Raw genomic sequence first — 224,446 nt, 5'->3', positions numbered from 1 at the left:
ATCCCGGCTGCGTAGTTGTTGACGAGCATCTCGAAGCCGGGCTTGATCTTGCCGTCCCAGATCCGGTCGATCTGCTTGATCAGGTAGGCACCGAGCGGACCACAGATCATCGCGCCGAGGATCATCGTGGTGCCGGAGGCACCGATGATCACACCCATGGTCATGATCGACCCGACGACGGCACCGCGGGTGTCGTAGATCATCCGGCCGCCCTGGATGGCGATCGCGAGCGGGATCAGGTAGGTCAGGATCGGGCCGACGAGGCCGGGGTTGGCGACGCCGGCCGTCTCACCGAACCCACCGAGGACGCCGACGGGCGTCCACCCGGTCTCGATGAAGAAGGCCGTGATGATGCCCCACGCGATGAAGATCGCGATGTTGGGCATGACCATGCCGGAGAGGAACGTGCCGAACTTCTGAACGGCGACGCGTGCGCCGCCCCGCGACTTCGCGGGTGCGTCGGGCGCTGCAACGGACGACGTTGTCATGTGCGGTGACTTTCTGTGTGGTGGAGCTGCTGCGTGGTGCTGGGAGGGGTGGTGCTGGGCGTGGTGGGTCAGGCGGCGTGCACCGCGGACGCGGCAGCGGACTTCGCGGCCGCCGCCGTGCTCGCGGCGAGTGCCGCCGTCGCCATCTCGCGGGCCTGTTCGAGCGTGTAGCGACCGAGTTCGGCGCGCACGTCGGCCAGGGCCGCGGGGGTCATGGAGAGGGTCGTGGCGCCGAGACCGACCAGGACGACGGCGAGCAGCGGGTCGGCTGCTGCCTCACCGCAGATCCCGACGGCCTTGCCGGCGGTGGCGCCCGCGGAACCGAGCTGCGCGACGAGGCGCAGGACGGCGGGGTGCCACGGGTCCTGGTAGGACGCGACGGTGCCGAGCATGCGGTCGGCGGCCATCGTGTACTGGGTCAGGTCGTTCGTGCCGATCGACACGAAGTCGGCGTTCTGGAACACCTGCTCGGCCATCAGCGCGAGCGACGGCACCTCGGCCATGACACCCGCGGTGCGGATGCCGAGTTCACGGGCCAGGGTGACGAAGTACTCGGTCTCCTCGGCGTCGGCGACCATCGGGGCCATGACCCACAGGTCGGCCTCGGTTGCGGCGTCGGCCTGGGCGAGCGCGGTGAGCTGGTCGCGCAGGACCTCGGGGTGGTTCCGCAGGGCACGGAGACCGCGGCGCCCGAGGGCCGGGTTCTCCTCGTCCTTGTCGGTGAGGAACGGCAGGGGCTTGTCGGCGCCGGCGTCGAGCGCGCGCACGACGACCTTCTTGCCGGGGAACGCCGCGAGCAGCTGGCGGTACGACTCGGTCTGCTCGTCGACCGTGGGGGCCTTCGGCGAGTCGAGGAAGAGGAACTCGGTGCGGAAGAGCCCCACGCCCTCCGCACCGAGAGCAACGGCGCCGGCGGCGTCGGCGGGGCTGCCGAGGTTCGCGAGCAGGGGCACGACGTGGCCGTCGGCGAGGGCACCGGCGGTGAGCGGCGCCGCTGCGGCGGCGAGACGCTCGGCGATGCGGCGCTCGACGTCCGCGACCAGTGCGGCGTCGGGGTCGGTGACGACCGTGCCGGCGATGGCGTCCACGACGACGGACTGACCGTCGGTCAGGTCGTCGGCACCGGTCACGCCGACGATGGCGGTGATGCCCTTGGCGCGGGCGAGGATCGCGGTGTGCGAGGTCGGGCCGCCGTCACGGGTGACGAGTGCCAGGACCTTCTCGAGGTCGAGCAGCGCGGTGTCCGCCGGGGCGAGGTCGCGGGCGACGAGGACGAAGGGGGTGTCCGACTCGGGGACGCCGGGGGCGTGCACGCCGCGGAGCTTCGCGATGATGCGCTGGGCGACGTCGTCGAGGTCGGCCGCGCGCTCCCCCATGTAGCCGCCCATGCCGACGAGCAGGTCGCGGAACTGGGCGAACGCCTCGTACACGGCACGCTCGGCGTTGGTGCCACCGTCGATGCGGGTGTGCACGTCGTCGAGGAGCGTCGGGTCCTGCGCCATGAGCGCCTGGGCCTCGAGCACGGCCTGGGCGTCGCCACCGGCGAGCTGCCCGCGCTTGTTGAGGTCGTCCGCCACGGCGGCCAGTGCGTCGTGCACGGCCTGCTTCGCGTCGTCCGCCGAGCCGACCAGGGCGTCCTTCGACGGTTCGCCGAGCGGGTCAGCCATCCGGAGCACGGGGCCGTGGGCAACGCCACGGCCGACGCCGGTGCCGAGCAGTTCGGACATTCGAGACTCCTTCATCTCACACGCGCTTGCGGTGGGGTGGATCGTTCGGTGCACACGACACGGGAACAGACCACGCCCGTGCGGCTGATCAGCACACTACCCCGCTTCGCGTTGACAAACAAACACATCCGGGGATAAAAATGCAGAAACAGATGCCCGTTTGCGTCTGGCGGATCGAACGCAGGGGACGACATCGCCGATGTCGTGCCCGAGCATGTCCGTTCCGTTCCGACCCGAGACGACGAGGTCCGATGTACGCACCAGAACGCCACCAGCGCATCGTCGAGCAGGCGCGCGCGCAGGGCCGGGTGGACGTCAAGGACCTGGCCGAGCTGCTCGCCGTCACGCCCGAGACCATCCGCCGCGACCTGACGAGCCTCGAGCGCCGCGGCCTCGTCCGGCGCGCGCACGGCGGCGCGATCCCCGTCGAGCGGATCACCCTGCACCCCGGCGTCGGGGACCGCGGCGGCATCAACCAGACCGAGAAGATGGTCATCGCCGAGGCCGCCCTGGCGGAACTGCCCGAGAACGGCTCGATCATGATCGACGCCGGCACCTCGACCATCTGCCTGGCCGAGCTGCTGCCGACCGACCGCGGGCTGACCGTCGTCACGCACTCGCTCCCCGTCGCCACCGCCGTCGCGAACCGCCCGGGCATCGACCTGCACCTGCTCGGCGGCAACATCCGCAGCGACTCCCTGGCCGGCGTCGGCACCTGGACGCACCAGCTCATCGGCATGGTCAGCGTCGACGTCGCCTTCATCAGCATCAACGGCATCACGCCGGAGCGCGGCCTGACGACCCACAACATGGCCGAGGCCGCCGTGAAGAGCGCGATGATCAAGTCCGCACGACGGAGCATCCTGCTCGCCGACCACACCAAGTTCGGCCGCGAGGAGTTCGGTCGCGTCGCCCCGCTCGCCGCGATCGACACGATCATCACCGACCCCGCCGTCAACCTCGACCTGGTCCGCGAGGTCGAGGCCGCCGGCACCGAGGTCTTCTGGCCCGGCCGACCCTGACCGCGCCCCGTCCCCGCCCACCCAGTGCTCGCTAGCATGAGCCAACCACCCATCGACAGGAGTACATCGATGTCCGAAGCCACCCGCACCGTGACCGTCGCCAGCGCATCCGGCCTGCACGCTCGCCCCGCATCCCTCTTCGTCCAGACCGTGACGGCGTCGGGGCACCAGGTCACGATCGCCAAGGGCGACAAGTCCGGGAACGCCGGCAGCATCCTCGCCCTGCTCGGGCTCGGCATCGAGAACGGCGACGAGGTCACCCTCACCGTCTCGGGCGACGACGCCGAGACCACCGCGGACAGCCTGGTCGAGTTCCTGAAGACGGACCACGACGCGGCCTGATCGCGCAGGTCGCGTCCTGCACGCGACCACCAGACGGACGGGAGGCCCGTGGCTGCGCAGCCACGGGCCTCCCGTCCGTCGTCCGGTCGCCGCTACGGCGCGATGGGCGGGATCGCGCGCAGCTCGCCCCAGGCGAAGGAGCTCTCGGCGATGAAGTCCTGCAGGTCGTCGGCGAGGTCGTGGAGGAGTCCGGGCAGGTCGTCGACGTCCTCGACGAGGCTCCTCGTCCCCTGGGTCTCGCCCCCGATCTCCCAGACGACGCTCATCGAGCCGTCGATGAACTCGTCCTCCTCGTGGTCGAGTTCCCAGTCCCCGTGCGGGCTCACCCAGAAGCGGGCGGAGCGGAACTCGTCCGGACGGAGCATCTGCGCTGCCACGGGTCGGAACGCGGCGAGCAGCTCGCCGACGGTCATCACGACGGTCATCACGACGGTCATGGGCAGATCGTACGACCGAGGGCTGTCGGCACCCGCCGATAAGGTGTTCTGCATGACACGCCTGCGCCTCGCATCCGTCAACGTGAACGGCGTCCGCGCCGCCTTCCGCAAGGGCATGGGCGACTGGCTCGCCACCCGCGACGTCGACGTGCTGGCCCTGCAGGAGGTGCGCGCGTCGAGCGACGACCTGGCGGCGCTGCTCGGCGACGAGTGGGACATCGTGCACGACCCGGCGACCGCGAAGGGCCGGGCCGGCGTCGCGATCGCATCCCGACACTCCGCCCAGATCCACCGCGTCGCGCTCGGCCCGGACGACTTCGACTCGGCCGGCCGCTGGCTCGAGGCCGACTACGAGATCGGCGGGACGACCGTCACGGTGGTCTCCACGTACGTGCACTCGGGCGAGGTCGACACCCCGAAGCAGGACGAGAAGTGGAAGTTCCTCGACGCGATGACCGAGCGACTGCCGGCGCTCCGCGAGCACAACCCGCTCGCGGTCGTCGTCGGTGACCTGAACGTCGGGCACGACGAGCGCGACATCAAGAACTGGAAGGGCAACGTCAAGCGAGCCGGCTTCCTGCCGCGCGAGCGCGCCTACTTCTCGCGGTTCTTCGGCGCCGACGGCGAACCGGTCGAGGGTGCCGACGGCTCCACGGGCCCCGGGCTCGGTTGGGTCGACGTGGGCCGCGCCCAGGCCGGCGACGTCGACGGCCCGTTCACGTGGTGGTCGTGGCGCGGACAGGCGTTCGACAACGACACCGGCTGGCGCATCGACTACCAGATGGCGACGCCCGACCTGGCCGCCAAGGTCACGGAGTACACGGTCGACCGCGCCGCGGCGTACGACCAGCGATGGTCCGACCACGCCCCCGTGGTCGTCGACTACGAACTCTGACCCCTCTTCTCTCGCTTCACCTGACGCACCGGAGCACCACCATGACCAAGACCCGCATCTTCTCGGGCATCCAGCCGTCCGCCGGATCGCTGCACCTCGGCAACTACGTCGGGGCGCTCATGCAGTGGAGGACCCTGCTCGACGACTACGACGCCATCTACTGCGTCGTCGACATGCACGCCATCACCTCGCCGCAGGACCCGGCCGAGCTCCGCGCGAACACCCGGGCCACCGCTGCGCAGTACATCGCGTCGGGCATCGACCCGTCCAAGGCGACGCTGTTCGTGCAGTCGCACGTGCCCGCCCACGCCGAGCTCGCCTGGGTGCTGAACACCCTGACCGGCTTCGGCGAGGCGAGCCGGATGACCCAGTTCAAGGACAAGTCGGCACGCCAGGGCGCCGAGGCTGCGTCGGTCGGGCTCTTCACCTACCCGATCCTGATGGCCGCGGACATCCTGCTCTACGACACCAAGGTCGTGCCGGTCGGTGACGACCAGCGACAGCACGTGGAGCTCACCCGCGACCTGGCCGGACGCTTCAACTCGCGGTTCGGTGACACCTTCGTCACCCCCGAGGCACGGATCCTGACCGAGACCGCGCGCATCTACGACCTGCAGGACCCGACCAGCAAGATGAGCAAGTCCGCAGCGTCGGACAACGGCCTCATCCGCCTGCTCGACGACCCGAAGCGCACCGCGAAGAAGATCAAGTCGGCCGTCACCGACGCCGAGCGCGAGATCCGAGCCGACCGCCAGACGAAGCCCGGTGTGACGAACCTGCTGTCGATCCTGTCGGCGTTCACCGGCACCTCGATCGCCGCGCTCGAGGAGTCGTTCGCCGGCAAGGGCTACGGCGACCTGAAGGGCGAGGTCGCCGACGCCGTCGTGGCCGAGCTCGAACCGGTCCGCGCCCGCACGCTCGAACTGCTCGACGACCCGGCGGAGCTCGACCGGCTGCTCGCCGTCGGCGCCGACCGCGCCGAGTCGATCGCGCAGGAGACCCTGGCCCGCGTCTACGACCGCATCGGGTTCGTCCCGCGGTCGCGCGGCTGACCGTGCAGCCCGTCACGCTCGAGTCCGCACGGGTCCGGCTCGACCTGCCCACCCGCACCGACACCGCGGCGATCACCGAGGCCTGCCAGGACCCGGAGATCGTCCGGTGGACGACGGTGCCGACGCCGTACCGCGAGCAGGACGCCCGGACCTTCGTCGACGCCCTGGTCGGACCGGGATGGGCCTCGGACCGCGAGTACACGTGGGCGATCCGACCGGCCGGTTCGACGTGGCTCGCGGGCATCATCAGCTACCGCACCGCCGGTCGTGACCTCGGGTTCTGGCTCGCACCGTCCGCGCGCGGTGCCGGACTCATGCACGACGCCGTCCGGCTCGTGGTCGACTGGGCGTTCGAGCAGGGCGCGCCGGACGTCTACTGGGAGTGCTACGAAGGCAACGCAGCGTCGGCAGCGGTCGCCCGTGCGGCAGGGTTCTCGTTCACGGGCCTCGGCGCAGCCCGGGTGCCGGACCGGGACGGCGGCCCGACCGCGGCGTGGACCGCACTGCGACGCGCCGACGGCACCCCAGCCTCCGAGCTCCCCTGGCCCGTCGCCTGAACGCGCTCGCAACCGTGGTGACGTGTCACCCAACCACCGCCGGTAGGCTCGGCCCGTGAGCGACACGGCACGACCCACCGAGGTCCGGGCGATGCGCCGCGGGCTCGAACTCGCGGCCCTCGGGCCCGTCGTCGGCGACCACGCCCGCGTCGGTGCCGTGATCCTCTCCCCCACCGGCGAGGTCCTCGCCGAGGGGTGGCACAAGGGCGCCGGCACCCCGCACGCCGAGGTCGACGCGATGGCCAAGGTCGACCCGGCACTGCTGCGCGGTGCGACGGCGGTCGTCACCCTCGAACCCTGCAACCACGTCGGCCGCACGGGGCCGTGCGCCGTGGCCCTGCTCGACGCCGGGATCGCCCGGGTCGTGTACGCGATCGACGATCCCGGCGCCGACGTGCACGGCGGCGCCGACCGACTCCGTGCCGCCGGGGTCCAGGTCGTCTCCGGGGTCCTGGCCGACCAGGCCGAGGCGTTCCTCGAACGCTGGCTGCTCTCGGTCCGGCTCGGCCGGCCGTGGGTCACCGTGAAGTGGGCGTCCAGCCTGGACGGGCGCGCCGCCGCTGCCGACGGCACGAGCAAGTGGATCACCGGCGCCGCCGCACGCCAGCACGTGCACGAACAGCGCGCCGCCCACGACGCGATCCTCGTCGGCACCGGCACCGTCCTGGCCGACGACCCGAGCCTGACCGCGCGCGGGGACGCCGGCGAACTGCTCGCCGACCAGCCCCTCGCCGTGGTGCTCGGTGACCGCCCGGTGCCGGCCGACGCCGCGGTCCGTCGGCACCCGCGCGGGTTCGTCACCCTGCCCGGACACGACCTGGCCACCTCGCTCGGCGCACTGCGCGGGCACGGGGTGCACTCGGTGTTCGTCGAGGGTGGCCCCACGGTCGCCTCGGCGCTCATCGCCGCCGGACTCGTCGACGAGTACCTGGTGTACATCGCCCCGGTGCTGCTCGGCGGCCCCCGTGTCGCTCTCCACGACCTGGGGGTGGGAAGCATCTCCGACCGTCGGCGGTTGGACGTACTATCGACCACCAGCCTCGGCCCCGACCTGCTGGTCCGAGCCCGACCGCAGCGTCACCAGCACCAGCACCAGCACGACCGCCAGCAGCAGCACGACGCGACACCCGGGCTCGGGAACGACGGGCCCACGAACGACCGGAGCACCCCATGACCGATGCGCTGACCTCCCCCACGCCGGGGAGCCCGGTCAAGTTCGAGGTGTCGACGAACGTGCCGACCACCCACGGCACCTTCCAGATGCGCGCCTACCGCGACCTCGTGACGAGCGCGGAGCACGTCGCGATCATCGGCACCCTGCCGGACGGCTCGATGCCCGCCGACGGCGCACTCGTCCGGGTGCACTCCGAGTGCCTGACCGGTGAGGCCTTCGGCTCGCTGAAGTGCGAGTGCGGCCCCCAGCTCGACGCCGCGCTCGACACCATCGCGGCCGAGGGCGGTGTGGTCATCTACCTGCGCGGGCAGGAGGGCCGCGGCATCGGCCTCATCAACAAGCTCAAGGCCTACCGCCTGCAGGAGGACGGTCTCGACACCCTCGACGCCAACCTCGCGCTCGGCCTGCCCGCCGACTCACGAGCCTACGGCGGCGCCGCGGGCATCCTCGCCGACCTCGGCATCACCCGGGTCCGGCTGCTGTCGAACAACCCCGAGAAGCGCCGCCAGCTCGAGGAGCACGGCATCACCGTCGACTCCCTCGTGCCGCTCGTCGTCGGCATCTCGGCGCAGAACGCCGGGTACCTCGACACCAAGCGCGACCGGATGGGCCACCAGCTGCCCGAGCACCTCGAAGCGGGTGCCGGCGCGGGCGCCTGAGCACGAACGGGCGACGGACGCTGCGGCCAGCTGACTCTGGGCTGATTCGCAGGCAGACGACATCTGTCGTATGATCGGGCTTCCGTCACAAGCGGTCCCCCCTTCAGCCGAACGCACCCGATCGGTGCCCGCGCCACCCCGCGCGAACCGATCGGTGTCCGCCGTTTCGGATCCTCGTGCTCCCCGTCGGGAGCACGCAGCACGGAAGACCCCGCCCTGTCATGACCGCCGCCCCGGCACCCGCAACCCCCACCTCCGCTCCGGCACCCGCCGGCAACCCACGCTCCCGCGTCGTCATCGCGAGCCTCGTCGGCACGTCGATCGAGTTCTACGACTTCTACGTCTACGCGACCGCCGCGGTGCTCGTCTTCCCGACGCTGTTCTTCCCGAACGAGGACCCGACGGCCTCGCAGCTGTCGTCCTTCGTCACCTTCGCCCTGGCGTTCTTCGCCCGGCCGGTCGGGTCGATCATCTTCGGGCACTTCGGTGACCGGATCGGCCGCAAGACCACCCTCGTCGCGTCGCTGCTCGTGATGGGCACCGCCACGTTCCTGATCGGCTGCCTGCCGACGTTCGACACCATCGGCGTCTGGGCCCCGGTCCTGCTCGCCGTGATGCGCTTCGCCCAGGGCGTCGGGCTCGGCGGCGAGTGGTCCGGCGCGGCCCTGCTCGCGACCGAGAACGCGCCGAAGGGCAAGCGCGGCGTGTTCGGCTCGATGCCGCAGCTCGGTGCCCCGATCGGCTTCCTGCTCGCGAACGGCCTGTTCATCGCGATCAACGCGGCGATGCCCGCCGGCGCCGACGGCACCCCGAACGCCGACTTCCAGGCCTGGGGCTGGCGCATCCCGTTCCTGCTCTCCGCCGTGCTCGTCATCATCGGTCTGTACGTGCGCTTCAAGCTCGTCGAGTCGCCGGTGTTCCGCGGTGTGCAGGAGTCGGGCACGGTCGCGAAGGTCCCGCTCGGTCGGGTGTTCCGCACCTCGTGGCGGGCCGTCATCGTCGGCACGTTCGGCATGGTCGCCACGTACGTGCTCTTCTACTTCATGACGACGTTCACCCTGTCGTACGGCACGACCGGCTCCGAGGCCAGCGCACTCGTCCCGAAGGTCGGCCTCGGCTACACCCGTGGCGAGTTCCTGACCCTGCTCATGATCGGCGTCGTGTTCTTCGGCATCTTCACGCCGATCGCGGGGCTGCTCGCCGACAAGTTCGGCCGCCGCAAGACCCTCATCCCGACCACGATCGGCATCGCGCTGTTCGGTCTGACGTTCCAGTTCTGGTTCGCGGCGTCGAGCGGCCCGATCACCGTGGTGACGTTCCTCATCGTCGGGCTCTCGCTGATGGGGCTGACCTTCGGTCCGATGGGTGCGCTGCTGCCCGAGCTGTTCCCGACGAACGTCCGGTACACCGGCTCGGCCATCGCGTACAACGTCGCGTCGATCCTCGGTGCGTCGCTCGCCCCGACGATCGCGCTGGCGCTCTGGAAGCCGGACGGCGACATCTTCCTGGTCGGCCTGTACCTGACGATCGCGGCGGTCGTGACGCTGGTCGCGCTGCTCTTCGTGCGCGAGACGAAGTCGAAGGACATCGCCGACGCCTGATCGGCGACGCATCCGCGGGACAGGAGGCCCGGTGCCAGCTGGCACCGGGCCTCCCGTCCGTCGTGTGCGCGCCTCGCCCCCGCGCAACACGCCGTCGTGTCAGCGGGACGCCGCATGCCCGCCGAGACGCCGCCGGATTCGGCGGCGTCTCGCGCGCGTGGCGGCGTCGAACGAAGACGCCGGCGTCTGCGCACCCGATGCAGCGCGGCGAGACGCCGTCAACGCAGGTTGACGGATGTCGGTGCGTCAATGTAGGTTGACACCCATGGACCGACCGACCATCACGAGCCTCGCGGCCGGAGCATCGGGGGACGACCCGTTCTCCGCCCTCGCCAACGTGCGGGAGCTGCGCCGTGAGCTCGACCGGACCGAAGAGCTCGCTGCGCGACGTGCCCGCACCGCCGGCGCCTCTTGGCAGGAGATCGCGACGCTGCTCGGTGTCAGCCGACAGGCAGTGCACAAGAAGTACGGCAGAAACTAGGAACACGATGAGCTTCCCCTTCGCACGCCCGAAGACCTCCGACGGCCCCCGCGCCACGTTCGGTCGCCTGCTGTCCTACCTGTTCGAGAACAAGCCCGCGATGGTCGTGATCATCGTGCTGAGCGTCCTCGGTGCGGGGGCCTCGCTCGCGCAGCCGCTCCTGGTCAACCAGGTCATCACCGCGGTGCAGCAGGGCAACACCCTCAGCACGCTCGTGTGGCTGCTGGTCGGGCTCGTCATCGTCGCTGGGGTGCTGAACGGCGTGCAGCACTTCCTGCTGCAGCGCGCGGGCGAGGGCGTCGTGCTCTCCACCCGCCGCAAGCTCATCGCCCGCATCCTCAACCTGCCGATCTCGGAGTTCGACACCCGGCGCACCGGTGACCTGGTGTCCCGCGTCGGCAGCGACACCACGCTCCTGCGGGCCGTCCTGACCCAGGGACTGATCGAGTCGATCGGCGGCGCGCTCACGTTCATCGGCGCCATCGTCGCGATGGCGATCATCGACCCGCTGCTGCTCGGCATCGTGATCGTGATCGTCCTGATCGCCATCGTCGTCGTCGGCGGGCTGAGCCGTCGCATCCGGGTCGCCTCGAAGCGTGCGCAGGAGAAGGTCGGCGACCTCACCGCCGCCGTCGAACGCGGGATCGGCGCGGTCCGCACGATCCGTGCGGCCGGCGCCACCGCACGCGAGGTGCGCGAGGTCGACGGCCACGCGACCGAGGCCTACAAGCGCGGCCTCGACATCGCCAAGATGTCCGCCTTCGTCGTCCCCGTCGCGAGCATCGTCATGCAGGTCGCGTTCATCGCCGTCCTGGGCGTCGGCGGGGCACAGGTCGCAGCCGGCACCATCACCATCGCGACGCTCATCACGTTCATCCTGCTGCTCTTCATGATGATCATGCCGCTCGGCCAGGCGATGGGCGCGGCCGTCGCCGTCGCCCAGGCGCTCGGCGCGCTCGGCCGGATCGAGGAGATCCTGCACCTGCCGACGGAGTCCCAGGACGACGAGTCGGTCCGGCCCGCCGCAGCGGTCGCCACCGACGACGCCATCGCGTTCGAGCACGTCTCGTTCCGGTACCGCGCCCAGGCGGACGCCTCGGGTGCCGACGGCGCGGTCGCGTCCGACCCCGCGGACCGTCCGGGAGGCCCGGATCGCGTCGACGACGAGCGCCCGGCCGACGACGTGGTGCTCCACGACGTGTCGTTCCGGGTGCGACGCGGCTCACGCGTCGCACTCGTGGGTCCGTCCGGTGCCGGCAAGTCGACGACCCTGGCGCTGATCGAGCGGTTCTACGACCCCACCGACGGCGTCATCCGCCTGGGCGGCATCGACGTCCGCGGCATGGACCGCGACGAGCTCCGTGCCCAGATCGGCTACGTCGAGCAGGACGCGCCGGTGCTCGCCGGCACGATCCGCGCCAACCTGCTGCTCGGGTCGCCGAACGCCACCGAGGACGACTGCGTCCGGGTGCTCGAGGCGGTCAACCTCGGCGAGGTCCTGCACCGCGATCCCCGCGGTCTCGACGCGCAGGTCGGTGAGGACGGCGTGATGCTCTCCGGTGGGGAACGGCAGCGCCTGGCCATCGCCCGCGCGCTGCTCGCCGCTCCCCCGATCCTGCTGCTCGACGAGTCGACGTCGTCACTCGACGGGGTCAACGAGCAGAAGATGCGGCTCGCGATCGACGCCGTCGCCGAGGACCGCACCCTGCTCGTGATCGCCCACCGGTTGTCGACGGTGGTCGACTCCGATGTGATCGTCGTGCTCGAGCACGGCCGCGTCGTCGGCAGCGGCACGCACTCCGAGCTCGTCGAGTCGACGCCGCTCTACCGCGACCTGGCGAAGCACCAGCTGCTGGTGTGAGTGCAGGGACGGCCGCGTGCACCGCGGCCGTCCCGGCGATCCGGGCTCAGGCGGGGGCTCTGGCTCTGGCTCAGGCGGCGAAGGGGTCCGGGGTCAGCACGTACACGGTCTCGAGGTACTCCTCGATGCCCTCGTGCGACCCCTCGCGGCCGAGGCCGGAGGACTTCACCCCGCCGAACGGGAACGCCGCGTTCGACACGACGCCCGTGTTCAGCCCGAGCATCCCCGTCTCCAGGCGCTCGGCGAGCCGCTGACCACGCCGGAAGTCGGTCGTGAAGGCGTAGGCGATGAGCCCGTACTCGGTGTCGTTCGCGAGCCGGATCCCCTCGTCCTCGGTGCTGAAGCGCGTGACCGAGGCGACCGGTCCGAAGATCTCCGTCGTCATGATCTCCGAGCCGGGTTGCACGTCGTCGATCACCGTCGCCTCGTAGAACGTGCCCGGACGGTCGATCCGGTGGCCGCCGGTGACGAGCCGGGCACCGCGGCCGAGGGCGTCGTCGACGAGCGAGGCGGCCTTGTCCACGGCGCGGTCGTCGATGAGCGGTCCGAGCGTCGTGCCGTCCTCGGTGCCCCGGCCGACCCGCAGGGCGTCCACCTTCGCGGTGAGGGCCGCGACGAACGCATCGGCGATGCCGTCCTGCACGAAGAACCGGTTCGCGGCGGTGCAGGCCTCGCCCGTGTTGCGGAACTTCGCGAGCATCGCCGCCTCCACCGCCTTGTCGAGATCGGCGTCGTCGAACACGAGCAGCGGCGCGTTGCCGCCGAGCTCCATGCTCGTCTTGAGCACGTTGTCCGCCGCCTGCTTGAGGAGCGCCGAACCGACCGGGGTCGAACCGGTGAACGTCAGCTTCCGCAGGCGCGGGTCGGCGATGATCGGCTCGGACAGTCCCTTGGCGTCACTCGACGGGATCACGTTGAGCACGCCGTCCGGCAGCCCGGCACGGCGGAACAGCTCGACCAGGAACAGGGTCGTCAGCGGGGTGAGGTCGGCCGGCTTCGCGACCACCGTGCAGCCGGCGGCCAGGGCCGGGCCGATCTTCCGCGTCGCCATCGCGAGCGGGAAGTTCCACGGGGTGATCGCGTACACGGGGCCGACCGGACGCTTCAGCACGATCGCGCGGCCGGTGCCCTCGGGGTTCGTGCGGTAGTCGCCGGTGATGCGGACGGCTTCCTCCGAGAACCACCGCAGGAACTCGCCGCCGTAGACGACCTCACCGCGGGCCTCGGCCAGGGGCTTGCCCATCTCGAGCGACATCAGGGCCGCGAGGTCGTCGGCGTGCTCGTGCACCAGGTCGAAGGCCCGGCGCAGGATGTCCGAGCGCGTGCGCGGGGCCGTCGCTGCCCACGACTCCTGCGCCGCGGCGGCTGCGTCGAGGGCGGCGAGGCCGTCCTCGGGGGTGGCGTCGGCGACCTCGGCCAGGACGGCACCGGTCGACGGGTCGTGCACGGCGAAGGTGGACCCGCTCGACGAGGCGCGCCAGGCGCCGCCGATGAAGAGTCCGGTGGGGACGTTCTCGACGCGGACGTGCTCGTCGGCGACGGTGGTGGTGGTTTCGTTCGTGGTGGTGTCGGTCACAGTCGTGCTCCTCCTGGGTTCGCGAGGCCCTCGTCCATGTCGCTGCGGTCGACGTGTCCGCCGGCCGCCCGGATCTCGTCGAGCGCCCGGGCGCTGCGCTCGACGTCGACGCCGGCCACCAGGTCCTCGTACACGGCGACGTCGAGGCCCGCGGCACGGGCGTCGAGCGCCGAAGCACGGACGCAGTGGTCGGTGGCGATGCCGACGACGTCGATCGTGTGCACGCGGCGCTCGGCGAGCACCTCGGCCAGCGGGACGCCCGCCTCGGTCCGGGCCTGGAACGCCGAGTAGTCCGGCGTGCCCTGCCCCTTGCGGACGTCGACGTCGATCAGTGCGGTGTCGAGATCGGGGTGGTAATCGGCGCCGGGCGTGCCGGCGACGCAGTGCACCGGCCACGTGTCGACGAAGTCGGGTCCGTCGGGTCCGGCGAAGTGTCCGCCGTTGTCGTCGTCGCCGTGGTGCCAGTCGCGGGACGCCACGATCAGGTCGTACTCGTCCCCGTGCCGACCGAGGAACGCGGTGATGCGCTTCGCGAGCGCCGCTCCCCCGGTGACCGCGAGCGCACCGCCCTCGGTGAAGTCGTTCTGGACGTCCACGACGAGCAGTGCTCTTGCCATGGGTCCATCCAACACCCGTCGGCTCAGGAGCCGGTGAGCTTGCTCCCGCACGAGTAGGTCGCGGCGGTCACCGCGTCGAGTGCCGGCAGTGCCGCTGCACGCGGCGAACCGATGGCGTAGAAGGCGAAGGTCAGCCGCGACCCGTCGGCGGCGTCGATGTAGCCGCCGAGGGTGTTCGCGCTGTCGATCCAGCCAGTCTTCGCATGCACCTTGCCGCGGGCGACCGCGTTCGCGCCGGTGAACCGGCTGGCCAGGGTGCCGGACTGGCCGGACACCGGCAGGGCGTTCGCGAGCGTGCCGAGGCCCTTCGCGCCGGAGGCGACCTGCACCATGAGGTGTGCGACGAACTCCGGCGACACGGCGTTCGAGGCGCTCTCGCCCGAGCCGTCCTTGATCACGATGCCGGCCGGGTCGAGGCCGTAGGAGCGCAGTGCCGACTGGTACACGGACGACAGCGACGCCGCCGAGCCGTTCGAGCCTGACTCCTTCGAGGACACCCGGGCGAGCATCTCGGCCAGGGTGTTGTCCGAGTTCGGGATCATCTGCCCGATGAGCGTCGACACCGGCTGCGACGACACCGTGGCGATCGTCTCGGTGCCCGTGGTCGCCCGCTTGACGATCTGCGCGGACCCGGCGCCAGCGACGCCAGCGTTCGCCAGTGCCGTCCGGAAGGCGATGCCGGCGCGTCCGACCGGGTCCTCCGACCGGGGCGAGGTCGCCGCTGCGGGGTTCGCCCGGTCACCGTCGACCATGAGCGCCGTGACCTTCGGCTGGTACCCGATGGTGCGCTCGGACACCGGCCACGTGGGGTCCCAGGCGTCGGCGTCGCTCCAGTACGAGTCGTCGGTGACGATCGTGGTGACCGGGGTGTCGCCGACCTTCGCCTTCACCTGCTGCGCGAGCTGGGCGAGGGTCGGGGCGCCCGGGTACACCGTGCCGCCGCCGGCGGACAGTGTCGCGTCGCCGTGGCCGACCAGGGCGACGGTGTTCGCGGACTCCCGTGCGACGGTCGTCGGGATGCGGTGGTCGCCCCCGAGCACCGAGAGCGCGGTCGCCGAGGTCAGGGTCTTCATGACGCTGCCGGTCTGGGCGGCCCGCTCGCCGTGCTTCGAGAACAGGACCTTGCCCGTCTTCGCGTCCATCACGTACCCCTCGAAGTCGCCGAGGCCGCTCGCCGACGCAGCCGTCGCGATCGAGCAGGTCCGGAGCGCGGACGGACCGGCGAGGTCGTCCGGCACCGCGCGGGCATCGGCGGTCGGGGTGGGGGACGGCTTCGTGGTCGGGCGCTTCGTGGTGGTCGTCCGGTCCGGAGCCGAGGACGCGGTCCGGGTCGGGCTCGGCGCCGCAGCGGTCCGGGAGTCCGGGGTCGTGGCCGCCGCGACGGCGACGGCCCCACCGGAACCGACCACGAGCAGCGCCGCGAGACCACCGGCGATCCACGGGACCGGGCGTCGCGCGGCGGAGGCGCGCACCGCGGTGACGGCGGCGTGGAACCGCTCCGGGACGGAACGCGGGGTGGGCTGCTGCTCGGACATCGCGACCGATCCTACGGAACTGCGGCAGGAGCCTCCAGGCCGGATCCGGGATCCGTGGCGGACGGGAGCCGGATCAGGGAGCCGTGACGGGACCGTCGGCCGGGTACCGGACCCCGACCTGGCGTCGTGCCTCGTCCAGCACCGCCATGATCGCGACGGTCTCGTCCGGGTCCATCGGGCCGCCGTCGTGGTGGCCCGACGTGATCATCGTCTCGAAGGCGCGGGCCTCGTGCTCGTAGCCGGCGAGTTCCTCGCGGCCGTCGAACTCCTCGACCACGGCACCGTCGCGGTCACGGATCCGCCAGGTGGTCGGCGTGTACCAGGTGGAGTCGAGGTCGATGCGGCCGGTCTCGCCGATGATCGACGCGGTGTTCGGGCTCCGCAGGTCCATCCCGAAGTGGATCATCGACTGCGCACCGCCCTCGTGCGTCATGACCAGACCCATCTGCTCGTCGACGCCCTGCTCGCTCAGCGTCCCGGCTGCGACCAGCGTGGTCGGCACCCCGAGCACGTCCACCGCGAAGGACACCGGGTAGATCCCGAGGTCGAGCATCGCGCCCCCGCCGAGTGCCGGGTCGCGCAACCGGTGGCCGGGGTCCGTCGGGAGGGCCTGGTGGTGGGTCGCCTCGACCACCATCGGGCGGCCGATCCGTCCCTCGGCGACGACCTCGCGGATCATCGCCATCTGGGGCAGGAACCGGGTCCACATCGCCTCCATCACCGCGACACCGGCGTGCCGAGCCGCGTCGACGACCGTCCGGGCCTCGTCCGCGGTCATCGTGAAGGCCTTCTCGACCAGGACGTGCTTGCCCGCCCGGATCGCGAGCAGGGCGTCCTCGGCGTGCCGGACGTGCGGGGTCGCGACGTAGACCGCGTCGACATCGTCGTCCGCCACCAGGTCCTCGTAGGAACCGTGGGCCCGCTCGATGCCGAACTCGGCGGCGAAGGCCTCGGCGTGTTCGCGGGTGCGGCTACCCACGGCCGTGAACACGATGCCGGCCGCGGTGCAGTCACCCACGAAGGACCGTGCGATGCCGCCTGTGCCGATGACTCCCCAGCGAACCGTCATGGGTCCTGTCTACCAGCGCGGGGTGTGGCGCGGCCCGCGGCGGTCGTCAGCGGGGTCCGCGTCGGGCGGTCAGCGGCGGTGCCCGCCTCGGGTGGTCAGCGGCGGTGCTTGCCGAGCGCGGCGTCCGGAGCGGCCATCGGGTGGTTCCGGAACCAGCGCAGGAGCTCACGGGCACGGCTCGTGTCGGCGCTCGCATCGCCCTCGGCGAGGAACGAGTCGAAGCCGTCGGGCAGGTCGGCGTCCGGTTCGCGGTGGAACGCCATCTTCCACTCGCCGAAACGCCGGGTGTGGATACGCTCCTCGACGAGCAGGCCGACGTCGGTGTGCCGCGGGTCGTCGATGATGCGCTGGTACGTCTCGAGCACGGCTGCCTCGGGGCCCTCGAGCAGCTGCATGAACCGGCCGTCCTTGTAGACGAGCAGACCGGACAGGCCGGACGCGGTGTTGCGGACCCGTGCGTGCTCGAGCAGTGCGTCGAGCCGCTCCTGGTCGAACACCTCGTTCGCTGCACTCATGTAGACCAGGGACAGCAGCATGACGACCTCTCGGTGACGACGGAACGGGTTCCCTCTCATCGTGGACCGCACCGACGCCGTCGGGCAGCCCCAGAACGGGGATCGTTCCCGCCCGCGCACCCGCGTCGAGGTTCGGGTCATCGACGCGAGCACACGGGTGTCGGGTCGTACGACCGGACTGATTCGGAGCCCCCGTCCGGGGGGATTGGTCACTCCGTGTCGTAGGTGCGGACCCAGTCGATCTGCACGTGCCCGGGGTCGCCCCAGTTGCCGATCTGGAACATGTAGCGGTGCGGCGTGGTGGGCACGTTGCGCGGCACCGTGAACACGAGCTTGCCGTCGAGGTAGTACCGGATGATCTTCCCCGGCACCCACTCGGTCGTGTAGGTGTGCCAGTCGTTCCAGGACACCCGGGTGTTGTAGTGCTCGGTCCGCTTCTCGAGCCCCTGGAGCATCGAGTGGTGGAAGACGCGCGGTGAGCCGTTGAACTGCCCCTCCGGGTAGTTCAGCTCGCCGTCCGCCCAGGCGTTCGACGTCGGCCAGAGCATGACCGCGATCCCGTTGCCGTCGCCACCGGTCGCCCGCGCACGGATGCTGAAGGTGCCGCCGACGTGTGACCAGGCGCCGGTGGGCGTGCCGAACGTTCCGGCAGCGCCGTGCTCCCCGTCCATCGCGACGTCCAGGTAGCCGTTGTGGGCGCTGATGAGCTTGTCCGAGTAGTACTTACCGCCCGTACCGTCGGGGTACGGCTGCCACGAGTTCCGGTACGTCTCGGCGAAGGGGCCGCCCGCTGCGGCGGGGGTGTCGAAGTCCTCGGAGAAGGTCGGCTCGCGGTCCGCGAGGTACGCGGGACCGGTCGCGGACGCCGTCGGGGTCGCGGACGGACCGGTGCTCGGCGACGAGGTCGATGCGGACGTGGCACGGGACTCGGGCACGGCTGCCGCGGTGACCGCGAGGGCTCCGGCGGTGGCAGCGACCACGACGATGACCAGGACACGCTTCAGCACGGCGGCACCGCCGGTGGAGCGCTGGGCTGGTGGTCGGTCATCGTGTCCCCCGTTTCGCGGACAAGGGTAGCCCGCGAACGCGCCCGACGTCTGTCCCTCGGGCGAGGGACACGGGTTTCGTCCGGAATACGAAAACCCCGGTCAGAGCCACTTCGAGTGGGTCTGACCGGGGTGTTCACGGAGCCGCCTGTCGGAATCGAACCGACGACCTATTCATTACGAGTGAATCGCTCTACCGACTGAGCTAAGGCGGCGCACACTCCATGTCCGGAGTGGCACGAGCAATGACTATACAGGTTCAGACGAGTGAACGCGAAACCAGCACGCCGAGCTCGGAGAAGGACCGTTCGAGCTCGTCGACCAGGTGTGTTCCGGCCTCGGAACCCGACCACTCCCACCACGCGTGGCGCAGGGCGGCGAGGGCGACGATGGCCGCGAGACCCGCGCGGCGGCGGAGTGCCTCGGCGTCGGCGGCGAGCTCCGGGTCGGCGTGTTCGAGCCGGCGCGCGACGGCCGTCTGCAGCTCCGCCTGGAACTCCTTCATGGACGCCATGCGACGGCTGAACAGCTCCGGGTTCGCGCGGAGGACCTGCTGCCGCTCCTCGATGAGCCCGCGCTCCTCGATCAGTTCCCGCGTGGAGTGCACGAGCAGCGTGCCGATGTCGGCGAGCAGGTCACCGCTCGGACCACCGTCGACGAACGCCTGCAACGCCGCGTCGTCGGGCAGCTGCGGGTCGTCCCCGAGGATCGCCTGCTCCTTGCTCGGGAAGTAGTTGAAGAACGTCCGGGGCGAGACGTCGGCCCGCCGGGAGATCTCGTCCACCGTCACCGCGCCGAGGCCGTCCTCGATGGCGATCCGGAGCGCAGCCTGCTGGATGGCGCGCCGGGTGGCGCGGCGCTTCCGTTCGCGCAGGCCGGGTTCAGCGTCGGGCATGCCGTGATTGTCGCACGCCGTGCCTCAGCGGCGGGCGCGGGCGATGGTGACGAGCAGTGCTTCGAGCGCCAGGAGTGCCGCCACGTTCGCCGCGATGCGCTGGCGCGCCAGGGCCACGGCGTCGAGGACCTCGAGCGCGGCAGCGGGCGGTGTCGTCGGCAGCGCGTGTTCGAGCTGGTCCTGCATGGCCAGGTTGACCGGTTCCGCGGGGGCTCCGAGCCCCAGCAGGAGCAGGTCGCGGTACAGGGACGAGACGTCGACCAGGATCCGGTCGAGCCCGTCGCGCAGGCTCCGGGTCGCCCGGCGCTTCTGGTCGTCCTCGAGGGCGCGGAGCTGCGACCGGAGCGCCGGCGGGATCGTCCCGCCGGGTTCGACCCCGAGCGAGCGCAGGGCCGCGTCGCGCTCTTCGGAGTCGCGCTGCTCGGTGATGGACTTCGCGTCTTCGTCGGCGACGGCGAGGAGCTCGGCGGCCGCCATGACGGCGTCACCAACGCTCCGCACACCGAGCACGGTCGTCAGGGTCCGGCGGCGACGGTCACGGGCCGGCTCGCTCGTGGCGAGACGCTGCGCCATGCCGATGTGGCTCTGCGCCTGGCGAGCAGCATCCATCGCGAGGGCACGGTCGACACCGGTCCGGGCGACGAGCAGGTCGGCGACGGACTCGATGCCGGGCACACGCAGGCGGACCGAGCGGACGCGCGATCGGATCGTCGGCAGCAGGTCGGCTTCACTCGGGGCACAGAGGATCCACACCGTGCGCTCCGGGGGTTCCTCGAGCGCCTTGAGCAGCAGGTTCGAGGTGCGCTCGGTCATGCGGTCGGCGTCTTCGATGATGACGACGCGGTAGCGGCCGACCGACGGCGAGTAGTACGACGAGGTGACGAGCTGCCGGATCTCATCGATCGTGATGATCACGCGCTGGGTCGTGAGCACCGAGACGTCGGGGTGGGTCTTCGCGGTGATCTGCCGCAGGGTGTGGTCGTCGTCGGGGCCGTTGCCCACGAGCGCCGCGGCGAAGGCGGTCGCCACGTTCGACCGACCCGACCCGGGCGGGCCGGTGATGAGCCACGAGTGCGTCATGCCGCCGGTGCCGTCGGTGGACTCGGCCGCGTTGCGCAGCGACGCGACCGCTTCTTCCTGCCCGGTCAGGCCGTCCCACACGCTCACGGGACCATCCTGTCAGTGACCGCCGTCATGCCGGGTCGATCCCGACGAGCGGGGCGACCGCTCGACGGACCGCGTCCTGCACGGTGTCGGTCGGGGCTGAGGCGTCGACCACCAGGAAGCGCGCCGGCTCGGCCTCGGCCATCGCGAGGAAGGCCTGACGGACGGACTTGTGGAACGCCGCAGCCTCGGACTCGAGACGGTCGAAGGTGTCGCCCCGCGCCGCGGCCACCCGGGCGCGTCCGACGGTGACGTCGAGGTCGAGCAGGATCGTGAGGTCCGGTGCCAGACCGTCCGCTGCCCACTCCGAGACGGACCGGACCTGCTCGGCACCGAGGCCGCGCGCGACGCCCTGGTAGGCGACGGACGAGTCGATGTAGCGGTCCTGCAGGACGACCTCGCCGCGTGCGATCGCCGGACGGACGACCGTCTCGACGTGCTGGGCTCGGTCGGCCGCGTACAGCAGCGCCTCGGCCCGGGGCGCGACGTGGCCCCGCTCGTGCAGGACCATCTGCCGGATCTGGACGCCGAGGTCGGTGCCGCCGGGCTCGCGGGTGCGGACCACGGTCCGACCGTGCGCACCGAGCCACGCCGAGAGCAGCTCCGCCTGGGTCGTCTTACCCGCGCCGTCGCCGCCCTCGAGCGTGATGAAGCGACCGGTCACTTCTTCTTGGCCGCCGTCCGACGAGCCGGGGTCTTCTTCTTGACCGGCCCCTTGGCACGCTTGTCGGCGATGAGCTGGACCGCGCGGGCGTGGTCGACGGCCTCGACGTCCTCGCCCTTCGGGATGGTCGCGTTCGTCTCGCCGTCGGTGACGTACGGGCCGAACCGGCCGTCCTTCATCTTGATCGGCTTGCCGGACACCGGGTCGGCGTCGAACTCCTTGAGCGCGGCGCTCGCGGTGCGGTTGCCGCCGTACTTCGGCTGCGCGAACAGCTCGAGTGCGCCGGGCAGGTCGATGTCGAAGATCGCGTCCTCGCCGGGCAGGGTCCGGGTGTCGGTCCCCTTCTTCAGGTACGGCCCGTACCGGCCGTTCTGCGCCGTGATGTCGTTGCCCGTCTCCGGGTCCTGGCCGACGACGCGGGGAAGGTCGAGGAGCTTCAGCGCGGTCTCGAGGTCGACGGTCTGCGGGTCCATCGACTTGAAGAGCGAAGCGGTGCGTTCCTTCGGCGCCGCGGCCTTCTTCGTCGTCTTCTTCGCAGGCGCCTTCTTGGCGGGGGCCTTCTTCGCGGTCGCCGACGCCGTCTCGCTCGTCGCGGTCGCAGCAGCCGCGTCGGCCACGGGGGCCTCTGCCGCTGCGGGCGCTTCGACGACCTCGCCGGTCTTCGGGTCCACGGTGGGTTCGGGCTCCGGGGTGCGCTCCGTGACGTAGGGGCCGAAGCGGCCGTCCTTCGCCAGGACCTCCTTGCCGGTCTTCGGGTTGATCCCGACGACGCGGTCGCCGATCACCGGGGCGTCGACGAGTTCCTTCGCCTTCTCGACGGTCAGTTCGTCGGGAGCGAGGTCCTCGGGCACGTTCACGCGCCGCGGCTTCTCGGGGTCGTCGCTCGGCACCTCGATGTAGGGGCCGTACCGACCGATCCGGAGTGTGAGGCCCGGAGCGAGCTCGACCGAGTTGATCTCGCGGGCGTCGATCTCACCGAGGTTGTCGATGACCGTCCGGAGGCCCCGCTGGTCGTCCTCGCCGCCACCGAAGTAGAAGCCCTTGAGCCAGTCCACCCGGTCGGCGTCGCCGCGGGCGATGCGGTCGAGGTCTTCTTCCATCTCGGCGGTGAAGTCGTACTCCACGAGCTCGCCGAAGTACTCCTCGAGCAGGCGCACGACGCTGAACGCGATCCAGTTCGGCACCAGCTGCGTGCCGCGGAGCGAGACGTAGCCGCGGTCGATGATCGTCGGGCTGATCGTGGGGTAGGTCGACGGACGCCCGATCCCCAGCTCTTCCAGCGTCTTGATGAGGCTCGCCTCGGTGAAGCGCGGCGGCGGGGTGGTGTCGTGCCCCTTCGCCTCGACGTCGGTGACCGCGAGGTGTTCGCCCTGGGCCACGTTCGGCAGGGCGACGTCCTGGCCCGCACGCTCGGACGACTCGTGGCGGTCCTCGTCACGGCCTTCTTCGTAGGCGCTGAGGAAGCCGCGGAACGTGATGACGGTGCCGGATGCGGTGAACTCGGCGTCCGTGCCGTTCGCGGTCGAGGCGATGCCCTCGACCGACTCGGTGGAGGAGATGCCGAGCACGATCGACGCAGTCGAACCCTTGGCGTCCGCCATCTGTGACGCGATGGTGCGCTTCCAGATGAGGTCGTAGAGGCGCCACTCGACACCGGTCAGGGTGCCCTGCAGGTCCTGCGGGGTGCGGAAGGAGTCACCGGCGGGACGGATCGCCTCGTGCGCCTCTTGCGCGTTCTTGCTCTTGCTCGCGTACAGGCGGGGCTTGTCGGGCACGGTGGCCGAGCCGTACAGGTCCGCTGCCTGCTTGCGGGCCGCGTCGACGGCCTGCTTCGAGAGCGAGACCGAGTCGGTACGGATGTAGGTGATGTAGCCGTTCTCGTACAGGGTCTGCGCAGCGCGAGCCGTCTGTCGCGGGGACAGACGGAGCTTGCGCGCGGCTTCCTGCTGGAGCGTCGACGTGGTGAACGGCGCGGCCGGGCGTCGCGTGTACGGCTTCGAGTCGACGCTGCGGACGGTGGCGTCACCGGCGCGCTCGAGGACCGTCGTCAGCGACGCGGCAGCGGCCTCGTCGAGCCGGACGACGTCACCGCTGAGCGTGCCGCGGTCGTCGAAGTCACGGCCGGAGGCGACGCGGGTGCCGTGGATCCGGGCGAGTCTCGCCGAGAAGGAGGACTCGCCGGCCTTCTCGAACCGGGCGGAGAGGTCCCAGTAGTTGGCGGACACGAAGGCCAGGCGCTCGCGCTCGCGGTCGACGACGAGACGGGTGGCGGCGGACTGCACACGGCCGGCGGACAGACCGGGGGCGACCTTGCGCCACAGGACCGGGGAGACCTCGTACCCGTACAGCCGGTCGAGGATGCGGCGGGTCTCCTGCGCGTCGACGAGGGCGGTGTCGAGCTCACGGGTGGCTTCCTGCGCGCGCTGGATCGCCTCCTTTGTGATCTCGTGGAAGACCATCCGCTTGACGGGGACCTTCGGCTTCAGGACCTGCAGCAGGTGCCACGCGATCGCTTCACCCTCGCGGTCTTCATCTGTTGCGAGGTAGAGCTCGTCGGCGTCCTTGAGGGCGCGTTTCAGCTCGGAGACGGTCTTCTTCTTGGCGTCGGACACGACGTAGTACGGCTCGAAGCCGTTGTCGACGTCCACCGAGAACTTGCCGAGGGAGCCCTTCTTGAGCTCGGGCGGCAGGTTCTTCGGCTCGACGAGGTCGCGGATGTGTCCGACCGAGGCCTGGACTTCGTATCCGTCACCGAGGTATTGCGCGATCGTCTTCGCCTTCGCAGGGCTCTCGACGATCACGAGCTTCTTCGTGCCTGGCACGTGTCTCCTTGATCGATGGTGCTGATCGGCCCTGGCCACGAGCGTGTCCGGGTCGACCGGGACATCGGTGACCGCGGGCCGACAGGCACACCATACACATAGTGTTCGGGCGGGTCGCCTGCCGGACCGGCCACCGCGAGTGCGCCGACGACGAACGGTCCGGTGCCCACGACCACGCGGACGCGGGCCGTGGTGGCGACGAGTTCGCAGGCGTCGAGGGCGGCCCCGTTCGCCGTGGCGATCCGGGTCGCGACCGCACACGGCTCCCCCGGTACCAGCCCGGTGGCGGCCGCCGCGGTGCCCACGGCGGCGGCGTCGGCGGCGCCCTGGGCGCGGAGGGCCTGCGTGCGGTGGCCGGCGGCGGCGAGCGCCGTCGACCCGACGAGGACCCCCACGCCGAGGACCGCCACGAGCAGCACGGTCGCCGAGCCGCGTTGGCCGTCGGGGATCGTCACGTCAGCCCCCTCGGGCCGCGGCACACCCCGTCGCGGTCAGCGGGAGCGCCGCGAAGGGGCCGGTCCCTCCGCGCGTGGCGTCGACGCAGACCAGGTCACCGTCCGACCGGACGACGACCGAGACCCCCGGAGCGATCCGGTCGGCCGCGGACCGGCCCTGGTGCTCGTCGTCACGCCCGATCGCCCGGGCGGCGGTGGCTGCGGCGAGTTGCAGACGGCCCTGCGCGTCGACGACGAGGACGGCCGCGACGAGGGCGGTCAACACGATCGCCACCACGGGGAGCGCCACCGCGAACTCGACGGTCACGGAGCCGCGCTCACAGCGAGAGCGCGCCACGGACGAGGTCGGTGAGGATGGTCTGGACCTCGCCAGAGCGCATGACCGCGACGAGCACACCCGCGAAGGCCACGGCGGCGAGGATGACGACCGCGTACTCGGCGGTGGCTGATCCCCGGTCGTCCCGCAGCCGGGACGACCACCGGGCGACGAGGCGACGCGGGCGACGGTGGTGGCGGATGGCCCGACGGGTGCGGCGGTCGGGGGATGACGTGGTGCTCATGGAGTCCGTCCTTTCTGTTCGGTGGAACCAGCGTGTCCTGGCTGGGGTGTCGACGAAGCGGCCTCGGCGCCATCTGTGGACAGGTCACGCGGCCCCGCCCACCGTGGAGGAGAGGACCCCGACCACGACGGGCACCACCCCCACGAGCACGAACGCCGGCAGGATGCAGACCCCGAGTGGCAGCACCAGTCGGACGGCCAGTCGTTCCGCCGCCACGAGCCCGTCGGCAGCGGCCTCGTCACGCACGTCCTCGGCGGCGCGGCGGAGCAACCCCGCGGCGGGCACCCCCGCACGCCGGGCGAGGTCGAGGACCTCCTGCAGCCGGTGCACGTCCCCGGCGGGCGGGGTGGCTCCCGCGCACGCCTCGGCGACTGCCTGCCCGGCGGTGGTCCACGACCCGCCTCCGGCGACCGCCACGGCCCAGGCGTCGAGGAGCACCCCGGGGACTCGGCCGTCGGGGGTCGCGGAACGGACCAGCCGGGCGGTCCACCGTCGCCCTGCCAGGACGAGGGCGGCCGCGGTGCACGAGCACGCCCAACCGGCCGGTGAACCGACCAGGACCTCGACGGCACCGGCACCCCAGGCCGCACCGAGCCCCAACCCGAAGAGCGGCAGCGCGAGCACGACCCGGGCGCTCGTCCGCGGGCCCGCCAGGGCGACCCGGATCGCCCGGTCCGATGCCGCGGCTCGTCGGAGCGCGCCGGCGAGGCCGCGGAGGGTCTCCGCGACGGGAGCTCCCGTCCGGTCCGCCACGCGGAGGACGACGAGGATGTCCTGCTGGGCGGGTCCTCCGCCCCCGGGCAGCCCGCCGACGAGCCGCCAGGCCCGCGGCGGCGGGACGCCTGCCGCGACCAGCGTCGCCACCCGGTCGAGCACCCCGGCCACCCGCGCCGGGCCGTCGGGTGTGGGTCGTCTCACCGCAGCCCGTCCACCGGGCGCACCTCGAGCCTCCCGTCCGGGCCGACGCACAACGTGCCCACGCCACCGAGCCGCCGCTGGCCTGCGCGTCGCTCCACGTGCAGGACCAGGTCGAACGCGCTGACGGCCTGCCGGGCGAGCGCCTCGGCACCGAGGCCGGCGAGCGCACCGAGTGCTTCGAGGCGCGCGGCCACGTCGGCGATGCCGTTGGCGTGCACGGTGCCGGCTCCCCCGTCGTGCCCGGTGTTCAGGGCGGAGAGGAGTTCACGGACCTCGGCGCCGCGGCACTCCCCCACGACGATCCGGTCGGGGCGCATCCGCAGCGCCTCGCGCACGAGTCGGTCGAGGCCGAGTGCGCCGACCCCCTCGGCGTTCGCCTGCCGCGCCTCGAGCGCGACGACGTGCGGATGGGCGATCCGGAGCTCCGCGACGTCCTCCACCGTCACGATCCGCTCGTCGACGGGGACGTTCCCGAGCATCGCCGCGACCAGGGTGGTCTTGCCGCTGCCGGTCGCGCCGGTGACCAGGACGTTCCGGCGCGCAGCGACGGCGTCCTCGACGACCGACCGCGGGACGAACGCGAAGGTCCCGCCGCGTTCGAGGGTGGCGAGGGAGGGTCGATGGACCTGTGGCAGTCGGATCGACACGGCGGTGCCCCCGACGGACACCGGGGCGAGGACGACGTGGACCCGGACGCCGTCCCCGTGCCGGACGTCCGCGCACGGGGTGGTCTCGTCGACGTGGCGCCCGCCGAGCGCGACGAGTCGGGTCGCGAGTTCGCGGGCACGCGCCTCGGTCAGTCGCGGCTGGACGGCTTCGAGGCCGGTGCCGCGGTCGACCCACGTGCCCACGCCACCGACCACCAGGACGTCCGTCACGGTGGCATCGGCCACCAGGGCGGCGAGTTCCTCGAACTCGACGACCACGGACGCCCGGCGACGAGCCGGCGGCGCTGCTCCGGGCAGGAACGGCGCCGACGGAACATGCGCCCGCGCCGGTGCCGGCACCGAGAACGCAGGCGATGTCGACGCGGAAGGCGCCGACGCGCGGGGAAGCAGTGGAGCACGGTGCAGGGGCATGCCGCCGACGGTAGGGAGCACGTCAGCCCTCAGCGGGGAGGGTCCCCACTTCTGTGGACAACGTCGGAGTGCCCCACCAACGGACCGGTTTGTCCCCCGAAACGGAAAGCCGTACCCCGGTCGATGATGCGACACCGACGTGCTCGGGGTCGCCCACCACCCCCGCTTCCCCCGGCCGGCCTGTGCGTAGCACCTGCTACGCAAGAACATGCAGAATGCATGCACGAGCATGGACCGGTCTGTCCACGCGACCGGCGTCCCTGCGCGGATCGGGGCACACGACGGAGCCCGACGAGCCACCATCGCTCGAGTCGGACCCCGGGAAACAGAAGAGGCGGCACCGGTTGGGGGGAACAGGTGCCGCCTTGACATCGAGGGATTGGGGGGAATCCGATTCGATGCCGCCGGAAACGAGTCCAGCGGGATCTACTGTACCCCACGATCGGCCCTCCAGGGCAACCCCGGACACGACCTCCGGGCGTGCCGCGCCCCGACCCGGCCGAGGGGTAGTCTCCGGATGCACGCAGGCACCGGCGACGGATGCTCGCACGCACCCGCCGCGGATGCACGCACGCATCCACGGCGGACGCACGCACGCATCCACGACGGATGCCACCAGAGGCCGCAACGACGCGAAAGGACATCGATGTCCACTCCGACCCAGACCGACCCCCGAGGCGACGACGGAGCGACCTTCGCACCGCCGCCCGAGTTCGTGGCCGACGCGGTCGCCGGCGAGGACCTCCACCACGCGGCAGCGGCCGACCGCGAGGCGTTCTGGGCCGAGCAGTCCCGCTCCCTGCTCGACTGGCGCACCCCGTTCACGCAGACCCTGGACTGGTCAGGCGCCCCGTTCGCGAAGTGGTTCGCCGACGGCACGCTCAACGTCGCCGAGAACTGCCTCGACCGACACGTCCGCGCCGGCAACGGCGACCGGGTCGCGATCCACTTCGAGGGCGCTCCCGGCGACACGCGCCGGATCACCTACGCCGAGCTGACCGCCGAGGTACAGCGCGCCGCGAACATGCTCACCGACCTCGGCGTGGGCCAGGGCGACCGGGTGGTCGTGTACCTGCCGCTCATCCCCGAGGCCGTCGTGACGATGCTCGCCGTCGCCCGCATCGGTGCCGTGCACTCGGTCGTCTTCGGCGGGTTCAGCGCGGAGAGCCTCCGTGCCCGCATCGAGGACGCCGGCGCGAAGCTCGTCGTCACCGCGGACGGCGGGTGGCGGCGGGGTGCCGTCTCACCGCTCAAGCCCGCCGTCGACGAGGCACTGACCGGCGAGGGCACGGACACGGTCGAGCACGTCCTGGTCGTCAAGCGCGGCGGCAACGACATCGCGTGGAACGACCGCGACGTCTGGTGGCACGACGAGCTGGCGAAGGCGGCACCGACCCACGAGGCCCAGGCGTTCCCCGCCGAGACCCCGCTGTTCATCCTGTACACCTCGGGCACGACCGGGAAGCCGAAGGGCATCGTGCACACCTCCGGCGGCTACCTGACCCAGGCGGCGTATACGCACAAGAACGTCTTCGACATGCACCCGGAGAAGGACGTCTACTGGTGCACCGCCGACATCGGCTGGATCACCGGCCACTCCTACGTCGTCTACGGCCCGCTCGCCAACGGCGTCACGCAGGTGCTCTACGAGGGCACCCCCGACGAGCCGAAGCCCGGCCGCTGGTGGGACCTCGTCGACGCGTACGGCGTCACCGTCCTCTACACCGCACCCACGGCGGTCCGTGCGGCGATGAAGGCCGGCCGCGAGATCCCGGAGGCGCGCAGCCTCGAGACCCTCCGCTTGCTCGGCAGCGTCGGCGAACCGATCAACCCCGAGGCGTGGCAGTGGTACCGCCAGGTCATCGGCCACGACCGCACGCCGATCGTCGACACGTGGTGGCAGACCGAGACCGGCGCCATCATGATCTCCGCGCTGCCCGGCGTCACGAAGCTCAAGCCCGGCGCCGCGCAGACGCCCCTGCCGGGCATCGTCGCCGAGATCGTCGACGACGACGGCAACCGTGCCGATCCCGGCGAGAGCGGCTACCTCACGATCACCGAGCCGTGGCCGTCGATGGCCCGCGGGATCTGGAACGACCCGGACCGGTTCGTCGAGACGTACTGGTCGCGGTTCCCCGGCCGCTACTTCGCCGGCGACGGTGCGCGGCTCGACGGGCAGGGCGACATCTGGGTGCAGGGGCGCGTCGACGACGTCATGAACGTCTCGGGACACCGCCTGTCGACGGCTGAGATCGAGTCCGCCCTGGTCGGCCACGAGGGCGTCGCCGAGGCAGCCGTGGTCGGCGCCGCCGACGAGACCACCGGGCAGGCCGTCGTCGCCTTCGTCATCCTGACGGCCGAGGCCGCCGCAGACGTCGACCGCGAGACCGCCTCTGCGGAGCTCCGCAACTGGGTCGGCAAGCGGATCGGCGCGATCGCGAAGCCGCGCCAGGTCGTCATCGTGCCGGAGCTGCCGAAGACACGCTCCGGCAAGATCATGCGGCGACTCCTCCGCGACGCGGCCGAGGGCCGCCGCATCGGCGACACGACGACCCTCGCCGACCCGACGATCATGGCGACCATCGCGGAACTCATGTAGTCCCGCCAGACGGAAGCAGGGCCTCCAGTCAGATACAGACTGGAGGCCCTGCTCACGTTCGTTCCTTCGGTCGCTGCCGTCAGGCGGTGAGCTCCACCACCAGCTCGACCTCGACCGGCGCGTCCAGCGGGAGCACGGCGACGCCCACCGCGCTCCGCGCGTGGACGCCGGCGTCGCCGAAGACCTCGCCGACCAGGGTCGACGCGCCGTTCGCCACACCGGGCTGGCCGGTGAACGACGGGTCCGACGCGACGAAGACCGTGACCTTGACGACACGGGCCACGCGGTCGAGCGAACCGGCGACCGACTGCAGGGCGGCCAGGGCGTTCAGCGCGGCCACGCGAGCCTGCGCGGCAGCGGTCTCCGCGTCGACGTCGGTACCGACCTTGCCGGTCACGGGCAGGGAGCCGTCGACGAAGGGCAGCTGGCCCGCCGTGTAGACGTACTGGCCCGTCACGACGGCGGGCACGTAGGCGGCGACGGGCGCGGCGACCGCGGGGATCGTCAGGCCGAGTTCGGCGAGCCGGTCGGAGACGCTCATGCGTCGGCCTTGGGGCGCTTCAGGTAGGCGACGAGACCGCCCTCGGGCCCGGTGACGATCTGGACCAGCTCCCAGCCCTCGTCCCCGTAGTTGTTGAGGATCGCGGTGGTGTTGTGGATCATCAGCGGCGTGGTGAAGTACTCCCAGCGAGTCATGCGGTTCCTTGCCAGCCTTTCAGTCGGGGGTGTCGTTTAGGCTGCATCCTATGTCTGCCCAGAAGACGTCTGCATCGCGGACCAAGCCCGTCTCAGCAGTCGGCGCCTTCATCGGATTCGTCGGGTTCAGTGCCCTCGCCGGCCTGCTCGTCACGATCGGCGTCACGCCGGCCATCGCGGTCGCCGGTGTCACCACGACGTCCACGATCGGTGTGTTCGAGTCCCTGCCGGAGTACATCGAGATCGGTGACCTGCCGCAGCGCAACGAGCTGTACGCGTACTCGGGCGGCAAGTCGGTGCACTTCGCCACCCTGTACGACCAGAACCGCCAAGAGCTGAAGTTCGACCAGATCAGCGACCAGCTGAAGAACGCCGCGATCGACGGCGAGGACAAGCGCTTCTACGACCACGGTGGCGTCGACATGACGTCCCTCATCCGCGCCGGTGTGGGCAGCATCGCGGGCGGCCTCGGCGACTCGGGCGGTGGGTCGACGCTGACCATGCAGCTCGTCCGCAACATCAAGATGAACGAAGCCCTGAACCTCCCCACCAAGAAGGAGCAGGAGAAGGCCTACAACGAGGCCGTCGAGCAGACCATCCCCCGCAAGCTGGAGGAGATGAAGCTCGCGATCGGGCTGGCGAAGAAGTACTCCAAGAAGGAGATCCTCACCGCCTACCTGAACATCGCCTACTTCGGCGACCAGACCTACGGCGTGCAGGCCGCGGCGCAGCACTACTACAACAAGAGCGCGACCGACCTGACCCCGGCCGAGGCCGCGTCGCTCATCGCGATCGTGCAGTACCCCGAGGCGCGCAACCTGTCGAGCCCGAAGAAGTACGACGCCAACGTCGCCCGACGCAACGTCGTCCTCCGTTCGATGTACGACCAGAAGAACCTCACCGAGGCCGAGTACCGAACGGCTCGCCAGTCGAAGCCGGCGGACTACGTGCACCTGACGCAGCCGTCGCAGGGCTGCCGCGCCTCGGTCGGCGACGGGTCGCAGTTCTTCTGCGACTACGCCAAGAAGGTCGTGCTCGAGATGTCGCAGCTCGGCTCGTCGCAGAAGGCTCGCGACACCGCGTGGCGCAACGGCGGCTACAAGATCCAGACGACGCTGAACATCGACCTGAACGCCGAGCAGAAGCGTCTCGTCAACACGTACGACAACAAGGCCGAGACGAACCTGGCCCTGGGCGCCACGCTGAACTCGATCGAGGCAGGCTCCGGCCGCATCGTCACGATGGCACAGAACAAGGACTTCGACGAGTCGTTGAAGTCCGCGCCGACATCGACGTCCCTGAACTACAGCGTCGACGAGAAGTACGGCAGCGCCAAGGGCTTCCAGACGGGCTCGACCTACAAGCTCTTCACCCTGCTCGCGTGGCTGCAGGCCGGGCACGGGCTCAACGAGGTCGTCAGTGGCGCGCCGCGTGACATGTCAACGGGGTGGACCCAGTGCGGCCAGCCGTACTACGTCGGAGGCGGATACCGGCCGAAGAACGACAGTCCCGGCGAGAGCGGCAACTACACCGTCGCCGCGGCGACGGCGCAGTCCATCAACCTGGCGTTCCTCAACATGGCGCAGAAGCTCGACCTCTGCGACATCAAGAAGGTCGCCGAATCCCTCGGCGTCCACCGTGCGGACGGCGGAGAGCTCCTCTCCAACCCGTCGTCGGTCCTCGGCATCAACGAGATCGCGCCCATGACGATGGCCGCCGCGTACGCCGCCGTCGCGAACAACGGCATCTACTGCAAGCCGATCGCCATCGACCAGATCACCTCGCCGTCCGGCAAGAAGCTCGGCGGACAGACCAAGGACTGCAAGCAGGCGATCGACCCCGAGGTCGCTCACGCCGCCATCTACGCCATGAAGGGCACGATCGCCAACGGCACCGCTCGCGGCGCACAGACCCCGGACGGCATGCAGCTGTTCGGCAAGACGGGTACGACCGACGACGGCAACCAGATCTGGCTGGTCGGCTCGAGCTCGCGTGTCGCCACCGCCTACTGGCAGGGCAACACCGACGGCAAGCTCACCAACCTCCGCAACTTCAGCAACGGGGTGAGCGGCACGTACGCCGCCAGCCGTGCGGACGTGTGGCGGCAGGCGCAGACGCCGGTCAACGCGATCTACCCCGCCGGTCCGTTCACCGACCCGAACAGCTCGGCGCTCCGCGGCAACGCCAAGGCACTGCCGAACCTGCAGGGCAAGACGGCGGACGAGGCCCGCGCGACGATCTCGGGCGCCGGGTTCACCTACGTCGACGGTGGGGCACGCCCCGGCCCGGGGAACCCCGGCTCCGTGACCTCGACGTCCCCGGCGGCGGGTGCGCTCCTGTCCTCGGGTTCGAGCGTCACCGTCTACACGTCCGACGGCACCCAGGCGACCGTTCCTGAGATCGGCGGCGACTCCCTCGGGGACGCCCGCTCGGCCCTGAACGACGCCGGGTTCACGAACGTCAACCTCGCCGACAGCTACGCCAAGGGCGGCGGTGGCAAGACCTGCAAGGTCGCCGCGGTCGAGCCGGCGATCAACGCCACGGCGAACAAGAACGACAACGTGACGATCCAGCTCTACGGCGACAAGAACGGCAAGGCGCCCAAGGACTGCAAGTGACCCGCGGTCGCACCGCACTCGGTGTCCTCGCTGCCGGCGCGGCCGTCGGAGCTGCTTCGGCGGCGTGGGGCTCGCTCGTCGAGCGGCGTCGCTTCGGGATCCGGTGGGAGACCGTCCCGGTGCTCCCGCCGGGTTCCCGTGACGTCACCGTCCTGCACCTCTCCGACATCCACATGGCCCCGTGGCAGGCCGACAAGCAGCAGTGGCTGCGCGACCTGAGCCTGGTCGAACCGGACTTCATCGTGAACACCGGGGACAACCTCGGGCACGCGACCGCGAACGCCGCTGTGGAGTACGCGCTCGAGCCGTTCCGCGGGGTGCCCGGTGTCTTCGCCTACGGGTCGAACGACTTCTTCGGGCCCTCCCCGCGCAACCCGCTCAAGTACTTCTCGGGGCCGAGCCGGATGCACAAGGCTGCGGAGCCCATCGGTCTCGACATCGACCGGCAGACGGCGTTCTTCGAGTCGCTCGGCTGGCTCGACCTCAACGACCAGGCGCACGCGATCGAACTCCGCGGCTCCCGGTTCGAGCTGTTCGGCACCTCGGACGCGCACCGCGACTGGGACCGCCTCGACCTGCTCCCCACCAACGTCGACGAGATGCGCAGCGACGTGCCGTGGTCCGAGGACGAGGACGGCCCCGCTCCGGTCGCGATCGGTGTCACGCACGCGCCCTACCGTCGCGTGCTCGATGCCTTCGTGACCCAGGGTGCCGACATCATCTTCGCCGGGCACACCCACGGCGGTCAGGTGGCGGTCCCCGGGGTCGGCGCGCTCGTCACGAACAGCGACCTCCCCCGCCGGTACGCGAGCGGATTGCACAAGTGGGAGCACCGCAACCACTGGTCGTGGCTCGAGGTCTCCGCGGGCCTCGGCACCTCGATCTACGCGCCCGTCCGGTTCGCCTGCCGACCCGAGGCCGTCGTGGTCACCCTGACCGCCCGAGCTTCCTGAGCCGACGCGCCCGGGAGTTCACCGGATGGTCGTGAGCATCCCCGATCATCGGATAGTATTGTCTGGTTGCTCCGGTACGGAGTGATCACACCGCGGGGTGTGGCGCAGCTTGGTAGCGCGCCTCGTTCGGGACGAGGAGGTCGCAGGTTCAAATCCTGTCACCCCGACACTGTGTTGAGACAGTACGAAGAAGGCCCTGGTTCTCCGGAACCAGGGCCTTCTGCTTTCCCCGGGTGCATCTCGGCCGCCCGATGGGTCGCACGACCCAGTCAGCCGGTCCCCGCCCCACCACGAGCAGCCCCTCCCGCTACGCTCGCAAGCGCCATGCAGAACGACCATCCCCTCGCCGCCGTGCTCGTCGCGATCGCCGCCGAGTTCCCCGACATCGCGGACGACCCGGCCCTGGCGCAGAGCCTGACCGAGAACGTCTCGTCGATGATCGCCGAGGCCCACGAGCGCTACGCCGCAGGGACCGACGGCAGCGTCGTGAGCCACGCGTTCCTCGACCCCGAGCACCTGGCGACCGGCAGTCTGCACGCGGAGCACGCCCAGCACCCGGCCGGCGCCATGCTCGCGGCGGAGATGCTGTTCGACGCCTACCTGCCGGTCTTCGTCGACGAGGTCGGCGCGGCGTCCACCGCCGAGGTCCTGCGCGCCACCAGGGCCCTGCACGCCGGCATCTGGAGCCGGTTCCCGGCCGGGGCGGTCGCGTACACGGAGGCACTACGCCAACGCCTCACCACGGCGCACCTGGACTCCCGGACGCAGATCGCGCGTGACCTGCACGACCGCGTCGCCCACGGCATCCTCGCCGGGCTGCAGCGCCTCGACCTCGTCCTGCTGACGGATCCACCGGCGGACGAACGAGCCGATCAGCTCGACGACGCAGCGCGGTTGCTCCGGAGCGCACTCGGCGACGTCCAGGACCTCGCAGTGAGCCTGCACGCCCGGGTCGGGGATGCCCTGCTCGACGACGCGCTCCGACGGCACGTGCGCGACCTGTTCCCCGACGACGACCTCCTGTCCATCAAGTCGACGGGTGTGGCCGGTCCCCTGCCGAACTGGCAGGCCGAGGAAGCGCTGACGATCCTGCTCGAGGCGCTCACGAACCGCAGCAAGCACGCTCCCGGTTCGACGGCTTCGGTGCGCTTCCTCTGGTCACCCGCAGCGCTGGTGGTGACGGTCGCCGATGACGGCCCGGGGTTCGACGTGGAGAGCGACGCCGACGGCCGCCTCGGCCAGCAGACCATGCGCGAGCGTGCGGCGGTGATCGGGGCCCGGCTCGACGTCGACAGCGTCCGCGGCAGCCGAGACCACGGCACCACCGTCCGCCTGACCATCCCGAGGGGCACCCTGTGACCGTCACCCACGTCGCCATCGTCGACGACCACCGGCTCTTCCGCGAAGGACTCGCCACGATCCTGGCCGCGGTCCCCACGATCCGCGTCGTGGCGCACGGCGAGCGACCGGCCGAGGTGCTCGACTCCCCCGAGGCCGCCGCGATCGACGTCCTGCTGCTCGACGTCGAGCTGGACGGCCCGCCGGCACGGACGACGATCGCCACGGTCCGCCGCACCCGCCCGGACATCCGGGTGGTGGTGCTCACGATGCACCGGGACGCCGTCCTCCGCCGGACCCTGCTCGATGCCGGCGCGGTCGACTTCGTCACGAAGGACACCCCGAGCCGTGAACTCGTCGACCGGATCGCCCGCGCAGCCCACGCCGATGCGGCACCCGTCACGTTCCCCGTCGACCTGGTGACCGAGGCCCGAGCCGGCTCACCGTTGAGCGACCGCGAGCTCGAGGTCCTGCGACTCCTCGCCGCCGCGCGCACCAACGCCGAGATCGCCGCCGACCTGCAGCTCGCGATCGGCACCGTCAAGCGGCACGTCTACAACGTCTTCCGCAAGCTCGACGTCGGTTCCCGCGTCGGGGCGGTCGCTGCAGCCACGCGCCTGGGCCTGCTCAGCTGAAGCGCCACGGAACTTCGTGAGCAGCAATGGTCGGGTGCCCAGCGGACACCCGACCATTCCTGCTCACGAAGCGACCTAGACGGAGACTGACGCACCCGCGGGCACGAGCTTGCCGGCCGCGTGCAGCCCGGCCACGACGTCGAGCGCCTGGTGCCGGTACCGTGCCTGCGCGGCACCGGGCGAGACGATCACGCCGTTCGCCCCGGTCGACGCCACGAGTGCGTTGATCTTCTCCGCGACCTGCTCGGCGTTGCCGTAGGCCTGACGCTCGGTGCGGGCCGCGATGAACCGACGCTCGAGGTCGTTGAACTCGTACGCACGCGCCTCGTCCATCGACACCGGCTCCGGCTTCCGGCCCGAGCGCATCCGGATGAACGAGATCATGCCCGGAGCGCTCTGCTCGTCGATGACGGCGGGGTCCTCGTCGGTGACGACCTGCACACCGATCAGCGCGTTCGGCGTCTGCCGGAAGCGCGACGGACGGAACGAATCGCGGTACAGGGCGAGTGCCGCCTCGGTGTTGTCGGACGCGAAGTGGTGGGCGAAGGCGAACGAGATGCCGAGCGCACCGGCAACCTGGGCGCTGTAGCCGGAGGACCCGAGCAGCCAGAACTCCGGCACGTCGCCGTAGCCCGGCACGGCGCGGATGCCCGCCAGCGGGTTCTCCGCGCCCATGCCGGTGAAGAACCCGATCAGGTCGGCCAGGCGGTCCGGGAAGTCGTCGACGTCGAGTCGGTCCGTGCGGCGGAGGGCCATCGCCGTCGCGCCGTCGGTGCCGGGAGCGCGCCCGAGCCCGAGGTCGACCCGGTCGCCGTACAGCGCACGGAGGGTGCCGAACTGCTCGGCGACGACGAGGGGCGCGTGGTTGGGCAGCATGACGCCACCGGATCCGATGCGGATGGTCGAGGTGGCCGCGCCCACGGCGCTCAGCAGCACCGCCGGGGCCGAGGACGTGATGCCCGGCATCCCGTGGTGTTCGGCGACCCAGAACCGCTCGTACCCGAGCTGCTCGGCGCGCACGGCCATGTCGATGGACCCCTGCAGGGCCTCGGTGTTGGACTGGCCGTACTCGCGGGTGGCCAGGTCGAGGACGGACAGGTGCAGGGTGTCGTCGGTCATGTGGTCACCAACGCAGGCCGGCGCACGTGCATTCCTGTGCACGCGACGGACTGGAGGCCCGTGGCGGCGCCGCCACGGGCCTCCAGTCCGTCTGCTGGGTGCGTACCGGACGCACGCCGGCACGAGCGGTCAGGCGCCGTCGAGGCGGCCGCCGGACTCCGTCAGGTAGCAGTTCGCGCAGAGCGACTCGTAGGCGACGTCGACGCCGTCGATCGCGACCTGGGAGCCGTCGAAGACGAACCGGCCGTCGACCGTGCGGGCGTTGAAGACCGCCTTGCGGCCGCAGCGGCAGATGGTCTTCAGCTCTTCGAGGGAGTGCGCGACCTCGAGCAGGCGGGCGCTTCCGGGGAACGCCTCGGTGCGGAAGTCCGTGCGGATGCCGTAGGTGATGACCGGGATCTCGTCGAGCACCGCGATGCGCAGCAGGTCGTCGACCTGTCGCGGGGTGAGGAACTGCGCCTCGTCTACGAGCACGCAGCTGACGGGCCGCACCATGCCGTCCAGGCGGTCCGACTCGGGGTCGACGGCGCCTGCGGCGGTGACCGCCTGGCGCACGTCGGCGTCCGGCGAGAACACGATGTCGACGGTCCGGGTGACGCCGAGGCGGGAGACGATCTCACGGTCGCCCTTGGTGTCCACCGCGGGCTTGGCGAGCAGCACCCGGTGCCCGCGCTCCTCGTAGTTGTAGGCCGCCTGCAGCAAGCCCGTGCTCTTGCCGCTGTTCATCGCGCCGTAGCGGAAGTAGAGCTTCGCCACTACGCGAGGAACCCGTCCTCGGCGGCCCGACGGATGAGGTCGGACTTCTTCGAGGCGGGGCGGCCCACCTTGCTGTACTTCTCGCGCACGCGACGCAGGTACGTCTTGGCGGTCTCGTACTGCACGTTCATCTGCGCGGCGACCTCGTTCGTCGAGTAGCCGGACACGTAGAGCCGCAGCGCCTCTTCCTCGCCGGCGCTGAGCTTCGGGCGCTGGTGCGCGGCCGCACCCGTCGGCAGCGGACGCCACTCCCGGGGCTGCGGGGTCTCGCGGGCGACGCCCATGATCTCGCGGGCGACGTCCATGACCTCGCGCATCGGCAGCGACTTCGACAGGAACGCCGCGGCGCCGGCGGCCAGGGCGCGGTCGCGGGACTCGCGGCTGTCGACGCTCGAGAGCACGATGACCTTCGCCCCGGCGGCACGGCAGGTGCGGACGCGGGCCTCGATCGACACCGGTTCCTTGAGCTGGAAGTCCAGGAACACCAGGTCGGTCGGGAAGCTGTCGCTGTGGACCATCTCGAGCCAGGTGTGCGCGGTCAGGGCCAGGTCGAAGTCGAACGCGTTCACCGCGATCCAGCTCGACAGGCTGTCCAGCAGCACCTCGTGGTCGTCGAGGATGGCCAGCCGCACACGTCGTGCTCCCGGGTTCGGGAGGGACGGCGACCCCTCCGAGAGCCTGTTCGGGTCAGTGCTGGTCATAGGAGAACCTTAGTGCGAGGGCGGAAGGGCGGACCGCGACGTCGAGGTCGGGGAACGTCACGCGGAGGACGGCGAAGTAGGGGTCGAAGGTGCGGTGGATGCCGATGTCGGAGTCCGCGACGGCGAGCTCCACGTCGACGGACACACGGCCGGGTGCGGGTGCCGCCAGAGTGTCGGCTCGTCGCACGGTCGCGCGGAAGCCGGCCGGGTCGACGGTCGAGGCTCGGAGGGCCGCGCGGACGAACGTGCGGACGACCGCCCGCTGGTCGGTGTCGAGCGTCGCGATGAGGCCGTCGGGGTCGTCGACCACCGGCGCCTGGCCGCCGTCGACCCGGACGGCGTGCTCGAACCAGGTGCGGTCGGCGTCGGCGACCATGGACGCGCGGATACCGTCGGCGATCGCGCGGGCACGGGCACGGTCGGCGTCGGTGATGACGTCGCGTGTGCGGAGCTCGGCGAAGAACGGGGCAACGTCGCGGGACAGGATCGTCGAGCGGTCCTGCTGCACGCTCGCCGCGATGCCGTCCCGCTCGGCGCGTGCGACGGAGTACGACCCGGCACGGATCTGCACCCGTTCGGCGAGCCCCGCGAAGGTCCAGGCGAACACCGCGGACGCGGCGGTCAGCACCAGCGTCGGTGCCGCGGCCAGGAACGCCGCGACGGCGACCGGCACCTCGTGCGGGAACTCCGCAGCGCCGGCACCCCAGGTCACGGCGTTCACCGCGGCCAGCACGAGCCCGCCGATCGTCAGGTCGGTCCACGGACGGTACGGCGCGACCATGACGATGCCGGTCGCCGTGATCAGGGACATGAAGTCGTTCAGGGCGCTGCGGTCCGGCCCCCACTGCGCCGCGACGCTCGTGACCGACGCCAGGCCGAGCAGCCCGACGTGCGCGACGAACGCCGAGCGCGGGAACGGCGCACGGAACGGGCTCGAGGCGGCGAGCACCACCACCGCCGAGGCCGCGACGAGCAGCACGGTGAGGGCACTGAGCGTCGGGCTGCCCACGACGTCGCGGTCGAAGATCGACACGAGCAGTGCCCAGACGACGCTGCCGGCACCGAGCACGACGGCCAGTGGCCGCGACCCCATCGCGCCGAGCGGGTCGTACTGCTGGGCGGTGCGACGGGGCCCCGGACCGGACCCCTGCCGCTGCCGGATCGCGTTCATCGCTCGGTCCCCCGGCCGTCGCTGACCGCCGGCACGGTGACCGCGCCGGTGACGGGTCCGTACGGCACGGTCATCATCACGCTCGTGCCGGAACCGGGCGACGACCAGATCTGGACGTCACCGCCGACCCGGCCGATCCGCTCTCGCACCGAACCGCGGAGGCCCATCCGGTCGGCTCCGGTGGCGTCCTCGTCGAACCCACGACCGTCGTCGACGACCATGACGGTGCAGGACGCGCTGTCGTCGAACACGCTGACCTCTGCGGCGTCGGTCCCCGCGTGCTTCCGCACGTTGGCCAGGCACTGGCCGACGGCCCGGACGACCGCCGACAGCGCACGCTGGTCCAGGCGCTCGAGCGCGGAGGTGTCACCCGAGACGGTCACGTCGAGTCCGAGCGTCCGGTGCTCGTCGACCATGGTGCCGAACGCCTCGGCCGCGGCCCCGGGACGCGGGCGGGCGGCCGGCGCGAGCCACCCCTTGCCGGTGAGCGCCGCGACGTCGGCGTCGACCGTCTCGGCGAGGTGCGGGTCCATCGGGCCGTCCGGCGCGAGGGCGATCGCGCCGAGGTGGTTGAGCACGGTGTCGTGCAGGATCGCGGACGCCTCGGCCTCGACCCCCGCGCGGTACGCGGACACGTGTTCTTCACGGGCAGAACGCAGGAGCTCGGGCTGCACCCGTTCGCTCCGCCCCGTGCTGCGGGTCGTGAAGAGCACGAGCGCGACCACGAACCCCAGCGTGACCCAGGCGAGGATGAGCGGACGGGGCGACTGGTCGGCCTGCACGATGGCGATCCACGTGGCGAGTCGTCCGGTCAAGAAGCCGACGAAGGACCACAGCACGACGCGGCTCGGCACGGCGCCTGCTCCCCCGACCAGGATGAGCGGGATCACGACGAGGGACATCAGGTACGAGGTCACCCAACCGGTCGGCACCTGCTGCTGGACCCCGACGGCGAACCACCAGGCGCAGACACCGCCGACGGCCAGGAAGGCGATCGCCGAGACGCGGTTGCCGAACTGCACGTGCACGCCGATCATGGCGAGCATCGGGACGACCGCCAGCGCCGTGCCGACGACCTGCACCCCGGGCTCGGACAGGCCGTAGAGCACGAGCGTGATGGCCGCGGCCAACAGCGAGCCGATGGCGCCGGCGTGGAATGCGCGCACGGTCGACCACGCGTTCACTCGCGGTGCGAGGTGCGTGGGGATGCCGAGCACGAGGTGGATCCTTCCGGGTGGCGAGGGCGCCGTCCACGATCCAACCACCGGAGCAGCGGCCGTGTACCCCGAATCCGGGGCCGTGCGGCGACCCGCACGATGATAGCGGCCCGGACCGGGGTCTTGCTGTCCCCCGAACGTGGACCGGACACGACCCGGACGGACGCTCCTCAGAACAGCGTCTGCGCCGCAGCCGGCCGGAGCAGCCGCTGGTCGAACCCGGGGTCGGCGCGCTTCAGCGGTGACACCGTCGGCACCGACTGCTCCTGCGGCAGCGCCTGCGGCCCGCCCGTGCCCAGCCCCTGCGGCACGCCCGGCTGCAGCGTCCGCGGTTCCGAGAAGCCCATCGACCCCGTCGCCGGGTCCACTCGCCCCAGTCCGACCCCGTGCGCCGCCAGGATCGGGCGGATGCGCTCCGACAGCCACCGTCGGTAGTCCTTCGGCGCGTAGGTGTTGTCGAGGTACATCGCGCGGTACCGCTGCACCAGGTCGGGTCGCTCGCGGCCGAGCCACTCGAACCACCACGGCTTGACGCCCGGCCGCAGGTGCAGCGCCGAGTACGTGATGCTCGTCGCGCCGGCCGCGGTCGCCCGACCGATGGCATCGTCGAGGTGCGCCCGGGTGTCGGTGATGTACGGCAGCACCGGCATCAGGAACACGGCGCAGTCGAGCCCCGCGTCGCGGATGGCCCGCACGGTCGCCAGCCGGGCCGACGTCGTCGGGGTGCCGGACTCGACCGACTGCTGCAGCGAGTCGTCGTACACGGCGATCGACATCGCGAGGTCGACCGGCACCACCTTCGCCGCCTCGGCCAGCAACGGCAGGTCGCGGCGCAGCAGTGTGCCCTTCGTCAGGATGCTGAACGGGGTGCGCGACTCCGCCAGCGCCTCGATCACACCGGGCATCAGCCGGTACCGCCCCTCGGCCCGCTGGTACGGGTCGGTGTTCGTGCCGAGCGCCACCGGGTGACGGTCCCACGAGGGCTTGCCGAGCTCACGACGCAGCACGTCGGCGACGTTCGTCTTCACCACGATCTGCTGGTCGAAGTCGGCGCCGCCGTCGAACTCCAAGTAGGTGTGGGTCGGACGGGCGAAGCAGTACACGCAGGCGTGGCTGCACCCGCGGTACGGGTTGATCGTCCAGCCGTAGGTCCCCGACCCGTCCGCGCTCGGCACCCGGTTCAGGGCGCTCTTCGCCAGGACCTCGTGGAAGGTCACCCCGGCGAACTCGGGCGTCGTCACGCTCCGGACGAACCCGCTGTTCGATTCCATCCCGGGCAGCGCGTCGCTCTGCTCGGCGTCGATCGCCTGTCCACTCCACCGCATGCCGTCATTCGAACACACGTTCGAACAGACCGCAAACCCGAGCGGACCACGACAGGCCTCAGTGGTGCAGGCCGAGCACCTTCGCCGTGCGCTCGAGCGTGGCGTCGGCCAGAGCCGGGTCGTCCCCCAGGTCCTGCCCGTAGGTCGGCACCATCGCGCGGACGTCGTCCTGCCAGCCGTCCCACCGGTCCGGGAAGCACCGGCGCAGCATCGTGAGCATGATCGGCACGGCGGTCGAGGCACCCGGCGACGCCCCGAGCAGGCCGGCGATCGAGCCGTCGGCGGCGGTGATGACCTCGGTGCCGAACTGCAGCACACCGCCCTTGTCCTTGTCGGGCTTGATCACCTGGACACGCTGCCCCGCGGTGATGCGGTGCCAGTTCTCAGGCTCGGCGCTCGGCATGAAGTCGCGGAGCGCCTCGAACTTGGTGTGCTTCGACGCGAGGAGCTGGCCGACCAGGTAGCGGACCAGGTCGAAGTTCGAGAACGCGACGCTCAGCATCGGGCGGAGGTTGTGCGGCCGGATCGAGCGGAACAGGTCGAGGACCGAGCCCTGCTTCAGGAACTTCGGACTGAACCCCGCGTACGGCCCGAACATCAGCGACGACCCACCGTCGACGATGCGGGTGTCGAGGTGCGGCACCGACATCGGCGGGGCACCGACACTGGCCTTGCCGTAGACCTTGGCGGAGTGCTTCTGCACCACCTCGGGGTCGTCGGTGCGAAGGAACTCGCCCGACACCGGGAAGCCGCCGTAGCCGCGGATCTCCGGGATGCCGGACTTCTGCAGCAGGTGCAGGGCTCCGCCACCGGCACCGACGAAGACGAACTTCGCGGCGATGCGCTGCGTCGACCGGCCGATCTCGTTGCGGACGTTGAGCACCCAGCCCTCGGACACCTTGGAGCGGGTCAGGTTGGTGACCTGGTGCGAGGGTTCGAACTCGACACCGTCGATCTCGAGCTGGTCGAAGAGCTGGCGGGTGAGCGACCCGAAGTCGACGTCCGAGCCGGCTGCCGAGTAGGTCGCCGCGATCGGCTGGTCCTTCTTGCGGCCGGGGATGAGCGCCGGTGCCCACTTCCGGATCTGCGCCGGGTCGTCCGAGAACTCGATGCCCGCGAAGAGCGGGTGGTCACGCATGGCCTCGTACCGGGCGCGCATGTACGCGACGTTGGCCTCGCCCCACACGAAGGAGATGTGCGGCGTGGGGTTGATGAAGTTCGTGGGTTCGGGCAGTACGCCGGTCTCGACCAGGTGCGCCCAGAACTGCCGCGAGACCTGGAACTGCTCGTTGACCGTGACGGCCTTCGCGATGTCGACGCGGCCGTCCGGCAGTTCCGGCGTGTAGTTCAGCTCGCACAGTGCCGAGTGCCCGGTACCGGCGTTGTTCCACGGGTTCGAGGACTCCTGCGCAACCGTGCCGAGCCGCTCGTACACGCGGATCTTCCAGCTGGGCTCGAGCTTGTGGATGATGGCCCCGAGCGTGGCACTCATGATGCCTCCGCCGATCAGGACGACGTCGATGGGGTCCACCTGCTGCTCTGCCACCCGTCGATCCTACCGGCGGCACCCGACAGACGGACAGGAGGCCCGTGGCGGTGTCGCCACGGGCCTCCTGTCCGTCTGCTGGTCGCGCCCGGGGCGCGCTACGCGTCGACGGAGCGGCGCGCGACGATCGTCTCGGCGATCTGCACCGCGTTGAGCGCGGCGCCCTTCCGCAGGTTGTCGTTGCTGACGAACAGCACGAGGCCGCGGCCCTCGGGCGCGGACTGGTCGGCGCGGATGCGGCCGACGAACGCCGGGTCCTGGCCGGCGGCCTGCAGCGGGGTCGGGACGTCGGAGAGCTCGACCCCGGGTGCGCTCGACAGGATCTCGGTCGCACGCTCGGGCGACAGCGGACGCTCGAACTCGGCGTGCACCGAGATCGAGTGCCCGGTGAACACGGGGACGCGCACGCACGTGCCGGCGACGAGCAGGTCGGGCAGCTCGAGGATCTTCCGGCTCTCGTTCCGGAGCTTCTTCTCCTCGTCGGTCTCGCCCAGGCCGTCCTCGACGATGCTGCCGGCGAGCGGCACGACGTCGAAGGCGATCGGCCGGACGTACTTGACGGGCTCGGGGAACGTCACGGCGGATCCGTCGTGCGTCAGCGCAGCGGTGTCCTGCTCGAGCGCGGCCTTCGCCTGGCCCAGGAGTTCCTCGACCCCGGCGAGCCCGGAACCCGAGACCGCCTGGTAGGTCGTGGCGACGAGTCGGCGGAGCCCGGACTCGGTGTCGAGCACCTTGAGCACCGGCATGATCGCCATGGTCGTGCAGTTCGGGTTCGCGATGATCCCCTTTGGCGCCTGGTCGATGGCGTGCGGGTTCACCTCGCTCACCACGAGCGGGACGTCGGGGTCCATACGCCAGGCGCTGGAGTTGTCGACGACGAGTGCCCCGGCGGCGGCGAACTTCGGCGCGAGGGCCCGCGAGGCGGTGGCCCCGGCGGAGAACAGCGCGATGTCGATGCCGGACGGGTCAGCGAGCTCGGAGTCCTCGACCACGATCTGCTCGCCCCGGAACGGCAGCGTCGTGCCGGCGGAACGGGCGCTCGCGAAGAAGCGGACCCGGTCGGCCGGGAACGCGCGCTCTTCGAGCAGGCGACGCATCACGGCGCCGACCTGGCCGGTGGCGCCGACGACGGCGACGGTGAGGGTGCTCATGCGGTGCTCCTGGTGGTTCAGCGGATCGACGGGTCAGCGGGCGTCAGCGGCCGGTGCCGGCGTAGACGACGGCCTCGGCGTCGGCGTCGAGGCCGAACGCGCTGTGCACGACGCGCATCGCCTCGTTCAGGGTGTCGGCGCGGGTGACGACCGAGATGCGGATCTCGGACGTGGAGATCATCTCGATGTTGATCGACGCGTCGTGCAGGGCGCGGAAGAGCTGCGCCGAGACGCCGGCGTTCGTGCGCATGCCGGCGCCGACCAGGGCGAGCTTGCCGATCTGGTCGTCGTACTGGATGCTCTCGTAGCCGATGTCGGCCTTCGCGACCTCGAGCGCCGTCAGCACGGTCTGGCCCTGGTCCTTCGGCAGGGTGAACGAGATGTCCGTCCGCCCGGTCGACGCCGCCGACACGTTCTGGACGATCATGTCGATGTTCGCCCCGGCGCGTGCCACGTTGGTGAAGATCTCGGCGGCCTTGCCCGGCTGGTCCGGGACCCCCACGACGGTGATCTTGCCCTCGGAGAGGTCTCCGGCGATCCCGGTGATGATCGGTTCTTCCACGGTTTCCCCCTCGGCAGGGTTGTAGACGATGGTGCCCTCGTTGTTGTTGAACGAGGACCGGACGTGCAGGGTGACGCCGTGCCGCCGGGCGTACTCGACGGCGCGGATGTACAGGACCTTGGCACCCGAGGCTGCGAGCTCGAGCATCTCCTCGCTGGTGACGCGATCGACCTTGCGGGCCTTCGGCACGACGCGGGGGTCGGCGGTGAAGATGCCGTCGACGTCGGTGTAGATCTCGCAGACGTCGGCGTCGAGTGCTGCGGCGAGGGCGACGGCCGTGGTGTCCGAGCCGCCGCGGCCGAGCGTGGTGATCTCGCCCGTGGTGCGGTTGAAGCCCTGGAACCCGGCGACGATCGCGACGTGGCCGGAGTCGAGCGCCTCGCGCACGCGCTTCGGGGTGACGTCGACGATGCGGGCCTTGCCGTGCTGGGCGTCGGTGAGCATGCCGGCCTGGCTGCCGGTGTAGGAGGACGCTTCGACCCCGAGGCTCTTGATCGCCATCGCGAGCAGCGCCATCGAGATGCGCTCCCCCGCGGTCAGGAGCATGTCGAGCTCACGGCCGGCGGGGATCGGCGTGACGGAGTGCGCCAGGTCGACGAGTTCGTCGGTGGTGTCGCCCATCGCCGACACCGCCACGACCACGTCGTTGCCGGCCTTCTTCGTCTCGACGATCCGCTTCGCCACGCGCTTGATGCTCTCGGCGTCCGCGACGGATGAACCACCGAACTTCTGCACGATCAAGGCCACTGGCTGGTACTCCCGGAGACGGCGACACCGCGAGGTCACGCGGTCTCACAATGGTAGTCGGTGTTTCGGGGATGTTGCGTGCGAGCGGGCCCCGACGCAAGGATCCTGCGTGGCGGTCAGCCGCCGACGACGCGGCGCCCTTCGAAGGCACGACCGAGCGTGACCTCGTCGGCGTACTCCAGGTCGCCGCCGACGGGCAGCCCCGACGCGAGCCGGGTGGTGCGGATGCCCATGGGGACGAGCAGCCGGCTGAGGTACGTCGCCGTCGCCTCGCCCTCGAGGTTGGGGTCGGTCGCGATGATGACCTCGGCCACGGTGCCGTCGGCCAGACGTGTCATGAGCTGCTGGATGCGGAGGTCGTCCGGTCCGATGCCGTCGATCGGGCTGATCGCCCCACCGAGCACGTGGTACAGCCCGCGGAACTCTCGTGTGCGCTCGATCGCCGCGACGTCCTTCGCCTCTTCCACCACGCAGATCGTCGCCGGCGAGCGGCGCGGGTCGCGGCAGATGCTGCACTGGACGTTCTCGGTGACGTTGCCGCAGATCTCGCAGAAGCGGACCCGCTCCTTGACGTCGGCGAGCAGCTCGGACAGCCGGCTCGGGTCGAACGACTCGGTCTGCAGGATGTGGAAGGCGATGCGCTGCGCCGACTTCGGGCCGATGCCGGGCAGGCGGCCGAACTCGTCGATGAGGTCCTGGACGATCCCGTCGTACATCAGGCACCGTCCTGGTGGAGAGCGGTCTCCTCGATGAACTGGGCGTTGAGGATCTCACGCACGACGGCCTCGCCGTACCGGCCGGCGACCGGGGCGCGGCGTGCGGGCGGTGCGGTGCGGGCGGGAGCGGCGGCGGGCTGGGCCGCACGCTGCGGTGCGGCCTGCTGCACCGGGGCTGCCGGCGCCGCGGCTGCGGGTGCTGCTGGTGCTGCTGGTGCTGCGCTTCGTCCGATCCCCGGGTCGGGGAACGGGGCACCGTCGTCGTACGGTTCGTCGTCGAGTGGGTAGTCGTCGACCGGGACGCCCGGCACGACGGAACCGCCGGGAGGTACGGCTCCCGCTCCGGACGCCGCCTGCAGACCCGGGGTGGTCGGGCCGTCGGGCTGCCCGGCCGTGGCAGCGCCCGGTCGCGCGGGTGCGGCCGACGGTGCCGACTCGGCCGGCTGGGGCGTGCTCGTCTCGGCGGGGGCGACCGGCGCGGACGCCGGCACGGTGCCGAAGGGTGCTGCCCAGCTGGGCTCGACGGACTCCGGGACGGCGTCGGCGGTGGGGTCGCTGGCGGGGATCGTCGCGACCGCCCAGTCCGTCACCGGCGCGCCCGAGGGAGGGGGGGTCGGTTCGGCCGGTGCCTGGTCGCGCTGCGGGGCGGACGCGGTCGGCACTGCCTTCGGCTCGGGCGCGGACTTCGGCGCGGGCGCTGCCGTCGGCACAGGAGGTGCCGTCGACTCGGGTGCTGCCGACGCGGCCTTCGGCTCGGCGGCAGGGGCAGCCGTCGGCATGGGCTCAGCAGCGGAAGCCGGCGTCGGGGACTCCGGTGCTGCGGGCTCGGGCGCCGGGGCCGGCGCCGGGGCCGCGGCGGGCGCCTGGGCAGCGGGCGCCGGACGCTGGGCCGGTGCGGCCTGCTGTGCCGGAGCCGACTGCTGCTGCTGCTGGGGACGCTGCTGCTGTCCGGGCCCGCGGGCGACGAACTTCACCCGCAGACCGAGGACGTCCACGATGGCGGCGCGGAGCAGTTCGCTGACGCTCGCCGAGGGGTCGGACATCTCCTTGAACGAGGCGACGTCCTGCTGGCTCGGGAACGTCAGCGTCAGCACGTCGTCGCGGAGCGCGGTGACCTGCGCCGTGACGACCACCGACCACGCCGAACGCTTGGCGTGCTGCACGTGCTCGACGATCTGCGGCCAGGAGTCGCGCATCTGCTGGAAGCCGACGGCACCGACGGTCCGGACGGCGGGCTCGTCACCGATCGTCGTGCCCTGACCGGTGGACGACGGGCTGACCGGCTCGGCCGCGGGCTTCGAGGGCTCCGGCTTCGAGGGCTCCGGCTTCGAGGGCTCGGACTTCGCGGGCTCGGCCGAGGTCTGCGCGGGTGCTCCAGGAGTGCTCGGAGCGACCGCTGCCCACGACGCTGCGGCGTCGCGGGCCACGGCTCCGGAGTCGGCCTGCGGCGCGGCGGGCTGCTCGACGGGACGCTCGGGCGTCGCACGAGCCGCTGCCGGAGCGGGCGTCGGGGCGAGGGAGGGAGCAGGCGCTGCGGGAGCCGCGGCTGCCGGCTGCTCACGACGCGGTGCAGCGGCGACGGCGGGAGCGGACTGCTCGCCGGCGCCGGCCTGGTGTCCACCGGCGTCGCCGACCCCGACGCGACGTTCCAGTCGCTCCACGCGGGCGAGGGCTCCGCGCTGGGTGTCGTCGGCCTCGGGCACGAGCATCCGGGCAGTCATGAGCTCGAGGTGCAACCGGGGCGAGGTCGCGCCGGTCATCTCGGTGAGGGCACGGTTCGCGATGTCGGCGGAGCGGGAGAGCCCGGTCGCGCCGAAGACCCCGGCCTGGCGGCTCATGGTGTCGAGTTCTTCCGGGGAGACCCCGCGCAGGACGGCGGCGGCGCTCTCGTTCGTCGCCGCGACGACGATCAGGTCGCGCAGGCGCTCGAGCAGGTCCTCGACGAAACGGCGGGGGTCCTGTCCGGTCTGCACGACGCGGTCGATCGCGGCGAACGCGGACGCCGGGTCGGCGACGGCCAGGGCGTCGACGACGTCGTCGAGCAGGGCGGCATCGGTGTAGCCGAGCAGGGCCACGGCACGCTCGTAGGCGATCGCACCGTCTTCGCTGCCGGCCATCAGCTGGTCGAGCAGCGACAGGGTGTCACGGACGGATCCACCGCCGGCACGCACCACCAGGGGCAGGACGCCGGGGGCCACCGACACGGACTCCTGCGTGCAGAGCTGCTCGATGTACTCGAGCATCACCGCGGGCGGGACGAGCCGGAACGGGTAGTGGTGGGTGCGCGACCGGATGGTGCCGATGACCTTCTCGGGCTCGGTCGTCGCGAAGATGAACTTGACGTGCTCCGGCGGTTCCTCGACCAGCTTGAGCAGTGCGTTGAAGCCCTGCGGCGTCACCATGTGCGCTTCGTCGAGGATGAAGATCTTGTAGCGGTCGCGAGCCGGCGCGAACACGGCACGGTCGCGCAGGTCACGCGCGTCGTCGACGCCGTTGTGGCTCGCGGCGTCGATCTCGATGACGTCGAGCGAACCGCTGCCGTCGCGGGCGAGTTCCACGCAGCTCGGGCAGACGCCGCACGGGGTGTCGGTCGGGCCCTCGGCGCAGTTCAGGCAGCGCGCCAGGATGCGGGCCGACGTCGTCTTGCCGCAGCCACGGGGCCCGCTGAACAGGTAGGCGTGGTTGACGCGGTTCGTGCGGAGCGCCGTGCGGAGCGGGTCGGTGACCTGCGACTGCCCGATCAGCTCGGCGAAGTTCTCGGGCCGGTAACGGCGATACAGGGCGGTGACCACGCGACAAGGGTAGCCGTCACGACCGACAACCCGCGTGCCCGTCCACAGGCCAGGCGGGAACGAAGAAGACTCCTCACGCACCCGCCAGAGCCTGGTTACCCTTGCTGCGTTTCCGCCCTGGGGGAGTTGGCCTGGATGGCGTCACGTGAGGAGCCGCCGAGAAGTCTACCGGACGCAACGGGCAGACTCGAACACATGAAGATCGCCATCGCCGGAGGACACGGCCAGATCGCCCTGCTCCTCGCCCGCCAGATCACCGACGCCGGCCACGACGCCGTCGCGATCGTCCGCAACCCCGCGCACGTGGCCGACGTCGAGCAACAGGGGGCGCGTGCGATCGTCGCCGACCTGGAGCAGCTCGGGGACGACGACCTCGCGCTCCGCCTGCGCGGTGTCGATGCCGTGGTGTTCGCCGCCGGTGCCGGGCCGAACAGCGGCGCCGAACGGAAGCTCACCGTCGACCGTGACGGTGCGATCCTGCTCGCCGACGCCGCCGAGCGTGCCGGCATCGAGCGCTACGTGATGATCTCCGCGATGGCGGCCGACACCTACGACCCCGAGCTCGCCGTCGTGCCCGCGCAGGACGACGCCGCGGTGTTCCAGGTCTACCTGCGAGCGAAGGCCGAGGCGGACGCGAACCTGCGGGCCCGACGCCTCCGCTGGACGATCGTGCGTCCCGGCGGCCTGCTCGACACGCCGCCGCAGGGCACCGTGCACGTCGGCCGGACGGTCCCGCGCGGCTCGATCCCCCGGGCAGACGTCGCGACCGTCGTCCTGCACGCCCTGCTCGACGACGCCGCGGTCGGCGTGCAGTTCGAGGTCACCAGCGGCGACACCCCGATCCCGGCGGCGCTGAACGCGCTCACCTGACCGGTCGGTGCGGCCCGCACCGTGCGCGCTCCGTCACCCCGTGCGAGTTCCTCGCCGAAGGTGCCGGGCCGCGCACCGTGCGCACCTGCTCACCCCGTGCGGACTTCCGCGCCCCGTGCCGCGCTGCGAGCGCGCACCCAGCAGGCAGCCCCGCGCCTCCCGTCCGCACCGTGCGCACCTGCTCACCCCGTGCGGACTTCCACGCCCCGTGCCGCGCTGCAAGCGCGCACCCACCAGGCAACCCCGCACCAGCCCACGAACACCGCACCGTGCGCCGGACGCGACCCACCGACGGACGGGAGGCACGGCGCCAGCCCGCCCCGCGCCTCCCGTCCGCACCGTGCCAACCTGCTCACCCCGTGCGGACTTGCGCGCCTCGTGCCGCGCTGCAAGCGCGCACCCAGCAGGCAACCCCGCACCAGCCAACGAACACCGCCCCATGCGCCGGACGCGACCTACGGACGGACGGGAGGCCCGGAACCAGCTCGCCCCGCGCCTCCCGTCCGCACCGTGCGCACCTACTCAGCCCGTGCGAGCTTCCGCGCCCCGTGCCGCGCTGCAAGCGCGCACCCAGCAGTCAGCCCCGCACCACCCGACGAACACCGCACCGTGCCGCCGCCACGCGCCACGGCGCCACGCGTCAGAGCGCGACCGCAGCCGACTGCCGGGCGATCTCGAGCTCCTCGTTCGTCGGGATCACGAGCACCGCGACCCGTGAGCCGTCGGTGGAGATGCGGCGGGCGTCCCGCGACGCCAGCTCGTTGCGGTCCGGATCGATCTCGATGCCCAGGTGCTCGAGCCCCGCGAGCACACGCCGCCGCAGCAGCGCGTTGTTCTCGCCGACCCCCGCGGTGAACACGACCGCGTCGAGCCCGCCGAGCTGCGCCGTGTAGGCACCCACGTACCGACGGATGCGGTGGCGGTACACGGCGAGCGCCGCCTCCGCCTGCTCGTCGCCCTTGGTGGCGGCGTCCTGCACGTCGCGCATGTCACCGTTGCCGGTCAGGCCGAGCAGGCCGGACCGCTTGTTGAGCATGGTGTCGAGCTCGTCGAAGGTCATCCCGGCCTCGCGGTGCAGGTGGATGAGCACCGCGGGGTCGAGGTCACCGGAGCGGGTGCCCATGACGAGCCCCTCGAGCGGGGTGAGGCCCATCGAGGTCTCGATGGACTTGCCGCCGTCGATCGCCGCGACCGAGGCGCCGTTGCCCAGGTGCAGCACGATCGTCTTGAGCTCGGCGAGCGGCCGGTCGAGGAACTCCGCGGCCTGCTCGGAGACGTACTTGTGGCTGGTGCCGTGCATGCCGTAGCGGCGGATCCCGTACTCGGCGGCCAGGTCGGCGGGGATCGCGTACGTGTACGCGTGCGGCGGCATGGTCTGGTGGAACGCGGTGTCGAACACGGCGACGTGGGGGACGTCCGAGAAGACCTGCTTCGCGGCGCGGATCCCCTCGAGGTTCGCGGGGTTGTGCAGCGGCGCGAGGCTGTTGAGGTCCTCGATCTGCTGCTCGACCTGATCCGTGACGACCGTCGCACGGTCGAAGGTGGTGCCGCCGTGCACGACGCGGTGGCCGACGACGGCGGGCGGGTGCTCGTCGAACGACGGCCCGACCTTCGCGAACGCGTCGATCATCGCCTGGAACCCGGCCGCGTGGTCGGGCACCGACGCGGCGTCGTTCGACGACGACTCCCCCGTCAGCGCGTTGGTGTGCTTCCAGGCCCCGGCGGACTCGCCGATGCGCTCGACGAGCCCGGAAGCGAGCGTGCGCTCGTCCTCGAGCTCGATGAGCTGGTACTTGAACGAACTCGAGCCGGAGTTGACGACGAGGGCTGCGGTCACGGGGTGGTCACTTTCTGTCGGGCCTGGAGGCGCGGTGCGGGTCGGGCGGTCAGGCCGCGTCGGTCGCGGTGCCGGCCTGGATCGCGGTGATCGCGACGGTGTTCACGATGTCGCCCACCAGGGCGCCGCGCGACAGGTCGTTGATCGGCTTGCGCAGGCCCTGCAGGACCGGGCCGATCGCCACGGCGCCGGCCGAACGCTGCACGGCCTTGTACGTGTTGTTGCCGGTGTTGAGGTCCGGGAAGATGAACACCGTTGCGCGGCCGGCGACCGGGGAGTCCGGCATCTTCGTCGACGCGACCGTGGGGTCGGCTGCGGCGTCGTACTGGATCGGGCCCTCGACGAGCAGGTCGGGTCGGCGTTCCCGCACGAACGCGGTGCCGGCGCGCACCTTGTCGACGTCGGCGCCGGAGCCGCTGTCGCCGGTGGAGTAGCTGAGCATCGCGACGCGGGGGTCGATGCCGAACTGGGTCGCGGTCTCGGCGGACGAGATCGCGATGTCGGCGAGCTGCTCGCTCGTCGGGTCCGGGATCACCGCGCAGTCGCCGTAGACGAGCACGCGGTCGGCGAGCGCCATCAGGAACACGCTCGACACGATCGAGGTGTCCGGACGGGTCTTGATGATCTCGAACGACGGCCGGATGGTGTGGGCTGTGGTGTGCTTCGCGCCGGAGACCATGCCGTCGGCGAGCCCGAGCTGCACCATCATCGTGCCGAAGTACGAGACGTCGGTGACGGTGTCGCGGGCGAGCTCGATCGACATCCCCTTGTGGGCGCGGAGCCGGGTGTACTCCTCGGCGAAGCGCTCACGCAGCTCGGGGTCGAACGGCGAGACGAGCTGCGCGGCCTCGAGGTCGAGGCCGAGCTCGGTCGCCCGCGTGCGGATCGCGGCGGGGTCGCCGAGGATCGTGAGCTCGCAGACCTGACGCTGCAGCAGGGTGGAGGCGGCACGGAGGATGCGGTCGTCCTCGCCCTCGGGCAGGACGATGCGCTTGCCGTAGCTGCGCGCCCGGTCGAGCAGGCCGTGCTCGAACATGAGCGGGGTGACGACCCCGGACGGGGCGAGCTGCAGGCGGTCGCGCAGGGCCTCGGCGTCGACGTGCTGCTCGAACAGGGCGAGCGCGAGGTCGGCCTTCCGGGGCGAGTCGGCGGCCAGGCGGCCACGGGTCTGGGTGATCCGGAGGGCGGTGTCGTACGTGCCGAGGTCGTTCTGCGCGATCGGCAGCGAGCTCGACAGGCCCTCGAGCAGCCGCGACACCTGCGGGGCGATCTCGAACCCGCCGTTTAGGATGACGCCGGCCAGGCTCGGGAACGTCTCGGACTGGTTGGCGAGCAGCGTGGCGATGAGGACGTCGCTCCGGTCACCGGGGACGACGACGATGCCGCCCTCGATCAGCCGGGGCAGGACGTTCTCCATGCTCATGCCCGCGACGACGGTACCGAGGGCCTCGCGGTCGAGCAGGGCGTCGTCACCGCGGACCAGGGTGGCGCCGGTGGCCTGCAGCAGGGCGCGGACGGTCGGGGCGACGAGCACGCGGTCCTCGGGGATCGCCCACACCGGCACGTCCGGGTGGTCGTCGTGCACGGCCTGCTCGACGCTCGTCACGATGGCGGCGAGGGCGTCCGGGTCGGCACGGTTCACCACGACGCCGAACAGCTGCGCGTGTGCCGCCCGCAGCTCGCTGGTCGTGACGTCCGCCACCTGCGCCATGCCCTCGGGGGTGCGGGCCGCACGTTCGGCGGCGTCGCGGCCACCCAGCACGAGGAGCACCGGAGCGCCGAGGTTCGCGGCGACCTTCGCGTTGAAGGACAGCTCGGTGGGGCTGCCCACGTCGGTGTAGTCGGACCCGAGCACCACGACGGCGTCGCACTGCCGCTCGACCTGGGCGAACCGGGTGACGATGGTGCCGAGCGCCGCCTCGGGGTCGGCGTGCACGTCGTCGTAGGTGACCCCGACCGCGTCGTCGTACGAGATGCCGACGGCCGTGTGCTGCAGCAGCAGCTCGAGCACGTAGTCGGGTTCGACGACCGATCTGGCGACGGGCCGGAACACGCCGACGCGGCCGACGGACCGGGCGAGGGTCTCGAGGACACCGAGGGCGACGGTGCTCTTGCCCGTGTGCCCTTCTGCTGACGTGATGTAGATGCGGGTCGACACGAGGCCCAGGGTAGTCGCCGGACATGTCACGACATCTGGGAGCACCGGCACCGACGACACGCGGTCGTGAGCACCGCGCAGAACCTGTACCATTGGGTGTCGCCGTCGCGAGACGGTGTCAGGAGAATTCGCCTAGTGGCCTATGGCGCACGCTTGGAAAGCGTGTTGGGTGCAAGCCCTCGGGGGTTCGAATCCCCCATTCTCCGCAGCGAGCAAGGCCGAACCACCACGAAGGACCCGCACCGATCGGTGCGGGTCCTTCGTCGTTCCACGACCGTCCGGTCCCCCACCCTGCGGACGAGCGCGTGCCCTGTTCCCCCTCGGTTGGCCGGGAAACGCCGACCAGGGGTGGAACGGGCTGTCCCCGGTACCCGCCGGTCGCCTATGCTGGCCGAGCGAACGGCTCCGGGACGAGCCGACCGCGGTGCATCGAGCGGCAGGGGCGTCGCTCGGAGGGCGTGCTGATCAGCGTGCCCGGAACACCCGAGGGGACGAGGAGACGCGCCATGGGGGACACCACCGTGCCCGCAGTGCCCGTGCGGCCCGCCGTCTTCGACACGGTCCTCCGTCCGCGCCGGTCCCTCGTCCGTTCCACCGCGCTGAGCATCGCCTTCTCGGCAGTGCCGCTCGCCGTCGCCCTGGTCTGGGTCTCGTTCCCGTTCCGCACGTGGGCCGTGTTCGCCGGGATCGTCGTCGCGATGGCCGCGGCCGTCGGCATCGTGTTCGTGCGACTGCACACCGCGTTCATCGGGATCGACGACGACGGCCTGACGATCCGCGGGGTCCTCACGGCGCACCGGCGGATCCCCCGCGAGCGCGTGCACAGCCTGGTGCTCGCCACGACCTTCGGCTCGTCGGTGGACCGGACCGTCCGGGAACTCGTCGCCTTCGACCGGACCGGCACCCACCTCTTCCGGCTCCGTGCCGACGTGTGGGGGGACGACGGGCTCGACCGGGTCGTCGACGCGCTCGGCGTGCAGGTCGTCGAAGAGTCGCGGCCGGTTTCCGCCCGCACCTTCGCGAAGCGCTACCCGACGAGCCTCGCCTGGTACGAGCAGCGGTCGGCGTTCCTGCTCGTCGGCGGCCTCGTCGTGCTGGTCGTCGGCGGGCTGCTCGCCGTCGAGTTCGCCGGCCTCAACGCCCGCTGACCCACCGGCGGACCCGTCAGCGCCGCCGCCGCAGCGTCGAGAAGATCCCGCGCACCACTTCCTTCGCGATGGTCCCGCCCAGCCCGGAGCCGAGCAGGTCCGACAGCGGGTCCCCCGCGGTTCGCCGCGTCCCGGACCGCCGTGTCCCGCCCGACCGACCGGAGCCGCCGGACCGACCGGACCGCCGCGCCTCCGACGCTCGCTCGGCCCGCTCGAACTCCCGCTGCTGCCGCTCGTACTCCTGCTGGGCCTCCGCCGACGCGTCCGCCGCGGCAGCCGCCGCCGCGTCGGCTGCCGCGGCCGCGTCGGCCGCAGCGGCCGCCGCCTCCATCCGGCGCGCGAGCACCTCGCGGGCCGAGTCCGGATCGACGCGGGTGCCGTAGGTCGCCAGGAGCGGTGAGGCCTGCACCCGTGCGGCCATCTCGTCGGCCGGCATCGGGTCCATCGACCCCTGGGGTGCGCGCAGCCGGGTCCACGCGACGGGGGTCGGCGCGCCCCGCTCGTTCATCACCGTGACGATCGCCTCGCCGGTCGCGAGCGACGTGAGCACCTCGCCCAGGTCGTAGTCGCTCGTCGGGTAGGTCGACACCGTCGCCCGGAGCGCCTTCGCGTCGTCCGGGGTGTGGGCGCGGAGCTGGTGCTGGATGCGTGACCCGAGCTGCGCCAGCACGTCGTTCGGCACGTCCTTCGGGGTCTGCGTCACGAAGAAGACCCCGACGCCCTTCGACCGGATGAGCCGCACGGTCCGCACGATCTGCTCGGTGAAGTCTTTCGACGCCCCGCTGAACAGCAGGTGCGCCTCGTCCAGGAAGAACACCAGCTTCGGCTCGTCCTGGTCGCCGACCTCCGGCAGCTCGTTGAACAGGTCCGCCAGCAACCACATCAGGAACGTCGAGAAGACCTCCGGCCGGTCCTGCACACCGGGCACCTCGAGCAGGCTGACGATCCCCCGCCCGTCCGCCGCCGTCCGCAGGAACACCTGCGTGTCGATCTCGGGCTCGCCGAAGAACTGGTCGGCACCCTGGTCGGCGAAGGTGACGAGCTCCCGCAGGATCACCCCGGCGGTCTGCTTCGACAGGCCCCCGAGCTCGGCGAGTTCACCCTTGCCCTGCTCGCTCACCAGGAACGTCAGCACGCTCCGCAGGTCGTCGAGGTCCACCAGCGCCAGGCCCTGCTGCGTGGCGTAGTGGAACACCAGACCGAGCGAGGACTCCTGCGTGTCGTTCAGGCCGAGCACCTTCGACAGCAGCAGCGGCCCGAACCCGGAGACGGTGGCACGGATCGGCACGCCGGTGCCCTGCCCGCCCAGTGAGAACAGCTCGGCCTGGCTCGCGACACCCTGCCACTGCTGGCCGATGCCCGCGGTGCGGTCGAGCAGCTTGTCGTTCGCCTGCCCCGCGACGGCCAGACCCGACAGGTCGCCCTTCACGTCGGCGGCGAACACCGGCACCCCGTTCGCCGCGATCTGCTCGGCGAGCACCTGCAGCGTGCGGGTCTTGCCGGTGCCGGTCGCCCCCGCCACCAGCCCGTGCCGGTTCAGCATCGCGAGCGGGATCCGGACCTGCACGTCGGGCACCGCTGCGCCGTTGACGAGGGCACCGAGTTCGATCGCGCCGCCGCCGACGGCGTAGCCGTCACGGATCGCTGCGACCGCGTCCGGTCCGAGCGGGCCGGCTTCGGCACGGACGGGAGGCACGGTGCCGGTCGCCGCCGTCGCCACCGGATCCGGGACGGTCGCGTCGACCGCCGCGGCAGGGGTGGTGGGAGCCGGTGCGGCTGCAGGGGCGGGCTCCGCGTCGGGCGTGAGCCGCGCCTCCAGGCCGGTGGGTGGCGGGGACCCGACGACCGCGGGTTCCGCGTCCGCGGTGAGGACCGCCTGCTCCTCCGCCGCCAGTGCGGCGGCGAGCTCCTCGGCTCGCCGCGCCGCTTCGTCGGCGAGCCGACGTGCCTCGTCGGCGGCCTGTCTCGCTGCCTCGGCAGCCGCCCGTGCCCGCTCCGTCGCGTCGCTCATGGGCACAGCCTAGGGACCGGAGCGCGCGGCGGTCCGGGTCGTCAGTGCGTGAGCGCGGGGACCGTCCGCGGGCGGACCACGAACCAGAGCATCAGGATCGCGACGGCGGCGGTCGACGCCATCACCATCGCCATCGGGGTGGCCGTCGTGATGCCGAGCCAACCGACCACCGGCGAGATGAGCCCGGCGACGCCGAAGTTCAGGGCGCCGAGCACCGAGGCGGCGGTCCCCGCCTCTTTCCCGTGGGCGGCGAGACCGATGACCTGCACGAGCGGGAACGAGAACCCGCACGCGGCGATGAAGAACCACAGCGGGACGAGCACGCCGACCAGACCGGCCCCGAGCTGGTCGAGGACGATGATCGCGAGCGACGCCAGCAGCAGGGTCGCGGTCGAGCACGCCAGGATCCACTGCGGACCGACCCGCTGGGCGAGCCGCGACGAGATCTGCACGCCGAGGACGACCCCGACCGAGTTGACGGCGAAGAGCAGCCCGTACTGCTGCGCGTCGAGCCCGTAGACCTGCTGGAACAGGAACGGTGACGCGCTGAGGTACGAGAACAGTCCGCTGAACACCATGGCGCCGATGAGCGCGACGCCGACGAAGATCCGGTCGGAGAACAGCGCCTTGTAGCGCTGGCCGATGGTGGAGTGTCCGGCCTCGTGCCGACGGGCCGGGGGCAGGGTCTCGACGATGAGCAGGATCGACGCGATGACCACCGCCAGGCCGTAGCAGGCGAGGAAGACGAAGATGCCGCGCCAGCTGGTGAACTGCAGCATCTGCGAACCGATGAGCGGCGCGAGGATCGGCGCGAGGCCGTTCACCATCGCCAGGCGGGACAACATGCGCACCAGCGGCTTGCCGCCGAACAGGTCACGCACCGTCGCCATCGCGACGACACCGCCGGCTGCGGCGCCCATGCCCTGCAGCACGCGGAACACCGCGAGCAGCTCGATGTCCGGCGCGGTCGCGGCGCCGATCGACGCGGCGATGTGCACCGTCGTCGCGATGATCAGCGGCAGTCGACGGCCCACCTTGTCGCTCCACGGGCCGACCAGGAGCTGCCCGATGGCGAAGCCGAGCGTCGTCGCGGTGAGCGTCAGCTGGACCGCGCCGTCGGTGACGCTGAACTGGTCCTTGATCGCCGGGAACGCCGGCAGGTACAGGTCGATCGTGAACGGCCCGAGCGCCGTGAGGGCGCCCAGGACGAAGACGTAGACGAGCCGCTGCCCGCGGGAGAGCGAGTCTCCCGGGTGCAGGACGACCCGGAGCGAACCGGTGGTGGCGGGCGCGGTCACGAGACAGGAGTCCTTCGACGATGAGGGGGCGGGGGGGGTGATCGCGGGTCGATCGAATCGATTCGTCCGCGGAACCATCCTACGGTCGCCGGTGCGTGCTCGGCGCCGCCGGTGCGGGCCGCCCGCGTGAAGCGGCTGGTGCTGCCCCTCGGCCCGGCGCGGACCATGCGGTAGCGTCGGGTTGCTCGGGGGCCTTCCGGGTGAAGCGGATCAGAAGGGGGTGGGCGTCATGGTGGATGCCCGGATCCTGCACACCACTGCAGCGCTGCGCGAGGCGATCCTGCGGCTCGCCGCGGACCGACCGGTCTCGGAGATCACCGTCGCCGACGTCACGCGTGCCGCCGGCATCAACCGGGCCACGTTCTACTCGCACGCCGTCTCCCCCGGGTCGCTGCTCGCCGACGTCCTGACGCCGGAACTCGACCGCATCCGGCAGGACGACGCCGACGAGCGCCGAGCCGCCGCCGACCGGGGCGCCGGAGCCGACGAGCTCGCGGCCATCACCCGGCGCGGCATCAACGCCGTCGTCGAGCACGTGACCACGCACCGCGACATCTACGGCAAGGCGCTGCCGGACCCGAACGACGCCTCGCTGCACCGGCTGCTCGTCGAGCACTTCACGGTGTCGAGCGCCCTGCACATCCGCGAGCTCGACCCCGCCCATCGGCCCGACCTGCTCGACGACGTCGCCGCGGGGTTCGTGGCGCAGGGCTTCGTCGGGGCGATCGAGGCCTGGCTCGCCGGGCCCAGGCGGTCGCGGAAGGCGCTGGTCGAGACGATCACGCTGTCGTTCCCGGCGTGGTGGAGCTGAGCGGACCGTTCCTACTCGGCGTCCGTCGTCTCGCCGTCCGTCGGGTCGGTCTCCGGCTTCTCGCCGCGCTGCAGGGACTGCACGACGTCGACCGCCGTCGCCGCGGTGTCGGCGTCGTCGCCCTCCGACGGCACGCGGTAGTCGGCGGACACGCCGTCGCCACCGGTACCGGTCGCGGGCAGCGGATCGCCAAGGGACACCACGACGACCCCGGCGTCGTGGGCGGTCTGGATCACGCCGGTCAGCGCGGACGCTCGGGCGGCGTGCACGAGCAGGGCCTTGGCCCCCTTCCGCACGAGCTGGGCGACCGCGGTCCGCTGGGACGCCGCTGCACCCGATGCCGGAGCGACCCGGACGTCCGGCCGGAACCCGGCGTCGGTCAGGTCGGTGCGGAGCCGGTCGGCGAGGGCCGCGTCGTCGTGCACCAGGACGACTCCGATCACGGCCTGCTGGTCGAAACCGCCGTCGGAGCTGGTCAGGTCGGTGCTCTGCACGGGTGTGGGGGCGGCCGACGTCGTGCCCTGGCACCCGGCCAGGGTCAGGGCCGCCGCCAGGGCGACGGTCACGGCGACGATGCGCAGCACGGTGGTCTCCTCTTCGGTCCGGTCTGCCACGCTACCCGGCGGCCGGGCCGTGCGACGACGGAGTCCGCGACGGGACTGTTCCGCCCGGGCCTGCCGACACCGTCGTCGCAGGCGCGGGCACGGGGCCGAGCCGTCGGACGGCCGCGATCGCCAGTGCGGCGAACCCGATCATCGCCGCGAACACCAGGGGGAACGACACCGTGCCGTCGGCGCCACCGGTCGCGGTGAAGAGCAGGCCGGTCACCGCCAGGCCGATCACGCTGCCCGCGGCGTCAGCGATCGTCAGGGCCGAGCTCGCGAACCCGTCGTCGCCCTCGCCGGAGAACCGCAGCGTCAGCATCGAGGCGCGCGGGTAGATCGCGCCCATGCCCGCACCGCCGACGAACCAGCCGGCGACCAGCACCCACCACGACAGGTCGAACGTCGCGACCGCGAGCGCGGTCACCAGGCTGACGAGCACCAGCGTGAGCCCCACCCCGAAGGTGCGCCGGGCAGTGAGCCGCCGCTCCCCCAGACGGCCGTGCGCCCAGCTCGACGCGGCCCAGCTGAGTGCCGCCACCGTCAGGGCGAGCCCGGCGGCCGACGGCGACAACCCGTGTTCGGCCTGCAGCAGGAACGGCACGTACGCCTCGCTCCCGAAGAACGACGCGGCGACGAGCCCGCGCAGCAGCACGACCGACGGCAGCCCGGCCGCGGCCCGGAACGTCCCGGTCGGCAGGAGCGGCCGCAGGGCGAACCAGGTGCCGACCAGCCCGACGACGACCGCCGCGACCATGCCCCACGGGGTCAGGTCCGGCGCCACGTTGAGCAGCAGGATCGACACGGCCGCCGCCACCGACCACCCGATCCGGACCCGCTGCCACGGCGGGCGGAGTGATGCGGCCGGGGCGTGCAACCGGCCGAGCGTCGGCACGAGCAGGACGAACGCGGCCAGCGCGATCACCAGGGCCCCGGCGAACACCCAGTGCCAGTTCCAGGTGTCGGTGACGATGCCGGCCAGGGCGGGACCGATCAGCGCTGGGACGACCCAGGCAGCAGCGAACCCGGCGAACACCGGTCCGTGCAGCTCGGCGGGGAAGATCCGGGCGACCAGCACGTACAGCACCACGTCGATCGCCCCGGCGCCGAACCCCTCGATGAGCCGCCCGGCCAGGAACACCTCCATGGTCGGCGCGAGCATCACCACGGCGGTCCCCACGGCGAAGAACACCGCCGACACCCATGCCACGATCCGTCCGCCCGCACGGTCGGCCCAGTTGCCGGCGAGGACCATGCCGGGCACCCCGGCGGCGAGTGGCGCGGCGAAGGCGAGCGCGTACAGGGTCTCGCCGTCGAGGTCGCGGCTGATCACCGGCATGATCGTCGTCATCGCCAGGTTCTGGAACGCCGCGACGCCGACGATCGCGACCATGCCGATCGTCGCGAGGGCGTACGGCCCGCTCAGCAGGCTGGTCCGCGACGCCGTTGTGCTCACCCGATCATCGTAGGGGCGGGCGCCGACGACACGGTGGCGCGTCCCGCGTCCCGCGTCCCGCGTCCCGCGACCCCCGTCCCGCGCCCCGAGTCCCGCGTCAGCAGGGCCCGCGTCAGCAGGGCAGCAGGGCCCGCTTCAGCGCGCCAGCGCCTGCTCCAGGTCCGCCACCAGGTCGCCGGCGTCCTCGATGCCCACCGACAGGCGGACCACGTTCTCCGGCACGGCCAGCTCGGTGCCCTTCACCGACGCGTGGGTCATCTCGCTCGGGTACCCGATGAGCGACTCCACACCGCCGAGCGACTCGGCAAGGGCGAACAGCTCCGTCGACTCCGCGAAGCGCTTCGCCGCCTCGGCGCCGCCGGACAGCGCGACCGAGAGCATCCCGCCGAAGCCGCGCATCTGGCGTGCGGCGACGTCGTGCCCCGGGTGGTCGGGCAGGCCCGGGTAGTAGACGCGCTCGACACCGGGCGCGACGACGAGCGCCTCGGCGACGGCCTGCGCGTTCCGCGAGTGCCGCTCCATGCGCACCGCGAGCGTCTTGATGCCACGGGTGGTCAGGTAGGCGTCGAACGGCGACGAGATCGCACCCGCGCCGAACTGCAGGAACTGCACCTTCGCCGCGAGCTCTTCGTCCGCCAGCACGACGGCTCCGCCGACGACGTCGGAGTGTCCGCCGAGGTACTTCGTGGTCGAGTACACGACGACGTCGGCACCGAGCGACAGCGGCTGCTGCAGGTACGGCGACGCGAACGTGTTGTCGACGACCACCAGGGCGCCCGACTCGTGCCCGAGGGTCGCGAGCGCGGCGATGTCGGCGATCTTCATGAGCGGGTTCGTCGGCGTCTCGACCCACAGCACGGTGGTGGCCGGTGCGCCCTGCAGGGCTGCACGGACCTGGTCGAGGTCGCTCATGTCGACGACGACGAGCTCGACGCCCCACGGCACGTGCAGCCGGCTCACCAGGCGGTGGGTGCCGCCGTACACGTCGTTGCCCATCACGACGCGGCCACCGGGGACCAGCGCGGCGCGGAGCAGGGCGTCCTCGGCGGCGAGCCCGGACGCGAACGACGACGCCGCGACGCCGCCGTCGAGGTCGGCCAGGAGCACCTGCAGCGAGTCACGCGTCGGGTTGCCAGCGCGCGAGTACTCGTAGCCGTTGCGCATGCTGCCGACGCCGTCCTGCACGTACGTCGACGTCAGGTGGATCGGCGGGATGACGGCACCGGTGGTCTCGTCGGGTTCCTGGCCGGCGTGGACGGCCCGGGTGCTGAACTCGGTCATGCTCGGTGGTTCCTTACTCGGAGAGGTAGGTGAGGAGGTCGTGCCGGGTCAGCACGGTGACGGGCTTGCCGTCCGCGACGACGAGGAGCGCGTCGGCCGACTCGAGCGCGCGACGCGCCGCCGAGACCGACTCGCCGACGCCGATGAGCGGCAGCGGGTCGCCGACGAAGCCGGTGAGCGCGTCCGACATCTTCGCGGTGCCGGTGAAGACCTGCTCGAGCAGCGCCTTCTCCTCGACGGCGCCGACGACCTCGCCGATGACGACGGGCGGCTCCGCGCTGAGCACGGGCATCTGCGAGACGCCGTACTTGGTCATGATGTCGACGACGTCGCGCACGGTGTCCGCCGGGTGCGCGTGCACGAGGTCGGGCAGGCGGCCGTCCTTGCCGGCGATGAGCGAGCCGACGGTGCGCTCGTCGTCGGTCTCGACGAAGCCGTAGGAGCGCATCCACCGGTCGTTGAAGATCTTGCCGAGGTACCCGCGGCCGCCGTCCGGCAGCAGCACGACGACGACGTCGTCCTCGGTCAGGTCACGGGCCGCGCGGAGCGCCGCGACGACGGCCATGCCGCTCGAACCGCCGACGAGCAGTCCTTCTTCGCGCGCCAGGCGCCGGGTCATCGCGAAGGAGTCGGCGTCCGACACCGCGATGATCTCGTCCGGCACGCCGGCGTCGTACGCGCTCGGCCAGAAGTCCTCGCCGACGCCCTCGACCAGGTACGGGCGACCGGTGCCGCCGGAGTACACGGAGCCCTCGGGGTCGGCCCCGACGATGCGGACGCCGCCGTCGGACGCCTCCTTCAGGTACCGTCCGGTGCCCGAGATCGTGCCGCCGGTCCCGACGCCCGCGACGAAGTGGGTGATCTGCCCCTCGGTGTCGCGCCAGATCTCCGGACCGGTGGTCTCGTAGTGGCTGCGGGGACCGTTCGGGTTCGCGTACTGGTTCGGCTTGTAGGCGCCGGGGATCTCCTGCACGAGCCGGTCCGACACCGAGTAGTAGGACTCGGGGTGCTCCGGCGCGACCGCGGTCGGGGTCACGACGATCTCGGCGCCGTACGCCGTCAGCACGTTGCGCTTGTCCTCGCCGACCTTGTCGGGCAGCACGAAGACGCACCGGTAGCCGCGCTGCTGTGCGACCAGGGCCAGACCGACGCCGGTGTTGCCGGAGGTCGGTTCGACGATGGTGCCGCCGGGGCGCAGGTCACCGGAGGCCTCGGCCGCGTCGATGATCCGGGTGGCGATGCGGTCCTTGGACGACCCACCGGGGTTCAGGTACTCGACCTTCACCAGGATGGTCGCCCGCACCCCCTCGGTCACCCGGTTGAGCTTGACGAGCGGGGTGTCGCCGACGAGGTCGACGACGGAGTTCGCGTAACGCACGGCGTCGAGTCTAGGACGCGGTGCCCGCGTCCCGCTGGGATGTGTCGTGCGCGGACAACGCACCGGGATCCCGCGGCGGGCGACGTGCCCTGGTCGCGCTGCGCGCCGGACGGGAGGCCCGTGCGGACGCCACCACGGGCCTCCCGTCCGGCGCTCGGTCGCGACCACGACCGGTCAGGGCCGGACGACGTCCGCCGACGTGTTCTGCTGCCGGTGCAGCTGGGCGTACGTGCCGTCGAGGGCGAGGAGTTCGTCGTGCGTGCCCTGCTCGACGATCTGCCCGTGGTCCAGGACGAAGATGACGTCGGCGTCGCGGATCGTCGACAACCGGTGCGCGATCGAGATGGTGGTCCGACCGGCCGCCGCAGTGTCGAGCGCCGTCTGCACGACGTGTTCCGAGATGGAGTCGAGTGCGCTGGTGGCCTCGTCGAGGACGAGCACCGGCGGGTCCTTCAGCATGACCCGCGCGATGGCGATGCGCTGCTTCTCGCCACCGGACAGGCGGTAGCCGCGCTCCCCCACGACGGTGTCGTAGCCGTCCGGGAACGACGCGATCGTGTCGTGGATGTTCGCCGCACGGGCCGCACGCTCGAGCTCGTCGTCGGTGGCGTCCGGCTTGGCGTACCGCAGGTTCTCGCCGATCGTGGCGTGGAACAGGTACGTCTCCTGGCTGACGATGCCGACGTGCCGCATCAGGTCCTCGTGCACCAGGTCGCGGACGTCCTGCCCGGCGAACCGCACCGATCCCTCGGTCGCCTCGTACAGCCGGGGCACCAGGTAGGACACCGTCGTCTTGCCCGCGCCGGAGGGGCCGACGAAGGCCGCGAACTGCCCGGGGCGGAGCTCGAACGACACCCCGCGCAGAGTCGGCTTGTCGGCTTCGCCGTCGGGGTAGGTGAAGACGACGTCCTCGAAGGCGACGTGGCCGACCTTCGACTCGTCCACGGGCCGGGCGGTCGGCGAGTCCGTGATGGCGGGCTTGAGGTCGAAGTACTCGAAGATGCGGGCGAAGAGCGCACCGGAGGTCTGCAGGTCGAGGACCACGCGCAGCAGCCCGACCGTCGGGAACAGCAGCCGGGACTGCACCGTCGTGAACGCGACGATCGTGCCGGCCGTGATCGGGACGTCGCCGATGATCAGGTACGCGGCGACGACGTAGATGATCGCCGGGATGATCGACAGGAAGATCTGCACGATCGCGAAGAACCACTGCCCGGACATCTGCTGGCGCACCTGCAGGGTGATCTGGTTGCGGTTCTCGTCCCCGTAGCGGCGGGTCTCACTGGCCTGCTGGTTGAAGCTCTTCGCCAGCAGGATGCCCGAGACGCTCAACGCCTCTTGCGTGATGGCCGTCATGTCGGACAGCGACTCCTGCGTCTGCGCGGCGATGCGTGCCCGGACCTGGCCGACGCGGCGCTGCGCGATCACGAGGAGCGGCAGCAGGACCACGGCGACCAGTGTCATCTGCCAGCTCAGCAGGAGCATCGCGACCACGGCGGCGATCACGGTCACGGTGTTGCCGAGCACCGACGAGATCGTGTTGTTCAGCACGCTCGCCACGCCACCGACGTCGTTCTGCAGGCGCGACTGGATGACGCCCGTCTTGGTGCGGGTGAAGAACGCGAGCTCCATGCGCTGCAGGTGCGCGAACAGGCGCATCCGCATCGCACCCATGACCTTGTTGCCGACCGTCGCGGTCAGGTAGGTCTGCCAGACGCCGACCCCGGCGCTCGCGATCCAGAGCAGGACCATCGCGGACACGAGCTCGATCAGCACCGGCACGTCCGGGCGACCCGACGGCGGGAACAGCCCGCGGTCGAACGCCTGCTGGGTGAGCAGCGGCGGCACGACCGAGATGGCCGCACCGATCAGCACGAGGACGACCGTGAGCATGATCGCCCGGCGGTGCGGCTCGAACAGCGCGGCGATGCGCCGGACCAGGTGCGGGATCCTCGGCGCCTCGGCGTTGGCGGCCTTCTGCGCGCGGAAGTCGCCGCTCGAGATGCGCCCGCCCCCGCGCGGACCGCCGCCTCGCCCGCCGTGTCCCATGCTCATGGAGCCACCGTAGCCCCGCGCTCGGACATCGACCGCCCTGTCCACAGCACCGCAGTATTTGACCCCGTTCAGGGGGCGTGCGAGCATGTGCCGTCCCCGTCCCCGCACCACCGAGGTCCCATGCCGTCCGCGCCGTCACGTCCCACGTCCCTGGGGGCCCAGCTCGCCCGCCGCAAGCCGATCGAGCAGCTGCAGGCCGAAGCCTCACGCGGTGTGAACGGGGAACCGCTCCGTCGGTCGCTCGGGGTCTGGCAGCTGACGATGATCAGCGTCGGGGCCACGCTCGGCACCGGCATCCTGGTCGTCCTCGGCACCGCGGTCCCGCTCGCCGGTCCCGCCGTCTGGATCTCGTTCGTCGTCGCGGGGATCGCCGCGCTGCTGTCCGCGCTGTCGTACGCCGAGATGGCGGGCGCCGTCCCGACCTCGGGGTCCAGCTACTCGTACACGTACGCCACGATGGGCGAGGGCATCGCCTGGATCTGCGGCTGGTGCCTCGTGCTCGAGTACGCCGTCTCGGTGGCCGCGGTCGCCGTGGGTGCCAGCGAGTACGTCGACGAGACCCTGCGCGTGTTCGGACTGCACCTGCCCACCGCACTCTCCGCTCCCCCGGTCGACGGCGGCGTGGTCAACCTGCCCGCGGCGGTCCTGGTCCTGCTCGCCACCGGCGTGCTGCTGCCCGGTGCCCGCGAGAGCGCCTGGGTGAACACGGTCATGGTGATCGTGAAGATCGCTCTGCTGGTCTTCTTCGTCGTCGTGGCGTTCACGGCGTTCCGGGCGCAGAACTTCGAACCGCTCGCCCCGATGGGTGCCGCCGGGGTCACCGCCGCCGCGTCACGGCTCTTCTTCTCGTACATCGGCTTCGACGCCGCTTCGACCGCCGGTGAAGAGGCGAAGAACCCCCGCCGCGACCTGCCCCGGGCGATCATCGGCTCGATCGCGCTCATCACCGCGCTGTACATCCTCGTCGCGATCGCCGCCGTCGGGGCCCGCTCGTGGACCGCGTTCTCGTCGTCCGAGGCGTCGCTCGTCCGCATCGTCGTCGACGTCACGGGGCAGCCGCTCGTCGCCCTCGTGTTCTCGATCGGCGCCGTCGTCGCCATCGCCAGCGTCGTGCTCACCGTCCTGTACGGCCAGACCCGCATCCTGCTCACGATGTCCCGCGACGGCCTGGTGCCGAAGGTCTTCGGCCGGGTCTCCCGCCGAACCGGTACCCCGATCGCGAACACGCTCATCATCGGCATCGCCGTGACGATCGTCGCCGCGCTCGTGCCCCTCGGGGAACTCGCCGACGCCACGAGCATCGGCACCCTCGTCGCCTTCGCCCTGGTGAACGTGTCCGTCATCGTGCTCCGCCGCTCGCAGCCCGACCTGGAGCGGTCGTACCGGGTGCCGCTGTTCCCCGTCGTACCGATCCTCGGCACCCTGAGCTGCGTGCTGCTCGCGGTGTTCCTCGGCGCCACCACCTGGATCGCCTTCGGCATCTGGATGGTCGCCGGCGCCCTGCTCTACCTGGCCTACGGCCGCCGCCACAGCACCCTGCGCTGACGCGCGCGCCGCCCCGCCCCGCGCCGCCCCCGCCCCGACCTCACGCGCTGGCTCCCGCCAAAGCGACAGATGCCCGCGGAACGTTCGCGGCACTCTGTCGCTCTGCCGGGAGGCATGACTCAGTTCCCACGAGAAGCGTCGCTCTGGCAGCACCAAGACGCCAGGACGTCATCGGCACGGCACACCGTGCTGACGAAACAAGGCCCGGAGGCGCTCCGGCGCAACGAGGTGCTCCCAGTACACGCGGACGAACCCGTTGACCTCACCGCGAGCACGGACCCGGTCCTCGCGCTGCTTCTCCCTCCAGACGGCGTCGGCGCCGCTCCTCCCCCGCAGCATCTCGCGGTCCTCGTACTTCTGCCGCCCGTCGAACTCGATCACGATCCCCTGCCTCGGCAACCAGAAGTCGACCCGGTCAACGGCGCCGTCCACGACGATGAACTCGTGCTGCGGTTCCATGTCCGGGCACCCGAGCTCGGCCGCACGCGCTGCGAAGTAGGACTCGCCCACCGACTCGTGGCGGACATCGCAGATCTCCAACGCGTGCTCAAGGCGGACCGCGCCCCACGGACCGGCAGTCAGCGCGAGGTGCTCGAGGTCTTCGTGCCGGACTCCGTTGCGGAGCGCGTGGTCCAACCCGACGACCGCTGCAGCCAGGGGTCCCCGACGGGCGAGCTCGATCGTCGTCTGCGCGAGAGCGGTGTACTCGACGCCGTGGAAACGGTGCCCCGACACGAGCGAGGACGCGGCGTGCATCGTCAGCCCGGTACGTCGGAGGTCGTGCTCCAGTGCGGGCACGTTCGCATGGACGCGCTCCGGCCACGGGTCGAGACGAGGTGCCCCGAGGATCGCAGCCGCTGAGTCGAGCGACCACACAGCGCCTCCGCGGAGCAGCGGGAGAGCGGCCCGCATGCGGACGAGGTGTCGGCTCCGGCCGTCGAGCGCGTCCCACGCCGAGCGGTCGACGTAGACGCCATGTCGCACGCGGACGAGTTCACCGGCCAGCTTGCGGCGCTGCAGCTGTCGTGCGTCCGCGCGGTCGAGTCTGTTCGTCCGGAACAGTGCGATGGCGTTGGCGGGGTGCATGGCAGCACTCTGTCGCCCAGCGCAACCGATGTCGGCGACGTTCGCCGATCTGTGGAGAATCCACGCGCCTCCAGGCGGTCGTGCCGCGATGCCAAAGCGACGATTCTCCGGAAGTGGGCTCTGTCAGAGGCGCCGAAGCGACAAGAAGCTGTGCTCTTTCCGGGCCCATCTGTCGCTTTGGCGAAAGCGACAAGACGCCCCGCACACGACGAAGGCCGCCACCCCGAGGGGCAGCGGCCTTCGTGACCGGAACGGTCGAGACTACGCGAGCTCGATCGTGGCGCCAGCGGCCTCGAGGGTCGCCTTCGCCTTGTCGGCGGTCTCCTTGTTCGCACCCTCGAGGATCTTGGCGTCGGCGGTCTCGACGAGCGCCTTGGCCTCACCGAGGCCGAGCGACGTCAGGCCACGGACCTCCTTGATGACCTGGATCTTCTTGTCACCAGCGGACTTGAGGATGACGTCGAACTCGGTCTTCTCCTCAGCGGCCTCGGCCGGAGCAGCTGCGCCGGCGGGGGCGGCAGCGGCGACCGGGGCGGCCGCGGTGACCTCGAAGACCTCTTCGAACTTCTTCACGAAGTCCGAGAGCTCGATGAGCGTGAGCTCCTTGAAGGCCTCGATGAGCTCGTCCTGCGAAAGCTTCGCCATGATTTTCTCCTACTACTAGCTAGTACGTGTGGTTGATGAACGCGAGCCTGATCAGGCCGCGGACTCCTGCTTCTCGCGAAGGGCGTCCACGGTGCGGACGGCCTGCGAGAGGGGTGCCTGGAACAGGTACGCAGCACCGAACAGCGAGGCCTTGAGTGCGCCGGCGAGCTTGCCGAGCAGCACTTCACGGGACTCGAGGTCGGCGAGCTTGTCCACCTCGGTCGCGGTGAGCGGGTTACCGTCGAAGTAACCGCCCTTCACCACGAGCTCGGGGTTCGCCTTGGCGAATGCACGCAGCGACTTCGCGACGGCGACGGTGTCACCGTGGACGAAGGCGAGAGCGGACGGACCGGCGAGCTCGTCGTCGAACGACGAGATGCCGGCGTTGTTCGCCGCGATCTTGGTCAGCGTGTTCTTCACCACGGCGTACGTGGCGTGCTCACGGATCGAGTTGCGGAGCTCCTTGAGCTGCGCGACCGTGAGACCGCGGTACTCGGTGAGCAGAACGGCGTTCGAGCTACGGAAGGACTCCGTGAGCTCGGCGACCGCAGCTTCCTTGTTCGCCATGGTTCTCCTTGGGGGTCTTGCCGGCAGCCCCAGGTCCACGAACGAAAAAAGCTCCGGCGCAGAGGCTCGGAGCTGCTCTCACCAGATGGTGGGAGTGGTTCGGAACACCTGCGCGGGATGCCTCACGAGTGAGGACCTTCGGTCACGATGTTCACAAACACGTTGCGAGCAGCACGACATCCGGCGGTCTTTGGCTTCGAGAACAGTAGCAGATGCCGTGGACGAGACCAAACAGCGGTCGGGAGGCGCGGGGCGGTCCCGCCCCGCGCCTCCCGACCGTCAGTGGGTACGGTCCACCGCAGCGGGTGTCGCCGACCAGTCCGCGGACCCGGCAGGGTCAGCCGACGACGACGCGACAGCCACGGCCCCGGCCCCGGTGGCAGCCGCAGCCGGGTCGCGGGGCAGGTGCACCGTGAACACGGTGTCCCCCGGCTCGCTCGTGACCTCGACCCGGCCGCCGTGCGCCTGCACGACCGCGTCCACGATGGCGAGCCCCAGGCCGGTCGACCCGACCGTGCGGGACCGCGAACTGTCCGCCCGGGCGAAGCGCTCGAACAGCTTCGGCAGGAACTCCGGGTCGATGCCCTGGCCGGTGTCGCGCACGGTCAGGTCAACGCCGCCGTCGACCGGGGCGAGGCCCACCGTGATGCGGGTGCCCTCGGGCGTGTGGGTCCGGGCGTTGGTGACGAGGTTGACGATGACCTGGTGCAGGCGTGCGGCGTCGCCCGTGATGGTGACCGGCTCCGGCGGGACGTCGACCTCGATGGGGTGTTCGGGCGAGGCGGCGTGGGCGTCGTTCACGGCGTCGAGCACCAGTCCGGTCAGGTCGACCTCGGCGAACTGGATCTCGCGGCCTTCGTCGAGCCGGGCGAGGAGCAGCAGGTCCTCCACCATCGAGGTCATGCGGATGGACTCGGACTCGATGCGGCTCATGGCGTAGACGACGTCCTTCGGCAGGTCGCCGCCCATGCGCCGGGTGAGTTCGGCGTACCCGCGCACCGAGGCGAGCGGGGTCCGGAGCTCGTGCGAGGCGTCGGCGACGAACTGCCGCACCTTCTGCTCCGAGCGTTCCCGCGCCTGCATCGCACTGCCGATGTGCCCCAGCATGCGGTTGAACGCGCTGCCGACCCGGCCGACCTCGGTGCGGGGGTCGGTGTCGGGCACGCGGACACCGTCGAGGGCGTCGCTGCGGTCGAGCGGCATGCGCGCGACGGTGGACGCGGTCTCGGCGACGCGCTCGAGCGGCCGGAGCGACTGCCGGACCACGAACGCGGCGACGACCGAACCGGCGACCAGTGCGGTCGCCACGACGGAGAGGACGACCCCGAAGAGCTTCCAGACGCTGTCGTAGACGGGGGCCATCGGGAGTCCCACGACCAGGACGGCCGGGCCGACGTTGACGGCGGCGAGGCGGTACCGCCCGACGTCCGAGCCGAGGTCGATCGTCTCCGGGTCGGCGTCCACACGGACGGACCCCAGTGCCTCGGCGCTCGTCTGCGGGACCCCGCTCGGGCGGCCGTAGTCGTCGAGCACGTTCGCGATGACGACCTGCCCGTCGACGAAGTACGCCGTCAGGGTGCCGGCGGCCTGCCCGGACGGCCGGGACAGGTCGATGCTCGGCTGCCCCGACTGGTTCTGCTGCAGGTACCGCTGCGCCCGGTGGGTGGCGCTCGTGATCTGCTTGTCGATCGCGCTGGTCTGGATCGAGAAGAGCGCGATGATGCTGGCCGCCCCGATCACCGCGCTGACGGCGACGACGAGGGCGACGATGCTCAGGACGAGCCGGCGCCGCAGGGTCACGAGGTCGGCTTGATGACGTACCCGACGCCGCGCACCGTGTGGATCATCGGGGTCTCACCGGCGTCGATCTTCTTGCGCAGGTAGGAGATGTAGATCTCGACGACCGACGACTTGCCGCCGAAGTCGTACGACCACACCCGGTCCAGGATCTGCGCCTTCGAGAGCACGCGACGGGGGTTCCGCATCAGGAAGCGGAGCAGCTCGAACTCGGTGGCGGTCAGTTCGATCGGGCGGCCGGCGCGGTGCACCTCGTACGACTCCTCGTCGAGCACCAGGTCGCCGACGACGATGCGGGAGTCCCCGGCCTCGGAGATCGAGATCTGCGAGCGGCGGATGAGCCCACGCAGCCGCGCCACGACCTCCTCGAGGGAGAACGGCTTGGTGACGTAGTCGTCGCCGCCCGCGGTGAGCCCGGTCACGCGGTCCTCGACGGAGTCCTTCGCGGTGAGGAACAGCACCGGGGTGTCGTCGTTGTTCTGCCGCAGCCGGCTCAGCACCTGCAGCCCGTCGAGGTCCGGCATCATCACGTCGAGCACCATCGCGTCGGGCTTGAACTCCCGCGCGGTCGTCAGGGCGTCCTGCCCGCCGTTCGCGCTCTTGACGTCCCAGCCCTCGTAGCGGAGCGCCATGGACAACAGGTCGGTGAGGCTGGCTTCGTCGTCGACGACCAGGATGCGCAACGGGGTTCCGTCGGCACGCGTGAGGCGCGGGGCTGCTGCGGGCTGGGAGATGGTCACGTCTTCGAGTATCGAGAAGTTCCTATGAGTCGTCTGTGGCGCGGCCCAGTGCGTTCTGTGGATCGAGGACACGTCCACGTCTGCCGCTCCGTACGTTGGGAGCATGTTGCGATCTGCAGCCTGGCCCCCGTCGGCCCGGCACCTGGACACCGCGCGGATCGAACGGACGACCGGGAGGCCCGGCTCGACACCGACGGACCGTCTCGCGGTCGCGCGGGCGGTCGCCGCCACCACCCCACCCCTGTCCGCCGGGACGGCCAGCGGGTTCTTCGGCACGCTCGCCGCGGTCGCAGCGGCGGACGTCGCCACCGCCCGCACCGTGGAACCGCACCTGGACGCGCTCGGGATCCTGGCACAGGCCGGCGTCGACGCCGCGGACGGCTCGACCTGGGGTGTCTTCGCCGCCGAGGGCCCGGGCCTCCGGCTCGATGCCGCACCACAGCACGACGGCACGGTCCTGCTGCACGGCACGAAGCCGTGGTGCTCGCTCGCCTCGACGCTCTCGCACGCCCTGGTCACCGCGCACCTGGGCGACGAGCGGGTCCTCGTCGCCGTCGACCTGCGACAGCCCGGGGTCACCGCGCACGACGAGGCCTGGGCCGCACGCGGCATGCCGGACGTGCCGAGCGGTCCGGTCGACTTCGACGGCGTCCGGGCACGACCCGTCGGGGCGCCCGGCTGGTACCTGCGACGCCCGGGCTTCGCCTGGGGCGGCATCGGCGTCGCGGCCTGCTGGTGGGGCGGTGCGGTCGGGCTCGCCCGGGTGCTCCGTGACACCGCGGCCGCACACCCGGAGTCCGAGCTGCTGCAGGCCGCCCTCGGCGCCACCGTGGCCGACCTCGCCGACGCGGAGGACGCCCTCGCCGACGCCGCCGCCCGGATAGACGACTCCGACCCGGCCTCCGACGACACCGACTGGCGGCTGCTCGCCCAGACCGTCCGGTCGCGGGTGCGCCGTTCGGTCGACGCCGTGCGCGAGCGGGTGGTCTCGACGATCGGCCCGGCTCCACTGACCGCCGACCCCGCAGTCGCCGCGCGGGTCGCCGACCTCGAGCTCTACGTCCTGCAGGACCACGGCGCGCGGGACCTCGCCCGCATCGGCCGGATGGTGCTCGAGCGGGGCGGTGTCGCGTGGTGAGCTTCGACCACCGCGAGCCGGGCACCGACCCGGCGGCGTGGACGGGGTTCCTCGACGGCCTGGACGCACCGGCGATCGACCTGGCCGGTACCGGGTCGGTGGTGGTCGTCGCGCCCCACCCCGACGACGAGACCCTCGGCGCCGGTGGGCTGATCGCGGCCGCTGCAGCGGTCGGCATCCCCGTGCACGTGCTGCTCCTCACCCGCGGCGAGCGCTCCCACCCGGACTCCCCCACGACGACCCCGGAAGCGCTCGCCGCCGCTCGCGACGACGAGTTCGTGGCGGCCCTGCGCACCCTGCACCCCGACGTGACGTCGACCTCGGTGGGGATCCCGGACGGCACGACCCGCGAACACCGAGACCGTGTCGTCGACAGCCTCGACACGGTGCTCGCCGACGCCGCCCGCCCCGTGCTGCTCGTCGCGCCGTGGCGCGGGGACGGGCACCGTGACCACCGCATCGTGGGCGAGGTCGCCCAGGCCACTGCGGCGAGCGCCCCCGACGTCGACCTGCTCGCGTACCCGATCTGGGCCTGGCACTGGGACGACCCGGACCACTCCGTCGCCCCGTGGGACGACGTCCGGGCCCTCGCGCTGCCCGAGGACCTCGTCGCCCGGAAGCGTTCCGCTCTCGACGCCTATCCGTCGCAGACCCGGCCCCTGACGGACGCACCGGGAGACGAGGCGATCGTCGACGACCGGCACGCCGCCCACCACCTGCGGACGACGGAGTGGTTCTTCGCACCGGGGTCCGCCGCGTCGCGGTCGCGCGAGTCGTTCGACGCCCACTACGACCGGAAGCCCGAGGGGTGGGACTTCGACGGGTCCTGGTACGAGCAGCGCAAGCGTGCCGTGACGCTGGCGGCGCTCCCCCGCCCGCGGTTCCGGTCGGCGCTCGAGCTCGGCTGCGCGACCGGGGTCCTGACCGCTGCCCTCGCCGACCGCGCGGACGACGTCCTCGGCACCGACATCTCGGCGGCGCCGCTGGAGCGTGCCGCCCGGCGCGCCCCGACCGCTCGGTTCGTGCAGGCTGCCCTGCCGGCGGAGTGGCCGGACGGGCGGTGGGACCTGGTGGTGATGTCCGAGGTCGGGTACTACCTGTCACCAGCCGACCTCGACGCGACGATCGATCGAGTGCTCGGGTCGCTCGACGACGACGGCGTGCTCGTGGCCTGCCACTGGCGGCACCCCGACGACGAGGCCGTGTCCAGCGGTGACGCGGTGGACGCGCGGCTGACCGAACGGTGGCCGCGTCCCGCTCTGCTCCGACACGTGGAGGAGGACTTCGTCCTGAGCGTCCTGCCCGGCCCGGCGGTCACCTCGGTGGCCCGGGCCGAGGGGATCATCCGGTGACCGGACCGGAACCGCGTGCACGCATCGACGTCGTCGTCCCCGCGCACGACGAGGCGGACCGGATCGCCGCGTGCCTCGACGCGCTCCTGGTGGCCGTCGACCGGCTCGCCGCGGAGCGACCCGGAATCGACGCCGCCGTCACGGTGGTGCTCGACGGCTGCACGGACGGCACCGCGTCGGTGGTCGATCGGTACGCGGTCGACGTCCTGACCACGGACCGTGTCGGGGTCGGTCGGGCACGGACGATCGGGGCGACGCACGCGCTCCGTGCGCACGACGGCGACCCGGCTGCCCGGTGGCTCGCCCACACCGACGCCGATTCGCGCGTGCACGAGCGGTGGCTCGTCCAGCAGTCCGACGCCCTCACCGCTGGTGCGCACGTACTCGTCGGCGCCGTCGTCCCCGACCCGGACGACCTGGCGCCCGCGGTGCTCGACCGCTGGACGCTGGCGCACCCGCCCGGTGCTGCCCTCGGCCACGTGCACGGCGCGAACCTCGGCGTGCTCGCCGCGGCGTACGTCAGCCTCGGCGGGTTCGACCCCGTGCCGGAGCACGAGGACGCGCGGCTGGTGGCCCGGGCGCGGGCGCTCGGCTTCCGGGTGGACGCCACCGTCGACCTGCCGGTGGTGACGAGCGGGCGCTTCGCCGGCCGGACCCCCGGCGGCTACGCGGAGCACCTGCGCCAGCGGTACGGCGACGTCGGCTGACCCGGCCTTAGTCGCCTCATAGGTGCGCGATGGGTCGGTCATCGACAGCGTGCCTAGCTTCTCCTCCGTCGGCCCCGCCGCGTGCTCTGCGCGGCCGGTGACCCCAGCCGGCCACCACCGAGGAGAACCATGTTCCTGACCTACCTCAGGCGCGAACTCACGAACCGCAAGAAGCAGACGGTCATCATCGCGATCGGGATGGCCCTGGCCATCGCCCTCGTGGTGATCGTGTCGTCGATCTCGGGTGGCGTGCAGGCAGCGCAGTCGAGCGTCCTGCAGTCCGTCTACGGCGTCGGCACCGACATCACCGTCACCAAGACCGCGACGGCGTCGACGAACGGCGGGCGTCCCAGCTTCGACTTCGGCAGCCAGGGCGACAGCGACGACGACAGCGGCTCGACCGACCTGTCGCAGTCCCGGCTCGCGGTCGCGCGCGGCACGAGCACCCTGAACGCCGCGAACCTGTCCACGATCACGAGCACCGACGGCGTCAAGGCCGCAACCGGTGTGCTGACCCTCGAGAACAGCACGTTCTCCGGCCAGGTCCAGCAGCAGTCGACCGACGACAGCAGCACGGACAGCAGCAGCGACTCCAGCAGCGACAGCACCACCCAGCAGGGCCCGCCGAGCGGGGACACCGGCGGTGGCGGCGGGTTCGGCGGTGGGTCGTTCAGCGTCGACTCGTTCACGGTGACCGGCATCCCGGTGTCCGGCGCGACGGTCGGTCCGCTCACGAGCACCGAGCTCACGAAGGGGCGCACCTTCGCCGCGAAGGACGCGGGCAAGGACGTCGTCGTGCTCGATGCGTCGTACGCGAAGAGCGAGTCCAAGGCGGTCGGCGACACCGTCGACATCGGCGGCACCGACTTCACCGTCATCGGCATCGTCAGCTCCACCGGCTCGGCCTCGACCACGGGCTCGAACACCTACATCCCGCTCGACACCGCGCAGGCGCTGGCCGACCTCGACGGCAAGGTCACCTCGATCTACGTCTCCGCCGAGTCCTCGTCCGACGTCAGCACGATCAAGTCAGCACTGCAGGCGAAGCTGACGAGCGCCACCGTCTCCACCGAGGCCGACCTGGCCTCGAGCGTGTCCGGGTCGCTCAGCACCGCGTCGAGCCTGGTCTCGAACCTCGGCAAGTGGCTGTCGATCGTCGTGCTCGCCGCGGCGTTCCTCATCGCGATCCTCTTCACGATCTCCGGCGTGACCCGCCGCACCCGCGAGTTCGGGACCCTCAAGGCGATCGGCTGGTCGAACGGCCGCATCACCCGACAGGTGGCCGGCGAGTCCCTGGTGCAGGGCCTGATCGGCGGCGTGCTCGGCGCCGCGGCCGGCCTGATCGGCATCCTCGTCGTGAACGTCATCAGTCCGACGATCTCGGCGAGCGCCTCGAGCACGACCGGCGGGGGTGCCGGTGGCGGTGGCGGCATGCCCGGCGGCGCAGCGACCGCGGCCGCGGGCAGCGGCACGACGGGCGGTGCACCGGCAGGAGGCTTCGGCGGCGGCGCGAGCACCGCGTCGACGACCGACGTGGTCCTGCACGCCCCGGTGACCGTCGAGATCATCCTGCTGGCGATCGGCCTCGCGATCCTCGGCGGCCTCATCGCCGGCGCGCTCGGCGGCTGGCGTGCGAGCCGGCTCCGTCCGGCCGAGGCGCTCCGGAGCGTGGCCTGATGCCCAGCCGCACCGACACGACCGAACCGACGACAGGAGCAACCGTGACCAGCACCGACACCGCGACCGGCGAGGCGGAGGCGAGCCGCGCCTCCAGTCCGATGTACCGGCTGACGAACGTCAGCAAGACCTACCAGCAGAAGAACCGGACCGTCACCGCCCTGACGAACGTCCACCTGACGATCCCACAGGGGCAGCTCGTGGCCGTCCAGGGGCCGACCGGCGGCGGCAAGTCGACCCTGCTGCAGATGCTCGGGGCACTCGACCGGCCGAGTGCCGGATCGATCCACCTCGGTGGCGACCGCGACGTGGCGAAGCTCGGCGACGGCGCGCTGACCGACCTGCGGGCGACCGAGATCGGCTTCGTGTTCCAGAGCTTCAACCTGATCCCGACGCTGACGGCGCTCGAGAACGTCGAGACGGCGTTCGCGGGGTCGCTCGCGAACCGGTCGCGGAGCGAGGTCCGCGAGCGTGCGGTCGCCGCGCTCCGCGAGGTCGGTCTGGGTGAGCGGATGGAGCACCTGCCGGCCGAGCTGTCCGGCGGACAGCAGCAGCGCGTGGCGATCGCCCGGGCGCTGGTGAAGAACCCGAGCGTGCTGCTCGCCGACGAGCCGACGGGTGCACTCGACGAGTCGACCCGCGACGAGATCATGGCGCTCATCGAGAAGCAGTGGCGGGAGCGCGGGCTGACCGTCGTCATCGTCACGCACGACTCGTGGGTCGCGAAGCGTGCCGAGCGGCGCCTGCACATCAAGCAGGGGCAGGTGCGCGAGGTCTAGCGGGGCAGGCGCAGGCGCAGGCGCGCGGGCAGGCGCGGGGCGTCCGATCGCGTTTCGCGCTCAGCGACAGTCCACGCGTCCGGCGGAGCGTGGACTGTCGCGCAGCGCGTGAAGACGCCGCCGGGCCCCGCGACCGCCGCCGCTCCCGCTATCCCGCCGCCGGGTAGTCGCAGTACGCGAACCACGTCGAGTCCGGGGCCCACGGTGGCACGTTGACCGTCCCCTGCCCGCCGTCGAGGGCCACCAGGGTCTCCGGCTGGACCGCGATCCGGGCACCCCGGACGAGCGACCCCGGCAGCAGCCGGAGCTCGACGCGGTGGTCGGCCGGGTGGCCCTGCACGCCAGGTTCGTACGACAGGTAGAGCAGGTGTGCGGCATCCGGGGACAGGTGCGGAAACCAGTTCACCCGGTCGTCGTTCGTCAGGCGGACGGGGCTGTCGTGCCCGGGCCAGCGCACGGCCAGCTGCGCGGTGCCGGGGGTGAACCGCTCGGTGTTCCAGAGCAGGATCCCGCCGGCCGGACTGATGGTGCAGCCGTCGTCGGCGTGCTCGTCCCGGGTGACGAACGTCGGCTCGCCGGTCTCCGGGTCGACCATCGCGACGTCGGTGGTCCAGACGCCGTCCTCGGACAGTTCCCCCACGATGGCGGCGAGGGCGCTGCCGTCGGGGGCGATGCCGTGCAGGTAGAACTTGCGCTTGGTGGGCAGCGCCGCTGCGACGTCGGTGATCCGGGTCGCGGGGCCGCCCTCGGGCAGCGGGACGCGGTACAGCTCGCCGTCACGGGCACTCACCACGATGGAGCTGCCGGACGGGTCGAGCACGTGGTCGTTGTTGATCTCGTCGACGCCGTCCATCGGCACCGGCACGAGCGCCGTCTCGTCGAGCACGGTGTCGGTGCCACTGTCGCCCGACGGCAGCCGCAGCAGCCAGAGGCCTCCGTCGCCGTTGAGCACCAGGGTCTCGGCGTCCAGGACGTTCGGCGCCTCGACGAGCACCGTGGCCGACTCGAACACGAGCCGCGAGGTGCGGGACTCGACGTCGTACACGTGCACGCGGCTGGTCTGTCCGGGCAGCAGCTGCCGCCCGCGGGTCTCGTCGCTCATGGTTCCATCCTGTCGGTCGTCGGGTGGTCGGGGTCGTCGGGGTCGGTGGGGAACGGCAAAACACCGGTGTCCGCGCTGCGCACCGCGTCATGCGGGGGCGTCGAGCGTGAACACCGGTGTCTTGCGGAAAGGGCACGGCGGAAGGAGGCCGTGCGGAAAGGCTCTGCCTACTTCACGGCACCCGCGGTCAGGCCTGCGACGAACTGGCGCTGGACCACGAGGAACGCGGCCACGACCGGGATCGACACGACGAGGGACGCCGCCATGACCTGGTTCCAGTACACGTTCGTCTGCGTCGAGTACTGCTGCAGACCGACCGCCAGGGTCGAGCCGAGGCCGTTCGTCATGACCGAGGCGAAGAGGACCTCACCCCAGGCCGTCATGAACGAGTAGATCCCGACCGCCACCAGACCCGGACGGGCCGACGGCAGGATGACCCGGAACAGCGCACCCATCGGGCCCGAACCGTCGACCATCGCGGCCTCGTCGAGTTCGCGCGGGATGGTCTCGAAGTACCCGGCGAGCATCCAGATCGAGAACGGGAGCGTGAACGTCAGGTACGTGATGATCAGACCGAGCCACGACCCGACGAGCTGGATGCCCAGGGTGTTGCCGAGGTTCGTGAAGATCAGGAACAGCGGCAGCAGGAACAGCACGCCGGGGAACATCTGCGTGGAGAGCACCGCGGTGGTGAAGGTGCTCTTGCCCTTGAAGTTCCAGCGCGAGACACCGTAGGCGGCGAACGTCGCGATGATCAGCGAGAACACCGTCGCCACCGTGCAGACCACGAGCGAGTTGATGAAGTACCGACCGAGCGGCACCGTCGACCACATGTCGATGAACGGCTGGAAGGTGATCCGCGACGGGATCCACGTGAAGTTGTCCTGCACGTCGCCGAGGGGCTTGATGGCCGTGGTGATCATCACGTAGAGCGGCACGACCGTGAACAGCGTCAGGACGACCAGGGTGATGATCTTGAAGGACTTGGCGCCAGTTGTCTCACGCACGGACGGACCTCCGGTTGGTCACGGCGAGGTAGATGCCGGTGACGACGAGCAGGAAGAGCAGGAGCAGGACGCTCATCGCGGCACCGGAACCGAAGTTCCAGGTGATGAACGACGCGTTGTAGATGTGGAAGCTCAGCAGGTCCGCGGCGGGTGGCTGCGCGGTCGAGCCGAACAGCACGAACGGCGTGTTGAAGTCGTTGAACGTCCACAGGAACATCACGAGCACGAGCGTCACGTTGACGGGGCGGACCATCGGCAGGGTGATCGAGCGCCACTGGCGGAACGGCTTGGCGCCGTCGACCGAGGCGGCCTCGTACACGTCGTTCGGGACGGACTGCAGGCCGGCCATGAGCATCAGGAACGCGAACGGCCAGGTCTTCCAGATCGCCACGACGACGACGGCCACGAAGGCGTTGTTGCCGATGAGCCAGAACGGGGCGTTGCCGCCGAACAGCCCGAGTTGGTCGACGAGCAGGTGGTTCAGGGCCCCCGAGTCCCGCTGGAACATGAACTTCCAGGTGATGACGCCGGCGTACATCGGCAGCGCGTAGGGCACGAGGAACAGGGTGCGGAAGAGCCCGCGTCCGGCGAACGGCTTCTGCAGCGCGACGGCTGCGGCCATGCCGAAGGTCCAGGAGAGCCCGACCACGAGGACCGTGAAGGCGCACGTGATGAGGAACGAGTTGAGGACCCCGCGGCCGATCGCCTGGTCGAAGTCGACGACGACCTGGTAGTTCCGGAACCCGGCGAAGGGCGCGGCACCCCAGTTCGCGATGAAGTACTTGGTGAGCTGGATGAACGAGATCCAGATGCCGGTGAGCATCGGGACGATGTGGATGAGCAGCTCGAACAGGATGGCCGGCGCGACGAGCGCGTAGGGCAGCCAGTGGGTCTTGCGCTTGCGACCTGGCGGACGGCCCGACATCGTCGGGGCCTTCGTGTGCGTCAGGTCGATGCGCTCCGAGTCGGGCAGGACCGTCGTGGACATCTGGTGGGGCCTTTCGGCAGGAGGGGCGTGCAGGTGCGGTCCGCGCGGCCGTGGCAGCGGCCGGGAGGCGCGGGGTGCGTGGGGCGTCAGCCGCACGGCCGACGCGTGGTCGGCTCCGGGGCGTGTGCCTCACGGCCGACGGATGGTCGGCCCTGGAGCGTCAGGGGCGGAGGCCCGGGCGCGTCCGTCGGACGCGACCCGGGCCTCCAGGGTGGATCAACCGGCGGCCTGGGACACCTGGTCCTGGGCGGTCTGCAGGGCCGACTTGATGTCGGCCTCGGAGACCTTGGAACCGGTCGCGATCTTGGCGAACATGTCGTTCATCGCCTTGCCGACCGTGGACTCGAACTGGTCCTCGGCGGGCACCAGCGGGAGCGGCTTCGCCTTGTTGTTGTAGATGTCGAGGAACGTCTTCGTCTGCTCGTCCGTGACGGAGTCAGCAGCCTCGGCGAGCACCGGCAGAGCCGAGTACGGCTTGTCCAGCGTCGTCTGCGTGTCCATGCTCGTCATGTACTTGACGAACTTGAGCGCGCCGTCCTTGTTCTTCGTGTTCTTGAACACCGACAGGTTGATGCCGGCCGGGAACGAGGCGATCTGCTCGCCACCGCTCGGGGCGGGCAGCGCCACCACGCCGTACTCGGACGACTTCATGCCGAGGGACTCGATGGTCGCGTTCGCGTTGTTCTGGTTGAGGATGAACGCGGCCTTCTTCTTCGCGAAGTCCGTGGTCGACTGCGTCGCGTTGTCGTACTGCGCGTTCGACGGGTTGGCGACCTTCGCGTCCTGCATGAGGTCGAGGTAGCGCTTGATGCCGTCGACGTTGGCCTTCGAGGTGAAGGTCGGCTTGCCGTCCTTGTCGAACCACTCGCCACCGTTCTGCGCCGAGTTGATGAACGCGAAGTGCGAGTTCTCGGTGTACGAACCGCCCGCGAGGCTGAAGCCGTAGGTGTCACCCTTGGTCAGCTTCTCGGCGGCCGAGACCATCTCCTCCCACGTGGTGGGCGGGGTGATGCCGGCGTCCGACAGCATCTTCTTGTTGTAGTACAGGCCGTACGCGAGGCCGTAGAGCGGGACGCTCGTGACCGTCTTGTCGGGCGCGCCACCGGTGGACAGGGCGACCTTGCCGAACTTGTCCTCGCCGCCGATCGCCTTCATCTCGGCGTCACCGAACTCCTGGAAGGCGCCGGTGGCCTGGAGCGAGGTCGCCCAGGTGTTGCCGATGTTGACGACGTCCGGGCCCTGGCCCGAGGTGACGGCGGTCTGGATCTTGTTCTGCAGGTCGTTCCAGCCGATGACCTGGAGGTCGACCTTGATCCCGGTCTCCTTGGTGAACTTCTTGAGGACGGGGGTCAGTACCTCCTTGTCGTTCTGCAGGGACGTGCCCTGGTTGGACGCCCAGTAGGTGAGCGTCTTCGAGTCGCCGGAGTTGCCGGACGATCCGGAGGAGCAGGCTGCGAGGCCGGACACGGTGAGTGCGGCGGCCGCGGTGATGGCCAGTGCGCGGATGGCAGTGCGCATGACTCTCTACTTTCTCGTCGTTGAGATGGTGCAGGGATGGTGCAGAGGTGGAGCTGGTGCTGCGGATGGTGCTGGTCGGGTGCTGCTGTGGGTTGCGGGCAGCGCCCTGGCGGTCAGGCCAGGGTGCGTTCCGCGGGGTCCCAGCCCTCGGGGAGGGTCGGGGAGGGCGACACGGTGCTCTCGACGAGCACCGCCTCGCCACGTTCTGCCGCCTCGGCGATGGAGACCATCACGTCGAGGACGTGGAAGGCGAGCGCACCGGGGACGCGGTTCTCGTCGCCGGCCCGCAGCGAGCGGGCCAGGTCGACCACGCCGGTGCCGCGCGAGTAGGTGGAGCCGACCGCGGGGATCGTCTCGGGCTCCTCGGAACCGAGGGCGTACAGCTCGGTGTCGCCGTCGAAGTTGTTCGGGTCGGGGAACACGACGGTGCCGGTCTCCCCAGCGATCTCGACGAAGCCGGTGCGGCCGCGGTCGGACTCGAACGAGAAGACGCTCTGCGCGCTCCCGCCGTTCTCGAACTCGATCAGCGCGGAGTGGTTCGTTGGGACGTCCACCGGGAACTCGGTGCCGGCCTTCGGCCCGGAGCCGATGGTGCGGGTGGCGCGGGACTTCGACGCGGTGGCCGTGACCTTCTTCACCGGTCCGAACGTCTGGACGAGGGTGGTGATGTAGTACGGGCCGATGTCGAACAGCGGACCGGCACCGTACGCGAAGAGGAACTCGGGGCTCGGGTGCCACGACTCGGGCCCGGGGCTCTGGAAGAGCGTCAGGCCGTTCAGCGGCGTGCCGATGCGGCCGTCGCGGATGGTGCGGAGCGCGGTCTGCAGGCCGGCGCCGAGGAACGTGTCCGGGGCGACGCTGACGGTCTTGCCCGCGGCGGCCGCGGCGTCGCGGAGCTCGGCGGCGCTGGCACGGTCGAGGGCGTAGGGCTTCTCGCCCCAGACGTGCTTGCCGGCGGCCAGGGCCTGCAGCGCGACCTCGACGTGGGCGGCCGGGATCGTCAGGTTCACGACGATCTCGATGTCGTCGTCGGCCAGGAGCTCCTCGACGGTGCCCGATCCGGGGACGCCCCACTTCTCGGCCTGGGCGGCGGCGCGTGGCAGGTCGATGTCGGCGATGAAGCGGACGGTCACGTCGGGGAAGACGGTGAGGTTCGACAGGTACTGGTCCGAGATGACCCCGGCGCCGATGACGCCGACGCCGACGGGGCCGGTGCGGGTGGTGCTGTCGGTCGCCGTCGCAGCGGCGGTCGTGGTGTCGGTCATGCGCGGGCCCCCTCGAGGAACGTGTAGGAGTCGGCGACGGCCTGGAAGACGTCACCCTCGTGGTCGTCGAGCTCGACGACGTGCAGTGCGTCGGGCGCCGCGGCGATGATGTCGCGGATCGGCATGATGCCGTTGCCGACGGCGACCTGCTGCTTGTCGTCGTGCGAGCCGTCGCCGTCCTTGACGTGCAGGAACTGGACCTTGTCGCCGTACTTGCCGATGACCGCGACCGGGTCGTCCCCGCCGACCTGCACCCAGTAGGTGTCGAGCTCGAGCACGACGTCGTCGGACAGGGCGTCGGCGAAGACCTCGTAGGCGCTGACGCCGTCGATGCGGTTCGAGAACTCGAACGCGTGGTTGTGGTAGCCGAGCACCAGACCGTGGTCGGCGGCGCGCGGGGCGAGGGCGCTGAGTTCGCGGGCGATCGCCTCGACGTCCTCGCGGGTGGTCCAGCGGGACTCGTCGATGTGCGGGTCGATGAGGGTCCCGAAGCCGAGGGTGGTGGAGGCGTGGAAGATGCGCTCGAGGTCCTGCTCGCCGGCGTCCAGCAGACGGGCGTGGCCGCTCGGGGCGGCGAGGCCGGCGTCGCGGAGGGCGGCGGCGAGTTCGTCGGCGTTGTCGACGAAGCCGAAGGCCTCGACCTTCGTGTAGCCGATGTCGGCGATGCGCTGCAGGGTGCCGGGCAGATCGGCACTGAGGGCATCGCGGACCGTGTAGAGCTGGACCGAGAGCGGTTGGGTCACCAGGGGTTCTCCTCGTCGAGATGGTGCGGTCGTCACTGACCGATCGTCACACTACGAGCACTTTTGTCGGCGGTCAAGCAGAAGTCCGAGGAATGTCGACGGACTTCATTGCGTGGCGCGAACGATGTGTGCTTCACTCCCCACATGGTCGACTTGAACCGGACGGCAGCGTCGCCTCCGGTCGGGACGAGCGAGCTCTTCCAGATCCTCCGCGACGGCGTGCCGCGCACCAGGGCCGAGCTCGCCGCACTGACAGGACTCGCACGCTCCACCATCGGCGTGCGCCTCGACTCCCTGATCGACATCGGGCTGGTCGGCGCGGTGGACACCGCCGTCTCCACCGGCGGCCGTCCGCCCGCCCAGGTGGCGCTGAAGCCCCGCGCCCGCCTCGTGATCGCCGCCGACCTCGGCGCCTCGCACGGTCGCGTCGCCGTCACCGACCTGGTCGCGGCACCGCTCGCCACCCGCGAGGCCCGGATCGACATCGCCGCCGGTCCGGTACCGACGTTGTCCTGGCTCGTCGAGACGATCGACGACCTGCTCGCCGAGGTCGGGCGCAGCAGGCAGGACGTCATCGCGATCGGCATCGGCGTCCCCGGACCGGTCGAGTTCTCCACGGGCCGCCCGGCCAACCCGCCGATCATGCCCGGTTGGGACGGCTTCGACGTGCCCTCGTGGCTCCGCCAGCACATCGCCGCACACGTGCTCCTCGACAACGACGTCAACATCGCGGCCCTCGGTGAGCGCGAGCACGGCTGGCCGGACGTCGACCACCTGCTGTTCGTGAAGGTCGCCACCGGCATCGGGTCCGGCATCGTCTCCGAGGGCCGGTTGCAGCGCGGCGCCCAGGGCACCGCGGGTGACATCGGCCACGTGCGCGTCTCCCGCGCCGGCGACATCCCCTGCCACTGCGGCAACACCGGCTGCCTGGAGGCCGTGGCCTCCGGTCCGGCGATCGCCCGCGCCCTCCGCGCGAAGGGGCACGACGTGCACACGGGTGCGGACGTGATCGACCTGGTGAACCGGTCCGACCTCGACGCGATCTACGCCGTGCGACAGGCCGGTCGGGACATCGGCGAGGTCCTGGCGACCTGCATCTCGCTCATCAACCCGTCCGTCATCGCACTCGGCGGATCGATCACGCAGGCCGGTGAGCACCTGCTCGCCGGCGTCCGCGAGGTCGTCTACTCCCGCTCGATGCCCCTGGCCAGTGAGCACCTCGTCATCGTGCAGTCCCGCGCGGGGTCCCTCGCCGCACTGCAGGGCGCCGCGGCCCTCGCCATCGGCTACGCCCTCTCCCCCGCCGGGGTCGACGAGCTGGTCGCCTTCGCCGAGGGCCGCGAACTCGTCTCCTGACGCACACCCGCGGTCGCGTGAGCGCGTCGGTTTCGGTCTTGCCGGTGGTCGGGGGGACAATCGTCGGGTGACGATCGTGCAGCCCACCCTGTGGGGCGACCTGGACCCCGGTCTGGAGGCCCTTCCCGGGTCGTCCGCGCCGGTCCCGGCTGCGCGTGATGCGTTCACCGCCCTGCGTGGCCACACCGAGCGCATCGTCGCGCACTCCTCGGACCGCGTCGCCTGGCTCCGCGCCCGCGCCATGGGCATCACCGCCACCGACGTCGCCCGGCTCGCCTCACTGCACGCCGTCGAGGCCGTCGTCACCGAGAAGCGCTACGGATCCCGGTTCTCCGGCAATGCGTTCACCGAGCACGGCAAGGACCGCGAACCGGTCATCGCCGCCTGGGTGGCCGCCACCCACGGCATCCAGCCCTCGGCGCACCTGTTCCACGCCGCCGCGAACCGCGCCCACCTCGCCACCCCGGACGGCGTCGGGGTCGACGAGTCGTCCCGCGTGGTGCTCGCCGAGATCAAGACCACCGGCAAGGCCTGGCGGAGCATCCCCCGGCACTACCTCCGGCAGATCTGGTGGCAGCAGTACGTGCTCGGTGCCGACCGCACCCTGTTCGTCTGGGAACGCCACGACGGGTTCGTGCCGGTCGCCGACGAACCCGAGTGCCGCTGGGTCGACCGCGACGACGACCAGATCCGCGGGCTGGTGCAGCTCGCCGACCTGGTGCTCGACAAGCTCCGCGGTTTCCGCTCCTAGACCTTCACCAGCCGCAGCCGGCTCATCCCGACGACGAGGATGCCGAGCAGGGTGATCGAGACCGCGATCCCGACCACGTAGATCGCGACGACGCCGTAGCCCTGCGCCGGATCGAGGAACGGGTACGGCACCCACCCGTCGGTCGCACCGCGGACGAGCACCACGGTGGTCCAGACCGCCGGGTAGAGCAGGAACCACCACACGTGGCGGAGCAGCAGCCGTGCGCGGTCCGAGAACAGCAGCCAGTCGAGCACCGCGTACACCGGGATGATCTTGTGCACGATGTCGTTCGACCACGGCACCGAGGCCGACACGTTCGCGCCCGTGAGCAGCGTGTTGTAGACGATGCCCGTCGTCGCGATGTACACCGTCGCGGCGCCACGGAGCACCGAGACGGCGAGGTCCGCCCGCTTGCGACGAGCCGCGGCGACGAGCGTCACCGCGAGGGCCACGGCGATGATCAGGTTCGACTGGATGGTGAAGTAGCCGAAGAAGTTCCAGAACGAGTAGGTCGGGGTCTGCGAGCTCTCGAGCCACTGCGCCACGACCGCTACGACGATGGCGATGACGGCGATCAGTCGGAGCGAGTTCACGAGGGTGCGCACGGCTCCACGCTATCGGGACACGCGCCCCACATGCGGAAAGGACCCGCACCGTTGCCGGTGCGGGTCCTTCCACGAGTCAGTGGACTCAGATGCTGTTGACGTCCAGCGGGATGCCGGGACCGAAGGTCGTCGAGACGGCGCCCTTCATGACGTAACGGCCCTTCGACGACGACGGCTTGAGGCGGTTGATCTCCTCGAGCGCGGTCGAGATGTTCTCGTCGAGCTGCTCCGGCGTGAACGAGGCCTTGCCGACGACGAAGTGCACGTTGGCGTGCTTGTCGACGCGGAACTCGATCTTGCCGCCCTTGATGTCGTTGACGGCCTGCGCCACGTTCGGGGTCACGGTGCCGGTCTTCGGGTTCGGCATGAGGCCACGCGGGCCGAGCACCTTACCGAGACGACCGACCTTGCCCATGAGCTCCGGGGTCGAGACGGCGGAGTCGAACGAGGTGTAGCCCTCGGCGACCTTCGCGATGAGCTCGTCGCCACCGACCTCGTCGGCACCGGCGGCGATGGCAGCCTCAGCAGCCGCACCCGTCGCGAAGACGATGACGCGGGCGGTCTTGCCCGTGCCGTGCGGCAGGATGACCGTGCCGCGGACCATCTGGTCGGCCTTGCGGGGGTCCACGCCGAGCTTCAGCGCGACCTCGACCGTGGAGTCGGTCTTCGAGGAACCGGTCTCCTTGGCCAGGGCGACGGCCTCGGTCGGGGTGTAGAACTTGTCGGCCTCGATCTTCGCGGCCGCGGCCTGGTAGGCCTTGGACTTCTTCGCCATGGTGGTCTCCTTGCGAGATACGTGGTTGGCGAGCCGGCGAGGCTCTCCCACGGAAAGGTGTCTGGTGGTGGGCCGGAGCCCGATCGGTGCTTAGGCCTCGACCGTGATGCCCATCGAGCGTGCGGTGCCGGCGATGATCTTCGCGGCCTGCTCGATGTCGTTGGCGTTCAGGTCGGCCTGCTTGGTCTCGGCGATCTGACGGACCTGGTCCATCGAGATCTTCGCGACCTTGACCGTGTGCGGGGTCGAGGACCCCTTCTGCACACCAGCAGCCTTCTTGATGAGCTCAGCGGCCGGCGGGGTCTTCAGGACGAACGTGAACGAACGGTCCTCGTAGACGGTGATCTCGACCGGCACGACGTTGCCACGCTGCGACTCGGTCGCCGCGTTGTACGCCTTGCAGAACTCCATGATGTTGACGCCGTGCTGACCGAGCGCCGGACCGATCGGGGGGGCCGGGTTGGCGGCTCCCGCGTTGATCTGCAGCTTGATCAGGCCCGTGACCTTCTTCTTCGGTGCCATGACTTGTCTTCCTCCTGGAATCGAACACACGGGGATCCGTGCACTCTCCCGCTGGTCCGGCCGTTCCGGACAGCGGTGAAGGCCCGCTCGCACGAGGCGCGCGGGCCCAAACCCGTTCAGTGTAGTCGATCTCGGTGATCGCTACAGCTGGGTGGTCGCTAGAGCTTGGTGACCTGGTCGAAGCTGAGCTCGACCGGGGTCTCGCGCTCGAACAGCGAGACGAGGACGGTTAGCTTGCCGCTCTCCGGCTTGATCTCGGAGATCGAACCCGGCAGGCCCGCGAACGAGCCTTCCTTGATGGTGATCGTCTCGCCGATCTCGAAGTCGACCTCGGCTGCGGGCTGTGCCTGCAGGCCGCTGCCCTTCGCGCCACCCTTGGTCGGGGCAGCCTCGGCGACCTGGACCAGGGACTTGAGCATGCCGAACGCCTCGTCGAAACGGAGCGGCGTCGGGTTGTGCGCGTTGCCGACGAAGCCGGTGACGCCCGGGGTGTGCCGGACGACGGACCACGAGTCCTCGTTGAGGTCCATGCGGACGAGCACGTACGAGGGGATCCGGACGCGGGTGACCAGCTTGCGCTGCCCGTTCTTGATCTCGACGACGTCCTCCATCGGGACCTCGACCTGGTAGATGTAGTCCTCCATCGACATCGAGACCATGCGGTTCTCGATGTTCGACTTCACGCGGCGCTCGAAGCCCGCGTAGGAGTGGATGACGTACCACTTGCCCGGCTTCATCCGCAGCTCGGCCTTGAAGGCCTCGTACGGGTCGACCTCGGCGGGCTCGTCGTCCTCGTCCTCGGCGTCGAGTGCCTCGTCCGCTGCGAGCGTCTCGTTCGCCTCTGCGGCGGTCTCGGACTCGAGTTCGACTTCTTCCTCGTCCTCGACTGCCTCGACGGCGGCCTCGGCCTCGTCGGTGGAGTCGATCTCGAGGGCGTCGTCCACGATGGCGTCAGCCTCGGGGTCGCGGGCTTCCTGCAGGGCCGTCAGTGCTTCGTCGAGGCCGGCGTCGACGGTGCCGTCGTCGGGCTCGGAGCTGAGGCCGAGGGACTCGTCGTCGTCGCCCTCGATCGAGATCGCACGCTCTTCAGCGGACTCGACGGAGCGTCCTTCGCCGGTCTCGACGTCGCCTTCCTGGTTCTCCTCGACCTCGGAGGACTGCTCGGCAGCCGTCGCGAGGTCGATGTCATCGCGGGAGTTGTCAGACACAGTCGATTCTTTCCGTTCGGTGGTTCGGGTCGGGGTGGCGTTCGTTCATGGTCACGAGCGACGCCGTCACGATCGACGCCGTCTCGGGCGACCGTACTCCTCGGAACGACCGCACACGGCAGTCGACGTCGGGGTCAGGCCGTGGGCCCGTTGCCGAAGACGTACCCGACGCCGAGACCGAACACGAAGTCGAGGATCGACACCAGGATCATCATGACGACGACGAACACGAGCACGACGCCCGTGTAGCTGAAGAGTTCCTTGCGGGTCGGCGTCACGACCTTGCGCAGTTCGCCGATCACCTGGCGGATGAAGAGCACGATGGCAGCGATGGGCCCGCGGCGCTCGGCCCGGTCCTGCTTCGCCTTGGCGACGACGTCGTCCGCCGTCGTCTCCATGTCTTTGCTCGCCAACTTCTACCCTTCCAGAGTTGCAGGGCGGACAGGACTCGAACCTGCAACCTGCGGTTTTGGAGACCGCTGCTCTACCAATTGAGCCACCGCCCTTCGGACACGGTTCGTCACCGATCCGCGTTCCGGTGGACGAGTCTACGGGAGTCCGTCACACGGTGTCCACTTGGCCCCTTCCACGGCGTGCCGCGCCGGTAGGCTGAGCCCCGTGAGCACCGCAGCCCCAGGCCCCGAGTCCACCGCCCACGTGTCCGTCGACACCCTCGCCACCGCGCCGGCCGATCGTCCGCGCATCGCGTCCCGCATCACGGCCATCGCCGAGTCCGCGACGCTTAAGGTCGACGCGAAGGCCAAGGCACTCAAGGCCGCCGGTCGTCCGGTGATCTCGTTCGCCGCCGGCGAGCCCGACTTCGCGACCCCGCAGCACGTGGTCGACGCGGCCGTCGCTGCCGCGCAGGACCCGAAGAACCACCGCTACACGCCCGCGACCGGCCTGCCCGAACTCAAGCAGGCCATCGCCGACAAGACCGCCCGGGTGTCCGGCGTCACCGTCGAGCCGTCGCAGGTCATCGTCACGAACGGTGGCAAGCAGGCGGTCTACCAGGCGTTCCAGACCATCGTCGACGCCGGTGACGAGGTCCTGCTGCCCGCGCCGTACTGGACCACCTACCCCGAGGCCATCCGGTTGGCCGGCGGCGAGCCCGTCGAGGTCTTCGCCGGCAGCGACCAGGACTACCTGGTGACGGTCGAGCAGCTCGAGGCCGCCCGCACCCCGGCGACCAAGGCGCTGCTGTTCTGCTCGCCGTCGAACCCCACGGGCGCCGTCTACTCCGCCGAGCAGACCCGGGCCATCGGCGAGTGGGCGCTCGAGCACGGCATCTGGGTGATCAGCGACGAGATCTACCAGGACCTGGTCTACGACGGGGTCCGTTTCGCCGGCATCCTGGCCGAGGTCCCTGCCCTCGCCGACACCACGATCCTGGTGAACGGCGTCGCGAAGACCTACGCGATGACCGGCTGGCGCGTCGGGTGGTTCATCGGCCCGGCCGACGCCGTCAAGGCCGCGTCGAACCTGCAGTCGCACCTGTCGTCGAACGTCTCGAACGTGTCGCAGCGCGCCGCGATCGCCGCCCTCACCGGTCCGCAGGAGCCCGTCGCCGCCATGCGCGAGGCCTTCGACCGCCGACGGAAGGCCATCGTCGACGGCCTCAACGCGATCCCGGGCTTCCGCACGCCGACCCCGCAGGGCGCCTTCTACGTCTACCCGGACGTCACCGCACTGCTCGGTCGCGAGTGGGCCGGCACCACCCCGACGACCACGCTCGAGCTGGCAGACCTGATCCTCGAGCACGCCGAGGTCGCGGTCGTGCCGGGTGAGGCCTTCGGCCCCTCCGGCTACCTGCGCCTGTCGTACGCCCTGGGCGACGACGACATCGCCGAGGGCGTCGCGCGGCTGGCGGCGTTCTTCGCGTAGACCTCGGGGGTACAGAACGGGCCACCTCGTCGAGGTGGCCCGTTCTGCGTGCCGGGAGGCCCGTGGTGCGTCGTGCTCGTCTGTCCCGTCGCGCGGACGATCAGCCGAGCAGGTCCCCCACCACGACGGGTTCCGGGACGAGCGAGACACCGAAGCGGTTCAGGACGGTCACCTGCACGAACCGTGCGAGCTCGGCCACCTGCGCGGCCGTCGCCCCGCCGCGGTTCGTGAGCGCGAGGGTGTGCTTGGACGAGATCGCCGCGCGGGACCCCGGCACCGCGTACCCGCGGTGCACGCCGGCGTGCTCGATGAGCCACGCGGCACTGAGCTTGACGTCGTCGCCCGCGGGCCAGCGGGGCGCATCCGTCGGCAGGGTCTCGGCGAACGCCGGCGAGACGATCGGGTTGGTGAAGAACGACCCGGCGCTCCAGGTGTCGTGGTCGTCCCCGTCGAGCACCATGCCCTTCGAGCCGCGCAGCCGCAGGACCTCGTCGCGGACGGTCGTGGGCGGCACGAGCGCACCGAGCTCGACCCCGAGCGAACCGGCGAGCTGCGCGTACCGCACGGGCACGCCGTGCTCGCCCGCGAGCCCGAGTCGGAACTCGACCGTCAGCACGACACCGCGCCGACCGTGCTTGAGGGTCGACGTGCGGTAGCCGAGCGCCAGCTCGGCTGCCGGGAGCCACGCGCGCTCCCCCGTGGCTGCATCGAGGAACTCGACGCGGGTGAGCACGTCGGCGAGTTCGACCCCGTAGGCGCCGATGTTCTGCACCGGGGACGCACCGACGGTGCCCGGGATGCCGCTGAGGGCCTCCAGGCCGGTCCAGCCGTTCGCGACGGTCGTGGCGACGAACGGGTCCCACGGTTCTCCCGCGGCGACGCGGACGGTGACGCCGTCGGCGTCGCGGTCGGCGTCGACGCCCGTCGTCCGGACCAGCACGACGGTGCCGTCGAAGCCCTGGTCGGCGACCAGCAGGTTGCTGCCGCCGCCGAGGACGAGCCACTCGTGGTCGTCGAAGGCGTCGAGCGCGTGGGCGACGAGCTCGTCGGTCGTCTCGGCCGTGAGCAGCCGGGTGGCGGCCCCGCCGACGCGGAGCGTCGTCAGGTCGGCCAGCACCGGCTCGGACACGGTCAGCGGAACACCACCGTGACCTGCGCCTTGCCGAGCACGGTCTGCCCGGCGGCGGTCACGGTGAGGTCGATGCGCTTCGGACGGCCGTCCTCGTCGACGGTGCCGACCTTCGCGACGATGCCGACGGTGGCACCCTGCTCCGGGTCGACGACGACGGGGCGCGTGAAGCGGACGCCGTAGCCCGCGACCCAGCCGCTGTCGCCGAGCCACTCGGCGACCGGCTGCACGGCGATGCCCATCGTGAGCATGCCGTGGGCGAGCACACCGGGCAGGCCGACCGAGGCGGCGACGTCGTCGCGGTAGTGGATCGGGTTGAAGTCGCCCGAGGCGCCGGCGTACCGGACGAGCGAGTCGCGCGTGATGTGCACGTCGCGCTCGGCGACGACGGTGCCGACCTCGAGCGCGGTGGCGGGTGCGGCGGTCATGCGTCGTCTCCTCGGACCACGAGGGTGGAGGTCGCCGTGACGACGTGCTCCCCCTCGGCGTCGTTCATGGTGCTCTGGGCGGTGACCATCGCGTTGCCGCCGAGGGTCTTCACGCTGGTGACCGTCAGGGTGGCGGTGAGCTCGTCACCGGCGACGATCGGCCGGTCGTAGGTGAAGGACTGCTCGCCGTGGACGACGCGGGAGAAGTCGATGCCGGCGTCGGGCTCGTTCAGGAGCTGCGCGAGCGTGGCCTCCTGCACGACGACGGCGAACGTCGGGGGTGCGACCACGTCGTCGTACCCGGCGGCACGTGCGGCGTCCGGATCGTGGTGGACGGGGTTGGTCGCGAAGACCGCACGCGAGAACTCGCGCACCTTCTCGCGGCCGACCAGGTAGGGCTGGGCCGGCGGGAACGTCCTGCCGACGAGCTCGGGGTTCACTGACACCACGGCAGTCTACCGAGGCCCGTCCGGAGGCCGGTGATCGATGAGGACGCTTCAGCTAGACTGTCTGAGACCGATTCGGGGGAATCGGGACGTGCCGTGCGGCACGGGTTCGTTCGGGACGGGGAGGGCCGATGGACACCACGACGGAGTTCGCCGTGCACACAGGAGACCGGTGCACCGCCATGGAGGTCGCGGCCGCCGCGCTGCGCCGCACGGGCCACCACGTCGAGTCGACGGGTGGCACGATGACCGCGACGGCGGGCAGCCGGACGCTCACGATCCTGCTCGGCGCGCTCGTCCAGCCGGCCCGGGAGTACCGCCGGTACGAGCTGTCGACCGTCGTGGACGGTGCCACCACCACGATCACCCTGCGCCGGGCCGGGCACGGCACGGCCGTGTCGGGCGGCAGCATCGGAGCGAACCGGCGACGGGCCGCCTGGCAGCAGGTCACCGCCGCGGTCGAGGACGCGTTCCGTGCGGCCGGGGTGCTCGCGACGCGGACGGACACCGGCTCCCACCGCACGCAGTAGGCCGCCGGACGGCCTCCGGCGGGTGGCCGCGCGGCGCACCGCCACGGGAGCGGTCACCGGGGACCCGGCCAGCCATCTAGGTTGGGCCCGGGGCCCCGGAAAGGAACCGCCATGAGCATGGAGAGCGCAGCCTGGAGCTCGCTGTACAAGATCTCGTCCGCGCAGGGCGGCAAGCACGGGTTCTCCCGCGCGTCCGTCCGGCGGATCCTGACGTTCGCGGTGCCGTACCGGGCGAAGCTGCTGGTCTTCATCGGCCTGTCCGTCGTCGGCGCCTTCCTCGCGGTCGCGACGCCGGTCCTCGCCGGGCAGGTGGTCGACGTCATCGTCGCCCGGGGTGAGGTCGCGACGATCGTCCGGTTGGCCGTGGTCATCGCCCTGGTGGCCGTGGCCGACGCCGCCGTGTCGCTGACGACGCGGTGGTACTCGGCGCGGATCGGCGAGGGCGTGATCCTGGACCTCCGGACGGCCGTCTTCGACCACGTGCAGAAGATGCCCATCGCGTTCTTCACCCGCACCCGGACGGGTGCGCTCGTGAGCCGCCTCAACAACGACGTGATCGGCGCCCAGCAGGCCTTCAGCGGCACGCTGTCCGGCGTGGTCACGAACCTGGTGGCGCTGGTCCTCACCCTGATCGTCATGCTCAGCACCTCGTGGCTCGTGACGGTGCTCGCCGTCGTCATGCTCCCGGTCTTCCTGGTGCCCGCACGCCGGATGGGCAGCCGTCTCGCCGCCCTGCGCCGCGAGGCCGCCGACCACAACTCCGCGATGAGCACCCAGATGACCGAGCGCTTCTCGGCTCCCGGCGCCACCCTCGTCAAGCTGTTCGGCCGGCCCGACGAGGAAGCCGAGGAGTTCCGCGTGCGCGCCGCCCGGGTCCGTGACATCGGTGTCCGGACCGCGATGCTGCAGTTCGTCTTCTTCACCGCGCTGATGCTCGTCTCCGCGCTCGCCCTCGCGCTCGTCTACGGGCTCGGCGGCTTCCTCGCGCTCGCCGGCCGCCTGGACACCGGCGAGGTCGTCACCCTGGCGCTCCTGCTCACCCGGCTCTACGCACCGCTGACGAGCCTGGCGAACGCCCGGGTCGAGATCATGAGCGCCGTGGTCAGCTTCGAGCGCGTCTTCGAGGTGCTCGACCTCGAACCGCTCATCCAGGAGCAGCCCGACGCGGTCACCATCGCTGACGGCCCCGTCTCCGTCGAGTTCGACGACGTCCGGTTCGCCTACCCGTCCGCCGACAAGGTGTCCCTCGCCTCGCTCGAGGAGGTCGCGACGCTCGACACCCGCGGCGGCGAGGAGGTGCTGCACGGTCTATCGTTCCGGATCGAACCGGGGCAGACCGTCGCCCTGGTCGGGTCGTCCGGAGCAGGCAAGTCCACGGTCGCACAGCTGCTCTCGCGCCTGTACGACGTCGACAGCGGCGCCGTGCGCCTGGCCGGGACGGACGTCCGCGACGTCACCTTCGCCTCGATGCGGCACACCCTCGGCATGGTGACGCAGGACGGCCACCTGTTCCACGAGACCATCCGCTCCAACCTGCGGTTCGCCCGGCCCGAGGCGTCCGACGACGAGGTGTGGGACGCGGTCCGCCGCGCACGGCTCGAGCCGCTGATCCGGTCGCTCCCCGACCAGCTGGACACGATGGTGGGTGAACGCGGCTACCGGCTGTCCGGGGGCGAGCGCCAGCGGATGACGATCGCCCGGCTCCTGCTCGCCCAGCCGCGCGTCGTCATCCTCGACGAGGCGACGGCGGCGCTCGACTCGACCTCCGAGGCAGCGGTGCAGGCAGCACTCGGCGAGGCGCTCGAGGGACGGACGGCGATGGTGATCGCGCACCGGCTCTCCACGATCCGCAGCGCGGACGTGATCCTGGTCGTCGAGGACGGCTCGATCGTGGAGCGGGGCACGCACGACGAACTGCTGGCCGCGGGTGGCCGGTACGAGGAGCTGCACCGCACCCAGTTCGCCGCGCAGGAGAACGTCGCGGCCGACGTGCCGGCGACAGACTGAACGCGCGGCGGGTGGGCCCAGCGGTCGAAATGGGGCCGGCAACAGAGAAGGCCCCCTGACCCAGGGGATCCTGGACGAGAGGGCCTTGCGTGTAGCGAGGGCGGGACTTGAACCCGCGACCCCACGATTATGAGTCGTGTGCTCTAACCAACTGAGCTACCCCGCCAGAGATCCGGAGCGGCACGCGCACCGGGTCGGAGCCCCGAGTCAGGATTGAACTGACGACCCCCTCCTTACCATGGAGGTGCTCTACCACTGAGCTATCGGGGCGATGTGCCGCGAACGGCACCACACGAGGATAGCAGACCTCCGACGCTGCTCCGGAACCGGGCGAGACGCCCGGGCGTGCCGCGTCGTGGGCCGCTAGTTCGCGTTGGTCTTGAGCCACGCCAGCGGGTCCACCGGGACCCCGTCGACGTGCACCTCGAGGTGCAGGTGCGGGCCCGTGGAGTTGCCCGTGCTGCCGACGAGGCCGAGGACGTCGCCGACCTCGACGTGCTGGCCCGTGACCACCTTGAAGGAGTTGTCCTCCATGTGGCCGTAGACGCTGACGAACTGCTTGCCGTCGACGTCGTGCTCGACCCAGACGTCGTTGCCGAAGCCGCCGTCGTTCGCCTGCACCTTGATGACGGTCCCGGCGGCGATGACGCCGATCGGGGTGCCCTCGCCCGGGGCGAAGTCGACGCCCATGTGGTTCGTCGAGCAGAACGAGCACCCGGCGACCTGGCGTCCGCCGAAGCCCGAGGTGATCGGGACACCGGTCAGGAACGGCCACTGGATCGTGCCGGTCGGGTCGTTCGTGAAGCTGGAGGAGTCGACGTTCGCGTACTGTGTGGCGTCCGAGACCGTGAACTGGTCACGGGCGGTCGACCCGTCAGCAGCGGCACCGACCTGCATCGACTGGGTGGCACCCGAGCTGGCACGGGCCGCGGTCGAGCCGGACTCGGGCACCCAGAGCGCCTGGGCCGGCAGCGAGGTCGACACGACCAGGCCGGCCGCGAAGAGCAGGGCGCCGACCGCGGTCACACGGGAGGCCGACCGGCGGAACGACGCACCACGCTTCGGGGCCGGTGCGCTGGCGGGGGTGCTCGACCGGATGTGGCGGGTCGCGCGGTCGACCGGGGCCTTCGGCGCCGGACGGCTGGTGCGACGACGCGACGCGGGGATCTGCCCGGCGACCCGACGCGGCTGCGACACCGAAGGAGCGGGAGCAGCAGGCTGCGCGGGCACGACGGGCGGGGTGGGGGCCGGCGGCGTCACGATGCGGGAGGCCGGACGCACGGGCGACGCCGGTGCGAGGTCGATCGGCGACACGGGGGCCGCGGGGGTTCCCGGCGTGACCGCACCGATCACGTCGTCGAAGCTCGGACCCGTCGAGTCATGCGCCTCCTGCACCACGACCGCGCCCTTCGCCGCGGCTCGCTCTGCCTCGATCCGAGCGCGTCGGGTCTGGTGGACGACCGGGGTGGCGGCGTCGACGGAACCGTCGGTGGGAGCGGACGACAGAGGAGTACGGGGCATGCGTGCGGTGGCGATCCTGATCAGAGAAGGGCTCACTCGTTGGTAACGAGCAGGTAACGGGACCTGAGCACGCTAGCAGGAGACGTCGCAGGTCGCCAGTCGTGGTCATGCCCTCCCGGCACCTCCGGACCTGGGGATCGGCGCGTCCTCAGGCCCGCACGGCTCCGAGTGCACCGGCCTCGAGCCCACGCACCAGGGCCTCGAGCTCGTCGGCGACGGCGGGGCTCGCGAACAGGAAGGAGCGGGTCCCGCCGGCCTCCCAGATGCGGATCACCGCGCCGGCCTCCTGCGCGACGAGGGCCCCGCCCGCCATGTCCCACGGGTTGATCCCGCGCTCGTAGTACGCGTCCACCAGGCCCGCCCCGACGGCGCAGCAGTCGAGCGACGCCGCTCCCCCGCGGCGGATGTCCCGCACCTCGCCGATGAGTCCGGCGAGCACCGCGACCTGCTCGCGGCGACGGTCGGCCGTGTACCCGAACCCGGTGGCCACGAGCGTCTCGGCGAGCGAACCGGGCGTGGCGACGGACAACGGTTCCCCGTCACGGGTCGCACCCTGCCCGGCCGCCGCCCGGAAGACGGTGCCCGTCGCCGGCGCCACGACGACGCCCGCGATCGGCTCCCAGGTCATCGGGTCGGGTGCTCCGCGCACGACGCCGATGCTCACGCCGTAGTCGGCGCTGCCGTACAGGTAGTTGACCGTGCCGTCGATCGGGTCCACCACCCACGTGATGCCCGAGGCGCCGGAGGCCGACCCGGACTCCTCGCCGTGGAAGGCGTCGTCCGGTCGGGCCTCGGCGATGCGGGCGCGGATGCGTGCCTCGACCTCACGGTCGGCGGCCGTGACCACGTCGACGATGCTCGACTTCCGGTCCGCGACCTCGACCCCCTCGGCGCGGCGCCGTGCGGCCAGCGCCGCTGCGTCACGGGCGATCGACTCGGCGAGGTCGGCGAACTGGGACGGGGTGAGGTCGGATGCCATGCACCCATCCTCCCGGAAACACCATCGGCCCCGTCCGCAGTGGACGGGGCCGATCAGATGGTGGCAAGTGAGGGATTCGAACCCCCGAAGGCTACGCCGGCTGATTTACAGTCAGATCCCTTTGGCCGCTTGGGTAACTTGCCATGCGCACCCAGCCGGTGTGATCACCAACCGAAGGCGCGCACAAAAGCATAGCGGATGGCTGACGGTGGTCGTGACCACCGCGAGCCGAGCCGCGCGACCGGAACCGGGCCTCCCGTCCGCCGTTAGGCTGTTCCGCATGGCAGACAGTTCCTTCGACGTGGTCAGCAAGGTCGACAAGATGGAGGCGGAGAACGCCCTCAACCAGGCGGCCAAGGAGATCGAGCAGCGGTACGACTTCAAGGGCGCCGACGCCTCGGTCGCGTTCAGCGGCGAGGACGTCCTCATCAAGGCGAACTCGGAAGAGCGCGCCAAAGCCGTCCTCGACGTGCTGCAGAGCAAGGCGATCAAGCGGAACATCAGCCTGAAGAGCCTCGACGCCGGCGACCCGTACCCCTCGGGCAAGGAGTACCGCATCGAGGTGAAGTTCAAGAACGGCATCGAGCAGGACGTGGCGAAGAAGATCGGCGCCTTCCTGCGCGCCAACGCCCCGAAGACGGTGAAGAGCCAGATCCAGGGCGACGAGCTCCGCGTCTCGTCGAAGAGCCGTGACGACCTGCAGAACACGATCCAGCTCCTCAAGGGTGAAGAGTTCGACGTCCCGTTGCAGTTCATCAACTTCCGCTGACCAGCGGCCCCTGCGAACGACACCCGACACCGGCACCCCGTGGAGCACTGGCTCAGCGTCGTCATCACCGTCCTGCTCGTCCTGCTGGACCTGGCGATCCGCGTCTTCTCGATCATCTACGTCCCGATCAACCGGAAGCCGCAGACAGCGACGGCGTGGCTGCTCGCGATCTTCCTCATCCCCTACATCGGCTTCATCGTCTTCCTGGTCATCGGGTCGACGAAGCTCCCCCGCGCCCGTCGCGAGAAGCAGACCGAGATCAACGCGTACATCCTCGAGCAGACCGAGGGCATCGAGCGGGTCCGCCGTGACCACCCGTGGCCCGCGTGGCTCGAGAGCGTCACGCGGCTGAACCGCGAACTCGGTGCGATGCCGTTGGTCGGTGGCAACTCCGCGGAGCTCTACCCCGACTCCGAGGAGTCCATCGCCGAGATGACCCGGGCGATCGACCAGTCCCGCCGGTTCGTGCACGTCGAGTTCTACATCGCGACGCTCGACGACACCACACGCCCGTTCTTCGAGGCGCTCGCGCGGGCGCAGGCACGGGGCGTCACCGTGCGGTTCCTGCTCGACCACTGGGCGAGCCGCGGCTACCCGGGCTACAAGGACACCCTGGCGTTCATGGACCAGGCGGGCATCGAGTGGCACCTGATGCTGCCCCTCCTGCCGCTGCAGGGCAAGTTCCAGCGCCCCGACCTCCGCAACCACCGGAAGATCATGGTGATCGACGGCTCGGTCGCGTTCACCGGCTCGCAGAACCTGATCGACGCGTCGTACGACATCAAGTCCCACATCGAGAAGGGCATGGTCTACAAGGACCTGTTCGCCCGGTTCGAGGGACCGGTCGTCGCCGGGCTCAACGCCCTGTTCGTCACCGACTGGTACAGCGAGACCGACGAGCTGCTGCTGCGCGAGAGCGACCCCGTCCAGCGGGCCGACCGCGGCGATGCGCTCGACTGCCAGGTGGTGCCGTCCGGCCCGGGCTTCGACGGCGAGAACAACCTGCGCCTGTTCAACGCGCTGCTCTACTCGGCGCAGCAGAAGGTCTCGATCACGTCGCCGTACTTCGTGCCGGACGACTCGATGCTCTACGCCATCACCACGACGGCGCAGCGCGGGGTCGACGTCGAGCTGTTCGTCGGCGAGATGGGCGACCACGCCATGACCTGGCACGCGCAGCGCTCCTACTACGAGGAACTCCTGCGGGCCGGCGTGCGGATCTGGCTGTACCGGGAGCCGACGATCCTGCACGCCAAGCACTTCACGATCGACGACGAGGTGTCGGTGATCGGGTCGAGCAACATGGACATGCGCTCGTTCAGCCTGAACCTCGAGGTCTCCGTGATGGTGCGCGGTCACCGCTTCGTCGACGCCCTGCGCGAGGTGCAGGACTCCTACAAGGAGCACAGCTTCGAGCTCACGCTCGACGCGTGGGTCGACCGTCCGCGACGTTCCAAGGTCCTCGACAACGTCGCGCGGCTCACGGCGGCGCTGCAGTAGCCGTCGCTGTCGCAGCGTCGCAGCGTCGCACCGTGCGTCGTCCTCCACCCGGTGCGACCTTGGCCGCACCGTGCGTCGCGACAGCGGGGCACCCGGCGAGCAAGCCCGCGGTGAACGGACAACCCTGCACCGTGCGGTGAGCGTTCCGCGGCTCACGGCGGCGCTGCAGTAGCCGCCTGGAGGCCCGGTGCGGGTCCGCCAGGTGCGCTCAGCGCATCGGGACGAGGGACGCCACGGCCCCGACCACCCGCTCGAGCGGTCCGCGGCCGAGGAACCGCCGCCACAGCATCGCGAAGACCACCGAGCCGAGGGCGAACCAGCCCCAGGCCTCGGCCGACTCGGGGTAGGTCGGCAGCATCGCGATGACCAGGAGGTGCCCCGAGTACACCGTCAGCGGCATCGACCCCACGGCCGCCAGGGGGAACGCGATCCGCTCGGCGACGCGCCCGCGGCCGTCGAACACGAGCAGGCAGAGGGCGATCACTGCGACCGCCACCCCGGCTGTCCCCACCACGTCGACGACCGACGACGAGTGGTCGCGCGGGGACAGGAACAGCTGTGCGAGGGCCTGGCCGGGGGTCGACGCGTCTCCCGCGGACGGGACCCCGGGGAACGCCAGGGCCGCATCGTCGGGCAGCGGGGCGAGGACGGACCCGGCGACGTACGCGGTGGCGGCGACCAGTGCGCCGGACGCCAGGAGCAGGACCTGCCGACCACGGTCCTCCAGGCCGACCCGGGCGACCGCGAGCCCCACCAGGACGTACGCCAGGAAGGTGACCACGGGGTAGACCAGGCCGAGCTGGACGCCGATCATGCCGGCGTCCGCGTAGGCCGGCGCGATCGTCAGCGCGGCGAGCGGCGACAGCACCGCGCAGAGCGCGGCGATGCCGAGCAGCGCCGCCGGTCGGACGCGGAGCACCGGGACCACCAGCAGGAACAGCACGCCGTAGGTCGGCAGGATCACGTACACGGGGGTGTCGAGCGCCATCAGGGCGAACCCGATGACGACGACCACGACGGCGCGGATCGCGAGCCGTGCACGGATGCGGCCGATGGTGGGCGGGCCGGGTGGGTCCGTGCGGCCGCTCGTCAGACCGATCGAGACGCCGGCGAGGACCGCGAACAGCGTGGACGGGCGCCCGTGGGCGACGGCGGTCCAGGTGGCCGGGTCGGTCCAGTCGAGCTGCTCCGCGATGCCGCCGATGTGTGCGGCCATCATGCCGAGCAGCGCGACCGCACGGGCCACGTCGACGCCCTGCAGCCGCATCCCCGACGCGGACGCGCCCCGCACCGCTGTGAACGGGACGGGGCGCGTGTCGGTCATGGTGTCGTCAGCTCGTCGGGGTGTCGACGCGTCCGAGCGAGACCTCGATCATCTCGTCGCGCGGCACCACCTTGATGCGCTCGCGCCCGTCGACCGCACCGAGCGCCTGCTCGTGGGTGTCGAGGTGGTGCCAGCCCTCGAGGTCGGTGTACTCGACGCCGCGCTCGCGGAGCAGGGCCGGGATGGCCTCGTCGGAGAGGTCCTCCGGGGTCCACCAGCTCGCCTGGTCGTTGACGATGTGCTGCACGGTCTCCATCGCGTCGGACTTCGTGTGTCCGATGAGCCCGACCGGTCCGCGCTTGATCCAGCCGGTGGCGTACACCCCGGGGATCTGCTGGTTGTCGTCGTCGAGGACCTGGCCCTCGTGGTTCGGGATGACGCCGTGCCGCTCGTCGAACGGCACACCGGGCAGCGGGGAACCGAAGTACCCGACCGCGCGGTAGGCGGCCTGGATCGGGATCTCGCGGATCTCGCCGGTGCCCTCGACGCCGCCCTCGCCGTTCGGCCGGGTGCGCTCGTAGCGGATGGCGGTCAGCTTGCCCTGCTCGTCGCCGACGAACTCGATCGGCTTCGCGTAGAAGTGCAGGTGGAGCCGGCGGCTCGCCTGGCCGACCTCGCGCGTGCGCCACTGCTCGAGGACACGGTTGATCACCATGACCTGCTTGTTCGTCGCGATCGCGGTCTTCGACGCCTCGTCGTGGTCGAAGTCCTCGTCGTAGACCACCATGTCGACGTCACGGACCTCGCCGAGCTCGCGGAGCTCGAGCGGCGTGAACTTCACCTGCGCCGGACCACGGCGGCCGAAGACGTGCACGTCCGTGACGGGCGATGCCTTCAGGCCCTCGTAGACGTTCGCGGGGATCTCGGTCGGCAGCAGGTCGTCGGCGTGCTTCGCCAGGATGCGGGAGACGTCGAGGGCGACGTTGCCGACGCCGATGACCGCGACGCTCTCGGCGTTCAGCGGCCAGGTGCGCGGGACGTCGGGGTGGCCGTCGAACCAGCTCACGAACTCGGCGGCGCCGTACGAGCCATCGAGGTCGACACCGGGGATGTCGAGGTCGGCGTCCTTGATCGCGCCGGTCGAGAACACCACCGCGTTGTAGTGCTTCTTGAGGTCCTCGAGGGTGATGTCCTCGCCGTAGCGGACGTTGCCGAACAGCCGGACGACCCCGCGGTCGAGGACGTCACGCAGGGCGTTGATGATGCCCTTGATGCGCGGGTGGTCGGGTGCGACGCCGTACCGGACCAGACCGTAGGGCGCGGGGAGCTGCTCGAACAGGTCGATCGACACGTCGTAGCCGTGGGCCTCGCGCAGCAGGATGTCCGCGGCGTAGATGCCGGCCGGGCCGGCGCCGACGATGGCGAGTCGGAGGGTGGGCACTGATCGTCTCCAGTTCGTTCGGGTGGGGGTTCCCGGGGGGCCTCCCGACCGGGCCGCAGTGCGTGCGCCGTCGGGAGGGGTGTTCAGCGGCTTCGGTCGACGACGGAGTCCGCGAAGCGGGTGAGTGCCCGTTTCACGGTGCCGTCGGGGAGCGGGGCGAGGGCGGCGACGGCTTCGCGGGCCCAGGCGACGGCGACGGCTCGGGTCGCCGCGGTGGCCTCGTGCTCGCGGAGTGCGGCGACGGCTGACTGGTACGGCGCGGAGTCGACCACGTCGTCCGGCGCACCGTTGACGTCGCGCTCGATGCGCTCGACCAGGTGCTGCGCGGACGGATCGGTCGCGGCCATCCGGCGCAGCTGCAGGACCGGCAGGGTGTCGACGCCGGCACGCAGGTCGTTGCCGGCGATCTTGCCCGTCTTGTCCGTCGCGGGGGCGAGGTCGATGACGTCGTCGACGAGCTGGAAGGCGACGCCGACCTTCTCGCCGAAGGTACCGACGGCGTCGAGGTAGGCACGGTCGGCACCGGAGAACATCACGCCGGCACGTGCCGCGGTGGCGATGAGCGAACCGGTCTTGTCGCTGAGTACCTGGATGTAGTGCTCGAGCGGGTCGTCGTCCGGCTGCGGCCCCGTGGTCTCGTGCAGCTGCCCCATGCAGAGGCGCTGGAAGGTCTCGGCCTGCATCCGGATGCCCTCGGTGCCGAGGTCGGCCGTGATGAGGCTGGCGCGGGCGAAGAGCAGGTCACCGGTCAGGATCGCCACGTTGTTGCCGTAGGTGATCTGCGCGGCGGGGACCCCGCGGCGCACGGGCGCTTCGTCCATGACGTCGTCGTGGTACAGCGACGCCAGGTGCGTGGTCTCGATGCTCACCGCGGCCTTGACCACGGCGTCGGTCACGCCGTCACCGAGCTGGGCGATGAGGAGCGTCAGGGTCGGACGGATGCGCTTGCCACCGGCGGACAGCAGGTACCGGCTGGTGGTGTCGGCCAGGGTGTCGGTGGAGCGCATGGCGTCCTCGAGCCCCTGCTCGACGAGTTCGAGCCCGTCGTCGACCGCGGAGATGAAGCGTCGGTCGGCGGGCGTGGCGAACAACCGCTCGCCGATGCCCAGCGATGCGCGCAGGCTCGGCGCGCGACGTGCGACCGGGACGCTCGGATTCAAGTGCTGCTCCGTCTTCGGGGGTGGTGACCGGTCAGTCGGCGGCCGGGTCGACGCGCGGCTGCTCGCCGGTGTTCTGGTGGTCACGGCGGGCCTTCGCACGCCGTGCCGCGGACTCGCGCACCGTGTCGGCGACGGGCTTGCGGCCACGGTGCAGTGCGACGATACCGGCCGTCAGGTTGCGGTAGGCGACCACCGAGAAGCCGACACCGCGGAGCCACTGGGTGAGCACCTGCTGGTCGGGCCACGCATCGATCGACTCGGCGAGGTAACGGTAGGCGGCCGGGTTGCTGCTCGAGAGCCGCGCGATGCCCGGGAGCACGCGCTTCAGGTAGGTGCCGTAGCCGAGGCGCAGCAGGGCGCGGGGCGGCGTCGAGAACTCACAGATGACGACGCGGCCACCGGGCTTCAGGACGCGCAGCATCTCGGCGAGCGCCTGCTTCGGGTCGTTCACGTTGCGCAGCCCGAACGAGATCGTGACGGCGTCGAACGTGTCGTCGTCGAAGGGCAGCTGCTCGGCATCGCCCTCGACGAAGGTGATCTCGGGGTGGCGTTCGCGGCCGACGGCGATCATGCCGGCGGACAGGTCGAGCGCGGTGACCTCGGCGCCCTTCTTGGCGAAGGCCGCTGCACTGGTCCCGGTGCCCGCGGCGATGTCGAGGACCTTCTCGCCGGGCTGCGGGTCGACCGCGCGGACCGTCGCGACACGCCACAGCGGGGCGTTGCCCGCCGACAGGATGTCGTTCGTGAGGTCGTACTTGGCCGCGACGTCGTCGAACATCGCCGCCACCTCGTCCGGGCGCTTGTTCAGGTCCGCTCTGCTCACACGATCAATCCTAGAGGTCCCGACCGAGCGTTCACCGGACTCGCAGCCACCCGGGCGGTGCGGGATCGGCGCGTAGCATCGGAGCCGTGACCCGAACCACCACGGCGGCGCCCCCGCTGACGGTCTCGACCCGGATCCTCGACGACCCGGGCGCCGTCCTCCGCCACACGCTCCGCGACCGTCCCCTCGCCTTCGTCCGGAACGGCGACGGCATCGTCGGCATCGGTGAGGCGCTCCGGTTCACGTTCACCGGCCCGAACCGGATGCGGGACGCCGCGGCCCTCTGGCGCAGCATCGTCGAGACCGCCGTCGTCGACGACCCGGTGCAGCTGCGCGGTTCGGGGCTCGTCGCGTTCGGGTCGTTCGCCTTCGCCGACGACTCCGCCGACGAGAGCGTGCTCATCGTGCCCCGGGTGGTCCTCGGTCGGCGGCGCGGCAAGGCCTGGCTGACCGCGATCGACACCACGCTCGGCGCGGAGCCCCTGGCCTTCACCCGGACGTCGGTCCCGGTCCCCCACGTCGGCCCGCACGTCTCCGTGGCGCTGCGTCCCGGGCACATCGACGAGGACACCTACGCCGCCGACGTGACCGAGGCGGTCCGGCGCATCGTGGCCGGGGACGCCCGCAAGGTGGTGCTCGCCCGCGATCTCGTCGGCACGCTGCCGCCGGGAGCCGATCGACGGGCGGTCCTGCTCGACCTCGCGTCGGCCTACCCGCAGTGCGTGACCTTCGCGGTGGACGGGCTGATCGGCGCCACCCCGGAGACCCTCGCCCGCACCGACGGCACACGGTTGACCGCACGGGTGCTCGCCGGCAGCGCCGCCCGGGGCACCGACGAGGTGTCCGACCGGGCCGCCGCCGAGGCCCTGGCCAGCAGTGCCAAGGACGTCGAGGAGCACACCTTCGCGATCGACAGCCTGCTCGCGGCCCTCGCCCCGCTCGCGACGGACCTGCGCGCCGACGCCGAACCGTTCCGGCTGCAGCTGCCGAACCTGTGGCACCTGGCGACCGACGTGCAGGCCACGCTGCCGCCCGACACCACGTCGCTGGACGTCGCCGACGCCCTGCACCCGACGGCCGCGGTCGCCGGGACCCCGACGGACGTGGCCGTGCGGCTCGTCGCCGAGCTCGAGGGCGTCGACCGCGGCCGCTACGCCGGGCCGGTCGGGTGGATGAGCGCGACGGGCGACGGCGAGTGGATGCTCGCGCTCCGCAGCGCCCGGATCGACGACGACGGCACCGTCCGGGCATGGGCGGGGGCCGGGATCGTGGCCGGTTCGGAGCCGGCGCGCGAGGTCGCCGAGACGGCCCTGAAGTTCCGGCCGATCGCCGACGCGCTGGCCTGAGGCAGGCGCGCGATCCAAGCGGTCGCGCGATCCGCGCGGTCGCGGGACCCACGCGGTCGCGCGACCCTCGCGGTCGCGCGGTCGCCGACAGCCGCTGGGTGGTCAGTCGGCCAGCGGGACCTCGATCACGACCCGCTCGGCTGGGTCGGTGAGCACCCGCTCCAGGTCACCCCACGTCGCCGCCCGGCGGTACTCCCACCCGAGGCCCGTGACGACCCGTTCGACGTCGACGTGCTGCGGGGTCGACATCATCCGCCGCATGTCGGCTTCGGGCGTGGTCTTCGCCACCTCGAGCCCGCGGAAGATCGCGCCGCCGTGGTCGTTGCCGACGACGACCTGCACCCGGTGGGTGCGTTCCTCGGTGCCGGTGACGAACGCCCCGAGGTCGTGCAGCAGGGTCAGGTCGCCGAGGAGCACGCGTGTGGTGCCCACGGAGGCCGAGGACTGCTCGAGCGCCGCGGCGATGCCGAGTGCGGTCGAGACGGTGCCGTCGATGCCGGCGAGGCCGCGGTTCGCGTGCACCCGGATCTTCTTGCCGAGCACCCGGGCATCGGCTTCACGGATGAGCTGCGACGCCCCGAGGACCAGCCGGTCGTGCGGCCAGGTCACCCCCCAGACGGCCTCGGCGAGCATGGCCCGGTCGACGGGTCGGCGACGGAGCGCGACCTCGTCACGCAGGAACTTGTTCCGCTCGGCGCGGTCGGCGGAGCGCTTGGCGTCGAGGTCGGGGCCGGCGTCGCCGTCCCCCAGGATCCGGCGGCTGGCGCCGACCCAGCGGCCGACCCACGCACGGTGCTCCGGCCGGGTGCGGCCCGTCACGCGGACGTCGGAGACGAAGGTGGTCACGGCGTCCGGTCGGGAGGCACGGGCCGGGTCGAAGGGGTCGGCCGCCGGTCCGCGGACGACGATCGTCTCGACCCCGTCGCGCTGCAGGAGCGCGGGGACCTCTCTGCTGAGGGTCGGGTGGCCGAGCACGACGGCGCGGCGGACGGCGCCACCGTGGTCGGCGTCGCGCAGGAGTTCGCGGTAGGCCACGACCAGGTTGCGGCCGAAGCGCGCGCCGCTCGAGACCTCGGCGAGGAGCGGCGCCCCGAGTTCCCAGGCGATCCGCTCGGCGTCCTCGCCGGCATCGTGCCCGGCGATGACGACGGTGCCCGGTTCGTCGTCCGGGGTGAGTTCGGCGACCGGCAGACCCGTGTGCGCCCGGCGGGTCGCGAACGCCAGGTCGACCTCGTCCTCGGGCACGGGGCTGACGTGCTCCGGGGCGAGTCCGGCCGACAGCGGCTCGCGGAACGCGACGTTGAGCTGCGCGGGACCGGGCTGTCCGGTGTGCCCGGCTGCGGCGGCGACGGCCTGTCGGGCGAGGGTGCGCAGGGTGTCGCGGACCGAGGCGTCGACGCCGTGCGCCGACGGGGCCTCGACGTCGCGGACGAAGGCGACGGCCTGGCCGAAGATCCCCGGCTGGACGGTGGTCTGGTTGCTGCCGATGCCGCGCAGTTCGTCGGGGCGGTCGGCACTCAGCACGATCATCGGCACACCCGAGTGGTGCGCCTCGAGCACGGCGGGGTGCAGGTTCGCCACCGCGGTGCCCGACGTCGTCACCACCGCTGCGGGTCGGTGCGTCTCGACCGCGAGCCCGAGTGCGAAGAACCCGGCGGTCCGTTCGTCCAACCGCACGTGCACGGTCAACCCGCCGGCGCGCTCGAGGGCGACCGCCGCGAGGGCGAGGGCCTGGGAACGCGAACCGGGGCTCACCACGACGTCGGTGACGCCGGCACGCACGAGTTCCTGCAGGAGGGCGAGCGCGGTGTCCGTCGCCGGGTTGCCCGAACCCGCGGGGCTGTCAGCGATCGGTGCGGCCGTCGTCGTCGCGCTCGTGGAACTGGTCTTCGAGGTCTCGGAGGGTCGCGTCGTCCTGGTCCTTGTCCGTGAGGGTGGTGCCCGGCTCCGGCGTGGTGCCGAGGAAGTCCGGGTCGTCTTCGGGTCCACGGTAGCGGGCCGACGCACCGGGGTCGGCCGCCGGGGTGCGGCCCAGCAGGAACCAGAGCACGCCACCGAGGACGGGCAGGATGATGACGAGCAGCAGCCACACACCGCGACGCAGGGAACGGACGCGCTGACGGGGCATCGTGCCACAGTCGATGGCCGCGTACACCGTGAAGGCGACGGCGGCCACGGCGACGATCAACCACAAGCGGACCATGCGGTGAAGTCTAGGTCGCGACCCTGTGATGCCCCTGCCGGTCGGCGCTCCGTAGACTCACCGTGTGAAAGCGTGGCTCCTGTACACCCTGGCTCGGCTCGGCATCTTCGTGGTGGCGCTCGTGCTCCTCCTGCTCCTGACGCCGATGCCGTGGTACTGGGCGACGATCGTGGCCGCCCTGGTGGGCCTGCTCATCTCGTACATCGCCCTGTCCGGACTGCGCACGCAGGTGGCCCTGAGCCTGGCGAACCGCCGCGGTACCCCGGAGCGCGACGCGGACTCGGACTTCGAGGACGACTTCGTCGACGCCGCCGACTCCGACGCCGCGGCCACGCCGACCGTCCGTCCGGTGTCCGACGCCGACCGGCACGAGTCGCGCCGGGACACCGACGCCGACTGATCAGACGGAGCCGGGGCGGGGCCGTCCGGTGGAGCAGCCGGAACGGCTACGGCTGGACGGCCAGGGTGATCCCGAGCACCACGCCGAAGGCGAGCGAGGCGAACGACGACAGCTGCAGGGCCGTGATGAGCTCGCGGGGCTTCCGTGACGACACCCCGATCGCCAGCGCCGGCAGGGCAAGCAGCAGCGAGAAGTACGTGAAGCCCGTGCGGAAGTACAGCAGCACGAACCAGAGCAGCACGACGTACGGCAGCATCAGGAACAGGCCGTACAGGACGCGGGCCACCGGACGACCGACGACCACGGCGAGCGTGCGCTTGCCCGCCAGCTGGTCCTCGTCGATGTCGCGGATGTTGTTCACCATCAGGACCGCGCAGGCGAAGAACCCGGCGGCCACCGCGGCTGCCCAGCCGCTGACCGTGACCTCGCGGATCTGCACGAACTGGGTGCCGAGCACGGCGACCAGCCCGAAGAAGACGAAGACGAAGACCTCGCCGAGGGCGTTGTACCCGTACGGCTTCTTGCCACCCGTGTAGAACCAGGCGGCGACGATGGCGGCTGCCCCCACGAGCAGCAACCACCACAGCTGGGTGAGCAGCACGATGACCAGGCCGGCGACCGCGGCCAGGCCGAAGAACGTCAGGGCAACGGTGAGCACGGTCCGGGGCTTGGCCAGACCGGCTCCGGTGAGTCGTGCCGGGCCGACGCGGTACTCGTCGGTGCCGCGGACCCCGTCGGAGTAGTCGTTGCTGTAGTTCACACCGATCTGCAGGAACAGTGCCACGGCCAGGGCGAGCAGCGCGACGGCGAGGTGGCCGTCCTTCGCCAGGTAGTCGCCGAAGTCGCCGGGCTCCCCGCTGTCGACGAACGCGACGGCGGTGCCGAGCACGACCGGGACGACACCGAGGGTCAGGGTGCGCAGGCGTGCGCCACCGATCCAGTCGCGTGCGGTCGCCTTCCGCTTGGTGCGGGCGGGGGCAGCGGCCTTCGCCGGGTTGCCGGACCGGCCCTGCTTCTGCGTCGAGTTCTTCGTTCGTGCCACGAGCACCGATCATATTGCCGATGCGCCGCCCGGCCGCTCGCGGTCCCTACGGGCGGCCCGGCTCCACGAGCGCCTGCACGGCCCGACGGTCGGGTTTGCCCGACGACAGCATCGGGATCCGGTCTAGCACGACGACGTCCGCCGGCCGGGCGGCACGGCCCAGGGTGGCCCCGACGTGCGCACGTACGGCCTCGACGTCGAGCGGCTGCTCGGTGACGACGACCGGGACCTCGCCCCACTCCCCCGCTGCGCGCCGGACGACGACGGCGCTCTCCTGCCCGGGCAGCCCGCGGACGAGCCGCTCGACCGCACCGAGCTGGACCTTCTCGCCGCCGGAGATCACCACGTCGTCGAGGCGTCCGAGCACGCGGACCACGCCGTCGGACAGGGTCGCGGTGTCCCCGGTCCGGTACCAGCGCAGCCCGTCCCGTTCGACGAAGGCCGACGCCGTGCGGGCATCGTCGTCGAGGTACCCCTCGGCGAGCATCGGCCCCGCCAGCTGCAGCTCGCCGTCGACCAGCGCCGTGCGCACCGTGCCGAACGGGACGCCGTCGTACACGCATCCGCCGCTCGTCTCGCTCGCACCGTACGTCGTCACGACCCGGACCCCGGCCTCGAGCGCACGCTGCCGGAGCGGCGCCGGGGTGGCCTGCCCGCCGACCAGGACCGCGTCGAACCGGGCGAGCGCACGGGTGGCGTCCGGGTCGTCGAGGACCCGGGCGAGCTGCACCGGCACCAGCGAGGTGTAGCGACGCGACGCGGCCGGACCGGTGACGAGCCGTTCGGCCGCCTCGGTGAACGCGGCGGCCGCGAAGTGCCCGGGCGGCACGACGACCGGTTCGGTGCCCGCGGTGATCGAGCGGGTCACGACGTTGATGCCGGCGATGTAGTGCGTCGGCAGCGCGAGCACCCAGCGCCCGGGCCCACCGAGTGCCGCGTCCGCCGCGGCGGCACCGGCGAGGAGCGCCTCGGACGAGAGCGCCACGCGCTTGCCGGTGCCGGTGGACCCGCTCGTCTCGACCACCAGGGCGACCGCCTGCCGAACCTCGGCCGGAGGTGGCGTCGGCAGTGCCGGTGCCCCCTCGGCGACGGGGAGCAGTGCGGGGCCGCCGGCGAGTGCTGCCTCCAGGCCGCGCAGCACGGCCGTCGGGTCCGACGTACCGGTCGCGACCAGCGGACGGGGCATCAGTAGTGCCAGGGGAACGCGGTCCACTCGGGAGCGCGCTTCTCGAGGAACGAGTCGCGACCCTCGACCGCCTCGTCGGTGCCGTAGGCCAACCGCGTCGCCTCGCCCGCGAACACCTGCTGGCCGACCATGCCGTCGTCCACAGCGTTGAACGCGTACTTGAGCATCCGGATCGCCGTCGGCGACTTGCCGAGCACGATCTCGCCCCAGCGGATCGCCTCACGCTCCAGGTCCTCGTGCGGCACCACGGCGTTCACCGCACCCATCTCGTACGCGCGCTGGGCGGAGTACTCCTGGGCGAGGAAGAAGACCTCGCGGGCGAACTTCTGCCCGATCTGCTTGGCGTAGTAGGCGCTGCCGTATCCACCGTCGAACGAGCCGACGTCGGCATCGGTCTGCTTGAACTTCCCGTGCTCGGCGCTCGCGATGGTGAGGTCGCAGATCGCGTGCAGCGAGTGCCCACCGCCAGCGGCCCAGCCGGGGACGACCGCGATGACGACCTTGGGCATCATCCGGATCAGCCGCTGGACCTCGAGGATGTGCAGCCGCCCCATCGATGCCTGGGCGGCCGCGGGGTCGACGCCCTCGGGCGGGGCGCCCTCGTCACCGACGTACTGGTAGCCGCTCCGCCCCCGGATGCGCTGGTCGCCGCCGGAGCAGAACGCCCACCCGCCGTCCTTCGGGCTCGGGCCGTTGCCGGTGAGCAGCACGACACCGACACGGGGGTCCTGCCGGGCGTCGTCGAGGGCGCGGTAGAGCTCGTCGACCGTGCGCGGGCGGAAGGCGTTGCGGACCTCGGGACGGTCGAAGGCGACCCGGACGATGCCCTTGGAGACGTGCTTGTGGTACGTGATGTCGGTGAACTGCTCCGCGATCGGAGCGGTGGTCCAGACGTCGGGGTCGAACAGGTCGGAGACGGGAGCAGCCATGCTCCCAACGTACCGCCGGGCGTCTGGCGGGTCAGGCGCCCATGTCGGTCAGGATCTCCGGCGCGACGAACACCATGATCACGATGAGGATCACGGGGTTCGCGAAGAACGCCAGGACGACCCCGACAGCGCCGTACCAGCGTCCGAACGAGCCGACGGCGGCAACGAACCCGAGCACGGCGGCGACGAGCGTCAGGAACACGACGACGAAGCAGATCCCGAAGGCGAAGTTCGTGTCACCGCCCATGAACACGGCGAAGGCACTGGCGTCCACAGCGGCGGACACCACGGCCAGGCCGAGGGCGATCTTGCCGACGACGGGGTTGCGGCGCTTCGTGCCACCCGTCTGCCGGACGTCGACGGTGTTGCGCTGCATGAGGCGGGCGAAGTCGTCGGAGTCGCGCCCGGGAGCCGCCGCGGATCGAGCGCCCGCTGCCGGGCGGGTCGCCGCCGAGGGTCGCGCTGCAGCTGCCGGACGAGCCGAGGCCGCCGGGCGTGCCGCTCCGGCGCTCGACGGGTCGGACGGGCGCTGCGATGCACGCTGCTGTGCTGCGCGCTGCCGCGGATCCACCGCCACCGAGCCTCCCTCGTTCCGGGTCGTTCCCCTGCCGACCGAGGCCGACCGATGCATGCTAGTGCCCTGCCCTGGCGGTCCCCTCCGAGGAACCGGCGGGCCCCCTGGGTGCGGTGGGAGGATGGCGGACGTGCTCCCCGACCTCGCCGACCTCCTCGCCGACGCCCACGTGGTGGCCCTGCCCATGCGGGTGCGGTTCCGCGGCATCACCACGCGCGAGGCGGTCGTGCTGCGCGGTCCCGCCGGCTGGACCGAGTTCTCGCCGTTCGTCGAGTACGACGACGCTGAGGCCGCCGCCTGGCTGCGCGCCACCGTCGACTTCGGGTGGACCGACCACGAACCCGCCGCCGACTCCGTGCCGGTCAACGCCACCCTCCCGGCGATCGCCGCCGCCGACGTCGCCGACCTGCTCGCGCGGTACCCCGGCTGCACGACGGCTAAGGTCAAGGTCGCCGAACCCGGCACGACCGTCGACGACGACGTCGCCCGGGTCGCCGCCGTCCGCCGGGTGATGGGGCCCGAGGCCACGGTCCGGATCGACGCCAACGGGCTGTGGAGCGTGGAGCAGGCCGCCGCGGCACTCGAGCGGCTCGCACCGTTCGACCTGCAGTACGCCGAGCAGCCCTGCGCGACGGTGCCCGAGCTCGCGGAGCTCCGGTCGCGGATCGCCGGCCTCGGCGTCCGGGTCGCCGCGGACGAGAGCGTCCGGAAGGCGAGCGACCCCCTCGCCGTCGCCCGGGCCGGCGCCGCCGACGTCCTGGTCGTGAAGGCCCAGCCGCTCGGGGGGATCACCGCGGCCCGTGCCGTCATCGCCGACGCCGGGCTGCCGTGCGTCGTCTCCAGTGCGCTCGACACCTCGGTCGGGCTCGGCATGGGAGCGTTCCTGGCTGCCGCGGCGATGACGCCCGGGTACGCCGCCGGGCTCGGGACGGCGGCCATGTTCGCCGGGGACGTCACGACCGATCCCCTGCTGCCGGTCGGCGGTCGGGTGCCGGTGCGCCGCGTCGACGTCGCGCTGGAGCTGGTGGACCGGTACGCCGCGTCGCCGGAGCGCACGGCGTGGTGGCGTGCGCGGGTGGCCCGCGTACACGCCGTGCTCGCAGCCGCCGGATAGCGCGCCCGCCGCTCGGTCGGGTCCGTCGAGGGTGCACGACACGCCACTCGCGTTCGCCGAGGTCACCCGTTCCGTCGTTCGGACGGCCCCGGAACGACGGTTTGTGCGACCACGCCGCTCCGCACACGGCATGTCGTGACCGCTGGCGGGGTCCGCCGGACCGGTCGCGGCTCTCGACGTACCCCGGACGACGGACGGGAGGCACGGTGCCAGCTGGCACCGTGCCTCCCGTCCGGTCGTGATCGCGACCAGGGCCGCGTCAGCGACCCGCGTGACTCACAGACCCGAGTAGCTGTGCAGGCCCTTGAAGAAGACGTTCACGACCGAGAAGTTGAACATCACCGCAGCGAAGCCGATGAGGGCCAGCCAGGACGACCGCGCACCGCGCCAGCCACGGGTCGCACGAGCGTGGATGTAGCCCGCGTAGACGACCCAGATGATGAAGGTCCAGACCTCTTTCGTGTCCCAGCCCCAGTAGCGGCCCCAGGCGCGCTCGGCCCAGATCGCACCGGCGATGAGCGTGAACGTCCAGAGGACGAAGCCGACGAGCAGGACGCGGTAGGTCAGGACCTCGAGCCGGTCGGCGTCGGGCAGCGTCGCCATGAAGCGGAGCTTGCCGGAGGCCGTGCGGCCCTGGCGGTACGTCTGCACGAGCTGCGCCACCGCGAGCCCCGCGCCGAGCGCGAAGAACCCGGTGCCGGCGATCGCCACGAACACGTGGATGACCAGCCAGTACGACTGCAGGGCCGGCTGCAGCGGGACGACGGGGACCCAGTAGTTCACGGTCGCGATGCCGAGCAGGATGATCGTCAGGCCCGTGATGAAGACACCGAGGAACTTCAGGTTCTGCCAGAACTGCACGAGCAGGAAGATCAGCGTGATCAGCGCCGTGCCGGTCAGCGAGAACTCGAACATGTTGCCCCACGGCACACGGTCGGCCGCGATGCCGCGGAGGACGACCGAGGCGACGTGCAGGACGAGCGCGAGGATCGTCATCGCCATGCCGACGCGCTCGAACTTCGTGCCGCGGCCGGCGGAACCGCCTGACGGCGGTGCGGCGACCTGCTCGAGCACGACGGTGCCGCCGCGGACGGTCGCGACCGTCTTCGCGCCGGGTGCTGCCGCAGCGCTGGCCGCGTCGGCAGAGCTGTCGTCGGCGCCCGCGTTCTTCGCGGCGGCCGTGACGTCGCCGGAGCGTTTGGCCATGTCGAGGGCGAACGAGATGAACGCGACCACGTACACCGCCATCGCGGAGTACGTGAGCACGACCGAGTAGGTCGCGAGGTTCGTGGTCATGTCGTTCACTGGGGCATCCTAACTCCGAGGTCCGACGTGTGACGCTGTGCGATGTCCGCGACGGCCCGTTCGAGGTTCGGGTCCTCGCCGCGTGCGAGTCCGGCGTACTCGAGGTCGTACTCGCCGCCCGCCGTGTCCGTGCGCGGGACGACCTTCACCCAGACGCGACGGCGCGGGACGAACAGCGAGGTGAGCAGGCCGAGGGTGGAGAGCAGGGCGAACCCGCCCACCCAGAGCTGCGAGGGATCGTGGTGCACGTCGAGGGAGACGTACCGCTTGACGCCGTCGAACGTGATCGACCCGGCGCCCTCCGGGAGCTTCTTCGTCTGGCCGGGCTTCAGCGCGATGCTCGCGGTGTCCGACTGCCGACCGGCGATCTGGTCGAGCCCCTTGGTGCTGAGCGTGTACACGCTCTGCGGGACTCCGCTGTCGAGCCCGAGGTCGCCCGTGTAGACCTGCAGCGTCAGCAGCGGGTTCTGGGTGTCCGGGTAGGCACTCGAGTAGGCGCCGCTCGCGAGCTTCGATGCCGTGGGGTAGAAGAACCCGACCATGCCGAGCTGGTCCGGCTTCGCGTCCGGCACCTTGATGACGCCGGTGGAGGTGTAGTTCGCGTCCTCCGGCAGGAACGGCACGACGTCCTTGAAGGCCACGTAGCCGTCGCCGTCGCGCACCGTGACCTGCATCGCGTAGCCGTTGCCGAGCAGGTAGACGTTCGTGCCGCCGACGTGCAGCGGATCGTTCACGCCGAGACGGCTGGTCTTCGGCTCGCCGCCCTTCTCGGTGCTCGTGACCGTGGCCGAGTAGTCGAGCGCCTGCCCGAGGGCGTCGAGGTTGCGCTCCTCGTACTTCGTCACGAACTTGTCGAGCCGGAGGTTGTAGCCCTTGAGGTCGGTCTGCTGGAACCAGCGCCCGGGGTTGAACGAGTCGTAGGAGCCGAGCACGTTGGAGAAGGTCTGGCCCTCCACCAGCAGGCGCTGTCCGGTGAAGCCGAAGCCGCCACCGACGCCGACTGCCAGGAGCACCCCGACGAGGGCGGCGTGGAACACCAGGTTGCCGGTCTCGCGCAGGTAGCCGCGCTCCGCGCTCACAGAGTCGCCGAACCGCTCGACGCGGTACCCGGACCGCTTCAGGATCGCCATCGCGCGCGTCACCGCGTGCTCGGCGGACGGGAGGCCCGTGGTCGCGTCGATCCCGGTCGTCCCGTCGATCATCGCGTCCGGCCGCACCGCCACGGTGCGGAAGCCCGCCAGTCGCGTCAGACGCGCGGGGGTCTTCGGCGGACGGGTCCGCAGTGCCTGCCAGTGGTGCTTCGTGCGGGGCACGATGCAGCCGATGAGCGAGATGAAGAGCAGCAGGTAGATCGCGGAGAACCACACCGAGGTGTAGGTGTCGAAGACCTGCAGCTTGTCGAGGACCGGGTAGAGCTGCGGGTGGTCCGCCTTGTACTGCACGACGCCGTTCGGGTCGGCGGTGCGCTGTGGGACGAGCGAGCCCGGGATCGCCGCGAGGGCGAGCAGCATGAGCAGGAACAGCGCCGTGCGCATGCTCGTCAGCTGCCGCCAGAAGAACCGGAGGTACCCGACGAAGCCGAGCTTCGGCTGGTTGATGCCGCCGTCGGTCGGGCCGGAGCCGTCGACGTGGTCGGACGGTCGCTGCGGGTCGGAGGCGCTGTCGGCTCCGTCGCCTGCGCCCGTCGGGATGTGCTCGTTCAGGTCAGACCGCGGGGACAAAGCTCTGGATCACCGCCCCGACGCTCGACATGACGGCCGACCAGATACCGGTGACCATGAGCAGACCGATGACGATCAGGATCGCTCCTCCGATGATGTTGACGGTGCGCATGTGACGCTTCACCGCCGCGATGGCCCCCGTGGCCCAGCCGGCGCCGAGGGCGACGAGGACGAACGGGATGCCGAGCCCGAGGCAGTACGCCACCCCGAGCCACATGCCCTGCCAGGCGCTGCCCGACTGGACGCTGAGCAGATTGATGGCCGCCAGGGTCGGGCCGAGGCACGGGGTCCAGCCGAGGCCGAACACGATGCCGAGCAGGGGGGCGCCGAGGAGCCCGGTGGCCGGGGTCCAGCTGGGCTTGATGGTGCGCTGCAGGAAGGTGAACCGACCGACGAACACCAGGCCCATCGCGATCACGACGACCCCGAGGATCTGCGTGATGAGGTCGCGCCACCGCACGAGCCAGAAGCCGAGCGCGCCGAACACCGTCGTGTACGCCACGAACACCGCGGTGAACCCGGCGATGAACAGCAGCACGCCGAGCACCACACGACCCCGACGCTGCCCGCCCTCGGCGACACCGCCGACGTACCCGAGGTACCCCGGCACCAGCGGCAGCACGCACGGGGACAGGAACGACACGAGCCCGGCGAGCGCCGCCACGGGCAGCGCCACGGCCATCTGGCCGCTCAGGATCGCGTCGGCGAAGGGGTTGGAGGTCACGGGTCAGGAGGCCTTGCCGGCGTCGAGCTCGTCGCTGACCAGGGTCTGCAGGATGCTCGTGCCGTCGATCGCGCCGAGGACCCGGGCGGCCACGCGGCCCTTCGTGTCGAGGACGATCGTGGCCGGCACCGCGTTCGGTGCGATCTGCCCGGACATCGCGAGCTGCATCGTGCCCGTGCGCTGGTCGAGGACCGTCGGGTACTGCACGTCGAAGGTGCGCTCGAAGGCGGCCGCGGTCGCTGCTTCGTCGCGGACGTTGACACCGATGAACGCGACGTCGTCGGCGTCGGCGTACTCGTCGTGCACCTTGTTGAGGTACTTCGCCTCGGCACGGCACGGGGGGCAGCTGGCGTACCAGAAGTTCAGGACGACGACCTTGCCGCGGAGGTCCTTCGACGAGACCGTGTCACCGTTCGAGTCCTCGGCCCGGAAGGTGACCGGGTCGGTGCGGTCCTTCGCGGAGACCTCGGTCACGGCACCGTCACCGGAGATGTAGTTCTGGGTCGTGCCGTTGCCGTACTGCTTCGCGATGCCGCCGCTGTCCGACGAGCAGCCGGACAGGACGAGCACGGCGGCGACGGTCGTCGCTGCGAGGACCGCGAACCGCTTGCTGATGACGCGCGCACGCTTCGTGCTGTTCACACTGCTCCTTCGTCGACGGCGGTCGCGCGCAGTTCCTGCGCGGGGTCCGCGTACCCGACCTCGGTGAACCGACCGGTCGACGTGGCGGGCACACGTTCGACGGTGGTGATGCTCGACAGGTCACAGCGGCGCTTGCGCGGGTCGTGCCACAGGGGCTCCCCCGCGAGCTTCCGGTGGACCATCCAGATCGGCAGCTGGTGGCTGACCAGGACGACGTCGCCCTCGTCCACGCTCTCCCACGCCGTGGTCATCGCCGCGAGCATGCGGTTGGCGATCGACTCGTACGCCTCGCCCCAGCTGGGACGCAGCGGGTTCACGATCCACGGCCACTCCGCCGGGCGGCCGAGCGAGCGCTTCGTGAACCCGGGGGGCTGCCCCTCGTAGCGGTTCGTCGGTTCGATCAGGCGCTCGTCGAGCGTCACGTCGAGCCCGTAGGCGGCCGACCAGGGTGCGGCGGACTCCTGCGTGCGCTGCAGCGGGGACGCCACGATCCGACGCACGTCAATGCCGGCGTCCTTCCAGGCGGTCGCGGAGGCCTGCGCCATCCGCGTGCCGAGTTCACTCAGCCCGAAGCCCGGGAGCCGGCCGTAGAGGACGCGGCCCGGGTTGTGCACCTCTCCGTGCCGGACGAGGTGGAGACGGGTCGCGGGCATGGGTTCCAGTGTAGGTCGCCCGCGGTTCCCACCGCCCCCTCAGGTGATTCACCGGATGCGGAAGCACTCAGCCGCCGAGCTCACCGGAGAGCCGCCCGTGCAGCGCGATCGACCCCGTGTCGAGGTTCACCACCTCGACGGTCGACCCGTGCTTCGCGAACCGCTGTTCGACCCCGTCGAGCGCCGCGACCGTGGACGCGTCGAACACGTGGGCGTCGGCCAGGTCGATGATCACGTGTTCCGGGTCCTCGGCGTACGAGAACCGTGTGACGAGGTCGTTCGACGAGGCGAAGAACAACGCCCCGCGGACCCGGTACCGCACGGTGCGGTCGTCGACCGGCTCGCGCACCACGGTCACCACGTGCGCCACCCGTCGGGCGAAGACCAGGGCCGCCACGACCACACCGACGAGCACCCCGGTCGCGAGGTTCTCGGTCACGACGACCACCACGACGGTGACGAGCATGACCGCGGTCTCGCCGAGCGGCATCCGTCGGAGGGTGCGCGGTCGGATGCTGTGCCAGTCGAACGTCGCGACGCAGACCATGAGCATGACCGCCGTCAGTGCCGCCATCGGGATCTGGGCCACGAGGTCGTGGAGCACGATCGTCAGGACCAGCACCGAGACACCGGCCGCGAAGGTCGAGACGCGGGTCCGGGCACCCGCGGTCTTCACGTTGATCACCGTCTGGCCGATCATCGCGCAGCCGCCGGTCCCACCGAAGAAGGCGGACGCGATGTTCGCGACGCCCTGGCCCCACGACTCGCGCCACTTGCTCGAGCCCGTCTCCGTGATGGAGTCGACGAGCTGCGCGGTGAGCAGTGTCTCGATCAGCCCGACGATCGCGACACCGAACGCGTACGGAGCGATGATCTGCAGCGTCTCGAAGGTGAACGGCGTCGTGATCCCGCCGAAGCCCGGGAGCGCCGTCGGCAGTTCGCCCTCGTCGCCCACCGTCGGCACGGCGACGCTGAACACCATCGTGATGCCGGTGACGACGACGACCGCGATGAGCGGTGCGGGGATCGCCTTCGTCAGGAACGGGAAGCCGACGATGATCGCGATGCCGAGCGCCGTCAGCGGCCAGACGATGAACGGCACGTCGTCGCCGAGCAGGTTCGGCAGCTGGGCGGTGAAGATGAGGATGGCCAGGGCGTTCACGAACGCGACGTTGACGCTGCGCGGGATGAAGCGCATCAGCCGTGCCACCCCGAGGAACCCGAGCACGAGCTGGAACACGCCGCCCAGGACGATCGCGGGCACCAGGTACTCGATCCCGTGCTCCCGGACGAGCGGGGCGATGACGAGCGCCACCGAGCCGGCTGCGGCGGAGATCATCGCGGGGCGACCACCGACGATCGAGATCACGATCGCGATGACGACGCTCGAGAACAGGCCGACCGCGGGATCGACCCCGGCGACGACGGAGAACGAGATCGCCTCGGGGATGAGGGCCAGCGCGGTGACGATGCCGGCCAGGACCTCTCGGGTGAGCATGCGGGGCGAGCGGAGGGCGGCGAGGACGCTCGGGGCCGTCGGCGCGTGTGTGATCACGGACATCGATCGGAACTCTACCCTCACGTGAGGGTAGAGTCGTACGCCGTGAGCACCAGCGACGCCCCCGACACGATGCACATCGGCGAGCTCGCCGACCGCGCCGGCATGTCCCTGCGCACGATCCGGCACTACGACGAGGTCGGGCTGCTCGTGCCGAGCGGCCGCACCACCGGCGGCTTCCGGGTCTACACGGCGCAGGACCTCGAACGGTTGCTCGTGATCCGCCGGATGAAGCCGCTCGGGTTCACGCTCGACGAGATGGCCGAGCTGCTCCGCGTGGTCGACGCCCTCGCGACGAAGGACCCCGAGGACGAACCAGCGCTGGCGGCCCGCCTCGACGCGTACCTCGAGGACGCCCGCGCCCGCCACGCCAAGCTCGTCGAGCGGGCCGGCATGGCCGAGGAGTTCATCGGCACGCTCGGATCACTCCGCGCGTCGCTCCCCTGAGCCCTCGAGCACGCCAGCCGCGATGAGGCGACTCCGTTCCCGCTTCGCCTCGGCCATCTCCTCCATCATCTCCCGCAGCCGATCGTGTTCGGCGATCACCCGACGTGCTCGCCATGGCCGGAACCAGTGCCGTTTGCGCACATTCGCCTTCCACTCCTCGTCCCGCCGCACGAACAAGGCCTTCACCGGGTCCCGTTGCGTCACGTCTGCTCCTCTTCCGTCACCAGTTCCAGCACGAGCTTGCCGATGACCTCGTCGGCCTCGCGAAGAACCTGCATGTTGTACATCGCTCCTGCGACGAGTCTCCCGATCTCGACACGACCCACGTCCGCGTCTGTGACGTGGTCGACCACCCAGACGAATCGTGACCAAGCCCGGTCGCGCTGTTCCCGCGCGACGTCCCGCCGCCACCGGATGACCGCCCACAGCCCACCGACGACCGCCACGAGCAGCGTGAACGCCGCCGTGCAGAGCGCAGCCACCACCACCGCGACCGCCGCAGGCGGCCAGGTCGCGAGCTCCCCCGTCCCCGTCCCCACCCGGCCCCCCTCTCGGCCCGCGACCCGGCCACGTCGAGAACGCTACGGAGTCCACGCACCCCGCCACGGGCCTCCCGGCCATCGGTGGAGAACACCGGACCCAGGCGGCCCTGTGGAGGGAAGAACCCTGCCGCCCACGCCCCCGGACGCAGGCGGTTAGACTCGACCACCGTGATCGAACGCACCCGCATCGCCGACCTGGCAGCCCTCCCCGACGGTCCCGTCTCCGTGGCCGGATGGGTCGAGACCGTCCGAGACCAGAAGAAGGTGCAGTTCGTCGTGCTTCGCGACGAGACCGGCGCCGTCCAGCTCGTGAACCCGGCGACGCGCGAGGCCGAGGACGGCGACGGCGCCGCACAGTCCGCCCTCGCGACCACCAACGAGATCTCCGGCCTGGCGCACGGCACCTTCGTGCACGTCACCGGCACGCTGAAGCACGACGAGCGCGTGAAGCTCGGCGGGCTCGAGGTCAAGATCAGTGCGCTGCAGGTGGTGAGCGCCGCGATCCCGGAGACCCCGATCGCCGACGACTCGTCGCTCGACAAGCGTCTCGACTGGCGCTTCCTCGACCTGCGCAACCGCAAGCAGAACCTGATCTTCCGCATCCAGACGACGCTGGAGCACGCGTTCCGCACGTACTGGGTCGACCGCGACTACATCGAGATCCACACCCCGAAGCTCATGGCGTCGGCGTCCGAATCGCGCGCCGAGCTGTTCCAGCTGGAGTACTTCGAGACGACCGCCTACCTGGCCCAGTCGCCGCAGAACTTCAAGCAGATGGCGCAGCCGGCCGGCTTCGGTGCCGTGTTCGAGATCGCGGACGCCTTCCGCGCCGACCCGTCCTTCACGAGCCGCCACGCCACCGAGTTCACCAGCGTCGACGCCGAGTTCTCGTGGATCGAGTCCCACGAGGACGTCATGGCGATGCACGAAGAGGTCCTGGTCGCCGGCATCACCGCCGTCAAGGAGAAGTACGGCAAGGACATCGCGGAGGTCTTCGGCTTCGAGCTGCAGGTCCCCGCGACGCCGTTCCCCCGCGTGACCCTGGCCGAGGCGCGCAAGATCGTCGCCGACAGCGGCTACGACGTCGTCCGCGCCGACGGTGACCTGGACCCCGAGGGCGAGCGCCGCGTCGCCGCCTGGGCGAAGGAGCACCACGGCTCCGAGTTCGTGTTCGTCACGGAGTACGACGCCTCGATCCGGCCGTACTACCACATGCGGAAGCCCGGCGACCCGTCGGTCACCAACAGCTACGACCTCATCTTCAACGGTGCCGAGATCTCCACGGGTGCCCAGCGTGAGCACCGCGTCGACGTGCTCGAGGCGCAGGCCGTCGAGAAGGGCCTCGACCCGGAGGAGCTCGGCTGGTACCTCGACTTCTTCCGCTACGGCGTCCCGCCGCACGGCGGCTTCGGTATGGGCCTCGCACGCGTGCTGATGCTGATGCTCGGTGAGCCGTCGATCCGCGAGGTCACGTACCTGTTCCGCGGCCCGACGCGCCTGACCCCGTAGTCACCAGCGAGTGAGCAGAAAAGGTCGCCTCCGGAAATCGGAGGCGACCTTTCTGCTCACTGGACGCACGCAGCGCACGCAGCGCACGCAGCGCCGGGGGCGGGACGGGAGGCCCGGCTCAGCTCTGCCAGTCGATGGCGGCCCGCGCCGTGACCAGTTCGCGGATCTCCGCTGCCGCGGCCTGGTGCTCCGGGTGCACCTGGTACGCGTCGAGTCCGGCGAGGTCGTCGAAGCTGGCGACCACGGCGACGTCGTGGTTCTTGTCCGGGTAGGCGACGTTCTCGACGACCTCGAGCGACCGGATCGACTCGACGGTGCCGACCAGACCGGTCAGGAGTTCGCGGATGCGGGCGATCGACGCGGCGCGGTCGAGGTCGGTCCGCAGGGACCAGGAGACGACGTGGGAGATCATGCGCGGGCCTCGGCCTTCTCGAGCGCACGTGCGAGCCGGTCGGCGTCGACGTGCCAGTTGCTGTGGACGCGCCCGTCGATCAGCACGACGGGGATGTCCTCCGCGTACTCCTGGCGGAGGGCGTCGTCGTCGAGGATCGAGCGTTCCTGCAGGGTCACCCCCGGGTGGTCGGCGACGACGCGTTCGACCACGGGTCGGGCGTCGTCGCAGAGGTGGCATCCGGGCTTCGTCAGGAACGTCACTGCGGGCATGGTCCCAGCGTAGTCCGGGAACGCGAAAGCCCCGGCGAACCGGGGCTTCTCGTGCAGGTCCTCCGACCTGCGCAGACCTGTGAGGGTCTACTTCTTGTTGCGTCGCTGGTGACGCGTCTTGCGAAGGAGCTTGCGGTGCTTCTTCTTCGCCATGCGCTTACGACGCTTCTTGATGACAGAACCCATGTGGACCTCGCTCGGACTGATGCTGATGTACGGACACCGGGCCGAAGAGACCGCGGAAAATCAACCTGCCCGAGTCTACCGGCTGCCCGCTGGGATGTCGAACGCGCGCTCAGCCGACGTCCGCCACGCCACCGCGCAGCACGTCGGCGACGGCTGACTCGGGGACGCGGAAGGAACGGCCGAAGCGGATGGCGGGGAGCTCACCGGCGTGCACCATCCGGTACACGGTCATCTTCGAGACGCGCATCATCTCGGCGACCTCAGCGACGGTGAGGAAGCGCACGTCGTCGAAACTGCCGGTCATGGTCCGCCTTCGGGGCTCGCACGCGCGCTGCGCACGGGAGTGGTGTGACCTGTGTGGTCAGTGGCAACTGTAGAGGCGTGTGCGACCCGGTGTCCAGGATCAGTCCGCGCCGCGTGCACCGGCGCCGCCCCGTCCTCGGAAGCCCGAGCGGCAGGGCTCAGTCCTCGTCGCCCCGGCGGGTGAAGCGCTTGCGGCTGCGGTCGACGACGCGCTCCCAGCCCTGCTGCGCGCCGGAGATCGCCGCGGTCGCCCGGTACGACGCCTCGGCCATCACACGACCGAGCTCGGTGCCCACCTCGACGGTCGCCTTGCCGGCCGTGCCGTTCCGGCGGATCGACACCGGCTGGCCGTCCGGCGTCCACGCAGTGGTGGCCGGGGTGCCGTCGGCGTCGACCGCGCCCGTGAACGGCAGGACCCAGTCCTCCAGGTGCACGAGCGGCTCCGGGTCGAGCCGGTAGTAGCGGTGCTGCCCCTCTTCGCGACTGGTGACGAGCCCGATGTCGCGCAGGACGCGCAGGTGCTTCGACACCGTGGGCTGGCTGACCCCGAGGCGTTCGACGAGCTGGCCGACGCTGAGCTCGCCGCCGGTGACGTCCGATCCGTAGGCGGACAACAGCGTGCCGAGCAGCTCGCGCCGGGTCGGGTCCGCCACGACGGAGAAGATGTCGGCCATGGGGCAAGGCTAGCCGGGGCACCACGGATGTACCATGACGAACCGTCCCGGCCCATGTCCTCGGAGGCATACGCATGCTCGACCGAACCGAGCCGATCCCGCACCACGTGAGCGTCGGCCGACGGCGAGCGAGCCGGATCGCGACGGTGCTGCGCTCGTCGCCGTCCCGACTGGCGATCGTGGTGTTCATCGCGCTGATCTTCCTGTTCACGGTGCTCTTCATGACGCCGTGGGCCACCGCGGACCGCAGCAGCACCCACTTCGCGGACGCCCTGTTCACCGCGGCGTCGGTGGTCTGCGTCACCGGGTTGTCCACGGTCGACATGGCGACGCACTGGTCGGTGTTCGGCAAGGTCCTGGTGGTCATCGGCACCCAGATCGGCGCCGTCGGTGTCCTGACCTTCGCGTCGATCCTCGGCCTGTTCGTCACCCGCAAGCTCGGCCTGCGCGCCAAGCTCATGGCGGCCGGCGACTCGAACCCGCTCCGCACCCACCACGGCGCCGTGCCCGAGGGCCAGGCCGTCCGGCTCGGCGAGGTCGGCACCCTGCTCGCGACGGTGGCGGTGAGCACGCTGTCGATCGAGATCGTCCTCGGCCTGCTGCTCCTGCCGTCGGTGCTCATCGCCGGCATCCCGTTCTGGACAGCGGTCGGCGACTCCTTCTACTACGCGGCGATGGCCTTCACGAACACCGGGTTCTCGCCGAACGCCGATGGCCTGGACCCGTTCGCCCACGACTACTGGTTCCTGACGCTGCTGATGATCGGTGTCGTGGCGGGGTCCATCGGGTTCCCGGTGATCCGTGCCCTGACGAAGCAGCTGCGCACCCCGCGGCGCTGGCCGATCCACGTCAAGCTCACCCTGGCGACGAGCGCGATCCTGCTCCTCGGCGGTGCGGTCGTCTACACCGCACTCGAGGCGTCGAACCCGACGACCTTCGGCGAGGAAGGAGCCGGGCGCACCGCGTTCCAGGCGCTCTTCCTGTCGACGATGACCCGCTCGGGAGGCTTCTCGCTCGTCGACTTCGACCAGCTCAACGGCTCGAGCCTGCTCGTCACGGACATGCTCATGTTCATCGGTGGCGGATCCGCCTCGACGGCCGGCGGCATCAAGGTGACGACCCTCGCGGTGCTGTTCCTGGCCGCGGTCGCCGAGGCCCGCGGTCGCCAGAGCATGGAGGCCTTCGGTCGCCGGATCCCGAGCGACGTCCTGCGGGTCGCGGTGGCCATCGTGCTCTGGGGAGCGACGATCGTGGCCGTCGCGACCGTGGTGCTCCTGCAGATCACCGACGACTCGCTCGACCGGGTGCTGTTCGAGGTGATCTCGGCGTTCTCGACCAGTGGACTGTCCTCCGGCGTGTCCGCGGACCTGCCGGAACCGGGCAAGTACGTGCTCGCCGCCACCATGTTCCTCGGCCGGGTCGGTACAGTGACCATCGCCGCTGCCCTGGCCGCCAGCCAGAGCCGGCAACTGTTCCGCCGTCCCGAGGAGAGGCCGATCGTTGGCTGACCGCACCCGTTCGTCGCACCAGCACGGTGCCATCAGTCACGACGCCCCCGTCCTGGTCATCGGGCTCGGGCGCTTCGGGGCCGCCACCGCCGGCCAGCTCGAGCGCCAGGACCGCGAGGTGCTCGTCGTCGACACCGACGCCGGACTGGTGCAGAAGTGGTCCGACCGGGTCACCCACGCGGTGCAGGCGGACGCGACCGACATCGACGCGCTCCGGCAGATCGGCGCGCAGGACTTCGCCATCGCCGTCGTCGGCACGGGCAGCGACCTGGAGTCGAGCGTCCTGATCACGGCGAACCTGGTCGACCTCGGCGTCCCGCAGATCTGGGCGAAGGCGATCAGCCGCTCGCACGGCACGATCCTGTCCCGCATCGGCGCGAACCACGTCGTCTACCCCGAGCGCGAGGCCGGCGAGCGCACGGCACACCTGGTCTCCGGCCGGATGCTCGACTTCATCGAGTTCGACGACGACTTCGCCGTGGTCAAGATGTTCCCGCCGCGCGCGGTCCGCGGCAAGGACCTCGCCACCACCGTGATCCGCACCCGCTTCGGCCTGACCGTGCTCGGCATCAAGCCGCCCGGCAGCCCGTTCGTGCCGGCGACGCCGGACAGCGTCATCGGTGAGGACGACGTCATCATCGTCTCGGGTTCCGAGACCGACCTGGAGCGCTTCGCCGCGTACGAGTAACGACCAGCGGACGGACAGGAGGCCCGTGGCGGCGTCGCCACGGGCCTCCCGTCCGCACAGCGGTTGCGTCTACGACGCGGCGATCTCCTCGGCACGCGCGATCGCGGCACGCGACGCGCGCAGCAGCGTGTCCGCCAGGTCGGCGTCCTGCAGCACCGCGACGGCCCGCTCCGTCGTGCCCTTCGGGCTCGTCACCGCGCGGCGCAGGTCGGCGGGCTCACGGCCCGACCGCTCGAGCAGCTCGACCGCGCCGCGGACGGTGCCCTGCACCATCGTCGCCGCCTGCTCGTGGGTGAACCCGAGCTCCTCGGCGGCACGCTGCCACTGCTCGATCAGCAGGAAGACGTAGGCGGGACCGGAACCGGACACGGCGGACAGCGCGTCGAGCTGCGACTCCGGCACCTCGATGACCTCGCCCGAGGCGGTGAACACCGACGACGCCAGTGCGACGGCCTGGGCGTCGGCCGAGGTGCCCGCGCTGATGCCGGTGACGCCGTGGCCGACGCCGATCGGGGTGTTCGGCAGGGCACGGACGACGCGGACGCCGGCGGGCACCCGTGTCTCCATGCTCGCGGTGGTGGTGCCGACGGCGACGCTGACCAGGACGGCGCCGGGCTCCAGGTCGTCGGCGACCTCGTCGAGCAGGTCCGCGATCATGTACGGCTTCACGCCGACGACGACGAGGGCCGCGCCACGGACGGCCGACCGGTTGGCGTCGGGGTCGGTGTCACTCGCGGTCGCGTCGAGACCGCGCTCCCGGTGGGCAGCAGCGGACGCCTCGGACTTCGTGGTGAGGGTCACGGTGGCCGGGTCGAGTCCCGCGGCGAGCAGGCCGTCGAGGACCGCGCCGGACATGGAGCCGACGCCGAGCAGGGCGGTGCGGGGCAGGTCGATCGTCATGCTCCCGACCCTACCGACGCCACCCGCCTAGGATCGTGTCGCAGACCACGAGAAGGGGACAGCTGTGAGCGCTTCCGGAGGCACGAAGGCGATCTTCGCCGCACTCGGTGCCAACATCGGCATCGCGATCGTGAAGTTCATCGCGGCGGCGATCAGCGGATCGGCGTCGATGCTGGCCGAGGGCGTGCACTCCCTGGCCGACTCCGCGAACCAGCTCCTCCTGCTGCTCGGTGGCCGCAAGGCCCGGCGAGCGGCGGACCAGGAGCACCCGTTCGGCTACGGGCGTGAACGCTACGTCTACGCGTTCGTCGTCTCCATCATCCTGTTCTCGGTCGGCGGTGTGTTCTCGCTCTACGAGGGCATCGAGAAGCTCGCCCACCCGCACCCGCTCGAGAACTGGTGGCTCCCCCTCGTGGTGCTCGTCATCGCCATCGGGCTCGAGGGCTTCTCGCTCCGCACCGCCCTGAACGAGGCCCGACCGCAGAAGGGCTCGCAGAGCTGGGTGCAGTTCGTCCGCCGTGCGAAGGCCCCGGAGCTGCCCGTCGTGATGCTCGAGGACACCGCGGCCCTGCTCGGCCTGGTCTTCGCCCTGTTCGGCGTCGGCCTGACGGCGATCACCGGCAACGGGGTGTTCGACGCGATCGGCACCATGCTCATCGCGGCGCTGCTCATCGCGGTCGCCGTGGTGCTCGGCATCGAGACGAAGAGCCTGCTCGTCGGCGAGGGCGCGACCGCCGCCGACGTCGAGCGCATCAAGCAGGCGGTGCTCGACGGCCCCGAGGTCGACGCGATCATCCACCTGAAGACCCTGTACCTCGGACCGGACGAGCTGATGGTCGGCGTGAAGGTCGCCGTCGACGGGGACCGCCGGCTCGGTGACGTCGCCGCCGGCATCGACACCGTCGAGCAGCGGGTCCGGAGCGCCGTGCCGATCGCCCGGGTGATCTACGTCGAACCGGACGTGCTGCGCACCGGGCCGCAGCCGCCGACCGAGGCGATCGTCATCCTCGCCGCGGACTGAAGAAGTCGTCGAGCAACTCGGCACACGCCTGCTCGAGCACGCCGCCGATGACCTCGGAGCGGTGCGGCAGCCGGCGGTCCCTGGCGATGTCGTAGACGCTGCCGCTGGCGCCCGCCTTCGGGTCCCACGCGCCGAACACGACCCGTGGCACCCGCGCGGCCATGACGGCGCCGGCGCACATCGGGCAGGGCTCGAGCGTCACCACGAGCGTGTGCTCCTCGAGGTGCCAGTCCCCCGTCACCGCCGCTGCAGCACGCAGCGCGAGGACCTCGGCGTGGGCCGTCGGGTCCTGTCGTGCCTCGCGCTCGTTCCGGCCGGTGGCGACCACGACGCCGTCGCGGTCGAGCACCACGGCGCCGACCGGGACGTCGTCGGTCTCCAGGCACCGTCGAGCCTCGTCGAGCGCGCGCTCCATCGCCGGGACGAACGGGCGGGCTGCGGGCTCCTCCACGGGACCTCCTGACGGTCGACGGCACGCTAGGCTCGACCCTATGCGAGTCCACGTCGCCGACCACCCGCTCATCACCCACAAGCTCTCGGTGCTCCGCGACCGTACGACGCCCTCCCCCACGTTCCGCGCCCTGACCGAGGAGCTCGTCACGCTCCTCGCGTACGAGGCCACGCGGGGCGTCCGGGTCACGGCGACGCCGATCGACACGCCGGTGGCGCACACCATGGGCGTCGCGATCGCCAAGCCGCGGCCGCTCGTCGTCCCGATCCTCCGCGCCGGGCTCGGCATGCTCGAGGGCATGGTCAAGCTCGTCCCGACGGCCGAGGTGGGCTTCCTCGGCATGGCCCGCAACGAGGAGACGCTCGAGCCGCAGACCTACGCCGAGCGCCTGCCCGACGACCTGTCCGGGCGGCAGTGCTTCGTGCTCGACCCGATGCTCGCAACCGGTGGCACCCTCGCCGCCGCGATCGACTTCCTGTTCGCCCGCGGTGCGCAGGAGATCACGTGCGTGTGCATCCTCGGCGCCCCCGAGGGGCTCGCCATGGTCGAGCAGGCCGTCGGCGACCGCAACGTCTCGATCGTCCTCGGTGCGCTCGACGAGAAGCTCGACGAGAACGGGTACATCGTCCCGGGCCTCGGCGACGCCGGCGACCGGCTCTACGGCCTGGCCGAGTAGCGCAGACCCGATACGTCACGGACAGGAGGCGCGGTGCCAGCTGGCACCGCGCCTCCTGTCCGTCGTGGCGCGGTCGCGCTCACCGCACCCGCCGGTTCCGGGCGCACCAGGTCGTTCCGGGCGTACCAGGTCGGTTCGGGCGTACCCGGTCGGTTCTTTCCACCCGGTACGCCCGATTCCACTTTCCATCGCGGGCGCAATGGGAAAGAACGGGCGTGGCGCTCGACGTCCGTGCGGTCGCGCCCAGCGCACCGTCCGCGCGGACGGTTGACACCGCGTTGGTATACCGCAGATACTCGTCACATGACTGCAACCGTGTCCACCCGCGTCCTCTCCGAGGCGTGCTCCTCCGCAGGGGCAGTGGGGACCGTCGGCGTGATGATGCCGACCATGCCGGTCATGCGTTGTCGAATGTGTGCCTGATCGGCACCCGTTCCAGCCGGATCCCCCGCGACACCACCCCCGTCGCGAGCGCGTGATCCCCGGGTGACGGACACCGTCGGCGACGCGCACCACGTCACGAGGTCTGTCTCCCGTTCCCCCGGGTCGGCCCCGGTCCGCAGCAGGACCGCAGGGCACATCGGCGTACCGCCGTACCCGGGATGACGCATTCGACACCGGCCGCCGCGCCACCCGCGCACCGGCCACACCGCCCGGAGAACCACCATGTCGCTCACCATCGCCCAGCCCCGCACCGCGCTCCGCTCCGCACCGGCCCCGACCGACCTCGGCACCGTCACCCCGATCCGTCCGCGCCCGGCCTCCCCGGCGGCGACCGGACCGGCCACCGTGCCGACGAGCCCCGTGGTCGCACCGCAGCGGAACCGTGCACTCCCCGAGGGCACCGAGGCCCGCGGCTTCGCCCTGTACGTCGGCATCGACGAAGCGAAGGCCGCCGCCGCGGGCACGACCCTGGCCGCGGTGGTCGAGCAGCTCAAGGCCCTCACGGCGCAGCTCGTCCCGTCGTCCGAGACGTACGCGGCCGTCGCCGTCGCCGCCGAGCACTCCGGTGGCCGGGACGTCGACGTCGTCCGCCTCGCCCTGCAGGACCGCTCCGCGGTGGCCGCCCGCAAGCAGGCCGAGAAGCCCGAGCCCGAGGAGACCGGCGTCGTCATCGACATCTCCCGGAAGCGCGTGACCCTCGACGGCGAAGCGGCACCACTGACCTACAAGGAGTTCGAGCTCCTGCAGTTCCTGGTCCTCCGCGAGGGCCAGACCGTCGACCGGTCCGCGATCATCGACGGCCTCTGGTCGGACGGCGAGGACGAGACCCCGAACGAGCGCACAATCGACGTGCACGTGCGTCGGCTCCGCTCCAAGCTCGGCGCGTTCGAGGAGATCGTCCGCACCGTGCGCGGCGTCGGCTACCGCTTCGACCGGCACGCGGACGTCGCCGTGCGGTACGCGTCGACCCCGTCGCCCGACCTCTTCTGAGCCTGATCGGCTGCTCTTGGTGAACTCGCAGCGAACCGGCCCCGGAGAGGCTGGCGCGCCGTTACCGCTTCGTTATACAGTCGGTGGTGCAGACGGTGTTTGCTGTGGCACCGCCTGTGGAATGTGATTGCAGGAAACTCTTGGTGCAAGGGAGAGGGCCGGTTGCCGACAGGCGGCCGGCCCTCGTGCATGTCGCCCGGCTCCTGTCGGACCCCGTCGGTAGTGTGGTCAGACCGTACGACCGGAGGGAACGCGAACGTGAGCGAGACACGCCGCAGTGAGAAGGCGACCGCCGTCGCCGCCTGGGAAGCGCTCTTCCGCGCCCAGGTCGCCGTGATGCGGAGTCTCAACGCGGACTTCCCCGGCGACGAGATCTCGTTCAACGAGTACGACGTCTGCTTCAACCTGTCGACCCAGCCCGGCCGCCGCTGCCGCATGCGCGACCTCACCGGGCACCTGCTCCTCACCCAGCCGAGCGTCAGCCGCCTGGTCGACCGACTGCTCGCCCGCGGCATCGTCGAGAAGCAGCCGGACCCCACCGACGCCCGCGGCGTGATCGTGGCACTGACCCCGCACGGCTTCGACGTCTACCGCCAGGTCGCCGTGCAGCACGCGGCGAGCATCGCGCAGCAGGTCGGCGCCGGGCTGTCCGACCCCGAACTCCGCACCCTCACCGAGCTCTGCACGAAGCTCCGGCTGGCGGTCGGCACGGCACCGGGTCGGCGATCGACGACCCGCCCGGTGGCCGCTGCGGATGCGGCGACGGTGTGACCGGCGCGATCGTCTGGCTCCGTGACGACCTGCGGCTGTCGGACAACCCGGCACTCCGTGCGGCGATCGACCACGGCGGCGACGTCACGGTGGTGGTCGTCCTCGACGAGCAGTCCCCCGGGCTCCGTCCGATCGGTGCCGCGAGCCGCTGGTGGCTGCACCACTCCCTGACCGCCCTCGATGCCGACCTGCGCGAGCGGGGTTCCCGGCTGGTCCTCCGGCGCGGTGCCGCGGCGACGGCGATCGACCAGCTCGTCGCCGACACCGGAGCCGACGCCGTGTACTGGAACCGTCGGTACGGCGCCGTCGAGCGTGACGTCGACGCCGGCATCAAGGCGGCCCTGAACGACCGTGGCGTCGAGGCGCACAGCTTCGCCGCGAACCTGCTCTGGGAACCGTGGACCGTGCTCACCGGGCAGGGCGAGCCGTACAAGGTCTTCACCCCGTTCTGGAACGCCGTCCAGGCGCTGCCCGAACCGCGCCACCCCCTGCCCGACCCCGACGACCTGCCCGCTCCGGCCGACGTCACGGGTGATGCGCTGGCCGACTGGGCACTGCTGCCGACGAAGCCCGACTGGGCCGGCGGCCTCCGTGACGCCTGGACCCCGGGCGAGCACGGCGCGCAGCAGCAGCTCGAGCACTTCGTCGAGCACGCGCTCGAGGACTACGACCAGCGCGACGAGCCCGCGATGGAGGCCACGAGCAGCCTGTCGCCGTTCCTGCGGTGGGGCGAGATCAGCCCGTACCAGGTGTGGCACCGCCTGCACGAGCGGCTCGAGCCCGCGCAGCGCCAGAACGCCGCCGCGTTCCTCCGGCAGCTGGCGTGGCGCGAGTTCAACTGGAACGAGTACTTCCACTGCGACGACATCGCCACCGTCAACGTCCGTCGGAACTTCGACGCGTTCCCGTGGCGTGATCCGGAAGCGGCCGAGCTCGACCGCTGGCGGCAGGGCCTGACCGGCTTCGACCTGGTCGACGCGGGCATGCGCGAGCTGTGGCACAGCGGCGCCATGCACAACCGGGTGCGGCTGGCCGCCGGCAGCTTCCTCGTGAAGAACCTGCTCGTCGACTGGCGCGTCGGGGAGCAGTGGTTCTGGGACACCCTGGTCGACGCCGACCCCGCCAACAACGCGGCGAACTGGCAGTGGGTCGCGGGCTCCGGCTTCGACGCCGCCCCGTACTTCCGCGTCTTCAACCCCGATCGGCAACTCGAGCGCTTCGACCCGCACCGCGAGTACGTCCACCGCTGGGTCCCCGCCGGCGAGCTGCGGCCCGAGCCGATGGTCGACCTGAAGGCGTCGCGGCAGCGGGCGCTCGACGCCTACGAACGGATGCGGCGCTCGTGACCGGGTCGCACCCCGCGATCGCTGCGGTCGTCGACCAGGTCGACGAGCTGTTCCGTGCTCGCGTCGAACAGGGCATCGCGCCGAGCGGCGTGTGGGGCGTGTTCGACCGCTCCGGCCTCGTCGCGTCCGGCGGGCACGGTGACCGCGGTGACGGCCGGAGCCCGGACGCCGACACCGTGTACCGCATCGCCTCCTGCACCAAGAGCGTCACCGCCGCGACCCTGCTGACCCTCGTCGCCCGGGGTGCACTCGACCTCGACGCGCCGATCACCGACTTCGTGCCGGCCTTCGGCGCCGTCACCCTGCCGACCCCGGACTCCCCGGTCCCCACGGTGCGGATGCTGCTGACGATGTCGGCCGGGTTCCCCACCGACGACCCCTGGGCCGACCGGCAGGAGTCGATCTCGGACGCCGAGCTCGACGAGGTCCTGCGCGGCGGCCTGCTGTTCGACTCGCTGCCCGGCACATGCTTCGCCTACTCGAACCTCGGCTACGCGCTGCTCGGCCGGGTCGTCGCCGCCGTGACGGGGCAGCCCTTCACCGCTGCCGCCAGTGAGATCGTGCTCCGTCCCCTCGGCCTCACCGACACGGTGTTCAGCGCCGCCGAGTCGACCGGCTTCGTGGTCACCGGTGTCCGCGGACACGAGGGCGACTGGGAACCCCTGCCGATGACCGGCCCCGGCGCCTTCTCGTCGATCGGCGGGCTCTTCTCGACCGTGCGTGACCTGGCGCGCTGGGCGACACACCTCGGTTCGGCGTTCTCCGCCGCACCGGAACCCGGCCCGGTCTCCCCCGCTGACCGCCGGCTCATGCAGCAGGCGATGCGGGTCGTCCCGTCGTCCGTCGTCCCGGGTTCGGCCCGCGCGACGGCGTACGGCTTCGGGCTGTTCGTCGAGCAGGACGACCGCTTCGGCGAGCTCGTCTCGCACTCCGGCGGCTACCCGGGCTTCTCCGCGCACATGCGGTGGTCCGTGCGCGACGGCCTCGGGGTCGTCGCGTTCGAGAACGCCACGCAGGCGAAGGTCTCCGCGGCCGCGCAGCAGGCGCACGACCTCGTGCTCGACGCGGCGCTGACGGTCCACACATTCGACGCGCCGGAAGCCGACGCCGACGTGACCGGACCGAGCACCGGGGTGGTGGCGACCACCCGCGCGACGCGAGCCGCCCAGGCCGCCGTGACGCGCCTCCTGGCCGACTGGCGCGACGACCTGGCGGACGCGATCTGCACGCCCAACGTGGCGATGGACGTGCCGTACGACCGACGGCGCCGGGCGGTGGCGCAGGCCGTCGCGGACGTCGGTGCCGATCTCGGTGCCGCACCGGTGTCCGAGTACTCGGCGGCGCCGTCGCACCTGCGCTGGTGGCTCCCCGGCACCTGCGGGCGGCTGCGCGTCGAGATCCGGCTCGCGCCCGCCGCCGCGGGGCGCGTCCAGACCCTGAACGTCGTCGCTGAACCGTCGGAGCGCTGATCTGACGGCGCGCTGACCCGACGGCACCACGCGGGTACCCGTCAGCTCAGACCGGCGGTCGACCGCCCACGAAGCCGAGCGCCCGCGCGGCGACCCGGGTGCCCTCGCGGGCTGCCGCACCGACGCGGACCGGATCCGTCGCCCACGCACGGACGAACCCCGCGACGAAGGCGTCCCCGGCGCCGATGGTGTCGACGACGGTCGCCGGTGTCGCTGGGACCCGGTGGACGCTGCGGCCCCGGCGCCCGATGAGCGCGCCGTCGGACCCGGCCGTGACGACGACCAGCGGGACGTGCTCGGTCAGCCGCCGCACCGCGGCGTCGAGGTCGTCTCCCCCGGCGAGGGCGAGCGCCTCGTGCTGGTCGGGGAAGAGCACGTCGACGCCCCGCAGGGCCTCGAGGAACCGGTCGGCACCGATCGTCTCGATCACCGCCACCGACGAGGGGTCCACCGCCACGCGCGCCGGGCCCGTCCGGGCGCACGCCACGAGGTCGGCGAGCCGGTCGGCACCGCCGCCGAGCATGGCCGCGCCGGTCAGGTGCACGATGTCGGCGCGGGCGACCACCGACGGCGGGACGTCGGCGGCGCTGATCTTCCCACTCGCGGCGGGGTCGGACATCGCGGTGCGACCGTGGTCGTTGCGGACCGAGACGACGACCCCGGTGGACGTCATCGCGTCGTAGCGCAGGTGGGCGCGGACCCCGGCGTCCTCGAGCGCGCGCTCGTGGCGGTACACGTCGTCGACTCCGACCCGGGCGACGACGTCGACCTCGGCCCCGAGCCAGCCGAGCCACGTGGCCGTGTTGCCACCGGCACCGGTCGGCCGGTGGCGGATCTCCGCAGCGGGGTCGTGCACCCCGATCCGGTGCGCGGTGGTGTGCACGAGGACGCCGTCCAGGACGTCGCCGACGACCAGGAAGCGTTTTCCGGCGCCGCGACGACGGCCCGCGACCACCCGTCCGGCGCGGGTCCCGTCGGGCCGTGACGGCGGCAGAGCGCCCTCGTACGGCATGGACATCCGCAACAGTCTACCCGGAGCCGAGTTTTTCTCCGTTTCTATCGGTGAAAACGGAGGTTTCGCGGAGAGATCGCACACAACGACCAATGGTGTCACTGATATACCGGCTGCTAGTATGTGGGCGGTCGCGCGACCACCGCCCCGACGACGGAGATGCCATGCCCAGGAAGCCCGACCCCACCCGCAAACCCGCGATCCTCGAGAAGGTCGTCGACCACTTCGTCGAGACCAAGATCGAGGACGTCACGGTCCGGGGCCTCGGCCGCGTGCTCGGGACGAGCGCCTACCCGGTCGTCTACCACTTCGGCTCCCGCGACGCCCTGATCGACTCCGTCGTCGAGCACCTCGCGACCTCGCACCGAGCGCCCGCGCTCGACCCCGCGGCCGACACGGACGCCCTCGCCGACCACCTGGTCGCGACCTTCGGCGGGCTCGACGACCCGCACCGTGCGCTGGCCGCACGGCTCACCTTCGAACTCGGGTCGGTCGAGTCCCTCGACGGGCGTGACCGGCAGCGCCGCGCGCACCGCTGCCAGGTCGCCGCCGTCCGGGCCTGGTGCCGAGCACACGGCGCCGACCCCGTCCTCGCCGAACGCGCGGCCCAGCACACGGTCATGGCCGCCCGCGGAGCCCAGTGGGGCGCGCTCGTCGACGGCGCGCACACCGACGCCGACGCTGCACTGCGTCGCATCGCCCACGACCTGGCAGCCAGCACGGCCGCCGCAGACCGCGTGCGCTGAGCGCACGCACCCACGCGATCGCGGACCGCTCGCGTACCCGGCGACGGGACACGGCGACGGCGCACGGCCCGGAACGTGACCCGGACCACGAACGGGAGGCACGGTGCCAGCTGGCACCGTGCCTCCCGTTCGTCAGGTGGTCACCGTGGTGACCCGCCGACGCGGATCAGAGCGTGACGAACCGCTGCGACTTCGCGTTCTCGAAACGAGCGGCGACGTTCTCCCAGTCGACGATGTTCCAGACGGCCTTGACGTAGTCCGCCTTGACGTTCAGGTAGTCGAGGTAGAAGGCGTGCTCCCACATGTCGAGCATGAAGATCGGGACGAGGCCGAACGGGATGTTGCCCTGCTGGTCGAAGAGCTGGAACGTGGTGAGCTTCTGGCCCACGGTGTCCCAGGCCAGCACGGACCAGCCGGAGCCCTGGATGCCGTTCGCGACGGCGGCGAACTGTGCCTGGAACTTCTCGAACGAACCGAAGAACTCGTCGATCGCCGCGGCGAGCTCGCCCTCGGGGACCTTCGTGTCCGGGCCGAGGTTGGTCCAGAAGATCGAGTGGTTCACGTGACCACCGAGGTGGAACGCGAGGTCCTTCTCGAGCTTGTTGATCGCGCCGAAGTTGCCGGACTCACGGGCCTCACCGAGCTGCTGCAGCGCGGTGTTGGCACCGGTCACGTAGGCCTGGTGGTGCTTGTCGTGGTGCAGCTGCATGATCTTGCCGCTGATGTGCGGCTCGAGCGCGGCGTAGTCGTACGGCAGTTCCGGCAGGGTGTACTCAGCCATGTGAGGTCCTTTCGATCAGTGGGTTGTGGACGCGGCTCCGCGGCTCACGAGAGCCGGGAACGATCGGTGAGGGAGTGGAATTCCCGGTTGTGGTAGACCAGCGGCTCGCCGCGGTCGGCACCGACGATGATGTCGAGCACCTCGGCCACGACGACGGTCGAGCTGCCGATGGGCGTCGTCGACAGCGGTCGGCAGCGGAGCGCACTCGCCGCACTCGGCAGGTAGCGGTCGCCGGACGGCAGGGTGCCCCAGATCGGGTCGTCGGCGGCCGGGCTGCCGGTCGAGGCGAAGCGCTTCGCCAGTGCGACCCCGAGGGAGTCGACCAGGTGCACGACGAACAGCGGCGCACCGAGCACGACCCCGGCCGAGCCGGAGTTCGTCGAGAGCGAGAAAACGAGGACGGGCGGGTCGACGGCGACGCTCGCGACGCTCGAGGCGGTGAGGCCGGTTGGTCCGTCGGGGCCTTCGGCCGTGATGACGGCGACGCCGGCAGGGTGCCCGCGGAAGGCGGACTTGTACGCGTCGGCGATGGTTGCCGGTGCTTCGTCGGGCATGGTGATCGTGGTCGTTCCTTCGGGAGGGGCTGCCGTCACTCGGCGGCTGCCACCCAACGTATGACCTGAACCCTGGTTGAGGTCAACGATTCACAGGTTCGGGCGTGGGCGGGCGCGCCGTGGCGGGCACTTCGTGAGCAGGAATGGTCGGGTCACGCACGGCGACCCGATCATTCCTGCTCACGAAGCGCAGCGACGCTCGCGGCGCAGCGCAGCGAGCTCAGCGGCGCTTGAGCATGACGAGCGCACCCGCGGCCGCCACCACCATGAGCACCGCGGCGACACCCGCCGTGATCGTCACGCCGGAGTCGAAGGCCGCCCGCGCCGACTCGAGCAGCACCTGCCCGGCGCTGCCGCCGAGCTGCCCCGCCGCGGCGACCGCGCCGCCGAGGGTCTCCTGCGCCGCGACGTGCGCCGCCGAGGACAACCCGTCGGGCACCACGACGTGCGCCCGGTAGGTCGTGGCCAGGATCGTGCCGAGGACCGCGGTGCCGAGCACGGCACCGATCTCGTACGCCGTCTCGGACATCGCCGACGCCGCACCCGCCTTGTCCGCCGGTGCCGTCGAGATGATGAGGTCGTTCGTCACCGTCTCGGACGCCCCGATCCCGATGCCGAGCAGCACGAACGCGAACGCCAGGGCGGCGATGGAGGCGTGGTGTCCGAGGACCGCGACCAGGGCGTACGCCGCCGCCGAGAACAGCAGCGCGACCGACACGACCCAGCGCGGGGCGACACGCGCCACGATCGGCACGACCGCGAGCCCGGCGACGATGGTCAGGACCGACCCCGGGATGAGCACAATGCCGGACGCGAACGGGTCGAGCCCCGCCACGAGCTGCAGGTGCTGGGCGATGAAGAACAGGAACCCGGTGAGCGAGAACATCGCCGCCAGGTTCATCAGCACGCTGCCGGTGAAGGCCGTGCTGCGGAACAGGCGCAGGTCGAGCATCGGCGTGCGGGACCGCAGCTGCCGACGGACGAACGCGATGCCGCAGACGACTCCGACCGCGAGCATGGCGATCGCGAGGCCGCGCTCCTCGGGGTGCACGACCGACTTGATGGCCCAGGCGATCGGTGCGAGCGCGCCGAGGGACAGGAACATGCTCGGCAGGTCGACCGGCCCGGGCATCGGGTCGCGGGACTCCGGCACGCAGAACGGCACGCCGACGAGCATGAGCACGAGGATCGGCACCGCGACCAGGAACACGCTGCCCCAGTGGAAGTGCGCGAGCAGCGCGCCGCCGACGAGCGGGCCGAGCGCGTTGCCGGCCGCGAACATCGTCGACCAGACGGCGAGCGCCATCCGCCGCTCCCCCGCGTCCACGAACACGTTGCGGATGATCGAGAGCGTGGCGGGCATGAGCATCGCGCCGAACACGCCCATCGCGATCCGGGCCGCGACGAGCATCCACGCGTCGGTCGCGAACGCCGCGGCCACCGAGAACAGCGCGAAGCCGGTCGCGCCGATCACCAGGATCCGCCGACGGCCGATGCGGTCACCGATGCTGCCCATCACGACGAGTAGACCGGCGAGCACCAGCGGGTACGCGTCCACGATCCAGAGCTGCGTGGTCGCGTCCGGGTTCAGCGCGCGGCTGATCGACGGCAGCGCGAAGCTCAGGATGGTGTTGTCGACCGAGATGAGCAGGACCGGCAGCATGAGCACGGCGAGCGCGAGGAACCGTCGGGCGCGGCTGCCGGTGACGCGGGTGGCGACGGGGCTGGTGAGCAGTGCGGACACGGCGGACTCCTGGGACTTCGAGCCGGACCAGGTCGACGGCGGGTGGTACGTGGGGCAGACGAGACGGGACGCGGGATGGACACGCGCCCCGTCAGGACTCCGTTAGTGTACCGTCCGGACGGTTTTGGTTGCAAATGCAACTGACGACGGCCGGGAGGCCCGTGCCGGTCCCGCCACGGGCCTTGCGTCGGTCCACTGGTCGCGTCGTCGGGCCTACGCCGATTCGCGGAGCAGCAACCGGTGTCGCACCGTGCGCTCGACGGCCGCGCCCGAGCGCGGCAGCTCGCCCGCGAGCATGCCGAGCGCCAGGTCGAGGGCCTGGCCGGCGACCTCGTCGAGGTCGACGGCCAGCGTGGTGAGCGTCGGCGCGACGAGCGTCCCGAGCGGCAGGCCGTCGACGCCGACCACGCGGACGTCAGCGGGGACGTCGACGCCGGCACGACGACAGGCCGACAGCACGCCGAGCGCCAGCACGTCGTTGAACGCCAGGACCGCATCGACCCGGCGGTGCTCGGCGAGGATCCGTTCGGTCCGTTCGGCACCGGCCTCTGCGGTGGGCGCGGACGCGACGACGAGGTCGGGCAGGTACCCGCGACGCCGGAGTGCCGCGACCATGTGCTCCCCGCGCTGACTCGGCGCGCCGTCGGCGGCGGCGTCGAGCACGACGGGGTGCTTCACCCCGACGTCGACGAGGTGGTCGGCGAGGTCCTCGATCGCGGCGGTCGGGTCGATCCGGACCGCGGCGCGGGTCACCGGCCCCGAGGGGTCGAGCTCGACGACCGGGACCGAGCCGAGCCGTTCGATCCACTCCGGCGCACGGGACCCGAGGTAGCCGATCACGACGTCGGTCTGGGCACCGAGGGACTCCACCATCCGGTCCGAGTCGCTCGCGAGCCCGACGTCGGCGAGCATGACGTTCCACCCGCGGGCGGCGGCCAGGCCGAGCACCGCGGAGGCGAGTGCCGGTGCGTAGGGGTTCCGCAGGTCGTTGACGACGAGCCCGAGCTGGTGGTCGCCACCCGTGACGAGCCCGCGGCCGAACCGTGACGGACGGTAGTCGAGCGCAGCCGCGGCCTGGAGCACGCGGTCCTTGGTCGCCGCGCTGATGCCGGACATGCCGTTCATCGCGCGGGTGACGGTCTGCCGGGACACCCCGGCGGCCGCGGCGACGTCGATGATCGTCGCGCGGCCGCCCGGGGTCAGGCGCGGAGGTCCAGCCATGCCACCTGTTCCGGGGAGAGGTCGACGGAGAGGCCGGTCATGGACGACCGGGCCTCCGCGATCGTACGGGGTCCGAAGAGCGGGAACGTCGGGAACGGCTGGTTGAGCACGTACGCCAGGGCGATCGCCGTCGCGGGGACGCCGAACTGCGTGCCGAGTTCCCGCGCACGCCGGAGCCGCTCGAAGTTGTCGTCCGAGTAGTAGCAGCGGACGAGTTCGGCGTCGCTGGTGTCCTCGGGCGTCGCGCGGCCGGTGAAGAAGCCGCGGGCCTGCGACGACCACGGCAGCAGCGGGACCTGGCGTTCCTCGAGCCAGGCCTTCGATGCCGCATCGGTCGCGTGTTCGCAGCCGTCCCACGGCACGTCGTACGCCTCGGCGAGACCGAAGTGGTTGCTGAGCACCTCGAACCCGTGCTTGCCGTTGGCCCGTGCGTAGGCATTCGCCTCGTCGAACCGTGCCGGGGTCCAGTTCGAGCCGCCGTAGACGCGGATGCGGCCGGCCCGGCGGTGTTCGTCGAGCACGTCGACGAACTCCCCCACCGGGATGTCGGGGTTGTCGCGGTGCATCATGTAGATGTCCGCGTAGTCGGTGCCCTGGCGCTCGAGGCTCTCGAGCAGCTGCCGGGTGATCGACTCCGGGTCACAGTGCGGGGTGTGGGCCCCCTTCGTGATGACGACCACGTCCTCGCGGATCCCCCGGTTCTGGATCCACCTGCCGAGCCGGCCCTCGAGGACACCGCCGCCGTAGATGTAGCCGGTGTCGAAGACGTTGCCGCCCTGCTCGACGAACAGGTCGAAGATCGCGCTGGCGTGTGCCAGGTCGGGCTGGTTGTCGACGCCCATCACCAGGCGGGACATCCGCTTGCCGACGCCCGGCACCTCGCCGTAACGCATCGGGTTGCCGTCCTGCACGGTGAGCGGTCGGCCGGACACCGTCGGGATGTCGGCGGTCTCGGCCTCGAAGGGGTAGCGCAGGCCGATCGCCGCGCGCCACCTGTCGAGCGTGCGGGTGGTGGCGAGGGTCTCGTCGATGGTCATCTGCGCCGCCTCGACCGCACCGGCACGCAGGGCGTCGGTGGTGGCGTCGGCTTCTCGGGCGTAGGGGTGCTCACCCGCGAACGACAGCGAGCGAGGGGGTTCGTCGACGGTGTGGATCTCGATGGTGGGATCGTCGCCCAGGGTCCACGGGTCGGTGAGCACGATGCGACCGCGCGAGCCGGACACCGACACGGCGTTGTCGTCCTGCACGAAGACGCCGGTCCGGACCGTCGCCGTGATCCCGCCCCGGTAGGTGAGCTGCGCGACCGTCCACTCGTCGACCCCGGTCGGCCCGAGCGTGCCCGTGGCGGTGAGGTCCACCGGTTCGGCGACGGCAACCCCGGTGGCGGCCTGCACGATCGCCGCGGCCATCGTCACCGGGTACCCGCCGACGTCGAGGATCCCGCCGCCGGCGGTGTCGACGTCGAACAGGCGACCGGTGCGCTCGCCCGTCCGGAACGCGAACGAGGCGTCGACGTGGGTCACGTCGCCGATCGCGCCGTCGCGGATCAGGTCGAGCAGTGCCGCGGTCTGCGGGTGGAAGCGGTACATGAACGCCTCGACGAGCGGCAGGCCGGCCTGGCGCGCGGCGTCGGTGAGTGCCATCGCGGTGCCGTGGTTCACGGCGAGGGGCTTCTCGCACAGGACGGCCTTGCCGGCCTCGAGTGCGGCGAGCACGAGCCGGGCGTGACCGGTGTGCACGGTCGACACGTAGACGGCGTCCACCCGCGGGTCGGCGAGGACCTCGTCGTAGGTCCCGGCGGTCACGTCCGTGAACCCGTACCCGGCGGCCTCGTCGGCGAAGACCTGCGCCCGCTCGGCGGACGAACTGCCGGCCGCGACCAGGACGCCCCCGCTGGCGGGCAGCTGCGAGAGGAAGCGTCGGGCGATGCCGCCGGGGCCGAGGACAGCCCACCCGGGGCGGTCGGTGGTGGTCGAGGTCGGGGTGGTGGCGGTGTTCGCCGTCTGCGCTGACATGCGGGTCCTTGTCGTCTCGTGAACCTTCACGGTCGGTTCGACGCTAGCGGGCGCCAGAGCGATCGGCAATGGTCCTGCGGCTATTCGTGAGCGTTCACGGCGACCACGGGTCAGCTGGCGTCCGCGCCCCCCGGAACTGCTCCTAGACTCTCGGCATGGCCAGTGCCCGCGACCGTGTCCTCGACAGCTTCGTCGCCATCGTGTGCGAGGAAGGCGAGCGTCCCGCCACGCTCGACGCCGTCGCCGCGCGCGCCGGCGTCTCGAAGGGCGGGCTGCTCTACCACTTCGGCTCCAAGGCCGCCCTGGTCGAGGGGCTCTGCGAACGCCTGTCCGACCTGTCCGCGATCGACGTCGAGCGCATGCAGGACGCCGAGGACGGTGCCGCGCGCTACTTCGTCCGCAACTGCCTGTTCGTCGGCAGCGAGCTGGACCTCGCCCTGCTCGCCGCGAGCCGCCTGCAGCAGGCCGGTTACGAAGAGGCCGGACGCACCCTCGACGACACCGAGAACGCCTGGCTCGCCACCCTCGTCGACGCCCTCGGCGACGAGCCGACCGCGCAGGCCGTCAAGCTCCTCGGCGACGGGCTGTACCACCAGGCCTCACTCGGTGCCGCGAGCGAGGTGCGACCGAAGCGGGGCAGCGTCGACATGGAGACCCTGCTCACCGTCGTCGACCGTCTGATCGCGACGCGACCCGGAGCGTGAACCGGCACACCCCCGGCTGGGGATAGACTGGGGAACGATCCACTCGTCGACACCCGGAGGTATCCCGTGGGCCGCGTCATCGCCGCTGTTTTCTCGATCCTGCTGCTGCTGGTGTCGATGTACCTGTTCGGGTTCGCCTTCCAGGTCGAGTCGGGCCAGGCCTTCGTCTTCATGGCCGGCGTGCTCCTGATGAGCCTCTCCTTCTTCCTGCCGATCCACGTGTTCGGCAAGCGCTAGCCAGCAAGCACCGCCGCTGACCAGCAAGCACTGATCAGCACACACAGAACGGCCCCGCACCTCACCGGTGCGGGGCCGTTCTGTGTGGCGTGTCCGGCGCCTCAGACCGGGAGGCGCAGGGACCGCAGCGTCACCGCGGTGCTGATCGCCGCGTGTGCGGCCTCGGCGCCCTTGTCCTCCTTGGAGTCGGGCAGCCCGGCGCGGTCGAGTCCCTGCTGCTCGTCGTCCAGCGTGAGCACGCCGAACCCGACGGGCTTGCCGGTGTCGATCGCGACCTGCGTCAGGCCGCTCGTCGCAGCACCCGAGACGTACTCGAAGTGCGGGGTGCCGCCGCGGATGATGACGCCGAGCGCGACCGCCGCGTCGAAACCGGCCTCGAGCGCGGTCTTCGCGACCACGGGCAGCTCGAAGCTGCCGGGGACGGGGATGACCTCGGCCGTCGCCCCGAGCCGCTCGACCTCGCGCTGTGCGCCGGCCAGCAGGCCCGCGGCGATGGTGTCGTGCCACTGTCCGGCGATGACGGCCACCCGGATCCCGGTGCCGTCGACCTGATCGCGGTCCGCCGCGCCTGCTCCGCTCATCGTGTCGTTCCTTCCGTGGGCGCTGCGGTCGCTGCCGCCGCCCGGTCTGCCGCGTCCAGCCACTCGGCGAGCGCGGCGATGGTGATGACGGGCACGCCCTCGCGTGCCCCGAGTCCGACGAGCGCCGGCAGCCGCATCATGCTGCCGTCCTCGTCGACGATCTCGCAGATCGCCGCAGCGGGCCGGAGTCCGGCTGCTGTGACGAGCTCGATCGCTGCTTCGGTGTGCCCGGCGCGCTCCCGGACCCCGCCCGGTCGTGCGCGCAGGGGCACCACGTGTCCGGGTCGGTGCAGGTCGTCGCGCACCGAGGTCGGGTCGGCGAGGACCCGCAGCGTCCGGGCGCGGTCGTGGGCGCTGATGCCGGTGGTCACGCCGACGGCGGCGTCGACGGTGACCGTGTAGGCCGTGCCGCGGACGTCCTCGTTGTGCGCCACCATCGGCGGCAGGTCGAGGGCGTCGGCGATCTCGGTGCTGAGCGGCGCGCAGATGAACCCGGACGAGTGCGCGACGGTCCACGCGATCCACTCCGGCGAGGCGAGCTCGGCGGACAGGATGACGTCACCCTCGTTCTCACGGTCCTCGTCGTCGACGACGATCACCGGGCGCCCGGCGGCGATCGACGCGATCGCGGCCTCGATGCTCGACAACCCGAGTGCCTGCGGGACGGCACCGGCCTCGGCGACCATCACCGGGCCTCCGATCCGACGGTCTCGAGCGACTGCGCCGCGGCGTCGAGCCGCAGCATGCGGCGGACGTGCCGTGCCAGGACGTCGGTCTCGACGTTCACCCGGTCACCCGGCACGCGGAGCCCGAGCGTCGTCGCCTCGAGCGTCTCGGGGATCAGGCTCACCTCGAACCAGGCCGCGTCGGGCGCGGTGTCCTCGGGTGAGACCGCGCTGACCGTGAGCGAGACGCCGTCGAGTGCGATCGAGCCCTTGTCGACCACGAGCGGGCTGAGTGCGGGCGCGAGCGAGAACCGCACGCGTCGCCAGCCGTCACCGTCGGCCGTCTCGAGCACCGTGGCGGTGCCGTCGATGTGGCCCTGCACGATGTGCCCGCCCAGGCGGTCACCCACCGAGGCGGCGCGCTCGAGGTTCAGGCGGTCCCCCACCCGGAGTGCACCGTGGGCGCTCATGTCGAGGGTCTGCTTCATGACGAAGGCGGTGAAGGTCTCGGGGGTCTGCTCGACGACGGTCAGGCAGACACCACTCGTCGCGATCGAGTCGCCGTGCCGGGCGTCCTGCACGACAACGGGGCCGTGGACGGTGAGCGCGACGGAGTCGCCCTGCTGCTCGACGGCGGTGACGGTGCCGAGTTCCTCGATGATGCCGGTGAACACTGGTGTCCTCTCAACGGGACTCCGGGGGCGTTCGACGATCGTCGGCATCGACGGACGGGTCGCACCCCACGGGTCGTGGGGTCGTCCTGTCCGCCCAGCGCGCCTCCCATCCGGACTTTCACCGTCGGTCCCGGAATCCCACCGGGTCAACCTCTGTCGGGTTCGCACCCGTCATCAGTTCGTGGACTGTCACCACCGGCTCGGAATTACACCGACCCCGGAGCGCTTGCGTAGTCGGAACGATACCCCAGGCCGCTGACGGCCGCGCCACGGTGGCAGCGCCGTCGTAACCGGGCGTCTCCCCCGGGCGCGGTCAGCACGTGGCACCCGCGGTGTCCGGCGTCCGCGTCCGGCGTCCGCGTCCGGCGTCCGCACTGCGACGATGCACGAGTCGATCGACGAGCGGTCCGTCGGAACATGCATACGCATCCGATGCGCCGACATGTTCCGACAGGACATCCGTCGATCCTCCGGTGTTCTGTCGTGGAACGCGCACGCCCCTCCGCGCACGGTGATGAGGGGCGCCACGGTGTGACGCCCCTCGATCACCCGCCGGTCAGTGCCGGCGACGGAGCACGAGCGTGCCCGCTCCGGCGAGGAGCAGCAGGAGCGCGAACCCGGCGGGCAGGACCGGCGAGCCGGCTCCCGTGTAGGCGAGCTCCGGCTGGCCGGCACCGGCCGCGGCGGCTGCCGCGACGGTCCCGGCGCTGGTGCGGACCCCGCTGGTGGCAGCGGTCGTGGTGGTCACCACACCCGCAGTGGAGGCCCGGGTCGGCTCGACGACGCCGACCACGCCCACCGGGATGGTCGCCGTGCCGGGCGTGGTGCCGGTGTCGGTGCCCGTCCCGTCGGTGGGGACGGTGCCCGGGTCGGTACCGGGGTCCGTACCGGGGTCGGTGCCCGGGTCGGTGCCGGGGTCCGTGCCAGGGTCGGTGCCGGGGTCCGTGCCCGGGTCCGTGCCCGGGTCGGTCCCGGGGTTCGTGCCGGTGCCGGGGGTGGTGCTGGTGCCGTCACCGACGATGCCGATCCCGTTGCCGCCGATCGTGATCGGCAGGCTGATCACCGGGGTGACCTGGGTGCCGGAGAGCAGGCCGCCGTCGCCGGAGGTCGAACCGCCGGTCGTCGGGGTCGTCGTGCCGGTGGCCGGAGCCGTCGTGCCGCCGGTGCTCGTGCCGTCACCGAGGACGCCGATGCCGTTGCCACCGATCGTCACCGGGACGTCGACGACCGGGGACACCTGCGTACCCGAAGCCGTTCCGTCCGAACCCGAGGTGGTACCACCGGTCGCCGGAGCGGTCCCGGTACCCGTGCCCGAGCCAGCAGCGGGCGCCGTGCCCGTCGCGGTCCCATCACCGAGGACACCGATGCCGTTGCCACCGATCGTCACCGGGACCTCGACGACCGGGGACACCTGCGTACCCGAAGCCGTGCCGTCCGAACCCGAGGTCGAACCACCGGCCGCCGGAGCAGTTCCGGTACCCGTGCCCGCGGCGGGCGCCGTGCCCGTCGCGGTTCCGTCACCGAGGACACCGATTCCGTTGCCACCGATCGTCACCGGGACGTCGACCAGACCGGTCACCTGGGTGCCGGAGAGCAGTCCGTCGGTGCCCGAGGTGGTGGGCGCCGACGGGGCTTCGGCAGCCGCCACCGGGGTCGCCGCCGCCGGGGCGGTCGACGTCGAGGTGCCGTCGCCGAGGACTCCGATCCCGTTGCCGGAGACCGTCACGGGGACGGTCACGGCCGGGGCGACCTGGGTGCCGGAAGCCGTGCCGTCCTCGCCCGAGGTGCTCGGAGCGGAAGCGGCAGGAGCGGCAGGAGCCGGAGCGGGGGCAGCAGGCGCCGGAGCCGGAGCAGCCGCGGGTGCGGGTGCGGCGGCCGAGACCGCGTCACCGGCGACGGCAACGGCGTTGCCGCCGACCGTCACCGGTGCCGCGACGTCCGGCACCACCTGGGTGCCCGAGAGCGTGCCGTCCTGGCCCGAGGTGCTCGGGGCAGGAGCGGTCGTGGCCGGAGCAGGCGCCGGGGCCGGGGCCGGAGCGGCGGGCGTGGACCCCGTCGCCGTCGACACCGCGTCGCCGAGCACGGCGATCGCGTTGCCGCCGAGGGACACCGGGGCGTCCACGGCGGGGGCCACCTGGGTGCCCGAGACGGTGCCGTCGGCACCGGATGTCGTGGCCGCGTTCGCCGCAGCCGTGCCGCCGAGCGTGAGCCCGCCGACGAAGAGGGCGAACCAGAGCCCTCTGGAGACGTACTTGTTCATGGTCGTACTCCCTGATCGAGATCGTCACCGACCGCGGACGCAGCCGGGATGTGTGCGTGCCTGCCGTGGCGGACAGGCGCACCGATCTCAGTCAGGGGCGACGTCGTGCTCGCCGACGACCGATGCGGGGACCGCGTCGTCGGAGAGCGTGCCGCGAGACCCCACGGCGAGGGAGACGATGTCGTCGGTCGAGCCGACGATGCCGACGGCTGCTGCGCCGCCGGAGGTCGAGGAGGCACTGCCACCGAGCACGCCGGCGTCGGCTCCGTCGAACGGGAGCCCGTGGCCCTCGCCGTCCGCGGGGACGAGCAGCGCGTGTCCGCCGAGGGTCGCGTCCTGCACATCGACGGCCGAGACGACCGGGCCGACCGTTGCCGTCGTGGCGGCTACGTCGACGGGCTCCGACGGGCGGAGTCCGGCTGCGCGGTCGCCCACGGCATCGGCGGCGACGACGGGTGCGGGTGCGGGTGCGGCGGGCACCGTGGCGCCCTGCGGGGCGACGGTTCCGGGCCGGACGGGTGCGTTCGCGACCGGCACCGACGGGACGGGCCCGGCGGACGGGTTCGAACCGCCGCCCACCGGGAGCGCGGGGACGTCGACGACGGGGGCCGTGCCTCCTGGCAGGGTGCCGCCGACGGACGGGACGACGCCCTCGACCACGTCGGGGACGGTGCCCACGGTCGTGCCGACCGAGCCAAGCGTGTCGTCGACCAGGCCCGTGACCGGGCCGGTGACGGTGCCGAGGGTGTCGTCGCCGAGGACCGTGCCGACCACCGGGACGCTGCCGACCACGTCGTCGACGGTGTCGACGACAGTGATCACCGGGCGCGCGTCGGTGACGCGTTCCACGGTGCCGGTGACGGGGCGCAGGACGTTCGCGACGGTGTCGGTGGCCGGCCTGGAGGCGCTGCTCACCTGGTCGACGACCTGTCGCACCGGGCGCGTGGCCGGGTGGGCCGCAGGGGCGGTCGTGGTCGGCTGGGCAGCCGGTGTGGTCGCGACCGGAGCGGGGCTCGACGGCGCGGGGGCTGCGGGAGCTGGAGCGGGGGCTACGGGTGCGGGAGCTGCGAGTGCGGGCGCTGCGGGCACCGGAGCCGGTGCGGGCGCGGGGGCCGGAGCGGGCGCGGGGGCCGGAGCAGGTGCGGGTGCCACGGCTTTGCGGACAGGATCCGTCACGCCGCCGACGACCTTGCCGACCTCACCGGTCACGCCCTGGACGGTGCCGCCGACGCCGTCGACGACGCTGCCGACGAGTCCGCGCTGCTCGGTCGGTGCGGCGGAGGTCGTCGCGGCGGAGGCCGGTCGCGCGCCGAGGAGCAGGGACAGCAGCACGAGGGCGGCGAGGGTCCCGACGCCCAGCAGGACGATGCGGAGTGCGGCGCGCCAGGGTGCGCGCAACGGGTGGTCCATGCGCTCACCTCCTGATCTCGGCTGCGCACGTAGAGTGGTTGACCGGCAATGTACGCCGATCCGGTCCGGAACACACCCTGTTTCGGAAGAAATTCTCAGGAAGGGCCGTCCGTGGTCTCGATCTTCAACGCTCCGACCCGCAACCTGGACATCGTCACGCTGCACGAGATCCTGCGGCTCCGCCAGGACGTCTTCGTCGTCGAGCAGGAGGCCGCGTACGGCGACATCGACGGCCGTGACCTCGAGCCGGGCACGGTGCAGTTCTGGGCCGGCAACGGTTCGGTGGACGCGACGCTCCGCCTGCTCCGCGAGCCCGACGGCACCGAGCGCATCGGCCGGGTCGCCACCGCGAAGCACGCCCGCGGCCAGGGCCTCGGCGCGCAGCTCATGGAGGCTGCGATCGCCGAGTCGCGCTCGCCGAGCATCGCCCTCGGCGCCCAGTCGCACCTGGAGCAGTGGTACGGCCGATTCGGATTCGTGCGCTCGGGCGACGAGTACCTGGAGGACCGCATCCCGCACATCCCGATGACCCGGAAGCGCTGACCCGACGGCGCTGTTCTGACCGCGCTGATCAGGGCTTTCGCGCGTCAGGCCCGCCAGCGCCGGAGCTCGTCGAAGGAGCGGCCCTGGGTGGCCCGGTCGGCGACGAGGCGTTCGAACACGATGTTCGTCTGCGTCGTCGCCACCGAGGGGTCGCCGCTGAGTTCGTCGGCGACGAAGTCGCGGAGCTGCTCGGTCGACTCGCACGCGATGTGCACGAGGAAGTCCTTGTCCCCCGCCAGGAACGACACGTCCTGCACGACGGGCACCCGCAGCAGGCGCTTGGCGAAGTCCCGCAGTTCGTGGCGGGCCGCGGCGTGCACCCGGACGGACACCATCGCCTCGATCGAGAACCCGAGCCGGGCGACGTCCACCTCGGCCCGGTAGCCGCGGATGACCCCGGCGTCCTCGAGCGCGCGGACCCGTGCCAGGCAGGTCGACGGTGCTATCCCGACGGCGGCCGCGAGCCGGTTGTTCGGGATCCGGGCATCGGCCGACAGGGTCCAGAGGATGCGCTCGTCGACCTCGTCGAGGCGCGGAGCGGGGTCGGGGCGACGTGCGGGACGGTCGGACACGGCTCGACGCTACCGCGACGGCGCGAGCAGGGCGCGGAGGGCGTCCTCGAGCGCGGCCGACACCACGGCGTCGTCGGCGGAAGCCAGTGGTTCCACCGCGGTGGACTGCCGGAGCATCGACATCCCGAGCACCACCGCCAGCGCGATCTCGGCACGGACGAGCAGTTCCTCGGACCCGGCGCCGCCGACCGTGCCCGCGAGCCGTTCGGCGTACCGGCGCAGCGTCTCACGGCGGATGGCATCGGCGCCGTCGTCGCCGGAGGACCGGAGCAGGAGCATCAGCTGCAGGGAGTCGTCGTCGGTCGGGGCGCGCACGATGTGCGTGATGATGCCCGTCAGCGCTCGTTCGAGGCCCTGCTGGCTCGTCTCCTCGGCTCCGAGGTCGCGCACGACGCGGTCGAGGCAGGCGCGGAAGAGCCCCTCCTTCGAACCGAAGTACCGGTTGATCAGGGCGACGTTCACCCCGGCGTCCCCGGCGATGTCGCGGACGGTCGTCGCGCGGTACCCGTCGAAGGCGAACCGACGCCGGGCGGCCTGCACGAGCAGGAGTCGGGTGGCCGCGGCGTCCTTGCTCATGGAGCGCAGCCTACCGGTCCTCACAGGGATGTAAGCAAGCGTTGACATGCCCTCTCGAACGCGTACGCTCGTCATGTCAGCAATTGTTTACATCGACGACCACGACGACACGGAGCACGATGACCGACACCATGCAGAGCCCACGGACCGGCTCGCACCCCACCACCGACGGACGCCGTCCGAACAGCACGGCGATCATCGTCTACCTGTCCCTCGGCGGCCTGTCCTTCGCGGTCCTGCAGTCGCTGGTCGCCCCGGCGCTCTCGACCATCGGGCAGGACCTCGGCGCCTCCACCAGTGCGACGAGCTGGGTGCTCACCGCGTACCTGCTCTCCGCCTCGGTGCTCACGCCGATCCTCGGTCGCCTCGGCGACATGATCGGCAAGCGCAAGGTCCTCATCGTCGTGCTGTCGATCCTGCTCGTCGGCGCCGTGCTCGCCGCCCTCGCCCCGAACCTCGGCGTGCTGATCGTCGGGCGCGCGCTGCAGGGTGCCGCCGGAGCCGTGATGCCGCTGTCGATCGGCATCGTCCGTGACGAGCTGCCGAAGGAGAAGGTCAGCGTCACGATCGGTCTGCTGTCGGCGATCTTCGGCATCGGCGCCGGTGTCGGCATCGTCGCGGCCGGGCCCATCGTCGAGCACCTGTCCTGGCACTGGCTGTTCTGGCTCCCCGCCGTGCTCGTCGTCATCGCCCTGCTCGGCGCGGTCTTCGGCATGCCGGAGTCCCCGGTGCGGAAGCCCTGTCGCCTGGACACGGCCGGCACGTTCGTCCTCGCGGTGTCGCTCGTCGCCATCCTGCTCGCCGTCAGCGAGGGCGAGACCTGGGGCTGGGGCGACGGCAAGACCATCGGCCTGCTGGCCCTCGGCGCCGTCGCACTGGTCGTGTTCGTCCTGGTCGAGCTCCGGGTCGCCGAGCCGCTCATCGACGTCCGGCTCTTCGCGGTCCGCGGCGTCTGGACCGCCCACGTCGTCGCACTCGTCTTCGGGTTCGCGATGTTCGGCACCTTCGTCCTCGTGCCGACGCTGCTGCAGCTCCCGACGGCGCTCGGCTACGGCTTCGGCAAGGACGTCACCCAGGCCGGTCTCTTCCTGCTGCCGACCGTCGTGATGATGGTCGTCGCCGGGCCCATCGCGGGCATCCTGGTGCGCAAGGTCGGCCCGAAGCCACCGATGCTCATCGGCGGGTTCGCCATCGTCGCCGCGTTCGTGCTGCCGGCGATCGCACACGCCGAGCTGTGGCAGGTGGTGGCCTCCGGCGTCCTGACCGGCATCGGCATCGGCATGGCCCTGGCCGCCTGCTCGAACGCGATCATCGAGAGCGTCCCCGCGAACCAGACCGGTGAGGCCATCAGCGCCAACACGGTCGTCCGGACCATCGGCTCGAGCGTCGGCACCGCAGTCATCGCCGCGCTGATCACCTCGCACAGCACGCCGCAGGGACTGCCCACCGACGACGCCTTCACCATCGGCTTTTGGGCGTGCACCGGTGTGGCGGTCGTGGCCGTGCTCGCCGCCGTCGCCGCGCCGTCGATGCGTGCCCGCCGCGCAGCGGCCGCCGCCCGTGGGATCGACGACCTCGAGGAGGTCGCCGAGTAGGGCCGTGGGCCCGACCACCCGGGAGGCCCGTCCAGCGTCGACGACGCGGGGCGGGCCTCCCGTCCGTTGCGCAACCTGGGAACGCACCGGGCGCACGCGAGCCAGCGTGACGATCATCGGACCGGTCGCGTCCTGTCAGGGGACGCGGACCGCCGCGCCCGGACAGGAGACCCCATGAGCAGCACCGACCACGACGACACGACCGCTCCCGGACGGCCGTCGTTCCGCGACACCGTGACCGCCGGACTCGTGCAGAAGGCCCTCGAGCCGGTGCTGCGCGCCGTGCGCGAGGAGGTCGCCTCGGCGCGGCGCGAGATCGGCGAGCGTGCGAGCGGTGCGAAGACCGGGCTGGTGCTCACCGGGGTGGCCGTCGGGTTCGCCCTGACGACCCTGGTCGCGCTGGCCGGCTTCGCGGTGGCGCTGCTCACCCTGGCGCTGCCGCTGTGGGCGGCGACCGGGATCACCTTCGTCGTGTTCGCGATCGTGACCGCGATCCTGTTCGTCGTCGGCCTGCGCGGGATCCGGCGGGGTGTGCCGCCGGTGCCGAAGGACACGATCCAGGCGGCGAAGCAGCGGGTGACGCACGCGGCGGACGCCCCGACGGACAGCGCCGCACGCGACTGACAGACCCGACGGACCGGCTGCGGGGCCGCGACCGCCAGCGCGCGCTCCGCTACATCGCCATGGTCATGCCGACCACGGCGACGGTCATCGCGAAGACCTCGCCGCTGCGGACGGCCCGCCGGTCCTCGCGGCCCCACTCGTACCGGAGCAGCCAGCCGCTGAACGCGCAGTAGCCGATCACGCCGGCCCCGAGCACCGCGGACAGTGCGATGCCGTGCCCCGCGTGGTCGCCGGCGACGCCCGAGGCGTGGCCCATGAGCAGCATCCCCGCCATCACGACGGCGGAGAGCGCGCGGTGGACGTCCATCGGCTCCGCGCGGCGACCGTCGGCGCGGCGGCGACGCATCACGGGCAACGGCGCGAGCAGGAGCAGGAGGGTCGCGGCGAACAGGGTCCACACCGCTCCGGCGTCGACGACGGGCATGAGCATCGCGACGAGCATCACGCCCGCCGGCACGATCACGCCCGGGCGCGGTCGGTAGCGGTCACCGACGATGCAGCACACCGACGCGAACTGCGGCACGACGAGCATGGCGTCGGCGACGGTCTCGTGCACGTGGGGCGTCCTCGGTGCGGCGGAGTGGTGCGGGGTGGGGTCAGTCCTCGGCGCGGGCAGCGGCCTTGGCGGCGCGCTCCTGCTTCACACGGGCGTTCTCGGCGTGCACGGCGGCCTGCGTCGCACGCTCACGGACGAGCCACTCGGGCTTCTGCTCGAGCAGCGTCTTGATGTCCGCCGTCGTCAGGGCGTCGTCGATCCCCGCACGGCTCAGGCCGGAGATGGAGATGCCGAGCTTCTGCGCCACGACGGGTCGCGGGTGCGGGCCGTCGCGTCGGAGGTCCTCGAGCCAGGTCGGGGGTTCGGTGCGGAGCTCGTCGAAGGCGGTCCGCGTGAGGGGAGCGCTCTGGAAGGACTCCGGAGCCGCCGTCAGCAAGATGCCGAGCTTCTTCGCAGCCGTCTCGGGCTTCATGGTCTGTTCCTGCGCCATGAGGACAAGGGTACGGCCCCTATGCTCGTCTGCATGACCGCGGCTCTCACCATCGCCTTCGTGCCGGGGGTCTCCCCCGCAAAGTGGGCCCGTGTCTGGCGGGAACGCTTCCCCTCCGTCGAGCTCCGGCTGCGGCCGATCGGCGCCGACGACGTCGACGACACGCTGGCCGGCGAGGCCGACATGGTCTTCGCACGCATGCCCGTGTCCGAGCAGCACAACGCCATCCCGCTCTGGACCGAGACGGCCGTCGTCGCGATGCCCAAGGACTCCCCCCTCGCTGAACTCGCCGAGGTCGACCTCGCCGACGCCGAGGTCCACGTGATCGACGCCGGCCCGGTGCCGGCCGACATCGACGGATCGCTCGACCTGGTCGAGGCGAACGTCGGCGTCGTCGTGCTCCCCCAGTCACTGTTCCGCGCCGCCAGCCGCAAGGACCTGGTGGGTCGTCCGCTCATGGACGCCGAGGGCACGCGCATCGCGCTGGTCTGGCGGGACGAGGACGCCACCGAGACCACCGAGGAGTTCATCGGCGTGGTGCGCGGGCGGACCGCCAACAGTTCACGCCAGCCAGGAGGCCCGGATCGCGACGACGACGGCTCGCGTCCGGCTCGTGGCGGCGCCAAGGCCGGGTCGGGTGCCAAGGGTTCGTCCAGCGGGTCGGGTGGGTCCGGCGGGTCGGGTGCGTCGGGTTCCAAGGGCGGCGCCGCGGGCGCCGGCGGCAAGGCCAAGGCGAAGTCGCCCGGCAGCGGCAAGTCCGGCGCCGGCAAGAAGTCGAACACCGGCAAGGGGCCGACACCCGGACGCGGCAAGATGCGCGGCAAGCCGAGCCGGGGTTCCAAGGGCAACCGATGACGGACACGCGGCTGGCACCGATGCCGGCCACGCGCCTCCCGGCCTGGCTCCAGCGCACGATGGCCGAGTACGTCGAGTCCCGGATGCAGGCGGGCGAGACCCGCGAGCAGGCCGAGGCGAACGAGCAGCAGTCGCGGGACCGCTGGTTCCCGGGCGGGTCCCCCGCTGACGGGCACCTCGTGTGGGACGTCACCGACCAGGACGACACCGTCATCGGGTACCTGTGGATCGGACCGCTCACGCCGGGGAGCACCGACTGGTGGGTGTTCAACGTCGAGATCGACGAGGCACACCGGCGCCGTGGGCACGCACGGCGGGCGCTCGAGCTCGGGCACCGCGCCGCTGCGGAACACGGCGCGACGAGCATCGGGCTGAACGTGTTCGGCTACAACACCGGGGCGCAGGAGCTCTACGCGGCGCTCGGGTACCAGGTGACGTCGGCGCAGATGCGGAAGCCGCTGGTCTAGCGCGCGGCGGCCGGGCGGCGGCGGCTGCTGCTGCGGCTCCGCGGCTGCTGCGGCGGCCGCGGCTGCGGCTGCTGCTGCGGCTGCTCGGGTCACAACACCCCGCGTGCATGGCCCCGAGCGGTCACGAAGTGTCGACTGGCCGCGCGCGGAACGACGTGTCGTGACCACTCGGCGGAGACCAGCGGGGATTCGTGACCGTCCGAAGGTCCGCGTCAGCGCAGGACGGCTGCGGCGGCGCGGGTCACCCTCGCGCCGCGCGACTCCTCGGCTACTGCGCGGGCCCGGGTGACGACGACGGCGTCGGCGCGCTCGGCCGATCCGTGGTCGAACGGCGGTTGCGGGTCGTACTCGATCTGCAACTGGATCGCCTCGGCCGCGGGCTGTCCGGCGAGCTCGGCGGCGAGCCACAGCGCCATGTCGATGCCCGCGCTCACCCCGGCGGCGGTGACGACGGCACCGTCCCTTGCGATCCGAGCGTCCACCGGCTGCGCGCCGAAGGCCTCGAGCATCGGCTTCGAGGCCCAGTGGGTGGTAGCGCGTCTGCCGGCGAGCAGCCCGGCGGCGCCGAGCACGAAGGCACCGGTGCACACCGAGGTGACCCACGTCGCGTGCTCGGCCTGGCGCCGCACGAAGGCCACGACGTCCGGGTCGAGCATCGCGTCGAAGGCACCGTCACCACCGGGCACCACGAGCACGTCCGCGGGGCCTGCATCCCTGATCGTCACGGTGGGGACGAGCGCCAAGCCGCAGTCGCTCGGCACCGGGTCGAGCGTCGCCGCGACGTACTCGACGCGTGCGCCGGGCACGCGGCTGAGGACCTGCGCCGGACCGGTCAGGTCGAGCTGGGTCAGGTGCGGGAACAGCAGGAACGCGATCCGGATGTCGTCGGCCATGTCGTGACCATAGTCCCGGGGTTCACGTGCTCGTGCTCGTTCCTGCTCGTGTGCCTGGGCTGGGCTGGGCTGGGCTCGCCTGTCAGCTCCAGACGCCGGAGGTCCCGCGCCGGTGGCTGCCCATCAGGTGGGTGTCTACGATGTCGGCCCCTTCCGTCGGCGTTGACATCGTGCTTGGTCGATCGAATCAGACACCCCAGTCGATTTCACGAGCCTTCACCAACCAGGCCCCGTATGACGCGGCCTCCCAACAATTGAGCCCCTTTCTCGTGAGCCGCGATTTAATTCTTTCGACGAGGACACTCTCGATGCTGCTCAACGGATAGTGGGACGCTTGACGCATTAGGTCACCCTTCAGGACATAAAACTCATCGAGAGCAAGCAACTTGTAGCGAGAATCTAGATCGGATTCCGAGAAAAAGATAGACAATCGAGCCCACTGACTATCAGTGTATCCCGGGTGGCGAATAGCCTCGAAGACCAGAGACTCGGGGTGATTTATATCTATAACGCGCGCATTTAGCCAGTGCTCATGAGCCGCCCATTTGTCGAAGAACGGACTTAAGCCCACAAAATTTCGACCTACGAGGCGATCCATGTTGCAGTCACGACAACAGGGCACCAAGTTCAGCGGCTCGACTGACAAACGTGGATGTTCTGATTTCGGCACGGTGTGATCGAGAGTTTTTGCAACGTTGATTCTGCAGTAAGGGCAAAGGCCCTCCGCCGCGTCAATTAGTTTTCCGCGAAGAGCTTTCCCCGGCACGCTCCCAACAAGACGTGTCTCGTAGAGCCACGTCATATCCTCCTTCACGATAGGCGAGAAGGTGGTTGGCATCACACCCCCGGGGCTTCCGGCCAAAACGCTGGCCCTAAATGCGACTTCATCCGACTCAATGACAGCCTCATCTGCATCAATCCGACCCCTGCGAGCTGCACATGCAATGCCTGGAACTATCTTTTTACGCACTTCGCTTCCCGTCAATTGCACGGGAGCCAATAATTTCAAAGTACGCGCTCCGATTTGAGGTACATGGAGCGCAGAATAAGCTTGGCCTCGTCCCCAATTTCGCCGCCCAAGGAAGCCAGGGCGGCTTGGTAATCCGTGTTACGCTCGGCCGCCCCAGCGAGGATGCTGTGATATCCAGACTTGACCATGCTCAAGCCAAATATATCCCGAGTGAGAACCCCCACGTTCTCTCCAAAGGTTTCGGCTTCAGGCTGACGCACACCGGTATGGCCGTCGACGTTCCATAACTGCCATGCACACTGTCGCGGAACCTCCTGCAGGACCACTGGTGAGTGGGTCGCCACGAGTGCAAGTCCATTGATCTCCGACATCAGAGTTGACAACGCACGAGTAAAGGCCCCGAGAAGTGGTGGGTGCAAGTGACTCTCGGGCTCGTCGAGAAGCACCAGCGTGCGCTCGTCACAGAAACGCACAAGGTTCGCGAGGGTGAGAAGGACGATTTTATGGCCCGAACTCAGCGACTCGTAGTTCAGGTTCTGCAATGCCTCCGGGTTCGCGATATCGTGCGATTCGAGCACCGTGTCGGCTTCCGCCAGTAGCCGAAAGAGCCGAATGAGCCGACGAGCTCGATACTCTAAGCACGCCGCGACGAGCTTCGAAAAAACTTCCTGCTGCCCGATATGCGCGGTATTCCCTGCGTCAATCCAGGGAAGATGAACATTCTGCACTCGAAATTGTGCCTGATCGAGGTCTGAACGCTCCTCATCCTCAAATACATCAAACGCGCTGAAGCTCACCGAAACGACGCCGGAAATCAGCTCGCGATCGCGAACACTGAGGAATTCGGGTCGGTGCTTCTCGGGGTCGCTATTGTCAAGGGCCCATCGTACGTTCTTCAGCGCAGTCGTCTTACCTGCTCCGTTCGCTCCGATAATGACGTGCACGTTAGTAGGCAGAGAATGGGATGAGTCCGCCTCAAAAGCCATCAACGGAGAACTGGATTTGTCTTCTGGCCGAAGATAGTAGGTTAACGAGAACTGTTCATTTTTCTCCCCGCCCTTCAATATCCGGCGGAACTGATTCTCGACGGTAGGAATTGAAACGGATCGAAACAACGACTTCCGGACCACGTCTTCGAGGAGGAGGTCTTCTATGTTTCCGTCAAATTGCGTGAGATCCTGAACAGCTTCAAGAAACTCTCGGGCGGTATCGAGGTCCGTTTGACCGACAAGGTTCGCGTAAAATTCCGGATCTTGCCCTACCGAGAAGTACGAATCATCCAATTGATCGAACACTGCCGCGAGTGGGGTGAAATAGGTTTGCCCGAAAGCCCCATCAGACTTCATCCCCCTCTGACCGATCTTCGTGAGTCCGATGGAATGTCGTTGGGCGCCGTCCGCTATCTCTACCGCAAATGTAGTTCCGAAGCCATAGTCATCCCATTCACTTCTCGTCAAATGGACGACGATGTCCCCAATTGACCACGTTGCAGTCTCAGAGTTATCTACGACAAAAATGAGTGCCATCGATCGCGTCCCTCTCATTGAACTGGAGCACGATCAACTCTCGAGCAGCCAACGTGCGTACCATCAGTACAGTCTCGCACTCTTGCCACTAGCAGGGGTGGGCCCCACTCGGGTTCGGTACTTTTTGTAGGTGACTATGGAGTGTGCAGCGGGCAGGAGTCCGTCGCCGTGCATCAACGGCCGCCACTCTCGGTGTCCTGCGACATGTCTGCACGCAACGCCACCCCGGCGTCGGACATGGCCTGCATCGCCTCGGCAGCAGACCGGCCAACTATCTCAGCAGCGAGCGACCGCGCCATTCCGATGCCCGTCGTCACACCGACCGCTGTGACGACCGAGCGGCCAGGCGCGAGGGTTCTCGAACTCACGTGGCGACGCTCAACCTGCCCAATCAGGGCGCATCAGTCAGCTCCAGACGCCGGAGGTCCCGCGCCGGTGGCTGCCCATCAGGTGGGTGTCGACGATGCCGAGCGCTTCCATCAGGGCGTACATCGTGGTCGGACCGACGAAGGCGAAGCCGCGCTTCCGCAGCGCCTTCGACAGGGCGAGGGACTCGTCCGACTTCGTCGGGACCTCGGCGGACGACCGTGGCTCGGGGGTGGTCGTCGGCCGGAACGACCACACGAAGTCGGCGAGCCCGCCGTCCTGCCGCAGGGCGATCGTGGCGTTCGCGTTGGTGATCGTCGCGAGGATCTTCGCGCGGTTCCGGACGATCCCGGCGTCGGCCATCAGGCGTGCGACGTCGTCCTCGCCGAAGGCCGCGACGGTGTCGGCGTCGAAGTCCGCGAAGGCGGCCCGGAACGCCGGTCGTTTGGCGAGGATCGTGCGCCACGACAGACCGGACTGGAACGCCTCGAGCGAGAGCCGCTCGAACACACCGCGTTCGTCACGGACGGGCATGCCCCACTCGGTGTCGTAGTACTCGCGCAGGAGCTCGTCCGACGACGCCCAGACCGGCCGGGCGAGGCCGTCGTCGCCGGTGACGAGGTCGGGCACGGGCGGGGCGGCGACGGGCTCGGTGCTCATGCGACCATCCTGGCGGGCGCCGCCGACAGCCGATCACTCACTCGGCGGGCGGGCCGTCCTGCGTCGCCTGCTCGTCCATCCACACGTACTCCCAGCGGTGTCCGTCCGGGTCGGTGAAGCTCCGCTGGTACATGAAGCCGAGGTCCATCTCCGGGCGGTCTTCGATGCCGCCGGCAGCGACCGCGGCGTCGACGACGCGGTGGACGTCCTCCTTCGACGGGGCGCTGAGCGAGTTGATGACCTCGATCGTGTCGGCGTCGGCGATCGTCTTGTCCGTGAACTCGGCGAACTTCGCTGTCGTCAGGATCATGACGTAGATCGTGTCGGACACCACCACGCACGCCGCGGTGTCGTCGCTGAAGGCCGGGTTGATCGAGTACCCGAGTGCCTCGTAGAACGCCTTCGAGCGCTCGAGGTCCGTGACGGGCAGGTTGATGAAGACCATCGTGTCCATGGCGGTTCCTTTCGTCACGCTCAACCTGGACCCACCTGGAGCAGCGCGCAACCGTTTCGTGGGGGAACCAACCGGTACACAATATGCTGGTCGGACGCGGGCGTACGTGGACGAGTCAGAACCCGGTGGTGGACGGGACGAGCCGACGAGCCCGATCCTGGTTTGCTGACGCACGCCCCCGAAAGCGCAAATCCTCGGGCCCGCGCTGGCTGCAGGACATCCGAGGATCACTTTCGACCGAGCAGCACCCGATCGACATATCAATGCTACCCGCAACGCTCGGCCCCAGTCAAGGCGCCGGCCGCCGCGGCCGGAAACGACGAAGTCGCTGTCGTCCGACAGCGACTTCGTCGTTCCGCGTCTGGCCGGGGACGCCCGACCAAAGCAGCCTCAGGCCAGCTCGCGCCCCTCGCCCGCGGCACGCTGGTGCGACTCGGACTCGGCCTGGCCGATGATGTCCTCGGCGGGCACCGGGTTCAGGCGGTCCCAGAGGAAGAACAGGCCGCCGCCGACGAGCAGCGAGATCCCGACCCACAGGTTGATGTGGATCCCGCCGGTCTTCTCGGGGTCGGTGTTCCAGTGCACGATCCCGACGATGGTCGTGATCACGCCGTAGAGCACGAACAGGCCGCCGAGGATGCGGCGCAGGTCGAGTCGGCGGGTGGAGCGGACGAGGGCTGCCTTCTGCTCCTCGGTCATCGCGCCGGGGGTGGTGGTGTCACTCATGAGAAGTGGTCTCCTTCGCGGATCAGAGGAACGGGAGGTACAGGACGACGCACAGGACGAGCGCGACGGTGCCGAGCAGTGCGGGCGAGCGGTACCAGGCGGTGTCCGTCGCGACCGAGTCGCCGTGCAGGTCGATCTTGCCCACGCCGTAGACGAGTCCCCCGAGCTCCTTCTCGTCCTTCGGCTTGGTGAGCATCGAGACGACGAAGCCGACGACCAGCACGGTGACGAACGAGATGATCGCGCCGTACAGGGTCTCCGCGGTCGCGGTGGCGAACAGGTCCGGGTTCACCAGGTAGGCGATCCAGGTGATCGTCGGGGTGACGATGCCGAGGACGTAGCCCCAGAGCGCACCCTGCGTCGTCATGCGCTTCCACAGCAGGCCGAGGATGAACACGGCGAACAGCGGTGCGTTGAAGAACGAGAACAGCGTCTGCATGTACGTCATGATGTTCGACGCCTGGGCCGCGATGAACGCGGTCGCGATGCCGACCACGACGCCGACGACGGTGACCCAGCGGCCGGTCTTCAGGTAGTGCAGGTCGGGCATGTTCGGGCGGATGTAACGCTGCCAGATGTCGTAGGTGAAGACGGTGTTGAACGACGAGACGTTCGCCGCCATGCCGGCCATGAAGGACGCCAGCAGGCCGGTCACCGCGATGCCGAGCACACCGGTCGGCAGGTACATCTGGATGAGCTTCGGGATCGCGTCGTTGTAGGTCAGCGTGCCGTCGGCGAACTGGTTGCCCACGACGGCCGCGGCGATGAGGCCCGGGATCACGACGATGGCCGGGATGAAGAGCTTCGGGATCGCGGCGATGAGCGGGGTGCGGCGGGCCGCGGACATGTTCTTCGCCGAGAACGCGCGCTGCACCTCGGTGAAGTTCGTGGTCCAGTAGCCGAAGCCGAGCACGAAGCCCAGGCCGAGCACGATGGCGAGCCAGTTGGCGCCGATCGGGTTGGTGACGTCACCGAAGCCGGTGCCGGCCCAGGCCTGCAGGTGCTGCACGCCCTGGGTCTCGGTGATGGCCTTCGACAGGCCGTCCCAGCCGCCGACGCGGTGCAGACCGACGATCGTCAGCGGGATGAGCCCGGCGATGATCACGAAGAACTGCATGACCTCGTTGTAGATCGCGCTCGAGAGCCCGCCGAGGGTGATGTAGACGAGCACGAAGCCGGCGGAGACGATGATCGCCAGCCACTCCGGCCAGCCGAGCATGGCCTCGATGACGATGGCCATCGCGTACAGGTTGATGCCCGCGATGAGCACGTTCGACACCGCGAACGCGATCGCGTTCACCAGGTGCGGCGCCTTGCCGAAGCGGCGCAGCATGAACTCCGGCACGGAGCGGACCTTCGAGCCGTAGTAGAACGGCATCATCACGAGGCCGAGGAACACCATCGCGGGCACGGCGCCGACGAGGTAGTAGTGCAGGGTGGCCATGCCGATCTGGGCACCGTTGGCCGCCATGCCGAGGATCTCGGTGGCGCCGAGGTTCGCGGACACGAACGCCAGGCCCGTGATCCACGCCGGCATCGAGCGGCCGGACAGGAAGAAGTCCATGCTCGTCCGGACCTGCTTGCGGGCGGTGAACCCGATCCCGATGACGACCGCGAAGTACACGATGATCATCAGGTAGTCGACCCAGCCCAAGTCGAGCCGGATCCCTTCGTTCGCTGCAGCGAGAACCATTCACATCTCCACGTCAGTGTGTTGCAGTCGACAACTCTGCCGACCCGGACGGAGACGTTACACCGATTTGTGACCGTTCACATAGCCAGCGCATGCATCGTCCGAGCCGCGCAGCGCTCCCCCCGGTTCGCTACGCTCGGCCCATGACCGACGCGTCGCGCATCCTCGTCCTCAACGGCCCGAACCTCGACATCCTCGGGCGCCGCGACCCGGAGCAGTACGGCACCGTGACGCTCGCCGAGATCGAGGCGATCGTGCACACCGAGGCGGCCGTGCACGGGCTCGAGGCCGACTTCCGCCAGACGAACCGCGAGGGCGAGCTGGTCGAGTGGCTGCACGAGGCCCTCGACGACTTCGCCGCGGTCGTCATCAACCCCGCCGCCTACGCGCACACCTCGGTCGCGCTGCACGACGCGGTGGAGGCCCTGTGGGTCCCCGTCGTCGAGGTGCACCTGTCGAACACGTGGAAGCGCGAGCCGTTCCGCCACGTCGACCACGTCGCCACCGCCGCGACGGCGGTCATCGCCGGCGCGGGCGCCGACGGCTACCGCCTGGCGGTCGCACACGTCGCGTCCCTGCTCGGCTGAGCCAACGACGGACTGGGCCCACGCCGCCGGTACCGGGCGGACGCGCCAGCGGCCGACCGGCCGTGCCGGTGGGGAGAGGCCCGTGGCGGCGTCGCCACGGGCCTCCCGTCCGCCATCTGGTCACGCTGGGTCGCGCCCGTTCCTTCCCATGGCACGCGCGATGCCAGGTGGTTCCGGGCATACCTGGTGAGAACTTTCGACCAGGGACGCCCGGAACCACCAGGGACGCCCGGAAGAGCCGGGCGCGCGCACGAGGATCAGAACTCGGCGGGGCGCCGCACGTCGGTCAGGCCGGCGGTGGCGAAGCCGCCGCGGATGAGCGGCACGGCCCGGCGCACGGCCTGGTCGATGCGGAGCTCGAGGTCGACGCTCGCGATGTCGTAGCCACCCTCGCGCTTGGTGAAGTCCCGCTCGTTGCCGAACACCCCGAGCGGCAGGGTCGTGGACTGGAAGAACCCGAACAGCGGGCGCATCTGGTGCTCGACGAGCAGGGCGTGCCGGTCGCTGCCGCCGGTGGCGGTCAGGAGCACCGGGGTGTCGACGAGGTCGTACTGCCCGACCCAGTCGAAGAAGAGCTTGAAGGCGCCGGAGTAGGCCGCCCGGAAAGCCGGGCTGCCGACGACGAGCACGTCCGCGGCCTCCACCGTCTCGAGGGCCAGGCGGGTGCGGTCGGACATCGTCTCGCGACCCGAGGCCGCTCCGAGGTCGGCGAGCAGCGGGCCGATCTCGATCGTCTCGGTCCGGGCACCGTCGATCTCCTCGGCCAACCGGGCCACCGTCGCCGCGACCAGGGTCGAGGTCCGCGAGGGGTCCGATGGGCTGCCACTGACGCCGACGACCAGTTCTCCGCTCATGCGGTCGATGCTCACACGCTGCCGGGGCGGGCGGCACGTTCGTGACGACATGTGTCGGGTGCCAGTCGGTCGGGGTAGCGTCCGCGCCATGCAGACCTTCCTGCCGTACGCCGACTTCCGGGCATCCGCCGAGGTCCTCGACGACCGGCGGCTCGGCAAGCAGCGCGTCGAGACCCTGCAGGTGATGCGCGCACTGACGCTCCCCGACTACGGCTGGCAGCACCACCCGGTGACGGCGATGTGGCGTGGCTACCGTCCGGCGCTGATGGCGTACCAGGAGGCCACGTGCCGCGTCTGGGCCGAGCGCGGGTACGCCGACACGTGTCTCGAGAAGACCCTGCTCGACCTGGGCCGTGTGCCGGAGGACCTGGCGGCGTACGAGCGCGGCGACGTGCCGGTCCCGCCGTGGAACGACGACGAGGCCCTGCACGTCTCGCACCGCTCGAAGCTCGTGCAGAAGGCGCCGGAGCACTACCGGGAGCTGTTCCCGGACGTGCCGGACGACCTGGACTACGTCTGGCCGGGGACACCCGAACCGGCGACGCACACCGCCTGACCGTCAGGCGACCGGGATCCAGCGACCGCCCTCGCGCCGGGTGACGACGTCGGAGCGGATCTCGACCACGTCCCGCAGCCCGTAGACGGCGGCGTCGCGGACGGCCGCGGCGGCACGGTCGTCCTCGGCCTCGAAGCGCACGACGGCACAGGGGACACCACGGAGCAGCCGGACGTCCTCGGCCTCGACCACGGCGTGTTCGCGCACGAGGGCGGCCGCGGCGGGCAGGACGGCGTCCGGGGCGGTGCCGGGCGCGAGGGCACCGATCGCCAGGGTCGCACGGTACGAGGGCATGCGACGACGCTACCGGGGAACCGGATCCCGCCGTGGGCTGCAGGGGAACCGACGCCGCTCAGGGGTGCGGACGTCGACCCACGGCGGGATCGCGGTGTACGGCGGGACACGACGACAGGGGGAACGTCGCGCCCCGCGCCGGACGTCGATCAGGGGGTCGACATCCGGTCTGGGTCCACCGCGCGGCTCGGTTCAGGGGAACCACACGGTGGTGGACCTCAAGGGTGTTCGGTGTCCTCTCGGTACCGGTCCGCCTCGGTCGGTGCGGGCATCGACCGGTGGGCGGCGGGTGGCCGGACCATCGGGAGCAGGGCACTCCCGGCGGTCGCGAGCGCTCCGACCACGGCGATGATCCCGAGCGGGGCCGTGCCGAGGTCGTGCTGCGCTGCCAGGGCGAGCGCGACGAGGGTGGCCGGCGCCGGCAGGAGCTGCACCGCTCGGAAGCGGTCGTCCCGTCGTGTCCGGGTCATCATCGCGTTTGCCATGACGACACTCTGACGCAGATCGGTTGTCCGCAGAAGGGGGGACACGTACCCAGAGATGGAGTAGAACGTCTAGTACACCTCAGCCGAGGGCGCGGACGGTCGCCACGGCCTCGGCCACGGCCCCGACGACGACCGGGACGTCGTCGGCCGTGAGCGCCGCGTCGAACGTCAGACGGAGCGCGGTGCGCGCCACGCCCTCGGGGATCCCGAGCGCCGTGAGCACGTGGGAGGCCTCGGTGCTGCCCGCAGCACAGGCACTGCCCGACGACGACACCACGTCGCGCTGCTCGAGCTCGAGCAGGACGGTCTCGCCGTTGACGCCCGGGAAGCAGAACGACGCGTGCCCGGGCAGCCGGTGCTCCCGCGACCCGGTGACGAACGCGCCGGGGACCGCGGCGAGCACGCCGTCGAGCACCGCGTCGCGCACGGTGGTCGCGGTGCCCTGCCCCGACCGCACCGTCTCCGCCGCCAGCCCGAGGGCGGTCGCCACCGCCACGGCACCGGCCACGTCCTCGGTGCCGGACCGCCGCCCCCGTTCCTGTCCCCCGCCGTGCAGCAGCGGCTCGAGCGGGACGCCGGCGCGCACGGCGAGCACGCCGGTGCCCTTCGGGGCGCCGAGCTTGTGCCCGGACAACGACAGCGCGTCGACGCCCAGCACCCCGAGACCGATCGGCAGCCAGGGCGCGGACTGCACGGCGTCGGTGTGGAACCGCGCCCCGACCTCGTGCGCCACCGCCGCGAGCGCGGGGACGTCCTGCACGGTGCCGATCTCGTTGTCGGCGTGCGCGATCGAGACGAGCGTGGTGTCCGGGCGGAGTGCCGCGCGCAGCACCGCCGGGTCGACGCGGCCGTCCGGGCCGACGGGCAGCACGGTGACGTCGAAGTCGTGGAAGCGGGCGAGGTACGCGCAGCTCTCCAGCACGGCCTCGTGCTCGATGGCGCTCGTGACGACGTGCCGACCGCGGGGCGCGGCGAGGGCGATCCCCTTGATCGCGGTGTTCGCCCCCTCGGTGCCGCCGGTGGTGAAGACGACCTCGGCGGGCCGGCACCCGAGCACCCCGGCGACGGCGGTCCGTGCAGCGGTGAGTCCCCGCGCGGCCTCGTCTCCGACCCCGTGCGTCGACGAGGGGTTGCCGAACACCCCCGTCAGGTAGGGCCACATCGCCTCGAGCACCTCGCGGCGGACCGGGGTGGTGGCGGCGCGGTCCAGGTAGAACACGACTAGTCCCGCACGGGCACCGCGACGTGCTCCGTCGGCACCGCGACGTGCTCGGGCACCGCGACGTCGATGTCGAGCCCGAGGTCGAGCGCCCGCGCCGAGTGGGTCAGCGCCCCGACCGAGATGACGTCGACGCCGGTGGCCGCGATCGCCGCGACGGTGTCGAGCGACACGCCTCCCGAGGCCTCGACGAGCGCGCGTCCGGCGACGATGCCGACCCCGGTCACGAGTTCGTCCGGGGTGAAGTTGTCGAGCATGATCGTGTCGACCCCCGCCGCGACGACGGGTTCGATCTGGTCGATGCGGTCCACCTCGACCTCCACGTGCACGGTGTGCCCGAGCCGCTGGCGGGCCTGGGCGATCGCGTCGCCGATGCCGATCCCGCCGGCCAGGAGCACCGCCAGGTGGTTGTCCTTGGCGAGCACGGCGTCGGAGAGCGAGGTGCGGTGGTTGTTTCCGCCGCCGCACCGGACGGCGTACCGCTCGAGTGCTCGGAGGCCCGGCGTCGTCTTCCGGGTGTCGACGATCCGCGCCGAGGTGCCCGCGGCGGCCGCGACGTGCGCCGCGGTGGTCGTCGCGATGCCCGACATCCGCTGCACCAGGTTGAGGGCGACCCGCTCGGCCCGCAGCACGGCACGTGCCGACCCGGTCACGGTCGCGAGGACGTCACCCGCCGCGAAGTGCGTCCCGTCGGCGACGTGCACGACGGCGTGGATCGACTGGTCGACGGCGTGCATCACGGCGACGAACACCGCGCCGCCACTCAGCACGCCGGGCTCGCGCGCGCCGAGGGTCGCGGTCGCGGTCGCCTCGGCGGGGATGAGGGTCTCGCTGGTGACGTCGCCCCAGGGCGCGTCCTCCTCGAGCGCGGTCTCGATCACGCGACGGAGCGCGTGCGGCGGGATGGTGCCGGGGTCGGTGGTCATGCGGGTACCTCCTGCGGGACGGCTGCGGAGCCGTCGGCGCGTTCGTCCGTGTGCTCGTCGGGCTGTGCATCGGTGTGGTCGGCCACCCAGGCGTACGAGGCCGGGGCGGTGGGGTCGGTGTCGGGGTGGTCGGTGCGGGCGTGCGCCCCGCGGGACTCGGTGCGGGCCTCGGCGGCGAGCGCGACGAGTCGCGCCAGGTCGAGCAGCGCACGGTCCTCGTGCTCGCGCACGCCGCCGCCAGTCGGCGCGGTCAGCGCGTCGAGGTCGCGGCGCGCGCTGGCCAGCCCGACGGCGTCACGGAGCAGCCCGACGCGGTCCGTCATGACGGACTGGACCGCCTGCCGGACGGCACCGACGTCGTCGAGGTGGGTCGCGCCTCCAGGCAGGGTCGGACGGGAGGCGCGGATCGCGTCGGCCGCTCGGGGCACGCTGGTGACGTGGAGACCGGCGTCCCCGCGCAGGCGGAGCAGGCCGGGTCGCGGTGCGGCGACCGCGTCCGCTGCGCGGACCGCGAAGACGAGCCCCTCGAGCAGGGAGTTCGAGGCGAGCCGGTTGGCGCCGTGGACGCCGGTGCAGGCGGCTTCACCGACGGCGAGGAGTCCGGGCAGGCTGGTGCGGCCCTCGGCGTCGGTGGCGATGCCGCCCATCGAGTAGTGCGCGGCCGGTGCGACCGGGACGCCTTCGCGGGTCCAGTCGAACCCGGCGGCGCGGGTGGCCCGGCTGAGTCCGGGGAACCGCGTGACCAGGAACCCGGCGTCGAGGCCGGTGGCGTCGAGGAGCACGGGTGCGCCGCCCTGGTCGCGCACCGCGGCGGCGATCCCCCGGGCGACGACGTCACGCGGGGCGAGCTCGGCGTCCGGGTGCACGTCGGTCATGAAGCGGTTCCCGGCGGCGTCGCGGAGGACGGCGCCCTCACCGCGGACGGCTTCGGACACCAGGCCGCCACCGGGGACGGCCAGCCGTGTCGGGTGGAACTGGACGAACTCCAGGTCGGCGAGGACGGCGCCTGCGCGCCAGGCGGCGGCGACCCCGTCGCCCGTCGCGACCAGGGGGTTCGTCGTCTCGCGGTACAGGTGTCCGGCTCCCCCGGACGCGATGACGACGGCGTCGGCGTCGAGCCGGCGGGGTTCGCCGAGCAGGTCGAGGACGTCGACGCCGACGACCACGCCGCCGCGGACGACCAGGTCGGTCAGGCTCGTGCGCTCCAGGATCGTGACGTGCCGTCGGTGCAGTGCTGCGATGAGGGTGCGTTCGATCGCGGCTCCCGTCGCGTCACCGTCGGCGTGCACGACGCGCCACCGGCCGTGCGCGGCTTCTCGCCCGCGGGCGAGGTCGTCGCCGTACCGGTCGAGGGTCGCCGGGTCCGACGACCGGTCGAAGGGCACCCCGAGGGCGAGCAGGTCGCGGACGCGGGCCGGCCCGTCGGTGCACAGGACCTCGACGGCCCGGGCGTCGGCGCTGCCCGCCGCCGCGACGTGGGTGTCGGCCTGGTGCAGCGCCGCGGAGTCGTCGGCACCGAGCGCCACCGCGATGCCGCCCTGGGCGTACGCGGTGGCGCTGTCGGCGAGCGCCCCCTTCGTCACCAGGGTGACGTCGTGCAGGGCACTGGCGCGGATCGCTGCGGTCAGGCCGGCGATGCCGGAGCCGACGATGACGACGTGCACGGTGGTCTCCCTCGTTCGGTCGGGTCCGCGTCTCAGCCGCGCGGCTTGGCGGCGAGCATGCGCTCGAGCGCGACCTTGGCGTCGGCCTGCACGTCGGCGGGGACGACGATCTCGTTGAGGACCTCGCCGCGGACGAGTGCCTCGAGCACCCAGGCGAGGTAGCCCGGGTGGATCCGGTACATCGTCGAGCAGGGGCAGACGACCGGGTCGAGGCAGAAGATCGTGTGCTGCGGGTACTCGGCGGCGAGCCGGTTCACCATGTTGATCTCGGTGCCGATCGCGAACGTCGTCGGCTCGGTGGCCGCGGCGACGGTCTTCCGGATCAGGTCGGTGCTGCCGGCGTGGTCGGCGGCGTCGACGACGGCCATCGGGCACTCCGGGTGCACGATGACCTGCACGCCCGGGTGCTCGCGGCGGGCCTGGTCGATCTGGTCGACGGTGAAGCGGCGGTGCACCGAGCAGAAGCCGTGCCAGAGGATGACCTTCGCCGCTTCGAGGTCGCTCGTCTCGTTGCCGCCGAGGGGCTTCCGGGGGTTCCACATCGGCATCAGGTCGGTGCTGATGCCCATCGCCTTCGCGGTGTTGCGGCCGAGGTGCTGGTCGGGGAAGAACAGGACGCGCTGCCCACGCTCGAAGGCCCACTCGAGCACGGTCGCGGCGTTCGACGAGGTGCAGACGATGCCGCCGTTGCGACCGCAGAAGGCCTTGAGGTCGGCGGCGGAGTTCATGTAGGTGACCGGGATCACGGGCACGCGGCCGTCGGCGTCGGGCTCGGTGCCGTACACCGCCGTCAGCTCCGCCCACGCCGCCTCGACGCTGTCGATGTCGGCCATGTCGGCCATCGAGCAGCCGGCGGCCAGGTTCGGCAGGATCACGCGCTGGTCGTCGCGCGCCAGGATGTCGGCGGTCTCGGCCATGAAGTGCACGCCGCAGAACACGATCGCCTCGGCGTCGGGTTTCGTCAGGGCGGCGTTCGCGAGCTGGAACGAGTCGCCGAGGAAGTCCGCGTGCCGGACGACCTCGTCGCGCTGGTAGAAGTGCCCGAGGACGACGACCCGGTCGCCGAGGGTGGCCTTCGCCCGCTCGATGCGCTCGTGGAGCTCGTCGGTCGGGGCCGTCTTGTACTCGTCGGGCAGGACACCCTGGCGCGGGGCACTCGTCGGGATGACGTCGGACATCGACGACCCAGGGCCGTACCCGGGGCGGGAGTCGAAGTCCCACGTCGGCATCGCGAGGTCGGGCGTGCAGGTGCTGCCGCCGGCCTTGCCGTTGGAGATGAGTTCGATCGTCGTGGCGATGGACACGGGGCTTCCTATCGGTTCCGCTGCTGGTGCTGATCGGCCCCGGTCTGCAGCGGGCCGTTGTCCGCGTAGGCCAGGTCGGGGTTCGAGCGGTACAGGCGGGCCGGACGGTGCCGGCCCCCGCTCGTGGTCTCGTCGGTCGGCAGGACCGCGTCGGTCTTCTCGACCTGCCGACGGAAGTTCGCGGGGTCGAGTGCACGGCCGAGCACCGCCTCGTACACGCCGCGGAGTTCGGCGAGGGTGAAGCGGTCGCCGAGGAACGCCTGCGCGATCCGCGAGTACGACATCTTGTTGCGCAGCCGCCACAGGGCGTACTCGACGATGCGGTCGTGGTCGAAGGCGAGCGGCGGGTGCTCGTCGGCCAGGAACCACCGGACGTTCCAGTCGTCGGGCACGACGTTCGCCTCGTCCGGGTGCACGAGTGCCCAGTACACGATCGACACCACGCGGCTCGGGGAGCGTCCGACGTCACCGAACGCGTAGAGCTGCTCGAGGTACCGCGGCTGGACGTTCGTCGTCTCACGCAGTCGGGCGGCCGCGGAGTCCTCGAGGCCCTCGTCGTCGCCGACCCAGCCGCCGGGGAGCGCCCAGGAACCCTCGAACGGTTCGGCGACGCGACGGACGAGCGGCATCCACAGCGCCGGGGCCCCGGTGTCGGGGTGCGGGCGCAGTGCGACGATCACGGTGGAGACCGCGACGCGGATGCCTGCTTCGTCCATGGTGGAGATAGTGTCAATCTGACTCGAAGTGTTCGGGTTGGGATGACACTATCACTGCCGACGCGGCGCGCTCGTCACGAGCCGGAAACAGATCGTCACGGGGCCGAAAACTCCCGGAGGGCCGTCGCGGTTAGCGTGGAGGACATGACGACGGTGACGAGGGTGCATGCCGTGGTGTCGGGGACGGTCCAGGGGGTCGGCTTCCGGTACTGGACCGCTCGGAAGGCGGACGGGCTCGACCTCGTCGGCTACGCGAGGAACCTCTGGGACGGCACGGTGGAGGTCGAGGCGGAGGGGCCCTCGGTCGCCGTCGACTCGTTGGTCGAGTGCCTGCGCACCGGGCCACCGTCGGCGACCGTGACCGACGTCAGCCTGCGGTCGGTGGTACCGCACGGCGACGCCGACGGGTTCGCGATCCTGCACTGAGCCGACGTGCGTGGGAGCTGCGCCGGCGACCGGCGTGCTCGGCACCGATCGTTCACCTGCGGATGTCGGAGCGAAGCGGAATAATCGCATCCACTCAGGGAGTTGGCCTGTCTGCGCGTCCTGCGCCACACCCGTTCCACCCGTCGTGACCCACCAGGAGCACCCGCATGACCCAGGCCGTCGATTCCGCCCCCCGCACGGGAAGCGTCTCGCAGCCGTCCGCTGCCGAGACCCGACTCGTGATCGGGCTGCTGCTCGTCTCCGCGTTCGTCGTCATCCTCAACGAGACCATCATGGGCGTGGCCCTGCCCCGGCTCATGGACGACCTGGACATCAGCGCCGCGACCGGCCAGTGGCTGACCACCGGCTTCCTGCTCACCATGGCGGTCGTCATCCCGATCACCGGGTTCCTGCTGCAGCGCTTCAACACCCGACCGGTGTTCGTCTGGGCGATGGGCCTGTTCTCGGTCGGCACGCTGATCGCCCTGCTCGCGCCGGGCTTCACCGTCCTGCTCGTCGGCCGCATCGTGCAGGCCAGCGGCACCGCGATCATGATGCCGCTGCTGATGACGACGGTCCTGACCCTGGTCGACCCCGCGCACCGTGGCCGCATCATGGGCAACATCTCGATCGTCATCTCGGTTGCTCCGGCCATCGGCCCGACGATCTCCGGCCTGATCCTCAACGCGTTCTCGTGGCGCTGGCTGTTCGGCTTCGTGCTGCCCATCGCGATCGCGGCGCTCATCCTCGGCATGGTCAAGGTGCAGAACGTCTCGACGCCGCGCAAGGCACCGATCGACGTCGTCTCGGTCATCCTCTCCGCCTTCGCGTTCGGCGGCATCGTCTACGGCCTGTCCAGCATCGGTGAAGCCGGCACGACCGGTCCGCTCGTCCCGGTGACCGCCCTGGTCGTCGGCGCCGTGGCCCTCGCGGTGTTCATCGTCCGGCAGACGCGCCTGCAGCGCACCGACAGCGCCCTGCTCGACCTGCGCACCTTCCGCACCCGTGGCTTCACGGTGCCGATCGTCGCGATGGGCCTGAGCTTCATGGCGATGTTCGGCACGCTCATCCTGCTGCCGATCTACCTGGAGCGCGTCCTCGGCCTCGATGTCCTGCAGGTCGGCCTGCTGCTGCTCCCCGGTGGCTTGCTGATGGGCCTGCTCTCCCCCATCGTCGGTCGCATCTACGACCGCCGCGGCCCGCGCGTGCTGCTCATCCCCGGAGCGATCATCGTCAGCGCCGTGCTCTGGGCGCTCTCCACCGTGGGTGTCGACACCAGCGTGTGGTTCGTCCTCGGTGCGCACGTGGTGCTGAGCATCGGCCTGGCCCTGACCTTCACGCCGCTGTTCACCGCGGCGCTCGGTGGGTTGCCCCCGAAGCTGTACTCGCACGGCAGCGCGGTGCTCGGCACGGCGCAGCAGCTCGCCGGTGCGGCGGGCACGGCCCTCTTCGTCACGCTGCTGACGATCGGTGCGGCCACCGCCGTCGAGGGCTCCGGTGCCCGTGGGGTCCAGGTGGCCACCGCGTCGGGCGTCGGCACCGCCTTCATGGTCGGCGCGATCATCTCGCTGTTCGGCATCCTCGCTTCGGTGTTCGTCCGCCGGCCCGAGGTGCCCGAGGGCGCGCCGACGCCCCCGCCCGTGCACTGACCGACGAGCCTCGCGCACCGACCGACGAGCCGGGCCGGACGCCGGACCCGTGACGGGACCGGCGCCCGGCCCGCGCCCGTCTCCGGACCGCGTGGCAGGGTGGGCGCCATGCGGTCGACGACGAGCGAGCTCAACTGGTCCGGCACGGTCACGTACACGGCCGAACGGGTCGTCCGCCCGTCGTCGATCGACGAGGCCGCCCAGGTCGTGGCCGACGCCGATCGGGTGCACGGCCTCGGCACCCGGCACTCGTTCAACGACGTCGCCGACACCGCCGGCACCCTGCTCGACCTGACCGGGATCCCCACCGACCTGGTCGTCGACGCCGAGCACAGCACCGTGACGCTCGGGGCCGGCACCCGGTACGGCGACGTCGCGGCCGACGTGGACCGTGCCGGGTTCGCGCTGCACAACACGGGGTCCCTGCCGCACATCTCGGTCGGGGGTGCGGTCGCGACGGGCACCCACGGTTCCGGCACGGCACTGGGCTCGCTCGCCACCGCGGTGCGCGCGTTCGAGGTGCTCGGTCCGGACGGCTCCGCCCGGACGATCGACCGGACGGACACCGCGTTCGACGGCGCTGTGCTGCACCTCGGACTGCTCGGCATCGTGACCCGGGTGACCCTCGACGTCGAACCGTCCTACCGGATGCGTCAGGACGTCTACGGCGCGATCCCCTGGGACACCTTCACGGCGAACGTCGCTGACGTGCACGCCGCCGCGTACTCGGTGTGCGCCTACACCGTGTTCGGCGATGCGATCACCGAGGTCCTGGTGAAGTCGCGCGTCCCCGAGGGCGCCGAGGACGTGCCGGTCCCGGAGACCCTGGCCGGCGCACGGCGCCTGCCCGGCACCCCCGGCGACGACCACCGGACCGCGCGCGACGGCTCGGTCGGCCCGTGGTGGGACCGCCTGCCGCACTTCCCGATCGGGTCCGTCCCGAGCCACGGGTCCGAGGTGCAGAGCGAGCACTTCGTCCCGCTCCGGCACGCGGCGGCCGCCCTCGACGCGCTCCGGGGGCTCGCCGACCGGATCCAGCCGCACCTGCACGTCTGCGAACTCCGGACGATGGCCGCGGATGACCTCTGGCTCAGCCCGACCCAGGGCGAGGACGTCCTCTGCATCGCGTTCACCTGGAAGAAGCACCCGACCGAGGTCGCCGCGCTCCTGCCCGACCTGGAGTCCCGGCTCGCGGCCTTCGACGGCCGACCGCACTGGGGCAAGATGAGCTCGCTCGACCACGCGGCGATCGCCGGGCTGTACCCGCGGCTGGCGGACTTCCGCGACCTCGTCGCCCGGGCCGACCCGGAGCGGACGTTCGCATCCGCGTTCGGCGAGCGGGTGCTCGGGACCTGACCCGGGCCTCCAGGCCGTGCCCCGCTAGTCGGTCGTGAACGCGAGCGGCGTGATCGTCCGCGTCTCGCCGTCCCAGTGCCGCACGCCGCCGACGTCGAGCGTCTCCGGCAGCGGCACGGCGCGCAGCGCAGCGACGGCGCGCGGCAGGTCCTCGTCGCGCACCCGACGAGCCAGCGTGACGTGCGGCGACCAGTGCCCGGGCACCGACGTCTCGACGCCGCCGGGGGCGACCGCGTGCACCTCTCCGTGGAAGGTCGTGAGCGCCGCGTCGAGGACCACGGCGCGCACGAGCACCGACCGACCGGCACCCGCGGGGAAGAGCAGCAGCCCGCCGAGCCGGATCGCGGTCGGGACCGACGTGCGGAACCCCGCCGGCACGGGCAGCGAGTCGCCGGCGGCCAGGGTGACGTGCGGGGCGTTCGACGGCGACGGGTGCCGACCGAGGCTCGGCAGGTCGGCGTCCATCAGGGCCTGCCAGGCGGACCGCACGGCGGCGTCCGACTCCGGGCCGAGGACGAGTTCGATGCTGCGCACGATCCGAGTCAACCAAGTCGTGTCGGGACGCGTGCTCCGACGCAGGCGGCACGGATCGAGTGCTGCGTAACACGACGGAACGGAACTCGCTCCGGGGGTGGACCGCACGTCACACTCGTCTCCACGCCGCGGACCACCGCGGCTCCCCCACACGCACGGCCCACGAGGAGCACCAGCATGTCCGCAGCCCCCGCACTGCCCGAGAAGCCGAAGGGCAAGCGCCCGATCGGCTGGATCGTCGCGGCCGCGATCGTCGTCGTGGCGATCGTCGTCGCCGTCGTCGTCGGAGCCCTCCGATCCGGGAGCAACGACGCCGGTGCCGCCGGCGACGCCGCCCCGAAGACCGTCACGATCGGTGTCGCGGACAAGTCGCTCGGCTACTGGAGCACGTACACGAAGCTCGCGAAGGACAAGCTCAACGTCACCGTCAAGCTGACGAACTTCTCGGACTACTCGCTGCCGAACCCCGCCCTCAAGGACGGCCAGCTGGACATCAACCAGTTCCAGCACATCCAGTACCTGGCGGACTACAACGTCACCTCGAACGACGACCTGCAGCCGATCGGCTCGACCGCCGTGTACCCACTGCCGCTCTACGCGACGAAGTACGACAAGCCGTCCGAGCTGCCCGCGAACGCCAAGGTCGCGATCCCGAACGACTCGATCAACCAGGCCCGTGCGCTCCTGATCCTGCAGGCGGCCGACCTGATCACCCTGAAGGACGGCGGCTCGGCGTTCTCCACCGCCGACGACATCGAGACGAAGAAGGTCGACGTCCAGCCCCTCGACGCCTCGCAGACCGCGAACGCGCTGCAGCAGGGCTCCGTCGCCGCCGCCGTCGTGAACAACAACTTCGCCACCGCCGCCGGTCTGCCGATCTCGGACGCGATCTACCAGGACGACCCCTCGAGCGCGAGCGCCGCCCCGTACGTGAACGTCTTCGCCGTCCGCGACGAGGACAAGGGCAACAAGACCTACCTCGACCTCGCGGAGCTGTTCCAGGACGACGCCGTGCAGAAGGCCTTCGCGAAGGACCTGCCCGAGGCCGTCGCCCGCGACGAGAGCGCCTCGAAGCTGCAGGACGAGCTCGCCCAGGTCGAGCAGGACGCGAAGGCGGCCAAGCAGTAGTGCCGGTCCTCGTCGAACTCCGCGGCGTCTCGAAGCACTACCGCCGCGCCGACACCGGCGAGACCGTGGTGGCCGTCGAGGACGTCTCCCTGGACGTGCACCAGGGAGAGGTCCTCGGCGTCATCGGGTACTCCGGTGCCGGCAAGTCCACCCTGGTCCGCCTGGTCAACGCGCTGGAGCTGCCGAGCTCCGGCACGGTGACCGTCGCGGGCCGCGAACTGACGGCGATCCCCGAGCGGGACCGCCGTCTGGCGCGTCGCAACATCGGGATGATCTTCCAGCAGTTCAACCTGTTCCGGTCCCGCACGATCGCCGGCAACGTCGCGTACCCGCTCAAGGTCGCCGGTGTGCCGAAGGCCGAGCGGAACCGTCGCGTCGCCGAGCTGCTCGACTTCGTCGGCCTGCTCGAGCGCGCCCACGCCTACCCGGAACAGCTGTCCGGCGGCCAGAAGCAGCGCGTCGGCATCGCCCGCGCCCTCGCCGCGTCGCCCGACCTGCTGCTCGCCGACGAGGCGACCAGCGCCCTCGACCCGGAGACCACCTCCGAGGTGCTCGCGCTGCTCCGCCGGGTCAACCGAGAGCTCGGCGTCACCATCATCGTGATCACGCACGAGATGGACGCCGTCCGGCAGATCGCCGACCGGGTCGCCGTGATGGAGCAGGGGCGGGTCGTCGAGGTCGGCGACGTCTACGACGTGTTCTCGACCCCGAAGACCGGCGCCGCGCAGCGCTTCGTCCGCACCGCGCTGCACGACCGGCCCTCCGCCGAGACGCTCCGGCGCCTGCGGGACCGCCACCCGGGTCGGCTCGTCACGGTGCAGATCACCGACGAGGCCGGGCTGCAGAACCGCATCGACGCCGCGTTCCGGGCCGCCCGGGTCTCCGCCGAGCTCGTCTACGGCGGGGTCGGCGAGATCCGGGAGCGTCGGATCGGGTCGCTCACCTACGAGCTGAGCGACGCCAGTGGCGGTCCCGGTGGGCCAGGCGGTTCCGGCCGGTCCGGCGCCATCGACGCCGCGATCGCCGCACTCCGCGCTGACGGCGTCACGACCGACGAGGAGGCCGCCGCGTGAACAACAACTCGTTCCAGAGCGTGATCGACACGTTCGACGTCTTCCTCGCCGCCATCCGCGACACCATCGTGATGTCGCTGATCTCGCTGGTCATCGCCGGGGTCATCGGCCTCGCGCTCGGCCTGCTGCTCTACGCGACCCGGCCGGGCAACGTCCTCGGCAACCGCACCGCGTACACGGTGCTCAACGTGTTCGTGAACCTGATCCGCCCGATCCCGTTCGTGATCTTCCTCGCGGCGATCGCGCCGCTGTCGCGGGTCGTCGTGCAGACCACGATCGGTGTCCCCGCGGTGACCTTCGCGATCTCGTTGGCCGCGGCCTTCGCGGTGTCCCGGATCGTCGAGCAGAACCTGCTGTCGGTCGACCCGGGCGTCGTCGAGGCGGCTCGGGCCTCGGGTGCGCACCCGGTCTCGATCCTGCTGACCGTGCTCATCCCCGAGGGTCTCGGCCCCCTGATCCTCGGCTACACGTTCATCTACATCGGCATCGTCGACATGACGGCGCAGGGTGCGCTGATCGGTGGTGGCGGGCTCGGCGAGTACGCGATCACCTACGGCTCGCAGCGCTACGACTGGTGGGTGGTCTACGTCTCGGTGGCGGCGATCGTCGTCATCGTGCAGCTCGGCCAGTTCATCGGCAACCGCTTGGCGCGGGCGACGCTGCGTCGCTGACGCTTGCTCGCGGCTCGCGGGTTCTGAGGGCGACTCCCTGGAGGCCCGGTGCCGGTCCACGAGACCGGCACCGGGCCTCCGGTGCGTCGCCGCCCGGACGGACGCGCCCAGCGTCGTGCGCCGAGCGGTCACGACTCCCCGCTCACCTCCGCTGAGGTCGCACGAACCGTCGCCCGACGCCCCCGCAACCAACAGTTCCCGACCACTCGGCGCCACACCCGCGGCATGTCGTGCGACCTCGGCACGCACCGCCGACGCACCCGAAGGCCCCCCTGCCGAGCGGTCGGAACTCCCCGCTCACCTCCGCCGAGGTCGCACGAACCGTCGCCCGACGCACCCGCAACCGACAGTTCCCGACCACTCGGCGCCGCGCACGCGGCATGTCGTGCAACCTCGGCACGTGCTGCCGAGCGGTCACGACTCCCCGCTCACCTCCGCCGAAGTCGCACGAACCGTCGCCCGACGCCCCCGCAACCAACAGTTTGCGACCACTCGGCGGCACGCACGCGGCACGTCGTGCGACCTCGGCACGCACCGCCGACGCGCCCGAAGGCCCCCTGCCGAGCGGTCACGACTCCCCGCTCACCTCCGCCGAGGTCGCACGAACCGTCGCCCGACGCCCCCGTAACCGACAGTTCCCGACCACTCGGCGATGCGCACGCGGCATGTCGTGCGACCTCGGCGGTCGGCACGAGCGGCGCCGACGTGGGTCAGGCGGCGGGAGCCTCGACGGTGGTGACAGCGCCGGTCTCGCCGGGGTGCTCGTAGTGGGCACGCACCAGGATCGGGCGGTGGTCCGAGATGCCGGCCGGCAGGGTCTCGACGCCGGCGATGTGCAGGCCGACACTCGTCGCGAAGTCGAAGTGGCCCGTGAACTTGCGGTAGCGCAGGTACGTCGGCTGGTCGGACAGCGACAGCGCGAACCCGCCCTGCTCGATCTTGCGGCGCAGGTTCGTCTGGAACCACGGGTAGTTGAAGTCGCCGACCATGACCGCGGGGACGTCCTTCGCCAGCTCGCGCAGGAACTGGTGCGCGGCCTCGATCTGCTTGCGGCGCAGGGAGTTCGTCGCGGTCAGGGGCGAGGCGTGGAACGACGCGACGACGACCTCGGCGTCGGCCTCGGTGTCGCGCAGGTGCATCGCGATGAGCCGTTCGTGCGCGGGTGCGAGGACCCGGTCGTGCAGCGACTTCTGCAGCGAGTGGATGCTGAAGTCCTGCACCTCGAAGCGGTCGTCGCGCTTGTAGATCGCGAGCCCGAGCCGGTTGGTGCGGGTCGACGCGGCGAGCGAGAGGCCACCGATCGAGGGAGCGAGGTCGTTGCTGTCGCACTCCTGCACGCACAGGACGTCGGCGTCGGACGCCTCGGCCAGTGCGGCGAGCTCGCTGTTCGCGGTGTGCTCGCGGAGGTTGTAACTGACGACACGGAGCTGCGTGGGCTGCACGGTCTGCTCTGATGCGATCGTGCTCTGCTGCTCTGGCGCGGCCATGCTGCCTTCCTGTCCGGGTGTTCCGGTCACCCTGCCGCGGTCACCGTACTCGGGTACCGCGGACGGTTGCTGAGACTGTAACGCCTGCCGGGTTTCCACCGTGTGACCGTGACGGAAACGGACAGCGGCGGGATCAGGCGCGGACACGGCGGACCGGGCGGACGGTGTCGCCCGCTGTGCGACTCATCAGGATGCCCTCCACGCAGGCGACCACGAGCAGGGCGGCGATGACCCAGAACGCGGCTGCGTACGGCCCGTCGCCGCCCAGCCCGGAGGCCGCGCGGATGACCACGGCGGCGACGGCGACACCGAAGCCCGCGGCGGTCTGCTGCAACGTCGAGGACAGCGTGTTCGCGGGGGTCATGTCGGCCTGCTCGACGTCGGCGAAGGCGATGGTGTTGTACGCCGTGAAGCCCACCGAGCGGGCGGCACCGCTGACGACGAGCAGGACGGCGAGCAGCCAGAACGGGGTGCCCTCGGTCATGAACGCCATCGCGACCACGGTCAGCGCGGCGACGGCCGACGACACGATGATCACCGGGCGGTAGCCGAACCAACGGAGGAACGGGGTCGTCATCGGCTTGATGCCGAGGTTGCCGACGAACACCCACAGCACGGCGGACCCGGCGAGCACGGCGCTCCAACCCCAGGCGTCCTGGAACAGCAGCGGGAGCACGAACGGCACCGCGGACACCGCCAGGCGGAACAGGCCGCCGCCGGCGTGCGACACCCGGAAGGTCTCGAGCCGGAACGCATCGAGCCCCATGATCGGGTGCGGAGCCCGGCGGAAGTGCCGGATCGCGAGCCAGCAGCAGACCGCGCCGAGGACCCCGGAGACGACGACCGCGGTGACCGGCACGACGTCGAGCGCGAGCAGCGAGGCCATGACCACGAGCGAACCGAGCCCGACGCAGGCGAGCAGCGACCCGAACCAGTCGAACGGCACCCGCTGCGCCGCACGCTCCTGTGGCACGAGCACCAGGGCGGCGACGAAGGCGATGACGCCGAGCGGGATGTTGATGAGGAAGATCCAGTGCCACGACAGCGTCTCGACGAGGACCCCGCCGATGAACGGCGCGATGATCGGTGCGGCGAGGGCCGGCCAGGTCAGGATGGCGATGGCGGTGACGAGTTGTTCGCGCCCGGCGCTCCGGAGCACGACGAGCCGGCCGACGGGCACCATGAGCGCTCCACCGAGCCCCTGCAGGATGCGCCACAGCGTCAGCTCGACCAGCCCCGTGGACAGCGCGCACAGGGCCGACGCGATCGTGAACAGCGCGATGGCCCCGGCGAAGACGGTCCGCGAACCGATCCGGTCGGTGAGCCAGCCGGACACCGGGATGAACACCGCGAGGGTCACGAGGTACGCGGTGATCGTGACGCCCACCGCGGCGGAGTCGACCCCGAGGTCACGCCCCATGGCCGGGGCGGCGGTCGCCAGGATCGTGCCGTCCAGGAGCTCCATGAAGAAGGTCCCGGCCACCAGCACGGCGACCGCCGTGCTGCGCGTCCGTCGTCTGGGTGTCGTCGCCGTCGTCGTCATCGCCCACCGAGACTATGCCCGCGGACGTCCGCGCCGTCACGGACGGGCCGCCCACCGGACGGGACACCGGACGGGACACCGGGCGCGGCACCGACCATCCGCCGGACCCCGCACCCGCCACCCACCGGACGCGACGCAGCGCACACGACGCGGGACGGGCCTCCAGGCGCAGTTCCGGGCGATCCTCATGCTCGGGCCGACTACCCTGGCCGGGTGCCGACCCGACCACACGAACGCCGAGGAACTCGCGCGTGAGCCGCACCGACAGTGCAGGCGTGGTCGCCGCGGGCACGGCCAGCGGTCGACGACGTGTCCTGGACACCGTTGCCTCGTTGCCGGCGTGGGCGGCGGTCCTGCTAGTCTGGACGGGCGGCCGGGTCCTGTCGACCCTGTGGCTCGCGCTCGCGTACCCGCTCATCGGTCGCGCGCTTCCGGGCAACGCGATCTGGGGCAACGAGCACGGCTTCGGTGCATTCCTGGTGGCCTGGGACGGGCAGTACTACGAGCAGATCTCGCTGCACGGGTACCCGGACGCGCTGCCGCTGGACGCCGCCGGCAACGTCGCGCAGAACGCCTGGGCCTTCCTACCGGCGTTCCCCTTCACGATCCGGGCGCTGACCGCCTCGACCGGGGTGCCGTTCGAACTCGGCGCCCCGCTCGTGGCGATCGTCGCCGGGCTGCTCGCCACCTACCTGCTGCACCGCCTGGTGCGGGACCGCGCCGGGCACGCCGCCGCGATGTGGGCGGTCTTCTTCTTCAGCTGCGGTCCGCTGTCGTTCCTGCTGCAGGTCGGGTACGCGGAGAGCATGTTCCTCGCGCTGTCGTTCGGGGCGCTGCTCGCGCTGGAGCGTCGGCGCTACGGACTACTGACGGCACTCGGCGTCGCCGCGGCCTTCACCCGCCCCGGTGCCCTGGCGATCCCGCTCGTGCTCGGCGTCGTCGCACTCGTGCGGTGGGTCCGTGCACGGCGCGAAACCGGCCGGGTGTTCGAGGGCTTCCCACTCCGCGAGCAGGTCCGGGTCGTCGCCGCGGGGCTGACCATGGTCCTCGCGGGGCTCGCCTGGCCGGTGATCGCCTCGCACGCCACCGGGACGCCGAACGCCTACCTGGAGACCGAGATGTCGTGGTGGGTGAACTTCATCGGCCGGGTGGACTTCGTGCCGCTGACGCCGTGGTTCCTCATCGCGGGCCGCTGGCTCGGCGTGGGCGGGATCCTGATCGTGGTGTTCCTGCTCGTCACGTACCCGATCTGGCTGCTCCGCCGCTCGACGCTGCGGCTCGGGCCCACGACGGTGCTGTACTCGGCCGCGTACGCGCTCTACATCTTCGCGGTGTCGCTGCCGATGGCCTCGACCCCGCGGCTGCTCATGCCGCTCGCGCCGCTGTTCGGGTCGCCCGAGCTGGTCGCGAAGCCCTGGATGCGGTGGACCTTCGTGACGGCCGCGTTGGCCGGGCAGCCGGTCCTGGTCGCGGTGCTGTGGCTGCTCGGCCCTCCGTGAGCGGCTGACGCACAGCCCTCGCAGGCGGCGGCACGCCGCCCGCGCACCGCGCACAAGCACAAGCACCGCGCGCGGCGCACCGCTACGACGCAACGCCGCCGTCCGGACAGGACGACGACGTCGCGCGCTACGCGTCAGGCGTCGCGCCTCAGAGCTCGACCGTGCCGTGGTCGCCGGTGTCCGGCTGGCTCTGCTTACCGAGCGCCGCCTTGAACATCTGCACCAGGCTGCCGACCGGCCCGGTGTCCTGGGTCCAGTACTCGACGGAGACCCCCTCGACCGTGAGCAGCCGGATCGACGGGTCCTGACGGCCCTCGGGGAACCAGGCCTCGGCGAACGGGGACCACAGCTCGTCGACGACCGAGTCGTCCTGGGTCACGGTCGCGGTCCCGGCGATGGACAGGTACCCGCCCTGCGACTCGATCGAGACGTTGACGTGCGGGTTCCGCGCGATGTCCTCGACCTTCTCGCTGCCGTCCTGCACCAGGAACCGCAGGGTCCCGTGGAACGTCTTGTCCTGCACCGCGAGGGGCCTGGCGTGCAGGTTCCCGTCCTCGCTCACCGTGGTGAGCAGTGCCGTGTGGGCGCCGTGGACGATGTCCGAGATGGCGGCGCGCTGGTCCGTCTGTGTGTCGGTCATGGTGCTCCTTTGCGTCATGCGCCCCGCTCCTGCCGACGTGCGACCGTCGGTGCACGGGGCCGTACCGTTCCGACCAGTGTGCCCCTCCGGCGCTGGACGCGTCAGCCCGGCGCGTCGACGCGGTCCGGTCGCGGTCGGCCTGGAGGCCCGGTGCACGCCCGCCACGCCGCCCCCGCCCGGCGCGCGCCGGCCTCCGAGCCGTGCATGCGTGTGCAGGAAGCGACACCACACGCGTCGATCGACAGGTGGAACGTCGTTGCATGCACACGCACCGGATGCGTGTGCATCGAGCGACCGGACACGAGTCGATCGACGCGCGGATCGTCGGAACATGCGCACGCACGGAACCGGCGGGCGGCACCGTGGGCGGGCCAGCCGGCGTCAGGCGGGTTCGCGGATCGTGGTCTCGACGTCGACGACCTGCGGGATCTTCGGCATCGAGGCGAAGCCGAACGCCACGGGCGGGTCGAGCGGCGCCAGGTCCCCGAGGGGCTCCCCCGCCCAGGTCCCCCGCACCCCGGTGACGTCGTGCGCCCCGGTGACGCCGTAGTACTCGCGCCGGCCGTTGCCCGCCGAGCCCGCGGTACCGGACCCGGGCGCGAGCAGCCGTGCCACGGGGTCGATCGCGGCGAGCCAGCGCGGGTCGCGGGCGATCGGCTTCGGGACGATGCGCAGGATCCGGCCGAGCGGCGAGATGCCGCCGACGTCGATCGAGGCCTGCAGTGCCCCGGCGGACAGCTCGAGCCCGCTGGCGGTGCGGCGGGCGCGGACGTCGACGACCGAGACGGTGTCGAAGCGGTAGGTGCCGGAGACGTACGCGGCGACGATCTCGTCGGGCGCGAGCAGCACGCTGGAGCCGTCGGGGAGTTCGAGGAACACGTCCGTGAACGGCCCGAACGGCGAGCGGTCCCACATGCCGACGACGATCCGGACGCCCGAGGTGGTGCCGACGCCCATGATCCGGCCGCGGAACCGGCGTTCGACGGCGGAGCCTGCGGCGTGACCAGCAGCGGGACCGGAGGCGTGGTCGGGGCGTGACGACATGCCCTGGACCGTACCCGCGGCCCCCGTGGGCCGATCTCGGCGGCCGCCCCGGGCCTCCCGGCCGTCACCCGCGCGCCCGCACGGACCGGAACCTGAACGCAAAACACCGGTGTCCACGCTCCGAACACCCGCGAAGGGGGGTGTGGAGCGCGAACACCGGTGTTTTGCGGACCGGACCGGACCGGACCCGGACGGGCCAGCGACCGTCAGGCGACGGGGACGGGCTGCGCCAGCAGCTCGCGCACGCGGGGCGCGACCTCGGTGCCGTAGAGCTCGATCGAGCGCATCATGTCGGCGTGCGGCAGGCGACCCGTGGCGTACCGCATGTCGAAGCGCGAGGCGCCGAGGATCCGCATGTTGCGCGCGACCTTCCGGGCGACGGTCTCCGGGGAGCCGACGTAGAGCGAACCGCCGGCCGACAGGCTCGCGCGGTACCCGGCGGCGTCGAGGGGCGGCCAGCCGCGCTCCCGGCCGAGCTGGTCGGTGACGGCCTTGTGGTACGGCCAGTAGCGCTCGGCCGCCTCTTCGTCGGTGGCGGCCACGAAGCCCGGCGAGTGCATCGCGATGGGCTGCTGCGGCAGGTCGAGCTGCGCGAGGGCCTGGCGGTACAGGCGCGAGAACGGGGCGAACTGGGCCGGCTGCCCGCCGATGATGGCGAGGAACAGCGGCAGGCCGTACGACGCGGCGCGGATGACCGACTGTGGGGAGCCGCCGACGCCGATCCAGGTCGGGATGGCACCGTGCTCGAGCTTCGGGAAGACGTCCTGGTCGACCAGACCCGCACGCTTCGTGCCGGACCAGGTGACGGCGTCGCCGCCGCGCAGGGCCGACCAGAGCTGGAGCTTCTCCTCGAACAGGACCTCGTAGTCGCTCAGCTCGTAGCCGAACAGGGGGAACGACTCGGTGAAGGAGCCACGCCCCAGGATGACCTCGGCGCGACCGTTCGACAGGGCGTCGACGGTGGCGAAGCGCTCGTACACGCGGACGGGGTCGTCGGAGGACAACACGGTGACCGCGGAGCCCATCCGGATGCGCTCGGTGCTGGCGGCGATCGCGGCGAGGACGACCTCGGGGGCGCTCACGACGAAGTCGGCTCGGTGGTGCTCCCCGACGCCGATGAAGTCGACGCCGACCTGGTCGGCGAGGACGGCCTGGTCGACGACGTCGCGGATGCTCTGCGCGTCGGACTGCAGGCTGCCGTCGGCGCGCTCGGTGACGTCACCGAAGGTGTCGAGGCCGAGCTGCAGCGGTCCGATCCGGTCGGGTGCGGGCGGCGGGACGTCCGAGGGACGGTCGGTGCCGAATGCGTTGCTCATGGTGTCCTCCTGGTCGCACTTCCATGCGTTTGCATCAACATAGCACGGCCGCGGCGTGCGCGCACCGGGCCCGGACCGGGGTCGGCCAGCCCGGACGAGTACGGTCACCCGCATGCCGAACCTCCCCGACCAGACCGGACGCCGCATCGTCGTCACCGGGTCCAACAGCGGCACCGGACAGGAGGCGGCCCTGCGCCTCGCCGGAGCCGGCGCCAGTGTCGTGCTCGCCGTCCGCAGCACCGAGAAGGGCGAGACCGCCGCCGCCGGCATCCGCGCCGCTCACCCCGCAGCCGACGTGGAGGTCCGCGAACTCGACCTCGCCGACCTGGCGAGCGTCCGCCGCTTCGCCAGCGGCATCGTCGACGAGGAACGTCCGATCGACGTCCTGGTCAACAACGCCGGCGTGATGGCCCCGCCGGAGCGCTTCGAGACCGTCGACGGATTCGAGCTGCAGTTCGGCACGAACTTCCTCGGCCCGTTCGCCCTGACGAACCTGCTGCTGCCGTCGCTGCTGCGTGCGCGCACGCCCCTCGCCGACGGTCCCCTGGCCGAGGCACCCCGGGTCGTCACGATGTCGAGCCTCGCCGCGATCCCCGGCCGGATCCGCTTCGCCGACCTGCAGTGGGAGCGCGGCTACAACGGCTGGCGCGCCTACGCGCAGTCGAAGCTCGCCGACCTGCTCCTCGCGCTGCACCTGCACCGCCTGACCGTCGAGGCCGACGTGCCCCTGGTCAGCACCGCCGCCCACCCCGGCTACACCCGGACGAACCTGCAGGCCGCGGGACGCTCGCTCGGTCGGTCGAAGCCGGTGCGGTCGAGCAACCGCGCCCTGCCGTTCACCCAGGCCGTCGAGCAGGGCACCGAGCCGCTGCTGTACGCGGCGGTCGGGCCGAACGCCGTTGGAGGCGCGTACTACGGCCCCTCGGGTCCGTTCGGCATGACCGGTCCGACCACCACCGTGTCGATCCCCGGGTCCGCGCGGAGTGCCGACCTCGCCCGCTCGCTCTGGGCCGTCGCCGAGGACCTCACCGGGACGCGCCCGCCGCTCTAGCCGAGACGCCGGCGTCTCGCCAGGACGCCTCCAGCTCCACGAGACGCCGCCGAATCCGGAGGCGTCTCGTGCACGTGGCGGCGTCGAACGGGCACGCCGGCGTCTCGCGCGCTCGAGAACGCGGGGACAGGCGGACGGGAGGCCCGTGGTCACTCCACCACGGGCCTCCCGTCCGGTGGTGGGGAGCGCACGCTGCACGCCGGCGTCATCTCGAGGCGCCCTGGAACGCACGAGACGCCGCCGTGTTCGGCGGCGTCTCGGCGAGACAGAGGCGTCTCGCGACGGACGCGGGCACGGCCGGGAGGCCCGGGTCGGGTCCGTCGCGTCGCCAGCGTCAGGCGCGGTGCAGCTCCACCGACCCGTCCAGCTTCCCGGGTTCGGTCAGGCGGGCGTGCTGCAGGACGGTGCGGCCCGGCGCGATCGCCGCGGCGACGATCGACAGGGTCGTCATGTGCCCCTCGGCCTCGTGCACGTCGCGGAGGATCGCGTCGGGGTGGTCGCTCGGCAGCGCTGCGGACTCCGCCAGCACGCCGAACCAGCCACCCCAGCCGTCCCCGGCGTCGCCACCGGAGTCCACGGTGCGGAGTTCGTCGAACGGGCCGAGCACCGGCGGGCCGGCCGGGGCGTCGACGGCGCGGAAGGCCTCGAGCCACCGACCGATGCGCGGCGCCGCGGGGTCGTCGGCCGCACCGTGCGTGACCATGTGGACGCCGGGGCCGAGGTCGGTGGTGCGGACCTGTTCGCCGTCCCAGGTCAGCACCGAGGCGCCCTCGGCCGTGGCGCGCACCAGGTTGAAGGCCCGGGTGGTCGGCAGCGTGCCGTCGTGTCCGGGCAGCAGGTCGTCGGCGACGGCGTCCACCGGCACCACGCCGCGGGTCGTCCACGTGCCGTCGACGCTCGTCACGGGTTCGGCGCGGTTGAGCACCACGGCCAGGCCGGCTCGGTCGGACGCGGCGAGCCACGCACCACCGGCGGAGCGGTCACGGACACCTCGGAGGTCCGGGTCGCGGTCCGGCCACCAGGCAGCGGGCGGGTCCCACGGGCGCTCGGGCGACTCGTCCCGCAGGGCGAGCACGGTGACGGGCCATGCAGCCCCGGGGTCGACGCGGACGACGACGGTGCACATGCCGTCGATCCTCGCACGTGGCCCCGGTAGCGTGAGCCAGGTGAACGCAGCAGCAGAGCGCACCCTGACCGTCATCCTGGGGATCACCGGGGGCATCGCCGCCTACAAGGCCGTCGGGGTCGTCCGCGACCTGGTCAAGCGCGGCCACGACGTGCACGTCGTCCCGACCGAGGGCGCCCTGCGCTTCGTCGGGCTGCCGACGCTCGAGGCCCTCAGCCGCAACCCCGTCACCACGAGCGTGTGGGACGACGTCGCCGAGGTGCGCCACGTCGCGCTCGGTCGCCGGGCGGACCTGGTCGTCATCGCCCCGGCCACCGCCGACTCGCTCGCCCGGATGGCGCACGGCCTGGCGAGCGACCTGCTCGGCACGACGCTGCTCGCGACCGAGGCGCCCGTCGTCGTCGCCCCGGCGATGCACCCGCAGATGTGGGAGCACCCCGCGACCCGTGCGAACGTCGCCACGCTGCGTGACCGCGGCGTCCACCTGGTCGGCCCGGTCGTCGGCGCGCTCACCGGCGACGATGCGGGCATCGGTCGGATGGCGGAGCCCGAGGACATCGTCGCCGCAGCACTCGCCGTGCTCGACCAGCACCCCGCCCCGGCCGGCCGCCGCAGTGCTGAGACCGGCACCGCGGCCAGCACCGGGGCCCGTGGTGAACAGGGCGACCTTGCGGGCGTCCGCGTCGTCGTCAGCGCGGGCGGCACCCGCGAGCCCTTCGACCCGGTGCGGTTCGTCGGCAACCGCTCGAGCGGCCGCCAGGGCATCGCGATCGCCGCCGACGCCGTCCGTCGTGGCGCGTCCGTGACCCTCGTCGCCGCGAACGTCGAGGGTTCGCTGACCGCCGGGCTGGACGCGACCGTGGTGCCCGTCGGGTCCGCGCTCGAACTCGCCGAGGCCGTGCACGCCGCCGCCACCGAAGCGGACGTCGTCGTGATGACCGCCGCCGTCGCCGACTACCGTCCGGCCGAGGTGCTCACCGAGAAGCTCAAGAAGGACGCCCAGGGCGAGCGCATGACGCTCGAGCTGGTGCGGAACCCGGACGTGCTCGCCGACCTCGTGGCGGCACGGCGGACCGGGCAGATCATCGTCGGGTTCGCCGCCGAGACCGAGCCCGACCGCGACGCGCGGATCGAGCTCGGGCGCGCCAAGATCAGCCGGAAGCCGGCGGACCTGCTCGTCGTGAACCACGTCGGCTGGTCGGCCGGCTTCGAGCGCGAGGAGAACGCGATCGAGGTCCTGGTGCCCGGTGGCGAGGTGGTCCGCGAGACCTCCGGCACGAAGGCCGAGGTGGCGACGGCGGTCCTCGACCTCGTCGCGACCGCACTGACGTGAACGGGCACTGACGTGAACGGGCACTGACGTGAACGGGCACTGACGTGGAGAAGCGGCACTGACCTGGTTCCGAGGACCGGCGAGCACGATGGGGCGCATGCGACGACGTGAGCGGATCCGACGTGCCAACCGCACGGCCACCATCCTGGCTGTGATCCTCGGCGGAGCCGGGATCACCCACTTCCTACGCCCGCGCCACTACGACCGGATCGTGCCGGACGCGCTGCCCCCGCGGTTGACCACGCTGGCCTCCGGGGTGGCCGAGCTGGGCATCGCCGCCGGGCTCGCGTTCCCCGCCACCCGCCGTGCCTCGGGGTGGGCCGCCGCGGCGCTGTTCGCGGCGGTGTTCCCGGCCAACGTCAAGATGGCGAACGACCTGCTCGACCACCCCCGCTCGAGCCGAGCGATGCGGCTGATCGGGGTCCTGCGGCTCCCCCTGCAGCTGCCGCTGGTCCTCTGGAGCATGCGCGTCGGTCGGCACGCACCGAAGCCGTGACCCAGCCGTCGTGGACCCGCGCGGCGGTGCCCTTGCTGCACCGCCCGGTCACCCAGCACGCCTGGGAGGACATCGTGTTCGCGCACTGGCGGCACGACCCGGCGTCGCTGCAGCGGCTCGTCCCCCGCGGGACCCGTCCGGACGTGGTCGACGGCAGCGCCTGGGTGGGGCTGTCGGCGTACGTGTTCCGGGAGACCCGGGTGCCGCCGTTCCCGTCTGCCGGGCGGCTCGGCACCATGACCGAGGTCACGATCGAGGTGCTCACGGTGGACGACCAGGGGCGGCGCGGGGTGACCTACCGCACGGTCGACACCGCGAACGTGCCCGCCATCGTGGCCGCGCACGCACTGCTCGGCGTGCCGTACACATTCGCGCACGCACGTTCCCGTCGCCGCGGTGACGCGGTGGCGCACCGCTCCGTCCGGCACCCGACCCGCGCGCTGCACCCGGTGCGGTGGGCGCGGTCGCTCCGGCAGGAACGCCCGACCGGTGCGGTGCGGCCGAAGCACGCGGCCTCGGTGCGGGTGACCGCCGGCGAGGTCGTCGACACCCCGCTGGCCGCCGAGCTCACCACCCGCGCCGGCATCCACGCGCGGTACCTGGCGCAGACCCTGTTCTGGCAGCGGCAGCACCCGGTGCTCACCACCCGTTCGGCCACGCTCGACCGGCTCGAGGGCGACCTGCCCGACGCCGTCGGCATGCCGGGGTTGTTCGACCGGGCGCCGGACTCCCTGCTCGTGGTCGACGGCACGACCGTCCGGTACGGCTGGGGCGGGGTCGTCCGGTGACGGACGCGCAGCCGCACGCACAGGCCGACGACCCGTTCGACCTCGACCGCTTCGTCCGGGCCCAGCAGGGCGTGTACGACCTCGCGCTCGACGAACTCCGCCGGGGCCGGAAGTCGTCGCACTGGATGTGGTTCGTGTTCCCGCAGCTGGCCGGTCTGGGGCGGAGCGCCACGGCCGTGCGCTACGCGATCACCGGCGTGGACGAAGCCCGCGCCTACCTGACGCACCCGGTGCTCGGGCCCCGCCTGCTCACGGCGACCGACGTCGCACACCACGCCCCCGCCCGCTCCGCCGACGCCCTGCTCGGGGGCATCGACGCGGTGAAGCTCCGGTCGTCGATGACCCTCTTCGCCCGGGTTGCGACCGACCCACAGCCGTTCGTCGCCGTGCTGGACCGCTGGTACGACGGCACCGAGGACCCGGCCACGCTCCGCTTGCTCGGAGAGCGCCCGGAACACGAGTGACGCGCGCGACGCGCACGACGCGCACGACGCGCACGACGCGCGTGACCGGCATCTGAACGTCCACACTGACACGCGCTGAGCCGACCGCAACGCCGTTGTCATATCAGGTACGGTGATGCGAGCACGTGCGATGTCGACCGTGCCCGTTCGCCCGGCGCCCCGACGCCGCCGCCCCCGAAGGAGAACGCATGCCGGTCCCCCGCAGCGCCCCGACCGAGCACCAGCTGCTCCGTGACACCGTCCGCCACAAGATCCACGACGCGATCATGGACGGCACGCTCCTGCCCGGGGAACGGCTGAACGACGACGAGCTCATCTCGTGGCTCGGCGTCTCCCGGACACCCATCCGCGAGGCCCTGAGCCAGCTGTCCCGCGCCGGCCTGATCGAGATGGCCCCGAACCGGTACACCCGCGTCACGACGCCGGACCCCGCCGAGGTCATCGAAGCGATGCAGACCCTCGGCGTGCTGTTCGGCGGCGTGGTCCGGCTCGCGGTCCCGCGCCTCGGTTCGGCGAGCCGGAAGAAGATCCTGGCCCAGCTCGACAAGACGATCACCGAGCTCGAGGCCCACGAGGTCGCCGCCGTCAACCACGACGCCCTCGACGTCTTCGCCCTGTACGTCGCCGAGTGCGGCAACGAGAACCTGCAGCGCGTCTGCCGCGACACGATGGACGGCCTGGCGTTCCGGCTGCGACTGCCGAACCTCGACGAACTGGTCGACTGGGACCGGATGACCGAGGACTTCCGGCGTCTCCGGGCGGCGACCGAGTCCGGCGACAACGTCGCGGCCGAGCTCGCGACCGAGGCGATCCACCAGCTGCCGGGCGAGAAGCACTGAGTCCACCTGTACCGGCGTACAGGAACCGCCCGTCTCGCCCACGCGAGGCGGGCGGCCGACGTTCCACGGGCCTCCCGGTCGGCGGCCCGGCCACGCGCGTGACGCTCCCAGTCCCGGGGCCGCGCGGACCGATAGCATCGCTGGCGACCACCTGAACCAGGCACCCGGAGCAGCACATGAACCCCCGCCCGACGGACCGTACCGAGGTCGCCGCACGCCTGGCCGCCGCGGTCGGTCGGATCAACCGACGGGCCCGCACCGACTCGGCCTCGCTCGGGTACGGCATCGTGTCGGCGCTCGCGTCGATCCAGCGGCACGGACCCCTGCGCCCCGGCGACCTGTCGCGGATCGAGGTGGTCACGAAGCCCACGATGACCCGCATCCTGACCGAGCTCGAGCAGCGCGGCTTCATCCAGCGCGAGGCCGACCCACGCGACGGCCGGGCGTTCATGGTGACGGCCACGCCGGAGGGCATCGAGGCGGTCGAGCAGGCCCGTGCGAACCGCACCGGGATCGTCGCCGAGCTCATCGCCGAGCTCGACGAGTCGGACGTCCAGGCGATCGCCGGCGCCCTGGCCGCGCTCGAGCGTGTCGCCCAGGGCGAGCACGCCCAGGAACCTCACACCTTCTAGGCCCCGCACGACCGTTACCGAACCGTTACCAAGCGGTGGACGGACCGTTCTGCCAGCGTTCCTGGACGCGCTGCCCAGTCTGACCGGTCATGGTGTCGGCTCCGCCTGACCGCGGCCACCCCACGGCTGCTCCCGGCGGACGGACGGGCCCCACACCACCGTCCGGTCCTCACCGGCTCGAGGACTCCTCGTCGTCGTCGACGGTGTCACCGACACCGCCAGCCTCTGGCGTGCCCGCACGACCTCGTTCGTGCGAGCAGGAGTCCCTCCCCCACCGAGCCGCCGACCTGCGGAACCGATGCGACACACCCCTGAGCTCCCCACCACGACGGCCTCGACCCGACGTGAAGCCCTGAACACCCCCACCCGCCGGATGCGCCGGGCCCTGCGGCACCGCGCGACGCTGATCGCCGGCGGTGCAGCGGTCCTGGCCGTCGCCGGTGGCGCCCTGACCGTCGGCACGCAGCCCGCCATCGGCGAGGCCCTCGGCATGCCGACGGGCACCCCGAGCGCCTCGGCGACCGCAGAGCCCGCCCTGCGCGGCACCGCGCTCGACCGCGCCCAGGCGGCCGCCACGATCACCACGGCGAAGACCGTCATGCAGACCGCGAACCACAAGGTCGACACCTCGGCGCTCGAACAGCGCGTCGACGCCCTGAGCGACTACCCGGACCTGTCCGGCGCTGCGCTGACGAACCGCATCTCGACGACGGTCGCGTCGACCACGCACGTCGCGCAGGCCAGCGCCACGCAGGACAAGCGGGACGTCGACGCGAAGGCCGCGGCCGCAGCGAAGGCCGCAGCCGAGCGGAAGGCTGCCGCCGAGGCAGCGGAGGCCGCCCGGAAGCTCGCCGCCGGCAACACCGTCGCCGGCGCCAAGGCCACGGCGAGCTCGCTCGCGTCCTCGGAGTACGGCTGGGGTGCCGACCAGTTCCAGTGCCTGGACAACCTGTGGACCAAGGAGTCCGGCTGGAACTACCAGGCCGTCAACGCGAACGGCGGCGCGACCGGCATCCCGCAGGCGCTCCCCGGCTCGAAGATGGCCACGATCGCCGCGGACTGGCGCACCAACGCCACCACCCAGATCACCTGGGGCCTGCAGTACATCAGCTCGGCCTACGGCACCCCGTGCGCGGCGTGGGGGCACTCGCAGGCGAACAACTTCTACTGATCGGCGCGGGTCGCGACGGCGACCGGCAGACGGACGGGAGGCCCGTGGCGGATCCGCCACGGGCCTCCCGTCCGTTGCGTGGTCGCGGTCAGCCCACCCGCGCGACGCGCACGTCGGTGCGGGCGGGCATCGGACCACGTCGGGCCGACCGTCGTGCCTGCTCCTCAGAGCGACCGGCGGAGGACGACGGATGCCTCGGGGGTGTTCACCTGGAACGCGAAGGTCTCCTCGACGTACATCGTGACGTCGACGCCGTCGTGGCCCAGGTAGCCGAGGGCCAGGTCCTCGCCGACGGTGAACACGAAGTCCCCGCCGCGCTGACTGATCAGCAGCGACTCGTCGATGCCGGGCGCTCGCTCGACCTGACCGCCGGTGATGCCCTCGAGCTGCTCACGCAGGGGTGTGCCGGCATCGTCGGTCTCGACGATGTCCGCCCAGTCACGGGGGCTGCAGGCCAGGGCGTACGGCCCGGCGACCCCGACGTCGCGGAGTGCGGCGACCGCAGCGGTGACCGCGGCCCGGAACGACGTCGGCGAGCCGTCGTGCGACTGCGCGGGCTGGGTCGACGCCTGCCCGGCCCCGGTGATGCCGCCCTCCGGCCACCCCCGGAGCGTCGCCCGGTTCTCGTGGGCCGCGAGCCGCAGCACGGCCGCGTCGAGGTCGCCCAGGTCGACATCGGTGGCGCCGCGGGAGGAGTCCACGAGCTCTTCGAGCGCGACGGTGAAGGTCGCACGGACCTCGCAGAGCGGCAGGACCCGGCGGCGCCGTGCGGTGATGCCGTCGGCGACCCCGCCGGTCACCGCGTCGGTGCGGCCGAGGTCCACCGAGGACCACTGCCAGCCGCGCGGTCCGTCGAAGTCGACGATGCGCCGTGCGGCGAGCGCCGGGACCAGCCGGTCACGGGCCTCGGCGTCGAGCACCGCCCAGGTGTCGGCACCGAACGGCGCGAGTTCGCGGAGGAGGTGGTTCATGGCGTGTGCCCTTCCGTGCTGCGGAGTGAACCGATGCCGAGACCGGGACCGGTGGCGTCGGGAGCCGCCACCACGGACGGCGACGGTGGTGCCGCGAGCGCGGCGAGGTCCACCAGACGATCGCGTGCGGGGGCGAAGAACGTCGCTCCGGTGACCGCGCGCGAGAAGTCGAGCAGCCGGTCGTACGTCCCGGGAGGATCGCCGACGAACATCCGTTCCAGCATCCGTTCGAGCACCCAGAGCTCACCGCTGTAGCCGATGAAGTAGGTGCCGTACTCCCCGCTGCCGGGTCGACCGAAGGGCATGTTGTCGCGGAGGACGTCGTGCTCGACCCCGTCGTCGTCGACGATGGTCGCGAGCGACTTGTGCGAGGGCCGGACCTCGGTGGCACTGTCCCGCTCCACGTTGTCCGACTTCGACCGGCCGATGATGCGTTCCTGCGCGTCCGTCCCGAGGGCGTTCCACGCCGCCAGGTCGTGCAGGTACTTCTGGACGACGACGTAGCTGCCACCGGCCCAGTCCGGGTCGTCCGCACCGATGAGTGCGGAGGCTGCCAGGTCCTGCGCGACCGGGTTCGCCGTGCCGTCCACGAAGCCGAGCAGGTCGCGGGTGTCGAAGTACCGGAAGCCGCTGACCTCGTCGACCACGGTGACGTGGTCCCCGAGCGCGGCGAGCAGCAGGCGTTCGAACTCGAAGCAGACGTCGGTGCGTTCACCCCGGATGTGGAAGAGCAGGTCTCCCCCGGTGGACGGCGCCGAGTGGACCGGCCCGGTCAGCGCGGGGAACGGGTGCAGCGCCTCCGGGCGGGCGTGCGGCGAGAACCGGTCCCACGCCACCGCCCCGATGCCGACGACGCAGGACAGGTGCGCGTCGAGGTCGCGGAACCCGACCGTCTTCAGCAGGCCGTCGAGGTCGCTGAGGACGTCGCGGACGGCATCGAGGTCGTCGTCGTCCGGCCCGACGTCGAGGGTCAGGAACACCGCCGAACGGGAGAGCGGTGCGTCGACGCTCTGCGCGTCGATGGGGACGCGGCTGCCCGGTGCGCCGGGCATCAGGGTGCGCCGTGGACGGAGGCCATGGTGTCCGCCTTTCCTCCGCAGCCGTCCTGACGGTGCGGTTCGGTGCCGTGGGGTGTCTCCCGTCGAGCATCGCCACCCGGTACCCCATCACGCCTGAGTCGGATGACCCGCTCCGCAAGGGGGGATGCCCGCGCGACCACGGGGTGATGTGGTGACCGCGTCGTCGTCGCTAGCGTCCGGAGCAGCCGCCACGGGCCTCCCGGGCGGCGGTCGACCGACGATCCAGGAGCGACGACGACGATCAGCATCTCGGACGCACGACCGGCGCACGACGACGGCACCGGGCGAGCGCTGCGCTCGCCGTCCGGCGGCACCGATCCCTTCGTGGTCGTCACCGGACCGGACGCGTCCGCCCGGGCACGGGCACTCGCGGACATCACGGACGCCGCCCGGGCGGACGGCCACACGGTCGTCCGGTGGCGTGCGGTGGGCGGTGACCCCGTCATCGAGGCCGCGTCGCTGGCCCCGTGGCTCGCCCTCGTCCGGGCGCACGACGCCGGGGCACCGGGGCCCACCCGCAGCGTCGTGCTCGTCGAGGACTTCGACGCGCTCGACGAGGACGCCAGGACCGTGCTGCACGACCTGCTCGCCGCACTGGCGCGGGACCTCGGGACGGTCGTGGTGGTCGCGGTGCGCGAGGGCCGGGCCCTGGCCGGATCGGTCACCCGGATGCCGTCGGCCGACGTCTCCGTCACCGTCACGGCCGCCTTCACCGGGGACTTCGGTCTCGTCGACACCGAGGCTGAACGGGCCGTCCGCCGTGGCACCCGACCCGATCCGTCGCTGGTGGCGGCGGTCGAGTTCGTCCGGGCGGTCCGGTCCGGTGACGTGCACGCCGGCAGGCGGACCGTCCTGACCGCGCTCCGGGAGTCCGACCGGGCGGGCACCGACGACGTCCTGGTCGCGACGCTGCACGTGCTCTGCTACCTCGGCGGGCACGACTCCTGGTGGGGCGAAGCGCTGGCGCTGACCGCCGACCGTGACCTCGACCCGGTGCTGCGGCTCGTCGAGGACTGTGTCGACGGTTCCGGCCGGACCGAGCACGAGCGTGCCGCGCTGTACCGCGAGGTGCAGGCATCGGTTGCCGACGCGCGGCCCTGGAAGGCCGTGGCACTGCACATCGCGTGGACGCTGCTCGACTCGACGGATCCGCGCCGGGACCACGTGGAGACCGTGCTCCGACGAGCGGGCGACGCCGGGCTCCTCGGCTACTTCAGCTCGTGCCGTGCCGCCGTGACGCACTACCAGGCGGGGCGGCTCGACGCGGCGCGGGCGGCGTTCGACCACGTGCACCGAGCGGCCGAGCGCTGGCAGGCCGGGACGCTCGTCGCGCTGACCGAGGCGCTGCAGGCACTGGTGCTCTCCGTGCAGGGCGAGCCGGAGCAGGCGGCACGGAAGGCCGACCGCGCAGCACGGTGGGCGGCGCAGCACGGTACGCCGCTGGTCGCCCGGGCTGCGGAGCACGCCCGCGCCGCGCTCGACGTCGCGACGGGACGGTTCGAGGAGGCCTACAGCCGCTCGGCGACGCGATCGGGCAGGGCGGGGCGGTGGCTCGAGAGCAGCTACGGACCGATCGAGTTGCTCGACGCGGTGGAGTCGGCTGCGCGGCTCCGCCTGGCCGACCACGGTGCCGCACTGGTGGCCCGGGCGGAACGGGCGTTCACCGACCAGCCGACCCCGCGCCGCTCCCTGGTGCTGCTCGCCTGCCGAGCGGTCGTCGACGAGACGCACGGAGCCCGCGCCCTCTTCGAGGACGCGCTGGCCAGCGTCGACGGCGACGTCTCGCCGTTCGAGGTGGCCCGCGTCCGCCTGGCCTACGGCGAGTGGTTGCGTCGCGGGATGCACGCCCTGGAGGCCCGGGGCCAGTTCCGGATGGCGGCGCGCGCCTTCGAGGTGCTCGGTGCCGGTGACTGGCGGGCCCGCGCGGAACGCGAGCTGCGCGCAGCCGGTGCCGCCCGTCCGCTGCCGACGGCGCTGGAGGCGGTCGACCTGAGCGAACAGGAACGCCGTGTGGCGTCCCTCGCCGCGGCCGGACTGACCAACAAGCAGATCGCCGGGCAGCTGTACCTCTCGCCGCGCACCGTGAGCGGGCACCTGTACCGGCTGTTCCCGAAGCTCGGCGTGACGACGCGCGCCGGACTCCGGGATGCACTCCTGCGACTGGGAGGCGACGCGACGGGCGACGCCCGGACGTGACCCTGTCAGGGACACCCTCGCCGGCCGCCCGCCCCGTGGGCCCCGGATGCTCCCGCCGTCACCCGCGACACCCCGGACGGACGACCCGGGAACGTCACCGGAACCCGTCGCCGGGGTAACGGCAGGGCCCGTCGCGAGCCCGCGGTCCGTTCGTAGACTCCAGCCACCGACGAGGACTGGTGGCCGCCGTGTTGACGGACGAGGAGTTGCTCCCCCGCGGAGACGAGGTCTCCGTGCCGGTGTCCGCCGTGCCACGGAGCGGGCTGCCCATCCGTGGCCGGAGCGTCGAGCAGGCAGTCGTTGCCGATGCCCTGGCCGGTCTGGCACGGGGCGCGGGTGACGTGCTCGTCGTCCGCGGCGCTGCGGGCGTCGGCAAGTCGCGTCTGCTCGAGGACGTCGTCGACCAGGCGACCACGGCCGGCCTCCGCGTGGCCGTCGGTCGCACGGACCGCGACGCACGTCTGATCCCGCTCGCACCGATCATGGACGCGCTCGGCGCCGGGACCCGGCCGATCTCCGACCGCGTCCGGCTCAGCGCGGTGACGCTGGACCCGGAGGCGCGGTACTGGCTCCTCCAGCAGCTCCAGGACGACCTGGAGCGGGCCGCGGCGTCGAACGGCGTCGTGGTCGTCGTCGAGGACCTGCAGTGGTGCGACACGACGACCCTGGCGGTGCTCCGATCGCTGTCGCGCCGGCTCGCCGACGTCCCCGTGCTCTGGGTCGTCGCGGTCCGGACCGAACACCAGGACCCGCCGGTCACGGCGACCGTCGACGAGCTCGCCGCGACGGGACGGCTCGTCGACCTCGACCCGCTGGACGAACAGGCCACGGCCGCGATGATCGCCGACCTGATCGGCGCGACGCCGGACGGCTCGGTCCTCCGTGCGGCGCGCCGGACGGAGCACATCCCGATCCTCGTCGCCGAACTCGTCCGCGGGCTCGTCGACGAGGGCCTGCTGGCGATCGCGGACGGTGTCGCCACGATGCCGGGCGCCGCGCTGCCGGCGAGGTTCGGTGCGTCGATCCGCGAGGGCCTCCGACGCCTGTCGAAGCCCACGCAGCAGCTCGTGCAGGTCGGAGCGACCCTGGGACGCTCGTTCTCGGTGCGGTCGTTGTCGGCGATGCTCGACCAGCCGGTGCAGCGACTGCTCCCCGGGCTGCAGGAGGCGATCGAGGCGGGGGTGCTCGTCGACGACGGGACGGACCTGTCGTTCCGCCACGACGTCCTCCGCGAGGCGGCGGAGTCGATGATCCCCGCGGCCGTCCGCGACGACCTGCTCCGGCAAGCGGTGGACGAACTCCTGCGGCAGGGTGTCCCACCGGTCTCGATCGCCGCGCGCATCGCCGCGGTGGCGCAGCGCGGGGACGTCCGGGCCGCCGAGGTCCTGCGCACGGTGGCGATCGACCTCGCGAGCACGGATCCCACCGAGGCCGGCGCGCTCGCCCTCTGCGCCGCCGACGTCGCGCACGGCACCCCGGCGTTGCCCGGTATCGTCGTCGACGTCCTGCCGCTGCTCTGGCACAGCGGTCGGACGGCCGAGGCCCGCGCGCTGCTCGACGACCTGCGGGGCCGCCTCGCCCCGGAGGACGACGCACGCCTGCACCTCACCCTGGCGCGGCTGCAGACCGAGGGCTCGACGCCGGAAGCGCTACGGACGGTCGAGTCCGCACTGGCCCTGCCCGGCGTGAGCGCCGGTGTGCGGTCCCGTCTGCTCGCCGTCCGCGCGCTGAACCTCGCCCAGGCGGGGCAGCACGCGGACCTCGCGACCGCGCTGCGGGAGGCCCGGGCGACGGGCGACGGTGACGCGGACCCGGTCGCCGTCGCCACCTTCGAGGCCAGCGCGTCCGTGCTCGCCTTCAACGAGGGCCGGTTCGCGGACGCGACGCAGGCGATCACGTCGGCGATGAGCCGGATCGCTGCCACCGGGGGCTCGTCGAGCACCTGGTTGCCCGAGGGACTCTGGGTGGCGTTCCTCGCGGGTGCACTCGGCGACACCGACCGAGCCGGACGCATCGCCGAGGCGAACGCCATCGAGACCCGTCGCAACCACCTGGCCCGCCCGACCGCCGCCTGGATGATGCTGCGCACGCGGGTGCTCTTCGACCAGGGCCGCCTGGAGGACGCCAAGACGTCGGCCGAGTCGGTCCTCGACCTGGCCGAGGACCTGGAGCTCGGTCAGTTCGCTGCGCTCACGGCCGGGACGGTCCTCTTCCGCACGGCGCTGCTGCAGGGCGACCGCTCAGCGGCCGACCGGACGCGGCACTTCGCCGAGGCCCTGCACGCCGATCCGGCCTTCGCACGCTCCGGCTCGTGGCTGCTGGCACTCGAAGCGGACGCACACGGCGATGTCCGGGCCGCCGTCGACCGCAGCGAGGTGGCGTGGCGGAGCCTGGAGGAACCGATCGCGTCGATGTCGAGCCCGGCCGACTTCGCCGACGACGTCCACCTCGCGCGCATCGCGATCCGTGGGGGCCGACGGGACCGGCTCGAGCGGATCGAACGAGTGGCACGGCTCCGGGCCACGGCGAACCCGGACAACGACCTGTGCGGCGGGACCTGGCTGCACGTGCACGGACTCGTCCACGACTCCGTGGAGCACCTCGGCGCGGCGGTGGAGCGGCTGCGCCGGGTCGACCGCCGGCTCGTGCTGGCCGCGGCGCTCGAAGACCTCGGGAGCGCCCTGCGGCGGCGCTCCGTGCCCGCGGCCGTCGAGGTGTGGCGGGAGGCGACGGAGCTGTTCGACAGTGCGGGTGCCCTGCGCGAGGCCGAACGGTCGCGGCGGCACCTGCGGGGCGTCGGCGTGACCGTCCGGGCGGCCACCGCCGACCCCGCTGCGTCGGGCGCCTCGGGACTCCCGGGGCTCACCGCTCGCGAGGCCCAGGTCGTCGAACGGGTCGCCGCCGGCCTGACGACGCAGCAGATCGCGTCCGACCTGTTCATCTCGACCCACACGGTGACGAGCCACGTCCGCCACGTCTACACGAAGTGGGGCGTGGCGTCCCGCCGGGAGCTCGCGGCGCGGTTCCGGCAGCACCGCTCCGGCTGACCTCCGGTCGGGCAGCGCCGGGCCGCACCGGGTCACTCCGGGTCACATCGGGTCACATCGCGGTCGTCGTCGAACCCGGCACCGAGCGCACGAACCGCCAGGTGCGGCGCGGTGGAGAAGCCGAGCTCGATCCGCCCGGAGAACCCCGCGAACCCGGCGAGCGCTCCGGCGCGGGTGCGGGTGGCGTCGAGGAACCCGAGGTGCAGGTCGGCACGGACCCCGCCCGGGCCCGGCGTCCGGAAGCCGACGAGACGCCCCGCCACCGCGCGGTGCACCGTCGTCCCGGTCGTGCCGTCCTCGGTCCGGACCTCGTCGAAGACGCCGTCGACCGAGACGGCCACCGCGAAGTCGCGCGGCGGCAGGACGGCGGCGATCCGGGCCTCCAGGTCGGCAACGGAGGCGACCGACGCGACCGTCACCACCAGGTCGGGCGAGAACGTCGAGACGACCGCGAACGCGACCGGGTCGGCCGTGTCCGCGACCGCTGCGGCGCCGTCCGGCAGCATCCGGAAGCACCGGCGGTCGAACACGACCAGGCCGTCGGCGGTGCCGGTGCCGGTGCCGGTGCCGGCGAGCGCACCGAGCCCCACGGTGCCGTGTCGACCGAGGTCCGCGACGGCGACCGGGACGTGGACGGCCGGTCGTCGGTGCCGAGGATCGTCGACGACCTGCTGCGCCCACGTGGCGAGGGTCGTCAAGGACGTGGTCCTGTCATCCGTCGTCTCCCGCACCACGCACTCCTCGTCCGGCCTCGGTTCGACCGTAGGAAGTCCGCCCGCGCGGGACCAGCGCCGTTTGACTCAAGCGCTCCGGTGGGTGCGCGGCGCACGGTTGGACCATGACTGCACGCGCGACCATGGTCTCCCCGTCCGTCCCCCCGTCCGGCACGGGGTGTGTGGAGTGCGACGCGACGGGCTCGTGGTGGGTGCACCTGCGTCGGTGCGCCGCCTGCGGGCACGTCGGCTGCTGCGACGACTCCCTGAACCGGCACGCCACCGCGCACTTCGCGGTCACCGGGCACGAGGTCATGCAGTCGTTCGAGCCCGGCGAGGGGTGGTTCTGGGACTTCGTCACGCAGGACTTCGTGGACGGACCCCGCCTCGCCGACCCGCAGGCGCACCCGACGGCCCAGTCGGTCCCGGGTCCGGCCGACCGGCTCCCCCGCGACTGGTCGGAGCAGCTGGCCGATCGACGCTGACACCGGTCGCGGCCGGCCGCGACCGGCCGCGACCGGTCAGGGCAGCCTGCGGTCGGTGTCGAGCGCCTCCGACCGGGCGATCACCTCGTGCATCGTGGTGTGCGACCGGACCTGGTACGACAGGTGTGCCACGGCCAGCACCACCGCCGATCCGACGCCCCACGCGATCGAACCCGGGTCGTCGACGCCGAGCTGGTCGACCAGGATGGCGACCCCGGCGCCGGCGACGATCGAGTTCACCACCGCGATCGCGGACGACATCGTGAACAGCAGCCGGTACCACGACGGGGCCCGGCCGATGTCGAGCAGCTCGTTCGCCGCGTGTCGCCCGCGGGGCATCGGGAAGTACGTGTCGGCCTCGGGCAGCAGCCGACCGTAGTAGCGACGGATCCGTTGCATCGCGGCGAGCGCGGCGACGTCCTCGAGCGAGGTCTCGACGAGGCGTTCGTAGGTGAACGCACCGAGCAGGACGATCACCGGGATGATCGCGCCGAGGAACCCGAGCGCGAAGGGCGTGTGCGCGAGGAACCCGAAGGCGACGAGCGAGCTCGAGAGCGTCGTGAGGTACAGCGAGGAGCGACTGCTCGACTCACTGACCGTGATGCTCCGCGCGCTCTCGAGGACGAAGTGCTCGGTCATCAGCGCGTTGAAGAAGGCGGTCGGCCGGTCCAGGGACGTGATCGACTCGGCGGCGGTCGGCAGTGTCGTGTCGGGTTCGTCGGGCATCACGGGACTCCTCGGTCAGTCGCTCGTCGCCAGGTGGCGGTGGACGAAGGTCACGGCCATGGCGCCCTCGCCGACCGCTGCGGCGACGCGCTTCACGGACCCGGCGCGGACGTCCCCGGCGGCGAAGGACCCCGGCACGTTCGTCTCGAGCCAGAACGGACGACGCTCGAGCGGCCACTGGTCGAGCGAGCCGTCGACGGCGTCGAGGTCCGGGCCGGTGACCAGGTACCCGAGGCGGTCACGGACCATGGGTGTCTGTTCGGCCCAGCTCGTGTCCGGTCGTCCGCCGATGCAGATGAACAACCGCGAGGCCGGCAGCGACACCGTGGCCCCGTCGCCGTCGGTCACCTCGATCGACTCGAGTCGGGTGTCTCCGTGGAGCGCCGAGACCCGACAGCCCGTCCGGACCGTCACGTTCGGTGCGGCCGCGATCCTGGCGCTCAGGTACTCCGACATCGTGGCCGACAGCGACGCTCCCCGCACGAGCATCGTGACGTGCGCCGCGGACCGGGACAGGTTCATCGCCGCCTGGCCCGCCGAGTTCGCCCCGCCGACCACGAAGACCTGCTCGCCGGCGCAGCCGTCCGCCTCGCTCGTCCCGGCACCGTAGTAGACACCGCAGCCGAGCAGCTCCTGCTCGCGCTGCAGCCCGAGCCGACGCCACTCGACACCGGTCGCGCAGATGTTCGCACGGGCGACGACGTGGCCGCCGTCGGCGAGGTCGGCGTGGATGCGGCCGTCGTGGAAGACCCCGCGCACCCCCTCGCGCATCACCAGGAGTTCGGCGCCGAACCGGACCGCCTGTTCCCGGGCACGCTCGGCGAGGTCCGCCCCGGCGATGCCCTCGGGGAACCCCAGGTAGTTCTCGATGAGGCTGCTCGATCCGGCCTGCCCGCCCACGGCGTCCCGCTCGAGCAGGACGACGTCGAGCCCTTCGGACGCGGCGTACACGGCAGCGGACAGCCCCGCCGGACCGGCACCGTAGATCGACAGGTCGTACTCCTGGCGGCGCGGAGCGTGGATCCACCCGAGCCGGTCGGCGACCTCGCGCAGGGTCGGTGCGACCAGTTCCGTGCCGTCGGGGAACACCACGAGCGGGAGCCGCGACGGATCGATCCGGACGGCGCCCCCGACCCCGCCGACGTCGACCGGGAACCAGTCGAACTGCACCACGGAGCGCGACAGGAAGTCCCGCAGGGCGTAGGAGTCCGCGTCGAACGGCCGTCCGTACACGCGGACGCGACGTGACGGGACCACGGCGGCGTCGGTCTCCATGGTTCCTCCGGTCCGTGCGACGACGATCGGTGCGGAACTGCTGCCGCTCCCTCACGAGCACGCTACGGACTGCCGGCGCGCTGCACGTGGTCCTGCGAGGGTCTCCTTCGGCACCGGAGGCGTCGTCGGGTCGCGCCGGGCGGGATCAGCTGCGCCCACGGCGGACGGGAGGCCCGTGGCGGCGTCGCCACGGGCCTCCCGTCCGGTCTGTGGTCGCGGTCAGCCCACCCGCGCGACGCGCACGTCGACGCGGCTGAGCGCCAGGCCGTGTGCCGCGGCGGTCGCCAGGGCGACGTCGTGGACGGCGCGGGCGACCTCGGGGGCCGGGCGGAAGCCGTCGGTGCCGATGACGATGCGCACGGCGTCGTCGTCGACGACGATCCGGAGCGGTCCGGTGCTCGTGGCGATGCTGCGGACCGCCTGCACGGCGCTCGCGACCGTCGGGCGGGAGCGGTACAGGTCGGTGACGCCGGGGACCTCGAGGACGGCGGCCTCGATCGCGGCGAGGGTCTCGTCGGTGGTGCTCATCGGGCCTCCTCCGGGTCGGTGCCGGGCTCGTCGGTGCCTGTCTCGTCGGTGCCGGGCTCGGGGTCCGGCAGCAGGTCGCGGACGACGACGTCGATCGCCTCGACGAGCAGGTCGGTCTGCTCGGCCAGGGCGCCGGCCACGGCGGCGCGGACCAGCTCGGCGGTCGCCGGGATCGACGGACCGGACGCGATCGCGATCTCGACGACCACCCGGATCGGGGACGCGAGTTCGGTGACGTCGCCGTCGAGGTGGCAGCGGGCCACGAGCACGCCCGGGACCTCGTCGCCGGTGCGGCGGATGAGGGACCGGATGGCGCCCTCGGTCATCACCGGGCGCTCGGTCTCGGACAGGGGGCGGAGCGGGACGTCGCGACCGGAGCGGGACTCGATCGAGATGTTCGCCAGGACGCCGCTGATCCAGGACTCGTCGGCCGGGGCCTCGTCGCGGGCGGCCGCCTCGAGCGAGCGGAGCGACGCGTGGCGGACGCGGATGATCGCGGCCAGGGCGTTCTGGCAGGCGGGCGAGTCGTCGATGCTCGGGTCCGCCGGCTGCATGCCGGCGTCGAGGTAGTCGGCGAGTTCGTCGATCGAGTGGCCGTCGAGGTCACCGCGTTCGAGGGCGTCGAGTGCTTCCGGGCTGTCGGGCAGGTCCGGCCGGATGCCGTCGTGGTCGGTCATCGCCATCCCTCCATGAGTCGGATCATGTTCTTCCTCGCTCGGGACAGCAGTCCCCGGACCGTCGAGGGTGGCAGGTCGAGTTCGGCGGCGATCTCGTCGTACCGGTACTCGAGCACCTCCTTCATGATCCAGCACCGTCGTTGGGCTTCGGGCAGTTCGGCCAGCGCACGTTCGACCGCGTCCTCGCGCGAGCGCGCCTCGGCGACCCGGTCGGGTGCGTCGTCGGCCGGCGCGGCGACCTCGAGCTCGGTGACGTCGTCGTGGACGCGCCGCGCGCGGATCCGGTCGAGGCACTTCCGGCTCAGGATGCGCATCAACCACGACTTCACGCGCGCGAGGTCCTCGAGGGAGTCGAGGCGGTCCCACGCGGTGATGAAGGTCTCCTGCACGACGTCGTCGAGTTCGTCGGTGGAACCGAGGGTCCGACGGGCGTAGGCGCGGAGCAGCGGGGTGTGGCGACGGATCAGGACCTCGAAGGCCCGGACGTCACCGTCGGACGACCGGCCGGCGAGGACCGCGTCGTCGAGCTCGGCGAGGGACTGGTGGTGCACGCGTTCCTTCTACTGGTGGTGGATGGTGAACGGCTGGGTGCGTCCGTCCACCGTCGTCGGACGGGTACTGGTGGGACGCATCCCGCACCGCGTTCGTCACACACCGAAGGGCGCACACCGGACGGTTCCGGTGCGCGCCCCCGACGTCGTGCGTGTCGGCTCGCCCTCCTGCGTGTCGGCTCGTCCTCCTGCCGGTCGGCTCGCCCTACTGCTGGATGAAGGCGAGCAGGTCGGGGTTGATGACGTCCGCGTGGGTCGTCAGCATCCCGTGCGGGTACCCCTCGTAGATCTTGAGCGTGGCGTTGCTGAGCAGCTCGGCCTGCTTGAGCGAGGCCGCCTTGTACGGCACGACCTGGTCGTCGTCGCCCTGCGTGACGAGGACCGGGACGGAGATCGCCTTGAGGTCCTCGGTCTGGTCCGTCTCCGAGAACGCCTTGATGCCCTCGTAGTGGGCCAGGGCGCTGCCCGTCATGCCCTGGCGCCACCAGTTCGCGACCACCGGGGCGGAGACCTCCACGCCGGGACGGTTGAACCCGTAGAACGGGCCCTCGGCGACGGCCTGGAAGAACTCGGCGCGGTTCGCGGCGAGGGCGCTCCGGAACCCGTCGAGCACCGAGATCGGCGTGCCCTCCGGGTTGGTGTCGCTCTGCAGCATGATCGGGGGCACCGACGAGACCAGGATGGCCTTGGCGACCCGGCCCTGGGGCTCGCCGTACTGCGCGACGTACCGTGCGACCTGGCCACCACCGGTGGAGTGCCCGATGTGGACCGCGTTCTGCAGGTCGAGGTGCTGCACGACCGCATCCGTGTCGCTCGCGTAGTGGTCCATGTCGTGACCGGTGCCGATCTGCGACGAACGCCCGTGCCCGCGGCGGTCGTGCGCGATCACCCGGTAGCCCTTGCCCAGGAAGAACAGCATCTGCGCGTCCCAGTCGTCCGACGACAGGGGCCATCCGTGGTGGAAGACGATCGGCTGCGCATCGCGCGGCCCCCAGTCCTTGTAGAAGATCTCTGCACCATCGCTCGTGGTGACGAACGCCATCGTGAACCTCCGTGAGTTTCTGCTCCACATGTGACGCGGACTGGCCGCTGCCTCCCGTTCGGCGGGAGACCGAAGCCCCTTCACCGTAGGACCGGCGCTCCGGCGACCGCTTGGGTCATTCATCCCGATCCGGCCGGGCACGGCTTGGTGCGCGGGCGTGTGTGCACCAGAGTTGATCCCATGTCGCTCGTCACCGCCGTCTGCCGCGTCGACCGCCTGCTGCCGGACTCCGGCATCATCGGCGTCACCGCCATCGACAAGCGTCCGGTCACCGGCAGCGTCCGGGTCCGGCCGCTCGGCCTGCGCGCCGACGTGCAGGCGAACCGCAAGTACCACGGCGGTGTGGACCAGGCCGTGTACGCCTACGCCGACGAGGACGCCGCGTACTTCGCCGACCTGCTCGAACGCGAGGTCCCGCCCGGCCTGTTCGGCGAGAACCTCCGCACCAGCGGCATCGACGTCACCGGGGCCGTGACCGGGGAACGCTGGCGGATCGGCGACACCCTCGTGCTCGAGGTGACGGTCCCGCGCACACCCTGCGGCACCTTCGCCCGGCGCATGGGGATCGACGGGTGGGTGAAGCGGTTCGCCGACGAGGGTCGGCCCGGGGCGTACTTCCGCGTCGTCAAGTCCGGTTCGCTCGCCGCGGGTGACCCCGTCGAGGTGATCCACCGGCCGGAACACGGGGTGACCATCGGCGAGATCTTCGGCGACCTGGCGCCCGATCGAGCACGGGCCGTGCTCGAGTCGGGGGAACGGCTGGCGCCGAAGGTCGTCCACGACCTGTCGAAGGTCGCGGCGCGGGCCTGAGCCGGTCGAGCCAGTCGGGCCCGATCAGCTCGGCAGCACGCCGCGCGAGGGGTCGATCGGACGCTTCGCCACGGGCAGCCCGGCCACGACCAGGTCGTAGGCGTTCGCCACGAGGTCCTCGACCAGGGTCTCGTCGATGCCATTGCCCGGCGTCAGCGTGATCCAGTGCCGCTTGTTCATGTGCCACCCGGGCGTGATCTCGTCGTTGTCGCGCACGAGCGCTGCCCCGTGCGGTGGCGCGCACTTGAGGTTCACGATCGGGGTCCCACGCACCTCGGTCACCATCACGAACATCTTGCCGACGACCTTGTAGACCACGGAGCCCTCGCCGAACGGCTGGGTCTCGACGGCCGCCGGCAGCCCCAGTGCCGTGCGACTCGCGATGTCGTGCAGCTGCTCGCCGTCCATGTGACCAGGATGCCGCAGGCCGCCGACAGCGCACCCCGTTCGGGGGCAGGTCATGAGTGTCGATCACGTCGTAGGATCACCACGCCGCGCACCCGACGCGGCGGTCGCTCGCGCGATCACCACCAGTTCCAGGGGGAACCCGTGCGCATCATCCGTACCCTCGGCATCGCCGCCGCCACCGCCGTCCTCGCGACCACCGTCGTCGTCGGCGGGACCTCGACCGCGCAGGCCGCGCCGAAGTCCTACGCCAACTGCACCGCGGTGCACAAGGTCTACTCCGGCGGCATCGCCAAGAAGTCCGTCACGAAGAACAAGGTCGTCTCCGGCGGCAAGACCACCTACCGTGCGCTCAAGGGCACGGTGAAGAAGGACGACGCCCTGTACAAGGCGAACACCAAGCTCGACCGCGACAAGGACGGCATCGCCTGCGAGAAGAGCTGACGCTCCCACTCGCTCGGTGGCACCGGCACGACACCGGTGTTCGCGTGCTGAACACCCGCACACCGCGGTGCGATGCGCGAACACCGGTGTTTTGCGTGCCCGGGGCGGCGCGACGCGCTCAGAGCGTCGGGACGCCCTCGTGCCCGGACCGGGGACGCGGAGTCCCGGCGACACCCGTGACGACCGACCCCGCCGGCACGTCCTTCGTGACCACCGTGTTGGCACCGACGACGGAGTCCGGACCGATCGTGATCGCCCCGATCAACGACGACCCGGCGCCGAGCACCACGCGGTCCCCCACCACCGGGTGCCGTCGGGCCCCCGGGCCGTGGTCGCCCCCGCGTCCGCCCAGGGTGACGCCGTGGAACACGAGCACGTCGTCACCGATGACCGAGGTCTCGCCGATCACGACGCCCATGCCGTGGTCGATGAAGAACCGACGGCCGATGCGCGCGCCGGGGTGGATCTCGATGCCGGTGACCGACCGTGCGACCTGCCCGAGCAGGCGAGCCGCGAACCGGGATCCGGGCAGCCCCTGCGCGTTCCAGAGACGGTGGGTCACCCGGTACGTCCAGATGGCGTGCAACCCGGAGTAGACGATCGCGTTCTCCAGGTCGCCGCGGGCAGCGGGGTCACCGCGGCGTGCTGCGGACAGGTCCTCCCGGATGGTCCGCAGCACGCCTCGTCGAAGAGGACGATTCACGCAGTGAGCCCCTCGAAGAGCACCGTCGACAGGTAGCGCTCTCCGGTGTCGCACACGATGGCGACGATCCGCTTGCCGGCGTTCTCGGGGCGTGCGGCGATCTCGAGGGCCGCGTGGATGATCGCGCCGGACGAGATGCCCGACAGGATGCCCTCCTGCGTCGCCAGGGCACGGGCGACCCGCAGCGCGTCGTCGAGCTCGACGTCGAACACCTCGTCGATGACGCTCTGGTCGAGGACCTCGGGCACGAAGTTCGCGCCGATGCCCTGGATCTTGTGGGGACCGGCCTTGCCCTCGGTGAGCAGGGGCGAGTCCTTCGGCTCGACGGCGACGATCTGCACGCCGGGCACGCGCTCCTTGAGCACCTGCCCGACACCGGTGATCGTGCCGCCGGTGCCGACACCGGCGACGAACACGTCGACGTGCTCCTCGGTGTCGCGGAGGATCTCCTCCGCCGTGGTCTTCCGGTGGATCTCGGCGTTCGCAGCCGTCTCGAACTGGTGGGCGAGGATCGCGCCGGGGGTCTCCGCGACGATCGACTCGGCCTTGGCGACCGCGCCCTTCATGCCCTCGGGCCCGGGGGTCAGGACGATCTCGGCCCCGTACGCGCGGATGACCGCACGGCGCTCGACACTCATGGTCTCGGGCATCGTGATGACGACCCGGTAGCCACGGGCGGCACCGACCAGCGCGAGGGCGATGCCGGTGTTGCCGGACGAGCCCTCGACGATGGTGCCACCGGCCTGCAGCGCACCGGAGGCCTCGGCGGCGTCGATGATCGCGACGCCCAGACGGTCCTTGACGCTGGCGCCCGGGTTGTAGAACTCGAGCTTGGCGAGCACCTCGGCCCCGCCCGCCTTCGGCAGCCGGTTCAGCTTGACGAGGGGGGTGTTGCCGAACGCCTGGGAGATGTTCTCGTAGATGGTGCCGCTCATCCGGTCCGTCCTTCGCAGCTCAGGTCGCGCATCGCTCTTCCTGGAGGCGCGGTGTGCGCCCGATCCTAGCGACCGGACCCCAGGCGGTCCTGTCCGTGACGGCGCGTGCGCGCCCGGCAATTGGTCCACACGCTGTGGACCAATTGCCGCTTCCTCGGGCCATGCCGCTGCGCCCCGTCTCGTCCCACCGCGAGAGCGACAGATGCCCGCGGAAGGTTCACCGTGTTCTGTCGCTTTCGCGGGAGTGAGCACGACCAGCGCCGAGGAGAGTCGCTTTCGCGAAGCGAAACACACCGCGTCAGCGCACGAACGCCGTCCGGGCGAACCGCTCGTCGGTCGCCTCGAGCACCCGCAGCACGTTGCCGCCGGCCAGCGCCCGCAGGTCCGGCTCGCCCCAGCCGCGTCGGACGAGCTCCGCCGCGAGCACCGGGTACCGCGACACGTCCCGCAGGTCCGGCGGCAGCACCGGGGTGCCGTCGTAGTCGCCGCCGAGGCCCAGGTGCGCCACACCGGCGACGTCGCGGGCGTGCTCGACGTGGTCGGCGACGTCCGACACCGTGACCAGGGGCGGTTCGCCGGACATGCCCGACTCCTCCCAGTCCGCCCACGCCCGCGACACGAACTTCGGCACGAAGGTGATCATCACGACGCCACCGTTGTCGGCCAACCGGGCGAGCACGTCGTCGGGCACGTTCCGCGGGTGGTCGTCGATCGCGACGGTCGACGAGTGGCTGAACACGACGGGCCGGGTCGCCACGTCGAGGGTGTCCCGCATGGTTTCCGGGGCGGTGTGGGACAGGTCGACGAGCATGCCGATCCGCTCCATCTCGGCGACGATCTGCCGCCCGCGGTCGGTCAGGCCGCCGTGCGCCCGCTCCCCGGTCGCGGAGTCGGCCCAGGGGGTGTCGTCGTTGTGGGTGAGCGTCATGTAGCGGACGCCGAGCCGCGCCAGGGTCCGGAGGACCGCGAGGTCGTCACCGATCGAGTGCCCGCCCTCGGCGCCGAGCAGCGACGCGATCCGGCCGGAATCGACGGCGGCACGGACCTCGGCGGCGGTGCGGGCGAGCGCGAGGTCGTCGGGGTAGCGCTCGATGATCCGGTGCGCGAGGTCGACCTGCTGCAGCGTCGTCGTCACGGGGTCCGGGTCGTCCGCGGGCACGAACACCGACCAGAACTGCCCGACGACTCCGCCGGCACGGAGCTTCGGGATGTCGGTGTGCAGCGAGTCGGTCTCGGTGTCGATGCCCTCGACACCGGAGTCGTGGCTGTCACGACGCTCCCACGGCAGGTCGTTGTGGCCGTCGATGACCGGGAACGGGAGCGCGTCGAACGTCATCCCCCGACGCTACCGCCCACGCCGTCATGGCTAGGCTCCAACCGTGCAGCCCGTCACCCTCCGCACCGAGCGACTGGTGCTCTCGGCCCCCGACCTCGGCGACGCCGACGACGTGGTGGCCTACGCCAACGACCCCGACGTCATCGCTTCCACCCCGGTGCCGGTGCCGTACGGGCACGCCGAGGCACGGTACTGGATCACTGACGTCGTCGCGGCCGGCTGGGCGGCGGACAGCCGGTACGAGTTCGGTATCCGGCGCGCGGACGACCTCCGGCTGCTCGGCACGGTCGGGCTGTTCGCCTTCGCCGACGGGGCCGCCGAGATCGGCTACGCCATGCACCCGGACGGTCGCGGCTCCGGCATCATGACCGAGGCCGCCGAGCGCGTGCTGCAGTGGGCCTTCGCCGGTCCGCCCGAGGGACTCGGTCTCGTCCGGGTACAGTGGCGCGCGATCGCCACGAACACCGCGTCGGCCGCGGTCGCACAGCGGCTCGGGCTTCGGTTCGAAGGACGTACGCGGTCGAGCGTGCTGCACCGCGGCAGCCGGCACGACCAGTTGCTCGCCGCCGCGTTGCACGACGACGATCGGTCCACCCCGACGGTCTGGCCGACGTCGTGACCGTCTCGTTCCAGGTCGTGACGGAGCTGCCGGTTCCGCCGGAGCGCGCCTTCGCGCTCTCGCTCGACATCGGCGCGCACGAGCGATCGATGGCCGCGACCGACGAACGCGCCGTTGCCGGCACTACGGCCGGCACGATCGGCCTGGGCGAGTCCGTCACCTGGCGTGCGCGGCACTTCGGGATCGTCTGGCGGATGACGAGCAGGATCACCGCCCTGGAGGCGCCCCACCGCTTCGTCGACGAACAAGTGCGTGGGCCGTTCGCCCGGTTCCACCACGAGCACCGCTTCGAGCCGTCGGCCGGCGGCACGCGCATGGTCGACACCATCACGTTCCGCGCACCGCTCGGCCCGCTGGGCCGCCTGGCCGAGGTGCTCGCGCTGGCCCGGTACATGCCGCGGCTCATCGCCGACCGCAACGCCTCGCTCGCCGCCGAACTGCGTGCCGAGCTGCGCGCCGGATCGGACGGCGATCAGGGCGCAGCGAGCTCCCCCAACGCGTCGTAGGCGGTGGCGACGGCGTCGACCCGCACCCGGCCACCGGGACCCGAGGCGTCGTAGACGTCGTTCGTGATCGCGGCGACGACGGCGAACAGCGCGGCCATCGAGTCGAACGCCGACGGCGAGTCGACCGGGCAGAGGATCGCGGTGGCGGCGGGAGCGGCGATGACCGCGGCCGTCGGGTCGCCGAGGACGATGACGTCCGCCCCGGAGTCGACGCAGTGCCGGACGATCCGTTCGACCCCGGCGGTGTGCCGACGAACGGTCACCAGGACCACGAGGTCGTGCCGGTCGAGGTCGGCGACCTCTTCGCCGAGCCGCTGCCCGGGCGACGGACCGACCCGGACGTCGGACCGCACCTGCGCCAGCTGGGACCGCAGTTGCAGCGCGATCGGGTACGCGCCGCGTTCACCGAGGACGAGCACGCGGCGGGCACGGACGATCCGACGGGCCAGGCGCGGGCGATCCGCTCGGCCGAGGGACGCGAAGGCCGCGTCGAGGTTGCGCGCCTCGACCGCGCGCTGGTCGACGTGGGCGGCGTCCTCGGCGACCCACGGCAGGCCCGAACCCCGGGCGGACATCAGGTTCTGCCGGACCTCGGCGGCATCCTGGAACCCCAGCGACCGCACGAGTCGCGAGACCGTGGCCTTCGAGGTGCCGGACTCGGCCGCGAGTTCGGCGGAGGTGCCGACGAGCAGGAGTTCCGGGTCGTGGCGGACCATCGCGGCGACCCGACGTTCGGCGGGCGAGAGCTGCTCCCACACGGAGTCGATCCGGGCGCGGACGTCGGGGCCTGCGGTGCTCATGCGCGGGCCACCCGGTCGACGGCGACGGCCAGGGCGTCGAGGCCGAGGGCGATGTCCGGCGTCGACACGAACTCGTCGGGGTGGTGACTGATGCCGTCGGGGTTGCGGAGGAACAGCATCGCGACGTCGGTCACGAGTCCGAGCGACATCGCGTCGTGGCCGGCTCGTGAGAACAGCTCCATCGGCGCGGTCTCGCCCGTCGACACGATCCCGGCGTGGACGGCGTCCATCAGGCGGGGCGAGCAGAACACCGCGGGCGCACGGTGCACCTCGGTCGGGGTGACACTCACCCCGCGCCGTTCACCGATGAGCGTGAAGGCCTTGGTGAGTTCGTCCCAGACCTCGTCGCGCTCGTCGTCGAACTCGCCGCGCAGGTCGACGGAGAACCGTGCGAGCCCGGGGACGACGTTGACGGCTCCGGGTTCGACGGTCATCGTGCCGACGGTGCCGACCTGGTGCGATGCCCGGCAGATCCGTTCCACCGCGAGCGCGGCCTCGGCGGCGGCGAGCAGCGCGTCGTGCCGGCGCTCGTAGGGGGTGCCGCCGGCGTGCCGGGCCTCTCCCACGGCCTCGACCGAGAACCGGCGGGCACTCGCGATGCTCGTGACGACCCCGAGGGCCTGCCCGGCCTGTTCGAGGTACGGCCCCTGCTCGATGTGCGCCTCGAGGTAGCCGACCACCGACGCCGGGTCGACCGCGGCGTCGCCGACGCGCTCCGGGTCGAGGCCGAAGTCGGTGAAGGCCTGTCGGAGCGTGACGCCGTCACCGTCGGTCAGGTCCCACCAGGCGTCGTCCCAGACCCCGGCCACCGCGGACGACCCGAGCAGGGCCTTGCCGAAGCGCGTGCCCTCTTCGTCGGAGAACGCGATGACCTCGAGCGCGACGGGCAGCGGACCGTCGGCGGTGAGCCGGGCGACCGTGCGGATCGCCATGAGCACCCCGACGACGCCGTCGTACCGTCCGGCGTCCACCACGGTGTCCAGGTGCGAGCCGAGCAGCAGCACGGGGGCGTCGGGCGTCGCACCCGCGGCCCGGCCGCGCAGGTTGCCGGCGGCGTCCTGCCAGGTGGACAGTCCGGCGTCCTGCATCCAGCCCGCGACGAGGGCGTTCGCCCGGGCGTGCTCGGGCGACAGGTAGACGCGGGTGATCCGGCTCGGTTCGGCGCTGAGGGCGGCGAGCTCGTCGCACCAGCGGGCGACGAGTTCGGCGTCGGCGGTGCCCACGGCGGTGGCGTTCAGGACGGGCACGGCGCTCACGCGAGCACCTCGGCCCCGGCGGGAGCGACCGCGGCGGGGTCGTCGCGGAAGACGTCGAGGGCGGCATCGACACCGCCGCCGTGCGGGACCGCGTGCCCGGCCCGACGCAGGGTGTGCTCGAGCGCGGCCAGGGTCGTGACCACGGTGTCCTTCCGGGCGTTGTAGCCCATCGTGCCGATGCGCCAGACCCGTCCGTGCAGCGGTCCGAACGAGGTGCCGATCTCGATCCCGTGGTCGTCGAGCATCGCGCCGCGGACCTGGTCGCCGACGACGTCGGACGGGATCTCGACGGCGACGACGTTGTGCATCTTGTGGGCGACGTCGCCGAAGACCGGGAGCCCGAGGGCCTGCACCCCGGCGAGCATCGCGCGCCCGGCGGTCTCGTGGCGGGCGACGACGGCGTCGCGGCCTTCCTCGAGCAGGATGCGGGCGCACTCGTGGGCGGCGTAGAGCATCGAAGCGGCCTCGGTGTGGTGGTTCAGGCGGCGGGGGCCCCAGTAGTCGAGGATCATCGCGAGGTCGAGGTAGTTCGAGCGGATCGGTTCGTCGGCGACGTCGTCACCGGGTTCGCGGATGCCGGCCTCGACGCTCCGCCGCTCGTCGAGCACGGCCACGGCCTTGGGCGACAGCGTGACGGGTGCGCTGCCGGACGGGCCGCCGAGGCACTTCTGCAGCCCGGCGCTCACGGCGTCGATCCCCCAGGCGTCGACCTCGAGCGGGTTGCCGCCCACCGTCGCCGTGGCGTCGGTGTAGAGCAGCACGCCGTACCGCTCGCAGATCGCACCGAGTTCGTCGAGCGGCTGGTTCATCGTGGTCGAGGTGTCGCCCTGCACGACCGCCAGCACCTTCGGCCGGACGCGGGCGATGGCCGACTCGATCGCGGACGGCGTGAAGACCTGACCCCAGTCGGTCTCGATGGTGTGGACCTCGGCCCCGGCACGGCCGGCGATCTCGGCGAGCAGGTGCCCGAACCGGCCGAACACCGGCACGAGCACGCGGTCCCCCGGGGCGAGCAGTGACACCAGCACCGCTTCGATCCCCGCACGGGAGGTGCCGTCCACGAGCAGCGTCGCGTCGTTGCCGGTACCGAACACGCGGCGGTAGAGCGCCTGCGTCTCGTTCATCGTCGAGGTCATCCAGGGGTCGTACTGGCCGACGAGCGGCGTCGACAGGGCACGGAGCACGCGCGGGTCGGCGTCGATCGGGCCGGGCCCCATGAGGAGACGGGCGGGTGGGTTCACTGGGAGCATGGTGGTTCCTTCCGTTCCTGATCCGAAGATACCGGAACGATCGTTACAGGGGTGTTTCCGCCGCGAGCACGGGCCGTCCGGCCAGCTGCCCCTCGACGCCGACCACGCCGCCGTCCGCCGTGGCGATGCGACGGCCGCGGAGCCAGGTCTCGGTGACGCTGCCGCGCACGCGGAGCCCGTCGAACGCGGACACCGGGTTGCGGTGCTCGAGCCCGGCGACGTCGACGACGGACTCGGCGGACGGGTCGAACACGGCGAAGTGCGCCAGGGCACCGGGAGCGATCACCGCGCGGTCGCGCAGCCCGACCAGGGCGGCCGGACCGGTCGTGAACAGCGGGAGCAGCGCCTCGAGCGGGATCCCGCGACGCTCGGCCTCGGTCCACACCGCCCGGAACCCGACCTGCAGGCCGGCGACCCCGCCCCAGGCCAGACCCCAGTCGTCGGTCTTCAGGTCGGCGGTGGAGGGCGAGTGGTCCGACACGACGAGGTCGATCGTGCCGTCGAGCACGCCGGCCCACAGCGCGTCGCGGTTGGCGTCGTCGCGGATCGGTGGGCAGCACTTGTAGGCGGTCGCGCCGTCCGGGATCGTGCCCGCCTCGAACGACAGGTAGTGCGGGCACGTCTCGACCGTGATCCGGACGCCGTCGTCCTTCGCCGCGCGGAGCATCGGCAGCGCGCCCGCGTCGGACAGGTGCAGCACGTGCACCCGCGCACCGGTCGCCCGGGCGCCGTCGATGACCTGCGCGATCGCGGACCGTTCGGCGGCGACGGGCCGGGTGGCCAGGAAGTCGGCGTACCGGCCGCCGAGCGCCCGGTGCGGCACGAGGTGTTCCGGGTCCTCGGCGTGCACGATCAGCAGGGCGTCGATCCGGGCGACCTCGGCGATCGCGGCGCGGAGCTGCTCGGGATCGAGGTGCGGGAACTCGTCGACACCGCTCGGCGCCGTGAAGCACTTGAACCCGAAGACGCCGGCGTCGTGCAGGGCGTCGAGCGACCCGAGACTCGCGGGAACCGCGCCACCCCAGAACCCGACGTCGACCGCCACCCGGCCCTCGGCACTCGCACGCTTGACGGCGAGCGCCTCGACCGTGGTGGTCGCGGGGATCGAGTTGAGCGGCATGTCCACGATGGTCGTGACGCCGCCCATCGCAGCGGCCCGGGTCGCGGACGCGAAGCCCTCCCACTCGGTGCGACCGGGCTCGTTGACGTGCACGTGGGTGTCGACGAGTCCGGGGAGCAGCACCTGCCCGGCCGGCACGGTGTGGTCCTGCACGGCGTCGACGACCGTGTCGACGGGCAGGACGCCGGTGACCCGGCCGTCGTGGACGACGACCGCGGCAGGACGGAACGCCCCGTCGACCCAGGCTCGCTGCGCGCGGACGACCAGGTCTGCCGTGTCGCCCGCCGGGAGGCCCGTCACGCGCCCGCCCCGGCCGTCGCGACCGCCGCCGGATGGCGTTCGAAGCCCGCCAGCAGCCCCGACATGGCCTTCACCGGCGGCAGGGCGTACTCGCCGCGCTTGCCCGTGGACAACCCGAGCCGGACGAGCGACTCCGCCAGGACCGTGGCCGCCGCGACGCCGTCGACGACCGGTGCCCCGATGGCCAGCGAGACCTCGGCGCAGAAGTCGGCCATGCCCGCGCACCCGAGCACGACGGCATCGGCTCCCCCGTCGATGACCGCTCGGCACTCCTCGATCACGAGCGCCCGTGCACCGGACTCGGGGTCGTCCAGCTCGAGCACCGGGACCTCGCACGCCCGGATCTCCGTGACGAGCGGGGCGAAGCCGTAGCGCTGGGCGAGCTCGTGGGCGCGGCCGGTCGTCCGCGCCAGGGTGGTGACGACGCCGAACCGGCGGCCGAGCATCGCGGCGGCGTGGAACCCGGCCTCCGCGATCCCGATCACCGGCACCGTCGCGAGCTCCCGCGCGGCGTCGAGCCCCGGGTCCCCGAAGCAGGCGACGACGAACGCGTCCACCCCGTCCTGCTCGCCGCGGGCGATCTGCTCGAGCAGCCCGGGCACGGCCAGGGCCTCTTCGTAGTGGCTCTCGATCGAGGCCGGCCCCATCGAGGGTTCGACCGCTTCGACCAGCGTGCCGGGAGCGGCGGCGGCCTGGGCCGCGACGCCGATCGCCCGCGTCATCGACGCGGTGGTGTTGGGGTTGACGACGCGGATGCGCATCGGGGTCCTTCCGGTGGAGCGAGTGGAGCGGTGGAACCGGTGGTGCTGGGTGGTGACCATCGTGGCGGAGGCGGGGCGGGCCTCCCGGCCGTGGTCTGGATCTGTGGACGACCGAGCGCCGCGACCCGCCCTGTGGAGGACGGGCCGCGACGCCGGCGGTCAGGCGCGACCGACGGCCGCGCCGTCGTCGACCGAGGGGTCGTCCGCGTCGAGCACGGGCATGCTCGGCCGGACACGCTCGAGCGCCCAGAAGACGACGAGGCCCAGGCCGCACCCGATGAACCAGCTGTAGCTCGACAGCCACGGCAGCACGCCGAGTGCCGGGGGCAGGACCGCGCTCGCCACCGAGATCGCGCCGGTGACCGCGAGGGTCCAGATGGCGTTCGGGTTGAACCCGCCGCGGTACCAGTACCGGGCGGTGCGGCTCGTGGAGTACATGTCGTCGATCGCGATGCGCTGCTTGCCGACGATGTAGTAGCCCGCGATGAGGATGCCGAACAGCGGGCCGATCAGCGCACCGAGCACCCCGAGCGTGTACAGGATCGCCTGGTCGTTGCCGTACCAGTTCCACGGGGTGAGGAGCACGGAGCCGACCGCGGCGATCATCCCACCGGCCCGCCACGAGATCTTCCGGGGCGCCACGTTCGAGAAGTCGAACGCGGGGCTGATGAAGTTCGCCACGATGTTGATGCCGACGGTCGCCGTGACGAAGGTCAGGCCGCCGAGCAGGATCGCGAAGGGTGCTCCGATGGCCTGCACGGTCTCGATCGGGTCGGTGATGAGCTTGCCGAACACCGGCACCGTCGCACTGGCGCAGAGGACCGTCAGGACCGAGAAGAACAGGAAGTTGATCGGCAGACCCCAGAAGTTGCCGCGCTTGACCGCACGGAACGACCGGCCGTAGCGCGAGAAGTCCCCGAAGTTCAGCATCGGGCCGGAGAAGTAGCTGACCACCAGGGCGACCGCGGACAGCATCACCGGGATCGACGCCCCGAACGACAGCGGCTCGCCGGCCGACAGGGTGAACGAGATGTTGCCGATGCCCGCCTGGCTGACCAGGTAGACCGCGAGCACGATCATCACCACGTAGACCGCCGGTCCGGCCCAGTCGATGAACCGCTTGATGGCTTCCATGCCCATCCAGAACAGCGCGCCCTGCGCCACCCAGAGGATCGCGTACGAGATCCAGCCCAGGGCCGACAGCCCGAGGAACGAGTGGTCGAGCAGCCCCGCCGACGCCGGGATGAACTTGAGGAAGATGATGTTCAGCGACTGGGCGGCGAGGAAGGTCTGCACGCCGTACCAGGCCATCGCGATGAGGCCGCGGATGATGGCGGGGACGTTCGCGCCGAGCACGCCGAACACCGCGCGGTTGATCACCGGGTACGGCACACCGGTGCGCTGCGACGGCTTCGCGACCAGGTTGGCGAAGACCTGCACGATGAGGATGCCGACCACCAGGGCGATGAGCACCTGCCAGCTCGCGATGCCGAGGGCGAAGAGCGACCCGGCGGTGACGTAGCCGCCGACCGAGTGCACGTCGGACATCCAGAAGGCGAAGAAGTTGTAGCTCGTCCAGCGCTGCTCGCGCAGCGGGGCGAGGTCCTCGTTCGTGAGCGCCGGGTCGTACCCGGGCTTGACGACACCGGCACCCGCTGGGGCGGGAGCGGCGGTCGTGGTGGGGGCGTGGGGCGCGGCGACTGGTGTCGCGATGTCGGTAGCCATGGCGTCCTCCGAGGGAGTGGGAAGCGGGGCGGTGCGTGCTTGAGCACGAAGCTACGGAGCGACTTCGCCCCCGCCGTTTCCCTCGTGTAACGGTCGTGTGTCCCGCACCCCGTCCTGGAACGACCGTTCCGGGACGGTGGTCGAGACCGGCGCCGACCGCTCCCGGTGCCGCGCGCGGAGCCGCGGTGCGGCTTGCCGCATCGATGGGCGCCTACCCCGCACGGACCCCGCCCCGACCCGAGCCGCGGGGACCGCCGGTGGTACGAATCGACCATGAGCAGGGGAATCAGGATCGACCACGTGGGCGTCACGGTGCCGGACATCGACGCAGCCACGCAGTTCTTCGAGGCGGCGTTCGACGCCGTCGTCCTGTACGACATGCGGCGTCGTGACGAGACGCCGAACAGCAGTTCCGAGGCGCACGGCTACCTCGGCATCCCGAGCACCATGGCGCAGGGGGCCATGCGGATGCTCGCGCTGCCGGAGGGGCCGGGGCTCGAGCTGTTCGAGTACCTGGGGCCCGAGCAGCGGAACGCCGCACACCCGTCCGACCTGGGATGGCAGCACCTGGCGATGTACGCCGACGACCTGGACGAGACGCTCGCCCGGGTCGAGGCGGCCGGCGGCACCCGGAACTCCGACCCGCGCGACCTGCGTGGTGACGAGGCGGGGGCCGGCAACCGGTTCGTCTACACGCGCACGCCGTGGGGGTCGACGCTCGAGCTCGTCAGCTACCCGACGCCGCAGCCGTACCTGGTGTACGCGCCGCGGCCGAAGTGGGCGCCGTGGCCGATGCCGGACGACGTCTACCCGGTGCCGGCTCCCGCCGTGCACTGACGACCGACCGCCGCACCGACCGACCAACACACCGACCGACAGACCGTCCTCTCAGTGGCGGGGCACCTGCCCCGTCCGCCGTACGGCCCGTTCGAGCAGTTCGACGTCGATCCCGACGTGCTGCCGGGCGATCACGCCCGCCTCGGGCGCCCGCCCCGAACACACCGCGTCCACCAGCAGTTCGTGCTCGTGGAGCGCGCGGGTCTCCATCTCCGCCATGCCCTCGGCCGTGCCCCACAGGTGCGCCGGAGCGGCGATGGAGATCTGCGCCTCCAACCCGGCGAGCGCCGTCCGCAGGGCGTCGTTCCGCGCGGCGTCGATGATCGTCCGGTGCAGCACGGCGTCGGCCTGCTGCTTCTCGAGTCCCGAGGTGGCGTCGCGGAACACCTCGAGCCGTGCACGGATCAGGGCTGCGTCGTCCGGGGTCACCCGTTCCGCGGCGGCCGTCGCGAGCGCCCCGTGCAGCAGCGCGATGGCGTCGGCGGTGTCCTGGATCGCCTCCCACCGGGCGAGCAGCACCCGCCCGACGGCGTCCGAAGAGTTGTCCGGCCACTCCGTGCGGACGAACGTGCCGCCGCCCCGGCCTCGACGGGTCTCGAGCAGCCCCCGTTCGACGAGCCGGGCGATCGCACCGCGCACGGTGACCCGGGCGACGCCGAGCAGGCCGGCCAGTTCGCGTTCCGGCGGCAGGTTCGCGCCGGGCAGGTACTCACCCACGGCGACGGCGGTCACGAGGCGGTCCTCGACCTCGTCGACGCGCGTCTCGGTCGCACGATCGGACACACGGACCCCCTTCGCGGTGTTACGACCACGTTAAGGCAGCAGAAAAGGTATTGCGTGGGACCTTTTTCCGCTCCATGCTGACCCCCATGTCCAGCATCACCGAATCCACGATGCCGTTCCGCGACGGCGAGACCTGGTACCGGGTCACCACGCCCGACACCCCGGTCGCGGGCGCGCTGCCCCTCGTCGTCCTGCACGGCGGGCCCGGCATGGCCCACGACTACCTCCGGAACCTCGCGGCCCTGGCCGACGAGACCGGCCGGACCGTTGTCCACCACGACCAGTTCGGCTGCGGCCGGAGCAGCCACCGCCCGGACGCGCCGGTCGACACCTGGCAGCCGCAGCTGTTCGTCGACGAGTACGCCGCCCTGGTCGAGCACCTCGGGCTCGGCGACCACCACGTGCTCGGGCAGTCGTGGGGCGGCATGCTCGGCGCCGAGATCGCGGTGCAGCAGCCCGCGGGGCTCCGGTCGCTGGCGATCTGCAACTCCCCCGCGTCGATGCAGCTCTGGGTCGACGGCGCCGCCGAGCTCCGCGCGCAGCTGCCCGCCGACGTGCAGGACGCCCTGACCCGGCACGAGACGGCCGGTACCGTCGACGACTCCGAGTACCTGGCGGCGACGCAGGTCTTCTACGAGCGGCACGTCTGCCGCGTGGTCCCGATGCCGCAGGACTTCGTCGACTCCGAGGAGCAGATGGAGCGCGAGCCGACGGTCTACCACACGATGAACGGCCCGAACGAGTTCCACGTCATCGGCACGATGCGTGACTGGACCATCGTCGACCGGCTCGACCGCGTCGCCGTGCCGACGCTCGTCGTCGCCGGCGAGCACGACGAGGCCACGCCCGCCACGTGGGCGCCGTTCATCGAGCGGATCGCAGACGTCCAGCAGCACGTCTTCCCCGGTGCGAGCCACTGCTCGCACCTGGAGCAGCCGGCGGAGTTCCGCCGGGTCGTCGCGGCCTTCCTGGCCGCGCACGACCACGCCTGACCCGGCCACCTTCGGTCTGGAGGCGCGGGACGGGCCCGCCCCGCGCCTCCAGGCAAGCAGTCCCCACCCCCACTCCTTATAGCCCTCCTCCACCCC

Annotated in this window: 220 protein-coding genes, 7 tRNA genes, 1 other RNA gene, 1 pseudogene and 1 riboswitch (1 of these 230 cut by a window edge); of the genes and pseudogenes, 80 read left to right on the top strand and 149 right to left on the bottom strand. The window is 71.5% G+C overall.

The window, feature by feature from the left end; all coding sequences use genetic code 11:
* Together DEJ12_RS06640 and ptsP are read right to left on the bottom strand one after the other, a co-directional pair.
* Positions 1–488 carry the 5' end (the start) of a PTS mannitol transporter subunit IICB gene (locus tag DEJ12_RS06640; RefSeq protein WP_071406396.1) on the bottom strand. Its footprint begins 1,069 nt before the window's first position, so 488 of the gene's 1,557 nt are visible here — the first part of the coding sequence; its start codon is at positions 486–488; its stop codon lies off the left edge, out of view.
* Between the two features lie 68 nt (positions 489–556).
* Positions 557–2,215, bottom strand: coding sequence for a phosphoenolpyruvate--protein phosphotransferase (gene ptsP, locus DEJ12_RS06635; RefSeq protein WP_111029435.1), 1,659 nt, complete (start codon positions 2,213–2,215; stop codon positions 557–559).
* A gap of 251 nt (positions 2,216–2,466) precedes the next feature.
* On the opposite strand from ptsP, the gene DEJ12_RS06630 reads away from it, so the two are divergent.
* Both DEJ12_RS06630 and DEJ12_RS06625 read left to right on the top strand, forming a co-directional pair.
* Complete coding sequence (locus tag DEJ12_RS06630; RefSeq protein ID WP_027466423.1) at positions 2,467–3,237, top strand: DeoR/GlpR family DNA-binding transcription regulator; 771 nt, start codon at positions 2,467–2,469, stop codon at positions 3,235–3,237.
* A 69-nt stretch (positions 3,238–3,306) separates the two neighbouring features.
* Positions 3,307–3,579: an HPr family phosphocarrier protein gene (locus tag DEJ12_RS06625; protein WP_022905912.1), complete on the top strand. Its 273-nt coding sequence runs from the start codon at positions 3,307–3,309 to the stop codon at positions 3,577–3,579.
* Between the two features lie 92 nt (positions 3,580–3,671).
* Here the strand turns inward: DEJ12_RS06625 and DEJ12_RS06620 are convergent, their stop codons facing one another.
* Entirely contained in the window at positions 3,672–4,016 is a 345-nt protein-coding gene (locus tag DEJ12_RS06620; RefSeq protein ID WP_111029434.1) for a hypothetical protein, read from the bottom strand.
* A gap of 52 nt (positions 4,017–4,068) precedes the next feature.
* Here DEJ12_RS06620 and DEJ12_RS06615 point away from each other — a divergent pair, with 52 nt between their 5' ends.
* From DEJ12_RS06615 to DEJ12_RS06580, 8 genes and pseudogenes are all read left to right on the top strand, one after another.
* Entirely contained in the window at positions 4,069–4,911 is an 843-nt protein-coding gene (locus DEJ12_RS06615) for an exodeoxyribonuclease III (protein WP_071244335.1), read from the top strand.
* A gap of 41 nt (positions 4,912–4,952) precedes the next feature.
* Positions 4,953–5,963 carry a tryptophan--tRNA ligase gene (trpS, locus tag DEJ12_RS06610; protein ID WP_111029433.1) on the top strand — a complete coding sequence of 337 codons (1,011 nt, stop codon included), beginning with the start codon at positions 4,953–4,955 and terminating at the stop codon, positions 5,961–5,963.
* A gap of 2 nt (positions 5,964–5,965) precedes the next feature.
* The gene (locus tag DEJ12_RS06605; RefSeq protein WP_181433026.1) at positions 5,966–6,520 is read left to right on the top strand and encodes a GNAT family N-acetyltransferase; all 555 of its coding nucleotides are present in this window, start codon (positions 5,966–5,968) and stop codon (positions 6,518–6,520) included.
* Positions 6,521–6,611: 91 nt separating this feature from the next.
* On the top strand, positions 6,612–7,694 hold the full coding sequence (ribD, locus tag DEJ12_RS06600; protein ID WP_258370487.1) for a bifunctional diaminohydroxyphosphoribosylaminopyrimidine deaminase/5-amino-6-(5-phosphoribosylamino)uracil reductase RibD: 1,083 nt from the start codon (positions 6,612–6,614) through the stop codon (positions 7,692–7,694).
* Positions 7,695–7,723: 29 nt separating this feature from the next.
* A pseudogene (ribA, locus tag DEJ12_RS06595) lies at positions 7,724–8,353 on the top strand (GTP cyclohydrolase II); the annotation flags it as partial.
* Between the two features lie 221 nt (positions 8,354–8,574).
* Entirely contained in the window at positions 8,575–9,954 is a 1,380-nt protein-coding gene (locus tag DEJ12_RS06590) for an MFS transporter (protein WP_110863353.1), read from the top strand.
* Positions 9,955–10,219: 265 nt separating this feature from the next.
* Positions 10,220–10,435, top strand: coding sequence for a hypothetical protein (locus DEJ12_RS06585; RefSeq protein ID WP_027466417.1), 216 nt, complete (start codon positions 10,220–10,222; stop codon positions 10,433–10,435).
* A gap of 7 nt (positions 10,436–10,442) precedes the next feature.
* On the top strand, positions 10,443–12,296 hold the full coding sequence (locus tag DEJ12_RS06580) for an ABC transporter ATP-binding protein (RefSeq protein WP_111029429.1): 1,854 nt from the start codon (positions 10,443–10,445) through the stop codon (positions 12,294–12,296).
* Between the two features lie 70 nt (positions 12,297–12,366).
* On the opposite strand, the gene DEJ12_RS06575 is transcribed toward DEJ12_RS06580, so the two are convergent.
* The 16 genes from DEJ12_RS06575 to DEJ12_RS06500 all read right to left on the bottom strand — a co-directional run bounded on the left by DEJ12_RS06575 (position 12,367) and on the right by DEJ12_RS06500 (position 27,211).
* Entirely contained in the window at positions 12,367–13,872 is a 1,506-nt protein-coding gene (locus DEJ12_RS06575; protein ID WP_111029428.1) for an NAD-dependent succinate-semialdehyde dehydrogenase, read from the bottom strand.
* Positions 13,869–14,489: an isochorismatase family protein gene (locus DEJ12_RS06570; RefSeq protein WP_071404992.1), complete on the bottom strand. Its 621-nt coding sequence runs from the start codon at positions 14,487–14,489 to the stop codon at positions 13,869–13,871. The genes DEJ12_RS06575 and DEJ12_RS06570 overlap by 4 nt, the downstream gene beginning before the upstream one ends.
* 23 nt (positions 14,490–14,512) lie before the next feature.
* Complete coding sequence (gene dacB, locus DEJ12_RS06565) at positions 14,513–16,024, bottom strand: D-alanyl-D-alanine carboxypeptidase/D-alanyl-D-alanine-endopeptidase (protein WP_111029427.1); 1,512 nt, start codon at positions 16,022–16,024, stop codon at positions 14,513–14,515.
* A gap of 73 nt (positions 16,025–16,097) precedes the next feature.
* Positions 16,098–17,093 (bottom strand): Gfo/Idh/MocA family protein, encoded by a 996-nt coding sequence (locus DEJ12_RS06560; RefSeq protein ID WP_111029426.1) that lies wholly within the window; start codon positions 17,091–17,093, stop codon positions 16,098–16,100.
* 95 nt (positions 17,094–17,188) lie between these two features.
* Positions 17,189–17,629 (bottom strand): BLUF domain-containing protein, encoded by a 441-nt coding sequence (locus DEJ12_RS06555; protein WP_051596899.1) that lies wholly within the window; start codon positions 17,627–17,629, stop codon positions 17,189–17,191.
* 188 nt (positions 17,630–17,817) lie between these two features.
* Positions 17,818–18,615 carry a glycoside hydrolase family 16 protein gene (locus DEJ12_RS06550; protein ID WP_111029425.1) on the bottom strand — a complete coding sequence of 266 codons (798 nt, stop codon included), beginning with the start codon at positions 18,613–18,615 and terminating at the stop codon, positions 17,818–17,820.
* Between the two features lie 181 nt (positions 18,616–18,796).
* Positions 18,797–18,869, bottom strand: a tRNA-Thr gene (locus DEJ12_RS06545).
* A gap of 44 nt (positions 18,870–18,913) precedes the next feature.
* Complete coding sequence (locus DEJ12_RS06540; RefSeq protein WP_110863359.1) at positions 18,914–19,549, bottom strand: TetR/AcrR family transcriptional regulator; 636 nt, start codon at positions 19,547–19,549, stop codon at positions 18,914–18,916.
* A gap of 24 nt (positions 19,550–19,573) precedes the next feature.
* The gene (locus DEJ12_RS06535) at positions 19,574–20,716 is read right to left on the bottom strand and encodes a DNA polymerase III subunit delta' (protein WP_071404998.1); all 1,143 of its coding nucleotides are present in this window, start codon (positions 20,714–20,716) and stop codon (positions 19,574–19,576) included.
* 25 nt (positions 20,717–20,741) lie between these two features.
* Positions 20,742–21,377 carry a dTMP kinase gene (gene tmk / locus DEJ12_RS06530; protein ID WP_111029424.1) on the bottom strand — a complete coding sequence of 212 codons (636 nt, stop codon included), beginning with the start codon at positions 21,375–21,377 and terminating at the stop codon, positions 20,742–20,744.
* Positions 21,374–24,199: a type I DNA topoisomerase gene (gene topA / locus DEJ12_RS06525; protein WP_111029423.1), complete on the bottom strand. Its 2,826-nt coding sequence runs from the start codon at positions 24,197–24,199 to the stop codon at positions 21,374–21,376. Before topA ends, tmk begins: the two co-directional genes overlap by 4 nt.
* On the bottom strand, positions 24,175–24,654 hold the full coding sequence (locus tag DEJ12_RS06520) for a hypothetical protein (protein ID WP_110863361.1): 480 nt from the start codon (positions 24,652–24,654) through the stop codon (positions 24,175–24,177). The genes topA and DEJ12_RS06520 overlap by 25 nt, the downstream gene beginning before the upstream one ends.
* A 1-nt stretch (position 24,655) precedes the next feature.
* Complete coding sequence (locus DEJ12_RS06515; RefSeq protein ID WP_181431568.1) at positions 24,656–24,961, bottom strand: TadE family type IV pilus minor pilin; 306 nt, start codon at positions 24,959–24,961, stop codon at positions 24,656–24,658.
* A 10-nt stretch (positions 24,962–24,971) separates the two neighbouring features.
* The gene (locus tag DEJ12_RS06510; protein WP_175330804.1) at positions 24,972–25,214 is read right to left on the bottom strand and encodes a DUF4244 domain-containing protein; all 243 of its coding nucleotides are present in this window, start codon (positions 25,212–25,214) and stop codon (positions 24,972–24,974) included.
* An 84-nt stretch (positions 25,215–25,298) separates the two neighbouring features.
* A complete protein-coding gene (locus DEJ12_RS06505; RefSeq protein WP_181433025.1) occupies positions 25,299–26,132 on the bottom strand; it encodes a type II secretion system F family protein in 834 nt (277 codons plus the stop codon).
* Complete coding sequence (locus DEJ12_RS06500) at positions 26,129–27,211, bottom strand: CpaF family protein (protein ID WP_375334576.1); 1,083 nt, start codon at positions 27,209–27,211, stop codon at positions 26,129–26,131. The genes DEJ12_RS06505 and DEJ12_RS06500 overlap by 4 nt, the downstream gene beginning before the upstream one ends.
* 646 nt (positions 27,212–27,857) lie before the next feature.
* Here DEJ12_RS06500 and acs point away from each other — a divergent pair.
* Complete coding sequence (gene acs, locus DEJ12_RS06495) at positions 27,858–29,810, top strand: acetate--CoA ligase (RefSeq protein WP_111029419.1); 1,953 nt, start codon at positions 27,858–27,860, stop codon at positions 29,808–29,810.
* A gap of 79 nt (positions 29,811–29,889) precedes the next feature.
* Here acs and DEJ12_RS06490 read toward each other — a convergent pair whose 3' ends face one another.
* Positions 29,890–30,351, bottom strand: a complete 462-nt coding sequence (locus DEJ12_RS06490) for a RidA family protein (RefSeq protein ID WP_111029418.1) — start codon at positions 30,349–30,351, stop codon at positions 29,890–29,892.
* The gene (locus DEJ12_RS06485) at positions 30,348–30,506 is read right to left on the bottom strand and encodes a DUF4177 domain-containing protein (RefSeq protein ID WP_017888699.1); all 159 of its coding nucleotides are present in this window, start codon (positions 30,504–30,506) and stop codon (positions 30,348–30,350) included. Before DEJ12_RS06485 ends, DEJ12_RS06490 begins: the two co-directional genes overlap by 4 nt.
* Positions 30,507–30,556: 50 nt before the next feature.
* Here DEJ12_RS06485 and DEJ12_RS06480 point away from each other — a divergent pair, with 50 nt between their 5' ends.
* The 5 genes from DEJ12_RS06480 to DEJ12_RS06460 all read left to right on the top strand — a co-directional run bounded on the left by DEJ12_RS06480 (position 30,557) and on the right by DEJ12_RS06460 (position 36,050).
* On the top strand, positions 30,557–33,124 hold the full coding sequence (locus tag DEJ12_RS06480) for a transglycosylase domain-containing protein (RefSeq protein WP_111029417.1): 2,568 nt from the start codon (positions 30,557–30,559) through the stop codon (positions 33,122–33,124).
* A complete protein-coding gene (locus DEJ12_RS06475) occupies positions 33,121–34,077 on the top strand; it encodes a metallophosphoesterase (protein WP_111029416.1) in 957 nt (318 codons plus the stop codon). Before DEJ12_RS06480 ends, DEJ12_RS06475 begins: the two co-directional genes overlap by 4 nt.
* 93 nt (positions 34,078–34,170) lie before the next feature.
* Positions 34,171–34,244, top strand: a tRNA-Pro gene (locus DEJ12_RS06470).
* Between the two features lie 157 nt (positions 34,245–34,401).
* Entirely contained in the window at positions 34,402–35,436 is a 1,035-nt protein-coding gene (locus DEJ12_RS06465) for a sensor histidine kinase (RefSeq protein WP_111029415.1), read from the top strand.
* A complete protein-coding gene (locus tag DEJ12_RS06460; protein WP_071405010.1) occupies positions 35,433–36,050 on the top strand; it encodes a response regulator in 618 nt (205 codons plus the stop codon). The genes DEJ12_RS06465 and DEJ12_RS06460 overlap by 4 nt, the downstream gene beginning before the upstream one ends.
* A 75-nt stretch (positions 36,051–36,125) precedes the next feature.
* Here the strand turns inward: DEJ12_RS06460 and DEJ12_RS06455 are convergent, their stop codons facing one another.
* From DEJ12_RS06455 to ffs, 12 genes are all read right to left on the bottom strand, one after another.
* Positions 36,126–37,169, bottom strand: coding sequence for an LLM class flavin-dependent oxidoreductase (locus DEJ12_RS06455; RefSeq protein ID WP_111029414.1), 1,044 nt, complete (start codon positions 37,167–37,169; stop codon positions 36,126–36,128).
* A gap of 129 nt (positions 37,170–37,298) precedes the next feature.
* Complete coding sequence (locus tag DEJ12_RS06450) at positions 37,299–37,925, bottom strand: thymidine kinase (RefSeq protein ID WP_071247330.1); 627 nt, start codon at positions 37,923–37,925, stop codon at positions 37,299–37,301.
* Positions 37,925–38,626, bottom strand: a complete 702-nt coding sequence (locus DEJ12_RS06445) for a response regulator transcription factor (RefSeq protein ID WP_035808846.1) — start codon at positions 38,624–38,626, stop codon at positions 37,925–37,927. The genes DEJ12_RS06450 and DEJ12_RS06445 overlap by 1 nt, the downstream gene beginning before the upstream one ends.
* Entirely contained in the window at positions 38,613–39,797 is a 1,185-nt protein-coding gene (locus DEJ12_RS06440; RefSeq protein ID WP_111029413.1) for a hypothetical protein, read from the bottom strand. The genes DEJ12_RS06445 and DEJ12_RS06440 overlap by 14 nt, the downstream gene beginning before the upstream one ends.
* Positions 39,794–41,014, bottom strand: a complete 1,221-nt coding sequence (locus tag DEJ12_RS17965) for a sensor histidine kinase (RefSeq protein WP_181433024.1) — start codon at positions 41,012–41,014, stop codon at positions 39,794–39,796. Before DEJ12_RS17965 ends, DEJ12_RS06440 begins: the two co-directional genes overlap by 4 nt.
* Before the next feature lie 170 nt (positions 41,015–41,184).
* Positions 41,185–42,339 (bottom strand): Rv2578c family radical SAM protein, encoded by a 1,155-nt coding sequence (locus DEJ12_RS06430; protein ID WP_111029412.1) that lies wholly within the window; start codon positions 42,337–42,339, stop codon positions 41,185–41,187.
* A gap of 58 nt (positions 42,340–42,397) precedes the next feature.
* Positions 42,398–43,885, bottom strand: a complete 1,488-nt coding sequence (locus DEJ12_RS06425; protein WP_111029411.1) for a malate:quinone oxidoreductase — start codon at positions 43,883–43,885, stop codon at positions 42,398–42,400.
* Positions 43,886–43,983: 98 nt separating this feature from the next.
* Complete coding sequence (locus DEJ12_RS06420) at positions 43,984–45,036, bottom strand: aspartate-semialdehyde dehydrogenase (RefSeq protein WP_071405015.1); 1,053 nt, start codon at positions 45,034–45,036, stop codon at positions 43,984–43,986.
* Between the two features lie 43 nt (positions 45,037–45,079).
* The gene (locus DEJ12_RS06415; protein WP_017888681.1) at positions 45,080–46,345 is read right to left on the bottom strand and encodes an aspartate kinase; all 1,266 of its coding nucleotides are present in this window, start codon (positions 46,343–46,345) and stop codon (positions 45,080–45,082) included.
* A 116-nt stretch (positions 46,346–46,461) separates the two neighbouring features.
* Positions 46,462–47,061 carry a recombination mediator RecR gene (gene recR / locus DEJ12_RS06410; protein WP_017888680.1) on the bottom strand — a complete coding sequence of 200 codons (600 nt, stop codon included), beginning with the start codon at positions 47,059–47,061 and terminating at the stop codon, positions 46,462–46,464.
* Positions 47,061–49,853 carry a DNA polymerase III subunit gamma and tau gene (locus DEJ12_RS06405; RefSeq protein ID WP_111029410.1) on the bottom strand — a complete coding sequence of 931 codons (2,793 nt, stop codon included), beginning with the start codon at positions 49,851–49,853 and terminating at the stop codon, positions 47,061–47,063. Before DEJ12_RS06405 ends, recR begins: the two co-directional genes overlap by 1 nt.
* Before the next feature lie 61 nt (positions 49,854–49,914).
* An RNA gene (gene ffs, locus DEJ12_RS06400) (signal recognition particle sRNA small type) lies at positions 49,915–50,011 on the bottom strand.
* Positions 50,012–50,048: 37 nt separating this feature from the next.
* On the opposite strand from ffs, the gene DEJ12_RS06395 reads away from it, so the two are divergent.
* Positions 50,049–50,723, top strand: a complete 675-nt coding sequence (locus DEJ12_RS06395; RefSeq protein WP_071405018.1) for an SDR family oxidoreductase — start codon at positions 50,049–50,051, stop codon at positions 50,721–50,723.
* A 640-nt stretch (positions 50,724–51,363) separates the two neighbouring features.
* Here the strand turns inward: DEJ12_RS06395 and DEJ12_RS06390 are convergent.
* Both DEJ12_RS06390 and pta read right to left on the bottom strand, forming a co-directional pair.
* A complete protein-coding gene (locus DEJ12_RS06390) occupies positions 51,364–52,560 on the bottom strand; it encodes an acetate/propionate family kinase (RefSeq protein ID WP_027466390.1) in 1,197 nt (398 codons plus the stop codon).
* 49 nt (positions 52,561–52,609) lie between these two features.
* Positions 52,610–54,718 carry a phosphate acetyltransferase gene (gene pta, locus DEJ12_RS06385; protein ID WP_071405020.1) on the bottom strand — a complete coding sequence of 703 codons (2,109 nt, stop codon included), beginning with the start codon at positions 54,716–54,718 and terminating at the stop codon, positions 52,610–52,612.
* A 121-nt stretch (positions 54,719–54,839) separates the two neighbouring features.
* Here pta and DEJ12_RS06380 point away from each other — a divergent pair.
* A tRNA-Ser gene (locus DEJ12_RS06380) sits at positions 54,840–54,924 on the top strand.
* Between the two features lie 300 nt (positions 54,925–55,224).
* The gene (locus tag DEJ12_RS06375) at positions 55,225–55,866 is read left to right on the top strand and encodes a hypothetical protein (protein ID WP_111029409.1); all 642 of its coding nucleotides are present in this window, start codon (positions 55,225–55,227) and stop codon (positions 55,864–55,866) included.
* 16 nt (positions 55,867–55,882) lie between these two features.
* Here DEJ12_RS06375 and DEJ12_RS06370 read toward each other — a convergent pair whose 3' ends face one another.
* Positions 55,883–57,877 carry a helicase HerA-like domain-containing protein gene (locus DEJ12_RS06370; RefSeq protein WP_111029408.1) on the bottom strand — a complete coding sequence of 665 codons (1,995 nt, stop codon included), beginning with the start codon at positions 57,875–57,877 and terminating at the stop codon, positions 55,883–55,885.
* A gap of 41 nt (positions 57,878–57,918) precedes the next feature.
* Positions 57,919–59,175, bottom strand: a complete 1,257-nt coding sequence (locus DEJ12_RS06365) for a multidrug effflux MFS transporter (RefSeq protein WP_051596893.1) — start codon at positions 59,173–59,175, stop codon at positions 57,919–57,921.
* A 229-nt stretch (positions 59,176–59,404) separates the two neighbouring features.
* On the opposite strand from DEJ12_RS06365, the gene DEJ12_RS06360 reads away from it, so the two are divergent.
* Positions 59,405–59,986: a TetR/AcrR family transcriptional regulator gene (locus tag DEJ12_RS06360; RefSeq protein WP_138803833.1), complete on the top strand. Its 582-nt coding sequence runs from the start codon at positions 59,405–59,407 to the stop codon at positions 59,984–59,986.
* 11 nt (positions 59,987–59,997) lie between these two features.
* Here the strand turns inward: DEJ12_RS06360 and DEJ12_RS06355 are convergent, their stop codons facing one another.
* From DEJ12_RS06355 to DEJ12_RS06335, 5 genes are all read right to left on the bottom strand, one after another.
* The gene (locus tag DEJ12_RS06355) at positions 59,998–60,600 is read right to left on the bottom strand and encodes a substrate-binding domain-containing protein (protein WP_146245538.1); all 603 of its coding nucleotides are present in this window, start codon (positions 60,598–60,600) and stop codon (positions 59,998–60,000) included.
* A 1-nt stretch (position 60,601) separates the two neighbouring features.
* Entirely contained in the window at positions 60,602–62,044 is a 1,443-nt protein-coding gene (locus tag DEJ12_RS06350) for an MFS transporter (RefSeq protein ID WP_111029406.1), read from the bottom strand.
* Positions 62,045–62,179: 135 nt separating this feature from the next.
* On the bottom strand, positions 62,180–63,325 hold the full coding sequence (locus DEJ12_RS06345; protein ID WP_111029405.1) for a cystathionine gamma-synthase: 1,146 nt from the start codon (positions 63,323–63,325) through the stop codon (positions 62,180–62,182).
* Positions 63,326–63,338: 13 nt separating this feature from the next.
* Positions 63,339–64,703 (bottom strand): cystathionine beta-synthase, encoded by a 1,365-nt coding sequence (locus DEJ12_RS06340; RefSeq protein ID WP_111029404.1) that lies wholly within the window; start codon positions 64,701–64,703, stop codon positions 63,339–63,341.
* Positions 64,704–64,877: 174 nt separating this feature from the next.
* Positions 64,878–66,752, bottom strand: a complete 1,875-nt coding sequence (locus DEJ12_RS06335; protein WP_111029403.1) for an ABC transporter ATP-binding protein — start codon at positions 66,750–66,752, stop codon at positions 64,878–64,880.
* A 126-nt stretch (positions 66,753–66,878) separates the two neighbouring features.
* Between DEJ12_RS06335 and DEJ12_RS06330 the strand changes: the two genes are divergently transcribed.
* On the top strand, positions 66,879–68,303 hold the full coding sequence (locus tag DEJ12_RS06330) for an amino acid permease (RefSeq protein WP_111029402.1): 1,425 nt from the start codon (positions 66,879–66,881) through the stop codon (positions 68,301–68,303).
* A gap of 168 nt (positions 68,304–68,471) precedes the next feature.
* Here the strand turns inward: DEJ12_RS06330 and DEJ12_RS06325 are convergent, their stop codons facing one another.
* The 5 genes from DEJ12_RS06325 to DEJ12_RS06305 all read right to left on the bottom strand — a co-directional run bounded on the left by DEJ12_RS06325 (position 68,472) and on the right by DEJ12_RS06305 (position 73,138).
* Complete coding sequence (locus DEJ12_RS06325; RefSeq protein WP_111029401.1) at positions 68,472–69,389, bottom strand: hypothetical protein; 918 nt, start codon at positions 69,387–69,389, stop codon at positions 68,472–68,474.
* A 261-nt stretch (positions 69,390–69,650) separates the two neighbouring features.
* A complete protein-coding gene (gene rplL, locus DEJ12_RS06320; protein ID WP_027466380.1) occupies positions 69,651–70,034 on the bottom strand; it encodes a 50S ribosomal protein L7/L12 in 384 nt (127 codons plus the stop codon).
* Positions 70,035–70,085: 51 nt separating this feature from the next.
* Positions 70,086–70,601, bottom strand: coding sequence for a 50S ribosomal protein L10 (gene rplJ / locus DEJ12_RS06315; RefSeq protein ID WP_017888663.1), 516 nt, complete (start codon positions 70,599–70,601; stop codon positions 70,086–70,088).
* A 279-nt stretch (positions 70,602–70,880) separates the two neighbouring features.
* Positions 70,881–72,401 (bottom strand): cell wall metabolism sensor histidine kinase WalK, encoded by a 1,521-nt coding sequence (locus DEJ12_RS06310; protein ID WP_111029400.1) that lies wholly within the window; start codon positions 72,399–72,401, stop codon positions 70,881–70,883.
* Complete coding sequence (locus DEJ12_RS06305; protein ID WP_017888661.1) at positions 72,398–73,138, bottom strand: response regulator transcription factor; 741 nt, start codon at positions 73,136–73,138, stop codon at positions 72,398–72,400. Before DEJ12_RS06305 ends, DEJ12_RS06310 begins: the two co-directional genes overlap by 4 nt.
* 103 nt (positions 73,139–73,241) lie before the next feature.
* Between DEJ12_RS06305 and DEJ12_RS06300 the strand changes: the two genes are divergently transcribed.
* From DEJ12_RS06300 to DEJ12_RS06280, 5 genes are all read left to right on the top strand, one after another.
* Complete coding sequence (locus tag DEJ12_RS06300; protein WP_111029398.1) at positions 73,242–74,276, top strand: acyl-CoA dehydrogenase family protein; 1,035 nt, start codon at positions 73,242–73,244, stop codon at positions 74,274–74,276.
* Complete coding sequence (locus DEJ12_RS06295) at positions 74,273–75,628, top strand: bifunctional PIG-L family deacetylase/class I SAM-dependent methyltransferase (RefSeq protein WP_258370642.1); 1,356 nt, start codon at positions 74,273–74,275, stop codon at positions 75,626–75,628. Before DEJ12_RS06300 ends, DEJ12_RS06295 begins: the two co-directional genes overlap by 4 nt.
* Complete coding sequence (locus DEJ12_RS06290; RefSeq protein ID WP_181433184.1) at positions 75,625–76,335, top strand: glycosyltransferase family 2 protein; 711 nt, start codon at positions 75,625–75,627, stop codon at positions 76,333–76,335. Before DEJ12_RS06295 ends, DEJ12_RS06290 begins: the two co-directional genes overlap by 4 nt.
* A 129-nt stretch (positions 76,336–76,464) precedes the next feature.
* Positions 76,465–78,012: an ABC transporter permease gene (locus DEJ12_RS06285; protein WP_071406327.1), complete on the top strand. Its 1,548-nt coding sequence runs from the start codon at positions 76,465–76,467 to the stop codon at positions 78,010–78,012.
* A 101-nt stretch (positions 78,013–78,113) separates the two neighbouring features.
* On the top strand, positions 78,114–78,791 hold the full coding sequence (locus tag DEJ12_RS06280; protein WP_071406345.1) for an ABC transporter ATP-binding protein: 678 nt from the start codon (positions 78,114–78,116) through the stop codon (positions 78,789–78,791).
* A 148-nt stretch (positions 78,792–78,939) separates the two neighbouring features.
* On the opposite strand, the gene DEJ12_RS06275 is transcribed toward DEJ12_RS06280, so the two are convergent.
* The 6 genes from DEJ12_RS06275 to DEJ12_RS06250 form a co-directional block, all read right to left on the bottom strand.
* Entirely contained in the window at positions 78,940–79,893 is a 954-nt protein-coding gene (locus DEJ12_RS06275; protein WP_111029395.1) for a biopolymer transporter Tol, read from the bottom strand.
* Positions 79,894–80,060: 167 nt separating this feature from the next.
* Positions 80,061–80,900, bottom strand: coding sequence for a carbohydrate ABC transporter permease (locus DEJ12_RS06270; protein ID WP_017888647.1), 840 nt, complete (start codon positions 80,898–80,900; stop codon positions 80,061–80,063).
* Positions 80,893–81,888: a carbohydrate ABC transporter permease gene (locus tag DEJ12_RS06265; protein WP_017888646.1), complete on the bottom strand. Its 996-nt coding sequence runs from the start codon at positions 81,886–81,888 to the stop codon at positions 80,893–80,895. The genes DEJ12_RS06270 and DEJ12_RS06265 overlap by 8 nt, the downstream gene beginning before the upstream one ends.
* A 216-nt stretch (positions 81,889–82,104) precedes the next feature.
* Positions 82,105–83,406 carry a sugar ABC transporter substrate-binding protein gene (locus tag DEJ12_RS06260; protein ID WP_111029394.1) on the bottom strand — a complete coding sequence of 434 codons (1,302 nt, stop codon included), beginning with the start codon at positions 83,404–83,406 and terminating at the stop codon, positions 82,105–82,107.
* Positions 83,407–83,519: 113 nt separating this feature from the next.
* A complete protein-coding gene (locus tag DEJ12_RS06255) occupies positions 83,520–84,671 on the bottom strand; it encodes a Gfo/Idh/MocA family protein (RefSeq protein WP_071406323.1) in 1,152 nt (383 codons plus the stop codon).
* Positions 84,668–85,414 (bottom strand): sugar phosphate isomerase/epimerase, encoded by a 747-nt coding sequence (locus DEJ12_RS06250; RefSeq protein WP_111029393.1) that lies wholly within the window; start codon positions 85,412–85,414, stop codon positions 84,668–84,670. The genes DEJ12_RS06255 and DEJ12_RS06250 overlap by 4 nt, the downstream gene beginning before the upstream one ends.
* 144 nt (positions 85,415–85,558) lie before the next feature.
* Here DEJ12_RS06250 and DEJ12_RS06245 point away from each other — a divergent pair, with 144 nt between their 5' ends.
* Both DEJ12_RS06245 and DEJ12_RS06240 read left to right on the top strand, forming a co-directional pair.
* Positions 85,559–86,770, top strand: a complete 1,212-nt coding sequence (locus DEJ12_RS06245) for an ROK family transcriptional regulator (RefSeq protein WP_111029392.1) — start codon at positions 85,559–85,561, stop codon at positions 86,768–86,770.
* A 67-nt stretch (positions 86,771–86,837) separates the two neighbouring features.
* On the top strand, positions 86,838–87,521 hold the full coding sequence (locus DEJ12_RS06240; protein ID WP_111029391.1) for a YqaJ viral recombinase family protein: 684 nt from the start codon (positions 86,838–86,840) through the stop codon (positions 87,519–87,521).
* Here the strand turns inward: DEJ12_RS06240 and DEJ12_RS06235 are convergent.
* The 6 genes from DEJ12_RS06235 to DEJ12_RS06210 form a co-directional block, all read right to left on the bottom strand.
* Positions 87,518–88,126, bottom strand: coding sequence for a Pr6Pr family membrane protein (locus tag DEJ12_RS06235; protein ID WP_071406320.1), 609 nt, complete (start codon positions 88,124–88,126; stop codon positions 87,518–87,520). The genes DEJ12_RS06240 and DEJ12_RS06235 overlap by 4 nt on opposite strands.
* 85 nt (positions 88,127–88,211) lie before the next feature.
* Positions 88,212–88,901: a 50S ribosomal protein L1 gene (gene rplA / locus DEJ12_RS06230; RefSeq protein ID WP_017888639.1), complete on the bottom strand. Its 690-nt coding sequence runs from the start codon at positions 88,899–88,901 to the stop codon at positions 88,212–88,214.
* A 90-nt stretch (positions 88,902–88,991) separates the two neighbouring features.
* Positions 88,992–89,423, bottom strand: coding sequence for a 50S ribosomal protein L11 (gene rplK, locus DEJ12_RS06225; RefSeq protein ID WP_017888638.1), 432 nt, complete (start codon positions 89,421–89,423; stop codon positions 88,992–88,994).
* 158 nt (positions 89,424–89,581) lie between these two features.
* A complete protein-coding gene (gene nusG / locus DEJ12_RS06220; RefSeq protein ID WP_111029390.1) occupies positions 89,582–90,631 on the bottom strand; it encodes a transcription termination/antitermination protein NusG in 1,050 nt (349 codons plus the stop codon).
* Between the two features lie 134 nt (positions 90,632–90,765).
* A complete protein-coding gene (secE, locus tag DEJ12_RS06215; RefSeq protein ID WP_371830607.1) occupies positions 90,766–91,029 on the bottom strand; it encodes a preprotein translocase subunit SecE in 264 nt (87 codons plus the stop codon).
* Between the two features lie 35 nt (positions 91,030–91,064).
* Positions 91,065–91,137: transfer RNA gene (locus DEJ12_RS06210), tRNA-Trp, on the bottom strand.
* Positions 91,138–91,288: 151 nt separating this feature from the next.
* Here DEJ12_RS06210 and DEJ12_RS06205 point away from each other — a divergent pair.
* Positions 91,289–92,515: a pyridoxal phosphate-dependent aminotransferase gene (locus DEJ12_RS06205; RefSeq protein WP_111029389.1), complete on the top strand. Its 1,227-nt coding sequence runs from the start codon at positions 91,289–91,291 to the stop codon at positions 92,513–92,515.
* A 100-nt stretch (positions 92,516–92,615) separates the two neighbouring features.
* Here DEJ12_RS06205 and DEJ12_RS06200 read toward each other — a convergent pair whose 3' ends face one another.
* The 3 genes from DEJ12_RS06200 to DEJ12_RS06190 are packed head-to-tail and all read right to left on the bottom strand — an operon-like array spanning position 92,616 to position 94,518.
* A complete protein-coding gene (locus DEJ12_RS06200) occupies positions 92,616–93,644 on the bottom strand; it encodes a UDP-N-acetylmuramate dehydrogenase (RefSeq protein WP_110863399.1) in 1,029 nt (342 codons plus the stop codon).
* A 2-nt stretch (positions 93,645–93,646) separates the two neighbouring features.
* Entirely contained in the window at positions 93,647–94,072 is a 426-nt protein-coding gene (locus tag DEJ12_RS06195; protein ID WP_027466539.1) for a MaoC/PaaZ C-terminal domain-containing protein, read from the bottom strand.
* Positions 94,069–94,518 (bottom strand): MaoC family dehydratase N-terminal domain-containing protein, encoded by a 450-nt coding sequence (locus DEJ12_RS06190; RefSeq protein ID WP_084741396.1) that lies wholly within the window; start codon positions 94,516–94,518, stop codon positions 94,069–94,071. Before DEJ12_RS06190 ends, DEJ12_RS06195 begins: the two co-directional genes overlap by 4 nt.
* A 131-nt stretch (positions 94,519–94,649) precedes the next feature.
* On the opposite strand from DEJ12_RS06190, the gene DEJ12_RS06185 reads away from it, so the two are divergent.
* The gene (locus DEJ12_RS06185) at positions 94,650–95,048 is read left to right on the top strand and encodes a hypothetical protein (RefSeq protein WP_071406316.1); all 399 of its coding nucleotides are present in this window, start codon (positions 94,650–94,652) and stop codon (positions 95,046–95,048) included.
* A gap of 111 nt (positions 95,049–95,159) precedes the next feature.
* Entirely contained in the window at positions 95,160–97,055 is a 1,896-nt protein-coding gene (locus DEJ12_RS06180) for an ABC transporter ATP-binding protein (RefSeq protein WP_111029388.1), read from the top strand.
* A 92-nt stretch (positions 97,056–97,147) separates the two neighbouring features.
* On the opposite strand, the gene DEJ12_RS06175 is transcribed toward DEJ12_RS06180, so the two are convergent.
* The 5 genes from DEJ12_RS06175 to DEJ12_RS06155 form a co-directional block, all read right to left on the bottom strand.
* Positions 97,148–97,221 (bottom strand) — tRNA-Met (locus DEJ12_RS06175).
* Positions 97,222–97,253: 32 nt separating this feature from the next.
* Positions 97,254–97,325, bottom strand: a tRNA-Thr gene (locus tag DEJ12_RS06170).
* A 93-nt stretch (positions 97,326–97,418) separates the two neighbouring features.
* The gene (locus DEJ12_RS06165; RefSeq protein WP_111029387.1) at positions 97,419–98,576 is read right to left on the bottom strand and encodes a M23 family metallopeptidase; all 1,158 of its coding nucleotides are present in this window, start codon (positions 98,574–98,576) and stop codon (positions 97,419–97,421) included.
* Between the two features lie 148 nt (positions 98,577–98,724).
* Positions 98,725–99,555, bottom strand: a complete 831-nt coding sequence (locus DEJ12_RS06160; RefSeq protein ID WP_111029386.1) for an inositol monophosphatase family protein — start codon at positions 99,553–99,555, stop codon at positions 98,725–98,727.
* 58 nt (positions 99,556–99,613) lie between these two features.
* Positions 99,614–99,698 (bottom strand) — tRNA-Tyr (locus DEJ12_RS06155).
* Positions 99,699–99,835: 137 nt separating this feature from the next.
* Here DEJ12_RS06155 and DEJ12_RS06150 point away from each other — a divergent pair.
* Positions 99,836–100,324 (top strand): YajQ family cyclic di-GMP-binding protein, encoded by a 489-nt coding sequence (locus tag DEJ12_RS06150; protein ID WP_017888627.1) that lies wholly within the window; start codon positions 99,836–99,838, stop codon positions 100,322–100,324.
* Between the two features lie 39 nt (positions 100,325–100,363).
* Positions 100,364–101,824 carry a cardiolipin synthase gene (cls, locus tag DEJ12_RS06145; protein ID WP_111029385.1) on the top strand — a complete coding sequence of 487 codons (1,461 nt, stop codon included), beginning with the start codon at positions 100,364–100,366 and terminating at the stop codon, positions 101,822–101,824.
* A 208-nt stretch (positions 101,825–102,032) separates the two neighbouring features.
* Here the strand turns inward: cls and DEJ12_RS06140 are convergent, their stop codons facing one another.
* The 4 genes from DEJ12_RS06140 to DEJ12_RS06125 all read right to left on the bottom strand — a co-directional run bounded on the left by DEJ12_RS06140 (position 102,033) and on the right by DEJ12_RS06125 (position 106,512).
* Positions 102,033–103,148 carry a heparan-alpha-glucosaminide N-acetyltransferase domain-containing protein gene (locus tag DEJ12_RS06140; RefSeq protein WP_111029384.1) on the bottom strand — a complete coding sequence of 372 codons (1,116 nt, stop codon included), beginning with the start codon at positions 103,146–103,148 and terminating at the stop codon, positions 102,033–102,035.
* Between the two features lie 7 nt (positions 103,149–103,155).
* The gene (locus DEJ12_RS06135; RefSeq protein WP_111029383.1) at positions 103,156–104,529 is read right to left on the bottom strand and encodes an FAD-dependent oxidoreductase; all 1,374 of its coding nucleotides are present in this window, start codon (positions 104,527–104,529) and stop codon (positions 103,156–103,158) included.
* 83 nt (positions 104,530–104,612) lie between these two features.
* Positions 104,613–105,689, bottom strand: a complete 1,077-nt coding sequence (locus tag DEJ12_RS06130) for a polyprenyl synthetase family protein (RefSeq protein ID WP_027466355.1) — start codon at positions 105,687–105,689, stop codon at positions 104,613–104,615.
* Between the two features lie 31 nt (positions 105,690–105,720).
* The gene (locus DEJ12_RS06125; protein ID WP_111029382.1) at positions 105,721–106,512 is read right to left on the bottom strand and encodes a demethylmenaquinone methyltransferase; all 792 of its coding nucleotides are present in this window, start codon (positions 106,510–106,512) and stop codon (positions 105,721–105,723) included.
* An 86-nt stretch (positions 106,513–106,598) separates the two neighbouring features.
* Here DEJ12_RS06125 and DEJ12_RS06120 point away from each other — a divergent pair, with 86 nt between their 5' ends.
* Positions 106,599–107,858 (top strand): isochorismate synthase MenF, encoded by a 1,260-nt coding sequence (locus DEJ12_RS06120; RefSeq protein WP_111029381.1) that lies wholly within the window; start codon positions 106,599–106,601, stop codon positions 107,856–107,858.
* Between the two features lie 102 nt (positions 107,859–107,960).
* Here DEJ12_RS06120 and menD read toward each other — a convergent pair whose 3' ends face one another.
* Entirely contained in the window at positions 107,961–109,652 is a 1,692-nt protein-coding gene (menD, locus tag DEJ12_RS06115) for a 2-succinyl-5-enolpyruvyl-6-hydroxy-3-cyclohexene-1-carboxylic-acid synthase (protein ID WP_309147154.1), read from the bottom strand.
* 49 nt (positions 109,653–109,701) lie between these two features.
* On the bottom strand, positions 109,702–110,061 hold the full coding sequence (locus tag DEJ12_RS06110) for a PLDc N-terminal domain-containing protein (RefSeq protein ID WP_071406307.1): 360 nt from the start codon (positions 110,059–110,061) through the stop codon (positions 109,702–109,704).
* A gap of 64 nt (positions 110,062–110,125) precedes the next feature.
* Between DEJ12_RS06110 and DEJ12_RS06105 the strand changes: the two genes are divergently transcribed.
* Positions 110,126–110,461, top strand: coding sequence for a DUF4229 domain-containing protein (locus tag DEJ12_RS06105; RefSeq protein WP_111029379.1), 336 nt, complete (start codon positions 110,126–110,128; stop codon positions 110,459–110,461).
* Between the two features lie 46 nt (positions 110,462–110,507).
* Here the strand turns inward: DEJ12_RS06105 and DEJ12_RS06100 are convergent, their stop codons facing one another.
* Genes DEJ12_RS06100 through DEJ12_RS17815 form a run of 4 tightly spaced genes read right to left on the bottom strand, consistent with a single transcriptional unit; the run spans position 110,508 to position 114,195 of the window.
* On the bottom strand, positions 110,508–111,509 hold the full coding sequence (locus tag DEJ12_RS06100) for a 1,4-dihydroxy-2-naphthoate polyprenyltransferase (protein WP_071406305.1): 1,002 nt from the start codon (positions 111,507–111,509) through the stop codon (positions 110,508–110,510).
* A 40-nt stretch (positions 111,510–111,549) separates the two neighbouring features.
* Positions 111,550–112,689, bottom strand: a complete 1,140-nt coding sequence (locus DEJ12_RS06095; protein WP_111029378.1) for an AMP-binding protein — start codon at positions 112,687–112,689, stop codon at positions 111,550–111,552.
* On the bottom strand, positions 112,689–113,618 hold the full coding sequence (locus tag DEJ12_RS06090) for a 1,4-dihydroxy-2-naphthoyl-CoA synthase (protein WP_111029377.1): 930 nt from the start codon (positions 113,616–113,618) through the stop codon (positions 112,689–112,691). Before DEJ12_RS06090 ends, DEJ12_RS06095 begins: the two co-directional genes overlap by 1 nt.
* A 31-nt stretch (positions 113,619–113,649) precedes the next feature.
* Positions 113,650–114,195 (bottom strand): hypothetical protein, encoded by a 546-nt coding sequence (locus DEJ12_RS17815; RefSeq protein ID WP_146245060.1) that lies wholly within the window; start codon positions 114,193–114,195, stop codon positions 113,650–113,652.
* A gap of 118 nt (positions 114,196–114,313) precedes the next feature.
* On the opposite strand from DEJ12_RS17815, the gene DEJ12_RS06080 reads away from it, so the two are divergent.
* A complete protein-coding gene (locus DEJ12_RS06080) occupies positions 114,314–115,306 on the top strand; it encodes an o-succinylbenzoate synthase (protein ID WP_111029376.1) in 993 nt (330 codons plus the stop codon).
* 276 nt (positions 115,307–115,582) lie between these two features.
* On the opposite strand, the gene ccsB is transcribed toward DEJ12_RS06080, so the two are convergent.
* The 6 genes from ccsB to DEJ12_RS06050 form a co-directional block, all read right to left on the bottom strand.
* On the bottom strand, positions 115,583–116,602 hold the full coding sequence (ccsB, locus tag DEJ12_RS06075) for a c-type cytochrome biogenesis protein CcsB (RefSeq protein ID WP_110863489.1): 1,020 nt from the start codon (positions 116,600–116,602) through the stop codon (positions 115,583–115,585).
* Positions 116,603–116,607: 5 nt separating this feature from the next.
* Complete coding sequence (locus DEJ12_RS06070; protein ID WP_258370550.1) at positions 116,608–118,332, bottom strand: cytochrome c biogenesis protein ResB; 1,725 nt, start codon at positions 118,330–118,332, stop codon at positions 116,608–116,610.
* The gene (locus DEJ12_RS06065) at positions 118,316–119,014 is read right to left on the bottom strand and encodes a cytochrome c biogenesis CcdA family protein (protein WP_071247888.1); all 699 of its coding nucleotides are present in this window, start codon (positions 119,012–119,014) and stop codon (positions 118,316–118,318) included. Before DEJ12_RS06065 ends, DEJ12_RS06070 begins: the two co-directional genes overlap by 17 nt.
* Positions 119,015–119,059: 45 nt before the next feature.
* A complete protein-coding gene (locus DEJ12_RS06060) occupies positions 119,060–119,698 on the bottom strand; it encodes a TlpA disulfide reductase family protein (protein WP_258370551.1) in 639 nt (212 codons plus the stop codon).
* The gene (locus tag DEJ12_RS06055) at positions 119,695–120,351 is read right to left on the bottom strand and encodes a histidine phosphatase family protein (RefSeq protein WP_111029375.1); all 657 of its coding nucleotides are present in this window, start codon (positions 120,349–120,351) and stop codon (positions 119,695–119,697) included. Before DEJ12_RS06055 ends, DEJ12_RS06060 begins: the two co-directional genes overlap by 4 nt.
* Before the next feature lie 67 nt (positions 120,352–120,418).
* Positions 120,419–121,912: a SulP family inorganic anion transporter gene (locus tag DEJ12_RS06050; protein WP_111029374.1), complete on the bottom strand. Its 1,494-nt coding sequence runs from the start codon at positions 121,910–121,912 to the stop codon at positions 120,419–120,421.
* Positions 121,913–121,981: 69 nt separating this feature from the next.
* On the opposite strand from DEJ12_RS06050, the gene DEJ12_RS06045 reads away from it, so the two are divergent.
* Positions 121,982–122,356, top strand: coding sequence for a MerR family transcriptional regulator (locus tag DEJ12_RS06045; protein ID WP_071247893.1), 375 nt, complete (start codon positions 121,982–121,984; stop codon positions 122,354–122,356).
* On the opposite strand, the gene DEJ12_RS17810 is transcribed toward DEJ12_RS06045, so the two are convergent.
* Entirely contained in the window at positions 122,333–122,560 is a 228-nt protein-coding gene (locus DEJ12_RS17810; RefSeq protein ID WP_128780976.1) for a hypothetical protein, read from the bottom strand. The genes DEJ12_RS06045 and DEJ12_RS17810 overlap by 24 nt on opposite strands.
* Positions 122,557–122,895, bottom strand: a complete 339-nt coding sequence (locus DEJ12_RS06040; protein ID WP_111029373.1) for a hypothetical protein — start codon at positions 122,893–122,895, stop codon at positions 122,557–122,559. The genes DEJ12_RS17810 and DEJ12_RS06040 overlap by 4 nt, the downstream gene beginning before the upstream one ends.
* A gap of 171 nt (positions 122,896–123,066) precedes the next feature.
* Between DEJ12_RS06040 and aspS the strand changes: the two genes are divergently transcribed.
* The gene (aspS, locus tag DEJ12_RS06035) at positions 123,067–124,407 is read left to right on the top strand and encodes an aspartate--tRNA(Asn) ligase (protein WP_111029372.1); all 1,341 of its coding nucleotides are present in this window, start codon (positions 123,067–123,069) and stop codon (positions 124,405–124,407) included.
* Between the two features lie 118 nt (positions 124,408–124,525).
* On the opposite strand, the gene DEJ12_RS06030 is transcribed toward aspS, so the two are convergent.
* From DEJ12_RS06030 to DEJ12_RS06010, 5 genes are all read right to left on the bottom strand, one after another.
* Entirely contained in the window at positions 124,526–124,819 is a 294-nt protein-coding gene (locus tag DEJ12_RS06030; RefSeq protein WP_111029371.1) for a Dabb family protein, read from the bottom strand.
* Positions 124,816–125,070, bottom strand: coding sequence for a glutaredoxin family protein (locus DEJ12_RS06025; RefSeq protein ID WP_071247435.1), 255 nt, complete (start codon positions 125,068–125,070; stop codon positions 124,816–124,818). Before DEJ12_RS06025 ends, DEJ12_RS06030 begins: the two co-directional genes overlap by 4 nt.
* A gap of 87 nt (positions 125,071–125,157) precedes the next feature.
* Positions 125,158–125,256 carry a 30S ribosomal protein bS22 gene (locus DEJ12_RS06020; protein WP_003792170.1) on the bottom strand — a complete coding sequence of 33 codons (99 nt, stop codon included), beginning with the start codon at positions 125,254–125,256 and terminating at the stop codon, positions 125,158–125,160.
* 109 nt (positions 125,257–125,365) lie between these two features.
* On the bottom strand, positions 125,366–125,560 hold the full coding sequence (locus DEJ12_RS06015) for a helix-turn-helix domain-containing protein (RefSeq protein WP_017888579.1): 195 nt from the start codon (positions 125,558–125,560) through the stop codon (positions 125,366–125,368).
* Between the two features lie 157 nt (positions 125,561–125,717).
* Positions 125,718–126,233, bottom strand: coding sequence for a helix-turn-helix transcriptional regulator (locus DEJ12_RS06010; RefSeq protein WP_051596885.1), 516 nt, complete (start codon positions 126,231–126,233; stop codon positions 125,718–125,720).
* Between the two features lie 74 nt (positions 126,234–126,307).
* Here DEJ12_RS06010 and DEJ12_RS06005 point away from each other — a divergent pair, with 74 nt between their 5' ends.
* The gene (locus DEJ12_RS06005) at positions 126,308–127,741 is read left to right on the top strand and encodes a TrkH family potassium uptake protein (RefSeq protein ID WP_071406293.1); all 1,434 of its coding nucleotides are present in this window, start codon (positions 126,308–126,310) and stop codon (positions 127,739–127,741) included.
* Complete coding sequence (locus DEJ12_RS06000) at positions 127,734–128,429, top strand: TrkA family potassium uptake protein (RefSeq protein ID WP_217499818.1); 696 nt, start codon at positions 127,734–127,736, stop codon at positions 128,427–128,429. Before DEJ12_RS06005 ends, DEJ12_RS06000 begins: the two co-directional genes overlap by 8 nt.
* A 69-nt stretch (positions 128,430–128,498) precedes the next feature.
* Here DEJ12_RS06000 and proC read toward each other — a convergent pair whose 3' ends face one another.
* Positions 128,499–129,329, bottom strand: coding sequence for a pyrroline-5-carboxylate reductase (gene proC, locus DEJ12_RS05995; protein ID WP_111029370.1), 831 nt, complete (start codon positions 129,327–129,329; stop codon positions 128,499–128,501).
* Between the two features lie 64 nt (positions 129,330–129,393).
* On the opposite strand from proC, the gene DEJ12_RS05990 reads away from it, so the two are divergent.
* Positions 129,394–130,350 (top strand): cation diffusion facilitator family transporter, encoded by a 957-nt coding sequence (locus tag DEJ12_RS05990; protein ID WP_111029369.1) that lies wholly within the window; start codon positions 129,394–129,396, stop codon positions 130,348–130,350.
* Here DEJ12_RS05990 and DEJ12_RS05985 read toward each other — a convergent pair.
* Entirely contained in the window at positions 130,331–130,765 is a 435-nt protein-coding gene (locus DEJ12_RS05985; RefSeq protein WP_071247896.1) for a nucleoside deaminase, read from the bottom strand. The genes DEJ12_RS05990 and DEJ12_RS05985 overlap by 20 nt on opposite strands.
* 76 nt (positions 130,766–130,841) lie before the next feature.
* On the opposite strand from DEJ12_RS05985, the gene upp reads away from it, so the two are divergent.
* From upp to DEJ12_RS05960, 5 genes are all read left to right on the top strand, one after another.
* Complete coding sequence (gene upp / locus DEJ12_RS05980) at positions 130,842–131,477, top strand: uracil phosphoribosyltransferase (protein ID WP_071406290.1); 636 nt, start codon at positions 130,842–130,844, stop codon at positions 131,475–131,477.
* Positions 131,478–132,143: 666 nt separating this feature from the next.
* A complete protein-coding gene (locus tag DEJ12_RS05975) occupies positions 132,144–132,911 on the top strand; it encodes a winged helix-turn-helix domain-containing protein (protein WP_111029368.1) in 768 nt (255 codons plus the stop codon).
* Positions 132,912–133,169: 258 nt separating this feature from the next.
* Positions 133,170–133,682, top strand: a complete 513-nt coding sequence (locus DEJ12_RS05970) for a MarR family winged helix-turn-helix transcriptional regulator (protein ID WP_181433080.1) — start codon at positions 133,170–133,172, stop codon at positions 133,680–133,682.
* Complete coding sequence (locus tag DEJ12_RS05965) at positions 133,679–135,028, top strand: deoxyribodipyrimidine photo-lyase (protein WP_111029366.1); 1,350 nt, start codon at positions 133,679–133,681, stop codon at positions 135,026–135,028. Before DEJ12_RS05970 ends, DEJ12_RS05965 begins: the two co-directional genes overlap by 4 nt.
* A complete protein-coding gene (locus DEJ12_RS05960) occupies positions 135,025–136,497 on the top strand; it encodes a serine hydrolase (protein WP_181433081.1) in 1,473 nt (490 codons plus the stop codon). Before DEJ12_RS05965 ends, DEJ12_RS05960 begins: the two co-directional genes overlap by 4 nt.
* A 46-nt stretch (positions 136,498–136,543) precedes the next feature.
* On the opposite strand, the gene DEJ12_RS05955 is transcribed toward DEJ12_RS05960, so the two are convergent.
* A complete protein-coding gene (locus tag DEJ12_RS05955) occupies positions 136,544–137,515 on the bottom strand; it encodes a carbohydrate kinase family protein (protein WP_111029364.1) in 972 nt (323 codons plus the stop codon).
* 158 nt (positions 137,516–137,673) lie between these two features.
* Between DEJ12_RS05955 and DEJ12_RS05950 the strand changes: the two genes are divergently transcribed.
* Positions 137,674–138,255: a TetR/AcrR family transcriptional regulator gene (locus DEJ12_RS05950; protein WP_071406286.1), complete on the top strand. Its 582-nt coding sequence runs from the start codon at positions 137,674–137,676 to the stop codon at positions 138,253–138,255.
* Between the two features lie 166 nt (positions 138,256–138,421).
* On the opposite strand, the gene DEJ12_RS05945 is transcribed toward DEJ12_RS05950, so the two are convergent.
* From DEJ12_RS05945 to DEJ12_RS05925, 5 genes are all read right to left on the bottom strand, one after another.
* Positions 138,422–139,036 (bottom strand): superoxide dismutase, encoded by a 615-nt coding sequence (locus DEJ12_RS05945; protein WP_027466323.1) that lies wholly within the window; start codon positions 139,034–139,036, stop codon positions 138,422–138,424.
* A 44-nt stretch (positions 139,037–139,080) separates the two neighbouring features.
* On the bottom strand, positions 139,081–139,590 hold the full coding sequence (locus tag DEJ12_RS05940; RefSeq protein WP_027466322.1) for a flavin reductase family protein: 510 nt from the start codon (positions 139,588–139,590) through the stop codon (positions 139,081–139,083).
* Between the two features lie 220 nt (positions 139,591–139,810).
* Complete coding sequence (locus tag DEJ12_RS05935) at positions 139,811–141,334, bottom strand: MFS transporter (protein ID WP_111022220.1); 1,524 nt, start codon at positions 141,332–141,334, stop codon at positions 139,811–139,813.
* 213 nt (positions 141,335–141,547) lie between these two features.
* The gene (locus DEJ12_RS05930) at positions 141,548–142,555 is read right to left on the bottom strand and encodes a LacI family DNA-binding transcriptional regulator (RefSeq protein WP_111029363.1); all 1,008 of its coding nucleotides are present in this window, start codon (positions 142,553–142,555) and stop codon (positions 141,548–141,550) included.
* Positions 142,534–144,570 carry an aldo/keto reductase gene (locus tag DEJ12_RS05925; RefSeq protein ID WP_111029362.1) on the bottom strand — a complete coding sequence of 679 codons (2,037 nt, stop codon included), beginning with the start codon at positions 144,568–144,570 and terminating at the stop codon, positions 142,534–142,536. The genes DEJ12_RS05930 and DEJ12_RS05925 overlap by 22 nt, the downstream gene beginning before the upstream one ends.
* Positions 144,571–144,725: 155 nt before the next feature.
* Between DEJ12_RS05925 and DEJ12_RS05920 the strand changes: the two genes are divergently transcribed.
* Together DEJ12_RS05920 and DEJ12_RS17960 are read left to right on the top strand one after the other, a co-directional pair.
* Positions 144,726–145,274 carry a TetR/AcrR family transcriptional regulator gene (locus DEJ12_RS05920; protein WP_071406283.1) on the top strand — a complete coding sequence of 183 codons (549 nt, stop codon included), beginning with the start codon at positions 144,726–144,728 and terminating at the stop codon, positions 145,272–145,274.
* A gap of 66 nt (positions 145,275–145,340) precedes the next feature.
* Entirely contained in the window at positions 145,341–145,511 is a 171-nt protein-coding gene (locus DEJ12_RS17960; RefSeq protein WP_017888559.1) for a hypothetical protein, read from the top strand.
* Positions 145,512–145,612: 101 nt separating this feature from the next.
* Here the strand turns inward: DEJ12_RS17960 and ribH are convergent, their stop codons facing one another.
* The 5 genes from ribH to DEJ12_RS17950 form a co-directional block, all read right to left on the bottom strand.
* A complete protein-coding gene (ribH, locus tag DEJ12_RS05915) occupies positions 145,613–146,092 on the bottom strand; it encodes a 6,7-dimethyl-8-ribityllumazine synthase (protein WP_071406282.1) in 480 nt (159 codons plus the stop codon).
* Positions 146,089–146,778: a 3,4-dihydroxy-2-butanone-4-phosphate synthase gene (gene ribB / locus DEJ12_RS05910; protein WP_111029361.1), complete on the bottom strand. Its 690-nt coding sequence runs from the start codon at positions 146,776–146,778 to the stop codon at positions 146,089–146,091. Before ribB ends, ribH begins: the two co-directional genes overlap by 4 nt.
* Positions 146,778–147,431, bottom strand: a complete 654-nt coding sequence (locus DEJ12_RS05905) for a riboflavin synthase (protein WP_071247477.1) — start codon at positions 147,429–147,431, stop codon at positions 146,778–146,780. The genes ribB and DEJ12_RS05905 overlap by 1 nt, the downstream gene beginning before the upstream one ends.
* 94 nt (positions 147,432–147,525) lie before the next feature.
* Positions 147,526–147,660: riboswitch (FMN riboswitch) on the bottom strand.
* A 327-nt stretch (positions 147,661–147,987) separates the two neighbouring features.
* Complete coding sequence (locus DEJ12_RS17955; protein ID WP_111029360.1) at positions 147,988–149,691, bottom strand: hypothetical protein; 1,704 nt, start codon at positions 149,689–149,691, stop codon at positions 147,988–147,990.
* An 87-nt stretch (positions 149,692–149,778) separates the two neighbouring features.
* Entirely contained in the window at positions 149,779–151,101 is a 1,323-nt protein-coding gene (locus DEJ12_RS17950) for a hypothetical protein (RefSeq protein WP_181433082.1), read from the bottom strand.
* 111 nt (positions 151,102–151,212) lie between these two features.
* On the opposite strand from DEJ12_RS17950, the gene DEJ12_RS05890 reads away from it, so the two are divergent.
* Positions 151,213–151,644, top strand: a complete 432-nt coding sequence (locus DEJ12_RS05890) for a GNAT family N-acetyltransferase (protein ID WP_027466313.1) — start codon at positions 151,213–151,215, stop codon at positions 151,642–151,644.
* A gap of 44 nt (positions 151,645–151,688) precedes the next feature.
* On the opposite strand, the gene DEJ12_RS05885 is transcribed toward DEJ12_RS05890, so the two are convergent.
* Entirely contained in the window at positions 151,689–152,216 is a 528-nt protein-coding gene (locus DEJ12_RS05885) for an Lrp/AsnC family transcriptional regulator (RefSeq protein ID WP_027466312.1), read from the bottom strand.
* Positions 152,217–152,225: 9 nt separating this feature from the next.
* The gene (locus tag DEJ12_RS05880; RefSeq protein WP_071405114.1) at positions 152,226–152,792 is read right to left on the bottom strand and encodes a TetR/AcrR family transcriptional regulator; all 567 of its coding nucleotides are present in this window, start codon (positions 152,790–152,792) and stop codon (positions 152,226–152,228) included.
* 119 nt (positions 152,793–152,911) lie between these two features.
* Here DEJ12_RS05880 and DEJ12_RS05875 point away from each other — a divergent pair, with 119 nt between their 5' ends.
* A complete protein-coding gene (locus DEJ12_RS05875) occupies positions 152,912–154,387 on the top strand; it encodes an MFS transporter (protein ID WP_111029359.1) in 1,476 nt (491 codons plus the stop codon).
* 174 nt (positions 154,388–154,561) lie between these two features.
* Positions 154,562–155,011, top strand: a complete 450-nt coding sequence (locus tag DEJ12_RS05870; protein WP_111029358.1) for a phage holin family protein — start codon at positions 154,562–154,564, stop codon at positions 155,009–155,011.
* Positions 155,012–155,060: 49 nt separating this feature from the next.
* Here the strand turns inward: DEJ12_RS05870 and DEJ12_RS05865 are convergent, their stop codons facing one another.
* On the bottom strand, positions 155,061–155,567 hold the full coding sequence (locus tag DEJ12_RS05865; RefSeq protein WP_111029357.1) for a hypothetical protein: 507 nt from the start codon (positions 155,565–155,567) through the stop codon (positions 155,061–155,063).
* A gap of 40 nt (positions 155,568–155,607) precedes the next feature.
* Entirely contained in the window at positions 155,608–155,997 is a 390-nt protein-coding gene (locus tag DEJ12_RS05860; RefSeq protein ID WP_017888549.1) for a DUF5997 family protein, read from the bottom strand.
* A gap of 33 nt (positions 155,998–156,030) precedes the next feature.
* Between DEJ12_RS05860 and DEJ12_RS05855 the strand changes: the two genes are divergently transcribed.
* Complete coding sequence (locus DEJ12_RS05855; RefSeq protein ID WP_181433083.1) at positions 156,031–156,852, top strand: LysR family transcriptional regulator substrate-binding protein; 822 nt, start codon at positions 156,031–156,033, stop codon at positions 156,850–156,852.
* On the top strand, positions 156,849–157,319 hold the full coding sequence (locus DEJ12_RS05850; protein WP_111029355.1) for a GNAT family N-acetyltransferase: 471 nt from the start codon (positions 156,849–156,851) through the stop codon (positions 157,317–157,319). The genes DEJ12_RS05855 and DEJ12_RS05850 overlap by 4 nt, the downstream gene beginning before the upstream one ends.
* Positions 157,320–157,531: 212 nt before the next feature.
* Here DEJ12_RS05850 and DEJ12_RS05845 read toward each other — a convergent pair whose 3' ends face one another.
* From DEJ12_RS05845 to DEJ12_RS05820, 7 genes are all read right to left on the bottom strand, one after another.
* Entirely contained in the window at positions 157,532–158,212 is a 681-nt protein-coding gene (locus tag DEJ12_RS05845; protein ID WP_111029354.1) for a DJ-1/PfpI family protein, read from the bottom strand.
* A gap of 187 nt (positions 158,213–158,399) precedes the next feature.
* Complete coding sequence (locus tag DEJ12_RS17800) at positions 158,400–159,203, bottom strand: HNH endonuclease (protein ID WP_146249182.1); 804 nt, start codon at positions 159,201–159,203, stop codon at positions 158,400–158,402.
* A 14-nt stretch (positions 159,204–159,217) separates the two neighbouring features.
* Positions 159,218–160,708: an AAA family ATPase gene (locus DEJ12_RS05840; protein ID WP_181433084.1), complete on the bottom strand. Its 1,491-nt coding sequence runs from the start codon at positions 160,706–160,708 to the stop codon at positions 159,218–159,220.
* Between the two features lie 405 nt (positions 160,709–161,113).
* The gene (locus DEJ12_RS05835) at positions 161,114–161,734 is read right to left on the bottom strand and encodes a DNA-3-methyladenine glycosylase I (RefSeq protein ID WP_111029352.1); all 621 of its coding nucleotides are present in this window, start codon (positions 161,732–161,734) and stop codon (positions 161,114–161,116) included.
* A gap of 37 nt (positions 161,735–161,771) precedes the next feature.
* Positions 161,772–162,188, bottom strand: coding sequence for a VOC family protein (locus tag DEJ12_RS05830; protein ID WP_111029351.1), 417 nt, complete (start codon positions 162,186–162,188; stop codon positions 161,772–161,774).
* A 390-nt stretch (positions 162,189–162,578) separates the two neighbouring features.
* Entirely contained in the window at positions 162,579–162,914 is a 336-nt protein-coding gene (locus DEJ12_RS05825) for a hypothetical protein (RefSeq protein ID WP_111029350.1), read from the bottom strand.
* A gap of 22 nt (positions 162,915–162,936) precedes the next feature.
* Positions 162,937–164,607: a sodium:solute symporter family protein gene (locus DEJ12_RS05820; RefSeq protein ID WP_071405106.1), complete on the bottom strand. Its 1,671-nt coding sequence runs from the start codon at positions 164,605–164,607 to the stop codon at positions 162,937–162,939.
* A 143-nt stretch (positions 164,608–164,750) separates the two neighbouring features.
* Between DEJ12_RS05820 and aroQ the strand changes: the two genes are divergently transcribed.
* The gene (gene aroQ, locus DEJ12_RS05815) at positions 164,751–165,194 is read left to right on the top strand and encodes a type II 3-dehydroquinate dehydratase (protein WP_027466301.1); all 444 of its coding nucleotides are present in this window, start codon (positions 164,751–164,753) and stop codon (positions 165,192–165,194) included.
* A 257-nt stretch (positions 165,195–165,451) separates the two neighbouring features.
* Here the strand turns inward: aroQ and DEJ12_RS05810 are convergent, their stop codons facing one another.
* Positions 165,452–166,048 carry an NAD(P)H-dependent oxidoreductase gene (locus DEJ12_RS05810; protein WP_111029511.1) on the bottom strand — a complete coding sequence of 199 codons (597 nt, stop codon included), beginning with the start codon at positions 166,046–166,048 and terminating at the stop codon, positions 165,452–165,454.
* An 88-nt stretch (positions 166,049–166,136) separates the two neighbouring features.
* On the opposite strand from DEJ12_RS05810, the gene DEJ12_RS05805 reads away from it, so the two are divergent.
* Entirely contained in the window at positions 166,137–166,604 is a 468-nt protein-coding gene (locus DEJ12_RS05805) for an MSMEG_6728 family protein (protein WP_111029349.1), read from the top strand.
* A 3-nt stretch (positions 166,605–166,607) separates the two neighbouring features.
* Here DEJ12_RS05805 and DEJ12_RS05800 read toward each other — a convergent pair whose 3' ends face one another.
* From DEJ12_RS05800 to DEJ12_RS05770, 7 genes are all read right to left on the bottom strand, one after another.
* Positions 166,608–166,898: a hypothetical protein gene (locus DEJ12_RS05800; RefSeq protein WP_111029348.1), complete on the bottom strand. Its 291-nt coding sequence runs from the start codon at positions 166,896–166,898 to the stop codon at positions 166,608–166,610.
* 218 nt (positions 166,899–167,116) lie between these two features.
* A complete protein-coding gene (locus DEJ12_RS05795; RefSeq protein WP_146245130.1) occupies positions 167,117–167,383 on the bottom strand; it encodes a hypothetical protein in 267 nt (88 codons plus the stop codon).
* A 79-nt stretch (positions 167,384–167,462) separates the two neighbouring features.
* On the bottom strand, positions 167,463–168,602 hold the full coding sequence (locus tag DEJ12_RS05790) for a cysteine desulfurase family protein (protein ID WP_111029346.1): 1,140 nt from the start codon (positions 168,600–168,602) through the stop codon (positions 167,463–167,465).
* A gap of 2 nt (positions 168,603–168,604) precedes the next feature.
* A complete protein-coding gene (gene nadC / locus DEJ12_RS05785; RefSeq protein WP_111029345.1) occupies positions 168,605–169,528 on the bottom strand; it encodes a carboxylating nicotinate-nucleotide diphosphorylase in 924 nt (307 codons plus the stop codon).
* Positions 169,525–171,192 (bottom strand): L-aspartate oxidase, encoded by a 1,668-nt coding sequence (gene nadB / locus DEJ12_RS05780; RefSeq protein WP_111029344.1) that lies wholly within the window; start codon positions 171,190–171,192, stop codon positions 169,525–169,527. Before nadB ends, nadC begins: the two co-directional genes overlap by 4 nt.
* Positions 171,193–171,224: 32 nt before the next feature.
* Positions 171,225–172,496: a quinolinate synthase NadA gene (nadA, locus tag DEJ12_RS05775; protein WP_111029343.1), complete on the bottom strand. Its 1,272-nt coding sequence runs from the start codon at positions 172,494–172,496 to the stop codon at positions 171,225–171,227.
* An 8-nt stretch (positions 172,497–172,504) separates the two neighbouring features.
* Positions 172,505–173,212, bottom strand: a complete 708-nt coding sequence (locus DEJ12_RS05770; protein ID WP_035808830.1) for an NUDIX domain-containing protein — start codon at positions 173,210–173,212, stop codon at positions 172,505–172,507.
* A 144-nt stretch (positions 173,213–173,356) separates the two neighbouring features.
* Here DEJ12_RS05770 and DEJ12_RS05765 point away from each other — a divergent pair, with 144 nt between their 5' ends.
* From DEJ12_RS05765 to DEJ12_RS05755, 3 genes are all read left to right on the top strand, one after another.
* The gene (locus DEJ12_RS05765; RefSeq protein WP_071247546.1) at positions 173,357–173,638 is read left to right on the top strand and encodes an acylphosphatase; all 282 of its coding nucleotides are present in this window, start codon (positions 173,357–173,359) and stop codon (positions 173,636–173,638) included.
* A 167-nt stretch (positions 173,639–173,805) separates the two neighbouring features.
* A complete protein-coding gene (locus tag DEJ12_RS05760; protein WP_111029342.1) occupies positions 173,806–175,287 on the top strand; it encodes an MDR family MFS transporter in 1,482 nt (493 codons plus the stop codon).
* A gap of 108 nt (positions 175,288–175,395) precedes the next feature.
* A complete protein-coding gene (locus tag DEJ12_RS05755; protein ID WP_111029510.1) occupies positions 175,396–176,643 on the top strand; it encodes a D-arabinono-1,4-lactone oxidase in 1,248 nt (415 codons plus the stop codon).
* Between the two features lie 24 nt (positions 176,644–176,667).
* Here the strand turns inward: DEJ12_RS05755 and DEJ12_RS05750 are convergent, their stop codons facing one another.
* Positions 176,668–177,177: a 2'-5' RNA ligase family protein gene (locus tag DEJ12_RS05750; RefSeq protein ID WP_111029341.1), complete on the bottom strand. Its 510-nt coding sequence runs from the start codon at positions 177,175–177,177 to the stop codon at positions 176,668–176,670.
* Between the two features lie 177 nt (positions 177,178–177,354).
* Here DEJ12_RS05750 and DEJ12_RS05745 point away from each other — a divergent pair, with 177 nt between their 5' ends.
* The 3 genes from DEJ12_RS05745 to DEJ12_RS05735 are packed head-to-tail and all read left to right on the top strand — an operon-like array spanning position 177,355 to position 180,049.
* Positions 177,355–178,305: a MetQ/NlpA family ABC transporter substrate-binding protein gene (locus tag DEJ12_RS05745; protein ID WP_110863447.1), complete on the top strand. Its 951-nt coding sequence runs from the start codon at positions 177,355–177,357 to the stop codon at positions 178,303–178,305.
* Positions 178,305–179,378 carry a methionine ABC transporter ATP-binding protein gene (locus DEJ12_RS05740; protein WP_111029340.1) on the top strand — a complete coding sequence of 358 codons (1,074 nt, stop codon included), beginning with the start codon at positions 178,305–178,307 and terminating at the stop codon, positions 179,376–179,378. Before DEJ12_RS05745 ends, DEJ12_RS05740 begins: the two co-directional genes overlap by 1 nt.
* Positions 179,375–180,049: a methionine ABC transporter permease gene (locus tag DEJ12_RS05735; protein WP_017888525.1), complete on the top strand. Its 675-nt coding sequence runs from the start codon at positions 179,375–179,377 to the stop codon at positions 180,047–180,049. Before DEJ12_RS05740 ends, DEJ12_RS05735 begins: the two co-directional genes overlap by 4 nt.
* A 710-nt stretch (positions 180,050–180,759) precedes the next feature.
* Here the strand turns inward: DEJ12_RS05735 and DEJ12_RS05730 are convergent.
* Together DEJ12_RS05730 and DEJ12_RS05725 are read right to left on the bottom strand one after the other, a co-directional pair.
* Positions 180,760–181,536 (bottom strand): endonuclease/exonuclease/phosphatase family protein, encoded by a 777-nt coding sequence (locus DEJ12_RS05730; RefSeq protein WP_071405095.1) that lies wholly within the window; start codon positions 181,534–181,536, stop codon positions 180,760–180,762.
* 133 nt (positions 181,537–181,669) lie between these two features.
* The gene (locus DEJ12_RS05725) at positions 181,670–183,079 is read right to left on the bottom strand and encodes an MFS transporter (protein WP_111029339.1); all 1,410 of its coding nucleotides are present in this window, start codon (positions 183,077–183,079) and stop codon (positions 181,670–181,672) included.
* A 251-nt stretch (positions 183,080–183,330) separates the two neighbouring features.
* Here DEJ12_RS05725 and DEJ12_RS05720 point away from each other — a divergent pair, with 251 nt between their 5' ends.
* Complete coding sequence (locus DEJ12_RS05720) at positions 183,331–184,578, top strand: hypothetical protein (RefSeq protein ID WP_111038148.1); 1,248 nt, start codon at positions 183,331–183,333, stop codon at positions 184,576–184,578.
* A 148-nt stretch (positions 184,579–184,726) separates the two neighbouring features.
* Here the strand turns inward: DEJ12_RS05720 and DEJ12_RS17945 are convergent, their stop codons facing one another.
* The 3 genes from DEJ12_RS17945 to DEJ12_RS05705 form a co-directional block, all read right to left on the bottom strand.
* On the bottom strand, positions 184,727–185,218 hold the full coding sequence (locus DEJ12_RS17945) for a pyridoxamine 5'-phosphate oxidase family protein (protein ID WP_071405093.1): 492 nt from the start codon (positions 185,216–185,218) through the stop codon (positions 184,727–184,729).
* A gap of 381 nt (positions 185,219–185,599) precedes the next feature.
* Positions 185,600–186,262, bottom strand: a complete 663-nt coding sequence (locus DEJ12_RS05710) for a hypothetical protein (RefSeq protein WP_111029336.1) — start codon at positions 186,260–186,262, stop codon at positions 185,600–185,602.
* Positions 186,263–186,468: 206 nt separating this feature from the next.
* Complete coding sequence (locus DEJ12_RS05705) at positions 186,469–187,578, bottom strand: LLM class flavin-dependent oxidoreductase (RefSeq protein WP_258370552.1); 1,110 nt, start codon at positions 187,576–187,578, stop codon at positions 186,469–186,471.
* Between the two features lie 112 nt (positions 187,579–187,690).
* Here DEJ12_RS05705 and DEJ12_RS05700 point away from each other — a divergent pair, with 112 nt between their 5' ends.
* Positions 187,691–188,629: an SDR family oxidoreductase gene (locus DEJ12_RS05700; protein ID WP_027466280.1), complete on the top strand. Its 939-nt coding sequence runs from the start codon at positions 187,691–187,693 to the stop codon at positions 188,627–188,629.
* A gap of 334 nt (positions 188,630–188,963) precedes the next feature.
* On the opposite strand, the gene DEJ12_RS05695 is transcribed toward DEJ12_RS05700, so the two are convergent.
* A complete protein-coding gene (locus DEJ12_RS05695) occupies positions 188,964–189,755 on the bottom strand; it encodes an NRDE family protein (RefSeq protein WP_181433085.1) in 792 nt (263 codons plus the stop codon).
* A 64-nt stretch (positions 189,756–189,819) separates the two neighbouring features.
* On the opposite strand from DEJ12_RS05695, the gene DEJ12_RS05690 reads away from it, so the two are divergent.
* From DEJ12_RS05690 to DEJ12_RS05660, 7 genes are all read left to right on the top strand, one after another.
* Positions 189,820–191,088, top strand: coding sequence for a phosphopantothenate--cysteine ligase family flavoprotein (locus tag DEJ12_RS05690; RefSeq protein ID WP_111029508.1), 1,269 nt, complete (start codon positions 189,820–189,822; stop codon positions 191,086–191,088).
* Between the two features lie 97 nt (positions 191,089–191,185).
* Positions 191,186–191,584, top strand: a complete 399-nt coding sequence (locus tag DEJ12_RS05685; protein WP_071405089.1) for a hypothetical protein — start codon at positions 191,186–191,188, stop codon at positions 191,582–191,584.
* The gene (locus DEJ12_RS05680) at positions 191,581–192,372 is read left to right on the top strand and encodes a YqjF family protein (protein WP_163342685.1); all 792 of its coding nucleotides are present in this window, start codon (positions 191,581–191,583) and stop codon (positions 192,370–192,372) included. The genes DEJ12_RS05685 and DEJ12_RS05680 overlap by 4 nt, the downstream gene beginning before the upstream one ends.
* The gene (locus DEJ12_RS05675; RefSeq protein ID WP_111029333.1) at positions 192,369–192,836 is read left to right on the top strand and encodes a DUF1810 domain-containing protein; all 468 of its coding nucleotides are present in this window, start codon (positions 192,369–192,371) and stop codon (positions 192,834–192,836) included. Before DEJ12_RS05680 ends, DEJ12_RS05675 begins: the two co-directional genes overlap by 4 nt.
* A gap of 188 nt (positions 192,837–193,024) precedes the next feature.
* Positions 193,025–193,675, top strand: coding sequence for a GntR family transcriptional regulator (locus tag DEJ12_RS05670; protein WP_071405086.1), 651 nt, complete (start codon positions 193,025–193,027; stop codon positions 193,673–193,675).
* A 176-nt stretch (positions 193,676–193,851) separates the two neighbouring features.
* Complete coding sequence (locus tag DEJ12_RS05665) at positions 193,852–194,307, top strand: MarR family winged helix-turn-helix transcriptional regulator (protein ID WP_027466277.1); 456 nt, start codon at positions 193,852–193,854, stop codon at positions 194,305–194,307.
* Between the two features lie 298 nt (positions 194,308–194,605).
* A complete protein-coding gene (locus DEJ12_RS05660; RefSeq protein WP_111029332.1) occupies positions 194,606–195,478 on the top strand; it encodes a phospholipase in 873 nt (290 codons plus the stop codon).
* A gap of 164 nt (positions 195,479–195,642) precedes the next feature.
* Here DEJ12_RS05660 and DEJ12_RS05655 read toward each other — a convergent pair whose 3' ends face one another.
* Together DEJ12_RS05655 and DEJ12_RS05650 are read right to left on the bottom strand one after the other, a co-directional pair.
* Positions 195,643–196,449, bottom strand: coding sequence for a family 1 encapsulin nanocompartment shell protein (locus DEJ12_RS05655; protein WP_111029331.1), 807 nt, complete (start codon positions 196,447–196,449; stop codon positions 195,643–195,645).
* Entirely contained in the window at positions 196,446–197,501 is a 1,056-nt protein-coding gene (locus DEJ12_RS05650) for a Dyp-type peroxidase (protein ID WP_111029330.1), read from the bottom strand. The genes DEJ12_RS05655 and DEJ12_RS05650 overlap by 4 nt, the downstream gene beginning before the upstream one ends.
* Positions 197,502–197,852: 351 nt before the next feature.
* On the opposite strand from DEJ12_RS05650, the gene DEJ12_RS05645 reads away from it, so the two are divergent.
* Together DEJ12_RS05645 and DEJ12_RS05640 are read left to right on the top strand one after the other, a co-directional pair.
* Positions 197,853–199,724, top strand: a complete 1,872-nt coding sequence (locus DEJ12_RS05645) for a helix-turn-helix transcriptional regulator (RefSeq protein WP_111029329.1) — start codon at positions 197,853–197,855, stop codon at positions 199,722–199,724.
* A 179-nt stretch (positions 199,725–199,903) separates the two neighbouring features.
* Positions 199,904–202,771, top strand: a complete 2,868-nt coding sequence (locus DEJ12_RS05640) for an AAA family ATPase (protein ID WP_111029328.1) — start codon at positions 199,904–199,906, stop codon at positions 202,769–202,771.
* 32 nt (positions 202,772–202,803) lie between these two features.
* Here the strand turns inward: DEJ12_RS05640 and DEJ12_RS05635 are convergent, their stop codons facing one another.
* The gene (locus DEJ12_RS05635) at positions 202,804–203,469 is read right to left on the bottom strand and encodes an acetolactate decarboxylase (protein WP_181433086.1); all 666 of its coding nucleotides are present in this window, start codon (positions 203,467–203,469) and stop codon (positions 202,804–202,806) included.
* Between the two features lie 140 nt (positions 203,470–203,609).
* Between DEJ12_RS05635 and DEJ12_RS05630 the strand changes: the two genes are divergently transcribed.
* Entirely contained in the window at positions 203,610–203,969 is a 360-nt protein-coding gene (locus tag DEJ12_RS05630; RefSeq protein WP_111029326.1) for a UBP-type zinc finger domain-containing protein, read from the top strand.
* Positions 203,970–204,005: 36 nt separating this feature from the next.
* Here the strand turns inward: DEJ12_RS05630 and DEJ12_RS05625 are convergent, their stop codons facing one another.
* The 6 genes from DEJ12_RS05625 to DEJ12_RS05600 all read right to left on the bottom strand — a co-directional run bounded on the left by DEJ12_RS05625 (position 204,006) and on the right by DEJ12_RS05600 (position 208,768).
* Positions 204,006–204,695 (bottom strand): hypothetical protein, encoded by a 690-nt coding sequence (locus DEJ12_RS05625; RefSeq protein WP_110863464.1) that lies wholly within the window; start codon positions 204,693–204,695, stop codon positions 204,006–204,008.
* Positions 204,696–204,710: 15 nt separating this feature from the next.
* Positions 204,711–205,970 carry an NAD(P)/FAD-dependent oxidoreductase gene (locus tag DEJ12_RS05620; protein ID WP_111029325.1) on the bottom strand — a complete coding sequence of 420 codons (1,260 nt, stop codon included), beginning with the start codon at positions 205,968–205,970 and terminating at the stop codon, positions 204,711–204,713.
* Between the two features lie 219 nt (positions 205,971–206,189).
* Positions 206,190–206,498, bottom strand: coding sequence for a hypothetical protein (locus DEJ12_RS05615; protein ID WP_111029324.1), 309 nt, complete (start codon positions 206,496–206,498; stop codon positions 206,190–206,192).
* Complete coding sequence (locus DEJ12_RS05610) at positions 206,495–207,175, bottom strand: hypothetical protein (RefSeq protein WP_128780933.1); 681 nt, start codon at positions 207,173–207,175, stop codon at positions 206,495–206,497. Before DEJ12_RS05610 ends, DEJ12_RS05615 begins: the two co-directional genes overlap by 4 nt.
* Positions 207,172–207,726, bottom strand: coding sequence for an RNA polymerase sigma factor (locus DEJ12_RS05605; RefSeq protein WP_027466268.1), 555 nt, complete (start codon positions 207,724–207,726; stop codon positions 207,172–207,174). Before DEJ12_RS05605 ends, DEJ12_RS05610 begins: the two co-directional genes overlap by 4 nt.
* A gap of 205 nt (positions 207,727–207,931) precedes the next feature.
* Positions 207,932–208,768 (bottom strand): alpha/beta fold hydrolase, encoded by an 837-nt coding sequence (locus tag DEJ12_RS05600; RefSeq protein WP_111029322.1) that lies wholly within the window; start codon positions 208,766–208,768, stop codon positions 207,932–207,934.
* Positions 208,769–208,948: 180 nt separating this feature from the next.
* On the opposite strand from DEJ12_RS05600, the gene DEJ12_RS05595 reads away from it, so the two are divergent.
* The gene (locus DEJ12_RS05595; protein ID WP_111029321.1) at positions 208,949–209,578 is read left to right on the top strand and encodes an MOSC domain-containing protein; all 630 of its coding nucleotides are present in this window, start codon (positions 208,949–208,951) and stop codon (positions 209,576–209,578) included.
* Between the two features lie 24 nt (positions 209,579–209,602).
* Here DEJ12_RS05595 and DEJ12_RS05590 read toward each other — a convergent pair whose 3' ends face one another.
* On the bottom strand, positions 209,603–209,986 hold the full coding sequence (locus tag DEJ12_RS05590) for an MmcQ/YjbR family DNA-binding protein (RefSeq protein ID WP_111029320.1): 384 nt from the start codon (positions 209,984–209,986) through the stop codon (positions 209,603–209,605).
* Positions 209,987–210,127: 141 nt separating this feature from the next.
* Between DEJ12_RS05590 and DEJ12_RS05585 the strand changes: the two genes are divergently transcribed.
* Entirely contained in the window at positions 210,128–210,427 is a 300-nt protein-coding gene (locus DEJ12_RS05585) for an excalibur calcium-binding domain-containing protein (protein ID WP_209049853.1), read from the top strand.
* A gap of 118 nt (positions 210,428–210,545) precedes the next feature.
* Here the strand turns inward: DEJ12_RS05585 and epsC are convergent, their stop codons facing one another.
* The 3 genes from epsC to DEJ12_RS05570 form a co-directional block, all read right to left on the bottom strand.
* A complete protein-coding gene (epsC, locus tag DEJ12_RS05580; protein ID WP_110863472.1) occupies positions 210,546–211,106 on the bottom strand; it encodes a serine O-acetyltransferase EpsC in 561 nt (186 codons plus the stop codon).
* A 20-nt stretch (positions 211,107–211,126) separates the two neighbouring features.
* Positions 211,127–212,065: a cysteine synthase A gene (gene cysK, locus DEJ12_RS05575; RefSeq protein ID WP_027466262.1), complete on the bottom strand. Its 939-nt coding sequence runs from the start codon at positions 212,063–212,065 to the stop codon at positions 211,127–211,129.
* A gap of 298 nt (positions 212,066–212,363) precedes the next feature.
* Positions 212,364–213,401, bottom strand: coding sequence for a dipeptidase (locus DEJ12_RS05570; RefSeq protein ID WP_111029318.1), 1,038 nt, complete (start codon positions 213,399–213,401; stop codon positions 212,364–212,366).
* Positions 213,402–213,444: 43 nt separating this feature from the next.
* Between DEJ12_RS05570 and DEJ12_RS05565 the strand changes: the two genes are divergently transcribed.
* Both DEJ12_RS05565 and DEJ12_RS05560 read left to right on the top strand, forming a co-directional pair.
* Positions 213,445–214,020 (top strand): GNAT family N-acetyltransferase, encoded by a 576-nt coding sequence (locus DEJ12_RS05565; protein WP_111029317.1) that lies wholly within the window; start codon positions 213,445–213,447, stop codon positions 214,018–214,020.
* Positions 214,017–214,526, top strand: coding sequence for an SRPBCC family protein (locus DEJ12_RS05560; protein WP_111029316.1), 510 nt, complete (start codon positions 214,017–214,019; stop codon positions 214,524–214,526). The genes DEJ12_RS05565 and DEJ12_RS05560 overlap by 4 nt, the downstream gene beginning before the upstream one ends.
* Here the strand turns inward: DEJ12_RS05560 and DEJ12_RS05555 are convergent.
* From DEJ12_RS05555 to DEJ12_RS05530, 6 genes are all read right to left on the bottom strand, one after another.
* Complete coding sequence (locus DEJ12_RS05555) at positions 214,493–215,326, bottom strand: MurR/RpiR family transcriptional regulator (protein WP_111029315.1); 834 nt, start codon at positions 215,324–215,326, stop codon at positions 214,493–214,495. The genes DEJ12_RS05560 and DEJ12_RS05555 overlap by 34 nt on opposite strands.
* Entirely contained in the window at positions 215,323–216,582 is a 1,260-nt protein-coding gene (locus tag DEJ12_RS05550) for an allantoate amidohydrolase (protein WP_111029314.1), read from the bottom strand. Before DEJ12_RS05550 ends, DEJ12_RS05555 begins: the two co-directional genes overlap by 4 nt.
* Positions 216,579–217,832 (bottom strand): alanine--glyoxylate aminotransferase family protein, encoded by a 1,254-nt coding sequence (locus tag DEJ12_RS05545; RefSeq protein WP_111029313.1) that lies wholly within the window; start codon positions 217,830–217,832, stop codon positions 216,579–216,581. The genes DEJ12_RS05550 and DEJ12_RS05545 overlap by 4 nt, the downstream gene beginning before the upstream one ends.
* Positions 217,833–217,875: 43 nt before the next feature.
* Positions 217,876–219,252 carry an allantoinase AllB gene (gene allB, locus DEJ12_RS05540; protein ID WP_220034798.1) on the bottom strand — a complete coding sequence of 459 codons (1,377 nt, stop codon included), beginning with the start codon at positions 219,250–219,252 and terminating at the stop codon, positions 217,876–217,878.
* Positions 219,249–220,013: an aspartate/glutamate racemase family protein gene (locus tag DEJ12_RS05535; protein ID WP_111029312.1), complete on the bottom strand. Its 765-nt coding sequence runs from the start codon at positions 220,011–220,013 to the stop codon at positions 219,249–219,251. Before DEJ12_RS05535 ends, allB begins: the two co-directional genes overlap by 4 nt.
* Before the next feature lie 159 nt (positions 220,014–220,172).
* Entirely contained in the window at positions 220,173–221,738 is a 1,566-nt protein-coding gene (locus tag DEJ12_RS05530) for an NCS1 family nucleobase:cation symporter-1 (protein ID WP_111029311.1), read from the bottom strand.
* A 273-nt stretch (positions 221,739–222,011) separates the two neighbouring features.
* Between DEJ12_RS05530 and DEJ12_RS05525 the strand changes: the two genes are divergently transcribed.
* Positions 222,012–222,575: a VOC family protein gene (locus tag DEJ12_RS05525; protein WP_035808811.1), complete on the top strand. Its 564-nt coding sequence runs from the start codon at positions 222,012–222,014 to the stop codon at positions 222,573–222,575.
* A 51-nt stretch (positions 222,576–222,626) separates the two neighbouring features.
* On the opposite strand, the gene DEJ12_RS05520 is transcribed toward DEJ12_RS05525, so the two are convergent.
* Positions 222,627–223,358, bottom strand: a complete 732-nt coding sequence (locus tag DEJ12_RS05520) for a FadR/GntR family transcriptional regulator (protein ID WP_111022162.1) — start codon at positions 223,356–223,358, stop codon at positions 222,627–222,629.
* A gap of 86 nt (positions 223,359–223,444) precedes the next feature.
* Here DEJ12_RS05520 and DEJ12_RS05515 point away from each other — a divergent pair, with 86 nt between their 5' ends.
* Complete coding sequence (locus DEJ12_RS05515; RefSeq protein WP_258370554.1) at positions 223,445–224,350, top strand: proline iminopeptidase-family hydrolase; 906 nt, start codon at positions 223,445–223,447, stop codon at positions 224,348–224,350.
* Positions 224,351–224,446: the final 96 nt, after the last annotated feature.

Origin of the sequence: Curtobacterium sp. MCLR17_059 (genome assembly GCF_003234665.1) — a bacterium.
GTDB lineage: Bacteria > Actinomycetota > Actinomycetes > Actinomycetales > Microbacteriaceae > Curtobacterium > Curtobacterium flaccumfaciens.
The sequence above is the reverse complement of the archived record's forward strand: the minus strand, read 5'-3'. Positions and strand labels throughout refer to the sequence as shown.

Excerpts from the sequence above, each read along its gene's own strand:
- ptsP (WP_111029435.1), bottom strand. The coding sequence starts at position 2,215 with ATGTCCGAACTGCTCGGCACCGGCGTCGGCCGTGGCGTTGCCCACGGC.
- DEJ12_RS06630 (WP_027466423.1), top strand. The coding sequence starts at position 2,467 with ATGTACGCACCAGAACGCCACCAGCGCATCGTCGAGCAGGCGCGCGCG.
- DEJ12_RS06625 (WP_022905912.1), top strand. The coding sequence starts at position 3,307 with ATGTCCGAAGCCACCCGCACCGTGACCGTCGCCAGCGCATCCGGCCTG.
- DEJ12_RS06620 (WP_111029434.1), bottom strand. The coding sequence starts at position 4,016 with ATGACCGTCGTGATGACCGTCGTGATGACCGTCGGCGAGCTGCTCGCC.
- DEJ12_RS06615 (WP_071244335.1), top strand. The coding sequence starts at position 4,069 with ATGACACGCCTGCGCCTCGCATCCGTCAACGTGAACGGCGTCCGCGCC.
- trpS (WP_111029433.1), top strand. The coding sequence starts at position 4,953 with ATGACCAAGACCCGCATCTTCTCGGGCATCCAGCCGTCCGCCGGATCG.
- ribD (WP_258370487.1), top strand. The coding sequence starts at position 6,612 with ATGCGCCGCGGGCTCGAACTCGCGGCCCTCGGGCCCGTCGTCGGCGAC.
- DEJ12_RS06590 (WP_110863353.1), top strand. The coding sequence starts at position 8,575 with ATGACCGCCGCCCCGGCACCCGCAACCCCCACCTCCGCTCCGGCACCC.
- DEJ12_RS06585 (WP_027466417.1), top strand. The coding sequence starts at position 10,220 with ATGGACCGACCGACCATCACGAGCCTCGCGGCCGGAGCATCGGGGGAC.
- DEJ12_RS06580 (WP_111029429.1), top strand. The coding sequence starts at position 10,443 with ATGAGCTTCCCCTTCGCACGCCCGAAGACCTCCGACGGCCCCCGCGCC.
- DEJ12_RS06570 (WP_071404992.1), bottom strand. The coding sequence starts at position 14,489 with ATGGCAAGAGCACTGCTCGTCGTGGACGTCCAGAACGACTTCACCGAG.
- dacB (WP_111029427.1), bottom strand. The coding sequence starts at position 16,024 with ATGTCCGAGCAGCAGCCCACCCCGCGTTCCGTCCCGGAGCGGTTCCAC.
- DEJ12_RS06560 (WP_111029426.1), bottom strand. The coding sequence starts at position 17,093 with ATGACGGTTCGCTGGGGAGTCATCGGCACAGGCGGCATCGCACGGTCC.
- DEJ12_RS06555 (WP_051596899.1), bottom strand. The coding sequence starts at position 17,629 with ATGCTGCTGTCCCTGGTCTACATGAGTGCAGCGAACGAGGTGTTCGAC.
- DEJ12_RS06540 (WP_110863359.1), bottom strand. The coding sequence starts at position 19,549 with ATGCCCGACGCTGAACCCGGCCTGCGCGAACGGAAGCGCCGCGCCACC.
- DEJ12_RS06510 (WP_175330804.1), bottom strand. The coding sequence starts at position 25,214 with ATGAGCACCACGTCATCCCCCGACCGCCGCACCCGTCGGGCCATCCGC.
- DEJ12_RS06500 (WP_375334576.1), bottom strand. The coding sequence starts at position 27,211 with ATGCCCCTGCACCGTGCTCCACTGCTTCCCCGCGCGTCGGCGCCTTCC.
- acs (WP_111029419.1), top strand. The coding sequence starts at position 27,858 with ATGTCCACTCCGACCCAGACCGACCCCCGAGGCGACGACGGAGCGACC.
- DEJ12_RS06490 (WP_111029418.1), bottom strand. The coding sequence starts at position 30,351 with ATGAGCGTCTCCGACCGGCTCGCCGAACTCGGCCTGACGATCCCCGCG.
- DEJ12_RS06485 (WP_017888699.1), bottom strand. The coding sequence starts at position 30,506 with ATGACTCGCTGGGAGTACTTCACCACGCCGCTGATGATCCACAACACC.
- DEJ12_RS06480 (WP_111029417.1), top strand. The coding sequence starts at position 30,557 with ATGTCTGCCCAGAAGACGTCTGCATCGCGGACCAAGCCCGTCTCAGCA.
- DEJ12_RS06465 (WP_111029415.1), top strand. The coding sequence starts at position 34,402 with ATGCAGAACGACCATCCCCTCGCCGCCGTGCTCGTCGCGATCGCCGCC.
- DEJ12_RS06455 (WP_111029414.1), bottom strand. The coding sequence starts at position 37,169 with ATGACCGACGACACCCTGCACCTGTCCGTCCTCGACCTGGCCACCCGC.
- DEJ12_RS06445 (WP_035808846.1), bottom strand. The coding sequence starts at position 38,626 with ATGACCAGCACTGACCCGAACAGGCTCTCGGAGGGGTCGCCGTCCCTC.
- DEJ12_RS06440 (WP_111029413.1), bottom strand. The coding sequence starts at position 39,797 with ATGAACGCGATCCGGCAGCGGCAGGGGTCCGGTCCGGGGCCCCGTCGC.
- DEJ12_RS06430 (WP_111029412.1), bottom strand. The coding sequence starts at position 42,339 with ATGCGGTGGAGTGGACAGGCGATCGACGCCGAGCAGAGCGACGCGCTG.
- DEJ12_RS06420 (WP_071405015.1), bottom strand. The coding sequence starts at position 45,036 with ATGAGCACCCTCACCGTCGCCGTCGTCGGCGCCACCGGCCAGGTCGGC.
- recR (WP_017888680.1), bottom strand. The coding sequence starts at position 47,061 with ATGTACGACGGGATCGTCCAGGACCTCATCGACGAGTTCGGCCGCCTG.
- DEJ12_RS06395 (WP_071405018.1), top strand. The coding sequence starts at position 50,049 with ATGAAGATCGCCATCGCCGGAGGACACGGCCAGATCGCCCTGCTCCTC.
- DEJ12_RS06375 (WP_111029409.1), top strand. The coding sequence starts at position 55,225 with ATGGGGGACACCACCGTGCCCGCAGTGCCCGTGCGGCCCGCCGTCTTC.
- DEJ12_RS06370 (WP_111029408.1), bottom strand. The coding sequence starts at position 57,877 with ATGAGCGACGCGACGGAGCGGGCACGGGCGGCTGCCGAGGCAGCGAGA.
- DEJ12_RS06360 (WP_138803833.1), top strand. The coding sequence starts at position 59,405 with ATGGTGGATGCCCGGATCCTGCACACCACTGCAGCGCTGCGCGAGGCG.
- DEJ12_RS06345 (WP_111029405.1), bottom strand. The coding sequence starts at position 63,325 with ATGACCGAGTTCAGCACCCGGGCCGTCCACGCCGGCCAGGAACCCGAC.
- DEJ12_RS06335 (WP_111029403.1), bottom strand. The coding sequence starts at position 66,752 with ATGGGACACGGCGGGCGAGGCGGCGGTCCGCGCGGGGGCGGGCGCATC.
- DEJ12_RS06330 (WP_111029402.1), top strand. The coding sequence starts at position 66,879 with ATGCCGTCCGCGCCGTCACGTCCCACGTCCCTGGGGGCCCAGCTCGCC.
- DEJ12_RS06325 (WP_111029401.1), bottom strand. The coding sequence starts at position 69,389 with ATGCACCCCGCCAACGCCATCGCACTGTTCCGGACGAACAGACTCGAC.
- rplL (WP_027466380.1), bottom strand. The coding sequence starts at position 70,034 with ATGGCGAAGCTTTCGCAGGACGAGCTCATCGAGGCCTTCAAGGAGCTC.
- rplJ (WP_017888663.1), bottom strand. The coding sequence starts at position 70,601 with ATGGCGAACAAGGAAGCTGCGGTCGCCGAGCTCACGGAGTCCTTCCGT.
- DEJ12_RS06300 (WP_111029398.1), top strand. The coding sequence starts at position 73,242 with ATGTTGCGATCTGCAGCCTGGCCCCCGTCGGCCCGGCACCTGGACACC.
- DEJ12_RS06285 (WP_071406327.1), top strand. The coding sequence starts at position 76,465 with ATGTTCCTGACCTACCTCAGGCGCGAACTCACGAACCGCAAGAAGCAG.
- DEJ12_RS06280 (WP_071406345.1), top strand. The coding sequence starts at position 78,114 with ATGTACCGGCTGACGAACGTCAGCAAGACCTACCAGCAGAAGAACCGG.
- DEJ12_RS06275 (WP_111029395.1), bottom strand. The coding sequence starts at position 79,893 with ATGAGCGACGAGACCCGCGGGCGGCAGCTGCTGCCCGGACAGACCAGC.
- DEJ12_RS06265 (WP_017888646.1), bottom strand. The coding sequence starts at position 81,888 with ATGTCCACGACGGTCCTGCCCGACTCGGAGCGCATCGACCTGACGCAC.
- DEJ12_RS06260 (WP_111029394.1), bottom strand. The coding sequence starts at position 83,406 with ATGCGCACTGCCATCCGCGCACTGGCCATCACCGCGGCCGCCGCACTC.
- DEJ12_RS06255 (WP_071406323.1), bottom strand. The coding sequence starts at position 84,671 with ATGACCGACACCACGACCGCCGCTGCGACGGCGACCGACAGCACCACC.
- DEJ12_RS06245 (WP_111029392.1), top strand. The coding sequence starts at position 85,559 with ATGGTCGACTTGAACCGGACGGCAGCGTCGCCTCCGGTCGGGACGAGC.
- rplA (WP_017888639.1), bottom strand. The coding sequence starts at position 88,901 with ATGGCGAAGAAGTCCAAGGCCTACCAGGCCGCGGCCGCGAAGATCGAG.
- rplK (WP_017888638.1), bottom strand. The coding sequence starts at position 89,423 with ATGGCACCGAAGAAGAAGGTCACGGGCCTGATCAAGCTGCAGATCAAC.
- secE (WP_371830607.1), bottom strand. The coding sequence starts at position 91,029 with ATGGAGACGACGGCGGACGACGTCGTCGCCAAGGCGAAGCAGGACCGG.
- DEJ12_RS06195 (WP_027466539.1), bottom strand. The coding sequence starts at position 94,072 with ATGACCGCCGCACCCGCCACCGCGCTCGAGGTCGGCACCGTCGTCGCC.
- DEJ12_RS06185 (WP_071406316.1), top strand. The coding sequence starts at position 94,650 with ATGGACACCACGACGGAGTTCGCCGTGCACACAGGAGACCGGTGCACC.
- DEJ12_RS06180 (WP_111029388.1), top strand. The coding sequence starts at position 95,160 with ATGAGCATGGAGAGCGCAGCCTGGAGCTCGCTGTACAAGATCTCGTCC.
- DEJ12_RS06165 (WP_111029387.1), bottom strand. The coding sequence starts at position 98,576 with ATGCCCCGTACTCCTCTGTCGTCCGCTCCCACCGACGGTTCCGTCGAC.
- DEJ12_RS06160 (WP_111029386.1), bottom strand. The coding sequence starts at position 99,555 with ATGGCATCCGACCTCACCCCGTCCCAGTTCGCCGACCTCGCCGAGTCG.
- DEJ12_RS06150 (WP_017888627.1), top strand. The coding sequence starts at position 99,836 with ATGGCAGACAGTTCCTTCGACGTGGTCAGCAAGGTCGACAAGATGGAG.
- DEJ12_RS06140 (WP_111029384.1), bottom strand. The coding sequence starts at position 103,148 with ATGACCGACACGCGCCCCGTCCCGTTCACAGCGGTGCGGGGCGCGTCC.
- DEJ12_RS06110 (WP_071406307.1), bottom strand. The coding sequence starts at position 110,061 with ATGGTCCGCTTGTGGTTGATCGTCGCCGTGGCCGCCGTCGCCTTCACG.
- DEJ12_RS06095 (WP_111029378.1), bottom strand. The coding sequence starts at position 112,689 with ATGCCCCGTCCGCTGGTCGCGACCGGTACGTCGGACCCGACGGCCGTG.
- DEJ12_RS06090 (WP_111029377.1), bottom strand. The coding sequence starts at position 113,618 with ATGGCTGCTCCCGTCTCCGACCTGTTCGACCCCGACGTCTGGACCACC.
- DEJ12_RS06080 (WP_111029376.1), top strand. The coding sequence starts at position 114,314 with ATGGCGGACGTGCTCCCCGACCTCGCCGACCTCCTCGCCGACGCCCAC.
- ccsB (WP_110863489.1), bottom strand. The coding sequence starts at position 116,602 with ATGACCACGAACCTCGCGACCTACTCGGTCGTGCTCACGTACTCCGCG.
- DEJ12_RS06065 (WP_071247888.1), bottom strand. The coding sequence starts at position 119,014 with ATGGCCGTGGCGCTGCCCGTGGCGGCGCTCGCCGGGCTCGTGTCGTTC.
- DEJ12_RS06055 (WP_111029375.1), bottom strand. The coding sequence starts at position 120,351 with ATGCCCGCGACCCGTCTCCACCTCGTCCGGCACGGAGAGGTGCACAAC.
- DEJ12_RS06050 (WP_111029374.1), bottom strand. The coding sequence starts at position 121,912 with ATGTCCGTGATCACACACGCGCCGACGGCCCCGAGCGTCCTCGCCGCC.
- DEJ12_RS06045 (WP_071247893.1), top strand. The coding sequence starts at position 121,982 with ATGCACATCGGCGAGCTCGCCGACCGCGCCGGCATGTCCCTGCGCACG.
- DEJ12_RS06030 (WP_111029371.1), bottom strand. The coding sequence starts at position 124,819 with ATGATCTCCCACGTCGTCTCCTGGTCCCTGCGGACCGACCTCGACCGC.
- DEJ12_RS06025 (WP_071247435.1), bottom strand. The coding sequence starts at position 125,070 with ATGCCCGCAGTGACGTTCCTGACGAAGCCCGGATGCCACCTCTGCGAC.
- DEJ12_RS06020 (WP_003792170.1), bottom strand. The coding sequence starts at position 125,256 with ATGGGTTCTGTCATCAAGAAGCGTCGTAAGCGCATGGCGAAGAAGAAG.
- DEJ12_RS06015 (WP_017888579.1), bottom strand. The coding sequence starts at position 125,560 with ATGACCGGCAGTTTCGACGACGTGCGCTTCCTCACCGTCGCTGAGGTC.
- DEJ12_RS06010 (WP_051596885.1), bottom strand. The coding sequence starts at position 126,233 with ATGGCCGACATCTTCTCCGTCGTGGCGGACCCGACCCGGCGCGAGCTG.
- DEJ12_RS06005 (WP_071406293.1), top strand. The coding sequence starts at position 126,308 with ATGCTCGACCGAACCGAGCCGATCCCGCACCACGTGAGCGTCGGCCGA.
- proC (WP_111029370.1), bottom strand. The coding sequence starts at position 129,329 with ATGACGATCGACCTGCCCCGCACCGCCCTGCTCGGCGTCGGCTCCATG.
- DEJ12_RS05985 (WP_071247896.1), bottom strand. The coding sequence starts at position 130,765 with ATGGAGCGCGCGCTCGACGAGGCTCGACGGTGCCTGGAGACCGACGAC.
- upp (WP_071406290.1), top strand. The coding sequence starts at position 130,842 with ATGCGAGTCCACGTCGCCGACCACCCGCTCATCACCCACAAGCTCTCG.
- DEJ12_RS05975 (WP_111029368.1), top strand. The coding sequence starts at position 132,144 with ATGTCGCTCACCATCGCCCAGCCCCGCACCGCGCTCCGCTCCGCACCG.
- DEJ12_RS05955 (WP_111029364.1), bottom strand. The coding sequence starts at position 137,515 with ATGTCCATGCCGTACGAGGGCGCTCTGCCGCCGTCACGGCCCGACGGG.
- DEJ12_RS05950 (WP_071406286.1), top strand. The coding sequence starts at position 137,674 with ATGCCCAGGAAGCCCGACCCCACCCGCAAACCCGCGATCCTCGAGAAG.
- DEJ12_RS05945 (WP_027466323.1), bottom strand. The coding sequence starts at position 139,036 with ATGGCTGAGTACACCCTGCCGGAACTGCCGTACGACTACGCCGCGCTC.
- DEJ12_RS05940 (WP_027466322.1), bottom strand. The coding sequence starts at position 139,590 with ATGCCCGACGAAGCACCGGCAACCATCGCCGACGCGTACAAGTCCGCC.
- DEJ12_RS05930 (WP_111029363.1), bottom strand. The coding sequence starts at position 142,555 with ATGGCTGGACCTCCGCGCCTGACCCCGGGCGGCCGCGCGACGATCATC.
- DEJ12_RS05925 (WP_111029362.1), bottom strand. The coding sequence starts at position 144,570 with ATGTCAGCGCAGACGGCGAACACCGCCACCACCCCGACCTCGACCACC.
- DEJ12_RS05920 (WP_071406283.1), top strand. The coding sequence starts at position 144,726 with ATGGCCAGTGCCCGCGACCGTGTCCTCGACAGCTTCGTCGCCATCGTG.
- ribH (WP_071406282.1), bottom strand. The coding sequence starts at position 146,092 with ATGAGCGGAGCAGGCGCGGCGGACCGCGATCAGGTCGACGGCACCGGG.
- ribB (WP_111029361.1), bottom strand. The coding sequence starts at position 146,778 with ATGGTCGCCGAGGCCGGTGCCGTCCCGCAGGCACTCGGGTTGTCGAGC.
- DEJ12_RS17955 (WP_111029360.1), bottom strand. The coding sequence starts at position 149,691 with ATGAACAAGTACGTCTCCAGAGGGCTCTGGTTCGCCCTCTTCGTCGGC.
- DEJ12_RS17950 (WP_181433082.1), bottom strand. The coding sequence starts at position 151,101 with ATGGACCACCCGTTGCGCGCACCCTGGCGCGCCGCACTCCGCATCGTC.
- DEJ12_RS05880 (WP_071405114.1), bottom strand. The coding sequence starts at position 152,792 with ATGAGCAAGGACGCCGCGGCCACCCGACTCCTGCTCGTGCAGGCCGCC.
- DEJ12_RS05875 (WP_111029359.1), top strand. The coding sequence starts at position 152,912 with ATGACCGACACCATGCAGAGCCCACGGACCGGCTCGCACCCCACCACC.
- DEJ12_RS05870 (WP_111029358.1), top strand. The coding sequence starts at position 154,562 with ATGAGCAGCACCGACCACGACGACACGACCGCTCCCGGACGGCCGTCG.
- DEJ12_RS05860 (WP_017888549.1), bottom strand. The coding sequence starts at position 155,997 with ATGGCGCAGGAACAGACCATGAAGCCCGAGACGGCTGCGAAGAAGCTC.
- DEJ12_RS05855 (WP_181433083.1), top strand. The coding sequence starts at position 156,031 with ATGACCGCGGCTCTCACCATCGCCTTCGTGCCGGGGGTCTCCCCCGCA.
- DEJ12_RS05850 (WP_111029355.1), top strand. The coding sequence starts at position 156,849 with ATGACGGACACGCGGCTGGCACCGATGCCGGCCACGCGCCTCCCGGCC.
- DEJ12_RS05845 (WP_111029354.1), bottom strand. The coding sequence starts at position 158,212 with ATGGCCGACGACATCCGGATCGCGTTCCTGCTGTTCCCGCACCTGACC.
- DEJ12_RS05840 (WP_181433084.1), bottom strand. The coding sequence starts at position 160,708 with ATGGCACTCATTTTTGTCGTAGATAACTCTGAGACTGCAACGTGGTCA.
- DEJ12_RS05835 (WP_111029352.1), bottom strand. The coding sequence starts at position 161,734 with ATGAGCACCGAGCCCGTCGCCGCCCCGCCCGTGCCCGACCTCGTCACC.
- DEJ12_RS05830 (WP_111029351.1), bottom strand. The coding sequence starts at position 162,188 with ATGGACACGATGGTCTTCATCAACCTGCCCGTCACGGACCTCGAGCGC.
- DEJ12_RS05825 (WP_111029350.1), bottom strand. The coding sequence starts at position 162,914 with ATGAGTGACACCACCACCCCCGGCGCGATGACCGAGGAGCAGAAGGCA.
- DEJ12_RS05820 (WP_071405106.1), bottom strand. The coding sequence starts at position 164,607 with ATGGTTCTCGCTGCAGCGAACGAAGGGATCCGGCTCGACTTGGGCTGG.
- aroQ (WP_027466301.1), top strand. The coding sequence starts at position 164,751 with ATGACCGACGCGTCGCGCATCCTCGTCCTCAACGGCCCGAACCTCGAC.
- DEJ12_RS05810 (WP_111029511.1), bottom strand. The coding sequence starts at position 166,048 with ATGAGCGGAGAACTGGTCGTCGGCGTCAGTGGCAGCCCATCGGACCCC.
- DEJ12_RS05805 (WP_111029349.1), top strand. The coding sequence starts at position 166,137 with ATGCAGACCTTCCTGCCGTACGCCGACTTCCGGGCATCCGCCGAGGTC.
- DEJ12_RS05800 (WP_111029348.1), bottom strand. The coding sequence starts at position 166,898 with ATGCCCTCGTACCGTGCGACCCTGGCGATCGGTGCCCTCGCGCCCGGC.
- DEJ12_RS05795 (WP_146245130.1), bottom strand. The coding sequence starts at position 167,383 with ATGGCAAACGCGATGATGACCCGGACACGACGGGACGACCGCTTCCGA.
- nadC (WP_111029345.1), bottom strand. The coding sequence starts at position 169,528 with ATGACCACCGACCCCGGCACCATCCCGCCGCACGCGCTCCGTCGCGTG.
- DEJ12_RS05770 (WP_035808830.1), bottom strand. The coding sequence starts at position 173,212 with ATGGACGAAGCAGGCATCCGCGTCGCGGTCTCCACCGTGATCGTCGCA.
- DEJ12_RS05765 (WP_071247546.1), top strand. The coding sequence starts at position 173,357 with ATGACGACGGTGACGAGGGTGCATGCCGTGGTGTCGGGGACGGTCCAG.
- DEJ12_RS05760 (WP_111029342.1), top strand. The coding sequence starts at position 173,806 with ATGACCCAGGCCGTCGATTCCGCCCCCCGCACGGGAAGCGTCTCGCAG.
- DEJ12_RS05755 (WP_111029510.1), top strand. The coding sequence starts at position 175,396 with ATGCGGTCGACGACGAGCGAGCTCAACTGGTCCGGCACGGTCACGTAC.
- DEJ12_RS05745 (WP_110863447.1), top strand. The coding sequence starts at position 177,355 with ATGTCCGCAGCCCCCGCACTGCCCGAGAAGCCGAAGGGCAAGCGCCCG.
- DEJ12_RS05730 (WP_071405095.1), bottom strand. The coding sequence starts at position 181,536 with ATGGCCGCGCCAGAGCAGCAGAGCACGATCGCATCAGAGCAGACCGTG.
- DEJ12_RS05725 (WP_111029339.1), bottom strand. The coding sequence starts at position 183,079 with ATGACGACGACGGCGACGACACCCAGACGACGGACGCGCAGCACGGCG.
- DEJ12_RS17945 (WP_071405093.1), bottom strand. The coding sequence starts at position 185,218 with ATGACCGACACACAGACGGACCAGCGCGCCGCCATCTCGGACATCGTC.
- DEJ12_RS05710 (WP_111029336.1), bottom strand. The coding sequence starts at position 186,262 with ATGTCGTCACGCCCCGACCACGCCTCCGGTCCCGCTGCTGGTCACGCC.
- DEJ12_RS05705 (WP_258370552.1), bottom strand. The coding sequence starts at position 187,578 with ATGAGCAACGCATTCGGCACCGACCGTCCCTCGGACGTCCCGCCGCCC.
- DEJ12_RS05700 (WP_027466280.1), top strand. The coding sequence starts at position 187,691 with ATGCCGAACCTCCCCGACCAGACCGGACGCCGCATCGTCGTCACCGGG.
- DEJ12_RS05695 (WP_181433085.1), bottom strand. The coding sequence starts at position 189,755 with ATGTGCACCGTCGTCGTCCGCGTCGACCCCGGGGCTGCATGGCCCGTC.
- DEJ12_RS05685 (WP_071405089.1), top strand. The coding sequence starts at position 191,186 with ATGCGACGACGTGAGCGGATCCGACGTGCCAACCGCACGGCCACCATC.
- DEJ12_RS05670 (WP_071405086.1), top strand. The coding sequence starts at position 193,025 with ATGCCGGTCCCCCGCAGCGCCCCGACCGAGCACCAGCTGCTCCGTGAC.
- DEJ12_RS05665 (WP_027466277.1), top strand. The coding sequence starts at position 193,852 with ATGAACCCCCGCCCGACGGACCGTACCGAGGTCGCCGCACGCCTGGCC.
- DEJ12_RS05660 (WP_111029332.1), top strand. The coding sequence starts at position 194,606 with ATGCGACACACCCCTGAGCTCCCCACCACGACGGCCTCGACCCGACGT.
- DEJ12_RS05655 (WP_111029331.1), bottom strand. The coding sequence starts at position 196,449 with ATGAACCACCTCCTCCGCGAACTCGCGCCGTTCGGTGCCGACACCTGG.
- DEJ12_RS05650 (WP_111029330.1), bottom strand. The coding sequence starts at position 197,501 with ATGCCCGGCGCACCGGGCAGCCGCGTCCCCATCGACGCGCAGAGCGTC.
- DEJ12_RS05630 (WP_111029326.1), top strand. The coding sequence starts at position 203,610 with ATGACTGCACGCGCGACCATGGTCTCCCCGTCCGTCCCCCCGTCCGGC.
- DEJ12_RS05625 (WP_110863464.1), bottom strand. The coding sequence starts at position 204,695 with ATGCCCGACGAACCCGACACGACACTGCCGACCGCCGCCGAGTCGATC.
- DEJ12_RS05620 (WP_111029325.1), bottom strand. The coding sequence starts at position 205,970 with ATGGAGACCGACGCCGCCGTGGTCCCGTCACGTCGCGTCCGCGTGTAC.
- DEJ12_RS05615 (WP_111029324.1), bottom strand. The coding sequence starts at position 206,498 with ATGAGCACCACCGACGAGACCCTCGCCGCGATCGAGGCCGCCGTCCTC.
- DEJ12_RS05610 (WP_128780933.1), bottom strand. The coding sequence starts at position 207,175 with ATGACCGACCACGACGGCATCCGGCCGGACCTGCCCGACAGCCCGGAA.
- DEJ12_RS05600 (WP_111029322.1), bottom strand. The coding sequence starts at position 208,768 with ATGGCGTTCGTCACCACGAGCGATGGTGCAGAGATCTTCTACAAGGAC.
- DEJ12_RS05595 (WP_111029321.1), top strand. The coding sequence starts at position 208,949 with ATGTCGCTCGTCACCGCCGTCTGCCGCGTCGACCGCCTGCTGCCGGAC.
- DEJ12_RS05590 (WP_111029320.1), bottom strand. The coding sequence starts at position 209,986 with ATGGACGGCGAGCAGCTGCACGACATCGCGAGTCGCACGGCACTGGGG.
- cysK (WP_027466262.1), bottom strand. The coding sequence starts at position 212,065 with ATGAGCGGCACCATCTACGAGAACATCTCCCAGGCGTTCGGCAACACC.
- DEJ12_RS05570 (WP_111029318.1), bottom strand. The coding sequence starts at position 213,401 with ATGACGTTCGACGCGCTCCCGTTCCCGGTCATCGACGGCCACAACGAC.
- DEJ12_RS05555 (WP_111029315.1), bottom strand. The coding sequence starts at position 215,326 with ATGAGCACCGCAGGCCCCGACGTCCGCGCCCGGATCGACTCCGTGTGG.
- DEJ12_RS05545 (WP_111029313.1), bottom strand. The coding sequence starts at position 217,832 with ATGCTCCCAGTGAACCCACCCGCCCGTCTCCTCATGGGGCCCGGCCCG.
- DEJ12_RS05535 (WP_111029312.1), bottom strand. The coding sequence starts at position 220,013 with ATGCGCATCCGCGTCGTCAACCCCAACACCACCGCGTCGATGACGCGG.
- DEJ12_RS05530 (WP_111029311.1), bottom strand. The coding sequence starts at position 221,738 with ATGGCTACCGACATCGCGACACCAGTCGCCGCGCCCCACGCCCCCACC.
- DEJ12_RS05525 (WP_035808811.1), top strand. The coding sequence starts at position 222,012 with ATGAGCAGGGGAATCAGGATCGACCACGTGGGCGTCACGGTGCCGGAC.
- DEJ12_RS05515 (WP_258370554.1), top strand. The coding sequence starts at position 223,445 with ATGTCCAGCATCACCGAATCCACGATGCCGTTCCGCGACGGCGAGACC.